Here is a 230,686-nt window from a genome sequence, read left to right on the forward strand (position 1 = left end):
TTTAAATATATTTCCTCCTACCCCAAGCACGAATCCTTCTGTTCTATGCTCAATCGCTGCTGAAATGACTGAATTACCAAATCCCGTAACCGGAACAGCACTTCCCGCTCCAGCAAATTGACCAATTCGATCGTAAACCCCAAAGCCTGTTAATAACATCGATAAAAATATCATCGTTGCCACAGTTGGGTTACTGGCTGTTTGCTCAGTAAAATTAAAATAAAATATATACATATACGTAATAGCTTGTCCTAGAAGACAAAATAGCCCGCCTACAAAAAATGCCTTAATACAATTCTTTACAACTGGACGTTTTGTTTCATATTTTTGTTCGAGTTCTTTATATTTTTGTTGTTCAGGGGTTTGTTTATTCTTTTTATTTGCCATATGTACACCTACCTATGCCATATCCTTCTGTAGTTTCATTATTTTATCAAACCATTTTCCAGCTTTTTTCTTGGAGTAACCTTTATCCTTCACATTCACAATTAACTCGACTGTTTCAAGAAATATTTTCATATCACTGGATACAGTGAAATTAAAGGATTTAAAGTTACTCTTTAACTCCTTATCTAATTTACTTTCGATACTTTTCATTCGAAAGCGTTGCATATGCTTAACCTTGTACGCCACCAAAATATCTTTATCCTTTTGGACAACTGCTACATCGTAGATCTCTTTATGGGAAGCTACTCTCTTTTTTATTTCCTCTAATGGTGCCTTTGAATGATCACCAAGATAAACGGGATCTTGATCCACGGATTGAATAAGTGACATCCTGGCTTCTTTACTGCTTGAGTCACCGGAACATCCGCTTACTATTGTGAAAAACATAGCTATAATTAAAAATACAGAGATCCTCTTATTCATAGCACCTTCACCCCCTCGTTACATATTGAAATTATTATCCTGTATTGTTTGTTAAACACACCATTTTATCCACTTTATTTGGATAAAACTAATTGCTGCAAATCAACCTAAAGTAAAAAACCTGCTGAGTAATCAGCAGGTTACGGTTGTAAACGACCTTTTTTATTATTTTTTGTACATCCGCAGTTTTTTTTCGTTTGCTTCGAAGGCGTTCTCTTGATTTGGCTTGCTTTTTGTTTTTGTATTTTCATAAAAGGGGTCCTCCTTCCCTGATTAGGACTCATATAGTATAAGTATGTAGGAGGGTTAGGTTTGTCTAATACAGATAACCAGATCCGATGCAGAAGTATTTTAAAAACGGACTATTTTTATCTCTTTTATTTGCCGCAATGTGTATTTAATCCACTTTTTTCCGAATGCAACTTTAATATAAACATAATCCCCCTTTACTTTTTCAATTGTTCCCCTCAGCCGCTTTCCATCTTCCACTATAAAATCGCACACCGGGCTCGACATGAGCGACGGCATTTTGGAGAGATAGGTGACTAATTCCTCCTTCGTCATATCCTCTATACGTTTACGCTTTGTTTTTCCATTCGCTTCACTTGCATCCAATAAATCTGGCTCCCGTTCTTTCAGTGATTCAGTAATTTGTTTCTTTTCTATCTCAAAGCTTAATAAAGGGGCCTGCTGCAAAGCATCATCACTATCTCCCTCTTCAAGTCCTTTACGTGAGTTTTCTTTATCAGCAATATGTTGTTCCCATTCCTGTTGCTGATTGATTTTATGCATCAATTCTTTAGTCGCGGCATTTGTAAAAAAGTCATCAATTTCCACTATTTCTTCTTCACGCAATCGTCTCATTATTTGTTCCTTATCAAGCCAGGCATTTGCCGGCAGTGCACTATCGATCTCATTATGGCTCAAAAAATTACCTCCTTAACCTTCTATTTGCTATATATATATGTGCAAACGACTGTAGATATATCTGAGCACCCCTCAGTTGAAAGCTTTACTAATGAAGGTCATCTAGACATTGCCTACACACAGTCAATTTCACAAAAAAACCGCTCCCTCTAACAATCACGGAGGGGCGGTTCATACCTTATTTTTACTCTAATTTAACGCTGTTTCATTTTTGGATCAAGGGCATCTCTCAGTCCATCACCCAATAAATTAAATCCAAGGACCGTTAACATGATAGCCAACCCTGGAAAAAAGAGCGTTCCGGGAGCCTGAACTAAGAAACCCTTCGAATCTGCTAGCATTTTTCCCCATTCAGGCGTTGGTGCCTGAGCTCCCAGTCCAAGGAATCCAAGCGCTGCCGCTTCTATAATTGCTGTTGCAATCGCCAATGTTGCCTGAACAATAATTGGTGTCATACTGTTCGGGAGGATATGACGAAAGAGAATTCTTGAATCCTTCATACCAATTGCGTTGGCGGCCATAATATATTCCTCTTGTTTCACACTTAGTACTCTTGATCTTATAAGCCTCCCGAAATTTGGAATATTTATAATAGCGATTGCAATCAGGGCATTTTGCAGAGATGGCCCTAAAATAGAAATAATCGCGATTGCCAATAAGATACTTGGAAAGGCAAGGAGGATGTCAAAGAACCTTGAAATAATCGTATCAATCCATCCGCCATAATATCCGGCTACAAGCCCCATAATCGAACCTACAATGACAGAACCCAATACAGAGAAAAACCCAACGGATAAGGATATACGCGCACCATATAATATCCGTGAAAGAATATCCCTCCCAAAGTCATCTGTTCCAAACCAATGCTCAGCAGATGGCGGCTTTAAACGGTCTGTTAAACTAACCTCCTTATATCCATAAGGAGCAATAATCGGAGCTAATAATGCTAATAAAATAAAGAATAAGACAATCCCCAGACCCACCATTGCCAAACGGTTCCGTTTAAAAGCAGCCCATGATTCCCCCCATGGAGAAACCACTTTTTCATCCATTACCAATGGTGTTTCTTCTGTATTTCGTACTAATTCCCCCAATGTCTACACCACCCTTTATTTGGAGTATTTAATTCGTGGATCGACCAATGCATAAAGGAGGTCGACAACTAAGTTAATGAACACAAAAGCAGCGGCAATCAGTAAAATACCAGATTGAATAACCGGATAATCGCGATAGCCGATTGCTTCATATAAATAACGTCCTATGCCCGGCCAAGCAAAAATGGTTTCTGTCAGAATGGCCCCTCCAAGAAGTAATCCTGTTTGCAGCCCTATAACGGTTAAAACCGGAATAAATGCATTTTTTAAAGAGTGCTTGTACACCACCCAAAACATACTGACACCTTTTGCACGTGCTGTACGAATAAAATCTGATTTCATAACTTCAAGCATAGTCGATCTTGTCATCCTGGCAATGATCGCCATAGGAATAGTTGCTAAAGCGATACTGGGCATAATCAAATGCTTAACGGCCACAAAAAATTGGTCGAAATCACCTTGTATCAGCGTATCCACCAAATACAAATTAGTTATCGCATTGATTGGATCTCTGATATCTTCACGTCCTGTTGTCGGTAACCAACCCAGCTGAAGGGAAAAAGCCCACTGCTCCATCAGCCCCAGCCAAAAAATAGGCATGGATACTCCAATTAACGCTAAGATCATCGCTAAATAATCAAACCAGGAATTTGAAAACCATGCACTGATGATGCCGGCATTTACACCAATAACGATGGCAATAATCATCGCAACTAGCGTTAATTCAAGCGTAGCAGCAATATACGGCCATATCTCACTAGTAATCTCTGCATTGGTTCTAATGGATGTACCCAAATCACCGGCAAACAAATTCTTAATATAATCTATGTATTGAACATACCAGGCTTTGTCCAATCCAAGCTCCTGAGTTAATACAGCAATGGACTCCTTGGTTGCCCTTTGCCCTAAAATAACCTGTGCCGGATCTCCAGGAATGGCTCTGACAATGGCAAATACAATCAACGTCATTCCAAACAGAACCGGTATAACAGACAGAATCCTTTTCATTGTATAAGAAAACATCTGTATGCACCTCCATAATAAACAGGCGCCCCTATATGAATCATCCATGTAAAGGCGCCCTTACTTAACACAGTTTTACTTGAATTCTACATTCTTTAAAATATCTGATCCGGTTGGATGCGGTACAAGTCCTGTTAAATCAGCTGATGCTGCCAACAAAGGCGTTGAGTGAACAAGTGGAATCCACGGTGCATCTTCATGGATAATTTCTTGAGCCTGTTTATATAGCTCATTCCGTTTATCTTGATCAACAATTGTTTGCGCTTCAATTAAAATGTCGTGGAGCTTATCATTCGCGTAATAGGAATAGTTGTTAGATCCGATTGAATCTTTATCAAGCAATGTATAGATAAAGTTATCAGGGTCTCCATTATCACCTGTCCAACCCAGCATATAGGCCGGGAACTCACCGTTTGTTGCTTTTTCAAGGTATGTTGCCCATTCTACAGTCTGAATTTCTGCCTTAACGCCAATTTTTTCAAAATTGGCTTGAATCGCTTCTGCAATTTTCTTACCTTCTGGTATATATGGACGTGGAACTGGCATAGCCCAAAGATCCATTGTAAATCCATCTGGATAACCAGCTTCTTTTAATAATTCTTTTGCTTTGTCTAAATCAAATTCATAATCCTGAATTTCATCGTTATAGCCTTCCACTGAATCCGGCAGAGGATTTTTCGCTGGTTTTGCCATTCCTAAATAGAAAGCATCAATGATAGCTTGCTTATCCACGGCATGGCTTAAAGCTTGACGGACCTTTGGATTATCAAATGGTTTTTTCGTTACATTAAAGCCAAGATACCCAACGTTCATAGAAGGACGTTCAATAGCCTGTAAATTTGCATCTCCTTTAATTGTTTCAAGGTCTGATGGGTTTACACCGTCCATCACATCAATCTCACCGATTTTTAATGAATTCAAACGTGCGGAGTTATCAGGAATCGTACGGAAAATAATTGTTTTTAATTTTGGTTCTCCGTCTACATAATAATCTTCATTCTTTTCAATAACGATTTTGTCATTTGCTTTTTCTTTAAATTTATACGGACCGGTACCAACTGGATTTTCCCGGAACTTATCACCATCTTTTTCAACTGCAGTAGGGCTGGCAATTCCAAAACAGCTCATGGCTATATTTTTAAGGAAGGTCGCCTGAGGTCGTTTCAAGGTAAATTGAACAGTCGATTCATCAACCGCTTTTACTTCCTTAATGACATGCCCTTCATCTTTTTTATAGCCGCCAAACATGCTATAGTAAGGAAACTTATCAGCATCGCCATTCATCCATCTATTAAAGTTGAATACAACTGCTTCTGCGTTAAAATCAGTACCATCATGAAACTTAACGCCTTTTTTCAATGTAAACGTATATGAAAGACCATCATCAGAAGCCTCCCATTTTTCAGCTAATCCAGGCTGCAGCGTCGTATCCTGTTTACCGTAAGTTAGCAGTGTATCAAAAATGTTAATCGTGACTTTAAATGACTCTCCTTCGGTTGTTGTGATTGGATCTAACGAAGTAGAATCACCGCCGCGTCCAAAAACAAGTGTATCCTTTGTATTTCCTTTCTCTTCACTGCCTCCCCCCTCAGTCTCCTTGTCGCCAGAACTACATGCTGCCAGTACAACGCTTAGCATTAGAATACTGACCATAGCCAATAAAAGCTTTTTCATATGAAACCCCCTCTTATATTTGTTTATTATCATTGCTGTCATGTTCACCATGGAGATGACATGCAGCATAATGATCCCCTTTTATTTCTTGGTATACTGGATTAATAGTCTTACAAACTTCCATTGCATGCTGACATCTAGTATGGAATGCACAACCACTCGGTGGATTGGATGCGCTTGGGATGTCTCCAGTTAAGATGATGGATTCACGTTTAATATCAGGGTCTGGTATTGGTACTGAAGATAATAAAGCTTGTGTGTACGGGTGGAGTGGGTGTTCGTATAACTCTTCGCTGCCCGACAATTCTACCATTCTCCCCAAATACATGACTCCAACGCGATCACTGATATGCCTGACAACCCCCAGGTCATGGGCTATAAAAATATAAGTAAGTCCAAATTCTTTTTGGATATCCTTTAATAGGTTTAATACCTGGGCCTGTATGGAAACATCAAGCGCAGACACAGGCTCATCTGCAATAATTAATTTAGGTTTTGTCATGAGGGCTCTGGCAATGCCAATCCGCTGACGCTGACCGCCACTGAATTGATGGGGATAACGCTTTAAATGATAGGAACTGAGTCCCACAACATCTATCATTTCTGCTACCCTTTTTGCCCGCTCCTTCTTATTGCCAATGCCATGAACAATTAAAGGTTCCTCTAATATTTGCTGGACAGAATGTCTCGGATTTAACGACGCATACGGGTCCTGAAAAACCATTTGAATATCACGTCTCACTTGTCTAAGCTGCTTTTTAGACATAGACATGATTTCCTTATCCTCGAATACAATGCTTCCTTCTGTTGGGTCAATCAACCTCATTAATAATCTGCCGGTTGTTGACTTTCCACAGCCACTCTCCCCAACAATCCCAAGAGTTTCTCCTTTTTTCACATGAAAGGAAATATCATTAACGGCTTTTACTTCACCAATCTTCCGGCTCAAAACTCCCCCATTGATTGGGAAAAACTTCTTCAGACCTTCAACTTTTAACAGCTCCGTCATGATGAATGCCTCCTTCCTGTCCCTGATATAATAGGCACCTTACCCATTGATACTGAGGAGACACCTTTTGTAAATCCGGAGTCACTGTGGCACAGGCAGGCATGGCATATTCACAACGCGGTGCAAATACACAGCCAGTTTGAATCATTCCTGGTTTTGGAACATTACCTGGAATAGAATATAATTTGCTGTCTTTCTGCCGGATGTCAGGTACGGATTTCAGTAATCCTTTTGTGTATGGATGTTTAGGATTTTTAAATATATCCCTGACCGTTCCTTTCTCAACAATTTTTCCTGCGTACATGACAAGAACGCGATCGCATATTTCAGCCACCACTCCAAGATCATGTGTAATGAGGATGATTGATGTTTCAGTTTGATTGTTTAAATCTTTCATCAACTTAAGAATTTGGGCTTGAATGGTGACATCAAGTGCCGTAGTCGGTTCATCTGCAATCAAAATGTTTGGTTTGCAAACCATGGCCATCGCAATCATAACCCTCTGTCTCATACCGCCTGATAACTCATGTGGATAATTTTTCATTAAATCAGCAGCCCGAGGCAGCCCTACCTGCTTTAACATTTCCATACATTCAGTACGCGCCTTAACTTTATTACTGTTTCTATGCAGCCTGTATGCTTCAATCATTTGTTGGCCGATTGTAAACAAAGGATTAAGAGAAGTCATCGGTTCCTGAAAGATCATAGATATCCGATCCCCGCGAATTTTTCTCATTTTTGATTCGGATTTTTTTAATAAATTGTCTCCCTCAAAATTAATGACTGCCTGGGGATCAACAATAGCCGGCGGTTGTGGAAGCAGTCCCATAATGGATAAAGAGGTCAAACTCTTCCCACTTCCTGATTCACCAACAATACCAAGAATTTCTCCTTTATGAAGTTGGAAATCGATATTCTCAACTGCAGGAACCAATTTTCCATCATCCATAAAAGAAACGGTTAAATGGTTTACATCTAAAACCACAGTGTCATCCAAGCCATTCCCTCCTGCGTAATATTATTATGTAATTTATTAAAATATTTAAAATATTATGATTTATTATGTCACAGCTTTTCCCAATTGACTATCATTTTTTTAGAAATTTATAACATTTTTGTAATATAGGAGAATAATATTGGAGCTTAACACAATAAGGAAGGGGGAACAGTTCCACAGGATTCAAGTGCTTAATTGGCTGATTTACGCAGTTACACTTTTCATTAAAAAACAAAAAACTCTCTATTTACAAAACGGTCATCATAGCCGCCTTGCAATAGAGAGTCCTTTTTTATTTATAAGCTTAAAATGTGATACCCTGAATCCACATGGATATTTTCTCCCGTAATTCCACGGGACAATGGACTGAACAGGAATAGGGCTGTGTCTCCCACTTCCTCCTGGGTTACTTGTCTGCGCAACGGTGCACGCTCTTCAAATACTTTTCGAATTTCATTAAAATCGCCTACACCTTTGGCCGATAAGGTTCTGATGGCTCCTGCGGAAATAGAGTTTACCCTTACACCGTTAGGTCCAAGATCATTAGCCAAATATTTCACGCTTGCTTCAAGTGAGGCCTTGGCAACACCCATGACATTATAGTTTTGGACTACTCGTTCACCGCCAAGATAAGTAAGTGTTACGATACTAGCCCCTTCATTCAGGATTTCTTTTGCTGCTTTAGCAACAGCAGTTAATGAATAAGAGCTAATATTTTGGGCTAATAGGAAGCCATCCCTCGTCGTGTTCATATACTCACCTTTGAGCTCTTCCTTATTAGCAAAAGCAATACAGTGTGCGATTCCGTCTATCTTCCCATATTTTTCTCTTATCGTAGCAAAACATCCATCGATTTCTTCATCTTTTGTAACATCACATGGCAGGACGAAGGTCTCTGCTCCACCCTCTAAGCTGTTTACAAGGTCATAAACACTCTTTTCCATCCGTTCCCCTGCATATGTAAAAATTAATCTAGCACCAGCCTGGTAAAGTGAATTAGCTATACCCCAAGCTATACTTCTTTTATTTGCCACACCCATTACAACAATGGTTTTCCCATCCATACTTAAGTTCATAGGAAGGATTCCTCCTTAAATAATTAACACAAGTTATTAGTACCTACTACTAATTTAAACTAAGTAAAGAAGAATCGCAACCATTTTCTGTTTTTTCAGCTAAATATATCACGTGAGATAACTCATAAAGAGAGTAGCCATTCCAAAGTAAATAAGAATACTGATTAAGTCATTAATGGTTGTGATAAATGGTCCCGAAGCGACGGCAGGGTCAATATTCATTTTATGCATCAATAAAGGCACAAGGCTTCCTGCTAATGTAGCGACAATTAATGTTACCAGTATTGAAATGCCAACAAGAGCGGCTAGAATTAGTTCACCTTTCCAAACATAAACGATAATGGTAACCACGATTCCACATGATATCCCGGTTATAAGTCCTGTTCCTGCTTCACGCCAAAGGAGTTTTAGCTTATTCTCATCCTCAATCTGTCCTGTAGCAATCCCTCTAACAATAACAGCCAAGCTTTGTGTACCTGTATTCCCGGCCATACCTGCAATTAAGGGGATGAACACCGCCAGAATTGCCTTTTTAGATAAAGTTTCTTCAAATTGACCGATTAAATTAGCGGTAATCATGCCTAAAAATAATAATATAATCAACCATGGGAGTCTTTTACGGGCAGATGAAAATGGACTTTTGTCTATGTATTCCATATCGGATACCCCTGCTAATTTGGAATAATCATCGGAAGCTATTTCATACATAACATCAATCATATCGTCAAATGTTATAATGCCAACCAGATGATGCTGAAAATCAACAACCGGCATAGCAATAAAATCATAGTCTCTCATTTTTCGAGCTACTTCTTCCTGATCATCGCTTACTTTCACCGAATAAACCTGACTGTTCATTAATTCAAAGACCATTGTATCATCATCTGCTACGATCAAATCTCGCAGGGATAGTACCCCTGTTAATTTATGCTTATCGTCCATAACATAAATATAATAAATTAATTCAGCATCCTGAGCTTCCTTCCTCACTAGTTTCATGGCAGATCCTACTGTTTGATTTTCTGCAATACTTATAAATTCAGTCGTCATGATACTTCCTGCAGTTGATTCCTCATAGTGAAGCAAATGCATAATATTTTGCGATTGTTCCTCATCCATTAAAGACAAATAACTGATTATTTGTTCCTTATCCAAATTACTGAGCAAATCGACAGCATCATCCGTATGCATTTCAGCTAAAATGGAAGCGGCATATCGAGGATCCATTTCTGCTAAAATTCTCTCTACGACCTCTTCTTCATATTCATAAGCTAGATTTCCGATTAGCTCTGCCATTTCATCTGGTGAGAGAAAATGATGAACAGTTGCTCGATCTTTTTCTTCTAAATTTGCATAAAATTTTGCCTGATCATAGGGGTGAATATCTAAAAATAAAATCCGAAACTGTCGGAGGTTCTCATCTTTTAATAAACGCAGTAAATCTCTTTGCTTGCTTTCCTGAATTTCCATTTTGGAGGTCACCATACCTTTTTTTATGTCGTCTAAGGCGTATCTATCATACCCTTTACAATTTCCTAAATAGATATAATTGAAACCCTTTAAAAAAGGGTAATATAGAGGTAATAGAAGGAAGTGATTCAAATGATCTATGATTGTATAGGCGATGTACATGGTTGTTATGGGGAATGTATCGAATTATTCCACAAACTGGGTTATCAATTTGATGAGGATAATATTCCTGTCCATCCAAACGGAAATACCCCTGTCTTTATAGGCGATATTACTGATCGAGGCCCTAATTCTATAGAGATGATCAACCTTGTATGGACATTAACCATACAACGGAAAACTGCCTTATATATACCGGGTAATCATTGCAATAAATTATATCGTTATTTCCTAGGCAATAAAGTAAAGGCTGTACATGGCTTAGAGACAACGATTGCTGAACTTGAGGCTTTATCTAAACCAGAAAGAAAGATGGTGCGCGATCATTTTATGCAATTATACGAGTCAGCTCCTCTTTATCTTGTCTTAGATCAAGGAAAGCTTGTCCTTGCGCATGCCGGTATTAAAAAAGAATTCATTGGAGCAACACATAAGGGTGTTAAAACATTTGTTTTGTATGGGGATATAACCGGAAAAACACTGCCGGATGGAAGACCAGAACGAAGAGATTGGGCACTTCGACATCCGGGTGATCCGATTATTGTCTATGGGCATACACCTGTCCGCGAACCAAGAATTAAAAATAATACGTACAATATCGATACGGGAGCTGTATTTGGAGGGAAATTAACTGCTTTGCGTTACCCTGATATGACCCTTTTCTCGATAACCTCATCTCAGCCGCTGGTTCCAGAAAAATTTCATACGTATGAAAGTTAATTCTAATGATTAAAGGTGTCTGATAGGTCCTATTGTGCGACATTCAGCACCTTTTTATTTTCCAAGAAAACTTTTGTTGAAAAAATCGGATTATCCTCGATCCTGAAGTACTCATTACATAGGTCAATAATCCACAGTCTATTTATACAATACTCCTTTTAATTTTCGACTTTAAAAGATCAACTATTCCTGCTCAAATTCCATATACACTATTTTAAGCCCTCTATTAATTGCATCATATCTTCTGGTAATTCACTCTCAAATGAGAGTTCTTTTTCCGTTATTGGATGCAGAAATTTCAACGAATAACAATGTAGGGCCTGCCGCTTAATCAGTTCTCTGCTTCCCCCATATAAATCATCACCTAATAATGGATGTCCCAAATGTGCCATATGTACTCGTATTTGATGTGTTCTTCCAGTTTTCAGCGTTAATTCCACAAGTGAAAACCGCTCAAGCGAGTGCAGCGTTTTATATTCCGTACATGCATATTGGCCATCTTCCCGTACCTCACGTTTAATAATGCTGGTATCCATACGACCAATAGGTTCTTCCACTTTTCCAGCCAGGGGTGTCATCACACCGGTTACGATTGCTTTATATTTTCTTTCCACTGTTTTTATAGATTTTGACAAACTTAATAAATGGTGTATATGCCGATGCTTGGCTATTAAGACCAAGCCAGACGTATCCCGATCCAATCTTGTGACAATATGAACAGTCGCTGAATGGCCAATTTGTTCATAATGGCCAATGATTGCATTGGCTAAGCTCCCGGCTGGATGCTCTCTTGACGGAATTGTAGACATACCGGCCGGTTTTTCGACGACCATTACATAGTCATCCTCAAAGACAATAGACAGTGGTATCTTCTCACCTATCAGCTGCTCACTTCCCACCTCTTTCGGGAAGATTACAGTAACCTGATCACCAGTCTTCAATATGTATCGTACTGTAACTTCTTGCTGATTAACTAAGATATGACCACCCTTAAATTTAATATCTGCCAACGCTGATTTTGATATTTTTTTATCAGACAAATATTCTCTCAAAATTTTATCGCTTTCCTGATTTTCTACTGTCCACTCTAATGTAAATGGCTTCACCATGGAGACCTTCCTTTTCATCATTCATATTTATAGCTAGCTTTTTAAGCTAAAGGATTATTTATTCAGTAAAAAAGGTGCCCAAAAGACAAACTGCATTCTTTTAGGACACCTACTATAACCTTCTTTTTATTCTGTAACAAAAGAATCACGAACTCTTTTCCAAAATGGGAAAGGTCTAAAACGAGCAAAACGGATTCGTTCATCTGCCACTCTGAATTGTATGGACCTTACCTCTTTATGCAAAAGACTTAAATGGTCAATGGTAATTTGAAAGTCATCATTTGTTACTGGTTTCATCATACAGGTATGATGAGCTGGCAGTATTAAAGGAGAACCAATAGTACGGAACACTCTATTATTGATGGAAGCCATTTCCGTCAATTGCACAGCAGGGATGGAAGGATGAATAATCGCACCGCCAAGGGCTTTATTATACGCAGTACTGCCTGAAGGAGTTGATACGCACAAACCGTCCCCTCTAAACCTCTCGAAGGATTGCCCTCTTATTTCTACGTCCATCACCAATGTGCTCCCCACACTTTTAACAGTTGATTCATTCAAGGCTAAATATTTTGACTCTCTGCCACCGTGACTGTAACGAACCGTAACCTCCAGTAATGGATACTCAACAGTTTGGTAAGGCGTCTTAGCTATAGCATTGGCAAGCTTTGTAATCTCCTCAGGCCTCCAGTCAGCGTAAAAACCCAAATGACCTGTATGTACACCTATAAATGCTGTTTTATCAAGACGTGAGCTATAACGATGAAAGGCATATAACAATGTTCCATCACCGCCGACAGATATAACTACATCAGGTTGATCCTCATCATAAATAACACCCAGACTATCCAATTGATCCTTCACTTGCTCCATAAAATGATTGGATTTGGTATCTCCTTTAGACGTAACTGCATATTTCATCATAATCCCCACCTGTAAAGTGTTATTTCCCCCTCTTCTTAAAGACATATTGCTGTGCTTCCTGGATTTCCATTTTAATCTGTGTCATTTCTTCATCCATATGGAAAGCTGCTTCAGCTAATCTCTCTAAGCGATTGCGTAATGTTTCCGGGAATTGTCCGTTATATTTATAATTAAGTGAATGCTCTATCGTAGCCCAGAAATTCATGGCAAGGGTACGAATTTGTATCTCCGCTAATATTTTTTTCTCTCCGTGAATCGTTTGAACCGGATATTCAATAACTACATGATACGAACGGTATCCACTTGCTTTTTTATTTGTAATATAGTCTCTTTCTTCAATAATTACGAAGTCAGTTCTTTGTCGTAACAGCATAACGACCTGTTTTATATCATCCACAAATTGGCACATAATTCGAAGACCTGCTATATCCTGTAATTCCAGTTCAAGTCTTTCCTCAGGAATTTGCTTTTGATAAGCCTTATCCAGGATACTTGCGATCGGTTTAACGCGTCCTGTAACAAACTCTATTGGTGAATGTTCTTTTTCTAAGTCACATTGGGTTCTTATACCCCTTAATTTGATCTTTAACTCATCAACCGCCTGTTTATAGGGGGCTAAAAATTCATCCCATTTTCTACTCATGGATTCCACCACCTGAAATACTTTTCAATATCTTGTTATTGAGAGCAAGGGAAAATTCAGAATCGAAGACATTACATTATCATGTATTAGTATGTATTTTATGAATTGATCATCATTATTCAACCATGCTAATGAATACATTTAGTACTAATTATTACCCTAAATTGCTCAAACCCATTTTAACACAAAGATTATACGGATATCTAAGATTGATGTTATCTAATGAAAAAGTCATAATAGTTATACATAAGTTTATCATGGAGGATGTACATATGAGCGAACAAATCGAAATTGAATTCAAAAATTTGCTGACATTTGAGGAATTTAACCACCTCATGCAACGTTTCAAAATAAAGCCCGAGCATTTTACAGTACAAAAAAATCATTACTTTGACACAGCTACGTTTGATTTAAAGAAATATACCTCAGCACTACGCATACGTGAAAAAAATTCATCCTATGAGATGACCCTTAAACAGCCTCTTGAAAATCAAAAAGGCTTACTGGAAACCAACTGGGATATAGATCCTGATACAGCTAATAAAATCATAAAAGATGGTGGTATCCCTGATAGCAAAATCTCGGAAAGAATAAAAAATCTAAAAATCAACCCACAAGAAATTCGTTATTTTGGTACCTTGACAACAAAACGGGTTGAGCTTCCTTTTAAGAGCGGCCTGCTCGTTTTAGATAATAGCTCCTATTTCCAAATAGAGGATTATGAGGTAGAATTTGAAGTAGACAACTTTGATCAAGGAAAGAAAGAGTTTGATCAGCTTTTATCAGAAGCTGGCATTCTGGTTCGTCCAACTGAAAATAAAGTTCAACGTTTTTATAATCAAATGATTTCAAACCATATTGAGGAGTGAACATAATGAACGTAGGAGACATAAATACGATTATTCAACTTCAAGCTCTCGGATCCCTGAGACCAACAGATACTAATACTGTAACTCAGGCACCTTCTTCTGCCAATTTATTTCAGGCTATGCTGAATGAAGTTCTTACATCCGTCAGCCATCCTACGAATAATGCACTTGCTGCCAATCCAGGATTAGGTACATTGGCAACTATAATCAACAGCAGCATTCCGTCTTCTCCGTCCATTGCGTACAATCCTGTCCCAATTACTAATCAATCAACTAATAGTAAAGTAAGTATGAATCAGAATACGGATTACGATGACATTATAAAAGAAGCTTCCACTAAATATCATGTTCCTGAAAAATTAATAAGATCCGTCATACAGCAGGAAAGCGGCTATAATTCAAATGCCATTAGCTCAGCCGGGGCATCAGGCTTGATGCAGCTAATGCCCAAAACGGCTTCATCTCTTGGTGTAAACAATATTATGGATCCCTATGATAATATTATGGGTGGAACTAAATATCTTAAATCCATGATGACTAAATATAATGGAAATATCGAATTGACCTTAGCTTCTTATAATGCAGGTCCAGGAAATGTTGATAAATATGGTGGAGTACCGCCTTTTAAAGAAACGCAGAACTATGTAAATAAAGTCATGGCTTCCTATTACGCATAAAATAATAACCAAACCTGCAAAACTGTTCATAAAATGAACAGTTTTTTATTTCCCCTTCTATAAACAATTTGAAGCTCAATCAATAACCTTCTAATAAGCTTATCTCCCAGCATCCACCTCTCAATATTTTATAAAATCAGGAAAAAAAGCAGTATATTGGATAATTCAAGTTTTGCTTGTTAAAATTATTCTTATCAACTCATGGAGGGAGAATAATGTATGGCAGAAAATCCAACTCCATATGATGCATTAGGGAAAGAGCGGTTATCTGAATTAATAGATGCATTTTATGATCATGTGGGTTCGCATCCGCTGCTAGCTCCTATTTTTCCAGATGATCTTACAGAGACAGCCCGTAAACAGAAACAGTTTCTTACTCAGTTTCTTGGCGGACCTTCTTTGTATACTGAGGAACATGGGCATCCCATGCTAAGAGCAAGACATCTTGCTTTTGAAATTACACCTATGCGTGCAAAATCCTGGCTGAGCTGTATGGAGAAGGCTATGGAAAGTATTCAGTTAGATTCTCCTTTAAGAGAGTATCTTCTGAACAGACTTACTTTAACAGCTGAGCATATGATAAATACAAACGATATCCAGCAAAAAGGTGATAGTTATGAATAAGCATGACTCTTCAATTCCAAAATGGCAGGATTGGCTGTCTGTCCATCAATATTTTAAACCCTTGGAAAAACCATTAGAAATCTATTTATTTATAGATCCTACTTGTTCAATTTGCTTTGAGCTGGAACGAATTATAAAACGACTGAAATTAGAATATGGGCATTACTTTGCTCTAAAGTATGTGTTTAGCAAAAAAGTGGAAAGAAAGCATCCAAATGCTAAACACCCACATCCCTCATTTCTTTCTGCTGCAAACAGGTCTGGTATTTCCTGTGATGATAATATTTGGATCAGCGATCCCGAAAACTCGTTATATATCACCCCAATCGCGATTAAAGCTGCAGAAATGCAAGGAAAAAAGGCTGGATATCGTTTTTTCAAGAAAATCCAGGAGGCTTTATTTCTTGATCAAAAAAGTGTATCAAATTGGCATACATTGTTAGCCTGCGCTCATAAAGCCAAGATAGATTGTGATGAGTTTTCACGTGATATGAATTCAGAAAGTGCCATAAAAGCTTTTCAATGTGATTTAAAAATCTCTTCAGAAATGGATGTCACTGATCTGCCTAGCCTGGTCTTTTTTAATCAAAAGATGGAAGATGAAGGTATAAAGGTATCAGGAGCTTACCCTTATGAAGTTTATGTTCAAATACTTGAGGAGATGTTGGGATTTCCGCCTAAAGCACAGTTACTCCCCTCTTTAGAGGACTGTATTAAGGATTTTCAAATTATTAATACTCATGAGATTACGTTTATTTACCGAATGGATATACAGGAAGTTGAAAGGGAAATGAAAAAATTACTCTTGAAGCGCACAGTTGAGAGGATACCATCATCCAACATAACGTATTGGAGATATGCAGAAAACGATTAAAAACCGCCATTATTATTATTCTATAATATTTTTCCGTATAAATAAGAATAAGACTCTGTAATCGGACAGAGTCTTATTCTTCATACGAACAAAGGGGATGGGAGAAATTTTTCACGGTCAAACAAAGGGGTAAATGTTTGCTAGTGATCAACTTCACAATAGTAATATAACAAATTCTTAACACATATGCAAGTACTTTGTTCATTTATTCACATTTCTGTCATTTTTTCTGCATACTTGCTTATCCTCTGCCATATTCTTTAGAAATCAGTACTATTTATACTATGTATTAAAGGGTGATTTCTATGAAAAAAATTTATATTAGCAGTTTAATCTTATTAGTTTTATTTTCCATATCCCTGCAGCTGTTTGGGATTATGCGGATCATTCCTCTCTATGTATCATCACCTATTTTATTTCTCTCTTTTTTCATCTTTATGTATAGTCTCGGTTATCAAAAAAAATTCAAGGGATTCTAAAAGCCTTAAGTTGGCATAGATCTACTGGATATTGTTGAATGACGAATTAAACGTGAGAGCTCGCAGAAAATTAGCGAGTTCTCATGATTGGCTTCACTTACTTTTTAGAGTTTAAGATTCTGTAACAGTATCCAATAACTCAATAATTAGATTATCTTTATTATTCCAACTATGATACCTTTCTAAATGCCATTTATCTAATTGTCTTTCATATCCGTTTTTTTCAACCCAGGCGTGTAATCTTGCGTATGTATCTCTAATACTATAATTAGAACCATTATGTTTACTTACAGCATATCTTTGAGGTGGAATTGTTAAGAAAACCATATTATCCGGAATATTTTCATACTCGTTAACTTGAACACAGATCCAATAACCATCTTCATCTTCTGAATAGTTATCAACTACAAATGCTCCATATTGTACAGATGAATTGGTAACCTGTTGGATTTCATCCATACGTTCATTAAGAAGTTTCGCTGCTTTTGGAATTTCATTTTAGATATTGTTCACCTTCGCACACAACTCGAAAACCTACTAATTTAATTTCACTAAGATCCTCAATTATTGGGCTTTGTAATACTTTTTCCTCCAAGGGTTATTTACCCCCTCTATTTTTTTTATTACTGGAACTTTAAGTTTAATTTCAGCATTTAATACCATCAAAAAAATAGCCCCTTAAAAGTTTGGAGTCTAACTTCTAAGGGGCATTTCAAAAAATCATCAACTTTTTCTTATTTATCTAAAAGAGCTTCCAGCTCATTCAATTTTTCCTCAAAAACTTTACAAGCTTCTTCAACCGGATTCGGCGAAGTCATGTCTACACCTGCTTTTTTAAGAACCTCAATCGGGAAATCACTTGAGCCTGCTTTTAAGAATTCAATATAGCGCGTAACAGCCGGCTGACCTTCCTCTAAGATCTGTTTACTTAACGCTGCTGCTGCACTGAATCCAGTTGCATATTGGTATACATAATAATTGTAGTAGAAATGAGGGATTCTTGACCATTCCAAACCAATCTCCTCATCAATAACAATATCATCACCAAAGTATTTTTTATTAAGCTCATAATATTTTTGTGTTAGGCTTTCTGCAGTCAGAGCTTCTCCGTCCTGTGCCATCTTATGAATAATGTGCTCATACTCCGCAAACATCGTTTGACGGAATACTGTTCCTCTAAAACCTTCAAGATAATGATTTAATAAATAAATTTTCTTGCTCTCATCATCAATTGTTTTAAGCAAATAATCATTCAGCAGGGCTTCGTTTGTGGTAGATGCTACTTCAGCTACGAAAATCGAATAATTACCATATGGATATGGCTGATTTTTACGTGTGTAATAACTGTGTACAGAATGGCCGAATTCATGAGCCAATGTGAAAAGATTATTCACATTATCCTGCCAGTTCATTAATATATATGGATTAGTTCCATATGAACCTGAGGAGTATGCGCCGCTTCGTTTACCGCGGTTTTCGTGAACATCTACCCAACGGTTTTCAAATCCTTCTTTTAATACATTGATGTATTCCTCGCCTAAAGGCTCAAGCCCTTTTAGGATATATTCCTTAGCCTCGTCATAGGAAACATCCATCTTCACATCTTTCACTAAAGGTGTATATAAGTCATACATATGCAATTCATCCACACCTAAAAGTTTCTTACGAAGCTTCACATAACGGTGCAATAAATGCAGATTGTTGTGAATGGAATTGATTAGATTTTCGTATACTGTTTCCGGAATATTATTATTGCTTAAAGCTGCATGTCTTGCAGAATCATAATGACGTACCTTTGCATAAAAATTATCTTTCTTCACCGTGCCGGATAAAGTACTTGCGAATGTGTTTCGGTACTGTCCATATGTCTTATACATCGCTTTAAAGGCTTCTTCACGAACTCTACGGTCACTGCTCTCCAAAAACCTGCTGTACCGCCCGTGAGTTAGTTCAACCTCTTCTCCGTTTTCATCTTTAATTGTAGGAAAACGAAGATCGGCATTATTTAACATACCAAATGTATTGGATGCAGTCCCCATCACCTCTGATGCCTGAGCCAATAAAGCCTCAGCCTCTGCAGATAGAACATGAGGTCTTTGTAAATTAATCTCTTTTAAAGATTGTTCATATAAGGAAAGCTCCTTTTTTTCTTGCATGAACTGATTAATTGTTTCTTCTTTAATTGCAAGGATTTCAGGTAAAATATACGAAAAAGCACTGGCAGCCTGAGAATATAAATTCCGGGCGCGGTCGTCCATTCCCTGATAAAATGTATTACCGGTATCCTGGTCGTATCTCATGTGAGAATATGTATATAATCGTCCAAGTCTCTCAGTAATCATGTCCTGAAATTGCAAAGCCTGCCATAAGGTATCAGCACTTTCTTCCAATTTCCCTCTATATTGATCTCCTTTTGGCAATTCAGCCAAAATGTCCTTGAATTCCTTTTCCCATGCTTCATCGCTTGGGAAGATATCCTCCAGTCTCCAAGTATCTTCTACAGGTATATCTTTTCTTTCAGGTAATTGTTTAATATCTGCAGCCATGCAGTTCCCTCCAATCATTTACTTCTTTCATAAAAGTTCTTCATAATACCTTTAATTCCCTTCAAAAAAATCGAATAACCTCAATTTGATTTTCTCTTCAAAATGATCACCTAAAATGAGGTCCTCTCTTATTATATAATGATTTACATCTATTTTTTCCAAATAATCAATTTTTTCAAGGAATCTCAGATATTCTTTCAATGCGCTAAAAATATCCTGGCTCATTAAAGGGCATTGATTTAAAATTATATCCTTCTTCTTTATTCTTTCCAAAAAACTTGACCGAATCCATGCTTCACTGATTCTTCCATGCATCTTAAAGCACTTCATTAAATCGATATAGATTAATCCTTGCCAGACAGTAGCCGGCATTCCATACATACAGCCGCTCAACAATGGAACTCCTACAAATTCAGGTACTTTATATGGAGATATCCCAGCCTGATATAATTCTTTAATCAACTTACTTTGTAAGCCCTTAAATCGGATTTCATTCATAAGTTGCAGAGTACGTTTTTTAAACCAATCGTTTAAATAAGCGATTTCTTGTCTGGGTGGAGATAAGATACTTTTCAGGTCCATCCCATTGGATAACACTACCATCTGACCAAAACATTGTTCTATTGAGACTGGTATGATATTCACAAGTGCCAGTATGGAATTTGCTTGCTTGGGGTTATGAAAGAGGAGAAAAGGTGATGAAGATTTTCTAAGAGCAGATTTAAGGAGTGAATTTAGCCTCCACAGATAAACTCCGTTTCTTTTAATGAAATGGCTGTGAAAAATCCAGATAGGAACAATATCGGCATCCAAGTACCCTTTTGTTCTTTTCAAAAATAACTCTTCATGAATAAGTGAACACTGATATTCTATTGCATAATATTGATTTTGCTTCCTTACATAAATGTCTGGCCTTTGCTTTATGATAGCTAAATATTTCTCCAGTTCAACATCCAGTTGACACCTTCTTAACCAATGGTATAAATTATTTTTCCCTGATAGATGATCTGCTGTTTCAGATTCAGTTGCTGCCTGGCAGTTCCCCTTTGTTTGATGGGCAAAATGTGGAATCGTCCGTGGGCCGGAACGGTATATCACACGTTTCCGGCAAGCAGGACAGCGATACTCTTCCTCGTGTCTCTTTATAATATGATTGGCATGAATTTGCTTATCTTCTTTATTAATAGCAACCAGCATGTACAGGCTCCTTTTCCTATGGTTTACCTATCAAATTCTCGTTATCTATTAATAAACCTTCATTCTAAATGAACTCTATATGTATATCTGTTGAACATTTCTACTCGATTGAGCTTTTTTCATCATAGCATCGGTGATAATAGTCTAAATAGTGATTCCAGCATTCTCATACCGAAATGTCTATCTTTAAATACCTCAACATGCAGCTCATTCGAAACTAATAAATCATGTAGATAATCATTTACTAATGTTTGTACACTTTCGGTCTTATAGAGGAACGCATTGACTTCAAAGTTCAAATGAAAGCTTCTCATATCCATATTTGATGTACCTATAGATGCAAGTTCACCATCTACAATGATGATTTTTGAATGCATGAAACCCTCACGGTATTCATAGACTTTAACTCCTGCCTCCAATAAATCAGGATAATAGGATCTCGAAGCATGGAAGACAATTCTCTTATCCGGATTACTAGGTACTAATAAACGAACATCAATGCCACTTAGAGCAGCAATTTTCAAGGCAGAAAATATATCTTCATCCGGGATAAAATAAGGAGAGGCAATCCATACCGATTTTTTTGCTGAAACAATCATAGAAAAGAATATATTTTTAATCGTACTGTATTCATTATCAGGCCCACCTGCAATTATATGTACTCCGCCATGCTTTTTTTCATGTTCTGTTGCTACAGGAGCAAGATACTCATCTGTTAAAAAACTGTGGTTGGTCATGTAATACCAATCCTGCATAAAGATTAATTGTAAACTGCGGACTCCTTCTCCATTTAATCTCAAATGGGTATCACGCCAAAATCCAAAGTTCTCATCTTTACCCAAATACTCATTACCGATATTTAAACCACCAACAAACCCAATATCTCCGTCCACTACAACAATTTTTCGATGGTTTCTAAAATTGAATTTATTATTTAAAAAGGGGAGCCTCACAGGGCCAAACGCCACTACCTCAATCCCCCATTTTCTCATTTCCTTGATATATTCCCCTGAAAGAGTCCATGAACCGACTGCATCATAAAGAAATCTTACTTTCACACCATTTTTCGCTTTATTAATAAGTATGTCTTTAATTTCATTCCCCAAGGTATCATGGCGAACAATATAATATTCCATATGTATATGATGTTTTGCTTGCAATAAAGCTTCTTTAATAGCATTAAATGTCTCTTTTCCATTTGTAAGAACTTTCGTCTCCGTGGATAAAGAGATAGGGGTGTTGGCAATCTGATCAGCTAGATTAAACAATTGGCTGTAATCATGATTCTCATCATCTAATCTTAATAATTTTTTCTCATTTTCACCTGTAATATCCATATACTTTTGCTTATCTAAAAAATATTTTTTCTTAAATATCTTTTCTTTTCTAAAATTCCTTCCAAATAACAAATAAAACAAGAATCCAACTACCGGAAAAGCACCCAAAACGATTAACCATGCTAGTGTCTGTGCAGGATGACGATTTTCCAGGAATATAATAAATCCAATAAAAACAACAGTTATTGTAAATAATATACTTCCATATTGAATATAATCCCCATCGAAATTTTTCTGATATATAAATCCCACAATCCCTAAAATTGCGATAAATAAAAGAACATTAATAAAATTCTTCATAATCCTCACCTTATCCATTTTTCATTGAAAACTTTCATTATCTATACCCCAATATGGTCTGAATGACGCAAACCCTCGATTAGTTTTTCAATCACACTTTCTAAATAGGGGGTCCTCAATGTGGTGATTCCAGACCAATTTAAGAACTAAAAAGCCGACTTCCAAGTGGAAATCAGCTTTCAATTAATGAGTATTAAGAAAAGTATTGGCTTACAGTCGAGAATACATCTTTAGGTATAATGACTTTTCCATATTCTTCAAGACGATGGATTGTAACAGGAGATTCATCAGCATATTCAAGTATAATTGATAGCTTATTATCAATCTCTTCTTCCACAAACTCTCCATCTGGAAATTCTACATACAAATAATATATATTTTCAAAGGAGTATAACTTGGTCACAACTCCTTGAATTCCGTTCGTTTTACTTAATGCAATGACATCTTCAAAGTCTTTAAATGAAAGGACAAATTCCAATGTATCATCCTCTGTTATTTGCTCATCTATTGCTTGGTTAGTTTGAAAATGCTCTTCAAGCATAGACTCTATCTTCACATCAACGGAATTGGCGGGATCATCAATTGGCAAATCGAATTTATGGCCATCCTTGGATAGATGCGCTCGAGTAACTAAAATCTCCAACCCTTTTTCAAGTGCTTGGATTTGAATCCAAAGTGGGCCTTCAACAGTAAAATCCTCTTCTTCATGCACTTCATCCATCATTTCCCAGAAAAGTTCCTCACTTCGATCACGATTATACCAGATCTCTTCTCGATCGAAGCCTCGCTTTTCAATATCCCCATATGAAATGTAGAATTTTACAGTATTCTCATTAATACGTTCGATTTCCATGATTCACTCTCTCCCTTCTGGTTTGAGGTAATTGAAGGGATATACCCCCAAACTAGGTTGTTATATCTTTTCCCTGTTTTTAAAAATGTTAATCATGGATGTTCTTTTTATAAAGCAGGTGGTAGTTATATTTTATGATAAATAGTAAATAGTGGGAAACAAAAAGCCTATATTTCATAAAATAATTATGTCTAATAATTTAAGATACACCAAAACCCCCTTCGCTGTCCAGGAAGGGGGTTTATGAACAATATAAAAATTAATTAACTAAGCGCTGTGCTTCTCGAAGTTGAAATGTTCTTACTTTACGAGGTAAAAATCGTCTGATTTCATCTTCGTTGTAACCAACTTGCAGACGTTTTTCATCAATGATAATTGGTCTTCTTAATAATCCGGGATTCTGTTGGATGATATTAAACAATTCCTGTAAAGGTAAATTATCAAGATTTACATTTAACTTTTGAAAAGTTTTCGAGCGTGTTGAAATGATTTCATCGGTACCATCTTCAGTCATACGTAAAATCTCTTTTATTTCATCAAGACTTAATGATTCAGAAAAAATATTACGTTCTTTATATGGAATATCATGTTCTTCTAACCAAGCTTTTGCTTTTCTACATGACGTACAGCTAGGTGATGTGTAAAGTGTAACCATTCCCTGTCACTCTCCCTATTCTTTAAGTTCCCTTATCCCGTTAGAGCTATATATTTAACATTTCACAATGCTTATGATACTATCTAAATTAAAATAATTATAATTAAGGAACATATAAAATTATTATACATGATTAATAATGGAATGTGTAGAGATTTTTTAGAAAATGTTTCCGGGTTTACTAAACATTAACCTTACTATCATATTATTGAAATAATTGTTATATTACTCCATTCCTTTGCCCTATTTCATTTGGCCTGTGTCTCTTTTTTTAAATAATTTCTATTATTTATATACCCTAGAGCGAAGCCGTTAAACATTTGAGGTAAAAAGAAAACAAGCTGAAGTTAAATCTTCAGCTTGTTATTTCATCTAAAATATCAGATTTATTTTCTTTTATTTTCAGTGCTTTCTCAGTTGGCCGATATTTTCCACCATATAATTCTTCATCCTTATAAGTATGCAATTCACGGTAGATTTCTTTCATTCCGTCTAATACCTCATGATCCATATGCTTATCTGGTTCAGGACTCCAATAAAGAATCTCCAATTCTACATCTTTATTTGTAGCGAGTGAATTTTTAACATAGGAGACGGTATTCGCATGCTTAAATCCTTCTCGTTTATAAAATCGTAATCTTTTCTCCGAATCCTCTTCCGTCTCGTTTATCGGTTCTACTTCTAAAAAGATTGGTTTTCCCTTTAATTTCAGCTTGTCCAAAACCTTTTTTCCTGTACCATTTCCTCTTGCACTACCCATCACATATAAGTAATCAACAAAAATAAAGTTCTCTTTCTCTGCATATAATAAAATATGATTTTTCCCATTATCAAGGAAGTAATCTTTCTGACCGTGATTTAACAGCATGTTTATATGTTCTTCTGATTTCATTTCTTCTTCCGGAAAATATTCACGCAATCTTTTATACCAACTCATCTGATGCACCTGCTCCTTTGTTTATCTAGTTCGTATCCTAATAATTTTGATTTTAAATACATACAATTCTTATTATCTTCTAAGGTGATATATTTTATTAAATGTATAAAATTTAGCAACCAAGTTACCTTTTCCCTTTTCTCCCACTTCTTAATCTATTACAATGTAAATGTAAAGAAATTTACACAGTCGAAATATAAAAGGAGGAACGAATGAGCGAATATATCCTTGATTTTATATTGGTATCTTGTTTAATCATCGGTCTAACTGCTTTTATGGGTCCTTTAACAAATGGTATTGGAAATCTTATCTTCGGCAGGCGTAAGCGTTCTGAGTTTGTGATACAAACGAACAGATCAACAAGCGGATTTAATAAGGTTGGCGGCAAGAAAAACAAATAACCATTTCGATTTTCTATATCTTCCTAATGCAATTGTATACGAGTAGCGAAATAATCTTCATAATCACCAATGGCTTTAAAAATTCTTACAAATAGCGGCCTCATCCAGTATTCTACTTCTTAAGAACCTATTGAAAGAATATCCCCTTTTGATACATTACAAATTAAATTCTTATAAAAATAATGTAATCTTCCTTTTTCACTTATTAAAGAGTTAAGTTGGAAGAAAAGTTCGTTCCATTACGCTGCAGCCACTCGCTTTCCGCGGGGAGGAAGCTGAGCCTCCTCGGCTGCGCCTGCGGGGTCTCAGCCTTTCCTCTACTTCCCGCAGGAGTCGGTGGCTACCGCTCCATTCCACTAAGTTTAATAATTGTATAAATAAGTAACCAATCTACTAAAACAAATAAAAATCGGAACTATTGGCGCAGTATTTATAAAATATCACCTAATAGTTCCGATTTATCATTGACTGAAATACTTATGTCCCAGCCTCTTTGTTTCATCTAATATGATTTTATTATTGTTTATAGTCAACTCCGGAGGTATAACGGTTTCCTGAGTTCCATAACAAATATTCATTGATTCCTTCTTCTTTTAACGCTCTAATTTGATCTTCTACTTCTTTTTTTCCATATTGCTTATAATTCCCTTTACCTAGCCATGGTGCCGTAAAATCCTGAATCCAAGGTCTGGAGATTGGCGGACTCTCTAAACTGCTCAATTTTTTATTCTCTAGTTTTGCATATTCTTTTACAAGTTTATATGGTTCTAAATCAGGCTTGGCAATTCCAAAATACGATGTCCAATGGCTCGGATAGATCATAGAAGAAATGACATCAACATGCTCAGATATCTTAGAGAAGTTTTGTCCTATTCCAGGCGCTTCTGGAAGAGTTGCAGAGTAGCCGAAAATATCAACTGATACCTTTACCCCATATGGCTCCAATTCACTCTTAGCATACTCTACAAAGTCCGTAACAGCATTTACTCGATGCTGAACATTATCAACAGCCTTATCCCCGTAATTACCCACTGAGTATTTCAGTTCTTTATCGCGATTCTCAAATCCTTCGGGAAAGCGAACATAATCAAATTGAATTTCCTGAAAACCCATTTCAGCTGCTTCTTTTGCAATCTCTACATTATACTCCCACACATCTTTTACAAATGGGTTAACAAATGATTCTCCTCTGCCATTTTTCCATACTTCTTTTCCATCTAAAAATGACCATTCAGGTTTTTTATTCGCCAAATAACTATCCTTAAAAACCGTTACTCTGGCAATCGGATAGATTTCCCTTTTTTCCATATCCTTTAATAATTTATCTGGATCTTTAATTAGATTTGTTCCAGCTTTAGCATATGACTTAGATGGATCTGGTTTATAGGTTAATTTACCGAAGTCATCTTTTATATCAATAACCATCGCATTCAAATCTGTTGTATCTACTAATTTTGCCAGTTCGTTATATTTACTGCCCCCTGCAGAATTTCCTGTCACATAGATGCCTCTTACTGCATCAGGATATGTAAATGAATATTTCGATTCTTTTATAAATCGTTGCATCCCGTCAGGAAGTTCCTTGTTTTTTAGAAGAATACTCTGTCCACTATGTAATAAAAACTCTTTTTCAGCCTCTGTAGCAGCATAAGCTACTTCTGTAAACAGTGTCCCTATAATTAGGATTGATAATACCACTGCCATTTTTTTAACCGATTTCATCCCCCACATCACTCCTTCATGTCACTATTATTATACCTCCTATATATATGAAAAAACCTCTCACTTCCCTCTTTTTCCAAAAATACATCAAAAAGGCTATCCACAGAAGGATAACCTTTTTGATACATATTCCAATATGACATTTGAACCACATCCGGTTCATGCTAATCTTTTTAGATATATGCTTTTTTATATTGCTCAAATTCCTTTAATGAACACAATACATGATGTCCTGGTGCAATCTCACGCATCTCTAATTGTTCATTTTCTTCATAATTATGAACTTCCGGATTATACGGTTTTCTTCTGCGCGTACGTTCACTTTCCGGATCCGGCAGTGGAATCGCAGAAAGAAGAGATTGAGTATATGGATGCATTGGGTTTTTATATAAATCTTCACTGTCTGCAACTTCAACCAATTTACCATAATACATAACACCTATACGGTCACTGATGTATTTGACCATTGACAAGTCATGCGCGATGAACAGATATGTTAACCCTTTTTCTTTTTGAAGCTTTTTCAGAAGGTTAACAACCTGTGCCTGAATCGAAACATCAAGCGCTGAGATTGGCTCATCGGCAATAATAAATTCAGGATCCACTGCGAGTGCACGAGCAATCCCAATCCTTTGACGCTGACCACCAGAGAATTCATGCGGATAACGACTCGCATGCTCACGATTAAGTCCAACTGTTTCAAGAAGATCATATACACGTTTCATACGCTCTTCCTTACTTTTTGCTAATCCGTGTATATCAATTCCTTCTGCAATAATATCAGCTACAGTCATACGAGGATTTAATGAAGCATAAGGATCTTGAAAGATCATTTGCATGCCTCGGTTAAATTGCTTTAGATCCTTACCTGATTTTCTGCCATGGACTTCTTTCCCTTTAAAAATGACTTCTCCGCCACTCAAATCATATAAACGGATAATGGATCGCCCTGTTGTAGATTTACCACATCCAGATTCCCCCACCAGACCAAATGTTTCACCTTTATAGATTTCAAAAGATATATCGTCCACCGCTTTAACCATATTCGGTTTACCAACATTAAAATATTGTTTAAGTCCTTTGACTTCGATAATTTTTTCTTTTGTAGCCATATTAGTTAACCCCTCCTACTTGTACAGGTTTTTCAAAATTGGAGGCCATATGGCGAATACGCTGTTGGACTAGCTCCGGTGGATTTACTTTTGGTGCATCCGGATGTAGGAGCCAAGTTTTTGCAAAATGAGTATCTGAAATCTGGAACATAGGTGGTTCCTTTTCATAATCAATTGCTAAAGCATATGGATTCCTTGGTGCAAATGCACACCCCTTCGGTGGATGAATCAAATCCGGAGGAGTACCAGGAATCGCTGTAAGCTCAACATCCCCACTATTATCTAGGCTAGGCATTGAGGATAACAGCCCCCATGTATATGGATGGCGCGGATCATAGAAAATTTCATCTACCGTTCCAGTCTCAACAATTTGTCCTCCGTACATAACCGCTACACGATCAGCTACGTTCGCAACGACTCCTAAATCATGTGTAATAAAGATAATGGATGTATCAATCTTATTTTGTAAATCCTTCATTAATTCAAGTATTTGCGCCTGAATGGTAACATCCAAGGCTGTTGTAGGTTCGTCTGCAATCAGCACCTTTGGATTGCACGAAAGAGCAATCGCTACAACTACACGTTGTCTCATTCCGCCTGAGAATTGGTGAGGATATTGATTCATTCGAATTTCAGGCTGGGCAATCCCTACTAATCTTAAAAGCTCAATTGCTCGCTCACGGGCAGCTGCTGTGCTTAAATTTTGATGCTTGATTAACCCTTCCATAATTTGCTTACCGACTTTCATGGTTGGGTTTAAAGAAGTCATCGGATCCTGGAATATCATTGACATTTCTTTCCCACGAATTCGTTGCATTTCTCTTTCAGTCATTTTAACAAGGTCACGATTTTCCCCAAAAAGTATTTGCCCCTCTTTTATACGTCCTGGAGGATTCGGAATTAATCTCATTAATGCCTTTGTTGTTACGGATTTTCCGGAACCGGATTCTCCAACAATTGCTAATGTTTCTCCTTTGAACAAGTCAAAACTAACTCCACGTACAGCTTTAACCTCACCACCATAGGTATCGAAGGAGACATGCAAATTTTTTACTTCAAGTAATTTCTCCATTATAATTCTCCTTCCCTATTATTTTCGCATTTTTGGATCAAGCGCATCACGAAGACCATCAGCCAATAAGTTAAAGCTTAAGATTAGTATACTGATAGCTAAGGATGGAATGATCAATAAATACGGATATGATTTTATATATCTAAAACCGTCATTTACTAAAGAACCTAAAGAAGCTTCAGGTGCAGCAATTCCCAGACCAATAAAGCTTAGGAATGCCTCGGTGAATATGGCTCCCGGAATTGTAAACATCGATGTAACAATAATGGGTCCTAATACATTTGGTAGTAGATGCTTGAATATTAAGCTTCTATTTGAAGCACCTAGCGTTTTCGAAGCCAAAACATACTCCTGATCTCTTAATTTCAGGAATTGCCCCCTAACCATCCGAGCCATTCCTATCCAACCGGTTATAACCATGGCGAGTGTAATCGAAATTACCCCAGGCTTTTCGAAAATTAGGATCATTAAAATAACAACAATTAGATATGGAATACCGACGAGCACTTCAATAATACGCTGCATGACAGCGTCAATTCTGCCTCCAAAGAAACCAGATATCCCTCCATAGGTTACACCAATGAAAAACTCAATTACGGCTGCCAATACAGCGATGTACAAGGAAATCCTTGCGCCGTACCAAACCCTTGTCCATTGGTCACGCCCTAAATCATCTGTACCAAACCAGTGATATCTGTCTTCAATTCCATTTTTTTCATAGACATTCACACCATTTTTATCTGTACCATCAAATGGAAGCCAGCTGATATTTTCCAACCCCTGAACACGAGGCGGCAATTTAGAATTCGCTATGTCCTGTTGCTTATATGTGTAACCAGACGTCATTGGTGCAAAGATCGCTAAAAGAACAAAGATCACAACCATGACAAGTCCAAAAATTGCACCTTTATTTTTAAGCAAATGTCTCCATGCATCCTGCCAAAATGTTAGGCTGGGGCGAACGATTTTCTCTGCTTCATGAGATTCTTGCCCTACAACCTTAAATAATTCTGGAGAAAGGTTTTCTGTCTTTAGATTATTTTCCATCATTTTTTCCCCCCAGCAAGGCGGATACGAGGATCAACAATTCCATACATGATGTCCACCAAGAAGATTACAAGAATAAATAGTGCACTATAAAAGATCGTAGTACCCATAATGGTTGGATAATCATTCATATTAATAGAGTTAACAAATTGTTCCCCTAATCCAGGAATAGCAAAGATTCGTTCAATTATTAGTGTTCCAGTCATAATATTGACGGCCATTGGTCCAAGAATCGTAATAATTGGAATCAATGCATTTCTTATACCATGTTTAAATACTACAGCTACACCGGATAAACCTTTTGCTTTTGCAAGAGTAATATAATCCGATCCCATAACTTCTAGCATTTCAGACCTCATAAAACGAGCGATGCTTGCTATAACCCCAGCGGAAAGCGCTAGTGTTGGCAAGATCGTATATTCGAATCCATCCCAGAAAGCAACCGGGAAGATTTGATTTTCAACGGCTAAGAAATACTGTAAAAATCCTGCAAAAACGAAGGATGGGATCGAAACACCCAGGACAGCAATAACAGTGGCACCATAATCTATCCATGTATTATGACGCAGTGCAGCAGCTATTCCTAACATTAGGCCAACAATCGTTCCAAACAGCAAAGCTTGAAAACCCAAATGGGCTGAATTTGGAATACGTGTAGCAATTAATTCTGTAACCGGTCTGTTGTCATATTGGAAAGAAGTACCTAAGTCCCCTTTAACTAAGTTTGTCATATAAGTGACATACTGCTTCGGCACTGGGTCATTCAGTCCATATTTTTCATAAATAATCTCTTTTTGTTCAGCAGTAAGCTTTTCCTGATTTTTCAGCGGAGATCCCGGCAGCATTTTCATCAAGAAAAAGGTAGCAGTTGTAATAACAAATAAAGTAATAATCATATAGAATATCCGTTGTAATGTATATCGCAGCATTATTAGCCCCCCTTTTTCAGTTTATCACAATTATTTTTCTATTCTGAATTTTCTCCCATAACTAGGGAAAAGGAGAGCACATGCCATTTCAGGCATGCACTCTCCCATTCAGGCACACGAGCTATTATTCCTCGATTGATACCCACTTGTAGCTGTAATCTCCACCAAAGGCGTGATTGTATAGATTTTTAACTTTATCCTTCGTTAGGAATGAAAGTCCGCGTTGATAAAGTGGGCTGATGGCCGCATCTTCTTCAATTAGGATTTTTTCTGCTTTTTGAAGAGCTTCCCAACGTGCTGGCAGATCACTTAATAATGTAGATCCAGCTTCTTTAACCAATTTGTCATACTCAGGATTTGAGTATCCCATTTGGTTATGAGCTCCATCAGTTACGAACATATCGATGAAAGTCATAGGATCTTGGTAATCTGGACCCCAACCAGCATAAGAGAAGTCATAATCACCTTTAGATTCTAATTCAAGTTTTTGCTTGAATGGTTGTTGCTTAAGGCTAACTGTAAGTCCTGGAAGAGTAGTTTCAAGCTGTTCTTTGATATACTCACCAGTTTTCTTAGCAGAGTCACCATCATAATTTAGCAATTCAAGTTCAACTTTGGATTCGCCGATTTCTTTCAAACCTTGTTCCCAAAGCTTTGAAGCTTCATCTTTATTTGTAACGTTCATATCTCCGTTAGTGTCACGGAAATCTTTTCCGTCCGGACCTTTAACAAAATCACTTGGTACCAAGTAGTATGCAGGTACAGATCCATTATTTAAGATTGTTTTTACAAAAGCATCTTTGTCATAAGCCATATCAATTGCTTTACGGATATTAACATTTGCTAATGCTTTGTTCTTTTGGTTATAACGAAGGAAGTATACAGCAGTATCTTTTTCCGTACCGAATTCTTCGCTATCTTTGTAGTTATCAACGTTTTCAGCAGTCAATCCTACACGATCAATTTTACCTGTTTCATATAAGTTTACTGCCGTATTAGTATCTTTTACGATTTTAAAATTGATTGTTTCAAGCTTTACAGTATCTTTATCCCAGTATTGATCATTTTTAGTAAGTGTGAAGCTTTCTTCATGTTTCCACTCAGACATCGTGAATGGTCCATTATAAAGTGTTGTATCTGCTTCAAGACCAAATTTTTCACCTTGTGCTTCAACAAACTTTTGATTTTGTGGCATGAATGTTCCGAAAGAAAGTAGAGATTGGAAATAAGGGATAGCATTTGTTAGTTTAATTTCAAGAGTGTAATCATCAAGCGCTTTAGCACCTAACTCTTCCACTTTCTTTTTACCAGTGTTGATTTCTTCAGCATTTTCAATTACATACATCATGTATGCATATTCAGCAGCAGTATCAGGATTTACAGCTTTTTGCCAAGCAAAAATGAAATCGTGAGCTGTTACAGGATCACCATTTGACCATTTAGCATCTTGGCGCAGTTTGATAGTGAAAGTTTTTCCATCTTCACTTACTGTTGGATCGCCCTCAGCAACACCTGGAACAACTTTATCTCCCTCTCCTAAACGGTAAAGACCTTCCATCGTATTGTTCATAACGTTGAAAGAAACAGAATCAGTAGCCATTACAGTGTCCATAGAAGGAATTTCAGATGTTTCTACTAAGTTAAGTACTTGTTCAACGTCTTTCTTGCCTTTGCCTTCACCTTTATCATTGCCGCCTGTCTCTTCGTCTCCGCCGGAACAAGCTGCAAGGAAAGTGCTCAAAGCAAGAATCATTACAAGAAATAATGAGATTTTTTTTGCTTTCATACTAGTAAATGACCTCCCTATTTTTTACTCTTCTAATTTTCAGAAGATTTCGTAACCAATCATAAAACGTTTCAGAATTTTTTGCAATCATTTTTTTACATTTTGTTTACGAACATATGTCATTTCGAATACAAGTATTAACAACAAACCTTGATGTACCAATGCCTGGGTAAAATATCCTATAAAAATAAAAAAATTATATTTTTCAGATAATTTAAACCAGAAGAGCGTATTTAATTAAAAATGAAACGTTATGAATATAATAAAATTTTATAAATAAACTTGCAACTTTTAATTTTTAAATTATTGATATAAAATTTAAATACATTTTATAAAACAACTTATATCGGAGGAAACCAATGAAGTCTTCACAAAAAAAATTTCTTTTATTAAACGGTATCAGCCTTCTGATTTCAATTATCTATTCAATTATTATAAAAAATCACTTTCTGCTTTCATTGATTGATAGCTATTTTATGATAGGCCTCTTTTATGTTTGTGCCGGCGCTATCCTATATGTAATAGGAGGAGGTTTCTTCTCTGTCTTTTCCTATTCATTTAAAAAGTTCTGGAAAGTCAATTCTAAGAAAGAGGAATATGTATCAGAGCATGAAGAAGAATCCCTACATAAAGGCCCGAATATGGAGGTGCTTACCTTCTCCTGGACTAGTCCTTTACTTTATTCCGGTATCTTTTCATGTGTCATTACTTTTATTTGTTCAATTATTTTCTTTGGATAGTTGCATTTCTAATCAGGTTTAAGTAGAATATCATTACTTAATATTTATTATAGGCTATGACAAAGAGTAGTAAGGTAGTACAAGGTTTTCAGAGAGTTTGTGGTTGCTGCGAACAAACAGCCCGTATACCTGAATGGACTTTTAAGCCTCCTGTAGGAAAAATGACAGTATGACAGGACGTTTGCCCGCGTTACTGGGCATGAATATCTTAATGGATATTCCTGAGTGGTTTATGTATAGAACGTAAACAATTAGGGTGGTACCGCGAATCCCATTCGTCCCTTTTAATAGTGGAGACGAATGGGATTTTTTATATTGAAGGGAGAATGAAAATGAGTATTATTTTTTCTGGCATTCAGCCAACCGGTCTCGTGACCCTAGGTAATTATATTGGAGCATTAAGACAATTCGTAGAGTTGCAAAATGACTCCCATTGTTACTTTTGCATAGTTGATCACCATGCGATTACGGTTCCGCAGGATCGCCTCGAACTAAGAAAGAACATTAGAAATCTGGCAGCTCTTTATCTGGCTGTTGGGATTGATCCTGAGAAAGCGACAATTTTTATCCAATCTGAGGTTCCGGCTCATACAGAAGCCGGATGGATTATGCAATGTAATACTTCCATTGGTGAACTTGAGCGAATGACTCAATATAAAGATAAATCTAAATCACAGGTATCTGTTTCAGCCGGTCTTCTGACTTATCCTCCATTGATGGCTGCTGATATCCTTTTATATCAAACCAATATTGTTCCAGTAGGCGATGATCAAAAACAGCATGTTGAATTGACTCGTGATATTGCTGAACGCTTCAATAAAAAATATGGAGATGTCTTTACAATTCCTGATATCCAACTACCTGTTTCAGGAGCAAGAATCATGGCTTTACAGGAGCCAACAAAAAAAATGAGCAAATCCGATCCAAATAAAAAATCAACTATTTCTTTATTAGATGATCTAAAGCAGGTTGAGAAGAAAATCAAGAGTGCGGTTACGGATTCAGAAGGAATCGTGAAATTCGACAAGGAAAATAAACCAGGCATTTCAAACCTTTTATCCATACACTCTGCACTGAGCGGTGAAAGCATAGAATCCATTGAAAAACGCTTCGTGGGTAAAGGATATGGAGATTTTAAAGCAGAGGTTGCCAATGTAGTGGTTGAAACACTACGACCTATTCAGGAACGTCATCAGGAATTACTGAATTCACCTGAATTGGATGAAATCCTCGACAAAGGTGCTCTAGAAGCAAATAAAGCTGCTAATAAAACATTACGAAAAATGAAAAACGCGATTGGTTTAGGACGCAAAAGAAGATAAAGATAGTTATAAATTAAAGTGCTGAAGCTAGATTGAATGCAATCTAGCTTCAGCACTTTTTTAGGCCAACAGGATGTTGGTCACAAAGACGTTGCCACACGACGTGGCGCTTTTAGTCTTTGTTCCTTAAGTCAGTTTCTGCTTTTATTCAATCTAGCTTCGGCTCCTAGCTCCTCGAGGTCATAAGTGTAGCCACTACGGGAGGAAAGAGTGCCTCCCTACGTGCCTCCTCTTATGCTTGTCGGAGCTGGGCAGTCGCCTCAGCTTTTTACTTAATCTAGCTTCGGCTCCTAGGAGCTTGAGTCATAAGCAAATACTCTGCGGGAGGGAAAAGCACCTCCCTCCGAGTATTCGTCTTATGCTCTTCGCTCCTGGGCAGTCGCCTCAGCTTTTTATATAAAAAACCATCCATTACAGCATGGATGGTCGGTCTCCTACTTCTATTTCCCAGAGCTTTTCGAAGAATGGTTGGCCTTTTATTAAGCGTTCACATAGCATGGCGTGTTTTTCTGACCAGCCTATCTTCATTTCCGAGTAGAGCTTGTGCCAAATTTCATCAAAATCCATTTTTAAAACGGTCGAATATTGTTCGGGGGCCCATTCCGTATACCAATAACGGATTTCAGCTGTATTGCTTGAACTTTTTAATTGATCAAGCACCATGAACAATAATTGCTTTAATTGACGTTCCTTGCGTGTTAACCCAAGCATAAAATCAGGAGATGGGGAAAGGATATGATACTCTTTTTTCTTATAATCTGTAATCATTGACTGATAGTCATACGGATGCGCATCCACATTACGTACCATGTCATAGGCCAATTGCTCCTGCCTTGGAATTAATCTACTTTTTCGGATAGGTATGGTGTATCCTATCGTATCAATAGCAATGATGCCTGTCCCATCTGTAGCAACAAAACAATAATCCATCGGAAGTCTTTCATGATTCTTCCGAATATACGCCTTCTTATAAACATCCTGTAGAAGACTTGAAGGCAATTCCAATAAATCATTTTCAATGTAATGAAAAAGAACCGGCTCCAACTTCAAAAGCGGAACCTGGTCAAGTAACTCAACCGTATCCTCTTTCCTCCACTCGTGAAAGCTGCAAATGTTATAACTGTTTTCTTCACCTTCAAACCAATTTACCCAAACATCATGGAGATACAACATTCCCGAATATCCCTCACTTCTATCCTATTTGTCAATCATTATAGGCAAGTTTCCTGTAAAATATTCCTTGTATGAGTGGCAAATTGATTTTCTTTGCATAGGGCATTATCCATTAATCATTTTATCAGTAGAAAGACCAATCAGATCCCTTGTCTTCATGGAATGAAGATCTGCATAATCCTTTACAAGCTTGTAACCTGCTGCATATCCGGCCATTTTAGGCATTGTACTATGACCAAATAACAACTTATCATGAAGGGGATCAGACCGCTTCAAATCAAAGTTCGGTTTGAATTTTTCTGTAATCAATTCTTCGATTTCCTTCGTTTGATAATTGGTTATCCAAGGCGCCAAATACGCTTCACCGCAATATTCTGATACCGCGAATTCTGCAAGACCTTCCATAATAATAGAGTCTGCCAATCTATATTTAACCTCACCCCCTAAGGATTCCAATCTCGTTGTATGATGATATTCATGGACAAATAGAGCTTCCAGCTCTTTATCCTTCACCTTCTCCGTTATAAATAAAAACAATTTATCAATGAAAGCAATCCCTGATTTATGTTTATTGGGAGAGCGAAATAAGCTGAACACTTCACTTGCCATTGGAAATAGAAAAATAGGAATATCCGGCCCATCCCATGCTTTCTTATATTTTTTATAATAATGTGCGATTCTATGCCATGCCTTACGTTCCTGCATATTCTGAAAAGTCTTCTTTGTTTTTAGGTTGGGCTGGTATAGGCCAATTCTATTTAAAACTTCAATTAGAACGTGTTCTCGCATATTCACTGAGTCTAAAATATTCTCTTCTATTTTTAACCGATCACCAAAGGACTCCTCCAACCATTTATCCGTTCTGATAACTCCCATCCCATTCACCTATCCTGTTTATATTTGAATAGAGCATTATATGAAAGGAAATATTTTATGGGAATCAAAATAGCCTCTCTTTTTGGTAGATGAACCAAAAAGAGAGGCCGTTTGAAGTTTCCTATCCGTTATATTTTTTAAAAACGATTGTGGCATTGTGGCCGCCAAATCCAAGTGAATTACTCATCGCACAGTCAACCTGCCGTTTTCTTGCTTCACCCGGGACATAATCAAGATCACATACTGGATCTGGTGTTTCAAGATTAATAGTCGGTGGAATGATACCATTCTTGATTGCCAAAACCGTATAGACTGCCTCAACTCCACCTGCTGCTCCCAATAAATGACCAGTCATCGATTTTGTTGAACTTACTGCCAATTTATAAGCGTGATCACCAAAAACTGTTTTAATGGCCATCGTTTCATAGGCATCATTGTATTCTGTGCTCGTTCCATGAGCATTTATATAATCAATCTGTTCCGGATCAAGACCTGCATCATCAATAGCCATTTTCATTGCTCTTGCGCCACCCTCTCCTTCAGGGGCTGGAGCGGTTATATGATGGGCATCTCCTGTTGATCCATATCCGACAATTTCAGCATATATCGGCGCATTCCTCGCAAGTGCATGTGATAATTCCTCTAGTACAAGAATGCCTGAACCTTCTCCAATAACAAATCCATCTCGATTTTTATCAAATGGACGGCTTGACGTTTTAGGATCTGGATTAGATGATAATGCAGTATTTGCACAGAAACCGGCTACAGACATTTTCGTGATAGGGGCTTCCGCACCACCTGTAATCATCACATCTGCATCACCGCGCTGGATAACTTTAAACGCATCACCGATTGAATTCGTCCCTGTGGCACATGCTGTCACCGTACAGGAATTTACCCCCTTTGCACCGAGAAGTATGGATACTTGCCCAGCAGCCATGTCCGGAATAAGCATCGGAACAAAAAATGGACTGACTCTACGATAGCCTCTTTTTTGAAATGTTTCATATTGCTGTTCAAATGTCTCCATACCGCCAATTCCGGAACCAATCCATACACCAACTCGATTTGCGTTCTCTGGAGTAATCTCCAATTTTGCATCCTCAACTGCCATTTTTGAAGCTGCAATCGCATAATGAGTGAACCGGTCCATTTTTCTAGCTTCTTTCCGATCAATAATATCTGTTATCTCAAAGTTTTTGACTTCTCCCGCTGTCTTAGCAGGGTACTCATCCGCATTAACTCTGGTTAGTGGCCCGATTCCTGAAACTCCGGCCACTAAGTTTTCCCAGTTCTCCTGGATAGTATTGCCTAAAGGTGATATGGTCCCCATACCTGTCACAACTACACGTTTACTCTCCATTACAATCTCTCCTTGAGTTAATCTCGGCTTTTCTTATTTGCCCCAACGCATCGCAACTGCTCCCCATGTTAAACCGGCTCCAAAACCAACTAATACGAGCAAATCACCGTCTTTTATTTTTCCTGCTTCCACTTCTTCAGCAAGCGCAATCGGAATAGTAGATGACGATGTGTTGCCATATTTATGAATCGTTTTGGACATCTTTTCAATCGGAAGCTCCAATCTTTGTCTTGCAGCTTCCATAATTCGTATATTTGCTTGATGAGGAATTAAAAAGTCTACATCCTCTTTTGTCAATCCTGCTTTATTTAAAACATTGATGGATGATTCACCCATTTGTCTAACTGCAAACTTATACACTTCCCGGCCATTCATCGTGAGATAATCTTGCTTTTTCTCTAAATGAATGCCACCAGAACCGTCCGCTCCAAGCTCGAAAGATAGAATGCCCTTTCCATCACTGACAGGACCCACAATTGCTGCTCCTGCTCCGTCTCCGAATAGTACAGCAGTATTACGGTCATTCCAATCCGTAATTTTAGAAAGCTTTTCCACACCGACTACCAGGATTGTGCGATAGCTGCCTGTCTTAATAAATTGACTTGCAGTTACGATTCCATAGGTAAAACCAGCACAGGCTGCACTAATATCCATAGCTGCTGCATTCACTGCGCCCAATCTTTCTTGAATCATACAGGAAACAGTAGGAAAGGATTGGTCCGGTGTGACAGTCGCCACTAAAATTAATTCAATTTCCTCAGCAGTTACTCCAGCATTTTCAATAGCCCTGACCGCTGCCTCGTAGGCCATATGCGAAGAATCAACGTTATCATCGGCAATTCTTCTTTCTTCTATTCCAGTGCGTGTTCGGATCCATTCATCTGACGTATCAATCTTTTTTTCCAAATCAAAGTTTGTTACCACGTTTTCAGGAAGATATTTGCCAATTCCGATTATGCCAGCATTCATCCTTACACCCCTCTTGCTATATTCATCTGATTATATTATTTGATATTATGACTTGGTACTAATTCTAAAAGAAATCTATCCTTATTGCAACAAATTTTCCGAAAAAGATAATGAATGTCCATACAAGTCAGCAATAGCAACATACATTAATTAGTAAGAATATATGAAAAACGAGGTGAATGTCTTGAACAATGAGCATAGAAACAGGTCAGACAATCAGGAGGCTTTTAATCGATTCATGTTCGGTGACCGCCATACGAAAAATCAGGCGAAAGAAGATCCTCCCCCTGAAGAACAGCAAGCGTCTAATATTGATTTCACTAAACTGATGGAACAATCTGATGTTCTAATGTCCACTATCAGCGAGTTGAGTCCTTATTTCAAAAAGATTCCATCCCTTTTAAGTAAATTTACAAATTTAATCAAATGAGGGACTGTCACTCACCTTTTTTTAAACGACCATCTTTATATCCTTTTTCATAAGCTTCATCCATAACCGTAAAAAAAATGTCCATAAACGGCTGTAATTGTTGGCGATCTATTTCTAAGCCCGCTTCACTTAATTTCTTTTTGATTTCTGAATAGTGTTTCATGCCCATTGCCATATATTCGAGCTTCCTCTTCATGTAATCACTGCCCTTCTAAATAATTGTAAAAACCCCTTAACCGTGCTAGAAAGGGGCGATTATACAAAAAGTATTCTAATAACCCATGAGTTTCCTAACCCTTATATGCTGCTTAACTAAATTGATCCCCACATGTGGGGATGTTTTTGTTACCGCTACATATTCCTTAATGTTCAGCTTTTGAAGGTCAGGATTCCGCTTTTCACCACTGTCTGCGATAATCCGATAACCAAGCTCTTTTAATAAAAGGTGCCAGTGCTCTTTTATATCTGATTGAACCTGGTAGATTCCATGCTCAAGTCTTGATAATTCTATAATAGCCGTAACTGCATCGCTTATATAGATAGCATCTCTTTTGTCTTCGAAATCATATTGCTCAAAGGGAAATTGAGACTGACTAAGACAATTGTAAAATAAGGTATTTTCCGGCTGCCAAGGGCCGTATACGGTTGGCAATATGATAGTGGTATCCACTCGATTGGGAATGTCACCTTTGACCAATCCCTCTTGATCCATAACCACATAAATAAACGTATCTTCCATTTTTTTGGGGATGTTTTCTACATATTTGAGCCATTTTTCACACTCGTTATCCATATCAGTAATATAGAAAAAATAGCCATCCTTTATTTCTTTAATAATCTGATCATATTTCTTTACTGTGAAATTTGAATTTCTGCCTAAAAATAATTCTTTTTCTTCCTTTTCCATTTGATCTGCCAAAACGGGTAAATCCACCCCAATAACTTCCATTCCATCTTCCATTAACTTATTGCATATCTCAAATCCAACAAAGGAATACGGAGACAGAACAATGTGTTCAGGCATATAAAAACCCCCTGTCGGTTTATATAAATGTATTAAACCAACCCGAGGGTTATTCAGATTTATAAATCTTTTTCATGGTTTTTAAAAAAGGAATTGATTTGATAAGGAATAATATATCTTTTTTCCGGTGTAATATACTTAATTTCTGATAAAGGATGGTTGTCTATGAATGAGTTATATTTAATCGGCAGGTTGCTTTCCAGCTTATCGAGAACATGTACGATTAAGACAGGCATATCTTTGCCTAATGTCATATCCGACTTCTTCTCAATCCATTCTTTAAATGTATGATCATCCAAATGGTAGGCTTGGTACAATTCTTTCTTCATTTTCTTAAAGAAAAATTTATTTATTTCTTCTTTTTCATAGCTCTGTTTTACGGATAATATGGGATTTAGTAATACAACAGATCGTACTTTTTCTTTTAATTTATGACAAATTGTATCTAACACTAACGCGCCAGTTCCCTCCGCAATGATATGAATTCTTTCGTTAACAATCTCCTTACGGATAAAAAATGCATACATTTCCGTAGCTAAATCTGCAGCTTCAGCATTGCCCCAATGCGCACCGGATAAATAAGAGCTAAAAACCGTATACCCTCTCTTCAATAGATACTCTATCATCTGTTTTTTGCCGGGATGATCCAGCCAAAAATTAGCCTTTTCATTTATATAATGCTTATCTCCACCGAGTAACATAATGGCAAAGCCACTCGGTTGTTCCGGGTAAAAAATGGTTGTCCATTCTTTATTCAGTTGAAATGTTTTGTGATTTATCATAGCTTACCCCTCAAATAACCTTAGTCCATGTTAATGTATGTCATTATAAATCAATTTGTCCGGGCTATTTATCTCTCTGATTGCTTAGAATCGCCATTCTTTTTTAACTTGTATTCATAATCCATTACATTTTGGGCTATGTTATGATAAAACCCAAAGTAATAAAGTACAAACCATTTTTACCTAAATAATTTAAATTGTTTCCAGTGTTACGTATGGTATGATAAAATAATAACGGATTGTAGATGAACGGGGTGAGAAAATTGAAATATATTTTGACATTTATATGGACATTTGCATTAACACATATGGTGGTTTATGTAACAAGCTCAATGGTTGAAGGCGGTAAATACGATTTCAATACAGCTTCCATTCTTAGTGTGGTCATTACCCTATTAATTTTAGTGGTTTCAGCTGTAATACCAAATGATCCGGTACAGGAATCCGGACATTAATTCATTTTTCAAAAAAGGGCCGCTAATTAGCGGCCCTTTTTTGATACATATGTCCAATGACGATCATCATTGGTTGTTTCAGGAAAATACTCTCCTGCTTTCAGCTTAATCTTCTTTGGGTTAACGACATTGCTGCCAGTCTCCCCTATTTCGATATATTCACCATTATTTGGTGCCTTTTGTCCATGTTTAAAATGACGATTCTGTCCCAAAAAAATCCCTCCTTTTGTTCTAGAATCCCCAATTATGCTTCAACTATTAGTTAGGTTTGACCATTAAATCAACCAAAAGGGCTTTTTGAGCATGTAAACGATTTCCCGCCTGTTTAATGACAATGGAATTAGATGAATCAATAACGGAAGATGTCACCTCTTCGCCGCGATGTGCTGGTAAACAGTGCATAAATAAATAATCGAGTTTGGCACCAGCAACCAATTGCTCATTTACCTGAAATTTCTTAAAATCTTCCAGCCTTTTTTCATTCTCTTTTTCTTGGCCCATACTGGTCCAAACATCACAATAAATAACATCAGCTTCCTTAACAGCAGCCTCTGGATTGTGGGTCAGTTCTATTTTCCCTCCATTGATTATCGCTTCAGTCCTAGCTTTCTCGACCAAAAGAGGATTTGGTTCATAACCAGGCGGCGTTGCAATCGCAATATGCATACCGGATTTAACAGCAGCCATCATCAAAGAATTGGCAACATTATTCCCATCCCCGATATAAGCGAGCTTGATTCCACGAAGAGATCCTTTCTCTTCCCTAATAGTTAATAAATCAGCCAACGCCTGGCACGGATGCTCAAGATCAGTCAATCCGTTAATAACCGGTACACTGGAGCTTGCTGCCAATGTTTCCGCTCTGTCATGGCCAGTAGTACGTATCATGATTGCATCCACATATTCTGACAACACTTGTGCTGTGTCTGAAATCGGTTCACCTCTGCCAAGCTGTGTGTCATTTTTACTTAAGAAAATGGCATGCCCCCCTAGCTGAAGCATACCTGCTTCGAAAGAAACCCGTGTCCTTGTTGAATTTTTTTCAAAAATCATCCCCAATATTTTTCCATTTAATGGGGTATCCAAATATCCTTTATTCAGCCTTTCTTTTAAATCCATTGCGAGATTCAATAATTCATTCAATTGCTGCGCCGTAATGGCTTCCATAGATAAAAAATCTTTCTGACTGATTATTGGTTTAGTTCCATACAGTAGTTTCATATCTGCCTTTCCTCTCACTTGAAATTTATAGACTATACGAACGGGGCATCAGATAACTTAGGCCTTCGTCATTGTTAGATTGGTTTTGCATACTTCCTTTAAAATGGCTAAAGCTAATAAAAGCTCATCTCGTGAAACAGTCAACGGAGGAAGCAAACGAATCACATGCGAGCCGGCTGGTAAGACAAATAATTGATGTTCAATTATTTGTTTAATATAGGGAGCTGCTTCTTCCTTCAATTCAATCCCGATCATCAGACCCTCTCCCCTGATCTCTTTTATAACTGGGATATCCTCGGCTGCTATCTTCAGTTCACTAATAAACCATTCAGCTTTATCCCTGATTTCTACTAAAAATTGAGGATTGCTTATTTGATTCAACACCACTTTGCTTGCCGCCAATGATACTGGATTTCCGCCAAAGGTAGAACCATGAACACCTTTTCCAAATGATTCTTTCAGCTCTTTTTTGGCTACCATCGCACCTATAGGCAGACCATTAGCAAGACCCTTAGCCGTGGTCATAATATCGGGTTTGATTCCCTTATACTTTAAATAAGCAAAAGGATAGCCTGTTCTCCCATTTCCCGTTTGAACTTCATCAATAATCAGCAATATATTGTTTTCATTGCAAAGTTGATGAAGGCCCTTAAGAAAGTCCTCATCAATCAGCATAATCCCACCTTCACCTTGAATGATCTCTACCATAATAGCCGCTACATCTTCATCAATAGCCTTATGGACTGCATCAATATCATTAAATGGTACATAAACAAAGCCTTCAAGTAATGGACCAAATCCATCATGGATGCTACTTTGTCCAGTAGCAGCCATTGCTCCAAATGTACGGCCATGAAAAGATTGTTGAAATGTAATGATTTTCGTTTTTCCAGTTGCTCTTCTGGCCAGCTTTAGTGCCGCTTCATTTGCTTCCGCACCGCTATTGCAAAAGAAAACACCATCCAATCCGGTAAGCTCGTTCAGCTTTAATGCCACTTCTTCCTGAATGGGAAGCTGAAACAAATTGGACGTATGCCAGAACAATTCCATTTGTGCCTCAACAGATTTTTTGACTTCATCATTTTTATGTCCGAGATTAACCACACCAATACCGGATGTAAAATCAAGGTATTTCTTTCCGCCCTCTGCTTCAATCCATGAACCATCCGCTTTTATTGGTGTGATATCCCATTTTTTGTAGACCGGTAATAGCGCAGACATCACATCACCCTCTCCTCAGCTCCAAGGAATGTACCCAGCCATTTATCATCAGCAAAGAATCCGGATACACCACTTGTAATTAATATTGTTGACGCACCTTGCTTTTTAGCAGATAAAGCTGCCTGCACTTTTGGAATCATCCCGCCATATATCGTTCCCTGATCAATCATTTGGGTGATTTCTGATTCTGTTATATGCTCAATAGTTTTTGTACCATTCCTTATTCCATCGACATCCGTTATAAAAATGCACATATCTGCACTTAGGGCTGCCGCAACAGCACCAGCAGCGGAATCTGCATTTACATTAAGCTTTCGTCCTTCTTTTGACATGGAAATTGGGGTGAGTACGGGATACACCCCATTCGATAACAGACTCTCTAGAAGATGGCTGTTTACCTTTTTAATCATTCCTACCTCACCAAGCTCTGCTTTATTAATATAATCTGCTTCCAATATGAATCCGTCCGACCCATTTATTCCGATGGTTTGAAACCCTTTTGATTGTAATTTATGAACAAGCTGCCTATTCGTCTTACCAGCAAGGACAAGCTCTGCTATCTCAAGGACCTTGACAGATGTTTTTCTTAACCCCTTTTCAAACTGAACAGGAATTTCAAATTTAGCGAGCATATCATTTATATCTGGTCCGCCCCCATGAACAAATACAAATGAATATCCTCTATCCTCCAGCTCTCTTAAACTATTGAAAAAATGATCGGTTAATTGATCAATAATGCTTCCCCCGCATTTGACAACAATTAGCTTCATCCAAACATCTCCCCTTAAGTTCGATAGCTTGCATTAATTTTTACATAATCATACGTAAGGTCGCATCCCCATGCAGTTCCTGTGCCCAGTCCATCTGTCAATTCGATTCTGATTTGGACTTCATTTCCTAGTAAATAATCACGGGCCTTTTCCTCATCAAAAATAATGGGTGCACCAAAATGAAGAACCTCCACGGGTCCGAAGAAAATACTTACCCGGTCCTGATTAAAAGGGATATTGCTTCTCCCCATCGCTCCGACAATCCTGCCCCAATTGGCATCGGCCCCATACACGGCAGTTTTCACTAAATTTGATCCAATAACGGTTTTTGCAAGTGCTTGAGCCTCTTGGTCTGTTTCTGCTCCTGATACCACCACTTCAACCAGCTTGGTCGCACCCTCACCATCACGTGCAATTTGTTTAGCCAACGATTCGGAAGCCTCTTTTAATAAATTTACAAAGCGATTCCATTCCGGATGCTTCTCAGACAGCATTTGATTATTTGCCATTCCATTTGCCAGTACAACAACCATATCATTGGTTGAAGTATCTCCATCGACTGTTATTTGATTAAATGAAACATTCGTTACAGTTCTTAATGCTCTTTGCAAAGATTCCTGATCCACATTTGCATCCGTTGTAATAAATCCAAGCATCGTTGCCATGTTAGGATGAATCATGCCTGATCCCTTTGCCGCTCCTCCCATTGAAACGACAACCCCATCTATTATAGTTTGAAAAGCACAGCTCTTAGTCTTTGTATCCGTTGTCAGAATAGCCTCTTCAAAATGTTCGGCTCCCGCCTCCTGGTCTGTCAGATGAATATTTGCAATTCCAGTGCATATCTTATCAATCTCTAAAAATTCTCCAATCACTCCAGTAGAAGCAACCGCTACGTAGGACGGAGGTATTTGTAATTTATCCGCTACATGTGATCGCATACGATAGGCATCCTTCAATCCACGTTCTCCGGTACAAGCGTTAGCACATGCACTATTTACTACGACTGCCTGCAGCTTTCCCTCTATTTTCAAGCTCTCCTTCGTAACAAGGATCGGAGCTGCCTGGTAAGTGTTTAATGTATAGACGGCTGCTGCATTCGCTGGAACAGTTGAATATAAAATAGCTAAATCATTACGCGCGTAGCGTAAGCCTGCATGGATTCCTTCTGCCTGATACCCTTTTGGTGTAAGAATCCCTCCTCTTACTGCCTTAATATCCCCATTCATTAGCACATTCATAGATTATCTCCACTCCCTTTGTTCCTTAAGGATAGACTGGATAGAAACGTAAACCTTCTGTTTCTTCAAGTCCCATCATAATATTTGCGTTGTGAATCGCCTGGCCTGCTGCTCCTTTGACGAGATTATCAATTACAGAAACCACGGTGACTCTTCCTGTCCTCTCATCCATTCTGAAACCGATATCGCAAAAATTGGAGCCATACACTTCCTTTGTCGATGAAAAGCTATTTTCACCTCTATAACGAATAAAGAATTCATTTTGATAAGCTGTAAGGAAAGCATTATGAATATGTTCAGCTGTTACTTCAGGCTTTACCTTTGCATGCATCGTCACCATAATTCCACGTGTCATGGGAATGAGATGAGTAGCAAACATAATAGGAGAAAGCTCAGAGTCCCATTCTGATAATTGTTGTTCTATTTCAGGTATATGTTGATGCTGATGTACTTTATAGATTGATAGGTTATCATTTACATGAGCATAATGTTTTGAATCATTACTCTTTTTACCCGCCCCTGAAACACCTGATTTGGCATCAATAATAATGTCAGATGATTCAATTAATTTATTTGATAAAAGTGGAGCTAACCCTAACAAAGCAGCTGTCGGGTAACAGCCTGGATTTGCGATCAAACGGCTCTCACGGATTGCCGCCCGATTCCATTCAGATAGTCCATAAACACTCTTTTGTAATAGATCGCTTGATGGCGGTGACCCTTCATACCACTTTTCATATAATTCTCCGTTTTTTAACCTATGATCTCCGGATAAATCTATAATTTTCAAGCCATTCTTATACAATTCCGGAACAAGTTCCTTTGATACGCCACTGGGCATTGCCAAAAACACAAGTTCACTTTGCTTAGCAATTAACCCTGGATCCACTTCATTTAAAACATGGGGGATCAGTCCAAAATGCTGTCTATTTTCATGATCAAGCCGATTACCTGCACTCGAAGATGAATATACAGCCGTTAAACGGAATGTTGGATGACTCGAAAGTAAACGTATTAATTCCATTCCACTATATCCTGTAGCCCCTACAACAGATACATTCATGTTTCCACCCCACCCATTGATTGTATATTCTGTAATATCTATCTATTATAGTATGTATATTTATAAAATCAAATGTATTTTTATTTATTTTCAGAAAAATGGTCATCTGCCTAATTTATATAGTTCAAAATATATATCTTCATCATCATTAAACTATGTCAAAGGTAGTATTATGACCTTGATTACTTTTCCAGAAATTTTTCAAACAACCATCCCTTAATAATCAGTCCTACATTTTATACTCAACAAATGCTGTTATTCACTGCCAGCCAGGTTGACCTAATTATTTATTTATTCGTCGCTTTAAAAGCTATTCATTTAACAAAAAATAATAGCTCCATTTTGAAAAAATGATTCAAGATGGAGTTTCTTTTATACACAGTGTTATATAAAGATGGTTTTTTACTTACTATATCTTTATTGCCCTTTACTCAAGACATTGAAGTATCTTTTGGCACCACACCATAAAGACAAACTAAAAACCACCCCGTTTGCAAAATAAAGGGTGGTTTATCATAGTACTTTAAAATTTTTATGAAACATTAAGGATTTGGCGTTTTCTCAATATTAACCTTATTGTTCTTTTTAACTTCATCATCATCTTCTATTATATCTTTTGTAGCATTTTTAAACTCTTTTAATGTTTTCCCAAATGCCCTTCCTATTTCAGGAAGCTTTGATGGTCCAAAAATCATTAATGCGAGAACTAATATAAGAATAAGCCCAGGTACTCCAATATTTGAAAACATATTATTCTCTCCCATCTCAATCTATCTCTACTAAACATTAGCATGTTCCCATAGCTATCCTACCATTCTCTTCACCGAAAAACAATTATTGGAATTTCCTTATCATTAGTTTGACAGGTTTAATTTTCCCCTAAGGGCATGACATAATTACTAATTTTTGTAATAAATTATGTCTATACGTAATAGACTGTCTTTATTTTTGCTAATATTAAAGAAATAAAGATGAGAGAGGGGATTAGCTTGATCAGTGGAACAATCGAATCAATACGTGTTGGAAAACCTACATCTCTACCCTATAAGAGTAAAATTGTACAATCTGCTATCTATAAAGATGAAGTCCACTACCCCATACAAGTTGCAAAGACCAACCTAGAAGGTGATGAACAAAGTGACCTTAATCATCACGGAGGTCCTGATAAAGCAATATGTGTATACCCCTCAGAGCATTACCCATACTGGTCAGAAAAAATCGGACAATTATTTAAAGCGGGAGATTTTGGAGAAAATTTAACTTTATTGGGATTAACGGAGGATAAGGTTAGGATTGGCGACATTCTTAAGGCAGATGGCTGCCTATTTCAAGTTACCCAACCACGGGAACCCTGTTATAAAATTGCCGCTCGGCATAATATAGACCAATTACCTTTCTGGATTAGAGCAAGTGGCTATTCGGGTTATTATTTACGAGTTTTGGAGGAGGGTATCCTTACTAAAGGTTCTGTCATTGAAATTATCGATCGAGCCCCACAGAACATTACGATTGCATATGCCAATCAAATTATGCATCATGACTCCAGCAATAGAGAGGCCATCCAAAGTATCCTTTCCGTCGATGCTTTATCAGAAAGCTGGAAAGAGAAATTTAATAGGATATTGGCTTTGGCTAAATAATACACATCTTTTTTGGAGACTGGCCGTCACATTCATATACCCAGTCTCTAATGCCTATCCAATAATATAAAACCTTTCAATCTTTTTGCGTAAATTGACCGTCTCTGCTGTTCGATTATCTGAATAACAGTCAAACTGCGATTCCAAATAAAAATGGTTCTTTCCTGTATTTCTTCATTTCGTAGATAAACTACATATATGAGTTCACTCCCCAAAATGATATGGCGCTACTAACTACTATTTATTTAATTGAAGTTTCCTTTCTAAACGAATCATGTCCCGGCACAGCATACCATTTTCATAGATTGGCTCAGGATAATTCCTACTAAAATAATCATGTTCGATACCCATAATTCTAAAGCCAACCTTTTGATAGAGTGCAAGTTGATAGATACTTGAATTTCCAGTACCTATCTCTGCGATGCGATACCCTTTGGCAGCTGAAAAGGAGCAAGCATATTCAATCAGTGCTTTCGCATATCCTCTGCCCCGCCATTTTTCATCTACGGATAGATTCATAATTTCTACTCGTTCCGTTGTTTTTGGAGTTACAATAATAATCCCTGCTATATCATTATCAATAGGAAGTTCAAAGGTATAGCCTGTATCGCTATATTTTTCGATTTGCCGTCTAGAAGGATCTGCCTCCATTAACAACTGCCAATGTTTTTCGGTAAGTTCCGTACATATGCGAATATTCCCTATCACTCTTCTCTATCCCTTCTTCTATCCTTCTCTTCTGTACATGGTTTTAGGATTCATAAATACCTATATTAACTGTAAACCATCTATCTATAATCTTCCTATATGATTGATCAATTCACCTAATCATTTTCTCTAATATGAAAAAAAGACGATTCAGCCCAGTATAGCTGATCGCCTTTTTATAGGAATTAAATGCTTTCCTCCTCATCATGATAAGCAATCAGAATAATATCTTGGCCTAATTGCTCGCTGAGTTTTTCTTGGAACTCATTTAATTGCCTTACCTGTTCTTCATTTAATTGGGCTAGGTCATATTCACGCATGTTTCTTATGCCTCCTATCAAGAATAATAGCGGAAGAGATTCTCACTCTTTCACTTTTATCCTTCCCATAAACCCTAATTCATGTCATGATTCTTTACATACAAGCTGCTGCTTAAACGATTCGACCGCTTGAAGTGGATGATCACTTAAAGCAATCGCAGAAACAACAGCCACTCCATCAGCACCAGCTTCTATTATTGATTTCATATGATCTGGAGTTATCCCACCTATCCTTACAATCGGCAGCTCTGGATAAAGCTCCGCCACTTCCTTTAAAAATAGCTTGGATATTAAAAAAGATATTCTTTTCCATAAAAAAGAGAGCCTTAAACTCAGCTCCCAAAATATATTCAATCTTTATTATTGTACTCCCAAGGCAATTTTCGCATAACGGGACATACGATCCTTTGTCCATGCCGGTGTCCAAACAATGTCTACCTCAACGTTTTTCACTTCAGGCAGTTCCTTTAATGCATAACGTACTTGATCGACAATGGTACCTGCCAAAGGACAGCCCATCGCGGTTAATGTCATCGTTACTGTCACATCGCCTTCGTCAGTCATATCGACATTATAGACTAGGCCTAGGTTTACTATATCAATTCCCAATTCAGGGTCCAAAACTTCTTCCAATGCACTCATAAGACTATCTTTCATATCTTGATCCATGGTAAATTCTCCTTCCTTAACATTCTTGTTTCAATCCTACCAAATTTCACTTAATCTGACCAATCTAAATCCTTATACAAGATTCTCTTCTATCCAGTTTACGGCCTGGAGCAACCCACTTCTGGTAACAGCGTGACCGGCCGTCTTATCAGATATGTAAGTAATCATGCCAGATTCTACTTTTTCCTGGTGGTTTTCTACAAATGCACGACCACCTGCAATCGGTACAATAGGATCCTTTTCCCCATGCCAGAAGAAAAGGGGACGATTGTTTAATTTTTCAGGCTGCAAGGATAAATCAAGTTCTTCAAGAGTACTGAATACTTTCAATTTTTCTTCCTCCGTAAAACCTAAATCAATCCCCTGTTTTTCAAATTCCTCCACTTGATACTGCGCAAACTCTTTATATGCCGGGTTTCCCATCAGACTGACTCCCACACGAATCCAATCATATTGAGTTAGGGCTCCTAGTGTCGTGATTGCACCCATAGATGTACCGCCCAGACCTATACAATCATAAATCGCTAATCCATGCTCTGTGATATATTTTTTTATCATATGCAATTCTTTTATAGAGGAAATAACAATTTTCCAAAATGAACTCGATAAATCCTTCTTCATTTCCCGTTCTTCTCGTTCACCGTGCAAGTATGCTTCAGGCAAAAATACTCTAAATCCCTTTTCCGCCAGAAGATACGCATAGTGCAGATTATGCTCTTTTGCACTGGTAAAACCGTGAAGAAAAATAAATCCGGGGAGAGGTACATTATTCATATCCTGCTTACCTACGATAAGCATCGGAATATGTTCAACATATACTTTCTCTACTTGTATCATTATTATTCCCCTTCTCTATATATTTTTTTACAAACCAAACGATACCATTAAACGGCTATACTTGTTATGATATATAAAATAGGAATCTAAATGGAATTAATTCAACTTATAATTCTAGAATAAATTTAATTTAGAAGGAGAGCCATATGTCAGATAAACACTTAATTGTACTTGATTTAGATGGAACGTTATTGAAAGATGATAAAACCATTTCTCCACGCACCAAAAAAGTATTGCAAACATTACAAAATAATGGTCATGAAGTGATGATTGCTACTGGAAGACCATACCGATCAAGTGAACCTTATTATCGTGAAATGCAATTTAAAACCCCGATTGTGAATTTTAATGGAGCTTTTATTCACCATCCCCTCCATACAGGCTGGGGCATGCATCATTCGCCGCTAGATATAAAAGTGGCAAAAGACATTGTGGAAGCTATGGACGATTACCGTTTCCACAATATTATTGCCGAGGTAAAGGATGATGTGTATTTCCATTACCATGATGAAAAATTAATTGATATTTTGCATCACGGCAGCACGAATATAACTACAGGTGATCTACGCCAATTTCTACAGGCTTCCCCTACTTCGATGCTTATTCATTCCGATGAAAATGATGTCGCCGGAATAAGGAAACATCTTTCAGATGTCCACGCTGAAGTCATTGATCACAGACGCTGGGCAGATCCATGGCATGTCATCGAAATTGTTAGAAATGGAATGAGCAAAGCGGTTGGTGTTGATTTGGTATCAAAAGATTTAGGAATTTCCAGAAAAAATATTATCGCATTTGGCGATGAAGATAATGATCTAGAAATGCTTGATTATGTGGGAACCGGCGTAGCCATGGGAAATGGTATTGAACAGCTGAAAAATGTTGCTAATCACATCACATTATCAAATGAGGAAGATGGAATTGCAGTCTTCCTTGAAGAGAAATTTAATATAAAATCTGCGTGACTAACATAATCTCCGGCTGGTTATGATAGATATGACTCTTTCTTTCGAGTCACACCTTGAATGCGGGAGGTACTTCCATGGGAAAAAGAAATAAATCAAAGCGCTTTGTTCAACAAGGTAAGACGGCTGTGTCTAAACATAGTGAGCGATTCCCATATCGCTTAACAATGGCTGAGGCTGAAGAGAATCGTGATTCTTCTACCTGTGGAGGACTGTAAATGCGCAATGAATTATTTAGCCGGGCTCAAAAAGCTGTGGAATTGGCACAGATAAAAAGCTCTAATCAACAGGAACTAATCACTAAAGCACGCAATGAGCTTTCTTCTGCATTTGCGAATTCAACACTGGCTGAGCAGGCTCAATTGCATACCATGCAGGATATACTGGATTCCCTTGAAAAGCATTCAAACTAATGAAGAAGAGCACAAGACTAAGATCTTGTGCTCTTCTTTTAATCTTTCCGGAAAGAACCGATAACCCCGGTAGATTGAACGATATTTGTAAATGCATGTGGGTCTACTTCCTGAATAACACTCTGCAGGTCATATAGCTCATAACGGCTTATCACGATCATTAGCATATTTTTATCTTCGCCCGTAAAGGCTCCAACAGCAGGAATCATCGTTATTCCGCGTACCAGCTTGGAATGTATCGCCTGCTTCAATTCATCTGCATGTCTTGTTACAATCATAGCCGTAACTTTTATATGCCTTGTGTGAATAGCATCAATTACTCTCGTAGAAACATATAATGAAATTAATGTATAAAGTGCCTGTTCTTCTGAATACATAAGCCCCGCAATGGCTACAATAGCTCCATTCAGCATTAAAAAGTAAATGCCGATTGGCTTATCATTGATTCTGGAAAGAATCATTGCCACAATATCCATACCACCAGTGGAAGCACCGAATCGAAGTGTGATTCCCACACCGGCCGCTCCAATTACACCGCCGAAAACAGCATTCAGGATAATATCATCTGAATAGGATTGTACAGGTAATATTTCTAAGAATAATGACATTAATACAACAGCTAAAAAGCTGTACACTGTGAAAGACCTTCCAACCTTAAACCAAGCAAGAATAGCAATCGGAATATTAAGAGCAAGTAATAAAATCCCTGTAGATAAATTAATATTCGTAAACATGTCCAATGCTGCTGATATAATTTGGGCTGTCCCCGTGAACCCACTCGCAAACACGTTTGCAGGTATCAAGAAATAATTCATTGCGATCGCATTTAATAAAGCTCCAACCACAACAGCCAGTATTTTTTTTGTTTCATTCCAAACCAAATTTAGCTCCTCCTTAAGTTGACAACTGAAAATAAATTCCCCATGATAGATAGATATGTGAACAATTTTTGTTTTCTATAAAAGATAATAGACTTATAATTAAACTAAGTAAATTTTAAAAAAGTAGGTGTCTATATGAGTGTACAAATATTGGCTGATAGTGCAAGCGATTTGCCATTAGAATACTTCCAGGATAATAACATCATTCTTTTTCCATTAAAAGTACATCTTGATGACAATGAATATGATGATCAAGTTACAATCAAACCAAAAGTAGTCTACGATGCCATGCGCGAAGGAAAAGCACCAAAAACATCACAGGTGTCTCCACAAAGTTTTTACGAAAAATTCGAAGAGCTGGCAAAAAATAAACAACCCGGACTTTATGTCGCATTTTCTTCCGAATTAAGCGGTACCTATCAAACAGCTGTCATGATGAGAGACGAAGTTAAAGCTGAGTACCCAGATCTTCAATTAGAAATTGTCGACAGTAAATGCGCGTCTTTAGGCTATGGCTTAGTCGTCATGGAAGCCGTACGCAAAGCCGCTAAAGGAGCCAGTCTCGAAGAACTGAAAGAAACAGCACAGTTTTCAGCCTCCCATATGGAACATTTATTTACGGTAGACAATTTGGAATACCTGGCTCGTGGTGGCCGAATTTCCAAAACATCTGCTTTTTTCGGCGGGTTATTGAATATCAAGCCGCTGCTAAATGTTGAAGATGGCAAACTGGTTCCACTGGATAAATTCCGCGGCCGCAAAAAACTGATGCAAGCCGTCATCGATGTCATGAAAGAACGAGGAGACCAATTAGATAAACAAATAATTGGAATCAGTCATGGCGATGATATCGAAAAAGCTATGGAATTCAAGCAATTAATTGAAGAAAATTTCCAACCAAAATCCGTATATATTTCATCTGTCGGTGCAACTGTTGGCGCTCATGCCGGTCCAGGTACCATTGCAATATTTTTCTTAAATAAACTATCCTGAAATACATTCTGATGTATACATATTTTCCCCCACTTGCAGCATACTAGACACATTCCTAGTAAATAATTAGCAAGGGGGCTAACACACATGGCTTATCATACTTCAGATAACGATAAAAAAGCCAGAGATAACCAAGCTAAACATGAAATTAAAAATATTCAGGAAGAGAAAAACCGAAAAGCCGGAAAAAAATCTTTTTCAAAAAAGACTGATCACTTATAAGTAAAATCTCCATTTCAACATATTAACTGTGTATAAAGAGGATTTCAATAAAAAATCCTCTTTTTCACTTGTAATTGAACTTATATAGTGCTTTTTTTATAATAAAAATAAAACGGAGGGATCCTATGGCTAAAGAAAGCTCATTTGACGTGGTTTCAAAAATTGATTTATCAGAGGTAACAAATGCTGTAACGATGGCAATGAAGGAAGTAAAAACACGTTATGATTTTAAAGGTAGCAAAAGTGATATTAAGCTGGAAAATGAGGAACTCGTGCTTGTTTCTGACGATGATTACAAAATGGGGCAATTAAAGGATGTTTTAATGAGCAAGCTCATTAAACGGGGCGTTCCCGTTAAGAACCTTGATTACGGAAAAATGGAAGGCGCTTCAGGCGGCACAGTTCGCCAACGTGCTAAATTGGTTCAAGGTATAGACAAAGACAACGCAAAGAAAATTAATTTAATTGTTAAAAATGTCGGTAACAAAGTAAAATCCCAAATACAGGACGATCAAATCCGTGTGACCGGAAAAAGCAAGGATGATCTTCAGCAAGTTATTGCAGCCATTCGGGAAGCAGATCTTTCTATTGAAGTTCAATTTATCAACTTCCGCTAGTAGTTACATAGATTTATTCATTATCGATAAGGGGCAGCCCATAAAAGTCCAACTTTAACGACTTTTGGGACAGCCCCTTATTTTAGTTTTTAAAACCTTAAATGCTTCCCTTACCTTTCTTGCAAACTGTAAAGGTGGTTCAACTGATTCAAAGTGCATATACATTGCCCTAGGTTCTTCGAATAACCAGTGATTATGAATTGCAGTAACAATAATATCCCGTTTTCGTCTTCCGTTAATAATGGATTAATTTCTTCTTGCAGCAAAACAGTCTCACCTAAGTTTAATGTATTCCCTCTTCTATCTAAATTCTCGAAGGAAAAAATTTGAGGATTAACCAATGGAGAAATTGTTTTACTATTTAAAATCTCAAAGTCAATATCTCGAAACCTCTGAACCAGGCAAACTCCATTTTCATCTAGACTACTATCACCATCAAGTATCCTTGAAAATTCGCGGCATAGTTCTTTTTTATTGTCCCAACCCATCCTTATTCTCCTTTAACAAAGCAATTTTATTAGAGATACTCCCCTTTTTTACACTATGATTTTCTTCTAAGCATTGTGTGGACAAGCATACATAGATATAGCTTTTTTAAAATTAACCAATGAGTGACACCTGTTCATTGATGGTATATTTCTCATCTTCCATGTTTCTTTTTCCATAAATGAGGAATAACAATAGGGAAACATTAATTGGAAAGGATGTTGTGAAATGAATGAAGATATAAAAATCGGTAAAGATGGATTTCCAGCCCAAGAACAGGATACTCAACCTGGTGTAACAAACGAAATGCATCCTGAACCAAAAGAAGTCGATGAAAATTATAAAGGCAGCGGTAAATTAAAAGGAAAAGTAGCGATTATCACAGGCGGAGACAGTGGGATTGGCCGATCTGTTGCTCACTATTATGCTAAAGAAGGCGCCAACGTCGCGATTGTGTATTTAAATGAACACGAGGATGCGAACAAAGCAAAAGATTTAGTGGAAAACGAAGGTGTACAATGCATGCTGTTAGCTGGAGATATCGGGGACAGTGCTTTTTGCCGCGAAGTCGCTGAAAAAGTTAAAAGTGAATTCGGCAAAATTGATATCTTAGTCAATAACGCAGCTGAACAGCATCCTCAGGAGAGCCTGTTGGATATCAGTGACGAGCAATTAGAAAAAACATTTAGAACCAATATCTTTTCACAATTCTATTTAACAAAAGCTGTTCTTCCTCACTTATCTAAAGGAAGTTCCATTATTAATACAACTTCTGTAACAGCCTATCAAGGTAACGCACAATTGATTGATTATTCTTCAACGAAAGGTGCCATTGTATCCTTTACACGTGCGCTTTCCAATAGTATCGCCAGCAAAGGAATCCGTGTGAACGCAGTAGCACCGGGTCCAATTTGGACACCATTAATTCCCGCTACATTCGAGGCTGATAAAGTAGCTGAATTTGGTAAAAACGTTCCGCTTGGACGTGCTGGACAACCATCCGAATTAGCCCCAACTTACGTTTATTTGGCAAGTGATGATTCCAGCTATGTCAGTGGACAGGTTCTTCATGTAAATGGCGGCTCTGTTGTGAATGGGTAATTAGCGATTCTAGGTCATATACAAAAAGACAGGGTAACACTCTCATTTGATAGTGTTACCCTTTTTCATATTCTTTCTATATAGCTTATAACCCTCACTTAACGCTAATTATATAATCTTATCCAGCGCCCATCATGACGAAAAATGTTTTGTTTCACCAAACAGTGGAAAAGTATACACATAGATGAAAAATATAGGAGGTATTCAGTTGTGAGTGAAAGATTTAATAATGCGCCAGGACAAGAGCAAGAAGTACAACCAGGATTGCAGTATAAAATGGATCCTGAACCTATTACCGTTACTTCTTCCTATAAAGGCAGTGGGAAATTAAAAGATAAAGTGGCTATTATTACAGGCGGTGACAGCGGAATTGGCCGATCTGTTGCAGTCTACTTTGCCAAAGAAGGTGCCGATGTAGCTATTCTTTATGTAGATAGAGAGCAAGAAGATGCCGAAAAAACAAAAGAGCTTGTAGAGGCGGAAGGCCGAAAATGCCTGTTAATCACAGGCGATGTTGGATACGAGGATGTTTGTATAAATGCTGTAGAAAAGACAGTGGAAACATTCGGTAAACTCGATATTCTTGTCAACAACGCTGCAGAACAGCATGTTCAAAAAGAATTTACTGACATAACTTCAGAACAATTGGAACGCACATTCCGAACCAATATATTCGGATATTTTTATATGGCAAAAGCGGCCATGAAACATCTTCCGAAGGGCGGAAAAATCATCAATTCTTCCAGTGTAACAGCCTATCAGGGTAATCCATTGTTAATTGATTACTCATCTACAAAGGGAGCGATCGTATCCTTTACCCGCGCGCTTTCCAATAGTGTTGCACCTAAAGGAATCTATGTAAATGCCGTTGCACCGGGCCCTATTTGGACACCGTTAATTCCCGCATCCTTCTCTGCTGAGCAAATTGAAGAAAGCTGGGGTCAAAACACACCGCTTGGCCGTATTGGGCAGCCTGATGAATTGGCTCCTACTTATGTGTACCTGGCAAGTGATGACTCGTCCTATGTATCCGGACAGACCTTACATGTAAATGGCGGCAGTGTCGTAAATGGATAAAGAATAGAAAACGGTGAAGACACTTTAGAGTATCTTCACCGTTTCTTTATAAATGTACCTCATTTTTTGCAACAGATGACCGAATAATGAATTGATGCGGAATAATCATACGCATCGTTGGTCCCTGGGGGTTCTTTATTTTGGAAATCAGTAATTTGACTGCCTGATACCCCAATGTCTCAATATTGATATCCACAGAGGAAAGAGCCGGCTTTGACAATTGCGAAATTAAGACATTATTAAAGCTTACTACTGAGATATCTTCTGGAACACTAATATCCATTTCATCAAGCATGTTCAGTACCCCAAGTGCCATAAAATCATCAGCAACTATTAATGCTGAAGGAGGTTTATCAAGATTCATTAATTGCTTGACTGCTTCTTTACCACCTTCAAGCATGAAATCTTCATGAATCGCATATTCTTTTAAAATAGGTATTCCAGCATCCTTCAGTGCTTCCTCGTACCCTCTCATCCGTTCAATCGTGACGACCAGATGAGCACTCCCTCCAATAAAGGCAATATCCTTATGCCCGTTCGCAAGTAAATAATCGGCTACATCCTTGCCAGCCTGAAAATTATCGTTATCCACATACGTAATACTGCTGTCATGCATAGGTGGTTTTCCAATGACAACAAAAGGGAAATTTATTTTATATAGATAGTTCAATACGGTATCGTCAACTTTGGAGTAGAGCAGAATTACTCCGTCCACTCTGCCGCCATGTACCATTTTTTCAACTTCATTAAATATTCCCTCATCTGATATCCCTGTAGTAATATGTAAGCCATACAAGTCTTCATGGGCAGCCTGGCTCAAACCCTTCATAACCGTAGAGAAAAATGGATTTAAAAAAGATCCATCTCCAGACTTGGGCATAACGATTCCTAAAACCTCACTTGACTTGTTTGCCAAGCTTCTCGCTATAAAATTTGGATGATAGCCGAGTTCTTCCATTGCTTCTCTAACTTTTCTTTTTGTCTTCTCGCTTATTCTTGGATTGTTGGCAATTACTCTGGAAACTGTCGAAGGTGCCACATTTGCCAATTTCGCTACGTCTTTTATCGTTATCGCCATACGATTGTTCCCCATTTCCTATTCAGCGATCTATTTGAAGAGATAGACTCTTGATTCATATGGTGATAAATAGATATTACCCTGTTCGTCTGTTTCTTCACTATGATTATTATAATTACTAAGGATTAGCTCCCCTGTCAACCCATTGAAAGCCGGTAGAGTAATAACTTCACTATCTTCACTGAAATTACAGATTACTAAAGCGGTTTGTTCATCTGTAAATCTGGAGTACATGTACACATTAGGATCATCCTCTAGGTAAAGCTTATATTCACCATAAACAAGACAATCATACTGCTTGCGCAAGCGAATCATTTTTTTATAAAAGGAAAGAATCGAATTGGAATCCTGACGCTGATGCTTGACATTAATATCCTGGTAATTTGGATTCACCTTCATCCAAGGGATTCCTAATGTAAAACCACCGTTTAACGAATCATCCCATTGCATTGGCGTTCTGGAATTATCACGTCCGTTTTTCCATATTACTTTCATAATATCAAGATGGTCTCTTCCTTTAGCGGTTTCTAACTGATAATAATTCTTCATACTAATATCATCGTAATCATTAATAGAAGGAAAAGCTACATTTGTCATGCCAATTTCCTGCCCTTGATAAATAAAAGGGGTACCCTGCATGAAGAAATACATAGTTCCTAGCATCTTAGCACTTTCTTGCCAATACTCCTGATGATTTCCTAGCACTGATACAATACGAGGTTTATCATGATTTTCTATGAATAACGCATTCCAGCCTTTACCATGTAATACAGTTTGCCATTTTGACAGGATTCTTTTTAATGATACAAGGTCGAGATCAACTTCAGTTTCTTTTTCCCATAAGCTCAAATGCTCGAATTGAAACACCATATCAAATGCACCTTTTTGTTCTTCTACCCACGGGTCTGCATCTTCGGCGCTTACCCCACTTGCTTCTCCCACCGTCATAACGTCATAGTTTGAGAATGTTTTCATCTTTAATTCTTGAAGGAAATCATGAATCCCATCCTGGTCCGTATACATCTTGAACCCTTTTATCCCGTTATCATCTAATCCTGCCGAATTTGGAAAACCAGCCTTCTTTTTTATATGGCTAATAGCGTCAATACGGAATCCGTCAATCCCTTTATCTAACCACCAATTGACCATATTATACACGGCCTCTCTCATATCCTTGTTCTCCCAATTCAAATCAGGCTGTTTTGTTGCAAATACATGCAAATAATATTGCCCACTTTCCACATCATATTCCCATGCACTGCCCGAGAAAATGCTCTCCCAATCATTCGGTGGGCCACTAGGGCTTCCATCACTCCATATGTACCAATCTCTTTTAGGTGAATCTACTGATGTTTTGGATTCTAAAAACCACGGGTGCTCATCACTTGTATGGTTAACGACCAGATCCATGATAAGCTTCATACCCCGTTTATGAACTTCCGCGAGTAATTCGTCAAAATCGTCCATCGTTCCAAATTCGTTCATGATTGCTTGGTAATCACTGATATCATAGCCATTATCCGCATTGGGGGATTGATAAATAGGGCAAATCCAGATAACATCTATCCCCAGTTCGGTTAAATAATCAAGTTTATTAATTACCCCTCGTAAATCTCCAATCCCATCTCCATTGGAATCTTTAAAACTCTTTGGATATATTTGATAACAAACTGCTTCCTTCCACCATTTCCTATTCAAGCACCTTCAACCTCACTTATGCTAGTCTATGATTATTATTTAAAAAATGGAGGAAAAAGCATCCCTCCATTTTCGTTCAATTATGATTGTTTTGCCGTCTTCCTTTTCTTCGTGCCAAATAAAGGAATCCAAAGAACAAGATATTAACTAAAGCAATTACAGCAATGAATACATAATTTACGCCGCTTTTTTCTGCTGCCAAATAGACTTCTGATGTTTCGCGGTCCAAAGTAATTGAATAGGTATCATTGCTTTTTCTCACCATATCTGCGTTAAGCCTGCCACGTAATTCTTCACTTGCTGGAAGATTAGCCGCATCAAGTTGAATGGTTTTTGTTTTCGAGCTATTATTAATTGCAATAATCATGATTTGGTCTTTATACTCTCTTTTATAGACGACCATTCCATCCTGCTCGCTCAAAAGTTCAAGAGTTCCTTTCCTTAAAGCAGGATACTCTTTACGCAGCGCAGCTATTTTACCTATATATTCAATTAAATCCTTATCTGTTCTGAAATCCATCATGCGGCGATTATCTGGTACCTCATTACCATTCATGGCTATCTCGGATCCGTAATAAACCATTGGGATACCAGGCATTGTATACATATGGGTTATCAGTAATTCCCATCTCGTTCCAGGGAATTGATTATGATCTTGCATTGATTTAGTGAATCTTGGTGTATCTTCTGTATCAACCATAATTCCTAACTGATGTGGTTGACTCATCGATTGCATTCGCTCATTCCAAATAGAGAATAATGAATCCATCTTCTGATCCGGTTTAGCAAATACCTCTCTCAACGCTTCCATTTGTTGTTTATCTAGTACACCATCAATACCTGATTCCTTAAGGTCAACCAAATCAGATTTATTTTCTATAGTACCATTACCAAGTAGAAAGAAATCATTTTTAACCGATTTCATTTCTTTACTGAAATTACTCCAAAAATCAACAGAAACATACTCCAAATCATTCAAACGATAGCCGTCAATATTGGTTTCTGTAATCCACCACTTCGCAGCATCCAACAAGTAAGCAGATACCTCAGGATTTTCCTGTGCCAAATCTGGCAATCCATCTATCCATCCAGCCTGTGTGTCTTCCTGGTTACTTGCAGAGGTCACATCTTTTCTTTCATGAAACCAATCTTCTTTTGCCGGATCCTTAAGCCATGGATGATTAGGTCCGACATGATTCGCATTAAAGTCAACGATTACTTTCATATTACGTTTATGAGCTTCTTGCACTAACTGTTTAAATTCCTTTAATGTTCCATAATTCTCATTGATCTTTCTATAATCCAGAGCCCAATCGCCATGATAGCCTGATTCTGTGTTTTCAACGATTGAATTTAATGCAATAGTGGTAAAGCCCATTTCCTGCAAATAATCTAGCTTTTGCATAATACCGGCAAAATCACCGCCCTGGTATGTATTATGATTATCCAGGTCCACACTATAATCATTTTTCGTATTCCCATTATAAAATCTGTCCACCATGATGAAGTAGATGGACTCATCCTGCCAATCTCTTTCCTCTCTTTCATCCGCAGATACCGGAATTGTCGAAAATAAGATAAACGGCGCCAGCAGAATGGCCATTACTTTTTTTAACATACTAATTTCCCCCTTATTTCTCCCATCAAAATAACCTTATCCCTTTGTACCGCCAGCCGTCAATCCGGAAACAAAGTATTTTTGGAAGAATAGGAAAAGAGTAGCAATTGGAATGGCAATTAAAACCGAACCTGCTGCAAACTTAGTGAATTCTGCTCCAAATTTCTTACCAACCAGTTCATATAAACCAACTGCAATCGTATACTGATCACTTGAGCTAATTAATATTTTCGCTAAAATAAAATCTCCGAAAGGAGCAACAAAAGCGAATAATGCTACAACCGCTATGATTGGTTTTGCCAAAGGCAGGACGATTTGGAAGAAGATACGTAAATGACCGGCTCCATCCATCTTCGCACTTTCATCGAGTTCACGTGGAATGGTATCAAGATACCCCTTCATCAACCACGTATTCATCGGAATTTGTCCACCCACATACAGTAAAATTAAGCCGATATGTGTATCCAGCAATCCTGTCCGAACGGCCAATACATAAATGGCAATCAAGGCTGCAAAGTTCGGGATCATTTGTAAAATCAAAAAGGTCATTAATCCATTTTTTCTTCCAACAAACCGATATCGTGAAAACGCATAGGCTGTAAAAGAAACCGTAATAACCGTTAAAGTCATGGTCATAATACTAATTTTAAGAGAGTTAAAGTACCAAATCAGATAATCACTGTTTTTCATATCAAATAGCTCTTTATAATGGTCTAGCGTTGGATTTTTGGGAAACATCGTTGAACCGGACAAACTGTTCCCCGGATTAAAGGATGAGCCTATAATCCAAAGAATTGGATAGATGACAATGGCAAACATGATGGCTATGACTATATAAGATAAGGTTAAGCGGATTATTTTATTCTTCTTTGAACTCTTCATTACATCATATCCTCCTCTTGGAAAGACTTAGTCCGTTTAAATTGCCACAATGCTACAGACATGACAATTAGTGAAAGAATCATCGTAACTGCGGCAGCTTTTCCATATTGAGCCGATGTCATCGTCAATCTATAAATCCACGAAATTAATATATCCGTACCCCACGCATTTTGACCCGGTATGGCAGGGCCTCCGTTATTAAATAAAAAGATTAAATTAAAGTTATTAAAATTAAACGTATACTGTGTGATTAGTATAGGCGCAGTGGCAAACAAAACGAGCGGTAAAGTAATTTTTCTGAATTTCTGCATCAAGCTAGCCCCATCTATCGTGGCCGCTTCATATAAATCCTCCGGTATAGATTGAAGGACTCCTGTTGTCATGGCAAAAATAAATGGAAAGCCCAGCCAGCCCTGTATAAGGATTAAAGCAAGTCTTGTCCAATTTGCTTCCGTCATCCAATCCACTGGAGGTAAACCAAGAGCCGGAAGAATGGTCGTATTGATAATACCAAATGATTCATTGAACATACCTGAAAATACAAGAATGGATACAAAGGCAGGAACGGCCCAAGGTAAAATCAGGACGGTTCTAATGATGGCCTTGCCCTTTAAATCTTTCTGATTAACCAATACTGCCAGAAAGACTCCGAGTGCAATTTGTAAAGTCGTTGCTGTAAATGTCCATACAATAGTCCAGCCAAACACTTTAAAGAATGTGGTTCTCCATATTTCTATTTTAAAAATATCTATAAAGTTTTGAAATCCAATCCAATCGACCAGATTTGCAGGTGGGGAATGATACAAATCATAGTTTGTGAATGCCAAAAGGAAAGAGAAGATAATCGGAAATATGACAACAAAAATTAATAACAAAAACCCCGGTGAAACAATTAGATACGGGAATCCATTATCAATTAAATTTTGATATTGCTCACGTATAGAATTTAATGCAATCTCTTGGTCTCTCTTTTTTCCATTGTTATAAGCATCGTAAATATTAAATGCGTAAATACCTAAACCAATGATCGTTACAATTAACGTTAGAATGCCGTCTATCAATAAAATAATAGAATGATCAAGCTTCGGAATTTCACCTAAAGTGACCAATCCCCAAAATCCAATATTCAACATATCTGCAAAGGCAATAAAAAAAGAGGCTGTTAAAATAAGAAAGATAATTCCTTTTATGTATTGTTTATTAAAAAACTGTCCAAACCCTGGAATAATCGAAAATAAAGCAGCCTTTTTAGCATAGTTGGTTTTTGTTTGAGCAGGAATTATATCCATCGTGGGTTTTCCCCTTTCTTCGAAAAAGAATTGGCTATATTCAGTGAAAGCCCAGAAACAAACTTCCTAAAGAGAAGATGAACAACGAGAAAGTCTCTTCCTGAGTTTTCACGAAATGCAATATAACCAATACCGTGTTATAAAAGGATAGGCCATATCCAAAGTAATTGGATACCGCCTAACCCTTACCTAGCATTATTTTTTATGGTTGGTATCGATATTTGTTTTAATTGTCTTCGCTGCTTCATCCATTGCAGATTTAGCATCTGCTTTACCAGTTGCGATTGTCTCTAAAGCCGCTGCCATCGGGGACCAAACTTCTCCCATTTCAGGTATATTAGGCATTGGAATCGCATATTGGGATTGCTCTGCTACTGCTTTAGAAAATTCATTGTCAGCAATAATTGGATCTTCAATCAATTTTTTAACCGGAGGAATCTCCTGTGTTTTTTCATAACGAACTTTCGCGCTATCATAATTAGTTAAGTGTTCAACCAATTTAGTAGCCCAATCTGTATTTTTAGAGTAAGCTGACACGTGCCATCCTTTAACACCCATGAAAGTTTTCATGTGTTCTCCATTTGGAAGTGTCGGCAATGCAGTTGCTCCAATATCTATACCTGCATCTTTATATCCTTGGAAAGCCCAAGGTCCATTTTGTACGGAAGCCAGTTTTCCTTCATTAAATAAACCATCCTGTGCTGAACCGCCGCTTTCTCCAATAATCCCTTTAGGGAACAGGCCTTCTTTATACCATTTAGCAATAAATTCAGCGCCTTCAATTGCACCTTCATTATTTAGTCCTAAATCATCACGGTTTAGAGATCCATCTTTTTCTCCAAACACATAACCACCCATACCGCCAATTACAGCATATGCATGATAAAAATCATCCCATTTAGCTGTAAATCCATATGTTTTGCCTTTTGTGTTCTCTTTTGCAAATGTATATAATTCATCCATTGTTGCAGGCGGTTTTTCCATAAGTTTCTTGTTATAAATAAAGACTGGTGTTTCAGTAGCTTTTGGCAAGCCATATAATTTACCATCATAGGTTTGTGCCTGAACAGAAGATTCTGTAAAAGTATCGATTACACTTTGGTCTACTTTTAGTTCTGCTAATACACCTTCAATAGCTAATTGACCAATTTGATCATGCGGCAATGTGATAACATCCGGACCTTTTCCAGCTGGTCCATCCAATCTGATTTGTTCACGAATCTTATCTGCCATACCCATTTCTTTATATTCAACTTTAATTCCATGCTCTTTTTCAAACGCTTTTATAGCCGGTTCTAAGCCAGGTCCTTTATCTGTATCTTCCCAAATGACTAGTTTTTCAGGTTTATCCGTATTCGTATCTTCCTTACTGCCTGTTTCTTTCTCTCTGTCTGGTCCACAAGCAGCCAGTACGCCAATTACGAGCATGAGCACCATTAACATGGAGTATGCTTTTTTCATGGGTCAACCCCTCCTCTTATAATATCGCTAAGTAAACAAACGTTTGCACATAAGAATGCACTTGATGTTCAAATATAATAATTTTTGTATTAATTTTCTAATGAAAACGATTGCAGACCCAACACCTTTATTATACTTATTTATCAAAATTTAACAATAATAAAATTGTGAATTATTTTTGAAGTTATTTTCCATCGTTTTATGGGTAAAAACACATTGTTATTATCTGAAATTTTCGAGATTGAAAATTTATCATTAACTGATATAGTTAATGAATAGAAGGCGCAAGCGTTTGCATTAATATTCACTTGTATATTGAGAGGAGAAAGGTTACATGGAAAAAGCATCTGTTATTCACTTTGCAAGAGATCAATTTATGTATAGTTCATCATTAAACTCCATTACGATTATGATCATGAGTAAAAAAGATGATATTGAAAAGATGGAGTTACTATATGGTGATCCCTATGATTTTCAGGGCAGTGAATGGATTTACAAAGCAAAAAATATGGACTATACCGGCAGTGATGAACTGTATGATTATTGGCGTTCTACCATTGATCTTCCCCACCGCCGAGCTCGCTATACTTTCCGTTTAACAGATAAGAATGCTAAAACAGCCTATTATTCTGAAAAAGGTTTTTACGAGGAACTTCCTAAAGTCGGCCTTCTCTTTGCTTTACCATATCTTCATCATACAGAAGTATTCAGCGCACCAGAGTGGGTTAAAGATACTGTTTGGTACCAAATCTTCCCCGAACGATTTGCAAACGGGGATGCAAAATTAAATCCTAAAGGTACTTTGCCATGGGGAAGTGCCGCACCGACACCAACCAATTTCTTTGGCGGTGACTTGGCAGGGGTCATCGATCATTTAGATTATCTCAAGGATTTAGGCATTACTGGAATTTATTTCACCCCTGTATTTCATGCTTATTCCAACCATAAATATGACACCATTGATTATATGGAGCTTGACCCGCAATTTGGAACGAAGGAAACATTAAAACGACTCGTTGAAGAAAGCCACAAGCGTGGTATAAGGGTCATGCTTGATGCGGTATTTAATCATAGCGGCTATCATTTCAAGCCATTCCAAGATGTATTAGAAAAAGGAGAGGATTCCAAGTATAAGGATTGGTTCCATACGCGCAGCCTTCCAATGGTTGAAAATCTCAACTATGATGCCTTTGGTTTTGTAGAAACAATGCCAAAATTAAATACAAAGAATCCAGAAGTAAAAGAATACTTGCTAAATGTGGCTAAGTATTGGATCCGTGAATGCAATATTGATGGCTGGAGACTAGATGTAGCCAATGAAGTAGATTTTGATTTCTGGCGTGATTTCCGTAAAGCAGTCAGATCTGAAAAAGAGGATGCATACATACTCGGCGAAATTTGGCATGATTCCATGCCGTGGCTGCGTGGAGACCAATTTGATGCTGTAATGAACTATCCATTCTTAACTGCAATCTTGGAAATTTTCGCCAAAAACACCATCACACCTACACAGTTTGCTGAAAAAATGACGAAGGTTTATCATATGTATCCACATATTGTGAATATGGCGGCCTTCAATTTAATCGGAAGCCATGACACACCTAGGATTTTAACAGAATGTGAAGGTAATCTTGATAAAATCAAACAAATTTTCACGATATTACTTACCTTTACGGGAACGCCATGCATTTATTATGGCGATGAAATTGGACTAGATGGTGAAGATGATCCGGGCTGCCGTAAATGTATGCCTTGGGAGGACAAAAATCAAGACCTCGAGCTTCGTAAGCATGTGCAATCCTTAATTAACTTACGTAAAGATCATAAGGTCCTCGCCAATGAAGGTGATCTTCTCTTTGTAGCTCATGATCCTGATGTAGTTATGTATAAAAGAGAAAGCTCTGACTCTCTTGCCTATGTGTGCATTAATCTTGGCAAACAATCAAAGTCTATTTCTTTGAAAGAATGGAAGAGTGCTAAGCCACTTTACATGGATTCTAAAAGTCAATGGAATGATAAAGGTCAGATTACACTTTCTGAAGACGGATATACGATTCTTTCTGTTTCTAAATAAAGTATCTATAAAGCCGCCTGTTTTTGGGCGGCTTTTTTCAACAAAATGCTTTCCATTCTTCAGCAATTATCTCTATGAACCTACCATAGTACAAATAATCCACTTAAAGACTATTTGTATTGTATTGTATCTTTTTCCTCATCATAATATCCGTTTCTATATATCCTAATTTTTCATATAAATTTCGTGCTGACTTATTGTGACCAAAGACGTGAAGGCCTATATAGGTAAGACCCTGATTTTGGGCGAAGATTTCAATTTCTTTCATTGCCTCTTTTCCATAACCAAGTCCTTGATTACCCTTCCAGATATTAATGTCATAAATATACCCTGCCTCAGCTGAAAGCTGAGCAAGCCAAATCATCCCCACTTCTCTCTCTTCATCTCGAATAGAGAATAGATGCTGATTAGCGGTTTCTTTTCCATCAGGTAATAGCCTTTTAAATTCAGCTTCTGCCTGATCAATTGCTTCTGCCTCCTTCCAATTGCCAGCCTTTACGTGTTCATTTGCATAGTTTTTAATTGCATACCTTAGATAATTTTGAAACTCATCTGATTTCATTTCTTCCAATCTAACCATTGCCTTCCTCCTATAAAATGTAACTTCTTTATTGTTTACCCACCAAACACACATGTAAATATTTACTGTATTACCAATAAAATTACAAGATACGTATAATAGTTGCTCATATCGCTTGTTAAAGAAGATTACAAATTTTTTTCTTTTGGGCAATTTCTGTCGTAAATGCTATTTTTATATGTATAATAAATAGAGGATTTTTATAGGAGGATATAAAACAAATGAATATAGCTTTAATTATCTTATTTAGCACAGCTGTCGTTTTACTTCTTATTGCATTTATGAAAATGAAGAAGCAAACGAAAGAGGAAAAAAAGCAGTTAGAAAGTTATTATGCAGTCATGCTCGATGAAACGAACAAACTGCAGGAGCAAATTAATAAACTAGAATTAAATGCAGAAGTTACTGCTCAGGAAGCTGGTATCATGACTCATCACTCTGATGAACGCCAAGCTATGGTGAAAATGCTAGACTTATATAAGCGCGGCTATTCCACTAAAAGTATTGCCTCTATGCACAAACTTACGGAGGAAGAAGTAGTAGAATTGCTTGCTCCATACGAAGGCCCTAGCCAAAGAAGGAGGAAAGTAGCCAATGACGCCTAAAGTTCTAAGTAGCTTTGCTGCCGGGATCATTGTGGCAGCAGGTGTGTGCGGCGCCGTATATTATTCCTCCTCTGAGGATGAAACGGTTACTCAAGCTGCAGAGTCTCCAAAAAATACTATTACTAAAGAAATGACAGAAAATGAAATGAAAGATGAGCTATCTTCTTTGGGATATGTTATAAAAACAGAGGAAGAATATTCTGCTGAACTGAAAGAAGCAGAGCAAACTGTAAAAGAAACCTCTGATCAGCAAGATCAAAAAGTTATCTACAAAACAGTAATAAATGTAGCTAGCGGAATGACCAGCATTGATGTTGCTCAAGCGTTGGTTAAAGGAAAAATCATTAAAGATGCTTCTAGCTTTACTAAAACGATTGAAAGCAGGAAGTTGGAAAACAAACTGAAACCTGGCGTATTTGAAGTTGATAGTACAATGTCCATGGATGAAGTCATTAACCATATATTCAAGTAATAAAGAACAGCCGGGAGCCTTTGAGACTGAATGAACTCTAAAGGTTTTCGGCTTTTTTATTTATTGTTTCATTCTGTTTTCTTCTAGCAGATGCATTTCCCAATAACTTTCTGTTTATTTCAGAGATTTAAAGAGCAGCTATTCAAAACGGCTTCTGCCAATACAATATCTTTCTTAACACTTGAATATTCTCCACCGTCTTCTATACACCAACACACGCTCATAAGAGTTTCGACATATAGGCATTGTCTTATAATAGAATCTGAGATAGTAAGCTCTTTTTCTAAAACTTCAATGATATAGTTTATCTTCTTATACGTTTCCTTATCTTTTTCATTATCAAATTCATTTAATATAAAACGCGCAACATCAAACACTGGGTCGCCGATGACACCCTTAGGATCAATAATTATATACTCTCCATCCATGCCAAGAAGAATATTATCATGGTGCAAATCACCATGAAGTAACACCTTTTCAGAATACATAGTTGAAAGCGATAAACCAATATCCCTCGCTTTTTTCATGTATAAATATAGCTCTCTGCAATCTTTTCGCTTGCTCATGTATTCTGTTATTCGATTGACCCATTGCATATAACTAGGATAAACCTCGGATTTAGAAGGGGAGATATGAAGTCCTTTGTAAAGGTGACAAAAAACAGATAATCTTTTTTCAAGAGAACTCTCTTCTCTCAAAGATGTTCCAGGCTGTATACAGGCCTCAAGAATGACACCATTTTCAATATCCGCTTCAATCACTCTACAAAATCCTCGCACATGATATTGGCGTAACGTACGATATTCTTTAACAATCTCCCCAAAAGAAGGATCAGCTAGTTTTAGGATCACATCACCATATTTTTTAGACTGACATTTGAACACTACCTTTGCGGAATAAGACGGAATGAATTGAAAGGCTGTTAAACTCCACTTGTCTGCATAATGTACAAGATCTAACAAGACCTTCTTATAAAAATCCAACCCAAAGCGATTAATTATTTTTTCACTTTCAGTTTGTCTGAAGCAAAGAGGGAAATCGTTCAATGTACTACCTCCGTCTCATGTTTTTTTATGTAGAATCACTTTTTTCTTAGACCTTATAAAGCTGCTAAACCATATCTCTATATACTTATTCATCTACAAAATTATTTCCTTATTTCATTCTTAACCGGTAAACATAATACAAAGGTGTAAGACCACAGATAAAAATAACACCTCCTACAAGCAGACCTTCCCCCCATCCATAGCCAGGTGTAATTGAAATGAGAGAGGCAGAAATGACTACAATAGCAGTCAATACTATTAAACTTATCATAAATGATTTTTTAGGATTAATGTTTTCTTTCTCATGTTCGATACTTACACTCATTGATAAATAAGCAGACACAACAGAAGTTAATATAAATAAAAACCAAAGAGGATTTGAACGCATTTGTTCAAGGCCGCCCTGAAAAAAATCGTATCCAAGTATACATAGAATACCAAGTGTTTGTATGATATAAGCTATTTTAATATTTTGTAAATTTTTGAAGATAAGCCTCTCATCCGTAATCTTTTTCATTCAATATCCTCCTTTTCAATCCAAAAGATTTCATCTAATTTTGTATTTACTGTATAGCAAATTTGCAAGCATAGCTTTAATGATGGGTTGTATTTCCCTTTCTCAATAAGACTAACCGTTTGCCTTGTAATACCAACAGCTTCAGCCAATTGCTGTTGCGTCAAACCTACTCTTACACGAGCAACTTTTACTAAATTTTCCATAATACACCTCGATGTTAAAGTAACATATATATTCCATAATGTAAAATATAAATTACATAACGAGATTCTTCAGTTATACCGTATTTTGCACGAGAAAAGGCTGCCATGGTATAGGCAGCCTTAGTTTTACTTATGAATCCTCCAAAGTAATATTGTAATGCTTAAACCATAAATGCACTTGAATCAAATAAGCAAGTAATTGCGGACCGGACATCAATTGCCCAAACCATGGCTTTTTAAATGATGATCCTCCAGTATCAACAAGGGCTTTCAGCTGATCTTTATCGAAGAATTCGAATAGGGGGGAATCCCCATCCTCCAACAATTCCTCAAGCCAATCCTTCACCAGCTTTGTATAAAGAGGATTATGTGTTTTCGGATATGGGCTTTTCTTTCTGTATAAAACATCTTCCGGCAGGATCCCCTTCAAGGCTTTCCTTAGAATTCCCTTTTCCCGGTTACCAGCCATTTTCATATCCCACGGTATATTCCAGGCATATTCCACTAGACGATGATCCGCAAATGGCACACGCACTTCTAAACTTGCTCCCATACTCATTCGGTCTTTACGATCCAAGAGATTGGTCATAAACCAAGTCATATTTAAATAAAATAACTGCCTTCTTTTTGTTTCCAAGTCAGATTCTCCCGAAAGCAAAGGTGTCTCCTGTAGACTTTCCTGATATTTATGCTTTACATACTCTTCAAGAGATAGCTTTTTTCTCCAGTCTTGTCTAAGTAATTGATTTCGTTCATGTATAGAGCGCATCCATGGAAAAGTATCGTTTGATAATTGTTCAGGATTATGAAACCATGGATAGCCTCCAAAAATCTCATCCGCACATTCTCCAGAAAGACCGACGACATAGTCTTCTTTGATTTTTCTGCAAAACCAAAGCAAGGAAGAATCGATATCTGCCATTCCTGGTAAATCTTTTACGATCATGGCCTCTCCCAAATTAGTAATCAGTTCTTCCTGACTGATGACACAATAGTGATGTTTTGTGCCAAATTCCTGATTCATTAGTTCAATCCAATGCCCATCCGCGTTGGGTTGGAATTCATTTGCTTGAAAATGGGCAGCATTATCCTCATAATCAATCGAGTACGTATTAAGAGCAGGTTTCCCCTCCTTCTGATATTGCTTGGCAGCGATTGCTGTAATGGCACTCGAATCGAGTCCCCCTGATAAGAATGTACATAATGGAACATCTGAAACCAATTGTCTTTTTACTGCATCCGTCACTAGAAAGCGGACCTTTTCCACGGTTTCATCCAGGCTCTCCTGATGTGTTTCACTCTTCACATTCCAATATCGGTTCATTTCAAGTCCTTCTCTATTAAAGGTTAAGGTATGCCCTGGACGGAGCTCGTGAATGTTTTTAAAAACTCCTGAACCAGGTGATCGCGAAGGACCAAGTCCAAATATTTCTGCAAGTCCTTCTCTGGTCAGAACCGGCTTGACTGTCGGGTGTGCCATAATTGCTTTTATTTCAGAACCAAACAAAAATTGGCCATTTTGCAGGGAATAAAAAAAAGGTTTTACCCCTAGTCGATCTCTTGCCACAAATAATTGTTGTTTGGCTTCATCCCAAATCGCAAAGGCGAATATCCCATTAAAAAAATCCACGCATTTTTCTTGCCATTCCATATAGGCAGTTAACAGAACTTCAGTGTCCGAATGGCCAGTGAATGAATATCCTTTTAATAATAGTTCTTTTCGTATATCTTCTGTATTGTAAAGTTCACCATTGTAGCATAGTACAAACTGATTCTCATTTTTTTCACGGATCATAGGTTGTTTTCCACACAGCGGATCGACCACAATGAGCCTTTTATGTCCCAAACCGACATGTTGGCTAACCCAGATATTCGTGTCATCCGGTCCACGTTTTGAGAGTGTATTTGTCATTTTTATGAGAATCTCTTTCTCTTGATCAATAGATCGATTAAATTCAACCCAGCCAGTTATACCGCACAAAATGCATCATCCTTTCAAACAAGCAATGGCCCATTCCTGCTAACATGATATGCATCTTACACAAAGTTGTTAATTGTCCAACTTTAAGGGGTGAGGTTATAAAAGAGCATGCTTATGTCAAGAAATAGAAAACAGTGCCATAAATATTATCATTACAAAACGGATATGCAGTAATTTGAGTTCTACATAGACTCTTTTATCTGCACTTGGAGGCGCACACATGAAAAATCAACTTAGAAATCAACTATTGAGTAAACAGCTGCGAGCATATACAGAAGGAATTTTTGAAAACATCAATGATCAATGGGTCTTTTTCGATGAAGAAACAGATGAGGCATACCCACTTGAGGAATATATGAATAACGAGATATCCATTTATCGTAATAACCGTTGGAGAAAAGGGACATTAGTAGAAGACGGGAAGCTCTTATCGGGCAAAGAGCTTATTTTTATAAAAGATGAAGACCAGGTTCGTATTAAAAAAAATTTGCAATACTCGTTAGAACGATTACTGGAGGAATTAAGGGATGATGCATTCTTTCAGTTCATCACGACGTTAAACAGCATGGATTTCTCTGCTTATGACTGTATTTATGGCTATAACCAATTATCCTTTTCATCTACTGCCCAATCATCAGGCACAAACTTTTTCATTTTTGATAATGGTGATTATATCTGTTCTGTCCATCATCATTTTAACGAGCATAACAAAGAACAAAACCGCTTTGAATTTACCCTGAATACCGGCAAGCGGATGATCATTGAAAAATTAGTAAAGAACAAGGATTAAGGACACTGGCAGCTCACTTCACCTTTACATCTACAATCCATTTTAAATGCTGATAACCTAAAGTACTTTCAGCTCGTAAGCACTTTAGGTTATAATCTGTTTACTTCATGTAACAGACTGGCCACTATAGTTTTTTTAGAGGGGTTTCATTAAGAGGATACCCTATTTCAGGATTGATGTTTTTCAGCATTTGCTGCAAATAAGCTTCTGATTGACCTTTTGGGATACTTAGACTATTCCAATCTTTACTCTTTATTTGTTTACCGATATAAACAATTTGTCCAATGTGATACGCATAATGAGCTAATTGCCTCTCGATTGCGTCTATTACCACATGACTTTCCGCACGTATATATACTTTCTTTAATAAATCTTCTTCACTTAAATTATGTAGTGCTTCAAAAAGAGTATTCCAACCTTCTTCTAAAATACCCATCATTTCATCCTTTGTTAAAAGATGATCTATAAATTCATGTTCCCGATTCCGATTAGGCTTCTCTCCATCAGAATTCAGGAAATCGGTCCATCTAGATACCATATTTCCGCTTAAATGCTGCACGATAACGGCCACACTATTGGCTTCCTCATTTAATACCCAACGAATATCTTCTTCTGATAATTGGGAAATTGCTTTATCTCCGAGACTTTTAACACTTTTAAATCGTTCCTTAATAATCCTTAAATACTCAGTCTCCATACCCATCATGCATCCCCTAACTTATAATTATAGTGGTTGGATAAAATGTTCTTATTTCTTGTTACACCTATAGTAATAGTTAATAAATGTAAAATAGACGATTGCAGACAAAAAATAAATGGTGAAAATTCTTTAACTTTTTTCGGCTCCATTTTTAGCTCTTCATTATAATAAAATTGTATAGTTACATCTAAAGAAATTGGAATCGTAATTATGGATAATAATAAAATCAGAGAAAAATAGATATCATACAGATTTAGTACGTGTCTTATACTAACTGTCTTCTGGTTAACCTTATGACTATAACGCCAACCCTGTATATTTTGACACACCTCCGTAAGTTAACAAAGACATTTTCACCCTTTAGAATTCCATTAAGCATTGATTCACACTACATTAATGCTATTTCAATTAACAACAACTATAATCATTTAATCTTTTCAAAGAACTTTTCAACTTCTCCGGTTGATTTCAAAATGATAATCTCTTTGTCTTCCGAAAACTGTTTGAGTCTGTTTAAAATTTTTGGTTTTTGCTTTTTTGGATATTCCCAGATCCATTTTAAAAACTCGAAAGAAAATCTCTCTTCACAGCCTTCTCCCATATCTGGTCTTGTTTTATTACGGTATTGGAGCATTCTTTTAAATGCTCTGTATATGCAGATCGTTCTAGGTATATCAAGAAAGATTATCATATCGGCGGCATTTAACCTTATATCCATTGTGCCACTATAATTACCATCAATAATCCAGTAATCTTTTGTTACTAGCTCATTTTGAACCTGTATTTGCTCCTCTTTAGAAACGCCTACCCAATTGGGTTTCCAAAACAATGCATCGAGATGATAGACATTTATATTCAACTTTTCACCCAGTTGTCTTGCTAAAGTTGATTTCCCTGAACCTCCAGAACCAATAAGCATGATTTTTTTCATATAAATCCCCTGTCTAAAATTAAAGGTTTTAATTCTAAAAATTAAAGACTATATCCTTCTTCATTTACCGAACCTCAATATTATATTTTCAACATAATTAGTGTTAATCCTTCTTAAATCAACGTATCTAATGAACTCAAGCGAGTATTCCAAAATAGTAAAAATGCCGGCCACCATCATGCGGCCGACTTCATTTATTATTTTCTGATGATAAGGTAAAAAACTGCGCTAATAATCCCACCAATCAATCCATCCATCATATCAAACATCGTATCCTTATGATCTCGTCCTTGAGCAGTAAAATGAAATAATTGATCGCCCGCAAACTCGAGCAGCTCCCATGCACCAGCTGAGCAAAGCGCAAAGATAACCATGATACTAGCTAGAAACGCTTTCGGCAATTTTTGTGTAAGCTCCTCACCAATTATCTGCCTAGTGAGTACCAATGCTGCATACCCAAGCCAAATCCCGGAGGTAACATGGAGGAAATCATCAAAGTGATTAATCGCATAACCTCCGCCAAATGTACCAATTCCGACTGAAATGAAAATAAATAAATACGTCATCACCATAAGTGGCCAGTCAAGCGGCTTTTTTGCTTTCCATTGCCAACCGCCTAAGACTACTAAGCTCATACAAGTTAGAATACCCATGAATCCTTTCGTACTGTCACCATCTATGAACATTATTATTGTTGCAGCCCCCATTAACAGTGTAACTATCCAAAATGTGATTGTTTCGATTTTAATTCTATGCACCACTGTTTCTCCTCTCGCTGTCATAAAAGTATATTTAGTAATAGAATATGCTGTATGTATGGATGCGTTTTATCTTCGTATTAAATAAAAAAAGCCGCACATTTGGCGGCAGCATCAGGTAAGATCCAACTGAACAATTAGCTCAATTAACATTGCTCATTGTTTTGGTAAGAAAATTAATAAGAGCACCGCTATGTTACATGATATTCTTACACTTCACTATCATAGCAAAAATGCTTCTATTCTATTAAATAAATATGAAACTACCAATAAGCGCTTTATAATTTGAAGTCGTTTTTTATCTTTTGGGCAACTTGTTCTGCACTTAAATCTGTATTGTTAATTCTCAGGTAATTTTTCTTGTTTATCTCACCTTCAAGCGAATTTAATCGTAAGTTTTCCATAGTGGATAAAAGATGTTCCTCAGATTCCAGCTTGTTTCTCTTAGTTGGTTTATGCTCTAATCTATTCGGTGATTTATTGCGTAATAGCCTTTCTTCTACATCAGCTTCTAATTCAATAAAATAGACTTCAATCCCCCTGGATTCAAAAATCTCACACATTTTCTCGATTTCCTCATACTCTTGTTCCGAACTGAGATCCCAAACCTTTGTAAATATAAGCCCATAGGTATCACTTTTCGAGAAGGCTTCAAAAATTTCACTTCTAAAAAGTTTGGCTAACCTCCACATTTCAGATGTGAATTCAAAAAGCGGGTGAAGCATATCGATTGTCATATGGTTGTGGAATAATTTCATATCTGTAATTTTAGTTAATTCTTGTCCTACAGTCATTTTACCAACCGCCTGTGGACCAAATATAAATACAAACTTCTCCACTCTTTTTCACCCCTATATATTTATCCTGACTGAATAATAAAAAGCGGCTTAACCATTGCTTGCCCTTGACTGTTTCCAGCTATCTTCATTCACCAGCTTATAAACCCATAACGGACATACTCTACGTAATGACCATGTAGTTTTAATAAATTCTTAGAATATACATGATAACGGATAAAAAAATCTATGAATCATAGAGTAGAAGTCTTCGACTGACCAATAACGATCTTTTCAACCATCACTTACTTTCAAATAACTCAAGCATGTACTCTATTTTTTCGGTGTCGAACCCATTGGCAAAAGAACGGTCTACTCGGACCCCGGACCCAAAATGGTATTCCTTTGCATTCAGGTATGAATGCAATTCCTCCATATGCTCCTTATCCAGGCCCCCGCCAATTAAGATCTCAGGACCCGACCATCCATCTGATAACGTAATCAGCTGCTGCAGTGTTTCCCTGCCTTCATAGGCTCTACTTTCACCGCCGGAAGTTAGAATCCGCTTTACATGCTGGGAGTACTGACAAAGCACTTCGAGTCCCTCTACATGAGACTTTAGTTCATCGAACGCCCTATGGAACGTAATATCAAAATGCGGTACTTCCTTTATCACTTTCTCCAGTAAAGCCTGGTCGATTTTCCTGTTCCTCAAGCAGCCAAAGACAATCCCTTGTACACCTAAATCTGAAAAGGCTTGAAGCTCTTCCTTCATCGACAACCAATCGAATTCATCATATTCAAAAGAATAGCCATGCGGTCGTAGCATGACCTGAACAGGTATATTCACATTTTCAATTACACGTTTTATTGTTCCATAACTTGGGGTTAATCCGCCTTCCGACATGGCAGACACTAATTCTAAACGGTTAAAGCCGAGCTGCTCTGCTTTAATGGCATCTTTTTCATTTTCCACAATACATTCCAAAATCATATTATCACCTGCTGCTAGTTCACATTATTTAATTCCCGGGAAGATATCCCTATAAAGAAAAGTATTATTTTATAAACTTCATTATAACAAAACGAACGATAGTTATTTTACAAAACAATCACAATATAACCATTGGTCTAAATAGTAAGATTGAATATTATAAGAGTTTTATTGTTATTTCTGCAAAAATAAATTTGAACAGCTTAAATAGAAAGTATCTATACTTTCAAAATCGCAGTCATTAATCCCTTGGAATCACGATAGCATTGCACGCTTTTTCATAAAATTCCAGTGGTCTAGCCTGCCCGATAATTGCATATTCATAGCCCTTTTCCTGCATCTCTCTTAAACAATGATGAAGGAGATTGTATCCTATTCCTTGTACTCGGTTTGATAGAGAGGTTCCCATCGGACCGAACAATCCCTTTCTTTTTCTAACTACATCAAAGCAAGCGAATCCATTAATTTGGTTATCTTCTAAAGCAATGAAAACAGGAATATCATCTTGTAAAAACCCATTTTCAATTGAATCCAGCCACCCATTTCCAAATTCACTTTCCACAAAGGCTTTTAACGATGCGGCATCATTTTGCTCCGCTTTCCGATAATTTATATTACTTGTTAAAATGCTTGGGAATTCATAATCCTTCAGAGGAACAACCATATCTCTCGGGGAAGACATTATTCCAAGTATGCTGGAAACATCTAAGCCTTCCAGTATGGATCTTGTTAAATGGTCATTGCTTTTAAATATGGCATCAGCCAGATGACCCTCATTCAAATAAATCTGGTTAAAGCGTTTCATTCGGTTATTTGCATGTATTAATACCTGATCAGTCGATAAAGAAATGTTCATTTTAAAGGGCTCATAAACAATTCCATGTTCGTATGTATTCGAGTACACTTCTTTAATCCGCTTAACTAATAGCTCCCGAAGCTCTGGATTCTTAATAGATAGCTCAGCACAGACACCTGTCCTTTCAAGCAACATCCCTAGTACTAAATGAACTGGATAAATGATATTAGTTGTCCTTTTAGCTTCTATTTCTGCATATTTAAAAATTCTCAAGGTACGTTCCGTAAATCTCAAGAACTTCATCTCCCTTCTGAATTTAAATTAATTCTAGAAGTAAAATGAAAAAACCTTTTATGATAATAAATTAATTAGATTAAATAAAAAAGCCCAGTCTCGATCGACTGAGCCATAACTTATCCGAATAATTGAATACCAATAGGTAATCTAAAGCCTAGCAATAACACTAAAACAAACGAAATCCAAAACTGGATGAAGAAAGATTTGTGACTCTTTCCTTTTGATCGCTTCACGTTTGTCATTTCCATTGCAGCGATTACCCAAACACCAATAATTATCTTGGCGATATATTCCCCACCAATATTGGAAACATTCATTAACATAATGATACCTGTTGCAATAATTAATATGTATAGTACCCTATTAATCATCATCATTATTTTTAAATTTTTTCCTGTCATTTTTAAAGACACTAAGAACACAATAATGGATAACACCCACATAAAAATATGTTCATAAGTAGACCCACTCATAAAATCCCCCCACTTTCAGCAATATTCAACATAATAGTAGCATACTAGGTTGTAATCTTCGAACATTATGTATTTACAATTTATTTAGAAATGATAGATTTCAAGGTCCCAACCGATTCTATCGTTATTTCAATCACATCACCATCTTTTAAATAACGCGGTGGTTTAAACCCTTTTCCTACTCCTGCCGGTGTACCTGTAGCAATAATGTCGCCAGGCTCAAGCGTAATTCCTTTAGAAATCGTAGCGATGATTTCGTCAATTGGGAACAAAAATAATGACGTTCTGGCATGCTGCCTTGTTTCCCCGTTTACTTTTGTTTTAATTTCCAGATCATATGGATGTGACACTTGATCTTTTGAAACAATCCACGGACCCATTGGACACGTACCATCCAGACTTTTTCCCAGGAAATATTGCTGATGCTTGGATTGCAGATCTCTTGCTGTTATATCATTTAGGATGGTATATCCAAAAATGTAATCATAAGCTTTATCACGGGAAATAGAGGTTCCCTTTTTGCCAATGACAATAGCCAATTCCCCTTCATAGTCCAGCTCATTCGTTACTTCTGCATGAAGAGGCACAGCCTGTTTGTGGGCATTGACTGCGGTCGGAGCTTTCGTAAATACAATCATATCCTCCGGTGGAACCCCGCCATCAAATTCAGTAGCATGTGCAGCGTAATTTTTACCTACACAAAAAATATTTTTGTGCGGACGCGGCAGAGGAGCCATCCATGACAAAGAGTCGATTGATTTACCTTCTGTTTTCTCTGCAGCTTGTACCCATTCCTGAAGCATTGGCAGCCATGTTTCGGATTCTTCAATCAAAGCCTGTAAAGAAGTTGGCAATCCATTCAGCGCCTCACTGGATTGCTTAATTACTTCTAAAGAATAAAATAAATCCTGATCAATCAATCCTGCTACTGCTTTTCCATTATCATTAACGGTTGAGAATTTCATTCTACATCCATTCCTTTCAGATTGGTTTAAAACCATTTATACAGCTGTTTACTGCTACTAAAATGATAAATTACGTTTCTCCACTTTTAAGCTATACTCTTATTAAACTGCGTTCCACCCTTATTGAAATGTATCATATTCCTTTTCCCGCTTGAATGATGGTTTGTCCCAGTAAGTAATGATTCTCCAGCCATATTCAATTGGTCCCATTCTAAAAGAACGTAACCAATATTTTGTAAATACCAATTGAAACAGGATAATTAATACAGCTAATAAAGTACCCATAAAAGCTCCCACTTCGCCATAAAGCCCTAGTCCATATGAATAAAAGATCAGCGTACACAGAATGGAGTGCATAAGGTAATTTGTAAGCGACATTCTTCCCAGTCTGACAAAGGGAACAGCCATTTTTCTAACATTTGGAGATTTATCATAAATAAGGGTAATCCCTGTTATAATGGCCAGTGTCAGGAAGGGCCCGCCAAAAATATCTTGCCAAAATTCAGTCGCATAATTTTGGGTCGATAGATACGGATACATTTTTAAAAGTAGTCCTACAGGCAATGATACAAGAAACATGACCTGTAGCTTTTTCTGATGAACCTTCAGATTCGTGAGCCATTCCAATTTGGCAAAAGCCATTCCTGCCAGAATACATGGAAAAACCGATAAAAATAAAAAAAACATATTTGCCGGTCCATTGACAGCAGCCCAGTCATTAAATCTCATTGAAAAAATCTCTGCAAACGTCCCATTTGAATAGATCTCGATGGCTTTATTTATTTTTGAAAAATCGGTATTTAACAAACCAGATGTTGGGGTCAATAATTCGAGCAGCAGAATAAGTAGCCCAAATATTCCATAAGGAATGGTATATAACCATACCGATAAACGAAGCAATGTTTTACCTTTTAATCGATAAACCAGCAGCAAGAGTAACCCACAAACGGCATACGTGATTAAAATATCACCGTGCCAAATTAAAAATGCATGAATCATTCCCAGCAAAAGCAAAAAGATCATCCGCCTTGTAAATAAAGCAGGAAACGATATCCCCTTTTGTTCTGCCCTAGTCATTAAAATAACCGTACCGAACCCAAACAAAAAGGCAAAAAGCAGGTAAAAATTCCCCTGTGCCAAAATATCAATGAGTGCATATGTATAGAGATCTAGCTTGTTATCCCAATAATCTAATTCAAGATACAAAAAAGGCGAATGAAAATCGAGCATGTTGACCAATAAAATTCCTACAATTGAAATCCCACGCAGAAAATCAACCACATGTATCCTTTGTTTATCCGTTATGGATTGCAATATTACACTCCTCTCTCCTAAAAATTTCTTATAAAACCAGTTTAGCAGTTTCTGCTAAAATCCCCTATCATAATTATCTATTTTTTCTAAAGCACAGGGAGGTTCCCTCACCTTTCAGCCCATTCCACATATACTGTTAAAGAATTGTTAAGAATCCAGATACAGGTATACCCAAGGAAGGTGTTAAATGTGCCAGGAATTGTAGGTATTGTCCAAATTCTCAGTGTAGGGAGCAGCGGTGTATTTAATGTGGGGGATATTTATAAAGTCACTCCCTACTCTAATGCTAAAACATTTTCCGGAGCGGGTTCTTTTAATACGGGTGACTATGTAGCTGTAAATAATCCTTACAGTGCTACGAATACGTTTGATGCAGATGTTGTCGATCAACCAATTGCATTTACGTTTTAGAGGTGAAGAAAATGAACATCTTTGTTAAGCAAACGATTATGATTAATACCATTAAAATTAACGCAATCGCCAATGCATCCGTCCTGCAAATCGGCAGTGCCGGTATCATCAAGTCCAAGTCACTCATGACCAATTCCGGTGGCTTTGAGGCACCTGCTCCGGAAGCGCACCATCCCCTTTTTGAGACTGAAGAAGATTCACCGCAGGTTCAAGTCCAGAATAGGAAAGGATGAGTCATTTGCAGCAGGATTTAACCCAATTCCTACACTACTTACAAAATACGCTGGAATATCAACAGCAGGCTATCCGCAAACTGGAAGAAGACGTAAAGAGATTAAAAGAAGAATTAACAGAGGCAAAACACCAGGCACCGATTCGAGTCGATCGGATAGAATATAAATTTGACCAACTGAAAGTGGAAAGATTGGAGGGTACCTTAAATATTGGGCTAACCCCATCAGATTTAGAAAAAATCGATGAGTTGGCTATCAATAATCACACTCCTCCCGGTCCATTTCTCTTTCCATCCAGGGATGAATTTGTCCATCAACTAACGAGCGAGGTTTTACTTGACCTAAATAATCAGAAGGATGAAATCTTTAAAAGAGCCGAAAATATCTGCGAACAAAAAGCGGATGAAACCATGCGCTCCTTTATCATGGAGGATCTAGCCCGGCAACTTCCTCAGCGTATTCATCATTATTTGGATCGAACGCCGCCTCATAACCGGACTGAGCAAAAAATCCCGGCAATTCGGGAGCAAATATCAGAAGTACTCAGAACAGATATTGAAAATGCCATCATCAGATTTATAGAGGTTTATCCTGATTCAATGAAGGAGCAGTGAGCAGTGTGATGAATTTCCATGTCGTAAACGAACAAATTAAGGTTGGCTGTATTAAGTTAATATCTGTATCGAGCGCCTCTGCCATTAAAGTCGGCGATACAGAAACCATGCAGCTATTTGCTGCCTCTGACACACCATTAAACGCATTAGAATTTGGGCCATTGCAGCCTATTGTCAATCGTTAAAGAGGACAATGCCATGTGGGAAAGAACATCGATAGTCAATCATATTCATGTATCCATTTTATCAAGGGGATCTACATTTGACATAGGAGAACTTCAATATAGTTATTCAGCTGACAATGTCCTTGCCTATCAGCGGGAACAGGAATTTTTTTACGGACAGGAAGGTAATTTCGGAGATTATAAAGTATTTTACACAGTACCTGACTTTGAACCAATTGATGAAATGGTCCATATCAATTTTGAAAATGTTAATCCATACCTTTTTGTAGATTGTATCCGAACACAGGCCATCTCTGCCTCCTCTTTATTACAGGTAGGAAACGGACGGTTTATCCGCTCCGAAACTAGAGTCATGAATGTAAGACAGCTTCTAAATCGGCCCAGTAATGAAAGAAGGGAGGAAACTTAATGCCTGCTCTTGTCGGTTCCGTCCAAGTTCTTAATGCAGGAAGCGGAATTATTCAGTTTGGAGATTCCCTAGTTATCTCTCCAAAACACGCAACTAAAAGTGTGAATGGTTCAGGCTCTGGAATTACCGGAGGTGTTATTTTTGATACAAATGGAATTAGCGGAAATTCCGTTATTGGTATAAATGGGGTTGATCAACCCATCTCAGCAAACAATTAATCACTCATCTTCTTCCGGCCTTATAGCCGGATTTTTTTATTCGTGGCAATTTGCCTGCTGGCTGCTTTATAATCCATTTTAAATATTTCTTTATTTCAGGATCATCCCTCAGTTTCTCAATCGTATTAAGTCTGACAGCCAGCTCCAAATTTGGATAAAGAGCATGAATCTGTTTATGGCAAGGAATACATAGCTTGGAGGTATCATTGGGGCCCCCTCCATATTCCCGTGGAATTAAATGGTGAATAGTCCGCTCGACATCATTTCGCAGACAGAGTTCACATACACCGCTCCTTGCTTTACTCATATAATCCCCCTCCTTCGTACCTTTTCCGTAAATTAGCATCAAGGATTGTATTCATTTATATTTCCATTCTTAAGGTATATCCATTCCTTTTTTACTCCTACCTATATCGTTTTATTTCCTTTGGACAGGTCTAAGGTCTTACTATTTTTATTTTTAACAATATAGTAGTATATTTCCCTTGAAGGGTATGGATATTTACTGGTAAGAACAGAATATCCAAATTACAGATTGGGGGAAATTAATCATGAATTATAAAAATGTTACAGTTGCAGGCAGCGGGGTTTTAGGGAGCCAAATCGCTTTTCAAACAGCCTTTAAGGGCTTCAATGTCACTATTTATGATATTAACGAGAGCGCCATTGAACAAGCAAAGAACCGTATCACTGATTTAGAAGATACCTACGTTGGCTATTTTAAAAACGAACAGGAAGCAGCCCAGTCTGCTCAATCACGTATTCAATATGCAACAGATTTAAAAATCGCAACAGCTAATGCCGATTTGGTTATTGAAGCTATTCCAGAGCTAAAAGAAATCAAAATTAACTTTTACACTGAGTTGAGTAAAGTTGCACCTGAACATACGGTGTTTGCGACAAACTCTTCTACTATGCTTCCTAGTGATTTCGCCGAATATACTGGACGTCCAGAGAAATTCCTGGCTCTGCACTTCGCAAACCGCGTTTGGATGAATAATACTGGAGAAGTCATGCCACATCCTCATACTGATAACCAAGTGGTTGAAGATGTACTGCAATTCGCAGCCGCAATTGGAATGGTTCCGCTCCATATTAAAAAAGAGCAACCTGGCTATATTCTAAACAGCTTACTCGTTCCATTACTGGATGCAGCCCAAAATCTATGGGGAAATGGAGTAGCGGATCCATACACAATCGATAAAACATGGATGATTGCTACAGGTGCACCTCTTGGACCATTTGCGATTATTGATGTAGTCGGTTTGGAAACAGTTTATAACATCGTCAGTACTAAAGCAGCAAAGCATCCAAATCCAGAGCAAAATCCATTCAAGGATATTGCGGATTTGGTCAAAACAGAATTCATTGATAAAGGCAAATTGGGTATGAAAACGGGTGAAGGATTCTATAAATATCCAAATCCAGCCTATAAGGAAAAAGACTTTCTACAGCCTTAAACTAGATCAATGATACTTCTTAGAGAAATCCTATTGGCATAAATGCTAATAGGATTTCTTTATGTCCACTGAAAAAGGATTTTAAAAATATATCAAGAATCTTTATATAAGATTATAAGGGAGGTTATGTATTAAATGCATGATATTGTCGATTTGCTTGATACAAAAAAACCTGGAGTTACAGATTTAGATATAAAATCTGCAGAAGAACAATTCGAAATACTTTTTCCTGGACAGTATAAAGACCTTTTTAAACTATCTAACCAAGCACAGATTGATGAATGGATCCTTTTCCCCATTAAAGATCCTAGAAATTTAAAAAGAACATGGGATGATATTGTAAGACAAAATAAAGATATGCGAGATGAGGAAATGGATGAAAATCTCATATCTATTGGCGAGGATGGTACAGGGGACAAATTATGCTATAAGATTGTGGATACAATCGTGGAGGATAAAATTTATATTTGGTATCACGAAACCGGCGAATTAGAAGAAGTAGCTTCTAACTTAAAAGAATTTATTGTATCGAATTCTGAATCAGATAATGAGATTGATGAGGATTAATAAATGATAAGCGGTGTATGTTCGCCTTTTGCTTTCCCAAATTAGACAATATCGAAAGTGAAAATATAAAAAAGACGACACAACTGCACGGTTTCCCGCCCAAATGTGCCGCCTTCAGCAGTTAAAGCTTCAGTACGTGTGTACCGTCAAAGAACATCAGATATCTTTCTGATACTTCTCTTTTCAGGATTTGTTCAATCGCTCTTGTATATAGCTGAATCTGCTTTTCATATCTTTCTTTTAATACAGGCTCAGCTTCTTCAAATCCATTTTTAAATCGATCTGTTATCGCGTCTGTTTTATAGTCAAGCAGTACAAGCCCATTCTCATCTTCAAATAGGCAATCCACTATCCCCTGAACAAGAATGTTCTCGTCGCCATCCTGCCAATCCTGATATGCTTCATGTGCAGGAAGTGCCATTGTAAATGGAATTTCCTTGCGTATTTTTTGGGCATGCTGCAAGCGTTGACCCAATTCACTTTCAAAAAAGCTCAAAATCTGGTCAGTTCTTATCTCACTGACTTGTTCCTTCGTAGCGTATTCCTTCATCACCAAATACTCCAGTAACGTCTGAACAGACACTTCCGTGACTGGCTTTGTAAAGTCCAAATGCTGCATCACTAAATGCATCATCGTTCCCTTTTCTGCAGGTGACATTGTTTTTTGCTGCATAAAAGCCGGTCTCTTTAAATTCATCCGTTTAAAGGTCGCCCGAACCAAATCAGTTGCACTATATTCATCCTTTGATTCATTTAATCGTTTCAATTCGGACACAGACTGTTTAGAACGCCCAGTTGTCGAGCTTTTAAATCGATAATCCCATTCCATTTGGTCCCTGACCCGTTCTTTAAACTCAGACTCTACCTCAATTGGTTCCATTTGTTCAATTGATTTAAATAATCGTTTACTTTCAAGGTTTTCTTCCTCTGTAATTGATTGCAACGTATTCGATTTTCGGACATGTACCTGCCATTCTGATGGATGACTGGCAATCTCAGCAAGTGAATCACTGGCGATTGCCCCTTCTTTAAAGATACGATGCCGCACTAGAGACGGACCAATCCAGTCCATATAAGAAGTGGCATTTGCCCTTGTATAATCAGGTAGAAGCCAGCCTTCTTTATTCTCATAGGCAGACCACTTCTTAAACGATTTTTCAGCATCTGAGAGTGTTCCGATTAAGTACAGCTTCTCTTTTGCACGGGTTAACGCAACATACAGAACGCGCATCTCTTCCGCAATATTTTCAAGGAGCTGCTTCTTTTTAAAGGCAATCTGCGGTAAGGATGGATACGTGATCCTTAACTCCGGATTCACATATCGAAATGCAAGACCCAGATCCTTATCCACTAAATAGGAACGTTTTAAATCCATTTGATTAAACTTTTTAGACAAGCCACCCAGAATCACGACAGGGAATTCCAGTCCCTTACTCTTATGAATGGTCATAATCCGGACAACATCTTCCTGTTCACCGAGGGCACGCGCCGCACCCAAATCACTGCCCCTTTCTCTCATACGATCGATAAAACGCAGAAAGCGGAAAATTCCCCTGAATGAACTTTCTTCATATTGTCTGGCCCGATTATATAGGGCCAATAAATTGGCCTGTCTCTGTTTACCACCAGGCATACCGCCAACAAAATCATAATAGCCAGTATCCCTGTACAGCTGCCAAATTAAACTGGACAGTGCTCCCTCACGCGCCTGGTTTCTCCATTCGTGAAGATAATCAAAGAATCGCTTCACTTTTAAATAGACAGTACCGTATTTTTCAAATGAACCGTTCTGGCAATAGGCCTTTAACGCATCATAGAATTGCCCCTTTGGCAGGGTAATCCGGATATCCGACAGGTTTTCTTCATCCAGCCCCACGATAGGAGAGCGCAGCACGGATGCAAGCGGAATATCCTGATATGGATTATCAATAATTTGCAGGAGAGAGATCATAATAGCTACTTCTGTCGCCTCAAAATATCCTGTAGAAAGATCCGCATAAACCGGGATACCCTGCGCTCTGAATTCATCCATAATTTGAGGAGCCCATGGCATGGAACGCAGCAAGATGACAATATCCCGATAGGTAATGTTCCGGTATGTTTTCGTTTTGGCATCATACACTTTGCGGCGTTCATTAATCATTTGTTTAATTAATTCAGCCATTTGCCTAGCTTCCAACAATACCGTTTCAAGATCTTCGTCTGCCTCGTCATCATCCTCAGATCCGTAACCAGCTCCTTCTGCCGATTTATCAATCAAATAAAGTTCCACCGGGTACTCTTCATCCTCAGGATAGGCTGCTCCTTTTTTTAATTCAGCGGGTTCATCATATTCAATTTTACCAACCGTTTTACCCATCAATTGTTTAAATAAAAAGTTCGTACCTGCCAATACTTCACTTCGGCTGCGGAAATTTTTATTCAGATCAATCTTCATTCCGGTATCTATCGGCTCTGTTAAAAATCTGCTGTATTTCCCCATGAATAGATTAGGCTCAGCCAGGCGGAATCGATAGATTGATTGCTTAACATCCCCAACCATGAACATATTGCCGGTTGACTCACCGTCCTGTGTGACAAGCTGAAGGATTGTTTCCTGCACCATATTAGTATCCTGATATTCATCGACCAGTACCTCTTTGAATTTATCACGGTACTCCAACGCAACATCTGTTGGCTTTAATGCTCCATCCTCATAAGTCCCCAGAATTTCTAACGCCATATGCTCCAAGTCGGAAAAATCAACAATCCCACGTTCAAGCTTTTCTGCCAGGAATCGTTTTTGGAACGCTGTGACCAACTCGGCAAGTGTCACCACATACGGCTTCATATCTGATATATCCCTTAAAAAGCTATCTGCTTTCCGGAAGAATAAATCGCTCGAAATTCCATTCAGCAACTTCTTAACATCATCTCTCATTTTCTTGGCTTGCTTTGCCAAGTCCTCATTACAGGTTCCCTTGCGAATCGTTTTTGCTTTGGCAAAGCTAACCGCTGAAAATGCATCTGCCATTGACTGCCAATCTGCTTCAATAGACTCTGATAACTTGTGAATAAGCTCTTCGTCTAATTTAAATGTTTCGCCCAGGGCTGCTGGACCATCAGGCAGCAAGGTTAATTGATAGCCTTCATGGATCATTTCTTTAGCTGCAGCTAGGCGCATCATGATATCAAATTTCAAGACTGGATAAAATGGCAGATCCTCAATTCTGGTATGTTCCCCTATCTCATACATATCCGCAAGGCTTTCCAGCCATTCTTTAGGATTGGGATTGGACCGTGAAAAATCATCTAGCACTCGGATAATTTCGAGAATCGTACGATCACTGCGGTCATCCGTAAATGCATCGATAAGCCTGAAAAACGGCTCATTATCTGATATTCCATACTGTGTTTCCAATACTTCTTCAAGAATTTCATCTTTAATTAATTCGATTTCCGTTGAGTCCCCAATTCGAAAACCGGGATCAATGTCCAACAAATAATAATGACTCCGAACTACATCCAAGCAGAAGGAATGAAGGGTTGAGATATTCGCCTTATTCAGCAAGCTGAGCTGCTTACGTAAATGTCTGGAGTCCGGATTCTTTTTAATTTCCTTCTCCAGTGCTTCCGCAATACGGTGGCGCATTTCAGCAGCTGAAGCATTGGTAAAGGTGGCTATCAATAAACGATCCACATCAAGAGGGTTATCCTCTGAAATAATCTTCCTGATAATCCTCTCAACCAGTACAGCTGTTTTACCACTTCCGGCCGCAGCCGCTACTAGAATATCATTTCCATCCGCAGTGATAGCTTTCCATTGGTCATCTGTCCATAAAGCATCTGCCGGTTTTACGGGAATTTGTTTACGGTTATTCATCATCTTCTTCCTCCTCCCGTATAGCCTCAAAGATTTCTTCTTTTTTAGCCGGTTTAAATACTCTGTACTCGTTGCTTTCAAGAGAAGGATCAAATTGGCAAACTGTTTTAAAATTACAGAAGGTGCATGGTAATTTATTTTGCAAACGATATGGTTTGATATCAGCCACACCGCTCGTAATGGCATTACCTGTATCGGCATACATTCTCTTCACATGCCGGCTTAAAAGAGAGAACTCTCCTTCACTTGCAATCCGTGAAGCCGCCGTAAAATGTCCATCCTTCTTGAATCCTGCGGGTACAATCAGGGATTCCCCATTCTCCAAATCGCTATCCATCATTTTAACAACCTGGTCATCCCCTAATAGCAATCCCTTCATCTTAAAGCTTTTAAAGACTTCACGTTCAATCTGGTCTAACGTATAAACTCCATTGTTTTTAATTAATGGATTGTGAACATGGAAATACAGGACACCTGCAGGCTTAGCCTGTTCCCCAACCAACAGTGGTGAGTGTGTGACCACGATATCGAGGTATGTCAGCATTTGCAAGGCGATTCCATAATAGATTTCCGTGAAGTTTAAATCCTTCGAGCTCGATTTATAATCAATGATTCTCAAATAGGTTCCATCATCTGTCTTCGCCTGATCAATCCGATCAATCCGTCCAGCCAGTTCCATCTTTGTTCCATTTTTAAGCTCAAAGGTCAGTGGAGGCAATGAACCTCTCCGGCCAAATCCAAGCTCTAGCCCAATCGGTGAAAATTGGCTGTTTTTCGCCTGGCCGCTTAAAGTAATTGAGGCTCTCGCCACAATTTGTTCGAGTTTCCTTTTTAAGTAATGGAATCGATTGGAAGATAATAGGATTTCATTCTGCAGTTTCGGCGCCATTACCTCTACAGCCGTTCTGGCTAATTGGATACATTGCTCCCGTGATAAAGCTCCCCAGCTTGTCCCGCGATCGATGATTTGTTCCGTCATCCATTGCAGAGCACCATGGAACATTTCTCCGATATCAGGAGCTTCTAAACGGTAGATATCCCGTTCCCTAAGCTTTAAGCCGTGTGAGGAAAAATGCGCAAATGGACAGCTATTGAATAGCTCCATTCTCGACACGCTGCCCTGGATTGTATCTCCATACAATTCAACCGCTTTTTGGTCAGGGATTTTCTTCGCTTTATTTTGATACGAAAGCGCTGAAAGAACAAAGGCTGCCTGATCCTTCATCGGGCCGTCTTTAACATATTCGTTATATACATCCCACCAAACAGGGGATACCGGATAATTCCTTTTTTTCTGTTGAAGCTGGCTCGCCAGGAATGACAGCGTTGCTCTAGTCTGAACCACATACTCCAGCTGCAGCTCATCACTCATTTCAGCCGGATCATGCACAAAGAAGGTTTCTTTTACTGAACCAAATAAATCCTTAACTCGTTTCATATAAGATGAAGCCAATAACTGCTTTCCTTCGTCATCAGCCAGTGGATAAGAAAAATATACATAGTCGGATGCCAGCAGGAATGCCTTGTATGCAGCAAACTCCTCATCCAACAACTTAGTGCTTGATGTCGGTGCCATCTTTATTCCCGAAGACTGCAGTGCTTCTCGATCCTTATCTGAAAGGATTCCCCCTTCACTTACTTTAGAAGGTATCACGCCTTCATTTAAGCCTGCTATGAAAGCAATCTTTACATTTTGAGGGCGCGATAAATCCATATTGGTCACGACTACTTGGTCAAGGGAAGGTGGAATTAAAGAGAAGTTCAGTGTTTCAATCCCGCTTTCTAGGATTGCACCAAAATTCTTTAACGTAACCGGCCTGTCCCCAACAATTTCTACAAATTGATCCAGCAACTCCATAACACCATTCCATGCCTGATCGTGCTCTGTTGCATGGATGAGTCGGCCTTCCTGCTCATCGCTTCTAGCCATTTTTTCAAGCTTTTCCGGTATATCAAGCTCATCTAAATACATGTATAAAGCCTGAGCATAATCCGTTCCGGATGTTGCTTTTTTAAAACGATTTGCAAGTCGACGGATGGGCTCTGCCACTTGTTCCTTCGTTTCATTCAGCAACGCTTCCATTTTCAGCTCTTCATCTGTCTGGACACTGGCCACCAGTTCAAGACCGCGATTTTTTTTATACTTCCATCCCTGCTTCTTACTCCATCGGTCACCATAATAGCCTCTGGATAATACGTAATTTTCTAGCAGAGCAGCACTCTCACGCTCTTTTGGTATATAGGCATTCTTATCAAACAAAAGGTCTGTTTTTATAGCACGGAACATCGGTTCATAACGCCAATTATTCGTTACGGCTTCAAGCGTAGAACGAATAAGCTCGATCAAAGGGTGATTAAGCATAGGTCTCTTTTGGTCGATAAAGACAGGAATGCCATAGTCCATAAAGACGGTTTCCACCACTTCAGCATATTCCTGGCTATTTCTCATTAATACAAAGATATCTCTGTATCGATATCCTTCCCTAACACTCTTTAAAATCTTACGCGCGATTCCTTCCACCTCTGCCCTTCTGTTACCAGCCGGGCAAAATTCAAAATTCGGCTCCTGATTGTAAACTGGTGCCGGTCTGTTGGCAAACCATTTATCCAAATGCTGCATGGATTTATTTTGAATAAATCGATGCGGCTCCTTAAATAAACGATCCTCCTCCACCTTTACTCCGTTTTGGAGCGCAATCTGGTATAGATCAAAATAAGTTTCCCCTGTCATCCTGAATAAATGAAGTGGATCAGGCGCCCATTCTTTAAAGGGCTGATCTAATGTCAACGAAACCGTCACATTCCTGCAGTGTTGCATTAGAGCTGCCATAATGCCGTATTCCTGGGCTGTAAAGCTGTAAAATCCATCTATATAAATTTCAGCATCGCGAAGGTAAGCTGATTCAGGCATCTTTTCTACTAATAAAGTAAAGTAATCCTCTGAATCTACGTACTGACCTTCTAATTCACGCTCAAATCCATTGTATAAAAGGGATAAATCATCAAGCTTTGACCGTAAAATCGGTGAAACCTTTCCATCTGATTGGTTCAGCATTTCCTCTGGAGTCAGGCAATATCGCTTACATTCCTTCAGCAAATCACTTAACTGTGTAATGAAGCCCTGCTTATCACTGGAACGTTGAAAGGTTTTTAATTCATCCTTCTTTTCCTCCATGATTTTGCGGATCACCATATTAACACCGACATTATTTAAATGCCGCCTGCCCATACCGCCTGTTTCTTGAAGAACCTTCCAAGCCAGACGGCTGAAGCTAAACACTTGGGCACGTATCATCCCGCCCAGATTAGGTGTATTAATCAATTCCAGTTCAGCTTGAAAAGTCATCTGATCTGGAACAATATATATAATCGAAGAACCTTCCGGATCACTCTCCAGCTTGGTCCTAATGTCATTTAAAATAGTCTCAGTCTTACCTGTACCTGTTTTTCCAATATAAAATTGCAAAGACATTAAATGTGCCTCCCCCCTTTATATCTATCTCTCTATTTTATCATAATTCATGGCGTTTTCTCTTCAATTGACTCTATATCCCAGCATTGTAAAAAATGGTTTATTTTAATGGTGAATAGAAGATTAGTTTTTGTTATATATCACAGGAAACGAGGGAAGAAGGAGAAGACAAAATAGGCACTAATATGAAAATTACAATCGACAAGAAAAATAAAACAATGACCATCTGGATTGATGATCATTGTTTTTGGTTAGTATCATTATTGAATTCTATGCTCTCACTTTATATTTGTTAGGCATTTTATTAGGCGCTATCCTTACTTTAAACTTTTCAAAAAAACGAAAATAGATGACTAAAATTATTCACCAAATGTTTTTCTAAATCCATAAAAAGGTCTGTAACCGATTTGGTTATAAAAGGATTGAGATTCACCGCTTGCCAGCATCTCTATTCTCGTAGAGGGATACAATCCATGTACAAACTTTAGCAGATACTGACCAATCCCTAGCCCTCTATATCTTTTATCGATTAAAAGTTCGCAAATATAGAGAGTGACATGTCTATCAGTAAAGCCCCTAATATATCCGATAATTTCCTCTTTTGAGAGTACTACAAATGCAATATTGGAATTGTTCCAGGCTTGCTTTGTTTTATCTTTCCCCGCAACCAAGTTTGTCCATTGTTCTTCCGCATTCAGCTTATTTATAGAAACAAAGTCTTGCTCACTATATTTGCGGATTTCTATGGGCTGCCCATTCTCTATGTGAATCATGATATCCCCCAATGCCTTTTTTATCGTTACTCCTAATGATTAGTATCCCTATCTAATGTGACCTTTTCTCTCAGAATAACCTTGAATCTTTCTGGTTCATCTACTCGAATCGCAACTTGTTCATATTCTTTCTTTATACCCATTATAAGAGTGGCTTGAACAGGGTGTTTTAATTTTAAAATAACATCTGGATAAACTTCTTCTAAATCTCGGTAAATGAATTCAACCGTCTTTTCAGTAACTTTTTGCTTAAGTTGTTCTTGTTCATCAATTATGGATTCAATATCTGTCCACTTTATTTCCATACGTTTCATTAATCCAAGCGAAATATACATACGGTCCTCCGTAATCTTTAAGGGATTCAAACGGACAGCCTGAATATCTGCCACAAAAAGAATGACCGAGTATATATTAAGAAGGAGTAAGATCATGGACAATAGAAAGTATTTTTCATGCAGCCACCAATGAATTGCTGCGGTTTCAAAAACAATCGCGTGAATCAACATCACTTGGAAAGCAATATAGCTTGATTTTTGATGCAAGGTGTATTGATTTTCGCCCAGCTTCACCGTTTTGTTCCAGCTTGCAAAAGCATAATAAAACATAAGCATTTCTGAACAGATCATTTGAATAATAACAGGCGTTTTTTTCATTTTTTGCTCAACAGCATTCGGGAATGAAAAAACAACTGGGAGTGGACTATTTTTAACAGAACGGGTAATGTACGGCATATATTTGAACAATGTAACGATGAGCAGCACTTCAAAACATACTAATAAGCCTTCAATCAGAAAGCCGGCCCAGGTGATTGATTCAAATGGCGCCAAATATTCCATTGGAATTAGGAAGCGTACTAAAATGAGACCGCTGGCAGCCAATAAAATCATATTTTTCCATCCCCAGCTTTTCTTCCATGCCATAAATAAAACCGGTAAAACAAATGCCAAATCAAATATGGAGCCTACCACTGCACCATTTGGATTGTATTGTAAAATTTCAACTCCAAATGCTGTACGATATAAACAAACATTAGAGATTAGAACAAGCAGGAACAACATAATCAATAAAAAATCTCGATATAAGGATTTTTTCACAATCACTGTTTTCACACCTTTCTCCGAAACAATTCGACTTTTTCCTAACTGTCTATATGTATTTAAAAATAGAAATATCATCATTTCGCCTACAACAATCTTATTCTACAAATCCCATTTTTATCCTGCACACTTCTATTTCAAAGCAAGAAAAGACGGCAATCATTGCTTGCCGTCTCTTCAACCTCATTTGATTTATTTTAGGTCATATGCTCTCACAATCTAACCGCTCCAATTCATCATAAAGTCCATCACGTACCTCTTCTGCTTCTTTCTTTTTTACATATAGTAGCTGAAGTGCTTCTAATGCTGTCTCTTTCTCCATATCACGAATGATATCTGATAAAAGATGTTCCACCTTATCAATTTTTTTCTCCAGTGATTCGTAAGTCTCGTTCAAAATTACATGGTGTACAAGCTTCACATTACTCTGACTCCGAGTCACCGATTGACTTGTTTGTTTCCCTTGCAACATATCTGCAAGCATATGCTCTCTCGCCCAAGAATAATTCCCTAAATAAAGCTGTAATGTCCGATTTTGTAGCCAATATGTTTTTTGAAACAGCTTATTCAGCAAGTATCGATCATGGCTAACCGTAATAATAGTTCCCGGAAATTCACTTAATGCCTCTTCCAGCACTTCTCTCGAATCAATATCCAAATGATTCGTTGGTTCATCCAGTATCAATAAATTAATATCCTTATACATTAGCTGAGCGAGTCGTAATCTCATACGCTCACCCCCGCTTAATTTCTCAACCTTTTGAAAGACTTGAAAACCATAGAAAAGGAACCGGGCCAGAATATGACGGGCTTCCCCTTCTGTAACATGGACCTCTTGGCGGAAGGCCTCCAGAACGGTCATGTCTTTTCCTTCTTGAAATAGCTGTTGAGACAAGTATCCAATCTTCACATTGCTGCCCAGTTTAACCTCTCCATCGTCAGGTGTAATCTCATTCAGAGCCAATTTAAGAATAGTTGATTTCCCGGTGCCGTTAGCACCAACAATCGCGATTCGTTCACCGTATTGTACAAACAGGTCCATATTCTCAAACAATGTTTGCGTACCAAATCGCTTCGTAATTCCATGAAGCTGCAGAACATCTTTACCGCTTCGCTCTGATTGGTCAAAATCGAGGTCCATTTTACGCCTTTCTAAAATGGGCCGTTTAATTTTCTCCATTCTCTCTAGGGCACGTTCCATATTGCGGGCACGCTTATGCAATCCTTCACTCGGCGGATTCGCCTGATTGGCCCATTCGCGTAACCGTTTTATCGCTTCCTTCATTTTTTTGATTTTCTTCTGCTGTTCCTTATATTGATTAAATTCTTCCAGAAGCCGTTTTTCTTTTGCTTGCACGAATTCAGAGTAGTTTCCTTCGTATACGAATACCTCTCCATCGTCCAAGTCTAAAATCCTCTTAACCGTTCGATCTAGGAAAAATCGATCATGCGAGACAATTAGGACTGTCCCATCATAGTCTTCGAGGAATCCTTCAAGCCATTCAACTGCACCAATATCCAGATGATTGGTTGGTTCATCTAACAATAGGAGATCTGGCTTCTGCAGGAGCAGCACCCCTAGACCGACTTTTGTTTTCTCACCTCCGCTTAAGGAAACAAAACGTTTATCGAGCATCGAATCGAGCATCAGCCCATTGGCTATCTTCATAATCGTGCTGTCCATCTCATAGCCGCCAAGCCGTTCAAACTGCTCCTGAACTTCTCCATACTGTTCTATACTGCGAGCCAATGAGCTTTCATTAGTTTCAACAGCCATACTATGCTCAAGTTTATCCAGTCTCTCCTTCAGCCCAATCATATGGCTAAAAGCAGATTGTAAGCATTCATATACCGTGGTGCCATCAGTAAAGTCAGGGATTTGTGACAGCAAGCCCAATGCTGCACCCTTTTTAATGTGAATAGCCCCTTCATCAATTGTTTCGACACCTGCTATCATTTTAAGAATTGTTGATTTCCCACAGCCATTCCGACCAACGAATCCAATTCGTTCTCCTTCCTTGATCTCAAACGTAATATTTTCAAATAGCTTTGTTCCGCCATAGTTTTTTTCAATTTGCTGTACACTGCATACAATCATGTGCATAAACCCCTCTCACGCCCATACCCTGTACATGAAAAAAAGCCATGGGAAAGTCGATATAAGACTTCCCCATGGCTTTTGAATTTCTATTCTATCAAGGGTATAGAGACTTATTATCGTTCTTTTTTCATATGAAATTTCCTAAAAAGGGCAGACTACCCCCTTGACGAAATTGCACATGAAAAATGGCACGAATCAATGACAAGTTTTCAAGCCATTGCAAACATACCTTCACAGAACGATTCATCTCTACACCTCCTTCAATGGAATAATTTAGTTATAATTATAAACTTTCAGTTAATTATTAACAACCGCTTTTTTACACTCTTCACAGATATTCTTCCATTCTACGAATGGTCCTTCTGTTCCACCCGATTCAAACGCAATTCTACTTGCTTGCCTACTAGCCACAAAAGGAAAATGACGATACCCACAATAATACTTTTAACTGGTTCGCGAATTAAAGACATAATGTCATGGCCAATATAACTAATAGTAAAGATCATAACCAATTTTCCCGCAAAGACAGCAAGCATATATTGTTTTGGACTAATGTCAGATAATCCGCAAACAATATTTACGATCGCAGATGGAGTGAATGGGAAACAAAGCAAGATAAACAACGGGCCAAATCCATGATGGTTGATCCAGAGCATCGCTTTTTGCACAGCCGAATGTCTATGTAAAAATGAAAGGGCTTTTTTCTTTCCATATTTTCTGGACAAATAAAACACAACCATTGCACCAGCGACAGCACCTGTCCAGGAGAGAAGAAAACCAATCCATAAGCCAAAAGCATTGGCATTAGCCGTCACAAAAACAAACAAAGGCAAAAAAGGAAGGAACGCTTCAACAAACGGGAGCAGCAATCCCGGAATGGGACCTAAGTTTCTATAATCACTTATTAATTCGGCTAAATGCTCCAATGTTAGCCATTCTGTTAACCAATTAAGATCCATAGTCTCTCCTCACAAACAAATAACAAATTCAGTCCATACTATATAAATATCCCCATATACATTAGATTGAAACAATCCTTACCCCTATTATATCAGATTGCTGTAAGGAGAGAATTAGTTAGAAAATAAACTTGTCAAAAATGTGAAAAGCGATTATTCTATTTAAGAACATATGTTCGTTTTTTACAGACATTGAAAGGACGCGATTTACATGACCCGCATCCCTACAGAAGAGCGCAATATAATGGAAAAAGCGATCTATCTACCCATGGTCCTCACCGTCCTTGCCCGAGACCTTCAAGTGGTAAAAGCATCGCCCCTAAAATTAAAACAACCATACATATTATTAATTGATGAAACCATGAAACAGGTCCAAGCGGAATTGAAGCAAGCAAGCCACTATATGAGGACACATCAACTCAAAGTGGAAGAAACAAAAAGAGACGAATCATTCACCTCCTTTTTATTTCTGTATAAGGGCTATGAGGAATACCATAATTATTTCAATCCCCGCATTCGAAATAAAGTACAGGAATTACTGGAGTATTATTTTTTGAAGCAATGGACTGACCAACTGAAAAATTAACAGCAATAAGTATGCATCAACCTTCCTTATAACTATTTGATGAATGCATCAAAACATGCTTTGTTTGGAAATCTGAATTCCTATCATTAACTTGCATAGCATTATATAAATAATGTGTCTTTCGCTCCGTCTCTGCTAAGGTTTGAAGCAGCTTCGACTTCAACATCGCAGTTCTGAGCATCTGATTTTCAATAATACTATAGGAAACCGGAACAACGATAGATTGTTTATTATGAAAATTGATTTGTGTTTTAGTCGCATCAATCTTAACTCTGGATACAATATGCTCATAAGAAAGCCAAATACACGATTCTTTTGCAGGAGATGTAGTAGGAAAAAAGAATAGGCGATTAGCCGGTTCTAACGATATCGGCACTTTATGCGAGATACCAAGGAGCTTTTTCGTCGACTGACATCTTCCAGGATAATCAGCTCCAAAATAATCACAGCTGGATTTTACTACTTCAGATGGTCTAAAAGGTACTAAAATTTCTTCATCAAATTCAATCACTTTAGAATACGTTTTCGATCCATATTCTACTGGAACAACAGCAAATGTAAATGGACTTATTTCGTAATCCTCTCTCCTGCTTATCACGTTCTTTTCCATGGCTTCCTCCTTATAGATCCTACAATATTACTACAATTTCAATATAACATAATATTTCGAAATAATTGGTTTATTCACCAAAATTTCAAATTTAACCCAAAATCCCCATGATTGTTAAAGTTATTTTGTTTTATATTTTGGGTATCTTATATATTAACTATTTCAAACTACTAAAATAAATTTTCTGAATAATTTAAATATTTAGTTGATTTTTCTTTTCATCTGACTTATAATAAAAAAAAGCAACGGGGGGATATCCATGAATCACGAAAAAGCAAATACAGATATCGTAAAAGCTGTTGATGTGACTGTTGACCAGGGGACCATGGAAGATCTACTGATGGATATGATGATTTACGAAGCTCAACTAACCCATGCACAAAGGAAACTGAAAGAAGAAATCGATCATGCCTTGGACAATAAGGACAAAGAAGCATTTATGAAACTTTCCGCCGAGCTAATTGAATTGGAGAAAAACTTTGGGAATTAAATCAAACAACTTGTAACGAGTAAATACGGTGTATAAACAAAATCACAGAGCGAGGATTATTTAATCCCGCCCTGTGATTTTCTTGTTTTCACTCTTTAATCAATTATTTCTCTAAATTAAATGAAACGTTGACTGCAATCAATCAAATACCTCGAAAATGATATAGTCGAATCCAAAAGTTCCTTGTTTGAATTATATAAAGTCCCCTTATCACCTGTGCGAGCACGGATAGCTTCATTAATAACCTGATGATACTCTTTTGGCATATGGCTTAATCCATATCCCCCTGCCCCTGTTTTGGAAATAACATCGTCCTCCGCTAACGTATAGTATTGACGAAGCAGCCCAAGAACTGTCCATTCTATTTCCTCCCGTAAATCACGAGCAGACCTACCCACCAATTCATCGACTGAGGATTCCATCCACTGAATTCGATTGGCCCAGTAAGTATTCATATTCGCAAATACATAGGATTTTAATTGCTTTGAGGGGAATTCCAGTTTAAAATCAGAGGATGCAGGTCCCAGAACAGTGATTCCTTTTTCAGCAAAAAGGGTCCATGTCACAGGATTGAAATTAAAATAGGGACCAAAGCTTAAATTGCCGCTATTATAATAAAAATGATTTTGATGATCATTTTTCACTTTTCCTAATTCTCCCCAAGTAATATAGACACCGTCCATCTCTGGAGACTTATATTTTTGAGCGATCATTCTATGAATCTTTGAGAGAATACCAGCTTCATCATCTGTTAAATGCCGACTTGTAACAGCAATAAAATCGATATCACTTCTACCTTTTTCAAAGGCATCCAATGCAATGGAGCCATGTAAATACAAACCCTCCAACGCATTTGGCAGATATTCATTAAATAATCCTTTGTATTCATTCAAAATAGTTTCTGCGATTTTTGGTATTTTCAACATACCTATCCCTCTTAAAATTCTTTTGTCATAAACACACTGTTCGGGTCCTCTTTATAATCTGCAAACGGCTTACAATATTGAAATCCAACACTCTCATAAAGCCTTTGGGCTGGTTTAAATGCAGTCATTGACCCGGTTTCCAGACTTAGTTTCTTATAGTTCCGTTCCTTCGCTATCTTGATAATGTGCTCTAGCAGCTTTCTAGCTACCCCTTTTCTTAAATGATCCAGCGACGTTTTCATTGATTTAATCTCTCCATGAGTCATATCAAGTTCTTTCAGGGCCCCACAGCCAACTAACTCCTCATTCTCCCAAACGCTCCAAACTGTGATATTTGTTTTCTTCAACTCTTCCAGATTTAAAGCATGTATACTCTCAGGCGGCGAATGCTCGGCCATACTGTAAATATGGCTATTAATTAAAGCAGCCACTTCAGTTCCTGTTAAATCATCCACTTTAATCTTCAACCAATCACCCCTCACCTTTAAAGACACCCCAAAAAAGAATATACAAAATATTAATCTTTAATTTATGTCTCCTAAATAGACGGGAACCGTATCACCTTTGTGATAATTGATTACGTGTTTTCTCATGGCTTGAGGATAGAGTCTGTATGCTAATAAATCACTTAACGGCAGCCATTCCACCCCAATTTGTCCTTCATCAGGATTTATTCCATTTTGAATCACTGTATTCCTGCCTTTAATCGTACATAAAAACATATATTCAATTTGATGGGTATCCTTATCAAAAGCAGCATGCTCATGATTTTGTCCGATATATTCACGAATCAGGATCAAATTACCAATTTCAACCTCCTGTCCTATTTCTTCTATACATTCTCTTTTTAATGTTTGATGAAAGGTTTCTCCCTGCTCCTGCCCGCCACCAGGCAATATATAATAGATACCTTCACGATCTTCCTTTTCTATCGCGAGTAATTGATCATCCTGAATAATAATGGCTTTAGCAGAATTTCGAATTGGCATTATCGTTCATCCTTTATCCTTTTATTTATATATTTTTAAAGACAAAAAGAGCTGAAAATTCAGCTCATATGGTTATGATTGATTTAGAATTGAGTCAGCGTTCATATAACGTTCAATGATGATATTACGATGGTGCACTTCATGCCCGGCAATGATAACAGCAAGAGCACGAACCGTAATATCGCAATCATTAGCTGTGCCACGGCGCAGCCACTCTTCACTGCAAAGACTTTTCAATAATACAATCGTTGACTGACGGACGATAGAAAAGTTTTGTAGAAGCTCTTCCACTGTTTGTTTTGTAAAGGATGCTTGCTGAACATATTTTTCTTCATTAAAGCCGGGCAAGTTTCTGCGGTCTCCTCGCGCAATTGCAAGAAGCCTGTATGCCATGATTCTCTCTGTATCAATCATATGTCCGATAACTTCCTTGATACTCCATTTCCCTTCTGCATAACGGAATTCCGCCTGAGTATCAGTTATTTTTTCCAAAGCAGCAATCGTCTGTTTTATTTGTTCGGATAAAAGTTGAATCAAATCACCTTCCGGAACCAAATCCACATACGGTTGATAATAAGGGGCATATTCATTTTGTTCTAATTGTTTTCGCATATTCCCTCTCCTTTTATGTACTTCCACTATTTATTCCACCTTCATTGCCTAAATTCCTTTATTGCACGAAAGCAAAAATAGAGCCACTCCGTATAACGAAGGGCTCTTCACTTTTTACTTTTTATACTTCTCTGCCATTTCAATCCGTTCAAGCATGGTTGGATGACTGTTCCGGAATATTTTAATCAGTAAAGGTGGATTCATTTGGCTTAGTCCCTTTTCTGAAAGCTTCTGAAAGGAGGAAATAGCTGCTTCAGGATTTTCGGTCATGTTTAAAGCATAGGTGTCTGCTCTTGTTTCCTGCACCCGGGATACATAATTTGTAACGGGATTTGATGCAAACAACAGAATGGACGTGATCAGTAAAAAGAGCGGCAATGAGCGAATATCACTCATGGATTCTAAATGGTACAATTCCCCTCTTTTCCGTATAGCTCTTTTCATCCATTTATCTGTCAGCCATAAACCAACCAACATGAGAACCAAATATCCAGCAATACCGAGGTATATATGCTTTTCCACATAATGAGCCATTTCATGAGCCATGATAAATAAAATCTCATCATCCTCCAGGCTATTCAATGTGGTGTCCCAGAGTACAATTCTGGAATTTGAGCCAACCCCTGTTACATAAGCATTTAAAGAATTGGTTTTCTCCGACATATTTACTTCATATACATGCTCAGCCGGAATATGGGCTTTCGCCGCCAAATCAAGGATTTGTTCTTCCAGCGCTTTATCTTTAAGCGGATAAAAATCATTGTATAGCGGATCGATGACAACCGGCTGAATAAACATGACGAATATCGTGAATGGAATACATAACAGCCAGCTATACAGCCACCAGCGAGCAGGACTTTTCTTAATGAGCCAGTACAAGACAAGAACGACTATTAAGGTCATCCCTAAGTCCACCCAAAACTCAATAAAATTATCCTTCATCCAGGAGGAGAAAACCTGTGAGGATATGCCGTAGGCAAGCGATATTTTATATCGAATGTATGAGAGCGGCAGGAAGACAATGAATAACAGGAGTGAAAGCCAAAAGACATAGGCGCTAATTTGAACGGAACGCCTTTTCCAGGTTTGCTTCCCCCATTTCTCTAGCCCTTTGGACAATCCAGATACAAGAACAATCGCGTAAAATAGCCACTCAAGCGGTGTACTGATAAAAAAGAAAAAGTTCCGTATGTTAGAATACGTTTCACTCTTTTCTAATAATTCCTTATTCATAAACGTAGAGGGATCTGCATTGGTTCCCCTCATCGATTCAGGAATAGCTGTATTGGCACCATGAAAAAGATAAACATATATCGCCAACGCATAAATCAGAAATAGGCTTAATATGATTAGAATCCATTTTTTTCGCAAATATACCCCTCCTCAAACATTCCATCTATATAGTTTACCGGTATTTGTACAAGTTAGAACCTTAATTCATTCTTTCTCCATACGACACAAAATAGACACTCATTTCTCACAAGTTTCCAACAACTTTACCATAACCACTATCTATATAATGGTAAAATAGGGGAGGAATAACAAACAGAGGGGAACTGTTAAACGATATGAAAAAGTTATATATAGGATTTACTATCTTATTAATTTTAAGTATCGGTGCTGGTATTTACTACTTCACTGGTTATAGGCAGTCACAAATGGAGTTTCCTAAGGAAGTTACAATGGAATCCACTACCAGTACGGATTATTCATTCAAGGAAATGCCACAAAAAATACGCCTATTGGAATTTATGTATACGAACTGTCCTGATGTCTGTCCAAATACAACCTATCAAATGGTCGATATACGTGATCAACTTGTGAAAGACGGTCTGTTTGGCGATAAAGTCGAATTCCTGACAGTCACAATTGATCCAGCTCGAGATACACTCCCGATTATGAAAGAGTATGGTGAGACCTTTAAAACTACTGCCGCAGACGGATGGTATGTATTGCGTGGAGATGCTCAGGATACAAGAAAGCTGGCAGATGCTTTCCGTTTCCAGTATAAAGACCCAGGTTCAGGCTTCCTAATCCACACAAATGCCACTTATCTTATTAATGAAAAAAACCGTGTCATTGAAGTATTTGGAATGGGAGAAAAGGATTTTGACCGAGAAGAAGTTTACAAGAAAATCGTCAAGAATGCTGAAAAGATGTAGCTAATTCCAGATAACTTGTACATAAAAGTGTAGACAAATAAAAGACGGCTCTTTCAATTATAAAACCAATCAACCTTCTCCATCCCACTCTAAGAGTATAAGAAAAGACTGTCCATTGACAGTCTTGTTCTTATGCGGAAATACTATCCTTCGCACAATTAAAGAAACCTATATTTCCAAGAGAGAAGCTTCAGCTTGGCATCCCTCATAATCAGCTCCAAGAAAGTCTAGTAATTCTTGATTTCGGTCATGAAATTGTTCTAACCCTTTTTTATGTGATTTCCACATAATCTCTGTGTTTTTTTCAAAACTCTTAAGTTCAAACGGTGGTCGATAAACGAATGCTTTCCCTTCTTGCTCCAGCTTTTCTATCAAATCCATTGTTTGATTATAATGTTGTGCACGTTTCACCATGGCTTGAACCAGTCGTGGATATTTCTTACGCAATAGCTTAACTGCCCATTTTGTCTGACTGTCGAGCTTCTTCCTGTAGCCCGGCGGTCTTGTTAAAATAATGACATGCTTTTCATAGCCATCTGCTATCGCCTTTTGGATTGGTACTGAATCAGCTAACCCTCCATCATAGTAAGGAACATTATTTATTTTGATTTCAGGAAACAGCAATGGAATAGCACATGAGGCCCGTAAAATAGTAGCCCCTTTGTCCATTGTTTTGCCGTCCATGTATTCTACCTGTCCGGTATAGGCATTTGTCACACCAAATAAAACTTGACCTTGATAGTTTTGATATGTCTCCCAATCAAAGAAATCCAACTGATTAGGAACCGTATCATAGGCAAACGTCAGCCCAAACAGACTTCGCTCCGTTAGAAAATTGCGCACTCCGACATAGCGCTTATCATTCCGGTAAGTAGATATGAAGCGAATCGTCCTGTTTTTTTGCTCAGAAATATAGGAACAGGCACTAATAGCCCCCGCAGAGATACCCAATATGTAAGGAAACATCATCTCTTTCTCTAAAAAACCGTCTAAGACACCTGCTGTATATACCATGCGGAATGTTCCGCCCTCTAAGATCAAGCTCGTATTTTTTATATTGATAGGAATCATCAAAAAGTCTCCTTTATTCTTGCTCACTATAGATGTTTATAGGTGTCGTTTAAGCCATAAGGCACTCTATGCTCTCTTTATAATTCTTCATACATAATCAATTGTAACGTATTAAAAGTTCTACAGCGCTGGTTAATCTTTACTATTTTTTCTCGTAAAAAGGAGCTGTCCCGAAAGCCAGTGAAGTATGGCTAATAAGAGGCAGCTCTTTCTTCCTATTTAAATCGGATGATAGAAAAAACTTATCTTTCCAAACAATTTGGCCACATAACACCCTATCATAAGTACGTTGTTGATGTAACTATTTATACTATTGAACAAGTTGAACAACTAAGCATCAACAAGAGGAACTTCTGCTACGATCCTTTACATTTTATAATAAGGCAAATAATATATATTTTTCTAACTATAATGACTGCCAAAGTGGTTACTGAAAAAAACATACTATTTTAATCTTAGTAAATATAAAATTATTAATCAGGTAGTACATCCCCATTTTTATTTTTAATTTAGTATTTCCAATTTATCCGAAACAATATATAATGTTATAAATCCATAATAAGGAAAAAGCAATGAAGAGAAGAGTAAGTGTGCTTAAGCATAACAGAGAACTCCAGTAGCTGAGAATGGAGGATGTAATAGCCCGCCGAACCAAGTCTCGGAGCTTCGTATAGGATATTTCTTCTGAGATTGATTATGCATCGGTGTCTCCCGTTAAAGAGATAGAGTATAACCAGGCCTTGTCCTGCCGTACTCGAAAAGATTTCTGTGGCAACATAGAAATAAACTGGGGTGGCACCGCGAACTTCTAAATTCGACAAGTCTCGTCCCCAAGGTTATTAACCTTGGAGGTGAGACTTTTTTATTGTCCTAAAAATCAATGTTTGGGAGTGGATTAAATGAAGTGGAAATACCCCCTTTTACTTTTACTTGGAATTGGTGTATCGAATGTTGGTGCATGGATTTATTTGATTGCATTAAATTTAATTATTTTGGATAAGACAGGATCACCATTAGCCGTTTCCATCCTATATATCCTATTGCCTATTGCATCCTTATGTACAAATTTCTGGTCTGGGACTTTAATTGATCGGTTCAATAAAAGAAGGCTCATGATTTATCTGGATATTATAAGAGCCATATTTATTTTTATCTTGCCGTTTTTGAATTCACTTTTATTTATTTACTTCATTGTATTTATCATCAATATTGCAAGGTCTATTTTCGAACCAACCTCAATGGTCTATATGACAAAATTAATTCCAAAAACAAATCGACAACGATTTAATGCCATGCGAAATTTTATTAATTCCTGTGGGTTTATACTAGGGCCTTCCATTGCGGGTTTCCTTTTTATTATTGGTTCTCCTAATTTAGCAATCCAAATAAATGCTTTCGCTTTGTTATTTTCAGTAATCATTATTCTATTCCTACCGAATGTGGAATTTGGGAGTGAAGATCGTATATATGAAAAAATCAACCCTTCATTAATCCTGAATGATTGGAGAATCATCCTTAAATTCAATAAAACAAATAAACATATAACGATAGTTTATATTCTATTTAGCGGAATGTCTGTATGTATGTCTGCCTTAGATTCATTAGAAGCTGCATTTGCAACCGAAGTTCTCTTTTTATCCGAAAGTACCTATGGATTTCTTGTTAGTATTGCCGGTGCAGGTATCATTGGAGGTTCACTAGTAAATACAATCTTTGCGAATCAATTGAAAATAAATATACTAATGGGACTTGGAGCGTTCTTCACTCCGATTGGTTATCTAATCTTTGCCTTTTCAAACGATTTTATATGAGCTTCGATAGGATTTTTCGTTCTAACATTTTCTTTATCATTTGCAAATACAGGCTTTTTAACCTTCTACCAAAACAATGTGCCTGTAGATATTATGGGCAGATTCTCCAGTGTCTTAGAAATGCTAGAGGCAGGTTTAATCATCATATGCACAGCCTTAATTGGTTTATCTGCCGAACTGTTTGATATTCGCCCTGTTTATATCATGGGTTCCTTTATTTTTTTCCTATTGGGGCTGCTCATTAATTTTGTTATATCTGATCATTCGAAAAGAAGTTATTATGTTCAAGTATAAAAAACAATAATAAAAGAGGTTGGGACATAACTTATAAACGATCCTGAAAAGACGAACGATATCTAATTTATCGACTTTGTTACTTATTAAAGAGGTAAGTTGGAAGAAAAGTACGTTTCATTGCGCTGCAGCCACTCGCTTTCCGCGGGGAGGAAGCTGAGCCTCCTCGGCTACGCCTGCGGGGTCTCAGCCTTTCCTCTACTTCCCGCAGGAGTCGGTGGCTTCCGCTCCATTCCACTAAGTTTAATAATGGTATACAGAAGTACCCAATCTATTGAAAACAAATAAAAATCCGAACTATTAGGTGAAATATTTATTAAAATATCACCTAATAGTTCGAATTTATCATTGACTGAAATACTTATGTCCCAGCCTCTTTTTTGTTTTATTTAACAATGTATCATAATCCTTCAATTCGATCCAACCATTCATTCATTAGAACGTTAAAAATTTCGGGCTGTTCAATTTGTAAATTATGGCCTGCTTTATCCAAAATAGCGAACGTTGCTCTCGGATACTTTTTGATCAATTCGAGTGCGTCCTGATAGCCAACAGACGAATCTTGTCTGCCTAGCAGGAAAACGCTTGGCTTAATAAAATTTGTTTGGTCAATCTCGAAGGAGAATCCATATTGGTCTATGTACGCCATCAAAAATTTTTCATCGCCTAGTTTACTGCCGCTTAAAATCTCTCGGTTATACCTCAACCACGTGTATTCATCAAGTATGACATTATTTTTGCTGAAATTCTCTACCTCTTCCCTTGTTAATGTGGCCAAAAATTCGTCATCTGTCTTAAATATTTGATGTTTCTCCACTCTTCTGTTTTCTAAATAGGGGAAGATAACCGGACAGATAAAAGCTGCACCTGATAATCTATCATATTGGTTTTGAATAACTCCTCTTGCTATATATCCCCCATAGGACTCACCAGCAATGATAAATTTTTGGTCAGGCAGGATGGCTTGAATAAAATCCTGGACAGCATTCAGCATTTCGTCAGCACTTTTAATGTCATTATAGTTTCTCGTCAAACCCATGCCAGGAAGGTCAAAATAAATACGACGATACCCCTTTCTATCAGCAAATAGGGGTTCCATACACCCTTTCATTAATCGATGATCGGGGGAATAACCGTGTAACATTAAAATGGGTTTACCTTCACCTATGTCTTCATAATAAATTTCTGCCTGGCGGACTTTGCAATATGGCATCCTATCAACCTCGTTTCTAAACAGTAAATCATATATCCAATATTCTCTATAATTCTTTCTATGGCCTTCTTGCCCAGTTTATAGAATTAGAAAAAAAGAGCTGATCACATCATATGAAGTGAATTGCTCGGAGTATCACTCTCACCTATTCATTTCAATCAGTGAGACTAAAGCCCATGATATGATCCGTATAAAGTGCATAGGATTCTAATTCAATGATATTATCAGGTGCTGAAAATGGAATTATTTTTACATTTCTAAGCAATATCATTCCAGATAAATTGGTAGTATTGCCTTCATTAATAATGCTGTGTATATCATCTTCTGCTTCAAGGATTGATTGTTCCAATAAAGACATCTCACCCATAATAGGTTCGTTTGTATTGATTTTGTCGGCAATGATTAAACAATGAGACGTCGTTATTTGGATTTTTTTATTTTCTTCTTTATGTAGCTCATCTAAGGTTGCTTGAGTTAATAGTAAAGTTACTTTTTTCATATCATGTACCGTATTTAACTCATGACCAGTAACAGTAAAACGCATCATATTTCCCCCTTTATCCCGAGCATACTCTTCCAAGAAGTCACTCTAAACAAGTAAATTCTCTATTAGGTTTAAGAAATCCTTCTTCAGCTAACTGTTTCTCCACCACATAAGAGGTTCAATAGAAAAAAAGCGTTAATCCTTTTGAATCAACGCAACATCTGGTTCTTTATATATTCAGAGTCCAAGCCTCCGTATTGTAAAATATCTCTTTTCCATTACCATTTTTACTCCGTATATCAGTAAAAGTCCTTAAACTATTTAGAACTCCATCCTCCATCAATGATTAATTCTTCACCAGTAACAAATTTGGATTCATCAGAAGCTAAATATAAGTAACCGTTAGCAATATCAATGGCTTCGCCTGCGAATGGTGGTAATGGAATTGTGCCTTCAAATGCTTTCCCCAATACTTCTCGAGATGTCACACCATGACGCTCGGCAGCACCTGTTAAAATGGCTCCTGGATAAATAGAATTTACACGGATATTTTCTTTAGCAAAGTTGATAGCCGCATGTTTTGATAAAGCACGGACACCACCTTTTGCTGCAGCATACGCAGCTGCACCATTGTCAGCGCTTCCAATAATGGCTGCTAAGGATACACAATTGACGATTGATCCACCGCTATTTTCCTGCATATAAGGAATAACGGATTGCATTCCTAGGAATACGGAGGTTAAATTTAAGTTAATAGTACGATTCCACCCATCTAATGTTTCTTCTAAAAGTGTTTTATGGAACGATACACCGGCATTATTAATTAAAATATCAATTTTACCAAATGCCTCTTTTGTTTGTTCCATTACAGTTTTCCAATCTACATCAGAAGTTACATCTAAACGGGCACATAGTATATCGCCTTCTATCACAGCAGTTACTTCTTCTAACTGATCAAACGCGATATCTGTTGCAACAACCTTTGCGCCTTCACTTATGAATAATTGAACTGCAGCTAACCCCATACCTGACGCAGCACCCGTGATAATTGCTACTTTATTATCTAAACGTCCCATCAAAATCCCTCCATCCGATTAAATGTGATTTTTTATCACACTTAAAACTTAACAACCCATCCATTTAAGGTCAACCATTTTATCTTTAATTTCAAACTATTCATTGCTAAAATAATAACAGATTGGACGTGAATGTATGGCAGACCTCTTACAATTAAGCTACTTAGGTAAAACGAACTTCATCGTTGCCATTAAGTCTTTAGCTATACTTGCAAACGAAAAAAAGCTTGTAACTAGCAGCACTTTAACTGAAAAATTACATGTTGAATCGAGCTTTATTAGGAAGGTATTAGCTAAATTAATACGGGAAAAAATGGTCGAAGGTGTCGAAGGACGCTACGGTGGTTATAAGCTGGTTATTAATCCCGAAAAGACAACTCTTTATGATGTGTATATTGCCATTGTAAAAGACGCACATCCGACTAAAATGGATAAAGAAATCGATGAAATGGACCAAATTATTTTAGATATTCTACTAGAAGCACAACATAAAATAAAAGATGTCTTGAGCCAATATTCGATTAATGATCTTGCAAAAGGTTCTATAAAAGGGAATCTTTTTGATTCCACCTTTATATTTTAGAATAAACCAGCCTCTGTACTATCAAAGTGAGGCTGTTTAGTATTGCCACATCTTTTTTAATCAAAAAAGCATGCTTCTTAGAAACATGCTTTTTACTATTATTTTATATCTAAAATCACGGACTCAATATCTACATCATTTTCGATCATATTATTCTCTTTCATGAATTTCACTGTTTTTTCCATACTCTCGATATCAGATGGTTTGATTTCCATATTGAAGTCATACATTTCATACATTTCTTTTACGCCATCTAGAGGTAGATCGGTTTCCTTTGCTGTAATTTCCATGACTTCCTCATAATTTTCATCGATATATTGCAGTGTCTCTTCTTGTACTTGTAAAAATTTCTTTACTAAGCCAGGATTCTTCGAGTAGAAATCTTCACTAGTTGCAACTACAATTGTTCCATCGACCAGCCCTTCACCATTTGTAACCACCTGGTACCCATCTTGAATCATATTATATGCGGTAGGACCAGCTAGTAACGCAAAGTCGACTTCCTCTGCTACTAACGCTGCTTGTGCAGAAGGTATATCCATTTGAACAAATTCAATATCCTTTTCTGTTAAGCCTTCAGTTGCTAAATAATTGATAAGCAGTTCATGTAAAATTGTTCCCTTTGGACCAGCAACTTTTTTCCCTGCTAGATCTTCAGGTGATTTAATATCTTTCAGGTTTGTAAATAACATGAAAGCCTCAGGAGAACGGCTATACATGCTCATAATTTTGATATCTGCTCCATTCGATGCAGATAAAATGACAGATGTGGCACCGACTGCATTAAGGAATTGGATATCTCCCGAAGCTAAGGCCTGAGTTTGTTCAGGGCCAGTGGTTAAATTGGAATAGCCGAATTCGATCCCTTCTTCCGCAAAAGAATCAGCCAACAATCCTTTTTCCTTTTCTACAATGGAAGGAATATTTAAAGGAGATTGTACATAAGTTGTCTGCACTTTATCAACTGTGTACGCGTTCTCCTCATTATTTTTTGTGCTTTTCTTCTCAGAATCGCTATCTTTTCCACATGCAACGATAACTGAAATACTCAATAAAGCAAGTAAAGATAATAACCATTTTTTCATTTTATGTCCCCGCCCTCACGCTAGTTTTTCTATGATGTCTTTCTTTATTTCTATTAGAGAAGGCGATAATACATCTCTTGGGTATTCATATTGCTCTAAGTTAAATTGAGCATGAATCCTTCCTTCATTAACTACAAAGATATTTTGTCCTATTGCTATAGCTTCTTCGATACTATGCGTAACAAAGATGATACTTTTCTTTTTTAGTTGGTAAATTCTTATTAATTCTTTCTGCATTGCTTCACGTGTGAAATAATCGAGTGCAGCAAATGGTTCATCCATTAAGATAATGGATGGGTCATAGGCTAATGCTCTTGCTAATGCGACTCTTTGTTGCATGCCTCCGGATAATTGGTGTGGATAGGCTTTTTCAAACTTTTTTAATCCTATCAAATTCATTAACTCTTCTATTTCCACATCATTAATCTTTTGTTTTTCTAAACCGAATGTAATGTTCTTAGATACGGGTAACCATGGCATCAAACGGGGTTCTTGAAATACAAAGCTAATTTTTTCATTGCTATTAATGGACACTTCTCCTGCATCGCATTGCTCCAGATTGGCTAATATGCGCAGGAGTGTCGTCTTCCCACATCCGCTTTTTCCGAGAATGACACTGATGCTATTCTGAGGGAATTCGACATTAACATTTTTTAAAACATCATGCTTTTTTCCATCTACCATAAAACTTTTATAAAGTTGATTTATTTTAATCCCAGCTATTGTCTATACCTCCAATACGAGTGAATTTCTTGCTAAAGAACGAGAAAATTTTATCGCAGATGACTCCCAGGAGGCCGATCACCAGAATTCCCACAATCACTTTATCAGAGCGAGACATCGTCTGCGCATCCAATATGAAGTACCCTAAACCGCTTGCAGCGGCAATCATTTCAGCACCAATAATAGCTCTCCAGCTATATCCCAGGCCAACCTTCATTCCTAAAAGAATATCTGGGACAGCAGACGGAAGAATTATTTTCAGAAAACGTTGCCTTGGATTTAATCCTAAAACTTTTCCGACCTCCAAAAGCTTATAATCACAAGAACCAAAGCCCTTTTTTATATTTAAAAACATTGGAAAAAAGGAAGCTAAAATGATTATGATTGTTTTGGATTCTTCTCCGATACCAACCCATAAAATTAGCAAGGGAATCAGGCTAAGTGGAGGTACATTTCTGAAGAACTCCACAATATGATTGTAATAAGGAGAAAGGGCAGGCTTTAAACCAGCAATGATGCCTAGAAAAAAGGCGAATACAAAGGCAATCGAAAAGCCGACTAGTACTCTATATAAACTTGCAAAGATATGAATAAATAATTCTCCGTTTTGTACCATTGATACAAAGGTATTCCATACTTGCATTGGACTAGGCAGAATATAGGCACTCCAAACTTCGAAATAGCTGCATAAATACCATGCGATTAAAATACAAGCAATCGGTATCAATCTTTTTATAAGATTATTCATTTGTTATCCTAACTCCATCTCCATTATGGCAGCCACCTTGGCAATATAACATTTCTATTAATTGTTTTTCTTGCTTAGGAGTACTCTGGAAAAAGCAATCAATATCATCCTTCGATGCAAGGCTGACTACATTAGGGATATTATCAAAAAAGCCTGGTGGAATCGGACTGTTTTCAGTTGGTTTACTATTAAGCTTGATTTGGTGATCTCTGCAAAATTCAGTCCATGTTTGAAATATCGTATTTTTCAATGCCAAGCTAGTTCCTAGGTCTTTTAAATCTGTACAAGGAGTGATGATATATAGTTCTGCATCATCATCTTTATATCTATTAGCCAGTTCTTCAGCACAATGAATTAAGATTGGTTGGATAGTAGCGTACTCCTGGCCAATTTGATCATAATGAGTTTTTACATAGGAAATTGCTTTAGGACATCTATTATCACAAAGGAGCTGATTACATCCTTCGTATCGCTCTTTGTATTTATTTTTCACAGTCATCAAGTGATTTTCCTCACAAGTAACAACCTGAAAATCTAAGCATTCTAAGGTAGAATATAATTCTTCCTGTTCATACATTTTTAAAACAACAGGATTTAGCCAAATATATTTTTTCACTTCCTTCTCCTTTCTAATTAGAAGTGATAAAGATTAACAAAATTATTTCTGAATAATATTATCATAAATGATAATGGTTATCAATGAAGTTCATATTCATTTATATCATTGCCAAAGAAAGTAAAATCTGTTAAACCTTAAAACATCTACTATCCTTACAGTTAGCGTTTATTTATCAAGACTAAATCTAAAATAGATATAAATTAAAAGGCTCGGACACAAATTATAAACGATCCTAAAAAAGCGAACGATATCTAATTTTCGACTTTGTTACTTATTAAAGAGTTAAGTTGGAAGAAAAGTTCGTTCCATTGCGCTACAGCCACTCGCTTTCCGCGGGGAGGAAGCTGAGCCTACGTTACTTCCCGCAGGAGTCGGTGGCTTCCGCTCCATTCCACTAAGTTTAATAATGGTATACAAGAAGTAACCAATCTATTGAAAACAAATAAGAATCCGACCTATTAGGTGAAATATTTATTAAAAAATCACCTAATAGATCGGATTTATCATTGACTGAAATACTTATGCCCCAGTCTCCATGTTATTTCTCTAAAGCCTTCATTTATTTATTCACAAGATTAATTATTTCGCTAAGTATAATTTCAATACCCATTAGCCTCCATAAATAACTACTCAGTAGCAGTCTTGGTCTTCAATTTTTAACTGCTTAAACCATTTACTAACTCGTTATATAATTGTGCTGATTTAGATGGGACAAATACGATCGGATATTTTCCGCCTAATTGTTTCTTCACTTCTTGGAATAGCCGCAATCCTTTTTCATTGTGCCATTCCTCTAGCTTTACTCCATTTTCCTTTAATAGGTCGGTTTCTAACTCAATCCAATTGCCATATTCCGATACCCATTCCAATAGTTTTACCTGCAATTTATCTGATATAGGGAAATCATCTATCTCCAAATTTTCTCCACAATCATTACACCAAATTGGGTCAGTCATAAAGTCAGCTTCAAATTTATATGAAGTATGGTTGCAATTTCTATTTTGTTTCCAAATCATTAGTTAATCCCCATTTCAACTTTATAAATGAAGCTTGCAAATATACAATACTATGATTATATCTGTTATATACATATTATTACAAAACATCCCCTTTGTGCTGCATAAAAAATAGAGCTGTTCACAGCTCTGGATAGTATTGTAATGTCCCGTTTTTTAAATTTGTATGAATTAAATGATCTTCTGTTTCCTACTTAGTAAAAAAAATCCTTTTTATATTGAACAGCTAGAAATATTCCTGAAGCAATGAATGCAAGAGAATATTTAAATAAGAAGAAAATTTGCCACATATATTCTTTCGGGAAAATTACGTCACATAAAATTACTACGCTTAACATAATGAAGGTACTTTTTAAGTGTATTTGATTTGTTCTTTCGTCAGCCTTACCTATTTTTCTATAAAATACGTACAACAGAATTACTCCGACTATAAGCAATAAAATACCGATGCCAATAAGCATATTCCAATTACCAGTTGATGCTTCCGCCCAAGTTTTTAATGGATAAAAAGTTGTATTTGATATTTCCTCACTTTTCATTTTAATCGCTCCCTTTCACATAAGTAAAAATATCGTTAACATCTACGTTAAAGAACTCAGCAATTCGAAAAGCTAAAACAAGGGAAGGAGAGTAATTATTCTTCTCCATCACATATATGGTTTGTTTGGATACTCCCACAGCGTCAGCCAGCTCTTTTTGGGACAATCTTTTTAAAACTCGATGCTCATATACTTTATTTTCAACGTAATCCTCCATTTTTTCTTTCAAGGTCAACACCTTCCTTTTTTTACCATAAATATATAATAAACTATACTTTTATAAAAGTAAAGTAAACTTATACAAAGGATAAATATTATTATGCAAATTAAAAAGGGTGAGAATCCTACCATGGATTCTCACCCTTTTTACATTTATAAAAAAACAGCCTAGAGATGTTCATTCAATTTATGTTCTATTCAACAATCAGGTTTATTAACCTTTAAACGAATAAGATGGACTTCCCTTTACATCCATTTTGATCCTGAAAAGTCCTCCTGATAATGGGTAGTTCATCAGTTGTTCTTCACTAAGTCCCGTTTTTGCAGTAGTTATATATAATTCATTTAAATCTTTCCCTCCGAAAGTACAAGATGTAACATTTAGTGCTGGGACCTCTATGGAGCCTATCTGTTCACCTGTTTTAGGATTCCATCTAGATACTTTTGAACCACCCCAATGAGCAATCCACAACATTCCTTCTTCATCTATAGTCATACCATCAGGCATTCCTTCTTCATCTGGGAAACGGATAATATCTACGGGATTTTCAATATCACCCGTAACAAGATTAAAATTAAAACAACTAACCTTTTTAGATAGAGTATCTATGTGATACATAAATTTATCATCAGGCGACCAGGCCATGCCATTTGATAAGCCAATCTTACTTAATTTCTTCTCTACTTTTCTATTTGTATCTAAGCAATAAAGGGAACCTTGTTCTTTAATATAAGATTTGTCCATTGTACCTGCCCAAAAACGTCCATAAGCATCACATTTTCCATCATTAAACCGATTATTAATCAAGTGACTCTCTGGTTCATTTATCAGGGTTACTTTTTCCGTGGAGTAATTCAAAAAATAGAAACCATTTTCCAATGCCACTATTGCTTCGTCTATATTTCGAGGAGCTATTGCTCCAATATATTGTTCTAACTGAATTCCGTGGTTTTCATTTGTATCTGGATTAAAAATGTATATCTTTTTTTCTAAAATATCAATCCAATACAACAATTGTCTTTGCCTATCCCAGCATGGACCTTCTCCCAGTGTCGCTTTTACATCTAGAACCAATTCTAAAACTCCTACCAAGCCAAACACCTCGTTTAGTATTATTTTCTCTATGTCCTTTATTCTATAACTATAAGAAGTAATCCTTCTTTCGCTAAACTGGCTCATTTTACTAACTAGAAAATGGTCCGGCAATAAAAATAGACACGGATTTCATTCATTTAAAGATGAAATCTGTGCCTATTTTGTTTATCTTCTTCAGAGCCTGAAATTGAATGAATGAAATACTTCTCCAATAATTCCTTTCAGCTGGTGGACACCTATATCTCTGGTCGTTCCTGCTTCAGATAAACCATATTGTTCTGCCACACTAATCTCAGCATTCATAATTGCTGTGAGACTTAAGCCGGTTACATTATAGTGCTGCATACGCTCCTTAATGTTCAGATCAGTAAGCACTCATACACCCCCAGTTTTATTACAACTGTTTATATAAAGTATCAAACTCAGTTGTTCTTCTCCTCTTTTCAATAATAATAGTTGCCCCAAGTAACGTAAGAGCAAAAACCATTAAAACGATTGGAAATAGATTCATTGTATAATTCTGAAACAGGATTCCTACTAACGGAGGTAAAATGGTTACCCCAACAGAGCCAAAAGCTACTTGAAACCCAATAATTGCACTTGAATTCCTTTTCCCAAATCTTCTTGGAGTTTCATGTATCATGGTTGGAAAAATTGCCGCACATCCAAGACCAATTAATATGAATCCACCGTACAAAACGCTGCCTGTTCCAAAAGCAACCGTAATAATTCCTATGAGTAGCGCAATTTCGCTAAACAATAACAATTTCTGATTAGATAGCCAAAACGTAATAAAACCAGAAATAAACCTTCCCATGGTTAAACTTGCAAAGAATACTGATATTATGAAACTAGCAGTAGCTACTGATAATGACTTCATTTCTATTAAATAACTACTTCCCCACAAAAATATTGTACCTTCTAAACCAACATAAAATACAAAGGATAATAGTGCAAAAACAACTCCCTTTTCTTTCAAAACCGAGCCATTGGACACGGGACTCTCTTCAGACTTTTCGGATCCCTTTTGTTGGTTTTTCTTCCAAAGAGGAAGAGATAGGAAGAGAATAATAGCAAATACAATTTGAATACCGCCAATAATAAAATAGCCGTTTCTCCAGGAAAATTGATTATTTAAAACGACACCCATAATAACTGGGCCGAGAGTTGCTCCCACTCCCCAAAAAGCATGTAACCAATTCATATGATGTGCCTTGAAGTTAGCAGCCACGTAGTCATTTACAGAGGTGTCAATAGCACCAGCTCCAAAACCCAAAGGTAATGCACAAACAATTAATAATAAGAAATTTTGTGTAAACGCAAACCCTATCAATCCAATCACAGTAAGCAACACACTACCTACAACTAGCTTTCCCGTTCCAATTTTATTGTTGATTCGCATAGTCGACAAGCTAGAAATAACCGTACAAATTGCAATAGTCATTGAGATTAAGCCTGCCGCACTATGTGCCACATTAAATTCTCCCACCATCTCAGGCCAAGCTATCCCTAAAAGGGGATCGGGTAACCCTAAACTAATATAAGTGGCATAGATGATAAATATAAAAATTATCTTCCGCAAAAAGCAGTCCTCCATTATTCGCTTATGTATAAAGTTTTGGCACAGTGAGCGCCTGATTTAGTCTGGTATCAATATAGCGCGTCTCTCCGTTATTTCTCTATCCTTGTCCTATGGTCGCACATCTATAGAACGGATTACTTTCATATATTAACGATAGCCTCCTATCCTTAATAAGTAATCAAATATATCCAGTTTATTCCCTGGATGAGTCATGTATTCCGCTGATGTCCATAAAGCATGTGTAATTATTTTAGTTAAAATTTTCTGTATTTTTATACATACATTAACGCAAATACTGCTTTAATTCCATATCGTTAATATCGTACTAAATTCTGTTGAAACAACTATTTGCGTTATTCATCTTTTTAATAATCACAGGAATTTCAGATAAATCATCCACAATAAAATCTGCATCTTCTTCAACCAAAAAGGAAATTAGCAATAGTACACAAAAACACCTTTTCCATTTAATGGTAGTTCTTTTTCTATTCGCATACCAATCTTTTGAGCAACTTTTTGAGAGGCAGTGTTGTCTTTTTGAATAAGGGCAATCATTTTTTCAAGCTTCAGCTTATTCTTCCCATATTCCATTACCCCTCTGGCTGCTTCAGTTGCAAATCCCCTACCCCAATATTCCTGTGAAATCCAGTAACCAATTTCAATCTCTTTTTTTCCATCTATCAATTGGGGTACCAATCCTGCATGACCTATTCTTTTGTTGCTTTCTTTTTCTAAAATGAGCTTCAATCCATAATTAGGATTATGAGCATATGTATCAATAATCCAATCCAAAAATTTTTGAATTCCTTCTTGATCTCTTGTTTGGCCGTTTCCTATATATCGCACAATATTAGGATTCGTTAAAAGTGATTCAAGAAAATCTAAATCATGATTATTATATGGCCTCAGCAATAAACGGTCTGATAGTGTTTCCATCATAAACTCCTCTTTAATCATAAATTATAGGAACATTGCAGTTTCTATTCGTTCATATCAAAAAATTTATAAATCTCTCTTGGATTCATACCAAGCAAGTTTAACAAATACTTTCATTTCTAAATTCACATTGAAATCGTTCCACACCCGGATATTTTTCTCCTAAGCTTTTTATCATGAAGCCATATTTACGATAAAAATCCACCCCATCCTTATCCGTTTCAGCAGAGATAAGACAGAATTGATTGGACAAGAAATTGATCATTTTGCTGCCAATCCCTTTTTCTCTTTGTTCCGGAAATACAGCAATATGTGAAATGATACATTCTTTTGGACTAATCATTTCAAATCCTATGCACCCGACATATTTCCCATTGCATTCTAAACCAAATAATTTTCGATTTTGAGATATTAAATATTTATTGTATTCCTCGTCAACCCTAAATTCTGATGTCGCATAGGAAAGAAGGTTCCGTATTAATGGATGTATTTTTTCTGTATTAATTTCTTTCATATCATCATCCTTCAAATGTGTAATGATTAAATAATTCTTCAATTACAAGCAATCTCCTTCTTATATTCCCCTGGACCATTAGAGATATAAATCACATAAAAATCCTTCCTGCAAAAAACAAAAAGACTCTAACTCAACACACTCCTAAATGTTGAATTAGTGTCTCTATCCACCTAGTCGAATCCATATTCGTTTCAAACAACAAACATTAAATTACTCAGCCTTAAAGCAAATGATTATTCTTGAATTCACTGAGTCTTATAATCAATTTATTATTTTGTTCAAATTAAAAATATTGACCCACCATCTAATCTTCCATATTACTAATTGCACCTTTACGGTGATTGCGCTTGCAAAAAATTATAGTTGATGCAGCATTTTCTCCAAATGCTTTATAGTAGGTGTTAAATTCACTAAGAAATAAGATTCTCTTAGCCTCCTTGATGGAGCACTATGTTTAAGATACCCTGCTCCTCCCTGGTGAAGCATACTGCCATGTGCCGATTTTGAAGCAAGATAAACCGTTTGGAGGCGCAGATTAAGGAGGTCAAGCCAATGATTTAATAAGTTCTTAGAATTAGTCAACTTATACACTTTCGTCCGGATACCTTCCAATTCATCCGCCAATTCCTCCGGCTGTATAGGAAGATATTGATTACAACCACCCTGTTTATTACATACCTGATGAATCGAGGCTATTGATGACTCTGCAACCCCAAGTCCCAATGGTATTTGATAAAGTACAAAAGCTGGTCTTATCTTCTTAATGAATTCATCTGCATCATCAGAAACGATCCACTTTTGAGGAATTGTCACTTCGTTGAAAGCACACGAGTAAGTAGCACTTCCGTTTACTCCTAAATACTCAAGCTTCGCTTTTAAAGCAAGACCCTCCGCACTGCAAGGGACTACTGCCATGATTCGCTGAGCTGTGCTTACCTCAGCTATAATACCAAACCAATGATTATGCCCTAAGTTAGATACAGACGGTAATTGTCCATTAACAATATATCCGCCTTTATTTTTCTCTGCTTTTAAATGCAAGCTTTCTAGACCCGCATAGTATTTCATTGGGTTAGACAGCCCCGTTCCTCCAAGAAGTATCCCCTTCTCTAAATCCGGTAAAATCTCATCCTTCAAATACGCATTATGGCTATATCGAATATAGGTCAAAGAGGCAAGATGGCACCATAAGTTAAATGCTGTCGTCATGCAGACCTTAGCTGTTTCCTCAACAATGCGTACCTCTTTTGAATAATCCACCCCATTACGGGAATCCAAGTATCCAGCTTTACCAATACTTTTAAGATACTCTTCAGCATAGTAGGCATCTGAATCAATTTTTCGTACAAATGGTTTGAGCTGTTTATGGATTAATTCATTCAAAATAGTCATATCGTTCAAACCCGACATCCCCCTTTTAACTTCCATTTAAACAGAAAACCTCCGGCGAGGGAGGTTTCACCATTTATGACAATTCTGTGATTGTATCAATTGGAGCCTTAACCGCTTCACGTGCTTTTTTAACTGTATTCTCATCAGGAGAATCATAGAAACAAAGGCATTTTGTCATGTCTTCACATACATATGTCCTTGAAAAAGTCACTTCAGGAACTTCGGCATAATGAACAGAGTTTTTTGATTTTCTTTCAAGATAAGCATCCATCGTTAAGTTTTCAGGAAGGTTCCATTCCACAAGATAATTGACTTTATCCGCCTGCTTCTTAACATCTTCTAAATCTGTCCCCACAAGGCGAACTGGCTTGATTAATGTAACAGGCACCCCTAATTCTCTTAAATAACCGTTTATGACATTACGTTCTTCAGCTTCAAAAATAAAGAAAGCCCTTTTAAAATCCTTTGCAACTTGCACCTCTATTAAACTTGCATTTTGATTATCCAGCTTTTCTCGGATACCTCTAACAATTTTTTCAAAGTCCTCTTTTCCATTAACCGCCTTATTAAAGATAGATTCCACTAAATATAAAGATGTCATTTTTACTCCTCCTAATACTTATTTGCCGATAAGATTACTCGGGTATTGCTTGTTAATCATTTTATAATACTAAGTTAAATAAAACAACTTGGTTGTTTATAAATTTAAGTTATGATTTAATTAATCATTATCAGGGGGTTTTAAGTATGAGAGAAACCAGATACGATTTACCTTGTAATATCGCTCAAACGCTAAATATTATCGGAGACCGATGGACCTTATTGGTATTGCATGAAATTTTGGCAGGCAGAACTACCTTTAATGAGATCAAAAAAGAACTAAAAGGTATTTCATCTAATATTCTGTCAGACAGGCTAAAGCATCTAGAAAAGGCTGGACTTGTTGTTTCTTCCCTTTATTCAGAGCATCCGCCAAGATATGAATACAGCCTTACTGAAAGCGGTAAAGAGCTCGAAGGTGTCTTCAATGCTATCATTCTATGGGGCAGGAGTAATCTCGATAAATGCTATAAAAAAATTATCCATTCTGAATGTAAGCATGAAGTTCAACTAGCCTACTACTGTCCTCATTGTGATAAAAATGTAGACGAAATAGACATCGTGGCTCTTGAAGAACCGGATATGACAGTGCAAAAATAATGATTAGCCATGACAGAGAGCTTTAATGCCCTCTGTCTTATTTTTATCCCTTTCTAATCCCCCACTGCCGATTAATCCATGCTTCAAAAAAGCCAATTGCTTTATCCAACAGCAATCCCGAAATTCCAATAAAGACAATACCTGCCATAACAAGATCCAGCCTCATTGAATTTCTTGAGTCGATGATCAGATAGCCCAACCCTGATTGAGCACCAACCATCTCACCTGCTACCAGAAAAATCCAAGCAGTGCCCACAGCGATATGAAGACCGTTTGCGATATAAGGAAAAGCTGCTGGGAAAATGATTTTTCTTAGTAATTTAAATCCTTTAATCTCAAGATTATGTGCAACCTTCAAATAACTTACATCCACTTTGCGAACAGCGGAGACCGTAGAAAGCAATACTGGAAAGAACGCAGCAATAAAAATAATCACAATAGCAGGGATATCACCAATACCGAACCAAAGGACGATAAAAGGTGACCAAGCAATCGGAGAAACAGGCCTAATTACTTGGGCTATAGGATCAAGGACATTCCATACTAAAGGTAAGCGCCCAAAAATCAGGCCGAGGACTATCGCAGCCGCTACCGCAGATAAGTAGCCCGCAAGAAATCTAAGCAAACTTACTTGAAAATGAGTGAAAAGTGTACCATCTTGGATTAGAGAAACAATACCTTCCCAAACTTGTATAGGTGCTGGAAAGAGGACTGTATCGTAATCACCTATAATAATAATTGCTTGCCATACCATTATTAATAGGGAAAATCCTATAATCACATTAAGCAAAGACTTTGTATTCATAGTTTAATTCACCTTATCAATTAAAGATTGATTTACGAATTCTTCATAAGAAGGAGGATTCTCCATTAACCCCATTTCCTTCAGGTTTATCCTAAGATTCTCATACTCTTCTTCTTTAATTTTTAAGTCATCATATGAAATCCACTGAAAAGAAAGATCAAGTACATCCTTTTCTACTTTCATATATTTCGATGACATTTCATGGGTATGCTCATCCTTCAATTCTGCCATTTCACCAGCTTTCACATATTGATTTACAAACTCCTGGGCAATTTCATTATTTTTTTCGATAAAGTCATTTCTTAGAACAAGCGTGCAATCAATCGAATCTTTCCATATATCTTGATCCTGATAAAGAACCTTTCCTTTATCAATTGATACGGAGATTGCCCCAAACGGCTCTGCCACCACATAGCCTGCAATCCTTCCTTCAGATAGGGCAGCTGGCATTTCTGCAGGAGGCATTTCGATAGATTTAACATCTTTATACTTCAGGCCGTTCTGTTTTAACATCTGATATAGCAAGATGTTATGAGTTGAAAATTTATGTGGAATGGCAAAGGGTTTACCTTTAAGGTCATCTACACTATTCACGTCATTAGCGGTCACAACTACATTCCCATCTCGATGTCCCAATGCTATTGCACTTAAATCAATTCCTTGTTCCTTTGCTTTCATGGCTAGAGTAACCAGTACAGATGCTCCATCAATTCTGCCGGTATTCAATGCATCCATCAGTTCAGGCCAAGATCCGAATTTTATAAGCTCCAGATTAAAGCCCTTATATTCTTGCATTTCTTTTTCAATGTATAAAGGTACTGCGTGTGTAATGGGAAGATAGCCAATTTTGATTGTTTTCTTTTCGCCATCCCCTGCTGCTTGATTGTTTGTTCCCAAGCCACATGCAGCAAGCATAACGGTCAGCACTAGGGCTAACATAAGCAAGAATAGAGTTTTAAGAGACTTTTTCATGGTATTCTCCTTATCTATAAAAGAATATTTTTATTAAATTTGAAACTCAATTAGCGAATCTTTTCGATTAAATTGGAATTCTTCAAAAATCATCTTCCGGTAGTGCTGAAAATCACCATGGCTCCGATCACGTGGCTTCGACAATTGAATGTTAATTTCTTTATGAATCCTGCCCGGATTAGCATGCATAATAAATATCCGATCTGATAAATAAATTGCTTCATCAATGTCGTGGGTAACAAGTGCAATAGTTGTCTTCTCTTTGGATTGAATGCGAAGAAGTTCATCTTGCAAATGATAACGGTTAAACGTATCCAATGCTGCAAAAGGCTCATCCATGAGAATCATTTCCGGTTGCAGAGCTAGTGCCCTGGCAATAGCAATCCGCTGCTTCATTCCACCAGATACCTCATGAGGAAACATATCTCCCTGATTCTCCAAACCAACCAAACCCAGATAGTGTAAGGCGCGCTCCTTTTTCTCAGCCGCCGTCAAATTCATACCATCTAAGCCAAGCTCAACGTTTTTCAAGGCAGATTTCCAAGGAAAAAGACCATAATTTTGAAATAACATGATGCATTTGCGGGTTGGTTTATTTACAGCCTTTCCTTCAAGAAGCACTCTTCCGGCATCTGCCTGTTCAAAGCCTGCAATGATGTTTAACAAAGTACTTTTACCGCATCCGCTTTCGCCCAAAATCGAGATTGCCTCACCATGATTAATTTGAAGGGAAATATCGCTCAGTACTTGTATACTTGTTTTTTTGTTAGGAAAGCTTTTGCTGACATTCTCTACATTAATAATTGCATGTTGACTCATCTTTGGATCCCGCCTTCCTATTTTAAAGTTAACAATTCTTATAAAAATAGTATGATTTATTATTAGGTTATTTTATTATACTTTGTTCATTTTTACAACTTAAATAGTAGGAATATTCGATTTTCTCGTTTAACGCTTTTACATATGCACTAACCAAATTGAAATACAACATAAAAATATAGTGAATAACAGAAAAAATCCTCCAGCATTAATGACTAGAAGATTCTTGAATATACGAGCCCTGCTATTTTCAATTCTTATTCTTATGCTTCACTAAAAATTCATATAATTTGCGAGCTAAGAACCTACTTTGACTATTCGATCATCTATACTATCACTTTCATATTATTACTATTTGTTTACATACTGTAGAAAGTAAGAAGTAACATAATTTTCCAAAATAATATATAATTAAATTATGGAGGTGAATATAATCAGAAAATATATTAGTTTTATAGGTACCTTTTTAATCATTGGGATTATTAACTTTGCATTAACCTCTTGGCTTGATGCTTCTTTCTTTGATTACAGCATGTTTGTTGGCTTCTTTGCTACAATAGTTATTTATTTCTTCACTTCAACTGGCGGCTACACAAGTCGCAGTCTTGATGCACAAATTCAAGGCAGTACTGGCCTACGACCAGAAGGAACTCAAAGTAAGTTTAATCCTTCCTATGTTTTTTTTGGCTCTCTTGCATACTTTTTAATCTCACTTATTGTAACGATTTTCATTTATTTATAATTCTTTTTTATTTTTTGACTTTCACTAGGAACCTCTTTACCTAATACAATCTATTCTTAGCGTTTATCTGATTCATGAGTACCATCATTATTCGTAATTCAGTATTTCTAAAAATCCCTATTACTTTACTCCTTTGTTTTCATCAAACTAGCATTTACCGTTTTATTTTAAAAATATACACCGTTGTCTTGAGGAGAATATAAATATGAGTTTTCTTGACACTATGGATCATTTTTTATTGCAGCTAGTTATTAGGTGTATTACTCTCATCCATAACCAATAAGATTTTTATTGGCCCGCTATTAACTTTAATAGGCAACCTGATCTTTGAAGTTTGGCATTCTAAGTACTATTATGAGTATCCTGATATATCATTTTCAGCATGGAACATCATATTTCCTGGTATTTCCTTGTTACTATCAGCAATTATTGTAGCTTATTATAGAACCAAAAATTAAAGAATTCCATTATTTATAAGAAGTATTCTTTTTTCCAAATTAAATTTCTCTTTATTAAAGCTGCGATTTGTTTATCATTTTGATCCGGATTGTTTTCCAAATGTTTAATAATTAACTCTTGTCTCTTCACAGGATGATTTTGACTCAGCTTTGCCTGTGCTTCTATTTTAGTAATCGTAATCTTAAAGGCAACAAGCTCTCTGATCATACCTTCGATCGTATTGGAATCTAAGTCTATATAATGGTATGAGCTATCTGCCTTTTCATATTTATTAACCAGGCTATTTAAGGTGTGAATGGTGACATTCTCGTCACTCACGATCTCCATTTTTCCATATACATGAATAGATACATAATTCCAAGTAGGTACTGCCTTAGTAGTTTCGTAATAAGTAGGAGAAATATAACAATGAGGGCCGTGGAAAACAGCAAGGACCTGCTGTTTTCCTACTTCTTCCCACTGTTTGTTTGCACGCGCCATATGGCCATATAAAGCAAATTGATCTCTATCTAATAATAAGGGTAAATGAGTAGCATATGGTTCGCCATTATGCTGTGAAAATAGAGTAGCGAAGCTGTATTTTTCAATAAAATCATAAATGGTTTCTTTGTCATCGATAGTAAAGCACTCAGGTATGAACATTGTGATATTCCTCCTTAAGTTCGTCTAAGAAAAGAACAAAGAAGAGTTAAAAAGATATGATTCAAAATATGTAAAAATATTAAAATTCAAAAACTGAATCTTTTGCCGTCAACATCACACTGGTACTAGTAGTGTTGAAATAGGAATCAATCAATTGCTTCAATTCATTCATGGCTTGATTAGCACGCTCAGCTTGTTCTTTGTTAATGGATTCAATGAATAGGACAGCATCCGTTGTGTCATCAGTTAGCATCGTTCTTTGAGCTTCTCGCCAGTTTAAGCATCTGCAAATAGCTCCGTCCTGATCATAATAGATGATTTCCTCCGGTAAAGCAGGGGAATCCTGATCAGCACCGAGTGGCAAGAATGGTTCTCCTCCTTTTGCTTTCCCAAGATATAAGTCCCCAGCGATACAATTTAAATCTTCTCCGCCACAAGGAACAGCATATTTTAGAGAAACACTATTATAGATGTCCACCAAAGGATTAATTGGTGTAAACTCTCTACCTTGATTGGCTCTCTTTAGCAATGCTTCAATCGATGAACGAGTACCCTTTTTCGTTTTAAATTTGCCAAATGCTTTACGCCATTCATCAATAACTTGATTTCGGCTAAATGTATCTTCTGTCAGAAACTGAGTAGCTTCCTTAGCCGCTCTATTAAGAATTTCAGAGAAATAATTATGTTTTTCTTCCGAACCTTGATTATTGATATTTCTGACAATTAACATATTAATTTGAGCATCCGGGAAAACATCCCAAAATTCAGTATCGACAATAAATTTACCCATAACTTTACACTCCATTTCATATATTTAGTCAAGAAAGGGCTGCTAAAGGTTAAATTGTTCTTCGTCCCCTATATAGAAAGGATGAACTCAATTTATACAAAGCCTTATTTTTATATTCATTCTTTTCCCAGCCTCCTGGTCTTATAAGCTTCCACTTTTTTCCAATAGCTATTTCTGATGCTTTATTCATTGGCTCTTTAAAGAATAGTGTTGATATTTGATGCCTTCCCAACATGTTTCTTTTACGCGGGCGAGCGGTGAGCTTCCTTCCTGTCAGGTCTTTCCATGCTCGCTGTTCTCAGGAAGAGTCACCCATTCTCCGCTTCAATTATATCCAACAAAGAACATTCCAGATTCTTCCTACTAAAAAATCATTTTCATATGGTAAAATACTAATGATTTTTTTGAAAGAGATGAGAGAATTTATATGAAAAAGTTTATTACTATTAGTTTATGTACACTTTTGAGTATTGGTATTCTTGGGTTTGCAGCCTTTTATATTTGGTCCCAGCAAACCTATGAAGCAACAGAAGTAATCAGCTCTTATGTGGATGTAAATGATATTCAGGATGAAAATAATTGGCTTGTATTTGAGCCGAATGATCAGCCAAAAAGCGGTATCATTTTATATCCCGGAGCAAAAGTAGAACCTGAAGCATACAGCTACTATGCTCAAGGTTTAGCAGACAATGGGTATTTCGTAATCATCCCTAAAGTTAATTTGAACTTTGCTTTATTCGATGTTAATCAAGCAGAGCAGATCATCGAAGAATTCGGCGATATAACAGACTGGTATATCGGCGGACACTCGCTTGGCGGCGTAGCTGCAGCTTCCTATGCTTATGATAATCTTGAAATTGTCAGCGGGTTAATCTTACTGGCTTCCTATCCAAGTGATTCCAGTGATTTCTCAGAAACTGACCTGCCTACACTTTCCCTTTACGCCGAGTATGATAAATTAACAACAACAGAAAAAATAAAGGATACGAAACATTTACTTTCCTCTAAAACAACCCTTTATGAAATTAAGGGAGGAAACCACGCTCAATTTGGTATGTATGGAGCTCAAAATGGAGATGGTGATGCAACTATTTCCGCAGTGGAACAGCAAGATCAAATGGTGCAGGAAACCCTCCGCTGGCTAAATAGTCTCAAGCGATAGGTTAGTTTCACTCATTTTTTCGATACGCATAGAATAAACCACCTGTTCAAACAGGTGGTTTATCTTTAAGACTGTCAGAAATATAATCATAGTACATAAGAGAGAATCATTGATATTTACCTGTGTATAGCCTTGAGTTCTTTATTGATATATGAAATACAATTCAGAGGAAGTAATGGATAATTCATTTTCCAACTGTTCAATGCTAAACGTCTTTAATAACCTCACTTAATTGTAAAGGTGAGATAGTGCCTTGATGAAAATATAATTGCCATCTGCCACCAATCAATTTCCATATTGAACTTCGATAGGTGTTACGATTACGAGTGCTATCAACAATGAAATAAGTAGATAAAACAACATCTTGTGCTAACGGATAAATATTATAGTTATAGAGTGACATCTCAGTCAAAACCACTCCATCTTCCAGGCAGTCTTTTTTATCAAACATAAACCCTGAACTGCCAATCTCAAAGAAATCGTCTGCCAGTATGTTATCCAGCTTTTCCTTACTTTTACGAACTTCAAATCCAATATGACTTTCCTCTAATTCCTTTAATTGATCCTTTAATTTCACATCCATTAAATCAGTCCCTTTACAAACGCATGATTATTTTAATCCGCTTATTTTATAGCCCTTTACATACCAATTGTGTTTTTACTAACTAATATTATTTATTTTCAAATTAGGTGTAGCATTCTCATTTTCTGGTGAGGTATCTTAACATTTTGAGCTTGAAATTGAATATTTTTCTGTATTTCTTCAAATGTTAGACAATGGAGGTGAGAGTAAATGAAGAATAATCAAGATCAATCTAAATTCCGGGTACGAAATCAGGAAACGACATCAAAAAACGGTGATACTCCATTAAAACATATACCCACTGTAAATAGCCGTCACGGTTCAAATATCAAGACGAATGATGAGTGATCTAATGATATCCGCCAAATGAAAGGAGCAATTGGATGACTAACTCTAGTAAGGATTCTATTCAAATAAAAATGGAGCAAATTTTATCTCATACCTGTGGCTCCTTTGAAAATTGTACAGAAACCAATATCCAGACTTTTTTGACCCAATGCTATGAAGAAAATATTGATCCGCAATATTGCTTAAGCTGGATTGCAAATCATAATGCAAAAATCCCTAATTGGGCTAATGTATCAAAAATCTCACAGGAATGGATTAATGGACATACCTCTACTGGCTCTACGTTTTTAAATAATGAGGGAGATGTACTTCGGTAAAAGCAAAGCTGTCCATAGGGCAGCTTTTTATTACTTACCTTCTCCCCTATTTCAGCGCAAAAGTTTCTTCAAAATCATTAAATTTTCTTCAAGAAATGCAGCGTTTTTTTCTATTCCACGTTTCTTACACCAGCCAATGCTGTTGAAGGCATCTGTAAATCGATAGAAGGGCAATACAATATCTAAATCAATTAAAGGTCGGATACTTTTATAGCCTTCTTTAAATGCCTGGTAGAGGCTATGATCGAAGCTTAATATATCGCGAAAAATTTTAGTGAAGTCGATTTCTGTTGAACCAAAACGTACGGACTCAAAATCGATGATCCCTGAGACTTGATTGTCATCCATTATAATATTGGCCGGACGAAAATCCATATGTACTAAGCTTGGTCCATCTGGTGCTGGGAGATGCGTCTTCATGATTTCAAATTTTTCTATGGCCTGTTCATATAAATGTTCATCCAAGACATCTCTTACATCCATAGCAAAACTATAGAATTTTGATTCAAGAAAGTTAGACCAATTCGGAAATTCATTTTGAATAGCAATCAACTCTTTTGTGGTAGGCAGCTGAATAGAATGCATGGAGGCATGGATTACTCCAACATGATATACTGCCTTGGGTAAAGCCTCAGCTGTTAGCGTTTGTCCTTTTAATTCAGAAAGCAAAAAAGCACCAGGGCACCTCTCATCTCCATACCAACAATTTAACATCTCAGGAATCGCAATTCTTCCGTTCAATATCTCATAGGCTTCCAATTCCCGCTGAAACTTTAACTTTGTATAAGGGATTTTAATAAAAACCGTCGCTCCCCCAAGCAACTCACATTTATAGACGTTTGAACTAAAGGAATCTTCAACTTCATTCATTGATATTACCTGCAATCCAAAATGTTCAATGATACGTTTTATAATAAAAAGTCCCTCCCATCGACCATACTTTATTTGAAAACTCTTTATGATACTTGTTTATCAATAACAAACAATAAAATTCAACATCTGTATTCCATCTTTAAAAACTCGAAAGTGCTGCCATTTGTATCTTGCATAAAAACATCAGCATCTTTAAATCCAACTTTTCGATATACATTAATTGCTCTTTGATTAAATTTTGCAACTGACAAGGTGATTTTTTCAGGGTTCGCTTCCGATTTAATAAACTCCATCCCTGCCTTTAAAAATTCTAATCCCATCCCTTTTCCAGTTAAATCCGGTCTCATCCCTAAACCGATATCAACCGTGTTATCGTCAATTCTGTGAATACTCAAGAAAGCTATTAATTCTTCATCTTTTGATACAGCGAACATAGAGTTACCTCGTTTATCCGCATCTAAAAATTCCTCTAAATCCTCTTTATCCGCTTCCAAATCATAAAAAGAATATTCACTATCATAATGCCAGGTGAAAGCAATTGTTTCTGCTTGTTCTTGTGTCATACTATATATTTCAAATGACATTTTATCTTTCGCCCCTCAATATTTTTATTCATCTTAGCTGTAAAAAAGAAAGCAAGATAACTTTTTCCCTCTTGAAAGAATTTACACCTGTTTTTCCTTTTGAAAAGTAACTATGACAACACCAGCAATGATTAAAATGGCACCAACAAAGAAATTAATGCCCAACTTTTCATTTAGTATGAGCCACCCTAATAAAGAACCTACCAGTGGCTGAAAAAAGAAAAATAATGAGCCAATCCCTGCATCCATCAGTTCTAATCCTTTGTTCCAGAGGAAAAACGCTCCCGCAGTTGAAACTAACCCCAGATAGATAACCCCCATGATAACTAAAGCACTATCATAGTAAGCAGCATTTGATTGAATTTCCCATATCATTACAGGCGTTGTAAACACAAGTGCAAACATGACCGCATAGGTCGTGATTGTTAATGACGAAAAACGCGCAGAGGCAATTTTTACATAGACGGATAATAAAGCCCAGGTAATAGCAGCTCCCACTAATATCATACTACCTAAAAAATAATCTCCAGCCTTTGTATCCCATCCAATAACAATGATGACTCCGATTGTTGCGAGTATGACCGAGATAACTTTTCTGCCCGTTAGCTTTTCCTTCAGAATAAGCGTTGCAAAGACAACCATAAAAGCTGGTGTAGCTGAAGTTATTAAAGATCCCGTATGGGCATCAGATAATTTAGTACCAATGAATTGAAAAGCAATTGATACAAAATAACCTATAAACCCAATCCACCCCAGTAGCAGCCAATCTTTCATCTGTATCGTTTCACGAGTTTTCCTGTTGACTTGAATGATCTTTAAAATAGCGTACAAAACAACAAATGCAACTACATACCTTAGCCATACTAGCGTCAATGGCGGAATAAAATCCAAAACATATTTGCTGACTACGTACATACCGCCCCACAAACTGGCGGCCAAGGATAAACAAACAGCTCCGAGTAAACTTTGTTTCATCTTGAAATACCTCCGTCTACAAAAATAGGATTATAAAATTAGCTTCAGCAAAGACGAGGTATGACTTTTTTGACTGTTCATTCCTCGACTTCTGAATGAACAGCTGGTTGGTCATTTTCAAATACATTTAATTACAATCTCATTACTGATTACACCGCAAATTACCATTTTTAATTCATCTAAAGTATAAACTATCTCTTCTGCCATTCATTTTCTAAAATACTCATTTCCCATAAACTCCAGTATTCATCGCCATTTTTATTTGACTCTCTATGTAAACCCTCTTTTATAAAACCTGCCTTTTCGTAACAAGCAATGGCAGAGCCATTAAAGTCAAATACTCCAAGACTAACCCTATGTAAGTGAAGTTCTTCAAATGCGATTTTAAGTATTTCTTTAATCATTTGCTGACCTATTCCTTTACCTCTTGTGTTTTTATCACTGATTAGTACTTTTCCAACTCTTGCAGATTCGTTTTTTCTATCAATTCTCCCCAAAGAGATATGTCCAATAACGTTGCCTGTTTCTTGATCAACCACTTTATAAATCAGAGCTTCTGAGTTAGCATGATTGGCATTCTCCATGTACTTTTCTAATTGAGAATCATTCAAAGGATAGTTAAACCCAGGGCCACCCCATTGAAGTAAAAATGCAGGCGAATCAATCCAATTGATAAGCTGTTTAAAATCAGAGCGTTCAAAATACTTTAGTTCTATCATGACTACCACCTCCCCTTAATACTGGCCTAGTTATATAGAACATCTCTATTTTAAAGATTTCTTAAATACATAACTTACTTTGTCATAATTCATCCGCTCTTCATAAAAACGATGGGCATCTTCACGCTGTAATCCTGAAGATAAAGCTACTGTTTCATAATTATTATCCTTAGCCCATCTATGTACATAGGTAAGCAGTTGTTCACCATATCCTTTTGAACGCTTATTTATATCTGTAATCAGGTCACACACCCAAACAAATCGACCATTATAAAGGGTTATCATCGGTTTAAAACCAATTACAGCAACAATTTCACCTGCATCAACCAAAGCAAACATTCTGTATCTATCGTTTTCTTGTGCATCCATTACTAGATTGAGATATGTAGGTTCATCAAGATGAGTGCGCAGCTGCTTCATCACTGGAAATGCTTCAAGGATTTCTTTTTTTGTTTGAAGTTCTTTAATCATGAATGAATCCACTCCTCCTACTAATCTGAATTTTCCATTATTTCTACTTGTTATACTACCTGTATCGATGGAGCTATCCAATAAGGTAATTAACAAGTTCCTCACAATTAGCCCTTTATTTTTTTCCTAAAGAAAAGCCATGGAATAACTCTCCTCCAAAAGGCTCTAATATATTTTCAGCTAAGTGCATTACTTGATCCTTTTCACCTGTCTTATAAAAACAATCAAATGCTTCTACAAATTGGCTTGCAAATGGTTCATCATACTGCTTAAGAGAACGAACTATCCATTTTGATGTGCCAACCCATTGACGGTTTGCCCTTAATACAAATTCACTTAGCAATTCAGCAAGTGTGTTGGCTATAAAAAGTTCTTCTGCCCGATTCGTACAGCCTTTAAAATCATCGAGTGCATCCGTAATATAATAACGCTTCGTATTGATTATTTCGGCTGTCCATTCTTTTGGACCCTTAGCCAGTATTTCTTTAGCCTCTTTTTTTATTGAATCGATTATTCCGCAATCTTTTAAGATGATCCCTTCAGAAATCATTCTTGGCAGTGAAGGTCTTGCCCTTGCACAGTCACTTTCAAAAAACAGTTTATAAGAAGTTAAATTATATACGAATACTTCAATAGGCCATCCAAATTCAACTAATGACTCTCGATAGGATGAACTGATATTTTTATCGAAAATAACGATATCCAAGTCAGATGTTTCAGTTGCTTCACCCCGAACAACGCTGCCTGCCAATAGAGCACACTGACAGTTCGGAAAATATTCTTTGATAAACCGTTGCCCGGCTTCAATTGGACTTATTTTATTAAATCCACCCATTGACTCACCTCTGATTCGACAAATTTCTTAATTATTTGATTCTACATGGAGATATAGAATACCTTCTGGAAACCCAAGCTTTTATCGAAAACAAAAAAGAACTGGTTGACAGTTCTTGATTTTATTTAATAGTTTCCCATTCCTCTCGCAATAGACCCATTCTAATTGAATCGTAATACTCGTTATTATAGAAACGGCATTTCCTTAATCTTGCTTCCATTTGCATACCTAATTTTTCTCCAACTTTAATCATTCGTTGATTACCAGACCAGGTTGTGTACCCTACACGAACTAAAGGCATCGCTTTAAATAAATGGTCAATCCATAATTTTAAAGCTTTTGTACCATACCCCCCATTCCAATATTGAGGATTATATATACCGATGCCCATTTCAAGCCACTTTGACGGCTCATGCTCCCAGTAATAACTGACAGTACCGATTATTTTTCCTTCTACTTCTATTCCCCGGTAATGGTCCTGATTGATCATCTTATCCCTTTTCTTTAAGAAATCTTCATAGGACATAGATTTATGTTCAAAATAGGGGGCATCCCACTTTTTCCATTCAGGGGATTCTTCTTTATAAGCTAATTCCCATAAAGAATATAAATCTTCTTCTCTGATTGGTTGTATCACTAATTCATAAGATTTATGCATATATAACTGAACCTCTTTCTTCATTTTAAAACTTAATAATAGTACATCATTCTTTCTCTTAACTTCAGGAACCATCAATTATGTAACCTTCCCATCACGACAGTACTATAAAATTTACCATCAGATAGATACCTATCCTTTTTCAAAATCCCTTCCACTTCAAAACCATATCTTTTATACAAATCTATTGCTTTCTGGTTTGTTTCTAATACATTTAAGGTCATTTTCTTAATGCCAATGAATCTGCCCAGGAGATAGATTCTATTAATAGATTTTTCCCAATACCGTATCCCCAAAAATCCTTTAATACACCTACGCCAAACTCCACTTTGTGATGAAACCTTTTTAGATTAATCCCTTCACATCTGGAATAGCCTACTAATCTTCCCTCGACTATTGCAACTAAGAATAGATTTCTTGAGCTAGCGTTGTCTGAATGAATCAGCTGCTCAAAATAGTAAGCATCCATGAATGCTTCCCCTTTTTCTCTATCCATATTTTCTGTCTCACCATCAATTTCTAAGCGTAAATAGGACAAAGCTTCTGCATCTGCATCATTCGCAGATTGAATCGTATATATTAAGCTATTTGAATGGTATTCCTTTTTATTTATTTTCATCTATATCTCCATCTGAATCAGCTATTTCTTTTCACCCCCGTATAAATCCTCCCTCTGAATGTATAATCTGACCGGTTATCCACTCTCCTTCTTGAGAAGCAAGGAAGCCAATCATACGGGCTACATCTTCAGGTACACCTATACGTCCCATTGGAAACTTAGGTAAAAGATGTTCCCGAATCTCATCTGTCATCCATGTTGAATCAGTTGGACCTGGGTTTACAGCGTTGACTGTAATTCCTAATGATGCCAGTTCAGCGGACAATGACCGAGTGAACGCTGATACCGCTCCTTTTGTGGCTGCATAAGCCAATTCATCAGGCATCGCACCCAAGTCCTGACCTGATGTCATATTAATAATTCTGCCTGATTTATATCCAGCATTCTTAAAACACCGAGCAAATTCTGTACATAACAGAAAAGTAGTCCTCATATTAACGGCATAATGGTCATCCAAAGTTTTAGCGTCCAGATTTAGATACCCATCTCTGGTTGAATGGGCTGCATTATTAATCAATATGGAAGGTACACCTAATTCCTCAGAAATACGCTTCATTATTTCGGAGGCTGCATTTGCATCTGACAGGTCAATTTCCATGCCTTTGCAACGGACTCCGTTAGTTTGTATTTCATTAATAAAGATTTCAGGCCATTCTTGTTCTGCTTTCCAGTATGTAAAAAATATATCAGCTCCCTGTGAAGCTAGTTTTCTGCAAATGGCCGTCCCCATCTCCCTTGCACCGCTCGCACCTGTTACTAAAGCTATTTTTCTATGCAAAAAAGTCATGTATTTTTCCTTTCCTAAAACAATTTGACATATATACTAGGTATTTGATAATCATAATTAAAAACCCATAATTTAACAATAAAAAAACCAACTATATCTACTGGAATAAATCTTAATCTGGCAAACTACTAATTGGAAACAAAAGGGGAGAGAGTCCCCCTTTTTAGGTATACGAATAAAATTATAAAAAGATAGACAAGACTGTTAAAATACTAATCGATCCCACCACTACAAGCATGACGTTGGCTCCAAGCAAAGAAAGAATGATAGCTGACATCCCTCCAATTAACCCTATCCAAATGTTTTCCTGGATAAAAAGCACACCAGGAAAAATCAAGGCACCCAGCGTTGCAAAGGGGATGTTTTGTAAAACACCTTCCCAAAATGGAGAGAGCTTCATTTCCTTAAACAAAACAAAAGGCAGCATTCTTGGTATGTATGTAACAAGGGCCATCCCTAATATAAGTATAAAAATAGACGCCGTCATTCACTTGTCCTCCTTTTGCTAATCAACGTATACATCCATTCAACCAGAAAGGCTGATAAAAGCGTTGCCACAATAATTGACCAGCCGGTGGATAATAGACCCATTACAGATAATAGTGTGTTAAAGATTGCTCCCATACCAGCAAGGAGGAGGATTTTACGGCTTTTCGCCAATGCTGGCATTAACAGAGCAATAAACATCGCATAGAGGGCAATACTCATACTTTCCTGTAAGGCATGGGGCAAACTGGCTCCGAACAAATAACCAACTCCCGTACAGAGAACCCAGCTTACATAAGCAATTCCTCCAAGGCCGAACATATAGCCCGCTGTTATTTTCCCCTTTTTAAAGGATGCGACCGAAAACGTTTCATCTGTAATACCAAATGAATAAATAATCTTTTTCCATAAAGGATCATTCACAGATTTTAACAGAATGGATGTCGCCATTAATAAATGCCGTATATTTAAAATAAATGTAGCGACAATAATACCAATTACACCTGTACCGAGTGACAGCAAATTTAATGCTGTGTACTGAGAAGCACCTGCATATACCAATATACTCATAGCTAAGGCTTCCCCAAATGTTAGTCCCGATGATTTGGCAAGCAGACCAAATGTTAGCGCGATTGGAAAATATCCTATCGCAATACTGATTCCTGCCTGAATCCCCTCCTTAAAATCCGATACACTGCGCTCGGCAACCTGCACCTCCATGACATACTCCTTTCTTAGTCTCTTACGTCAAGATAAAATAAGCTATTCCTAATAATTCAAGGGTTTTTTACTCTTATCTACCAAGCTTCTGTAAGAGATTTACGTATTTTACTTATTCTTTTAATGGTTATACCAAAAGTCTGTCTTATCGAACTTATCTTTTGTATTGGAATTTTTTGAATATTGTAGAATTACATTCATCCCTCATATAATGGATTTATGATGAAGATGAAAGTAGGGATACTTATGCAAGGTAATGAAAAAACATTAGGATATGTACGAGTAGTTATTGATGAAGTTGGCAAAGTAGCACATATTTGTCCAAACACTCTGCATCATCCTGATCCAGACGAACAAGAACGTTTACAAAAAATAATTTCAGTTAATCACTTAGATGAAGTTTTCTCTAAAATGGGCCATTCCTATAAAGATTGCCAGGTTTTAGTCGTATTCCACGAAAACAATAACCATGTATGTGTAGAGCATTCTATGACGATTCAACCAAATTTCAAAAGCTTCTGGAGAGAGAGAATCACCAAAAAAATCGAAAAGCATCATGAAAGCATGCGCGATGAAATCCATATCCAGAGCCGAATTGATTTGTGGGAAGATACATACAAAGAAACATTTGTTCCAACAAGAAAGGTTGGCTAAAATAGATGGAAACAGCAAGCATAATGCTTGCTGTTTCTGTTTGTTTACTCCTATACATCTATTATCCCAACAAGCTCCTATCAGAAATTTGCGTATTCCGTTTTAGTTTTTGGAATTCATTCAATAACTGATCAATGGTTAACGTTTGTTTAGAGTTTTGATCTGCTTCATAAATAATTTCACCGCTATCCATCATGATTAATCGATTGCCCAAATCAAGGGCCTGCTGCATATTGTGGGTTACCATTAAGGTTGTCAATTTATGTTCTTTTACGATTTTTTTCGTAAGCTCGGTTATAAGCTGAGCCCGTGATGGATCGAGTGCTGCAGTATGCTCATCAAGGAGGAGTATATCCGGCTCTGTAAAAGTAGCCATTAATAAGGATAGCGCCTGTCTTTCCCCTCCTGATAACAAGCCGACCTTCGCAGATAATCGGTTCTCCAAACCTAAATGAAGCTCCTCTAGTTTTTCTTTAAAAAACAGTCTGCGCTTATTTGTAACTCCGAAACTGAGCCCTGCTCTTTTTGTTCTTGCATAGGCAATGGCCAGGTTTTCTTCGATTGTCATCGTCGGAGCAGTACCTGCCAGAGGATCCTGAAAGACCCTTCCTATTTTTCGGGCACGGCGGTGTTCCCCCGCATACGTCAAATCGGTTCCGTTAAGGATGATTTTTCCTGAATCAGGCAGGATTTTCCCTGAAATTAAATTCATAAGTGTGGATTTACCCGCTCCATTACTTCCAATTACCGTCACAAAATCCCCTTGCTTCAATTCAAGATTAATCTGATTTAATGCCATTTTTTCATCAGGAGAGCCTTCATTAAACACTTTTAATATCTGACTTAGTTGCAGCAAGCTGCTCTCCCCCATTCTCATTTATACTAGGTTTAACTGCTACAGCATTCAAGACTTTCATTCGATTGCGTCTTTTCCGGGATTTTTTCGTACTGTCTATCCATTTTGGAATAAGCAAAGCAATAATAACAATTACAGCCGTAATTAGTTTCATATCTCCCGCTTCAAGAAACTCCACTTTAAGGGCAAAGGCTACAACCAATCGATATAAAATCGCACCGCCAATAACTGCTAGGGTAGCTCTCGCTATGGATTTGGACCCGAAGACTGCTTCCCCGATAATAACGGATGCAAGCCCAATGACAATCATTCCAATCCCCATTCCGACATCAGCAGATCCAATATACTGTGCAACAAAAGCTCCTGATAAAGCGACCAGCGCATTGGCAATTCCAAGTCCCAGCATTTTCGTCATATCTGTATGAACCGAAAAGCTGCGCACCATTTGCTCATTATCTCCAGTTCCTCGAATGGCAAGGCCTATCTCTGTTTTCAAAAATGCATCCAGCAACATCTTGCCTACGATAACAAATAACATCATCGGTAATACGATAGACCATGTATGCGGAACATAGCCTTCTAATCCAATGCTTGTGAAGAGTGATGCGATCCAGTCGTCAATCCCAAGACTTGCCCACCATGTACCAAGCTGAGTAAAAATTGTATCCTCTGATAATAAGGAAACATTTGGCTTACCAAGAATTCTTAGATTAATAGAATATAAGGCAATCATCATTAAAATTCCCGATAAGAGAGGATTAATCTTCCCTTTTGTATGCAATAACCCCGTGATTATTCCTACGAAGAAACCAACAAATATCGCCGAAAACGTTGCAAGGATAGGACTTGTTCCGCCTGTAATTAAAATGGAAGTGACGGCCGCCCCTGTTACAAAGCTACCGTCCACTGTCATATCAGGAAAGTTAAGAATTCGAAATGATAAGTAAACACCTAAGGCCATAATGCTATAAATAATGCCGGCTTCCACCGAACCAAAAACAGATGCAAACACGTATTAACCTTCCTTTCTGTTTGGATTAATTACGGCTGAAGAACCTTATTCCAGAAATTCAGCTTCCTCTTTAATTTTAGTAAGATCTATTTTCATTTTTTCAGCGGCTGATTTATTAATAACTAATTTCAAATCATTCGGTGCTTCAACAGGCAAGTCCTTCACCTCTTTTTCACCCTTCAGTAATTGCACAGCTTGTTCCCCCGCCTGATAGCCGATATCATAATAATTGAAGCCATATGCTGCAAAGCCACCTCTTTTGACTGAATCCAATTCTCCAACAAATAAAGGAATACTTTCTTTTTCTGCAACCTGGATCACAGACTCGAGTGCGGATACAACTGTATTATCTGTAATGATATAAATAGCATCTACTCTACCCACCAAAGAATCTGCAGCTTGCTTTACTTCAGAAGTGTTTGCAACAGAAACCTTTTCAACAGACACTCCATTTTTCTTTGCTTCATCTTCAACAGTTTTGACCTGAACCTCCGAATTTTGCTCACCGGCATTATAAATCGTTCCTATTTTCGTATAGCCCATTTCTTTTATCAACTTCACTGTATTAGGGATCGCATCAGGGTGAGTATCTGTTGTTCCCGTCACATTTTTATCCGGTGCTTCCATGCTGGATACCAATTTTGCCCCTACTGGATCTGTAACAGATGTAAATACAATCGGTATATCCTTTGTAGCATTGGCTGCAGTTTGAGCACTTGGAGTAGCATTAGCAAAGATTAAATCGACTTTTTCACTCACTAAATTAGTAGCAATCGTTTGATTATTATTTAACTCCCCCTGAGCATTCTGTTCATCATATTTAATGGACAACCCAGAATCCTCAAGAGCCTTTTTAAATCCCTTTGTGGCCTCATCAAGCGATGGATGTTCAACAAATTGAGAAATCCCTACTGTATACTGTTTTCCTTCTCCATTTTTCTCACCTTCGCCGGACGATTTTTCATCTGAACCACAGCCTGCAAGTGCAATGGTTGATATTACAGCTATACTTGCCAATAAACTTTTCCATTTCATGATATGCTCCCCCACCCTTTATCGCTTTTATGCTTTTATTCGTTAAATTATAGCCTGAAAATTTTAGAATTGCAATAAATAATATAGAATATTCAGACAATAATCGGTGGCATATCTGTAAAAATTGAAACTTAAACTATAATATGCTGTTTTTTAGCTAGGTGAGTAGGTTGATTAGTTTTAGCAGGATAAGACCCATAAAAATGATAGATAAATACGGATTAAGCAAAAAAAATTCCCGCATCACTGCGGGTCCAAAGTTCGTTCTTCTATTTTGTTTGCTGCAGCACAGTATTTCTTAAAGCTCTGCGTAAAATCTTACCTGTCGTATTTTTAGGAAGCTCCTCCATAAATTCAATCGATGTAGGTACTTTATATTTTGCTAAATGCTCATGGCAATAGTTGATTAATTGCTCTTCCGTTAAATCTAGGCTTTTGGATACTACAAAACATCGGATGACTTCTCCAAGATTCGGATCCGGAGCCCCTATTACAGCTACCTCCGATACTTCGGGGTGTGCAAATAAAACTTCTTCAACTTCCCTAGGATAAACATTAAAGCCACCGACAATAACCATGTCTTTTTTCCGATCAACAATATAAAAATATTCTTCATCATCTGCACGAGCTAAGTCACCAGTATATAACCAACCATCCTTAATGGTAGCTGCAGTTTCTTCTGGCATTTTATAATAGCCCTTCATGACATTTGGACCTTTAACAATCAATTCCCCAACTTCACCCGCTGGAACCTCTTCACCCAATTCATTTACGACTTTATTCTCAACATGAATGATGGATTTTCCAATAGAGCCAGGCTTTCTAGGGCGATCAATTGGGTTAAAACAGGTAACTGGAGATGCTTCTGAAAGACCATATCCCTCTGACACAATAACATTAAATTTCTTCTCGAAATTTGTTAATAACGCAACCGGCATAGCTGAACCTCCGGAAATACAGAACCTGAGAGTTTTAAAGCTATCTTGATTAGCCTCGGGATATTGCAATAGATAATTGAACATAGTAGGCACACCTGCGAAAAGGGTTACTTCATATTTCTCGGCCACTCTGAACACTTCTTGTGGACTGAATTTAGGCAGGATGATTAATGTACCTCCATTTATTAGTGGCGCATTTAAAGAAACCGTTAAACAAAATACATGGAACATTGGCAGCACCGTAATAACACGGTCATCTTCATTGATCTGTAAGTAATCTGCTACATCCCGGGCATTACTATAGAGATTTTTATGCGTAAGCATAGCACCCTTTGGTTTACCGGTCGTCCCTGAGGTGTACAAAATAAGGGCGGTGTCATCTTCCTCCACTTTCGGGGCAGAAAATTGTCCGGTAGCAATTTTGAGTATATCTGTAAACGGTTTCATTTTGTCGCTGATAGATAGGTTTTGAGGCAATTCATCTGGTCCTGTACCGGACGGACAAACAATCACATGATTAATATCTGGCAGTATCTTTCTCATCTTATCAAACATAGGAATCAGCAAATCCAATGTGATTACTGCTTTTACATCACCATTTTTCAATATGTAGGCTATTTCATCTGGTGTATACGTTGGATTAATCGGGATAGCCGTTGCACCCAATCTCATTAATCCATATAAACCAATTATGAAATGCGGTGAATTACTCAATAATAGAGCAACATTATCTCCTTTGTTTACCCCTAAACTCTGAAGACCATCAGCAAAACGGGTAACAGCTGCATTCAATTCAGCATAACTCGTTTCCTGATCCATAAAAATATAAGCTGGTTTTGTTTTAAACTTTTCTGCCGTTTCTAGAAGTTGGGTTGATAAATTCATATTATTCCCTCCCCTGTTAGAAAGGTGTAAGTTTTGTTAAAATATTCTAAATACACCCAATTTTTATTATAGAAAAAGAACTAGGTATAAGCAACTATTTATTCCAAATCTTGGATTCAGTAATTCTACAGTCAAAATGCTCCTGAACAGGAATATATACCTATAACCTATATGTTTTCACAAAAATATCGTATTTTTATTGATATAGTTATTTGTATAAATAAAAAGCTTCTAACGGTTTAAACCCATTAGAAGCTTTTTGATAGAAAGTATCTTCACTTTTTATTTAATATAAAAGATTAACAAAATCCTCGTTTGTGATATTGCCAAAATAATGACTGATATTCACATCTTTCAATGCATTTTCAAGTTCAGATTTTGAAAATCTAACACCAACTAATCGTTCTTGGATTTCTTCTACATCACCCACTCCAAAGAAGTCACCAAATATTTTACATTCCTCAATTTTACCTTTAGCTACCTCTAAGCGAACATCTATTTGTCCAACTGGGAAACGATGAGAATGCTGAATATTAAACTTAGGTGATTTTCCATAATTCCAATCCCATTGTTGATAACGTTCTTCAGAGATTTCCATAATTTTTTTCCAGTCTTCATCAGTCCATTGATATTCTTGTACATTCTCGAGTCCACCAAAAATATGTTCAAGTAGCTTTTGGCGGAATTCTTCCATAGTCAATGGGTCAGACAGGAACTCGGAAATATTGGCAACTCTTGAGCGAATGGATTTTATTCCTTTTGATTTAATTTTATCTTCTTTTACCTTTAAGGCCGAAACCACATTTTCAATTTCACTGGAAAGCATTAATGTACCATGGCTGAACATTCTTCCCTTAGTGGCAAATTGAGCATTTCCTGAAATTTTGCGTTCTCCCACTACTAAATCATTACGACCGCTTAACTCAGCATTTACGCCTAATTCCTTCAATGCTTCCACCACAGGTTCAGTGAACCTCTTATAATTATGGAAGCTTTCACCGTCATCTTTTGTGATGAAGCTATAGTTCAAATTTCCGAGATCATGATAAACCGCTCCACCGCCGGAAAGTCTGCGGACAACAATAATATCGTTCTCTTCTACATAATCACTGTTGATTTCCTCAATTGTATTTTGGTTCTTCCCAATAATAATGGATGGCTGATTAATATAAAATAATAAATATGATTCATCAATATCCAAATGTTTTAATGCATACTCCTCAATTGCCAAATTAATACGTGGATCTGTTATTCCTCTATTATCTAAAAATAGCATTACTCAATCCCCCTAAAATTAAATATAAATTTGTAAACCAGTCCTGGCTAAATCAATCTCACCCTTATATACTTTTGCGGCTTGCTTTACCAGATCATTCTGATTCCCGAAGTGCGGCAAATGGGTCAAGATTAAGGTTTGAACTGCTGCATCCCTGGCTATTTCTCCGGCTTGAATGCTGGTTAAATGGCCGGCCCTTTCAGCCATATCCATGCCCTCATAAAAATTGCACTCGCATAGTAAAACATTCGCATCCCTGAAAAAAGGTACGAGTTCAGGAAAATAGGCCGTATCTGCCGTATAAGCCAATCTTTTGCCCCCTGCTTCAATAACATAAGCATAGCATGGAACGGAATGCTTCGTCATAAGTGCCTTAACATGGAAAGGACCAATTTGAACAGATGTCCCTTCCACAATAGGTTCCCATACAGTCTGGCTTTTATATGTCAGAGTATCATCTGCAGCTTTATCTTCCGTGTGAGCATATATAGGCAATGGCTCTTTTTCAATCCCTACCATTTGATCGATTAACAAAGCATGCTGCAGGACCCCTATGTCTGCAATATGATCTGTATGAAAATGTGATAAAAGAACGGCGTCCAAATCACCTGGTCTTATGTATTCCTGTAACTGAGATAATACTCCGCTTCCACAATCAAGGAGCAATTTAAATCCCTCATGCTCAATCAAATAACCCGAACTGGCTTCTTTCTTCCCAGGATAGCCGCCCCAAAACCCGATAACCGTTAAACGCATTTTATCCCCCCATTAAAAATCAATCTAACTTTATATTGTTTGTTGGCAAATGGCTGTAACGAAATCTATAAGCTATAAAATTCCTATCGTTCTTTCTCATAATCTGTCCTTTTCCACTAATTGCATGCAATTATAACCAATTTCATGGTTATGACTTCGCAAAATCTAATATAGCTTCACACTCAATATATAACAATTAGCCTATTTTTTCATCTTTTTCAAAATTGTCTTAAAACAGTGTTGACTTTCCATATCTGTTATAATACAATGACATTATCAAGCAGTTATATAACAGATTCGAAAATGGATTATCTGTTATAAATCAATTAAAAACGGAGGTTTTAAACATGGTACGAAACGTTATGGAATTCTTCAGAAATTTGCCCCCTAAGAAATGTTCAGAATGCGGTGAAAACATTGAAGAACAGCACGAATGCTACGGAATCGTCTGTGATAAATGCCTGCGTCATGTATCTGAATAGTCTTTAAATAATGTTAGCAGCAATCCCCTTTAATCCTGGGGTGCTCATATCGACTGTATTCATACAGTCCCTGATTTTTTAAATTCCCTCTATTTTGCGATTTGCAAAAAACCAGCCAATTATATATGGCTGGTTATTTTTTAGGTTATTTTTAAAGAAAACATAAATAGATCATTCATTTATAAATTCACTTGATAAGAGTTCCTATAGTAAGAAATCCTTTATTGATGTTAACTTTTCAACATATAGCTAAACAATGGTCTGCTTCTGCTTTAAACCCTTTATCAATTCGAATTTCGGTTCTATAGAAGAAAGAATTGTTAATCTCCCCTTTGAAAAAAGACAATAATCTATCTTATAATTCCAATCAACACTATAAGAATTCCATTTGCTATTGTAATAAGTCCTAAAAACGCTCCAAGAATAATAAAGATAGCTCCGAAAAATTAGCATCCTATCTACTATGGATTAGCTCTAATAATGAAAATATAGAGATAGTTACCGATAGCGATAAATATATAAAATTATCAAAGCAAGATTCAACAGACCTATATAAAATTTTAACAGGGGAAACATTAATGAAATAATTCTATATCTTTTATTCCTATCATGGATGTAGCGTTTGTTGATAACAAGTATAGCCCTTCCTTTACATCTCAGATTAATAGTAACAATAACAGCAATCTCTATGAAAACAGTCTTTATAAAGAAACGCTCAAACGGTGGTTCACATCATTTGAGCGTTTCTTCGTTATTAGACTGTTTTCATTGTATTTAGATAAGAAATAACTAGGTTCTAAAATGCAATCCCTTCTAAATAATAGACAGCCTATGTTTTTACACAGCTATCTGTTCTCCCCCGTTGCCGCTAGGGATTGAATCATCGTCATATCTCCAATTTTATTATTCAAGGTGATTGCCTCCTTCTGAATGTGGGTATAAAGCTGTAATAGGACTCATATATAATACTTCAGAAGCTAAGGAGTGATTGAATATGATAACCTGGATGCTGGCCTTTATATTTTTTATCATACTATTAATAATCGGTGAAACGGCAGGTAATATCTATTTAACAAAATTAATACAATCTTCACATGATCTTGAGGACGCAGCATTGAAAGAGAATTAAATATTTTTCAGCTGATTCTTTTTTATAAAACAAAATGCTGTTCGTAGAGGTTATTACTAATAGCTTAATAAAAAGAGACTATTTTGGTGCCATATCCGAAAAGTTAGAGTAAAACTAACTCCTCGGGTGCGACACCTTATTTGCAATCGCCTGCGTTATCTCTATTTTAATTAACCACTATAGAATTATCTAATGTATTCACTGATATTAATAAAATCCCCTTTGAACTAAACTGTCCTTCGTATTATAAAAGGGCGTTAATCCGTCTTGGATCAATACCCCACATAGTTGAAGGAGAAAATTATTTATGGTACTCCATTAACCAACAGTCCTGAAATTTTCCTTCGTGCCGTTCATTCTTAGGCAGTATTTTAACTTTTTTAAATCCGCATTTTTCATAGCATCTGATAGCCCTTGTATTTCTTAATTGAGGGTCCATCACTACTCTTTCAGCATCCTTTTCTTCAGTTAAAAAATAAACCATAGATGATACAAGTAATGTTCCAATCCCTTTATTCCAATAATCTACTTCCCCAATAAATTGGTCAGTACCAAAAACTTTTTCTCCAAAAAATCCATAGTCATTTTTTGTGTCATCATCCAATTGATAAAATTGAATATACCCAATTTCGGTTTCATCAATTTCCACAATACATCTTACTTCACTATCTTCAGGTGGATAAAAAGATTTTTCAACTTTTTCTAAATCAAATGGGTTGTCTCTACCCTCATAAAATTCAAGAACCGTTGGGTTTGAGAGCCATTTTACCAATAGATATTTATCCTTTATGTCTAATCTATGAACCTTTAGATTACCATTTTGAAATAGCATAAATATTCCTCGCTTATAGGTCATAATAGATAGGTAATTCGTTTCCTTATGGACAAATTCCTGCAATTAGCTAGCTATCCAGCTAATCCTTCCTCCGATAGTGGTTTATTAGCAACAATATCTAGAAAACAGAGCCCAATAAAAAAGATACAAAAAATCCGATTAATACTTCTTCATAAAAGAGGAATTAATCGGATTTATTTTGTAAAGTTATAGATTTTTTTCTTCAATAAATGTAAGGACCTGATTCATGGCTGCGATTCCCTGATCAATACAGTCAGGCATTCCAATCCCATTATAGGATGCTCCGGCCAAATAAATTCCTGGAAGCTCCTTGTCCATTCTTTCCTTAATCGTTTTTAAACGTTCTAAATGACCGACTTCGTACTGAGGCATCCCTTCATTCCAGCGAGTGACGATGGTGAAATCCGGTTTTTCAGTAATTTGCATGATTCTGTTTAAATCATCCAATACGATTTGTTCAATTTCACCGTCTGATAAGTCTACGACTACCTCATCACCGGCTCTTCCTACATAACAGCGCAGTAAAACCTTGCCATCAGGTGTAGTATGCGGCCATTTTTTGTGGGTCCATGTACAAGCCGTAATGGTGTAATCACTGTTTCTTGATACAAGGAAACCTGTCCCATCAATATCCTCTTTAATCGCGCTTGCATCAAATGCCATTGACACCGTCGCCACTGATGTGGAAGGTATTTTCTTGAACGGCTCAAACATGTCGTATTCCGGTAGCATTTGCGGAACAGCCTGATGGGGAGTCGCCAATATAGCTGAAATGACAGGTAACCGATCCCCATTATTTAATGTCAGCATATATCCTTCACTTGTTTTAATAATTCCATCAACTCTCGTGCCTTTAAGGATTTGATTTGATGGAAGCTTTGCTTCAATGGCATCCGTCAGGGATTGCAGCCCTTTATTAAAGGTTCGGAATATACCAATTTTGTTATCTCCGACTGCTTTATTATCTTTAGATACTGTTGTTTTAGGACGGTTCTTTTTGGTACCCAACACGATACTTCTGTATTTCTTCTCCAATTTAAGCATATCGGGAAACGTAGACATCGTGCTTAACTTATCGAGGTCTCCTGCATAAATTCCTGAAAGAAGAGGTTCTACCAAATTCTCCACGACCTCATCCCCAAGGCGACGCCTTAAAAATTTCCCTAATGGCTGATCGCCTTGTTCTTTGGAACGCGGCAGGACAAAATCCATGGCTGCTCTCATTTTACCTGATAGAGAAAACAGCCCCGTGGTAATAAACGGACCTATCTCCGTAGGAATCCCCATGACCGATCCACCCGGAATTGGATGAAGATTATCCTTTACGAGAATATAAGATTTCCCTGTTGAGTTTGGAACAATCGTACTTTCGAGACCTACTTCTTTCGCCAATTCCGTCATGCTCTTCTTTCGAGCCAAGAATGAATCCGGGCCTCTTTCAATGACAAAACCGTCACGTTCTACTGTTTGCATTTTGCCGCCAAGCCTAGTTGTAGACTCTATTAGAATCACATTATATGGAAGATTGTCTTCCTTCACTTTTTTATCAAGGTAATAGGCTGCCGTAAGACCCGCGATTCCACCACCAATGATTGCAATATTTTGTTTCATTGAATCCAATTTTATCGCCTTCTTTTCATTGTTGGTTATCAGTTAAGCTCTAATTTTTTCATAACGGCATCTACCATGGCATTGATGAAATCAGGATGCGTATTCGGCATGGCAGGGCGATAATATGTTGCTCCTATCTCATCCGTAACCACCTTACATTCATAATCATTGTCATAAAGAACTTCCAAATGCTCAGCCACAAAGCCAACCGGTGTATATACAAATGCTTTATATCCATGTTGTTCATAAAGATCTCTTGTCAAATCCTGAACATCCGGTCCAAGCCATGGATCAGGTGTATTTCCGGCACTCTGCCAGCCAACCGCATAGTTTTCAACACCCGCTCCTTCAGCAATCATTTTTGCAGTTTCTGCTAACTGCTCTTCATATGGATCGCCAAGTTGTTTAATTTTTTCTGGCAGACTATGAGCAGATACGATTAATACCGCTGCTGATCTTTCCTCAGGAGTCATTTGATTAAATGTTTCTTTAACATGGTCAACCCAATATTTAATGAAGTTTGGTTCTTTGTACCAGCTTTCAACTGAAGTAATTTTCATGCCAAATTTATCAGCAACATCTTTTGCACGTCCATTATATGATTTAATGCTGAAAGTGGAATAATGAGGTGCAAGCACAATGCTGACTGCCTCCGTGATCCCGTCAGCATGCATTTTTTCAACAGCATCTTCAATAAATGGCTCAATATGCTTCAAACCTACATAAGCTACAAATTCATATTGATCCTGTACTTTATTTAGAGCTGCTTCCAAATGAGCTGCCTGATCTTCCGTTGTCTTTCCTAGCGGTGAAATTCCGCCGATCGCACGATATCTTGAAGTCAAATCTTCAAGCATTTCTTCAGACGGCTTTCTTCCGTGACGAATATGTGTATAATAACGCTCAATATCTTCTTCCTTATAAGGTGTACCGTATGCCATTACTAATAAACCAATTTTTTTCTTTGTATGTGCCATTATTCAGCCTCTCCTTTTGATGTAATGATAGTTGCAGAATATTCATGTATAAATGCAGTCAGGCGTTTTAAAACTTCAGGATTTACCTCTGGGAAGACCCCATGTCCAAGGTTAAATACATGACCTGGTTCCTGTAATCCCTGTTCGATAATCTCTTTTGCTTTCTTCTCAATGGCATCCCAGGATGAAGTAAGCAATGCCGGGTCCAGATTTCCCATTACTGTTTTGTTTATTCCGATATTTCTTGCTTCAGTAATGGACAGTCTCCAGTCAAGACCGACAACATCAAGTGGAAGGCTATTCCATTCCTTAGCCAAATGGCTTGCTCCCACACCGAACATAATTAACGGAACTCGCATTTCCCTAAGTTCTGTGAATATTCGATTCATAATTGGTTTAATATAGTATTGATAGTCTTGAACATTTAAGGCACCGACCCATGAATCAAATATTTGAATTGCTTTTGCTCCTGCTTTTACTTGAGCTTTCACATAAATAATAATGGTATCTGCCAGCTTATCCATTAATGCAAACCATGCCTTTGGTTCGGTATACATAAATGCTTTTGTTTTTGTATAATTCTTAGAAGGACCGCCTTCAATCATGTAACTTGCGATTGTGAAAGGAGCTCCTGAAAATCCGATTAACGGGACGGATAATTGTTCTTCAGTCAATAATTTAATCGTATCGAGAATATATGGAACATCTTCTTCTGGATTTAATTCACCAAGCTTTTCGACATCGGCTAATGATTGAATTGGATTGTCGATAACCGGACCAATTCCTGATTTAATGTCAACCTGTACACCAATTCCAGGCAGCGGAGACATAATATCTTTATATAGAATAGCTGCATCTACATCGTATTGTTCAACTGGTAGTCGAGTTACATAGGCTGCTAATTCAGGTTGATGAGTAATTTCAAATAAGGAATATTTTTCTTTAATTTTTCGGTATTCAGGCTGAGATCTTCCCGCCTGTCTCATATACCATACTGGAGTATGATCCACCTTCTCTTTATTAATTGCTTTTAGGAAGGTATCATTGAATTTTTGTCTCAAAGCCGCTCCGCCCCTCTTTTTTACTATATATTTTATATTTTTTTCCTGAATTACATCGTTTAGGCATCAATAACAACTATATCCTTTCAGCCTTTCGTTGTATATAATCGTGAAAAAATTGTCAAAAAATAGACTTAATTTTAACCATTATAGTTAAATACTCTTTACCTAACGGCAATTTAAGTTATGACTTAACTAGTTATGGGTAAAATAAAATGTTACAAATTAGAATAATTACTATTAACTAACGACTCCATTATACTAAAATATCTAATCAGGGGGCAAACAATGAACTTCTATATGACGACCGGAACCTTCAGCTTTTTAAAAAGGATACAAGATAAACGAGTAAATTTACCTCTTATTTTGTTGAACAATCCTAAAACAGCCGCTCTGATCCATGAAACGGATCAGAAAACAATCTTCTCCTCAGCAAGAAAGTTCGAAGTTTTGGATGGATTCGGTTTACTTAAACAAGAGGGATTTTATGCCCTATATAATATACCTGTTTCTATTGAAGATCGGCCTGCATTTGAATTTGACCTAAAAAATAAATTGGTGTCGATCAATAACGAAACCGGGATCCATGCGATGCGTATACTTAGCCCTATCAAATCTGATACCTATGTTGTTTTGACAAACTGGAAGAACGAACAGGCTTATGCAAAATGGGATACAAGTGCACTATTCCTAAATAAGTCCAGCCTTTTTAATACACAGGTATTGTTTACAGGCAATCCTTACACAGTCACCTTCCATGCCTACAAAGAAGAAAACAAGTAGGAGGAGGCCATTATCATATTTGAAAAATATCTATAATGATAACTAGACTGACTTATCATCTATATTGGCCCCTTAATCAATGTTTATCCTTTTTTTAAAATATCAATCTATTAATCTTATAGAAGTTTTACCAAATTTAGTTTAATGATGGTTAATTATGTAAATAAGGATACTAGGAAACCATGTCATTTTATTAGGGGGATTATATGGAAAAGGAGCTATTTCAAAGATTAGAAAATGATTTCAAAGAAATGGTGGCCATTCGCCGTTATTTGCATAAGCACCCTGAGCTTTCCTTTCATGAAAAGAAAACGGTACAATTCATAAAAAATTTTTATAAAGAATTAAATGTCCCTATCCGAAGTAATGTTGGGGGCGGCGGGATTGTGGCGACCATACATGGTAAATCCCCTGGCAGAACAGTTGCCCTGCGTGCAGATTTTGATGCCCTCCCCATCCAGGATGGAAAAAATGTCTCATACCGTTCAACAGTCCCTGGAGTTATGCATGCCTGTGGTCATGACGGACACACAGCTTTATTGCTTATATTGGCCAAAGCGATTAAAGAGATGCAGCATCAGTTGGAAGGAACATATGTCTTTATACATCAGCATGCAGAGGAGCTTGCTCCCGGTGGGGCTAATTTTATGATTGAAGATGGCTGTCTTGAAGGTGTAGATGCTATTTTTGGAACACATCTATGGTCCCCATTCCCTACTGGATCCATTTATATAAGCCCTGGTCCGATCACCGCCAATGCCGATCGGTTTAAAGTGACCATATACGGACAGGGTGGTCATGGGGCAGAGCCTCATACCTCTAGAGACTCATTAGTCATTGCGTCGGAAATCGTATCACTCCTGCAAACTATAACGAGCCGAAGAATTGATCCAATGGATGCAGCCGTTTTAACAATCGGAAAATTTAAAGCGGGGGAAGCTTTTAATATCATTCCTGATAAAGCCTTTCTAGAAGGTACTGTCCGAACATTTGAATCAGAAATACAAGAACAAATCATTGAGGAAATTGAACGAATTGTTCAAGGTGTCTGCCTGGCAAATAACTGTCAATATGAACTGAGGTACTTCAGAGGATATCCTCCAACCATTAATCATCAATCAGAGACTGACTATATTGAATATAAGGCAACCGAAATCGTCGGATGCGAGAATATAAAAAAACTTACACCGCTGATGGTAGGAGAGGATTTCTCATACTATCTTCAACATGTCAGAGGAGCTATGTTTTTTACAGGTGCTGCTCCAGAGAACACGGAGCACCCTTATCCACACCACCATCCTTTATTCGATTTTAATGAGAAAGCCATGTTAATTGCCGCCAAAACCCTGGGCAGTGCAGCTATCGGTTTTCAAGAATGGCGTTATTTCTAACCCCTTACTTCCACCAGTAAATTTTATCTGCTTCGGCATTTTAATAGGAGAAAAACAGAAAAAAACTGGCATATCTTTAATCGATGCCAGTTTTTAAGCTTACTAATTTTATTTTCAGCCCATTTCCTCTTCAGTGAACCATCTCATTTGATAGGCGTGTTTTGCCGTTTCACCCAATTGTTCAAGCAGCTGATGATTGGCCCAGGCTCCTACAATCGCGCCTATTCCTGGTACCAACTGCATCATTTTTATAAAGTCGATCGAATCCCGGTACTCCTGCTGAAAGCTTTGCCAATCAATTTCCTGGTACAATCCTTTTTTATTTTCCCAGTCTTCAATCACTGGGAGAAGCTCTTTCCTTTTTTCTAAAGAAGAAAAAGCAAGCTGGAATACTAACAGGATAAATACCCTTTCCTCCCATTTTCTTGGGTCAAACCCATAAAGCTGAGAGATACTAAATAGATACTTTATTTTTATAGATAAAAGCAGCGGAAAGTCCGATAGACCAAGCAATATTCCTCCTGCCCCTGTTCCCGCTCCTTCAATGACTGCTGTTCTTCTATATCTATTCAGCATAGATTGAGCCAGCTCTTCTTTTTCCTCGAGTGAATTCCCTATATGGTCTACTTTCTTAAAATAGGTTGAACCGTACAATACGCCCTCCACCATTGTTTTAATAGAAGAGCTAATCATATCATGTACTTTTTGAGGTATCTTTTGATTAATTGCCGTTTGAGCCTGTTTGGACATACGCATTGCCATACTTGGCTTAGCACTGATTTTCTTCTTCCATAACATCAAATCCTGCTTAGCTCTTTCCTCGTACCGTTCAGATGACATACAAAACCTCCAATGCCATTCACATTTTTTTCATTGCATACGGTCTGAAAATGAAAATAAACGCAAAACCACTTACTAATGTTACAATTGCCAATTTAACTCCTGCACCAATCAGAACCGTTATAAAGAAAATTAAATTTTGAATAACTAGAACGGTAATGAGCAGTCTAAGAACAGCCTTCCTTCTATAATCTGTATGCAACGGATAAAGATCCATCACCATTTTTTGATCATGATGATGCCAGATTGGCAGGAGCTGTAAACCGGTTATATATAAAAAGAGAATCGCGATAAATAATGTTCCCCATCCCAGATCCGTAAACAGGAATAAAACAGCCGCAATGACAGTTAACCTCACAAATAGACCTAGATAGTCATTCGCTCTTACAAATGTTCGGGCATATAAATAGCTGAAGGGATTGTTTGACTTACCCGAAAGAAGAGTGATAACACCACCAAGCCATCTTCTCTCTGAGATTTTTTCACGTAATTTTGGAACATCCGTAAACAAATTCGCTACTCGATAAAATGCAGCCATTCTTCCATTCTCTAACTCAATTAGCTTTTCCCAATTTAAACTTTCCTCTCTTGTGCTTTTCCAATAATAGAAGCAAAGCCCTCCTAAAAGAAGGAGGACAATTCCCATAAAAAGAAAAGACTCATTCTTAACGAGAAAATACACAAAAGCAGCATTTAGGACGAAACGGACTAATCCATCAACGAAAGACGCACTTTTTTCCCTATAGTACAAAACGAACCAGCGCGAACAAAGATTAATCCCCTTTACAATTAACAAAGATAGTAGCATCCACAAGAAGGATACCGTTTGTTCTTGCATTGTTTGCATATACATTGGCATTAATACAGCCAAAACCATAATAAGAATATAGCCCTGCATAACCAAGCTAAATATGATCGATTTTTTTATATAGGATGATAATTTTGACTCGATTGGCAGTAAGAACACTATGTCCGGATCGCGGAAAAATGTTGAAACCGGACTAATCGTTGTAACTAATCCTAAGAGGATCGCCATAATCCATACAGTTGGAAAATCAGGACTTAATGTTTTAAGCCATTCACTGTAATAAAAACCTGCTCCTCCCAGCAGAATAATCATTACAAAGACCAGATGTCCATTAAATATGAACCGCAAGTATTTAGTTGTTTCCTTCAGATAGTTATTAAAACGGTTCTTCCACAATGTTTCCCTATTCATGGCGATCTTCCTTTGTCAATTGCAGATAGATATCATCCAGGGAAGCTCCAGGCATGTTAAATTGATTGCGTAAATCTTCAATATTCCCTTTAGCCCGTACCTCACCTTCATGAAGAATGATAAAGGAGTCACAATATTTTTCAGCCGTAGCCAGGATGTGGGTAGACATTAAGATACCCGCCCCCTGATTTTTCATATCCTTCATCATATCCAATAAGGATTGAATGGCAATCGGGTCAAGCCCAACAAATGGTTCGTCAACAATATATAAAGAAGGCTCAGCAAGAAAGGCACACATGATCATTACTTTTTGCTTCATCCCTTTGGAAAAGTGGGCCGGAAACCATTTCAGCCTTTTTTCCATTCGATATTCCTTTAATAACTTTTCGACTCTTTCTTGATAAACAGATTCTTCTATACCATAGGCCATGGCAGTCAATTTTAAATGCTCTTCCAAAGTCAGTTCTTCATATAAGATAGGGGTTTCAGGCACAAATGAAAATTGTTTGCGATAGTTGTCTTTATTATCCTTAAACTGGCTTCCATTTATCTTGATTTCGCCTTTTTTCGGTGTCATTAAACCAATAATATGTTTGATGATCGTTGATTTCCCTGCCCCATTTAATCCAATCAATGCGACAAGTTCATTGGGTTTCACTTCAAAACTCACGTCTTTTAATACAGGTGTTTTCGTGTAACCTCCTGTTATATGATTAATTTCAAGCAATGACATAGAGACAGTCTCCTTTTCTTTTTCTCCCTATCATTGTAACAAACGGTTCCTAAAACGGAAAACGCTAAAAGTAAATGTGGAACTTTTTTAGACATTTCGTATGTATATTAGGAAAAAACATGGGCAATCTATTATCAGAGGGGAACAACATTCACTTTACTTCATTGATAAATGGGGTGTTGGTTCGCGATAACGTAAGGCTTTAACCTAGGGTTTGATCAGTGTACTTCTTTTGAAAATGGGGTGTTCGCTAAAGGCCTAGAACCTGAAATTGGGATCAATAATTCCAAGTGTTAAGGGGATGGTTGCATTGGACATAACATGGGAAAACGACAAAATTGCTCCATCTAAACGATTGGGGTAATTGTCAGAGAAGAATCTGTAAGAATATCCAGGAATTAAGCTTCCCCTCGAGGACTTAGGGGCGTAACATTATATGTTGCGTCCCTTTCCTTTTTTCCCGTTTTTTTCTGTGCTACACTAATACATAATGAATCAATAAATAGAAAGGGTGTAAACCATGGAAGATTGTATATTTTGTAAAATTATTAAAGGTGATATTCCCTCCGCAAAAGTATACGAAGATGAGCATGTGATGGCATTTTTGGATATAAGCCAGGTCACAAAGGGACATACTCTCGTCATCCCAAAAATACATAAAGAAAATGTTTATGAATTAACTCCTGAAATAGCAAGCCATGTGTTCCAGGCAGTTCCAAAAATAACTCGTGCCTTGAAGCAGGAATATCAACCGATTGGTATGAATGTTCTAAATAATAATGGGGAACATGCTGGACAATCCGTATTTCACTTCCACATCCACTTGATTCCACGCTATGGACAAAACGATGGGTTTGGCGCTGTTTGGAAAACACATACAAGTGAATATACGAGCGAAGACCTCGCTAATATTGCTGCATCAATCAATCAACATATACAATAATAAGAAAAATGGCTTCCTTTCAATAGGGGAGCCATTTTGTAATTTTACAGCTAAGAAGGCTGTCTGTCTTATTAGTATACATTCAACAACCAATGTTCCTTTTAAGATACAGGTGTTTTTTGAAAATAACTGTTAACTCAATTGTTAGAATTACAATAAAACGGTATAGTAAGTCGAAATAATGATTTGAGAAATATTTTAAAAATATACTATACTATTTTTATATTATTTATTTTTATTATTAGATGTAGATGTTACATAATCGTTCAGAAAAAAAGGTGTATTTCTTAAAAGCCTATATAAATGCAATTGGAAGGATGATTTACAGTGATTAATATACTGGTAACGCTAAATTCCACTTATTTAAAACCCCTTAATGTAATGCTTCAGTCCTTGTTCCTAAATAACTCACATAAAACCTTTAAAATTTTTATTATGCATACGGATATTAAAACAGAAGAGATTCATTCCTTAGAACAATTTGTCCATAGAAATGGAAGTGAGCTTATAAGTATTCAGGTGGATGATAGACATTTTCAAGATGCACCGGTTTTAATGCATTATACAAAAGAAATGTACTATCGATTATTGGCCTTCAAGTTCCTACCGAAAGATTTGGACCGAATCCTGTACCTGGATCCGGATATTCTTGTTCTAAACTCTGTTGATGACCTTTATGAGATGGACCTAGGCAATCATTTATTTGCTGCTGCCTGTCATAATAAAATATCAGTAAAAGGAATTAATCAAATCCGTTTATCCCCCTATGAAATAGATGCTTATTATAATTCAGGTGTATTGTTAATGAATTTAAAAGAACAGCGAAAAGTAATAAACGAGGATGAGATTTTTAAATTTGTAGAAGAGAATAAGAAAAAATTAATTTTGCCAGATCAGGATATATTAAACGCACTTTACTCCAAATATATTAAAAATTTAGAAGAAACGATTTATAACTATGATGCCAGATATTACAATTATTATAAATTAATGTCCAATCATAAGATGGATATGGATTATGTGATCCATCACACTGTGTTTCTCCACTTTTGTGGAAAGAAAAAGCCGTGGAAACAAAACTACAACGGTAGATTCCATGCTTTATATAAACACTATGATAAAATGGCATTTCGTGGAGCATACGCTATTGGTCAAGAAATCATGCAGCCTTCTCTAAGGAGTAAGCCAATATAAGGCTTTTATTTAAAAGGCTGTTTCGTAAGAATTGTAGCTATTGTTTAATATTTTTTCTGAGTGTGAAAACAGCCACCTCCATATAGGAAGTGGCTGTACTTGTTATTGAACTAAAATGCCCAGATAGTTTAAGGACAAGAAATCAAATGCTCCTCATTGCTTGTCAAAATTCAAACATTACTATCAATTTCCTACGCGAGGTATAAAAACAGCCATCCCTATATAGAACGACTGTATTCCTTATTCCGTTAAAGCCCCTTCAATGGCCTTCGCATGTTGTTATTGCTCAACAGAAAATGAACTTGTGAATTCATTAATTTCTTTGTTCATTTCCTTAGAACGTGTCCAATGAAGATAGTGATGACCCTGTAAGACTACAACTTTACTAGCAGGATGATTAGTTAATTGTGTCTGATAAAAAGACACGTTATTCTTGCCATCCTCTAATCCTTTTTCTTCTTTCGTTGTAAAGAATAAGACTGGAATAGTAGATGGTAACTTCATATCAACGGTTTTATCAATATTTTCTTTTATTTCATTGGCTTCAGCAACAACGTTTTTGTTGTAACCCTTCCATGCGGAAAGTGCCTTGGTCATTTTTAAATTTTTTTCGGAATAGGTGCCGTCATCTGCAATAGGTAAAAAAACTTGAGAATTAATATACAATGCTAATCTAGCGATTCCGGTTGGTGCCAGATATTTTAAAAACTTAGGCATTTTAGGTGCATCCTCACTAAAATATTTTAAAGCATGTGGTAATGTCGGGTCGATTCCTATGATACCTTTAACTTCCTCTGGGTATGTATTAGCAAAATACATACTGTAAATTCCTGAAACTGAATGAGGCATCAGAATATACGGGCCTTGTATGTTTGATTTTTTTAAGGCTACTCTTATTTCCTCTACAATATTTTCAACTGTCCGTTCTTTTTTGGTTATATCACTCCATCCGTATCCAAACGGCTCTACCACTACTACTTTATTATTTTTTGAGATTTCATTTATTAAAGGGTCAAAATCCAATGCTGGTGCTGCTGTTCCGAGCCCGCTTAATAAAACGATTGTGTCAGCGCCCTCACCCTTTGTATAAATGTGTATATTTTCACCATCCACTTCAACTACTTCCCCTATGGGTTGGTATTTTGTTTGTTCATATACTGTCATAATATTACTAAAGGTAATCCAAATAACAAACGCTGCTAGAATGGAGAATAAAATATTTCTTAAAACTATCCAAATTCGATATCTTTTTTTAGTTTTCTTCATTACTTTTTATGACCCACTTTCTTTTTATCAATCATAAGTTAGGAACAAGATAATAGAAATGAGCCTCAGAAGTATTTTAAGATAAGTCTTAAGCCTTATAAAACTCTACATCTAATTTCATAAAACCCTCAAGATAGAATCTCCCATATTAGAGTTTTAATTTATTCCATTAACCTGTGTTGATCCTAACAAGTTATCTCCACGCCCCCCTGCAATTAACCTAATAGTCTGATTATTTATTTATTTTTATCTCCTTTTGTTGTAGAATATGGTGGAATTCACTCACTTTAGTACTGAAAAGTATTATAGGGAATTAAGTAAAGAATCGCGATATCGGAAGGGGAATAATCATGACACGTGCTTACAATTTTAATGCCGGTCCTGCTGCATTACCGGAAGAAGTATTATTGAAGGCTAAACTAGAGTGGATGAACTTTGAAGGCAGCCATATGTCTGTTATGGAATTGAGCCATCGCAGTAAAGAATATGACAAAGTGCATTCAAAAGCTACCCACTTATTGAAAGAGCTATTTGATATTCCTGATAATTATGAAGTACTATTTTTACAAGGCGGAGCTAGTCTTCAATTTTCTATGGTACCTATGAATCTTCTTTCACCCGATAAATGCGCAAGCTATATTTTGACTGGATCCTGGTCTGAAAAAGCTTTAAAAGAGGCTCGTAAAATTGGACACACAGAAATTGCTGCCTCCACAAAGGATATAGATTATAAGCGAATTCCTGAACATAACAATATTTCTTTGAATCCTGATGCTGCCTATCTGCATATCACCAGTAATAATACCATTTACGGCACTCAGTGGCAGGAATTCCCCAAAACAAATACAGTTCCTCTGATTGCGGATATGTCCAGCGACATTTTAAGCAGGCGAATAAACATAACTGATTTTGGACTTATTTATGCAGGTGCTCAAAAAAACCTAGGTCCATCTGGCGTCACAGTTGTGATTATCCGCGATGACTTAATTAAAGAACATCAGCAATTACCAACCATGCTCTCTTATGAAACTTATGCGACTTCAAAGTCTTTATATAATACGCCACCGACTTTGGCTATCTATTTATTGTCCTTAGTTCTTGAGTGGACAAAAGATAAAGGCGGTGTTGACGAAATCGAAAAAATAAATTCACAAAAAGCCGGAATCATTTATCAGACAATAGACAAGAGTAATGGATTTTATAGTGGCCATGCCGAGAAAGATAGCCGTTCAAACATGAACATTACCTTTACTCTTCCCACTAAAGAATTATCCGATCTATTCATTCAGGAGTCCAAGAATGCCGGCTTTGTCGGTTTGGCAGGCCACCGTTCCATAGGGGGATGCAGGGCATCAATCTATAATGCAGTTCCGATTGAGCACTGTCAAAAGCTGGCCGATTTCATGAATAATTTTAAAAATAAGCATTAACATGTGTTAAATTTTGCTAATGGATGATATACTCTATATAACCTTTTCGCGGTTGGCAACGAGTGCACAATCGGAGAAGAAAATGAGATAAGCTTAGAATAGGAGAGATGAGAAGTGAATACGAAGAATTTGGTGACTTTATCACTGCTTGTTGGAATTGGTACTGTATTGCACACTGTCATGCCAGGTATTGTGTTTGGGATGAAACCAGACCTTATGCTGATTATGATGTTCCTTGGAATATTTTTATTTCCTGATTTAAAAAGCACGATACTGTTAGGGAGCGTAACCGGGGTCATATCCGGATTGACCACCACTTTCCCTGGAGGATTAATTCCAAATCTGATTGATAAATTTTTCACCGCTTTACTAATATATGCTATTTTTAGTATCGTTCAAAAGTTAGGCAAAACCTTTGCCTTTTCACTTGTACTGACTTTTATAGGTACACTGGTATCCGGCATGCTATTTCTTGGATCAGCCTATTTGATCGTTGGATTACCCGGACCATTTCTTGCTTTAGCAGCTGGCGTAGTCTTACCTGCAACAGTTGTGAATACTGTCGTAATGGCCTTGATACACCCCATTGCCAGCGGCATTTTAAAACGTTCGAATATAGCAGTTAACTAATAGAACAAGAGGATGCAAACCATAAAAGGTTAGCATCCTCTTTTTACGTTCCTCTACTATCTACAACTTCCATATTAAGATTAATATCAAAAGAAGAATTGAAGCCCATATTCCACTCATATGAATCCTCTTCTTTAGAACACGTTTAGCTGGATATACGCCTCCTTTTCCCAGAGAAATGATTGAGTAAAACAATATACTTATAAACCCACTGAAGAGAATTAATATGAGTAAAAATAATGACACTTCCTCCTCCTCCTTTTCATCTTCCTATCTAATTGTATGCACAATCAATATTTATATGAAATAACATAATATTGGATTAAAAATAAGGGATAACTTAAAAACAAATGAATTTTTTTCCAAAAATAGTTTCCGAAAATAGCTTTTTACGTTTAAAATAATATAAAAAAAGGAATTGTTAAATATAAGGAATAATTTTAAAGGGTATTTTAACTTTATGTAGAAATCTGTTATGGAAAGATAAAATTGAGGTGAATAGCAATGAAAGGAAAATCATTATTAATTGGTTTTATTTCCGGTTTTACAGTAGCTGGGGTCTCTGTATTGTTAAGCGCGCCTTCTTCCGGACAAGAGCTCCGATCGAAGCTTAAACAATCGAAAGATGAGACTATGGACCTTCTTCAGGATGTAAAAAGAAGTATCGTCCAGTTAAAGAAAGAATCCGTTTCTGCAACCGCGGTCAGCAAGACACAGATTCAAGCGTTCGTAAAAGGTGTAAAAGAAGCATTGGAAGAATGGAAACAAGACAGCCAGGCACACACAAGTGCTATTCAAGTCCAAATTAATGATGTTGAAACAGCCATCCAGGAGCTTGAAACAGCTATATCTCCGCTCACTACAAAATAAATCTGCGCCAAGAAAATCTCGGTAAAAAAACTAAAAATTTGGCAAATTACCATTTTTGTTATTTAATATTTTATAAGGATAATAAATCAGTAAGATAAATTGAGAAAAGTAGGTGAGCGTATTATGACTGAAAATTTAAATTCCATCAAAGAAGCCATGTTATTTACCCAGCGGGTTGCTCAGCTTAGCAAAGCTCTCTGGAAAGCAATTGAAAAAGACTGGCAGCAGTGGATTAAACCCTATAATTTAAATATCAATGAACATCATATTCTTTGGATTGCTTATCATCTTAAGGGAGCATCCATATCTGATGTGGCCAAGTTCGGTGTTATGCATGTGTCTACAGCCTTTAACTTTTCAAAAAAACTGGAAGAACGTGGTCTTCTTCAATTTTCAAAAAAGGAAAATGACAAACGTAACACCTATATTGAGCTTACAAATGAAGGTAACGAACTATTGCTTGAAATCGTAAGCGTATTCGATTCATCCAAGAACTCCGTCTATCTAGGTGCTCAACCCTTAAAAGACTTATACGGAAAATTCCCTGATATGATGGAAATGATGGCAATTGTTAAAAATATCTATGGTGACGACTTTATGAATATATTCGAAAAATCATTTGCTAATCTGGAGAATGAATTCACAGACGAAAATGGAATTCTTGAAAAAATTGAAAATCAAAAAGAGCCCATTCAATAATAGTAGATAAAAGCGGACACTAATCTTTCATACCTCCGCTTTTATCTTGAATGGGCTTGTGTATTTAATCACAATATTTCGTAAATCCCTCGTTTCTTTCCCTCTTATTTCCCGTGTTAATTAATATTATAAGATTCATATTCTTTACAAAATTGATACTTTTTTGATAATGTTAGAGAGATACTAGCGTCAAGGAGGATAACAGGATGATACCTCTCATTTGGTTTTCATTATTTGCACTTTTCATTTTGTATTATATCAATAAAATATCAGATAGCTTCTGTACAAAAAAGGAAATACCGGAAGCTAAACAGGCCAAATTTTTTCGGACGATCAATATCCTTATTACCATCCTGTTAATCTCTACTTATATTGAAATATTTTACACCATATAAAAGACGAGTGTTACTCACACTCGTCTTTCGTTCAACCTATAGAACATAAGTGACCTTTTAGAGGATTTTGCAGATGTCTGAATTCTTCTCCATATTCTCTGAGAATATACATGATATCAGCTTGCATACGCCCAATTGGCACTCATGGCCACATTCGTGTGGCAATCTTTCGCAAATCTTGAATTAGTTAATCCAAGATGCTCCAATGATAACCAACAAGATAAATAATACTACTAATAAAGCGAAACCTCCGCCGTATCCACCAGACATGTTGTATCCTCCCTTCAGTTACATACTTACTTAGTTAGTACACATATGACGCACCAACAATCACGAGTAAAATAAACAGAACTACGATGAAAGCAAATCCTCCACCAAATCCTTGACTCATGATCACACCTCCTTTTGAGCTGCTACCGTATCATATTCAATTTCCACAAAAATGAATGGGCCTTTTGCTTAATTAAATGATTTTTATCGAAGACTCTAAACAGACTTGAAAACACATGATATTCCACTGAAAACTCTGTTAGATTATGAGTAAGATTGTTCCAATTATTATAATTATCAAACAACATTTGTGCTTATCCTTTTTTTAACAGAATTTTTGTGTTATAGTTAGGCTTGTTATGAAATACTTTTTACTTGGCAACACGCTAAAAGGAGTGTAATGGATGAAGAAATGGTTAATTACGTTGGCATCAGCAGCTTTACTTGTCAGTCTTGCAGCCTGCAATAATGAATCTGATGAAGCAGTGGTAGAAACAAAAGCAGGAAATGTTACTAAAGAGGAGCTTTATCAACAACTAAAAGATCAATACGGGGATCAGGCAGTAAAAGAACTCGTATATAAAAAAGTTCTCTCTGATAAATATAAAGTAACAGATAAAGAAGTGAATAAACAGGTTGAAGAAGCTAAAGAAAATCTTGGCGAAAATTTTGAAGCAGCTTTAGCACAGTCTGGCTTTAAGGATGAAAAAGCTTTTAAAGAATCTGTGAAATTCAATCTTTTACAGGAAAAAGCCGCTCTTGATACAATTAAAGTAACGGATAAAGAACTTAAGGATTACTATAATAACAAATATAAAATCGACTTAAAAGCTCGCCATATTCTTGTAGCAGATGAGGAAACAGCGAAAGAAGTAAAGGCTAAGCTTGATAAAGGTGAAAAATTCGAGGATTTAGCAAAGGAATATTCACAGGATACAGCGAACAAGGATAAAGGCGGGGACCTTGGCTGGTTTGGGGTTGGACAAATGGTAACTGCATTTGAAGATGCAGCATACGGCCTTGAAGTCAATAAAATTTCTGATCCTGTACAAACTGAGCATGGATTCCATATCATTCAAGTTACTGAGAAGAAAGAAAATGACAATCCTTCTTTTGAGAAATCCAAAGATGAAGTAACTAGAAATGTTAAAATGACCAAACTAGATTCTGCAAAAGCTCAGGAAGCTATTCAAAAAGTGATTGATGATGCTGATGTTGAAGTAAAAGATAAAGATTTAAAAGATGCATTCTAATAGGTGAAACAGAAAACTCGACCGGTTTGGTCGAGTTTTTATTGTGCCATTGCTCTTTTTCTTTTTTCTTCTTCCATTCTTTCTATATAAACATTCCCCTCCTGTTCAATCCACGATTCATCCACTTTTTGCTCTTCCCTGATTGATTTTATGGTCATAAAAGCACTTAAGAAGATACCAGCTATGATTACTCCAATAAAAATTGACAAGCTTGTCTTCCCCCTCCTTAAGGATTAAGCATCCTTTTTAAAACTATATGCTTGTTAAAAAAAAATATGCTTTCCACTTAACGGAAAGCATATTTTAGAATCGATAATTATTTAATATTCGGTTTATACAGGCTGCGATTATCGAGAGGGAAGATTCGCTCTGTAAATTCTCCCGGTTTTACCCTATCAAGCGCACGATCCATCATATTCATTTTCGCATCCAAATTATCAATATAATGCAGAACCTCTGCCTCTTTAACCAATGGCGGTTTTGGGCTGCCCCATTCCGCTTTTCCATGATGGCTCAAAACGATATGCTGAAGAATAAGAACTTCTTCCCCCTGAATATTCAATTCATCAGCAGCTTTACCGATTTCATTCACCATAATTGAAATATGGCCAAGCAAATTGCCTTCCACTGTGTAAGTGGTCGCAATTGGTCCTGATAATTCCTTCACTTTACCTAGATCATGAAGGATGACTCCCGCATATAATAAATCTTTATTCAATGATGGGTATAGCTCAGCAATTGATTTTGCTAAGTTTAACATCGAAACAACATGGTATGCCAGACCAGAGAAAAATTCATGGTGATTTTTCGTGGCAGCAGGATATTCCAAAAACTCATTAAAATATTTTTTAACCAAATGTCTCGTAATCCGCTGTATATTAGGATTCGTCATCTCGAATATATATTTTGTAATCGTTTCAGACATCTCATTTTTTCCAAGAGGAGCAGTCGGCAATAAATCAGCAATATTGACCGTCTCATTATCGTACTTCAGGCGAATCGATCGAATTCGAAGCTGAAGCTTACCTTTATAATTTTGTATATCTCCTGTTACCCGTACGATTGCTTCCGGCATATACAGCTGTTCATCCTCAGGTTTTACATCCCAAAGCTTTGCTTCTATTTCTCCGCTTTTATCCTGGAAAATTAACGATAAAAAAGGTTTTCCATTACTTGCTGTTCCTTTTATAGCATTCTTTATGAATAGATGAAGATCTATCGTATCTCCAACTTCATGATGGGCAATTCCCTTCATGTATATCCCTCCCCGGTCCATTCCAATATTTATTATATCATGCGAAGGCAAATTAATATTTAAAAATCATCTTGTTAATCGGATGATATTCTGCCCATTAAACATTGCAGCAATATGATCATGGCAGGTAAAAAAGAGAACCTGATTCCCCTCTTTACTAATATGCTTTAATAGAGAAATCATTCTTTCCGTTCGCTTATCATCAAAATTGACAAACGTGTCATCCATGATCAGTGGCCATTCTTTTCTTCCATCAATCGTACCCGCTAAAGCAAGCCTGATAGATACATAAGTAAGTTCTGCTGTCCCTCTGCTCAAATTTTTCGAGTGAACCTCTAATCCCTTATGGTCCAGTAAAGAGAGTCCCTCACCATTTTCTGAAAATAGGATTTTTTCATATCTTCCATTTGTAAGTTTACGTAGATACTCATTAGCTTGTTCAATAATTGCAGGCAGTTTTTCTTCTTTATACGTCGTTATAGACTCAGCCAGAGTCCCCTTCATAAGGCTGAATGTTGTCCACTTCTTAGCCAACACTTGAAATTCCTGTTTTAGTAGCTGATGGTCATGAAGCAACGCCTCTACTGTTCCATCCTCCTCAAGCCTATTTATCTCGTATTTTACCTCTGCAAGTCTTTTTCGTAACCGATTTAATGTCGATTCATAGGAAGACTGCTCACCCTCATTCTCCTCAATTCTTTCCTTTAAAATCAAGTCTGTAACAGAATGGTACTGATTGAGGTCCGCATAACGTCCCAGCTGCCCAATCAATTGTCTCCTTGCCATGCTGAGCTGACTTCTTTCTTCGGCATCTCTACCGCGCTGATAGAACCTTTCCACTTCATGACACTCAGCTTCCTGAAGCAATTGCTGCTTTTCTTGATTTAGCTGTCTGCACAAGTCCTTTAAAGGTATAATTTCTTCCTCGAGCTCCTGTATTTTTTCGAGCATATTATTTTTTTGCCTATTGACCAATTCATTCTCTTTGTACTTCTGGACAATTGTATAGTTTATTTGCTCAATGCTTTGAGTGCCGGTAACACCAAATTCCTCTGAAAGCTCCCCTATATAGCGGATATACTCATTCTTTTTTTCCTCTGTATAAGCAAGCAATGAAATGAGCTTGCTTTTCTCCAACATAAGGTTTTTAATTTGTTCAATTCGCTCAAAAGCATCTGAAAGCATCGTACATGATACCTCATTAGGCAATGACCATTCATTTCCAAGCATAATCAATTTATGTTTACAAAGCGCCAGCTCTTTTTCCCATTCTTCAAAGGAATCAATTAAACTGTCAAATATTGCTTCCTGTTGCTCTTTGCGCAGTGATTCCAGCTTATATTTTTCTCGATTTGCTGTATCCTCTTCAAGCATACTTTTTTGCATTCTATAGCTTTGTTCATCAATTGAAATCGAAGATGAATTTTTTACGATTTCCTCATAATAGTTAATTTCTTTCGCTAATTCATCAGATTGCAGTTGATTACCATTCATTGAATTTAAATATATAACGAGTACAATACCGACAACCGCTACAATCAATGCAACACCAAGCTGTCCTCCTAAAATTAATAATAGAACCGCCAAAATGGAAGCCAAAGAGACAGAGCCCAGAATAACTGTCTGTTTTTTCTTACCCTTTTTCTCTGATTCCAATGCTTGATTCCTTCGTTGCTTTAATCGCTGGATGACTTCCTTGGCTGACTTTTCTTCATGTGCTGCCTTGTCAGCATGTTCATACTGCTCTACTACTCTTTTAAGCCTATCTCTTTCATTGTCAGGCAACAATTTTCTCTCATAAATTTCAATGATTTGCTCGATTTGTTCCAATTTGACTCGTTCTTTTTCAAGCTGAGCATCAAGCTCCATCTTCTTCTTGGTAAGTGTATGCTTCTCTAATTCTATCTGTTTAATTTCCTCTTTCCGAAAGATACTTGTATCAAAATCTTCAACCATACCAGGGTCAAATTGTGTATGTAAATCTCCCTGAAGCTTAATGATTTTATCCTCTATATGCTCTAATTCAATCGATTGAGTCCTGATTTCTTCGAGTAGGATGATCAATTTATCACTATAAAGCTCAGCTTGACGTACCCTTTCCCCACTTGCCAGCCACTGTTCATTGACATGGAGGGAATCCTTTTCATTCTGGAGTACTTTCAATTTATTTAACTGAGTTTGCAGGAATGTTTCCTTTGCCGACCTTTCAGCCTCTATCTTTTCCATGCGCCCCATCCCATTTACCGGAAAAGGAGATTCTTTTAATTCTGATAGGCGCGTTTCAATGGCAGCAAGCTCCTGAATGGAAGGCAGCAGTCTCTTCCAATCCTTTAAATGAATCAAGTTCGTTTTTATCCGCTCTATTTGTTCTTGAGTTAGCGAAATTTCTTTAATTAATTCCCTTTCTTCGCTCAAAAAGGTATTATAGCTTTTCTCTTTCTCCCTTGCTTTTTGAATTGCCTGGGAGCTTTGCTTTAATTCAGCCAGCTTTTGATTCAGGATGGGCTTCTTTCCACCTGGCTTAAAGAGACTGTCCATTTGCTTTTGCAAGCCTGCTTCCATCTCCCAAAGCCTCTCACTGCCACTCATGCCAGCAAAAAAGAGATATTTGCCCAATTGATCTTCTTCCAGACGATAAATATCCTGTAAGCCGTCTAGATTAAAGGAGTATATAGATTCATAGAAGCTTCGGTCGACTCCCTTCAACCATTCTTTTATTTTCTCCTCTCCCCCTAATCTCCCAAACCTGTTATAAACTCCACATTCTGTACCCTGGTGCCCTTTAACTCTTTCAATCGTTATTTCACCTATTTCAGGGAGCTCAATAACCAGTTTTCCACCATACCGGCTGCTCCCCGACGGTTCGTAGGAGGCTGTTGTTTGGTTCTTAGCAGGGAATCCAAATAACATGGCATGGATAAAGGAAAAAATCGTTGATTTACCAGCCTCATTTTCTCCGTAGAATACATTTATATCTGATGTTAATTCTTGTTTGTAGTCTACAAATTTACCAAATCCATATATATGTATTTTCTTTATAATCAAAGCATTTTCTCCTCATTTTTAACGATTCAAGCGCTTTACTAATTCAAGCGTTGCCTCGTCCAAGATTTGCTGCCACTCGTTTTCCTCCCATGGCTCTATATATTTCCTTGCCGTAGAATGAGTAAAGAGAGCTTCCCCGTATTTCAGATACTGTTCAGAATTCATATTGGCAGTTGTCCTCAAAAGTTCATCTATAAATGTATCAGACAGCTCTCCGCCTCCGCTTGCATAGCGGGGTGGAATCAGTGTACAGGAATGGATCCATACAGAAATATCATCCATCTCCTCATCCTGAAGACCTTCAAGTAAATAATCCATATCTACAAATAGCCATTCAGGATTCATTTTGCAATCAGATGCATCGATCATGATATTCAGCAGAATAGACTTATCTGGCTCATACGCACCCTCTTTTATTTTATCTAGTTCAGCTATAAGTTCGTTTACAGATGAAATATGATCTGCCTGAATGGTTTCCGTTTTCCATTCAACGGTCGATACAGGTACAAATTCTAAAGAAGTATCTGACCCTGACATGGAGACTATATAGAACCCTTTTTCACCTGTCTCTTTTTTATTTCTCCCCTGCAAGCATCCTGGATAAATGGCTGGTGGATCCTGCAGAATTTCCATTCGTTTATGGATATGCCCCAGAGCCCAGTAGTCAAATTGCTTACTAAGCAGTTCACTTCTGGTAAAAGGAGCATAGTTTCCATGAGCACTCTCTCCATCTAAATTACCGTGTAATATACCAATATGATAATCACCATCGTCCGCCTTTTTATACTCCTGAATAACCCGATCATGTATATGGCGCTTATCATAACTGAATCCATATAGATTTACGACAGTTGCATCATTTTCTTTAATAAATTGTTTAACTTCTACTTCGCGTCCAAACTGATGTACATTGGCTGGTAAGCTTATATCAAAGTAATTCCCATTCATGTAATCATGATTTCCATGAATTATATAGACAGGAATCGAATAGTTTTCCAATCTTTCCATTTCAGCCTTAAATTTCAATTGTGCCTTCAAGTTTCGTTCTTCATTATCATAAATATCTCCAGCAAAAATAACAAAATCAATTCTTTCCTGAATTGCTGTGTCCACTAGCCTTGTTAATGCTGAATATCCACTGTTTTTTATTTTGTCATAAATGGCACTATGCATATGCTGAAATCCTGAAAAAACGCTGCCCAAATGCAGATCAGCTGCATGTATAAATTTTACGCCTCGCACTGTACCACACTCCTTCCATGCCATTTTACTACAAACGATTGTTCTTTTAATCAAAAAAAACGTAAATTTAATTATCTCATATACAAATACAATTAGATAAATATGACCTCCCCGTAATCAGCCAGGGGATTGCAAAGGATTTTTATTTAGGAAAATTAAACATACTGCTAAGAACCACAAAAAACTCACTTCCCATTTTCGGAAGTGAGTCTTTGTTTACTTATTGCTGTTTGTTAAATCCAGTGCTTTTTTAATATCTTTAAATGAACTTGAATTTCCATACATTAAAACTCCGCCTTTATAGACTTTAGCTCCAAAATAGGCTAATAATCCAATCGTCACAAGCAGAATACCAATGCTTATCGCAATTTCGATATTGGATATCTCAAGCATCCCTATACGCATAAACATAAGCATAGGTGTGAAGAACGGAATATAGGATGACACCTTTATAAAGGTTGCTTCCGGATTGCCAAGCCCGGTCATGGCAAGCATGAAAGCCAGGATAACCAGCATGGTCATTGGCATGATCATTTGTTGCAAGTCTTCAATCTTACTTACTAAGGAACCAAGAAACGCTGCCATTGTGGCATATAATAAATAACCTAAGAAGGTAAATATAACCGCATAAACAATCGTCTTCGCTTTCATATTGTCAAAGCCAAAAGCCTCGAAAATTTCTCCCATCCCACTGCTGCTTTTAAATGATAAATATCCAACCAGCACAAATATGGCAAGCTGTGTCAATGTCAGCAGAGCAATTCCAGTGATTTTCGCGAACATTTGCTGAATTGGTGACACACTTGAAATTAAGATCTCCATCACACGTGATGATTTTTCAATGGCCACTTCGTTGGCAATCATACCGGCATACACAATAACAGAGAAATAAATGACAAAGATCATCACATAGACTAGGCCGCGGGCCTGATTAAGCTCTTCCTCTGATTTAGCCTGATTATTTAATGGGACGACTTCAAAGGAAACGGGCTTGTAGATAGCTGCCAGCTGCTCATCTGTTATGTTAACCTGCTTTGTTAGAATACTTGTTTGTATTTGCTGCAAAGCATTTTGAATTTCTGTACTTTCATTTGAATTGGCGATGGATTGGGCCTTATAGACACCTATTGGAATACCGTCTTGCTCTTCAAGCAATAAATATCCTTCCAATTCTCCCTCTTCTTCAGCTTTCTTTACTTCAGTTTCAGATTTATATGTTTTCAGGCTTAATTCGCTACCACTACTATCAAGCTGCTTTTCCAGTGCGGCATAGAAATCACCTGAATTTTCCACGATTCCAATTGTTGTATCACCTTCATCAAACAAACCGATAATTCGATCCAAATTCGTAAAAGCGAGAACCATTAATAAAATAACTGCAGTCGAAATGACAAATGACTTACTTTTAACCTTTGATATATACGTCTGAAATGTCATAATCCAAAACTTATTCATATTGAGCACCAACCTTTTCAATAAAGATATCCTTCAAGGATGGTTCTTCCAATTCGAATTTACGTATGAAACCACGCTTAACTGTATCCTGTAAGATTAATTCAGCATTTTTCTCATCCGCAATTTGCAAATGAATTCCTTGCGTTACTTCCACTGCTTTTGTCACACCAGGATAATCCGTCAGGAATTTAAGATCAAAATCAGCATGTATCACTATATTCTTTTTGCCATAGGAACGTTTGATATCCTTTAGTGAACCATTAACGACTGCCTCTCCTTGCTTAAGTATGCAAAGCTGTTCACATAATTCCTCTACGTGTTCCATACGGTGGCTGGAAAAGACGATAGTTGTTCCGTTTTTTCTTAAATCATGAACCGCTTTTTTTAATAATTCAACATTTACAGGGTCCAAACCGCTAAATGGTTCATCCAAAATTAACAATTCTGGCTTATGTATAACAGACGCAATAAATTGTATTTTTTGTTGATTTCCTTTAGAAAGGTCACCAACTCTTTTATCGAAATATTCCGGGACATTAAAGCGATCCAACCAGACTTTTGCTTCTTGCATTGCATCAGATTTGTTCATCCCTCGCAAACGAGCCAGATAAATTAATTGTTCACCCGTTTTAATCTTTGGATACAACCCTCGCTCTTCAGGAAGATAACCGATCATCGAGCTTGTGGAATAGTCAATTTTCCTTCCCTTCCAACTAATGCTCCCTTCTGTAGGGTCCAATAAACCAAGAATCATTCTGAAAGTAGTAGTCTTACCAGCCCCGTTTGCCCCGAGCATACCAAACATCGTTCCCTCTTCCACATCAAGTGAAAGATGATTTACTGCTGTAAATTCTCCAAATTGTTTTACTACGTTATTTACCAGTAGTGTCAAAAGCATTTCCCCCTTTTTCCAATTTTTATGTCTATATATATTCTAATATATCCACCTGATAAATTGAAAGGTAATTCTAAACTTTACAAATTTTGTCTTCTTATGCGAAAATAATATCAACTGCTGATCAGCTGAATTTAGGAGGAATAAAGATGAAAATCTATAAATTAACCGTGTTTGAAGCAGATGGTGAAAAGATTTTAGAAGAATCGATTCAGGCAGAGAATGATGAAAGCGCCAAAGAATTGGGACAAAAGCTGTTAGCTGAAAAAGATTACGAAGAAAAGACACATCGGTTCACCTCACCGCTTGGCAAGCTACTATTATTCCATAGATAAGAAAAGGTTTGTATGATCCGTTTATAACGGAATCATACAAACCTTTTTATTTCCCTTTAAAATTAGGCTTCCTTTTCTCAACAAACGCCTTGATACCCTCTTCATGATCCTCTGTTTGTCTCATCACATACTGCGAGTATTTCTCCAATTCAAGCATCTTCAATAGCTTAGGACGATTTGTTTCAGCAAGAATTTTCTTTGTCCGGATCATAGACAAAATTGGTTTTGCCTGCCATTCTTTTACCTTTTTCTGAACCTCATTCTCAAGGCTATTCGTTGTTACCAGATCAACCAATCCAATTTCTGATGCCTGCTCAGCGCTCATCACTTTACCTTCCCAGATTACTTCCTGAGCTTTTAATTCTCCCAGTCTTCTCTCTAGAAAGAAGTGTCCTCCGCCATCAGGAATCAAGCCAATCCCAATGAAATTCATGGCTAATTTACTCTCCTGCTCTGCAATAATGCAGTCAGTGGCCAAGGCAAGGCTGAATCCAAGTCCCGCTGCTGCCCCGTGAACTGCTGCAATTGTTAATTTCGGCATCGTATACATGGCCATGGCTAGTTCGTTGATACAATCCATTATTCCATAAAAATCTTTTTCACTGCCCAAATTAAACATTGATTTAATATCGCCGCCTGAGCAAAAACCATTGCCATTTCCTTTAAGAATAATAATTGTAATTTCCTCATCAAGACTCAATGCTTTTAATTCCTTGTTTAATTCAACAAGCATCTCTTTATTAAGAGCATTTAATACTTCAGGACGGTTTAATGACACGGTAGCGACAGTGCCTTCCTTTTGCACAAGCACGCTCTTGATAATAGAGGCAGGTTTCACTGGCAAAATCCCCTTTCAAATTTGATATATATTTATTATAAAGGTTTGTGTAAGCGTTTTAACACAAAAAAGGTGTAACTTATTAGAATTATTTGTATATTTAGCGAAAAAATTAACCGAGTCCTCCATCTACATGAGAACTCGGTTTGTTAATCAGCGTAAAAATAATTCTTTTAAGTAATCAATTTTTTTAGTTGTATAATGCTCATAACTATCATTATAGGATTTTGGATCTTTTGGATTGGCAAAGTGCGTGATTTTTCCTGTATCAGGATCAATGAATTTACTTGCTGCCCCACATCCAAGTCCTATGATCGTTTGCTGCTCCTCCATAATCAGGATATTATACAAACTCTCCATTCCAGGCAATGAATATCCGACATTCTCAAGGTTACCTAAAATGTTCTTTTGCCTGTATAAATAGTATGGATGGTATCCATGAGCTGCAGTCCAATTTTCAGCTTCATTCATCATTTTTTCTACTTCCGTACGGTCCGCAACCTTATAGCGCATTTTATTTCTCGTCATTTCAGAAGCACGTTTAAAGGATAACGTATGAACAGTCAATGATTCCGGCATCAATTTTTCTGTTTCGTGTAAACTATTCTTTAATTCAGTGACACCTTCACCCGGAAGCCCAATAATTAAATCCATATTCACATTATTCATACCGGCCTCTTTAGCCAGTTTATATTTTTCAATTGTTTCCTCTACCGTGTGATGTCGCCCAATCGCCTTCAATGTTTCCTGTGTATAGGACTGTGGATTAATACTGATTCGATCAATATTCCATTTTTTTAAGACCTTCAATTTTTCCGGTGTAATCGTATCCGGCCGACCGGCTTCCACCGTAATTTCCCGCACATGTTTGATATCAGGGAATGATTCATATAGTTCCTCGTAAAGGATGTCCATTTCTTCAGCTGATATACTTGTCGGTGTACCGCCGCCAAAGTAGATGGTCGTAATTTTCATATGATTTTCCTTCAGCCATTTACCGATTTCTCGCATTTCATAATGCAGTCCACCTAAAAAGGATGTTACATTTCCCTGACGTCCATTAATTGCATAAGCGGGGAATGTACAATAGGCGCATTTAGTAGGGCAGAAAGGAATTCCAATATAAATGCTCACTTCCCTACTCAAATCATATAAATCTGGAATGACTTCTAATTGACGGCCAGCAATTTCCTCCAGCAAATTTAATTTCTCGTCTGTAATGGAATAGGAAGCCCGCAGCTCTCTCTTGGCAACAGATGCATCTATCTTCTTTTTCACATATTGATGCCACAATTTCGTGGGACGAACACCTGTCAACAATCCCCATTTCTGAATCATTCCTGTATGTTGTTCTAAAACCTTTAAAAAAACATAGGAATAGGAATGCTTTTTTTGTTTAAAAAGAGCCTTTTCATCTGTCTGGTTCATGACATCTCTTTCAAATGTGGATTCATGTACTTTATTAGATAAAGAATCCTCTAATATCGCTTTTGTATATAATGTATGATTAATCATTTCTTGTTTTAATGTAATTGATAAATCTGATGGTGATTCATCGTTGTTAAGCAATGTTGCCTCTTCAAAAAATAAGTCCGCAATTAAAGATAAGGGCCTATGCAGCCTTTCATCCTCAATGCCATTTACTAAAATACGCATGCCTATCCCCTTTTCAAAAATTCAATCCATATCAGTTTACTGAACATCATGACAGTGGTCAATCACAAATAAAACATGTCTTCCTTATCATGACTATTTGGGAATGAGGCTATTCAGCCAATAAAAAAAAGCTTAGGCGACTGTCAAGGAGCGACAAGCATAAGAGGAGTACTGATAGGAAGGGTCCTATTGAGCAAAGACTATGAAGCACCACATCGCGTAGAAAGATCATTGTGAACTAAATCCTGCAGGCCTCCGCTGAGTATTAACTGATGACTTGAGTTCCTAGAAGCCGAATCTGAATTCCATCAAAAGAGTAAAGGAATGGACCCCCAATTTAGGTGTTTGGCTGGATTATTGTTTGAACCGACTGGATTATTACGGAGTTTGGCTGGATTATCAGCTGAATCGGCTGGATTATGGCGAAGTTTGGCTAGATTATTGCGAAGTTACGAAGTTAAGCTGAAAAGCCCTAAATAGCTCCTTTATCATCATAACGAAACCCTAAACCGACAATATTTATTACCGATCCCCCAAAAAAGGATAACTCAAGAGGAGCCATCCTTTTGTAGGTGGTATAAAGAACACCTTCAACACCTATTTAATCAGTTTTGATATTCATCTTTTTTAAGAATCCAATTGGATGCTGTCTTCTGAATACCTCTTTAATGAGATAGGCCACACCCAGTTCATCATTACTGCGAGTAATCCATTTGGCTGATCGCTTTACGGCTGCATCAGCATTTGCCACAGCTACACCAAGTCCCACATTTCTTACCAGCTCTGATTCATCTTGATCGCTGCCAATTAAGACCACTTCATTTGCTGATATACCCCTGTTTTTTAATAAGTAGTTAAAAGCCTTCTCTTTAGTCACCTGTTCTGGTAAAATCACAAGCTTATTCGGATGACTTTCCTGGATCATTACGTTTTCAAACATCGCTTCAAGACCTGACTTTGCATCGATTCTGTCCTGTTTTTTATCCATATATATATCAATTTGCAATGGCGACATCGGATGCGTGCGTAAATACTCATCAAGAGAATCTACAAATTGCTGGGCATATATATTGCTCTCTCCCGGTGTCCATTTGATTCTTGCAAAGAGCGGTGTTGGCAGATCCATTCTATTTCCGATTGTCATATCCTCATGAATTAAGCGGATATGACCACTTAATTTTTCTAAAAAACGAACGATATCGAGGGTAGTGTTCTCAGATATTCGCTTAACAAAAATAGGATTATGAAGATTCTCCAAAATAAAGCCACCCTGATGCGCAATAATATGCGGATTACATCTAAGAGCTTTTCCTGTTCTCTGTGTATAGTCATAATTTTCAGAGGTTATCAGAGCTACTTCTACTCCCTTTTTAGCAACGTATTCAATTGATTCTCTTGTAAGAGTATGGAGTTTTCCTTTTGAAGATAATAGTGCACCATCCATATTAATCATTAACAGTTTATATACCATGATGTCCAACCCACCTTTCATGATGCCCATATACATTCTGTATGAGGATTTTGGCAGAAATAGAACAGTTATAAAGAAAAAAAGAACCGATTTAGCGCCCTGAGCTCCCTTTCACCAATTAAATAAATCTAACTGGCAGAGAAGCTTCGACACTAATCGATTCCTTATATGCTTAGGATTGTGTTCCGTACAAGTCTTCCAATGGTTTTGTAATAATACGATTCAGATCTGTAAGGATGACGCTCATTTTTTGTTCAGCATCCATTAATTTAGAAATCGCTTCATGTTGTTGCACAAGCGCAACAGTTTTTTGAGCCTGCATTACTTCTTCTTCAGTAATTTCCTGACCCATCATTTGTTTTTGCTGAAGATTTAGCTGAATATCTCTGAAATTGTTAAACATCGTTCTTGCTTGCTCATCAGCCATTATTGCATTGTATTGATTCTTTAGTTCTTGATATTCCGCACTTTCACGTATTCCTTTTTCTACTGTATACGCTAAATCATATAAATTAACTGACATCATATACCTCCTGTTTTCTATTACACTGAAGTCTCTCTTACTATACCATTATCAAAAGCATTATACATCCATTGTATGTTTATCAGAATGGTTTTAATTCATCAAAATCATAAAGATTCCCTGGAAGACTCCAATCAAGCCTCCTAATAAGGCTCCTAAATACGTAATCATTTTCAATTCACTTTTTGTGATGGACAGTACCATTTCTTCCAGACGAGTTACTGGAAAAGATGCAACCTGATCACGGACAATTTCCTTTAGCTTCAATTTTTCCATTATGCTTGGTACTTTTTCAATTAAAATCGCTGCAATCTCTTCAATAATATTTGGCAGCAATCTTCCCTTGATGGTCTCACTCCATTCACCAGTTATCTGATTAAGTGTCAGATTAGATAAATCCACTTTTTTATAGCCGGTTATGATTCCTTTATGCAGTAAATTTCTCATTTCATCCAATGAATAGAATTCCTCCACATCAGAAATCTGCTTGTGTTTTATTTTATGCCACTCACTATGCAGGAGTTGTGTCAGCGTATCCCTAGTACCAGGATTTGAGAGAAATTTAATAATCTCCGGCTGAAGTTTCTCGCCAAGATTTACATTTCCTAATAGCATCTGCATAATTCCACCGAGTTTTCCCCGTTCCCTCATGAAATCATCTGCCATTTTTTGAAGTCTTTCCTTACCTTGATTGCTGGCAAAAAAAGCAATTCCTTTATCCAAGATATAATGAGAAACATCCGGTATTTTATTCTCTATTTTCTCCTCAACACTTGCTGGTATAAAGGTTGCTAATGGTTTATTTTTATGCTGCAAGTACCAATCCTCTAACCAATTGGTTGAATGAGATTCAATTTTTCTTACGAGTAAATCCGGAATGTCGGCCAATCCAGCTTTTTCAAGCGCCTTTTCTATAGAGATCTCAGAAAAAATTGTTTTATCTAATATATTTTCTCCAATTCTCTTAGCTTCAACTTTGACAGTACCAGTAAGTAATTTATTTTTAATACTCTCTGGTGTGATTAAGTGTTCTACAACCATCCTACCCATCTGCTCGGCCAATTCGTCTCGTCTTTTCGGTATTAATCCAGGCGTAAATGGCAAGCGTTTACCAAAGATATAAATAGCCTCATAGGGGTGGAATAGCATTTTTATGGCTAAGGCGTTTGTAATACCGCCTATTAAGGCCCCTACTACAACTACTGTGATAATCGTTATAAATGTACCCATAAGTAGCTCCTTTTTAAAACTTCCTGTTTGTAAGAAATAGTTTAGTCTTTTCTACTATTAAATTGCAACCATCGGTGTCCATTTTTCGAAGATTTTGATGCTAGCTTTCCTTATACGAGGTTGTAATTGGATATAAATGCTTATTTAAAGTGTATAATTATGATTATTGCTATTAAATTTAGATTTGAGGTGCAATCTATTGATTAATCATTTTGAATGGAAATCATTATATGAAACAGAAAAAATACCTGGTTGGAAGTTTTCCTTCTACTTTGAAAAAAAACGGTATAAAGGAGTTTACCATAAAGATGGTTCTATTACCTGGATAGAAACACAACCATCTGACCATGCTCAAGCAGAATTAGAATCCAGAGTACACGAATTGATGCTTTATCATGTATATGATAATCAATAGACTATGATACAAATTATTTGGAGGATTACTCATGAACACTGACTTACTGATACTCTTTCCCAACGCAATCCGTGTTTCATATCCGTTGGAGGATCAATCCTATTATTGGTACATAGAAAATGCGAATCAATATATCGGTATTCCAAAAAGGTCTGTATCATCTGATCAATTGGCTCTATTAAATATTTTTTTAGAACCCTTTTTGCTTCATACTGAAAAACTAAATAGATCTGCCCAGCAAATCTTTTGGCACAAACTTTTATACCAACAGGATACTGCACCATTGCCGAAAATTGAAGATGGGTCATACCGCTTTATTCATTATAATCTTCCAAACAATGATATTAATATTACAGACTTCTCCGATGCTATAAATGGCTTTTTTCATGACCCAGTTATTTGCTGGAAGGACCCATCCAGTGGAGTCATTATAGAAAACACCAAATCTGCCTTGCTCACAAATCAAGATTTTAACGCTGTCATTCATACCCTTGAAAGCGATTTATACACTCATTTTCGTTTATTTATAGGAAATAATTATCCGCTTTCTAATGAGATCACTACGTATTTCGCTTCAGAAGATACTTGCTTTAAAACCATACGTTTGTATAACTCAAAAGATAAAGTTATTACTTTTTCTTCAGCTTTTTTGGACCTTTTATTACTAGGTAAAAATCAAACTTTATGTATAACTCTAGCCAAAAATCTACTTGGCACATTAAAAAATGAAAAAGACCTACTCAAAACTATTATGATTTACATTGAAGCTAACGCCAATGCAACCGTTGCTGCTAAACAGCTTTTTCTTCACCGTAACAGCCTAAAATATCGCCTTGATAAATTTTATGAAATCACCAATCTGGATGTTCGAAAATTTGAAGACAGCTTATGTGCCTATTTAGCTATCCGTTTACTGGAGAATACAAATGATCAATAAGTGCAACCCGCCCATTTCCTAATCATTATCTTTGTGCAAATTGAACATATATTTTTAACTATTAGACTAGTAAAATTATTTGTGAAAAGGGTTTCATTAATACATAGTTATCAAGGAGGACATTTAAAGATGGCTGAGTTAAAATTAGAAAATATTTATAAAGTTTATGATAATAAGGTAACTGCCGTAACCGATTTTAATTTACACATAAAAGATAAAGAGTTTATCGTTTTCGTAGGTCCATCTGGATGTGGCAAATCCACAACTCTACGTATGATTGCCGGATTAGAGGAAATCTCTAAAGGTGACTTCTATATTGATGATAAACGCGTGAATGATGTACCTCCAAAAGACCGTGATATTGCAATGGTTTTCCAAAACTATGCATTATATCCTCATATGAGTGTATATGATAATATGGCCTTTGGATTAAAGCTTCGTAAATTTGATAAAGCTGAAATCGATCGCCGCGTTAAAGATGCAGCACGTATTCTTGGTCTCGAGGAATATTTAAATCGTAAACCAAAAGCTCTTTCCGGCGGTCAACGTCAGCGTGTTGCATTGGGCCGTGCCATCGTTCGTGACGCAAAAGTTTTCCTTATGGATGAGCCTTTGTCTAACCTGGATGCTAAATTGCGCGTACAAATGCGTGCTGAAATCGCTAAGCTTCATCAAAGATTAAATACAACTACAATTTATGTAACACATGACCAAACAGAAGCAATGACAATGGCTACTCGTCTGGTAGTTATGAAAGACGGCTTCATCCAACAAGTTGGTGCACCGAAAGACGTTTATGAAAATCCAGAAAACATCTTTGTAGGTGGGTTTATCGGATCTCCTGCCATGAACTTTATTAATGGGAAATTAGAAGATGGATACTTTGTAACCGGCAGCACTCGCATCGCCGTACCTGAAGGTAAATTAAGCTATTTGCGTAAACAAGGCTATGTAGGTAAAGATGTTGTCCTTGGTATTCGTCCTGAGGATATCCATGATGAACCTATATTCATGGATGCATCCCCAGAAACTACAGTCAGCTGCATAATTGAAGTATCAGAATTAATGGGTGCTGAAACGATGCTCTATACTCAAATTGAAGGTCAATCCATCGTAGCGCGTATCGATTCCCGTTCTGATATCAGTCCAATGGATACCATTAAATTAGGATTAGATATCAACAAATCACACTTCTTTGATAAAGACACTGAATTAAGAATTAGACCATAATTCAATTAATGATTAAAACTAAAAGCCAAATCTTTCGGGATCTTGGCTTCTTGTTTCCTGCTATAGCTTTAAGTCAGTATTCAGGAATTATGATTATTCTCAAATATACATTTCATTAATGGATACTACCTCGTCGTTGCCACATTGACTGCAGGATAAAAGATGCTTGCATGTATTCTGTCTTACTGATTGAGGATCTCCGTCCGTTTGTTTTTGTATATTGGTCTCCAGATATGCACTATAGTCGTCATAGTAATCCATCACCTTCCCAAAATCCTCCATATTTATATCGCAATTTTTACATAAGTATTCTATAGAAGTTAGACCATTGCATAAAGGGCATTCCATATTATCCTCTCCAAACCTTTTCTTTTCCTTATCGTTTCACTCATGAGATTTTTTATGTTCATGGAAACCAGATAATATTTTCCTGCTTCCATATAACCCTGTGAAGAATATCTGCTCCAGCTTTTACCTTTTTATATCTATGTATAAATTAAAGTGTGACCTTCCATACTAGCTAGTAGAAAGACGCAATCACATCAATGGGTCAAGCCGTTTAGGGCTAAGGAGATTCCATACGATAATCTCCTGTATGTCGGTTCAAATCCGACTGACCCAGCCAAATAAATCATTTTTTTAAAAGGAGATTAACATCATGGCTCAAAATAGCTCAAATAATAACTCATCTAATCAATTGGTTGCTCCAGGTGCAGCAGAAGCAATCAATCAAATGAAATACGAAATTTCTACTGAGTTTGGAGTACAACTTGGTGCTGAAACAACAGCTCGTGCAAACGGATCTGTTGGAGGAGAAATAACAAAAAGACTTGTTCGTATGGGTGAACAACAAATCAGCGGCAGATCTCAATCTTAATTAAAAACTTCATATAAATGACTAAAACCCCCTTCCGAACAATTCGGAAGGGGGTTACGAATGCTTTTAAGATTTTTGTTTGACCATATCTTTTGGATTTACCCATTGATCAAATTCTTCTTCAGTTAAGTAACCCAATTTCAAGGCTGTTTCTTTTAACGTGCTGTTTTCTTTAAAGGCAAGCTTAGCAATTTCAGCTGCTTTCTCATAGCCTATATGTGGATTAAGTGCCGTAACTAACATAAGGGAGGACTCTACATTTTTTTGAATGCTTTCAATATTAGCCTCAAGCCCTACCAGACAATTAACCCTGAAGGATTTAAGCGCATCTGACAATAGTCTGGCAGATTGCAGGAAATTATAAGCAATCACAGGTTTAAACACATTTAACTCGAAATTCCCCTGGCTTGCAGCAAATCCAATGGATGTATCATTCCCTAATACTTGAACAGCTACCATTGTCAAAGCTTCACTTTGCGTCGGATTTACTTTACCAGGCATAATCGAACTTCCAGGTTCATTTGCAGGAATGGTAATCTCCCCAATACCACTGCGAGGGCCGCTTGCCAACCAGCGTATATCATTAGCCACCTTCATCGCATCCATAGCCAAAGCTTTTAATGCACCATGTGCATAAACAATCTCATCATGACTGGTCAATGCATGAAATTTGTTTGGTGAAGAAATAAAGTTATAGCCGGTTTGTTCAGATATATACCCCGCTGTTTTATCGCCAAATTCGAGATGGGCATTAATGCCGGTACCAACAGCAGTACCTCCAATCGCAAGGCTAAGCAGCTTCTCAGCACTTTCTCTAATCATTTGTTCTGAACGTTCAAAGCTGTATCTCCATCCGCTTATTTCCTGGCCAAGTGTTAAAGGTGTAGCATCCTGCAGGTGAGTACGTCCAATCTTCACAATTCCCATAAACTCCTGCTCTTTTTCTTGAAGTACTTTTCTAAAAGCAATAATTTCAGGTAAAATATTTTTATGTATCGTTTCATAAGCTGCAATATGTAAAGCCGTTGGGTAAGTATCATTGGAGCTTTGAGACATGTTTACATCGTCATTGGGATGCAGCGTTGCTTCAAAGCCATTATTCTCCAGCCACTCATTTCCTTTACGTGCTACTACTTCATTCACATTCATATTACTTTGGGTTCCACTTCCAGTTTGCCAAACTTTTAGAGGAAATTGATTATTTAAATTTCCTGCGATAATCTCATCACAAACGTATGATATCGCATTCTTTTTTTCTTCCGATAAATTACCTAAATCAAAATTGGAATAAGCAGCTGCTTTTTTTAGGTGTGCAAAGGCATATACAATCTCAATTGGCATTAATTCTTGCCCAATTTTAAAATTGTTGCGGCTACGCTCTGTTTGAGCCCCCCAATAGCTATCAGCTGGAACACGCACTTCTCCCATCGTATCTTTTTCAATCCGATATTCCACCTTCATCATCCCCCATAAAGTATTATCTTACTATTAAGAACATACTCTCTATTATAGCAGATGGTCAAATGATAGCGCTTAAATTTAGCCCCTTGACTGTTAGCTTTTAGGAGATATTAGGTTTACGCATCCCAAAGCATGTGTCCGATAAAAAAGCCTAAAGTCATGATACTCGCTATAGCAAGCGTTACACTGTAATCGATCATCTTCCATGCCTCCTCATATCCTTCTAAAGATAAAAATAGCACATTTACCTCTGGGCTGACCGGGTAAAAAATGAAAATATTTTACAATTCCATGACTATCTCTAAAGTTGATTCCAATTCATCATTAATTTCCCACGGTATCTATATTTTGTTTAATTAATTTGCCACAGGGTAAATAGTATATAAATTAGCACAATTACAGAGGAAAAGGTGAGACAAAATGCAAAAATATGAAATCGGTTCTTCTGAACTTTCCATTCAAAAACAAATAACACTTCCACAATTAATGTGTATAGCAGATTATGCGAAAAACTATAATGGAACAATAAAACTAGCAGCAAAAAACCAAGAAATAAATGTTAATGATATTCCCTCATTAACAGCGTTTTTCCTGACTTTGGGTACTGACGCTCAGGCTAAAGTCCTTGTTAAAGGTGAAAATGCCCAAGAGGCAATCGAACAAATTGAAACTATTTGTTTGGAAGAGAGCACCGAATTAACGCCATCTATGTCTTAATTACAGTATAGTAGAAAAGCCCATTTGAGACCGTAAAATTTACGATTTCAAATGGGCTTTTTTCATTCCTATTGAATATGAAAGGCAACTTTCTCTTTTAATTAATTTTTCCAGCGATTGATCCATTCATCAAAGTTCTTCTGAATCTTTTCCTTTTGCTCAATCCAATAGTTTTTAAAACGGTTCTTTTCTACTTCCTTTTCCATATCATCTATTGTTGGAACAACAAATGTTTGATTTTCGACATTTTGCAAGGCTTTCGTCATGATTTCCTTAAAAACAATATTTGAACCGCTTATTTTATCTTTGTAAAGATACTGATTGACTGTTGTTTTATCATAACCCATCCACACGGCACCAACAAGGTTGGGAGAATAACCGACAAACCATTGGTCCTTTACAGCGTCCTGTCTAGAGACATTATCTACCTGAGTTGAGCCCGTTTTACCAGCGATATCTCTATTTTCAACCTTTGCATTTGTTCCGGTTCCACCTTCATGATCAATCACACCCTTAAGCATGGCAGTCATATTTTTTGCTACTTCCTTGGTCGTTACTTTAGTTTTTTTCCCTTTAAATACAACAACTTCTTTGCCGCTTGCATCTACAATCTTTCGGATTAGATGTGCTTCCTGACGTACACCTTCATTTGCAAATACAGAATAGGCTGAAGCCATCTGCAGAGGAGATACTCCCTCATTTAGCCCACCTAAAGCAAGACCCAGTGTTCGGTCATTCTTTCCAAGTTTAATGCCAAATTTCTCTGCATAATCCATTCCAGCCTGTATGCCTATTTCATTCAAAAGCCAGACGGCAGGTATATTTTTCGATTTATAAACTGCCTCAAACATCGGTACTTCCCCTTCATACTGATCATTATAATTCTTCGGTGAATAACCTCCTGCAAATTCCATCTCCGTATCTTTAATCAAATCTGTAGGTTTATATCCGTTTTCAAGGGCAGGTGTATAAACTGCAAGCGGCTTCATGACCGAACCTGGCTGGGCTTTTAATTGTGTTGCTCTGTTATATCCAAGAAAAACATGCTCTCCCCTTCCCCCAATAAGGGCTCTGACGCCCCCAGTCTTGGGATCTAGCAAAACGGCACTGCTTTGTACTAATTCATCTGCATTAGACCCTTTCGCGAACAAATTATCTTGTTTATATACTTCTTCCATATCTTCCTGCATACCCTGATCTAGTTCTGTGTATATTTTATATCCACCTGTTAACAAATCGTCCTGCTTTATTCCGTATGTTTTGTCAGCTTCCATAATCACCTGGTCAACATAATAGGGAAACTTTCCTTTTAAGGGATCGCTTAACTCTGTGAATTTTATTTCTTCATCAGCTGCTGATTCCTTTTCTTCATTTGTAATAAAGCCTCCATTTTTCATCTGTACTAGCACTACTTCTTGCCTTTTTTTTGCCGCTTCGTAGTTTTTATAAGGATCCAAAGCGGAGGGAGCATGTATTAACCCAGCTAGCAAAGCTGCCTCAGAAAGATTGACCTTTTCGATTTCTTTTCCGAAATATACCTTGCTGGCATTTTGAATTCCCCAAGCGCCATGCCCAAAATAAATTTGATTTAAATACATCTCCAGGATTTCATCCTTTGTGTAATCACGTTCAATCTGGCTGGCTATCGAGACCTCCTTCAGCTTTCTCTTCAACGTTTGTTCAGGCGTTAAAAGTGTTATTTTTGCTAATTGCTGCGTGATCGTACTTCCACCCTGAACAACAGAGCCTGCTGTGAAATTCTCGTATGCCGCTCGAATAATCCCTATATAATCAATCCCACTATGTTCATAAAAACGCCGGTCTTCTATTGAGATAACAGCATCAATCACATGCTCTGGAATCTGATCAATTGAAACCCCTTCTGTCTTGTTTGCTGAAATTTTACTAGCCTCATCTCCATCCATATCATAAATGATAGTCGGCTGCATAAGCTCAGTTTTCAAATGAGACAAATCAACTTCCTGATTTAAGAGCAGATAAAGGAATGAACTTACAATAAGGGCTATGAAAGATAGACCAAGCAGAAGAATATGTACTAAACGAGAATGGTCAAATATTTTTAATAACTTATAACCCATCCAATTCTCCTCCTCTCTAAAAATCAACTAAATTTCTATCCATTGTTACATATTATACACAAAAAATAAAAAACAACTGATAGACAGTTGTTTTAGGTTTACCTATATTTTTCACTTGTTAATCTCATTATTCGAGTTTCCAATTTCTTTATGCAATGTTTCCATATACATATAAACAATTTGCTTTAATTTTACATCTGCTCCCAAAACATCCAAGTGAGTTAAGCATTTTTTTATAATTGGGTGAATATCTTGGGGTTGTTTTTCATCTAACATCCTCATCACCTCTTTTTTCTATAATACAAGAATACAAGATATTTGCTGGTATGACCATTGGTCTTTTGGCATATTTATCTATTTTTCGAACATTTAAATAGGAAATCGTAATTTCACCTTATTTCGCAAAAAATAAAGACCATTTTTTCAAATTATCACAAAAAAGATATATCTACTCTTTTAAGGAATAAGAACACCATATAGGTTAATGGATTGGCAAGATCCTTTGTCTGATGTTTCCAAAAGCCAAATAAAGGATAAATAATAACGAGTGCAAATAAAATGAAGGGACTGAGTTACATGTTTAACCATATATTGGTGGCGTTCGACGGCTCAGATTCGGCTAAATTGGGATTGTCAATGGGATTAAATTTTTGTAAGAGTAAAGAAAACTCTTTATTATCTGTAGTTTATGTTTATGAAGAAAATAATGAGGGATTAATTCCTGAGAATACATTTGTAGCCTCAACCAATAGCACATTTTACGCAGATTCCAGCCAGGGGCAGGCAATCGTACCAGAAACAAATTCTTTAATAAACAGCAACTCCGCGAATAATAATCGCCTTGAGGAAATTGAACGCTACGTAAACAGCTTAGAGGGTAATAATCTTATCCATTCACATTTTGTAGTACTTGAAGGGACAATTGATGATATGATTCTTCAATATGCTGAAAAAGAAGGAGTCGATTTAATTATTGTCGGCAACAGCAGTACTACTGGTCTTCGTAAATTGTTCCTCGGCAATATCTCTGAAAAAATCATTAAGAATGCCTCATGTCCTGTATTAGTGGCAAAATAATCAATTGTTCCTTTACTATATAAGGCCTTCTGCCTCATAGAGAGCATCAGGAGGCCTTTTATGTTTGCTAGAATATTCAAAAACTAAAAAAAAGAGACATTCCAGGCAATTTCATACATACACACATACGTACGGCAGGAATCTCTCTATATCACAGTATTATTGCAACACTTTATTAACCAATTCTTTATATTTATTATGTGCATCATTCTCATTTAATGAACTATAAATCCGATACTGATCCTCATCTAAAATACGATAGTGCTCACTAATCATATTTTGCTGCAGAACATATCCGCCATCATTAAGTATATCTTTCCACCATACCTTACCGCCGAGCATTTTTTCTTTTCTGTAATCAATTCTTTCTCTCGAAACAGTTTCAATAACCTCGAGAGGGTCCCCGCCAAATAAGGTCTGCACAGTTAAGGTTTCACGAAATAATGAAACGACGGCCACGACAGTAGTCCAACTAGCTTCATTACGCTCTTTTTCAATTTGTACCAAAGTTTTTTTAGAAATACCGATGATTTCGGCCATCTTGTCTTGTGTATAATCAACTTCCACACGGATTAATCGCATACGTTCAGATATTAGACGAATAATTTCATCCTTACTCATAATCATCCCACTTCCCATCAATATAAAATATAATATTTATACTCCAAATTTAATGTTCACTACTATCATTATAATAGAAATAAATGGAAGATAGGTATTATTATGTATAAATTTACTAATTTTTTTATATTCTCTTGTTCTTTTTACAAAAAAACTGCTTTCTATTAAATAAAAAGGACGATAGAACTATAACCCTTTCGAGAAGTGAAGCCAAAAAGCGGATTCAGTCAGATGGAATGAGAGAAAATCAAAAAGACTTTCGACTATGTCGAGAGCCCTCAATAAAAATGAATAATCTTCTTAGGAATGATGTACAGATTTCCGCAAGATCACCCGTGGTGCTGCCGCAAATAATAGCATCATAACCATTCCGCTTACAATAACACTTGGAAGCATGTAGGATAGATTATAAAGCAATGAGAAGACTGCGACTGATTGACCATCTGCCGCACCAGTTCCAAAGAATACCATTCCAGCAATAAAATGTGCCAAAAAGCGCATAGTACTACCTAGTAGTATTCCTAAAACAATAATACCTGATGTTTTAATATCCTTTTGCCCAATTCGTTCTCTATCTGCATAGCTAAATACAATCCCAGCTAAGCCAACAACCGTATAAGCGACAATATAATCAAGAAAACCTTGTACAGGATGCATGATATAAGCAGTACCTGACAATATTTGCAGCAAACCTAACAGTAATCCTGTAGTTACGCCGCCTTTAACTCCCCATCGATAAGCCATTAAAAAAACAGGTACCATAGCGATTGACACGCTGCCACCCTGCGGCCATAAACTAAACGACACAACAGTGGCCAACAAATCAAAAATAAATGCCAAAGCAGAAAAAACAGCAATCTCCACCATAAATAATAATCGTTTATTTCTCATCTTACTTCCCCTTTCTAATCAAGAGCTCCTAAAATCGTAACCTCCATCTTGATCGGGCATCCAAAAATGCAAAAAAGCAATGCTCGCACAAAAATGGCTCGCATTGCTTACATTACATTCATTCAGCCACATTCCTACGCTAGCGCTAACTAACAGGTTCAAAGGGTCAGAACTCGATCGTTCACTCTCAGCCATTGGCTCCCCTTGTGGAATACTATTCTTTCTTACATCGTACTAATTTTTCCATACATTAGCAAGTATTATTAATTCAAAATCTAACTAAGCAGTCATTTCTTCTATTTCTAGAGTATCTGCTTTATCTTCTTTTTCTTCACGTTTCTTTTCAGATTGGGCAATAATAACGGCACAAGATGCATCTCCAGTAATATTAACTGCTGTTCTGGTCATATCAAGTAAACGATCAATACCGAGAATCAAACCTACACCTTCAACTGGAAGGCCAACCTGTCCAAGAACCATGGTCAACATGACTAATCCTACACCTGGCACTCCTGCTGTTCCAATACTTGCAAGAACAGCTGTCAAGATGACAGTAATTAATTGCGTCATTGTAAGTTCCACACTATATGCCTGGGCAATAAATACAGTGGCAACCCCTTGCATAATAGCAGTTCCATCCATATTTATAGTGGCGCCAAGCGGCTGCACAAAGCTGCTGATACTTTTTGGTACATTCAGCTCTTTTTGTGTAAGCTCCATAGCTACCGGCAAAGTTGCACTGCTCGACGAAGTACTAAACCCGACTGTCATAGCTGGGAAAAACTTTTTGAAAAACTCTATTGGATTGCGTTTCGCGAATATTGCAATCGCTCCTCCGTATGTGACAATTGTATGAGCCAATAATGCCAAAAGAACTACGATCATATAAAGACCCATATTTTTAATAGCCGGTAGACCTTGGCTTCCGACAGCAGTTGCTATTAAGGCAAATGTTGCATAAGGTGCTGCCTTCATAATTAAGTTAACTAAATACATCAGTACTTCATTACCTTGCTCCAGAAGGTTGATAATACCTTTTGTTTTTTCTCCAAGAGCCGTAATTGCAATTCCAAAGAAAATAGACATTACAATTACCTGAAGCATATTACCATCCGCCATTGCCTGAATTGGATTCTTTGGAATGATATTAATGAGAGTTTCAGTTATAGAAGGGGCTGTAGTGGCTGTATATTCAGCTGAGGCAATATCAAAATTACCTCCATTCCCTGGTTTAATGACTAAGGCCAGGAATATACCTATTGTGATAGCAAATGCAGTCGTTGAAAGAAAATAAAGAATGGTTTTACCACCAATCCTGCCGAGTTTTTTGGGATCCCCCAAACCCGCTGTACCTAACGTAATTGAGATAAGTACAATAGGAACAACCAGCATGGTAATGGCGTTAATGAACAGACTGCCGATTGGTGAAAATACTACAGCATTTAAAATTTCAAATGATTGAGGTGAAAAAATGTTTAGCACTAATCCAACAATTGCACCAAAAAACAATCCTAATATAATTTTAACTGTAAGGTTCATAGATGCCCTCCTTCAATTATCTACTAGAAAAAATCTACTATACTCCCCATAAAAGGAGAATTTAACGAAAAACATCCCACAAATTAGAACGGTTTTTCTTATTTCTATATAATAATAGTAGATTATTCCTAAGATGACAATGGAAAGAATTACAGGGAGGTGTGTACAATCTTACTCTTAGCTTGATTGAGGGCCTATTTTTCCTCGTTTTGTCGCTTGATTACATAAGTATTAATTTATAACTTTGCCCTTTCAGCAAGTCCTCATACAACAGCAAAAAAAGACGCATACATGCGTCTTCTGTGAAATAATCGTATTTTTAACTATTATGTATGTATTAGATGATCAATGACTTTTTAGTTCTACTTCCTTCTTGGACTCAGATGCTTCTTCAGCCATTAATTCATTACCCAAATGAGCGAATCCTGAAATAAATACATTTGAAAATATTTCATTACGTGATTTTGTCTTTTCGATGATAACTCCCTGTACCTTAAATTTAGATACAATATCCATACACACTATCTCCACCTCTAATTTATACTAATCCATACAAATATACCCTTATATTTATCCTTCAAACCAAAATATGAGCATTTTATTTGACATTTATACCAGCTATATTTACTAACTGATTTTATGTATATAACACTATAATTATGTTACTTATGTAAATAATACCACAACTTAAATTTTACTAAATTGCTGAAAAAAAGATAGTCCCAAATTTTATATTTATTGAAAATATAGTCAAATTATTAAATTAGGAATAAAAACAAATGCTATTCATTTAGAAATTTAATATAATGGATAGTAATAACTCTTTTTCAAATACTTCTCTTTTATAATCAAGGGGTGATTCACATGGGAAGTTGATGACCAAAAACATTCATATAGTCGATATTATATATTTAAACCATTTAGCTGAAAGCAGCTTATTACTACAGGAGGTGACTCCTTGACCGTCATATACGGTTAAAGGAAATTTATTGGACATATGGAATTTGGTTTTTATAGCCATTTTGATTGCATTAACCGCATTTTTTGTTGCATCGGAGTTCGCAATTGTTAAGATTCGATCTTCACGGATAGATCAATTACTGGAAGAAGGAAATAAAAAGGCAATAAGCGCAAAGAAAATCATCACAAATCTGGATGAATACTTGTCTGCCTGTCAGCTTGGCATAACGATGACAGCACTGGCACTTGGCTGGATCGGGGAAGAAACCTTTGCCACTATCATATCTCCGGTAATATCATTCTTAGCATTACCGGATGCTGTTACCCAAACACTGACGATCATTCTCTCTTTTATGTTAATTACATTTATTCACGTAGTCATTGGTGAATTGGCACCAAAGACTGTTGCTATTCAAAAAGCGGAAGCAATTGCTCTTCTTACCTCAAAGCCACTTATGGCTTTCTATAAAATCATGTATCCTTTTATATGGGCTCTTAACGGGTCAGCAAGGCTTATTGCCAAATCAGTCGGCGTTGAACCCGCTTCAAAATATGAGATTGCACATACAGAAGAAGAACTGCAAATTATTTTGTCTGAGAGTTTGAAGAGCGGCGAAATTAATCAATCTGAGTTTAAATATGTGAACAATATATTTGAATTTGATAACCGAATTGCAAAAGAAATTATGGTACCAAGAACAGAAATGATTTCCTTATCAAAAGATGACCTCGTAAAAGAATTTATTGATGTATTTCATGCTGAGAAATTCACTCGTTATCCTATTATTGATGGAGATAAGGATCACATCATTGGATTAGTAAATGTAAAAGAAATACTGACAGATATCGTCCAGCATAAACAGGTGACAACTGTCACTCTTGATCCCTACATTAGGCCGATAATCCGTGTCTTAGATACCATGCCGATTCATGATTTATTAGTCAAGATGCAAACTGAACGCATTCACATGGCCGTTCTGATGGATGAGTATGGCGGAACTTCAGGTTTAGTCACCATTGAAGATATAGTTGAAGAAATTGTTGGAGAAATCCGTGATGAATTCGATGCTGACGAGATACCTGAGATTCGTAAAAATCCAGACGGCTCCTATATCGTTGATTCTAAAGTACTTATCAGCGAAATTAATGACTTACTTGGAACTGATTTGGATGACACAGATATTGATACAATCGGCGGATGGGTTCTAACCGAAAATTATGATGCCAAGTTGGGCGATACGATTGACCTTGAAGGCTTTGAAGTAACCATCATCGATATGGAAGACCATCATATCCATTATGTTGAAATTAAGCAAAAGGTTAAAGAATATCAGATCATCGGTATACCACAAAAAAACGTCGCTGAAGAAGATAATGTCCTCTTCTCTTAATAATTGAATTATCTATAGAAAACCAACCAACAAACCGCTTCTCTAAATTGGAATTTATTTTCCTTAGAGAAGCGGTTTTTTATAATGTATGCCTCTTTTCCTGATTAGCTACAAGATCCTTTATAGTTAGCTTATTTACTTCGGGAAAACAAAATAAGCAGAACCTTAACAGGTCCTGCTTAATCATTACTCGGTTATAACTGTCGTTTTCGTCTTATACAGTCTATAGAGCCTTACAATATTTTTGGTGATTGTTTTTACAACTGCATAGGTCGGTACGGCTAATATCATCCCCAATATACCGGCTAAACTTCCTGCAACCAATAATATCAAGATAATCGTCAATGGATGAATATTAAGTGATTTCCCAATAATCAGCGGAGAAATCAGATTACCATCAATTTGTTGAACTATTACAATCACTAAGACAACCAAAATAGCTGTTAACGGCGATTGGAATAGACCGACCACCACTGCGGGTGCAGCCCCAATAAACGGGCCTACATATGGAATAATATTAGTAATTGCAATTACTAATCCCAGCGTCAGTGCATATGGCAAATCGAGTATTAAGAAACCGATAAAACAACACGTACCGACAAAAATACAGACAATAATTTGTCCCTGTATATAGCTTGCCAATGTCTCAGAGGTTTCCTGAATAATAACCATTCCTTCTTTCCTAAAAGAAGATGGCAAAAATCTCATAATTGCATTGGGAAGTTTATTCCCATCCTTCAACATATAAAACAGGATGAACGGAACTGTTATGACTATTAAAGTAAGATCTGTGATGAAGGAGACAACGGCCGAGACTCCAGTCGTGATATTCTTTGTCACAGTGGTTGTGAATTCAAGTAATCTGTCTTTCAGTTCGTCAATTTTAACTATATCCTGTTGAATCACATATTTAACCAAAGGGGAATCAGATGCATCCTCAATAATTCTTCCAATATCATCAATAATTTTAGGCGTATTCTCGACTATATCTGTTATTTGATTTGAAACGATTGGCCCAACTGTTGCTCCACCAAATATAAATAAACCAATCAGGGCTATGTATACGATCAAGATTCCAATAATTTTTGGTACTTTCCGCTTTATCATAAATTTTAAAAGTGGATTTAATAAATAAAACAGAAATCCTGAAATCAAAATTGGGAAAAATAGCGTAGATATGAAAATCCCAATCGGATTAAATAAGAAGGAAATTTTTGTACTTACAAATATAATCAATAACAGTAACAAGATTTCCAATGTCCAAAAATGTAATTTTGATTTCAATTGTATCCTCCTCTCCTCATATTCGGTTATTCCCCATTATATCGTATTTATTCGTTAGAAAAAACATTCCCATTAATATAATGTTTTCATACATTATATGTCATACTTTTTATAAAAATCTGTTTTATTACTAAATATTGTATAATATTGGTAAGGCGGTGTTTAAATTGAAAAACTATACAGTATTGTTTCTGTTACTATTTGTTGCAAGTATCACAGGTGGTATGGCATTAAAGAACATTTTCGAATATTCAATGTTAGTTGGAGTTGGGTTAGCATTCATATTTATGCTTTGTTCAGCTTTTTCACTACGCATAAACAACCGTAGGAATCATAACACAGAAATGTGACTTAATAACTCCAAAGGCATTTTCAGCTACTTCTGTGCTAACAAGGTGATTGTGGACATAAGAGCTTTTTCAAACGGGGCAGGTCGGATAAAGATGGATATAGCATTGGGGGATTTATAGTGAAAACAACTATTTTAAATCGTATAAGCGAAATCCAAAAAAAGGTCGGATTTTCCGGAAGTATTCTCGTTGTGGAAAATGATGATATTTTAACAGAGTTAAGCTACGGTTATGCGAATCGTTCTGAACAAATTGAAAACAGGCTAACCACAAGATTCGGGATCGCATCAGGCTGTAAACTTTTTACAGCCATAGCAATCTGCCAGCTTGTAGAAAATAGAATACTTTCTTTTGATACGAAATTAGAAGATTGTCTTACTATTCAATTTCCTAACTTTGATAAGGGTATAACAATTCACCAGCTATTAACCCATACGGCAGGAATACCTGATTATTTTGATGAGGAAGTGATGGATAACTTTGAGGAATTATGGGTTAATAATCCGATGTATCAAATGAGAAAATCAGAAGACTTTTTACACCTATTTCAGAACCAACCAATGAAATTTAAAGCAGGAGAAAGATTCCACTACAACAATGCAGGCTATATTTTACTTGGTTTAATCGTTGAACAAGCAAGCCAACTTGAGTTTTCGGAATATATAGAGGAAAAAATTTTTAAAAGAGCAAATATGAGGACCTCAGGATATTTTGAATTTGATAATCTTCCTAAACATACAGCACTTGGTTACATTGATTATCCGAATGGTGAATGGAAGACTAATATATATTCATTACCTGCGAAAGGTGGTTCGGATGGTGGAGCCTTTGTGTCAGTCGATGATATGCGGAAGTTATGGTATTCGCTCTTTCATAACCTATTACTGAATGAAGAACACACTAATAAATTGCTTACACCATATATTCAAACAAACGATCAAAACAGCTTTTACGGTTACGAATTGTGGATAGAGAAACATAACGATGAGATTTTCAAATATCATATTATGGGCTATGACCCCGGAGTTAGTTTCCATTCTGCATTTTATCCTAAGATGTCAACCACAGCCGTAATATGTTCTAACAAATCTAAAGGTGCATATGATATTACGCAGGAAATTGAAAAAGAAATTTTAACCCTTTGGGATGAACTCAGGCTGTAGTGAGATTAATCCATAACAATGCAGAACTATTAATAGACATTCAATAGACTTATAGAAATTCTATGTAAGGGAGTGACTCTACAGTGGAAAAAGTGAAGCCAGAGGTCGAAACATCGGATTTTGTTGTAATCTTTACGGATGTTTTACCTTTTCTTCTTTTGGCTATAGTTGGTGTAATCATTGTTGCTATTATATATTTCGTTAAGAGTTATAAGCGTTATCTAACTAACAGTAAAATAGTCGACCAAAAACTAAAGCTGGTAGAAACAGATATACAGGAGACTAAACAACGCCTTGACCGAATTGAAAAAAACCTTAAATGAAGTTGAGTGATACCATTCTTATTGCGCTAACTGGGGCTTTAATGAATTGGAGACAGCAAAAAAGCTGTCTTTTTTTATTGAGATATCAGCAATATACTATTAGAAAAGAACGATACAAATAAGAGGATGGGACATAACTTATAAAAGATGCTGAAAAGACGAACGATATCTAATTTATCGACTTTGTTACTGAAAAGTTCGTTCCATTTCGCTGCAGCCACTCGCTTTCCGCGGGGAGGAAGCTGAGCCTCCTCGGCTACGCCTGTGGGGTCTCAGCCTTTCCTCTACTTCCCGCAGGAGTCGGTGGCTTCCGCTCCATTCCACTAAGTTTAATAATGGTATACAGAAGTAACCAATCTATTGAAAACAAATAAAAATCCGACCTTTTAGGCGAAATATTTATTAAAATATCACCTAATAGTTCGGATTTATCATCGACTGAAATACTTATGTCCCAGCCTCTCCATTTCCAGCTTTAATTAGAATGCCCAATTCCCTTTTCGGAAAATAGGTTCCTTTGTTCCATCTGCCAATTCTCCATCAATGTCCATTTCAGCAGAACCAATCATAAAATCAACATGATTAATACTAATATTGACGCCATCATTCACTAATTGTTCTTCATTCATCTCTTTGCCTCCTTCAAGACAAAAAGCATAGCCTGAGCCAATAGCTAAGTGATTGGATGCATTTTCATCAAAGAGAGTATTATAGAATAAAATATTTGTATCAGAGATTGGTGACTGATGAGGTACCAGAGCAACTTCACCAAGATAGCGAGATCCTTCATCAGAATCAAGAAGATTCTTAAGAACGTCCTCACCTGTTTCAGCCTTTACATCTACAACTTTCCCTTTTTCAAATGTTAACGTGAAGTTGTTAATGACATTACCGCCATAGCTTAAAGGCTTCGTGCTTGTAACAGTTCCATTCACGCCTTCTTTATAAGGAACCGTAAAGACTTCCTCTGTTGGCATATTGGCCATAAACGAAATGCCCTTTGAATTTACGCTTCCGGCCCCACACCATATATGCTTATCAGACAGCTCAATGGATAAATCTGTTCCTGTAGCTCTATAATGCAGAACTTTATATTTTTTTGAATTTAAATAGTCTGCTTTTGTACGCAGAGTTTCATCATGTTCCTTCCAGGCAGCAACCGGATCCTCACTATTTACTCGGACTGCTTTGAAAATAGCATCCCAAAGTAATTCCACACTGTTTTCGGAATCAGGGAAAATCTTATCAGCCCAGGCTTTTCCTGCAGCCGCTGTTACACACCAGCTCACTTTATCAGATTGCGTAGCTTGTCTAAATTTATTTAATGCAGTGCCTGCTGCTTTTTGGAAGCTAGCAATTCGATTTGGATCAATCCCCTTTAATAGATCTGGACTCTGAGAAACAATCGATAGGAAAGCTCCCCCTTTTTCCACCAACTCCTCTCGTTGAGCCACTATCCATTCCGGATATTCATTAAAGGCTTCATCTGGAGCCAATTCATATTTGATTCTGCTAACCTCTTCATCAGCCCAATCGACATATACATGCTTTGCACCAGCTTCATAAGCTTTTTTAACAACTTGGCGTGTAAACGGTGCTGATTCAATTGAGGATGAAATCACCAAAATTTGTCCTTCTTGAATATTAACGCCAACTTTAACAACCAATTCTGCATATTTGTTTAATTTTTGTTCAAAATTCATTCTTTCAGCTCCTTTAAAACATCATTCCCATTCGTTACTATTTTACCACTCCTTGTTGGAATGCACAGTTGAACGAATTGGCTTTTTTGAAAACTATAAAAAATGGAATACACTTATCAATACTGGTTATTATCACTTGATTCGTCAGTAATTGGACTGTCCGTTGTCCCTTGTTTAATCATACTCAGGAAATTTTCCACTGTCTTTGCCAGATATCTTTCCTTGGACCAAATAACACCCACCGTAGATGTTAAATCTTTTTCTTTAAGCTGATAACTGTATAATTGGTGTGTATCATATGTCTTTACAACCGATTCCGGTACAACGGTGACCCCAAATCCCTGCTTTACCAATTGAAGTAATAGCTTGATGTCTGAGCATTCGCTTTTTACTAACGGTTTTATATGCAGCCTTGAGAATTCACTGACAATCATTTTGTAGATTCCCAGTCCTTCATTGCTTGGTAGAATTAAAGGTTTTTTACTAATACTTTTTAAAGAAACGATTGTTTCAGAACTCTCTATTTTTTCATTTGTTAAATAAACAAATGGCTCTGTTTTAATGGGCAGTATATTCACCTCATGAGATTCAATCGGAAAGATGACATATCCAATGTCAAGCAGCCCCTCTTTAATCATTTTCGTCAGTTCCACTGAATTCCCTTGATAAACGGTGTAATAAACATTAGGGTACTTTTGATGAAAGTCATTTAGATAACCTGCTAATTGATAATCAGAAAATGTATTTACCCCAATGCGGAGATTACCGCTTAATCCTTCCACCATTTCTTTCGTTTCCGTTATCATTTCTTCAAATACTCTTATGATATCTACTGCTTTTTGATAGAGAGAAGCTCCAGCCTGAGTTAATTCAAGAGTGTTTCCTTTCCTATTAAAAAGAATGACTTCTAATTCATCTTCCATTCTCTTTAATTGTTGACTGAGCGGCGGCTGAGCCATATGCAATCGTTTTGCCGCTCTAGTAATTTGTTTTTCTTCTGCAATGGCTACAAAATAGCGCAACTGTTTTATATCCATATCCTTGTCCTCACTTCTAGTTATATCAAAAAGATATACTTATCATACAAAATAAATATTTTTCATATATTACACACAATGATAGCATGGGAAGGTAGCTTTTTAAAAAGGAGAACAACACATCATGGAAAAATTATTTAAATTGGATGCTCACGGCACTACCATAAAACGTGAAATCCTCGCTGGCTTTATATCTTTTATCACCATTGTTTATATCGTAATTGTCAATTCTAAAATCCTATCAGAAGCAGGAATGCCATATGACGCAGCTATGATTGGGACTATCCTTACCTGCGTATTCGGCTGCATGATTATGGGGCTTTGGAGTAATACTCCCATCATCGTTGTCCCGGGCATGGGAATTAACGCAATGTTCACGTATACAATTGTTATTAATGGGAACTATAGCTGGCAGGAAGCACTTGGAATTGTTTTCCTTTCAGGTTTGCTTTTCATGCTTATTGCTTTTACACCGTTAGCTAAAAAAATTACTAAAGCTATCCCACATTCCTTAAAAGTAGGAATTACGGTTGGGATTGGAATTTTATTAATGTTTATAGGGTTTGAGCAAAGTGGAATTATTGTTTCCTCCCCTGAAACTATTGTTGCTCTTGGGGACTTAACAAATGCGGAAACCTTGTTAACCATTCTTGGTCTTATCATTACCTTTATTCTATTCACTCGCAATATTCCGGGAAATCTCCTAATTAGTGTCGCCATCATCACGGTACTAGCCATCTTCTTTGGAGTCGTAAACCTTGATGGATTCGAATGGACTCAACCATCATTTAGCTCGTATGGAGAAGTTTTTGGAGCCATGTCATTTACCAATATCTTCTCAATCGGTTTTCTGTTAACTTCTTTTTCAATGGCCATGGTTGTAACCTTTGAAAATATTGGGTTAATTCATGCACATACGGCATCTATAAAACAACCCGAAAAAAATAATAAAGCCCTTAAGGCTAACGCTCTATCTGTGCTGACATGCGGGATATTCGGTTCAAGCCCGACTGTTGCCACTGTGGAAACAGCAGCTGGGATTACAGCAGGCGGACGAACAGGATTAACAGCTGTCACTACTGGCTTGTTCTTTTTTGCTTCACTGTTTTTAATACCGGTAATAAAAATTATTCCGAATGCAGCTATATCCCCTATTTTAATTTTAATTGGGGCATTAATGATTCAAAATATAACGGAAATTGATTTGAATGACCTAACTGAGAGTTTTCCTGCTTTATTGGTGATTGTGTTAATTCCATTGACATTCAGCATTGCCAATGGAATGGCTATTGGTTTCATAGCTTATCCATTGATTAAGCTATTTTTAGGAAAAAAACGCGATGTTTCAGTACCACTTTATATTATTGCTCTATTATTTACGCTCAATTTTGTCTTTCAATATACATCAATTTAAGAAACAAACCGGACAGGTGTTAGATGGCTGTCCGGTTTTTAATTTTAATGGAATGCTGAAGGTTGGACATTTAAAATTCGCTATTGGGGTAATACAAAAAAGGCCAATTTACAATTAACAAGTAAATTGGCCTTCGTTTATTCCGGAAAGTATGGATTTAAATGAATGAGCACTTCTTCTATATGGTCAAATTTTTCCTTTAGAGAGTTCTTAATCTCTCTTGATAGGTCATGACCTTCTTTAATTGTTTTATCCTGGTCAATGGAGATACGAATATCCATTATTATGTAGTGACCATGTTCCCTTGCCCTTATTCGATCAATGCGTCTGACTTCCTCAAAACTAAGGATAACAGCCTCAAATTGCTTCATCATTTCCGGCTGTACATTGCGTTCGATTAGAATATGAAAAGCTTCCGTCAGCATTTCCCTTGCAATTTTGAAGATCAAATAGGCTACGAATATACTTGCTACTTTATCCCCGTATAAGAGAATGGTAATTCCTAATTTATCCCCAAGATAAGATAAAAGTATTCCTATTGCTGCAGCCAGCGATGCCACTATATCTGCCTGGTGATCATATGCTACCGCTTCAATTGCTTTACTGTTTACCCGTTTGCCTACATTCATGGAATAACGGAATAAGCATTCTTTCGCTACATACGAAAATAAAGCAATCCAGAAAGCAATCATACTTGGGGTTTCAATAGGATGGAAAAATCCAGCTACACCTTCATATACAATATAAAGGGACACTAATAATAACAAGATTCCAATTACCCCGGAAACAATTACTTCAGCTTTGCCGTGTCCGTATGGATGCTCAAGATCCGCAGGTTTATTTGAAACTTTAAGTACCAATAATACGATGACTGCTGCAAAAACATCCGCTGCCGAGTGTATCCCATCTGCGAATAGCGCATCACTGCTTGCAATTATTCCGATTACGATTTTTCCAACTGTAAGAATTATATTGCTCCAAATACTAATCCAGGCTACCCTTTTTGCCATTGACTCTCTAAGTTCCAAGATAATTCACCCCATACTATTACACCTATATGAAATGGATTCCATACGTTGGTGCAGAAAAATGTTATGCCACTTTTTAATTAAACTGTATAAAACTGATTTCCAAACATATCAATTATGAACACAAAACAATATTTTATCTTTTTCATGAAAGAGACTCAACATATTTAGCTTACCCAAAAAAAAGAGATAGCTTTTGCTATCTTCAAAAGTATCTCTTTTTCCAAAATATGATAGTTGTAATGGATGATAACAATAAAGCAACGCATATAACACCGATAAACGCATATGGGTTATTTTGAAAAGGTAAATTAACATTCATCCCATATATGCTTGCTACAATAGTCGGGAATGATAAAATAATCGTTATGGAAGTTAAGAATTTCATCACGATATTCAGGTTATTCGAAATAACTGAAGCAAATGTGTTCATCATACTCGTCAAAATGGAATGATACGTCTCAGCCATCTCAATCGCCTGGGTGTTTTCAATAATAACATCTTCTAAAAGATCCTTATCCTCTTCATACATCTTCAAGTGATTCAACCGCAAAAGTTTTTGCAATACGATTTTATTGGATTTTAGCGACGTCGTAAAATACACCAAACTCTTTTCTAATGAAAGAAATGCATAAAGCTCTTCATTTTTCATAGACTGGTGTAATTCTTTTTCGATGTCATCTGTTTTACGATTGATCTGTTTTAAATATCTTAAATAATAGCTAGAGATATTAAACAGAATTTGAAGAGCAAATCTTGTCTTTTTATACGTGAAAAATCCCTTCATTTTCTTACTCATAAAATCAGTAATAATTGGATTTTCAATGAGTGAGATTGTAATAAAGCATTCGTCCGTTACAATCAGACCAATTGGGAGAGTTTCATAAAGCGGGAATCCCCCATCATCATACGTAATGTATGGAAAGTCTACAATGATTAATATATGATTATCTTCTCTTTCAAGCCGAGACCGTTCTTCATCATCCAATGGGTCTTTAATGAAATCTTCCGGTATATCCAGACGATCCGAAATTAACTTGATTTCAGCTTCGCTTGGCGCAACCATATTGACCCAGCACCCTTTTTTTAGTTCATCAATTTTCTGTAATTTACTATCTGTATCTGAAATATAATATTCTAACATTGATTTAACCTCCTCTCATTATGAGGAAGCAACAACTCTTTTTAATGGAATGACGATTATCTTTCCCCACCTTTTATAAAAAGCACTGTTGGTTTCCTCAGGCAAGCTCGTGTCTGGGTCACTCGAATCGTAGCTACTCAATAATCTCAACTCCTCCTGAAGATAGTTTTGCCTCTTACATCTTATACCTAACATTCAAAGCTGTGCAATGGGAAATTAACTATTCATAAAAAGAATACTTAGTCTGGCTGTCATACTTCCTTTTTTAGAACATCCTTCTTCCTTTCGTTCTCTAAAAAAACACTCTTCCTTATCCCAACCAATTATTAAAAATCATTATCTCAAAGCCCAACTAGTTTAATAAAAGTAACCTTTCCACTTAATAAAATCTACATAAAAACAAAGCATCCCCTTTTCAATTCCAAAGGGATGCTCTGTTTTCGTATTTCAAATTACTTATTTTTTCTATATTCTTTTTCTGTTCCGTCATTAAATGAAATATCAATATCAACCGCCTGATAATTATCATCTAATTCAAATGCTGAAATAACTTTGGATATCACATCATCCTGTGAAGTATTAGAATCAATATCTAACTTTTTAAATATAGGATCTAAGCGATCAACTGCATCATTACCATTTACTCGCTCATTATTGCGATCATCTTCAATCGAAGCTTCTACTCCGTCGTTATCATTTTCGTAGCTAACCTCATAATCCTTATTATTTTCGTATTTTACTTCAAGGTCAAAATCTCTAAAAGAATAAGCTGTATCCTTTGTTGTATTTGTATTAGTACCCTTGTTATTGTCTGTTGCTGTATCATTCGCATTATTATTTTCTGTTGCTTGATTGTCATTCGTTTGATTATTTTTTTGTGCATCATCATTATTATTGCACCCTGCTGCAAATATCATTAAGACACACATACACATGATTAAAGATAATCTCTTCATAATGTCTCCTCCTAAGTTTGTTATGTAACTGTTGTTTTAGTATTTCCCCATTTAGCCTGTAAATACACTTTCTTTCCATATTTTATTAGGATCATTATACTTTTTAGAAAAACCTATAATCAGCTATCGTTAAAGTTGAAAATGTTATATAGCAGGAGGATATATCTTGTATACATGGGTATAGAGAATTATGGTACATAGAGCTAAAAGAGGAGGTTTATTGAATGATGTATACATATCGTAAAATAATCTTAGTGATTTGGATTATTTTCACATTGGTAATGGGATTCTTCGCTCTAAAAATGCCTGGAATTCTGCAAGGCAGCGGCTTTGAGATGGAAGAGTCCTCCTATGACAAAACAAATGAGCTATTAGAGGATCGGTTCGGCCAATCTGCCTCACCTTATATCATTTTATTTGAAAATAAGAATAATTTAGAGGAACAGGATTTTAAACAAAGGATAAACTCAGTATTAAGTGATGTGAAGAAAATCGACGGGTTAGGCTCAGTTGAATCCCCCTTAGAAAATGATTCACAATATAAAAAGGAGATTGCCTATGCCTCTATCTCTTTTAATGAAGACAAACAAGAACCTGCAGATTATATTAAAGCTTTAAACCAGGAGATTACTGGCCAGGATATATCAGCTTCTCTGACGGGTTCCCATGTTATTGAAGAGGATATGAGCAAGGCATCTCAAACTGATTTAAAAAATGCAGAAATGATTGGGATTCCAATCGCCATGATTGTACTGTTATTAGCTTTTGGAGGATTGGTTGCTGCTTCCATTCCGCTAATGACCGGGATTGTAGCTGTTGTATCCTCAATGGGGATTATTTATTTTATTGGTCAGAGTATTAATCTTTCCGTGTTTGTTTTAAATGTTGTTCCCATGATCGGGTTAGCAGTCAGTATAGATTTTGCCCTTCTCTATATCCATCGATTCAGAGAAGAACTGCAGCATCATGAAGTCAGTAAAGCAGTGAGCATTACAAACAAAACGGCCGGAAAAGCAATTGCTTTTTCTGGAACCTGTGTTGTTCTTGGGCTTGCAGGAATGTTTTTCATTAATATTGATATATTCCGAAGTATAGCTGTCGGCGGTATAGTTGCTGTTTTCATTTCTGTCATTTCTGCCCTTACCTTCCTGCCGGCCTTATTAGGTATTATAGGTAAAAACATTAACAAAGCTATGATACTAAAAACTAAAGAAAACTCGGACAGTAAATGGAGAAGTTTCGCCAACTTCGTAATGAAACGCCCTATCATTATGGCCTTAGCTGCTTTACTCATTTTAATAATTGCAGCCACACCTATTCGCAATATTGATTTAGAAATACCTAATGCTGATTCTTTGCCGGCAGACAGCCAAACAAGAATTGCCTATGAAAAATTTGAAGACTCTTTCCTTCCAAGCAATCAGTCAAACGTACCGATTGTTTTAGAAACAAAGAATCAAGAGGACATATTATCAAAGGAATCCCTTGAGAGCATAGAAGCATTTATAAATAAGATTAAGGAAGATGAGCTTGTCGATCAGGTTGACTCAATTTTTACGTATACAAACACAAACTCCGCTGAAGAGTTATATCAAACCTTACAATCTGATGTGGCTAGAGAAAAAATGGCTCCAGTCCTCGAAAAGCTAGTGAACGAAGATACAACCCATATAACGGTTAAACTCGATGCAGCATACAAAACCGCGAAGGCAAAAGATTGGGTTCGAGAGGCCGAGAATCAAGACATTCATCCAGAACTGACTCACACGATTGGCGGTCAGGCAAAATTTACACAGGAGATTTTTGATGAAATCCTGGAGCAAGTCCCAAAAGGTTTATTACTGATTATCGGGGCTACCTACTTGATTTTATTAGTTGCATTTCGGTCTGTACTAATTCCATTAAAAGCCATTCTGATGAATATCCTATCCCTTGGAGCTGCCTTTGGTATCATTGTATGGATATTCCAGCATGGGAATTTAGGAGTCGATCCTAACCCAATTGCGCTAATGATTCCTATTTTAACCTTTGCAATTGTTTTTGGTTTAAGTATGGATTATGAGGTCTTCTTAATCTCCCGTATTCAAGAGATTTATCTCGAAACTGGAGATAACGATAAAGCTACCCTTGAAGGCTTAACTACAACAAGCAAAATTATCACCTCGGCAGCCGCCATTATGATTGCTGTTACTGGTGCCTTTGCTTTTACAGATATTGTACCGGTAAAGCAAATCGGGGTTGGCGTGGCCTTAGCAATCTTTATAGATGCCACTCTTGTCCGTATGGTCCTTGTTCCTTCTCTGATGAAATTGCTGGGCAAATGGAATTGGTGGTTCCCTGGACAAAAAGGGGCGAAGAAAAACAATAATTGATTGCATACCAAACTCGCATCCTCAATCGTTTTGGATTACACTTTAACTGAAGAGTTTTATCAATTTGGAGGTGTTTGGCAATGAACAACCATGAAATTGATTACAAGATATACGGAGACGATATGCAATTTGTAGAAGTGGAATTAGATCCGAAAGAAACAGTCGTGGCCGAGGCCGGAAGCTTAATGATGATGGATGAGCAGATTCAAATGGAAACCATTTTCGGTGACGGTTCTTCTTCCCAATCTGGAATGATGGGCAAATTATTCAGTGCCGGAAAAAGGGTCCTGACTGGAGAAAGTTTATTTATGACCACCTTTACAAATGAAGGAACTCAGAAAAAGCATGTATCCTTTGCTTCTCCATATCCTGGAAAGATCGTCCCTTTGGACTTAAGTGAATTGGATGGAAAAGTAATCTGCCAGAAGGACTCCTTTTTAGCAGCTGCGAAGGGTGTATCAGTAGGTATAGAATTCCAGAAAAAAATTGGGGCTGGCTTTTTTGGCGGTGAGGGATTTATCATGCAAAAACTCGAAGGTGATGGGATGGCTTTCGTGCATGCCGGAGGGACATTACATCAAAAAGTATTAGCTCCGGGAGAAAAAATACGAGTAGATACCGGCTGTATCGTTGCGATGACCAGAAATGTCGATTACGATATTGAATTTGCCAAAGGTATTAAAACCGCGTTATTTGGCGGAGAGGGTCTGTTTTTCGCTACATTGCAAGGTCCCGGAACAGTCTGGGTTCAATCACTCCCCTTCAGCCGTCTTGCAAGCAGAGTGTTTTCCGCTATGCCCTCTAGAGGTGGGTCAAGCGATGAAGGCAGCGTAGCCAAAGGGCTTTTTGATATGTTTGGCGGAAAATAGAAGAATAGCAGAATAGCAGCCCGATAGAAAAGTCTATTGGGCTTTTTTTGTTTTATCCCCCTATCCATTCGAATAATATGGTAATTTAAAGTAAAGGGAGTATTTTTATAAAATCTAATTCATAAACTGACTGCTTCCACTTTTATAGATTTTTAATTTTTGGACAACTTCTCTCTCACATAGGAAGTGTTAACTTCCGTAACTTTCACCTTTCATTGTTCTTGAGCTATCCAGGTCTACTATGGCAATGGGTGGAGTAATCTCCGTTTATTCCTTACTCTTTGTTAGTATCCTTTCTTTTTTCAGGCATCCTTGTTGATAGATTAAATCGTGTCAAACTTATGTTGATTATAGTTTGGCAGTGAAACGATTCATGCCGCACTTAATATAGCTATTCTTATAATAGTTTTCTTACATTCCTGCATAAAGAAGTTCGTAATTTTAATTAAATTTGCAGAGATGAAAACAGGAATAAATGTTATAATTATATTAATATAATAAATTTTCTGAAAGGTGATGCTATATGAGTATCTTGAATAAGTTTCACCATACCAACCCAACGGAAGAACTTTTATATAAAGCACTTCATGCTGATGAGAACACAGAAACGGGTACAGTCATTCAGCTTTTAGAAACCGCCCTGCAATCCATCACGGATAAAATGCCAAAGAGAATCAGTAAAATGGTGTTTCCTGCTACAATCCTTTTGGCTGATCAATATGTAAAAGTGAATAACCTGCAAAAAGCTAGAGATACATATGAAGCAGCCTTATCGCTGGCTAAAACAGATATGGATAAAATGCGTGTTCATGAATCAATCGGGAAGATGAATTACTTACTTAATGATTTTGAAAAATCAGCTAACCATTATCTTAAATCCCTGCATTATGCCGCTAAATACACACCTAATGATGCGATAAAAAATGTCCATTCCCATTTATTGCATCAACTAGGTCACGTATTACTCGATAACCATCGTTCTGTTACGGAGGAGCAAAAAAAGCAGGCTGACGAGTTCCAAAAATATTTACTGAATCAACCTAACTCCTATAACTTAACAAAATTAAATTTTTATCGGGATATTGGAATGGATTGGTGGAAAGAGTTCCATCTATTTAACCAGTAACTAACGTAAGACCGCGAATGACCTTTTCCGGTCTTACTTCTTTTTATAACCATCAGCCATTTACTTCGCAACCATCGCTACCTTTTCTCGCCTTTTTACTTGGAATATTTAACCTGTACGTTAAATCGAGTATAATAAGAGAACCTAGAAGAAAAAGCGAAGAAAGCTGGTTACTTGATGATTTTATTTGAAAAGGAATTTTGGAAATTCAATATGGTTGGCATTGTAAATACAATCAATTATTATATTTTGTATTTACTTTTTAAAGAAGTGTTTCAGATGAACTACATGACTGCACATTTGCTAGGTTTCTTTATCAGTATGATTGGCTCCTTTTATCTGAATTCCTATTTTACCTATCGAACAAAACCAACTTTAAAAAAGTTCCTGCAATTTCCTTTAACCTATGTCGTTAATATTATAGTATCAACGCTTGCCATTTATATTTTAGTCCAGTTGCTTTCTATCCATGATAATATAGCACCTATAATCGCGACTGTTATTGCGATTCCTTTTACCTTTTTAATTTCAAAAATGATTCTTGCAAAGGATTAATTTAATTCGGGATTAAGATGTAAAAGGATTGAACAACCTTGAAATAAAAAAATCCTATAAAAGTATAGAAATACTTCTATAGGATTTCATTTTAGAAAGCATTAATGGTGGTGTGTATGGATAAATTTCGTATTTCTTGTATTAGCGCCTACTAATAACAAGGAGTGGGTACTCATTTTCCCGCTCGATAACTTCTTCACTCCATTCAAGAACAAACCATCGGTGATTGCCGTTGCAGAAAACAAACAATCGTCTGTGCGAACAATTTCATCCAACTCGAAAATTTTAGTTGGATTTTCAATACCCATTTGTACACATCGATCATATTCTTCCTGATTCATAGGAACAAGCTGCCCCTGGAAATCTCCTCCCAGACATTTTAGTGCTGTTGCAGTGATGACACCCTCTGGAGCTCCACCTGTACCAACAAGCATATCAATATCCATTCCATCGATTCCGGTTGCTATAGCGCCCGTTATATCAACATCAGAGAATAACTTCAACTTTGCTCCGAGCTCGAGAACCTGTGCCATTAAAGTACTATGCCTATCGCGGTCCTGAATCATAATGGTCAATTCTCTTACATCTTTTCCAAGGGCCTTCGCTACTGATTGCATATTCTCTTTTAAGGATGCATTTATATTAATACAACCTTTTGCATTTGGCCCAACTGCCATCTTTTTCATATACATATCAGGAGCATGAAGCATACTTCCACTTTTCGCAGCAGCCAACACAGCCATTGAATGGTTTTTCCCTTTAGACATTAACGTAGTACCTTCCACCGGATCTACAGCTATATCAATTGCCGGGCCATTCCCACTTCCCAGCATTTCATTAATATAAAGCATTGGCGCTTCATCCATTTCTCCTTCACCAATTACGACTCTTCCACACATATCGATTGTGTTTAAATGATGCCTCATAGCCCTTGTCCCAGCACCATCTGCTTCAATCTTATTGCCCTTTCCTATCCAGGGATATGAAGCAATAGCTGCCTGTTGAGTAACATGCAGCAGCTCTTCTGCAATTATCTGTACGGTGTGCTTCTTACTCGCATACTTGGTGAATTCCATAATCGACTTCCCTCGTTTAATAGTAAATTTCCCTATCCATTTTAGGGTTCATATATACAAATAAACAAGTTTATAATTTTGGTAATAAACTAGGAGTCTGGATAAGTTAATTTAATTATGAAATATCATTATTACATGTGAAAATATGATTATTTCGGATGGATCGTTGCTAATGCCTAATAAAAAAGCAGACAGCTGTTTGCTGTCTACTTTAATCAACATGGAATTAGAACCCTTCACATGAGTCATCCTATAACGTGTTGTTCTAGTCTGGCAGAAAATAGACACCTTCAAATTTCAGAAGCAGTTGTGCTTTTAGATGGTAAACTACCTTAGCCACATTCCTCACACTCACAAACAAATTGCTCCAGCTTCTGAATTGCTTTCACAACCCTCTCAGCTGTAACTAATCCAATTGGCATGACATGAATCGACTCACCTGTTACTGTCGCTTTTTCAGCAACCTCAGCAATCAGCGCTTCTGTTATCTCTTCCACACCTAAATCTGTCAAGGATAAAGGAAGACCCAACTCTTCATAAAACAGTCGAAGCTCTTCAATTTCCGTCCACTTATCTTCCAGCACTAGCTGAACTAAAATGCCATATGCCACCTTATCTCCATGTAAGGCGTGATGTGTTTCTTCAAGTACCGTTAAACCATTGTGAATCGCATGAGCGCCAGCAATTCGACCGTAATAATCACCATAGCCGCCAACCATGCCACCAAACATAATAATCGTTTCTACTACTTTGACAAAGTCATCATTCACTTCCCCAGCCTTTGCAGCAGCAACAGCTCCACGAGAAAATTTTAGCAATAGATCCTTACACTCTCTTGCAGCAAAATGAGCAATTTGCAGAGGAACAGTCTTATTATCAATAACAGCTATCTGTACATCCGCTTCATACCATTTCGCAAGAGTATCTCCAATACCGGCAATTAACATCTCTATTGGAGCATCAACTAGAATTTGCGGATCGACTAGCACCAGACTGGTACAAATCGGATATATATCGTAACGAATGAAAGTTCCGGAATCATCATATATAACGCTTAAAGGCGTCCATGGCGAACAATTAGATGCCAATGTCGGGATGAGAATGGACTGCCTTTCAGTCGTATCACAAACTGCCTTAACAAGATCGAGTACCTTTCCGCCTCCGACACCTATTACCGCATCCAATGAATGATGTTTGACCAGCTTTGCAACCGCTTCGATTTCGGCAAATGAGCATTCGCCTCCGTACGTATATTCCTCCAATTCTATCTCTGCCATTTGAGGCCAATACGGCTTTACTGCTTCCCATGATTTTTTCCCATGAACCACAAGAACCCTGCGAAGATTGCGTTCCAATAGTTTAGCTTCCAATAAATCTAATACATTATCTTTCAAAATATATTCACTCGGAGCACCATGAACTGAAAAAACAGTCATTTTCATCACTCATTTCTATTTGTTGTATGACTATGAAAGCAATTAAAGAAGTGGGGAGTGTTATCTTTATATATTCTGAATGTCTAACCTTACACCCGCCATGCTCCTTCTATGGTTTTGAATTAATTGTTTGATCTAAGGGATATACAGCCTTTGTATTTATACATAAAACAAAGAGAGAATAAGGACATTGTTTCTTATTTCATCCATTCAGGCTTACCGAAGCCGACAAATTCTTCATCGATTATTTTTTCGAATTCATCAGACTCTACCACTGATAAAATATCCTTAGCTAGCTGGGAATCATCATTATCAGCCTTTACAGCCACTACATTTCGGTACGGATCAAGCATGTTCTCAAGCGCTAAAGCACTCAATAGATCCATATCTGCAGCTAATGCGAAGTTTCCTGGTACTGCTGCTAAATCTGCACTGTCAATAGATCGAGGTAGCTGTCCTGACTCTAGCGGCTGGAATTTTAAGTTTTTCTTGTTTTCGATTATGTCCTTTTCAGAAACTTTAAGCGGTTCTGCATTTTCATCCACTACAATTAATCCTTCATCTTGAAGCGTATTGAATGCACGAGCTGCATTTACCGGATCATTCGGAATTGTAATCGTCGCTCCGTCCTTCACTTCATCCAAAGATTTATACGTATTTGAATAAATGCCCATCGGCGCAGTCGGTACCTTAATCAAACCTGTTAAGTCCATGCTGTTCTCTTTTTCAAAGTTTTCTAAGTAAATAGTATGCTGAAATAGGTTCGCATCAATATCTCCACCATCTAACGCTTTATTCGGTTGAATGTAATCACTGAATTCCACTACTTCTACTTTGTATCCCAATTCTTCCAAGCCTGGCTTGATTGCCTTTGTTGCCATATCACTATAAGGACCAGAAGTAGCCCCAATTTTAATATTCTTTGGCTCTGAGCTTGCATCCTCAATTGTTTCATTGCCGCTGCAAGCTGCCAATGTGCCTACCACTAAGAATAAAATAAATGCTGTTAACCCCTTTTTCATGAAATCAATCTCCTTTTCTATTATCTTTTATCTATAACTTTAGCGATGAAATCACCAGCAAGTTGGATAACCTGAACCAAAACGATTAAAATAATAACAGTTGCAATCATAATGGTATTATCATAGCGATAATAGCCATAGCGAATTGCTAAATCACCAATACCGCCACCACCGACTGTTCCTGCCATAGCAGAAAAACCAATCAAGCTAATTAATGTCAGTGTAATACCCGAAATGATACCTGATCTCGCTTCAAGCAATAATACTTCCTTAATAATCATCCACGGTGACGCGCCAGCTGCTATTGCGGCTTCAATGACACCTTTATCAATTTCTCGTAACGACGTTTCAACGATTCTCGCAAAAAACGGAATAGCTGCCACTGAGAGTGATACGCTAGCAGCTGTTGGTCCAATCGTTGTCTTTACAACAAGTTCGGTCAACGGCATAAGAGCAACCAACAAAATTATAAATGGAATAGATCGGACCAAATTGACGACGAATCCTAAGATCCTCTGAACCGTTTTGTTTTCCCAAAATAAACCCTTCTCCGTCACATATAATAGAATTCCGACTGGCAAACCAATCACAATTGCGACAGCTAACGAAATAGCAATCATGTAAATCGTCTGCAAAAATGCTGTGTTAATTTCAGGGATAAGCTCTATAAAGTGGTTGAAATCAAAGCCCATGATGGAACACCTCCACTTCTGCCTCTCGACTTTCTATATAAGAGATCGCATTATTAATCTCTTCCTTCTGTCCGCGAAGCTCCATGATAAAAATACCTAAAGGCAATTCCTGAATATATTCAATTGAACCATGAAGAAAATTGCCTTTTACATTAAATTGCTGAAGCATATCCGATATGACTCCCTCACCAGCAACCGTACCCCTGAACGTCACCTTTACAATCGGACCCTTGCAGCTTTGGTAAATAGAATCCGGTATTTCAAAAGAAACAACACTGTTGATGAATTCCTTCGTAATATCTGCATGAGGTTTAGCAAAAATATCATACACCGAGCCTTCCTCAATGACCTTGCCTTCCTGCATAATCGCCATGCGATTACATATTTCCTTGACCACATTCATCTCATGCGTAATCAAAACAATCGTAATATTTAGCTCCTTATTGATTTTTTTCAACAAATTCAGTATGGACTTCGTTGTTGTCGGATCTAAAGCTGAGGTGGCCTCATCACAAAGGAGTACTGTCGGATTATTCGCTAATGCCCTCGCAATTGCTACACGCTGCTTCTGTCCTCCACTTAGCTGTGAAGGGTACACATCACGTTTTTCGGCTAATCCAACCATTTTCAACAGCTCTTCTACCCGTTCTTGTATTTGAGTCCGTGGAACTTTTGCTGCCTTTAAAGAAAAAGCTATATTTTCAAAAACCGTTTTCTGGCTAATAAGATAAAAGTGCTGAAAAATCATCCCGATTTTCAAGCGTGCATGACGCAATTGCTTGCTTCTCAGCTTAGTCAAGTCAACTCCATCAACTGTGATATTGCCCGATGTTGGACGCTCCAACAAATTAATACAGCGAAGCAGCGAGCTTTTACCTGCTCCTGAGTACCCAACAATCCCAAATATCTCCCCTTTTTGAATGGTTAAGGAAACATTATCAACTCCATTTACTACGCCGCTTTTATTTTTGTAAATCTTATTAAGATTCTGAATTTTTATCATATGCCGCCCTCTGTCTCTACACATTTTTTGAAACAAAAATGCCCCTCTCATCTGAAAGGGGCATCGAAATACATCTATCTCGACTTATCTTTCAGAATGTATACATTCTGCAGGAATTGGCACCTTCCCTATAAGGGGGTTGCCGGACGTCATAGGGCCTAGTCCCTCGGTCACTCTCGATAAGTTTTAGCTTTATTTGATTTGTTTATGATATTACAGACTTCAGAATAGTCTGTCAACAAAAAACTTTTTAATATATAATCTTCAGTCGCTTTCTTTATTGCAATATCTAAAAAATATTCCAAAAAAATTTCTCGAACCTTGTCCACTACATCGTATGAAAAATACTTCCCATTCTTCTTCGTGGCAACCGAATTAACGACAATATTCACACTCTATATTTTCGCAAGACGATTGAATAATACTTTCGTTCGCTCAACATTTTCATCTGCCAATCGAACAAGCTCATTTAAGGCATAGTCGGCCCCATATTCTCTATTTCAAAAATACAATCACTTCCCAAAGGACCATCAAACGTTTCCCCATAATCTATGACTCAGCAAATCTAATAACCATTTACTACCGCTATTCTCAAAATCTTTCACCTCACTATAGACATTTCTAAAAAAAGGTTATAGAATTTTACATATTATTTAAATATTCAAAACTATTCTCTCGTCGCAAAGGTGAATTATATGACATATTCAGAGCGCTTAAAAAAACTGCCAGTCCAATTTTTTGCAACACTTGTCCAAAAAGTTAACAGCGCTATAGCTGAAGGAAGAGATATTATTAACCTAGGACAAGGGAATCCTGATCAACCTACTCCCAGGCATATTGTCAAAGCCCTGCAAGTAGCGGCTGAAGATGCACAAACTCACAAATATTCTCCATTTCGAGGTTTGGATGAATTGAAAGAAGCTGCGGCACAATTTTATCAAAAGCATTACGGCGTCGAGGTTGACCCTGAAACTGAAGTTGCCATCCTTTTTGGAACGAAGGCCGGGCTAGTTGAACTACCAATGTGCTTGCTCAACGATGGTGAGCTAATGCTCTTGCCAGACCCAGGCTATCCCGACTATTTATCAGGAGCCGTGTTAGCAAACGTAAACTATGAAACTTTTCCACTAACAAAAGATAATCAATTTTTGCCGGATTATAAAAGCATTCCTTTAGAACAAAGGACCCATGCAAAGCTAATGTATTTAAACTACCCAAATAATCCGACTGGAGCTACCGCCGATCATGCCTTTTTTGAAAAAACAGTATCATTTGCAAAAGAAAACAACATTACCGTACTTCATGATTTTGCCTATGGAGCTATTGGCTTTGATGGACAAAAACCTATCAGTTTTCTTGAAACGGAAGGTGCAAAAGAAGTCGGCATTGAAATGTACACACTCTCGAAAACTTACAATATGGCAGGCTGGCGCGTGGGCTTTGCTATCGGAAATCCAGATATCATCGAAGCACTCAATCTCATTCAAGATCATCTTTACGTCAGCCTCTTCCCGGCTGTACAAAGAGCAGCAATCGCAGCCTTGACAGGTGAGCAATCCTGCGTAGAAGAGCTTATAGATCGCTATGAACGACGACGAAACTCCCTCATTGACGCTTGCAATAAAATCGGCTGGAAAGTCGAAGCACCAACTGGATCATTCTTTGCTTGGCTTCCTGTACCGGACGGCTTTAAGAGCGAAAGCTTCGCTGATTATTTGCTTGAAAAAGCAGATGTAGCCGTTGCAGCAGGAAAAGGCTTTGGTGAATACGGAGAAGGCTATATTCGTGTCGGCTTATTAGTAGACGAAGACCGGCTAATAGAAGCAATAGAACGTATTGGAAAGCTAGGCATATTTACTTAAACAAATGCCGTAGTTAAATAATACTCTCTATTTCTGTGCCTCAAAATGCTTAATCGTACCATGATCAATACAGCGGCCACTTTTTTAAGATAGAAAAACTCCCCAATTGAAAAACAGATTTTATTTGAATCTGTTTTTCAATTGGGGAGCATATCTATTTTATGAAATAAAAAGCTATTAGTTTCATTCCCTACAGGGATTTTGTCCCTTTATCAGCATAAGAAAAGACCGTCAACATGACAATCTTGATTTTTTGCTTCCCCTAGCTGTTAAAGTAATCCCCCCTGTTAATGGAATAAGACTATTTTTCTATAATTATTTATTAGCAAACTCAACTAATTCTTTGAATACGTCGTTGGGAGTGAAATTTATAATTCGAATGGTAAAACCTTTTTTTACTTGTATAAAAGCACCTTTGTTATACCAATTGACTCGTTTAAATTTTATCTGTTTTGTTTGCTCAGGGAATATACTTGTTTTATATAAAGGCCATTAAAAAACAAAATTTGATACGTCAAACAATCATCATTTATCACAAATTTATATTTAATACATAATAAAACAAGAATAACTAAAGAAAATATTATTTGGAAGTATAATAACCAATCGGAAAAGTCATTTATTGAAATTGTTAATATCATTAATGGTATACACCCTAATACTTCTCTTTGAGTCTTTGCGATATAAACCAACTATCTCCCCTCCCTACGAGTTCACTTTAACATAAATATCCAGTTTTTGTTGAACTCGGGCTGCCCTTTAGCCGCCTAACAAAAAAGAGCTGATCTGTATTACACCCAAAAAGTCAGATTTCAACTCTAACTTTTTGGGTCACTACATCACAGCCCCGATATTGGAGCGGGTACTCCCGATAGTTCCAGTGTATTCTTTCACAAAGAGAGTTAGCATTAGCTAAGACCTTCTTTTTCCTCAAAGTTCTATCTTTTATTTCAGCTGAAGATTTAGTTCTCCCTTTTTCTTAAAAGTTGCAAAGTCCCTTTTTTCTGTTCTTTAAAGTCCTCAAATCGTCTAGGAACATTAGTTACTCCATGATATATTGAATAAAACTCTTCCCACGGTTTTCCATCCAAGCGATAATATTTTTCTAATATATCTATATAAGTAAACAAAGCCTGTTCTACCACAATTTCAGATAGCTCATACTCGCTTGGCAATTCCATATCCAATCTTTCACACAATAATTTTTGTATTCTCTTTGCGTACTTTATCTGTCCTATGGAAACATCTACCGTCTCATATTCCTCTTTAATGCTCACTTTCATTTGGTTCCCTTCCGATAAAAAGTCGTTACAAATTATACTACTCTAATTATTAATTAAAAACAGATAATTTACAATACCTTCTATTATATTAAAATAATAACTGATTTAGTTTCTAATCGATTTGCAAGTCATCCTACTAATTACTAAATATTATTAAAATCAACTATGTCCACATAATTAATCATCAATTTTAGTCCACGTATAGATTAATGTAGACTTTAATGGAATTTCATCATACAAATTGATTAGAAAGTCAATGAGTGAGAGTTTTTTTAACTATATAATGGAGTTCCACAAACTGATTATAATTTTTCATCCTTTTCAATATGAGGTCTAATTGATAATCTCCCTCTCTAAATAAAGGGATACCATTGCCTAGTATAGTTGGGGCAATCGTTACGATTAATTCATCCACCTCTTTTATAAAGGAATGTAACAATTCTCCACCACCGACAATCCATATATTTTTCCCATCTTCACTTTTTAGTTTATTAACAAATTTAGTTACATCTTCATTAATAAATTTTACGTCCTCGGTATCCTCAATAGAAGACCTTGTAAACACATAGCACTCTTTGTTTTTATATGGGAATTCCTCAGAATCTTGTTCCATAATCCAATCATAAGTCCTTTTACCAAGTAAAATGGTATCTACTGTTTTATAAAACTCTGAAAATCCGTTATCACCTTCACCTTCGACATTGAATAGCCACTCTAGAGAGTCATCTTTGGTAGCTATATATCCGTCTAAGCTTGAAGCAATAAATAACACCAAATTTCGTTTACTCATAAAACCCTCCATTAAATAGAATTATATGTCTGTTAAAATTGTACCCATTATAATCGGCGTGCTCCAAAAAAACCCTTTTTTTCAAACCAACCCTTTAGAAAAAAAAGCGACTGCTATTATTTCACAATCGCTCTAGAAATGTAATGTCTCGACTCGAGTAAACATCCGCAAACCAACGTAATACACGGTTATGATGGTTTATAATTTGTTGGGCAGTAATGTCTTCTGAATTCCAAGTGCTGTGTGTATCTGAAGCTAAAGTGACTTTATATCCCATACTAAAGGCTCTTCTGCAAGTTGTATCAACACACACTTCTGTTTGAATTCCGGCAAGTATTAAATGTTCAATCCCCTGCTTTTTCAGTTCATCATCTAAAGTAGAATTAAAAAATGAATCAGGGGTAGTTTTTTGAATAATAATATCTTGATTATTCGGAATAATTTCAGAATGAATCTCCCAGTCCTTTGTTCCATATTTTAAAGAGTGTCCAGCAGATGCATTATGCTGTATATAGAAAATCGGTGTCTTAGAAGATCGTGCCCGACCAATCAATCCTTTTAAGTTTTTTAACAGGACATCTCCTTTATACACAACGTTACCTTCTTGAAACATTCCATTTTGAACGTCTATAACCAATAGTGCTTTTTTCATTATTCTCCCCCTTATGTTTCTTTGAATAGATTCTACTTGTGTTTTCCATTTCCTTCATCCGTTAATCTTCACCGGTTCTATAAAGAATAAAGAATGCAAATTTACAAACTCGACCTTAAGCCCTATTTCATATCAATATTTTCCAGCTGTTTCTTGAGCTCCCATTGCTTTGGTTTCTCTTTCTCCCAAAACCATTTAGCCCCCTTTTCTATCCACTCTTCTCGATAACTTTCAAATGTATATCCTAAATCTTCATCGTCGTACCCTGGTTGAAATCCACAACAAGCACAAATAAGGCTTACATCAGGAATACCTTTTTCAAATAATGGTCCCGGTAAATGATCATAACCACATACCGAGCAAACAAAAAAATTCTTCTTTCCCAGAAACATTAAGTCACCTTCTAAAAATATATTTTACTATTATTATCGAGATTCGTTCATCCGCTAATCTCCCTTAATAGATAAAGCTATCCCATTTGGTGAAGTGGCATTCTTTATTTAATGTTATCACGAAATGGATATTTACTCCTTTTTATATAGGAACAACAATCTATGCGAAAACACCCAAAATAAAGACAGCTATCATTATCCGATAACTGTCCTCCCTCTTAGTATTCATCTAAAAATTGATCAATTAATTTAACATAGTTTTCTTTTGGGTAACTCATATAGAGCCCTGAAGCCAATCTGACTGCGTCGCCAAAAAAGAATCGTTCATACAGGGATTGTCGCGTTCCGAAAGCACTCATGGATATATCCCATGCCAACCGAAAAATCTTCACTTTTTCTTCTGCTCCAACGATGGCTCCCTGCATATACAAATCAAGATCCGCACCGATTTCTGATGAAAAATCAGCTTCTGTTGGAATGGCCATAAGCCCACTCGCTCCGATTAATTGAAGAATTTCCGTACATCTTGGATACAAACGAGCAAACAAAAAAATGGATGCCTGTAACGGATTTGCATCCGGTACCATTGTTCCCCACTTATCCGCCTTGGCATTTACTTCAGATGCAAGCAACAACGCCTTTAATGATTCCAATCCGACATATATTTCACTTATTTTTTCATGTATATGCTGATACTCCCCCACCTGTATGGAATCAATTAGCTTTTGGGCAATTCCCAATACCATCTCCAGCTTGATGATTCTTCTGCATGTAACTTGATGGGCAGCCAGTAAATGGAAGCTGCTTTCCTGATAAATTTTTTGAGCTATAAGAGGATTCTCATAAAAGAGCACTCTATCCCAGGGAACCAATACCTGATCAAACACGACAATAGAATCCACTTCATCAAAACGGGAACCAAGCGGATGATCAAATGCCGAATCGCGGTAGCTAAACGATTCTCTGCATATAAATTTCAATCCAGGCGTGTTGCTTGGAATGGAAAAGCCATAAGCCAAATCTTTATTATGCCCAGCGGCATTGGCAGGGAACACTAGTATTTCATCCGTAATTCCTCCCTGTGTGGCTAAAAGCCTGGCTCCATTTATAACAATCCCATCATCCTTTATTTCTGTCGTCTGTGCTGATATTGTCTGGGTGAAATTTTCAACATAATAGGATGAGCGATTAACCTGTGGATTAATAAATGTATGGGTGAAAGATAAATCTTGCTCGCGGGCATTCTCAAATATCGTCAGCATGTTTTTAGTGAAGCGTTCATCCTGCTCAGAAAAAATGGCCGCGGCAGACGCAAAGGACATCATCACAGTATTCATGTAGTCTGGTGATCTGCCCAAAAACCCTCCGCTCGATTTAGCCCATACTTGTGTCATCAGTCTTCTTTTTTCTAAATCCTCTTTTGTTTTTGGTTCCAAAAAAGAGGTCCCAACCAGATTGCCAGTAACAGGTGAACGAAATGTCATGATATCTCGGTTGGATTCCTTTAATTGCAAATCATATAAGGCAGCCTGACTTTTCATGACTCCTTTAAAAGCTTGATGTTCAGAAATTTTACCATTTACTTTTTGTCCATCGATCCATATCGTTGAATGAAGATTATCTATTCTCTCGATGTATTCCAAACCAGATCTTATCGGCATAAAACTCCACCCTTATATTTCAGATACAATAGACTATGTACATACCATCCTAATAATGTATGTACGATTGTCTGTTAATTATCCAAAGGGCATGATCTTTTTTACCGAATGTTTATCCTCTGCCTGCCTGGAAACCTGGATATTGTGTCATTCCACCATCTACAAATAAGCTTAATCCTGTCACATAGCTTGATTCCTTCGAAGCAAGCCAAACTGCACACGCCGCAACCTCTTCAGGCTTACCGATATATCCCATCGGAATAAGATCAAGAACTTGCTTCTTCGCTTCAGGATCATTGAATTTTTCTTCATTGATAGGTGTATTGATTGCGCCCGGACATATATTATTTACGCGAATTCCTTTCGGAGCATACTCCAAGGCAAGCGTTTCACTCATTAGTTTAACCCCACCTTTACTTGCCGCATAGTGGACAAAATGGGGCCATGGAATTTGCTCATGTACAGATGACATATTAATGACGGAACCTTTTATCTTATGTTCAACCATATACTTAATGGCTTCTCTGCTTCCTAAAAAACATCCTGTTAAATTCGTGGAAATAACCTTATTCCAATCTTCAAGGCTTAATTCGTGTGAAGGCACTTCATTTTCAACTCCAGCATTATTAACCATGACATCAAGTGTACCAAATGTCTCAACTGCCTCATTTATTAACCTTTTAACGTCCTCTTCTTTCGAAATATCCGCCTGAACAGTGATGGCGTCCCCACCACAGGCTTTAATGATTCGAACAATCTCATCTAGATCTTTTTCAGTTGAACGATAATTAATAACTACTTTTGCTTTCTCTTCCCCAAACCTGAGGGCCATGGCCTTTCCAAGCCCTTTACTTGCTCCTGTTATTATTACAACTTTACCTGCTAAATCTTTATACATCATATGTTTCTCCTCTCGACTATTTATTTTTTGGTATATCCCAATATAACGCCTCCGGCAATAACAAGGAGACAGCCTGCGATGACCATTATTAATCTTTTCTTATCCTTTTTCTCACCCAATAAGAAAATCCCGCCAAGCGTGGAAATCACAATACCTGTTTGAGAAAGAGAATAACTTGTGGCTACTCCGATTTTTGGAACTGACAGAAGAAGTGCAATATTACCCGTTGCCCAGACAAGCCCGGAAAGCATATTTCTCACTGTATATTTATTAAACGCATGCTTCCAAAAGCCTATTACAAGACCAACAATTAGCATCCCGGAAGCTTGTGGAAGAATAGCTGACCAGCCATCAATTTCATACCATCTGATGATGACCACATAGCCTATATACCCCAATGATGATAATGTCAGAGTGATCAAACCTTTTTTTAACTGACTTCCTTCTTCATCACTGTCATTACCGACTGAATTAAGAATCACGCCTGCAATTAAACAGCAAAGGGCCAGTATCCCCATCATAATTTGCGCTTTCGTGCTCCATTCATTAAAGACAATCAATCCAAATAAAGAAGTTCCGATTAATTGCATGCCCGTTGAAATGGGAACGGTTTTCGATACACCTATATATTTAACGCTGATAAATTGCCCTGTTTGGCCAATTGCCCAGAATCCACCTGAAATCATTCCTACAATCCAAACTGTAGGGTTAAATACAGGTTCAGAAAAAAACAGCATAATAACAGCAAAGAGAAATGCACCCAATGTGATTCCTAATGTTTGGCTATAAGCATTTCCTCCAAGTTTCACACTAATTAATACCAAGCTGCCCCAGCATACCGCAGCTAATAATGCTAGTAATATTCCCGACATATAAATCCCACTTTCTACCCTTATAGTATCTTTTTACTTTTATATGGCTGTAAAATACCCTTATTTAGCTGTCTGGAAACGTTAGGCTGAATTTCCTATTTATATTTAAATCACAATTTATTACTTGCTTAATATGTAAGCGCTACCATATAGTAATAAATGACAGAATTATCAAAATACTCCTTTGTAAGAACTCGAAACCCGTCACTTTGTCATGGGCTATTTTTTATTTTAAGGAGGAATTGGTTTGAAATCGAAAGTAACAAATCTTATTTTGGTCACAGGATTAATCATTAGCCTTTTTGCTTTTTTACCACAGAGTAAGGCGAGTGCCGTAGAAAATCAAGGCAATGATTATCCTATCGTGTTGGTCCATGGTTTAGGTGGATGGGGAGAAGGCGAATTTTTAGGGTACAATTATTGGGGCGGATTAAAGAATGTTCCCGAGTACTTAAAAAGCATGGGTCATCAAACCTTTGTAGCAAGTGTCAGTCCAGTAGCCAGCAATTATGATCGTTCTGTGGAACTCTATTATTATATTAAAGGCGGCACAGTAGATTACGGAACGTCCCATGCCAAACAACATGGACATTCACGTTATGGACGTACCTACGAAGGGGTCTACCCTGAGTGGGATGCCAATCATCCGGTCCACCTTGTCGGCCACAGTATGGGAGGATTAACGACACGAGGTTTGGTCGATCTTCTAGAAGACGGAAGTGCAGAGGAACGTGACTATCATCAGGCCCACCCGAATGAAAGTATGTCCTCTCTTTTTGAAGGCAATAAATCATGGGTGCACAGTGTGAGCAGTATTGCCACTCCTCATAACGGTACAACATACGCGGATGATGAAAATAGAATCATCTCTTTTATTAAGGATCTAATCATCAATGTCGCCAGTGTTACAGGAATCAGCCAAGAAAACTTAGTATATGATTTTAAATTGGACCATTGGGGAATACGCAGAGAACCCGGGGAATCTTTCAAATCGTATCTCTCCAAAGTCATTAACAGTAAGATTTGGGAGAGTACTGATATAAGTGCATATGATTTAAGTACACCAGGCGCTGCTGTACTTAATCAAAAGGTAGAGACAAAATCAGATGTTTATTATTTCTCCTACACCGGTCAAACCTCCAAAAAGAGTATTTTGACAGGTCAGCATATACCATCTGCTTACACACATCTATTTCTCCATCAACCTACCAGTTTCTTAGGGAAATTTAGTAGGACCAACCCACAAGAAGGACCTATTATCGATAAAAGCTGGTGGCCAAACGATGGGTTAGTCAGCACTGTTTCATCTTTCTCTCCATTTGGACAACCAGTAAAAGCTTATAATGGGGTAGCAGAAAAAGGGAAATGGAACTATTTCCCTATCAAGAGTAATTGGGATCATATTGATTTTATCGGCATTCTCAGCCTAAGCAGTAAAACGACAGCCTTTGATGTTTATCCTGTTTATAAAGAAATAGCTGAAAATGTACACTCATTGGATGAATAACCTCACATTTCTAGAAACAAAGAAGTAAGAAGTGTATTATGCCAAGTTCACTATTCGTGAATTTGGCTTTTTTATGCTCCATCGAAAGTCGTAGATACTATCCGTAAAATTACGGATGTAATCTTCCCTTTTTAAAATTAAAATAATAAATAGAAACAATATTCCATATTTTCTTAATTTATATTGAAATATTATCAGAATGTTATAAAATTACATAATGGGAAAAGGGAGGGTCAACCATGGGATTTAAACAGTTTCACCGTACAATTAAAATACGGATTATAGAGTCATTTTTAAGTTCCGCTATTGGAGGTATGATATTTCCATTCATGGCGATTTATTTATCTTCACATTTCGGGGTAAAAATGGCAGGACTTTTATTACTGATTAATGTGTTTATCGGCATAGCCATCAATTTCTTTGGAGGATATTTTTCAGACAGCTTTGGTAGAAAAAAATTAATCGTATTTGCTGAATCGCTTCGTTTTTTAGCATTTGTTACCATGATGATTTGCAATTCACCATGGTTTACAGAACCGCTGATAACATTCTTTATGATGACAGTTAACAGTATATGCTGGGGCTTAGCAGGGCCTGCAAATCAGGCAATGCTGATTGATGTCAGCCGTCCTGAAGAACGAAAATCGATGTATACCATTATGTATTGGGCAAATAATCTATCCATCGCTTTTGGCGGTGCCATTGGCGGATTTATGTTTAGAGAATACTTCTTTGAATTACTCCTCGCTCTTTCCATTACTTCATTGATTGCATGGACCTTAATTACATTTTTTATTGAAGAAAGCTACATACCTAATAAAACTGAGAAAAAAACACCACCCCAACATGTCAAACAATTATTTTCAAATTATCATTCTGTTTTTAAAGATAAACTCTTTGTCTTATACGTATTAGCAGGAATCTTTGTACTATCAATGGAATTCCAATTAACAAGCTATATGAGTATTAGGCTGTCGGAAGATCTATCCATTCAGAATCTATTAGGTATCGAATTTGGCGGGATTGAGATGGTCGGGTTCTTACGTACAGAAAATACGATTCTGGTTGTCATTTTAGCCTTGTTTGCGACAAAGCTTGTTTCTAATATGAACGACCGAAATGTATTAATCACCAGCTGTATTGTCTTTGTAGCCGGCTATGCTGTGATTTCTTATTCCAATAATATCTGGTTCTTATTTGGAGCAATGTTTATCGCAACTGTTGCTGAAGTATTACGTGTGCCTGTCCAGCAAAATTATATGGCTAATTTGCCCCCAGAACATGCAAGGAGCTCTTATTTAGCAGTAAACGGATTAACCTATAATGTAGCCAATCTAATTTGTTCTCTAACCATTACATTGAGTGCCTATCTATCCAATTTAGCTACATCTATTTTTATTACTGGCATCGGTGTAGTCGGGGTTGTTATTTTTATCAAAATCACTCCTGCTCTCGATAGAAGAATTCATCCAGAAACTGAGGCCAAGGTCAAGGCTCCAATAAGCATAACAGATTGAAGGATTGATTGAAGCATCCTGTTTTTAGTAAAGATAAATGCTCCTGTTTAGGGGAGCCTCTTTGCCAGAGTATATGTGTAGCTGTACACTGAAAAAAGCTCAAAGCATGTTGCTTTGAGCTTTTTTGTTTTAAGTAATTGGTAGTATTTATTCAAATAAGTCTTCCATTAGAGCTTGTACACGCTTTCTCCTTTTTTCAGTCTGCGTTAAATCAAGCTCATAGTTGCCATCCTTTTCAATCAGGACATCTCCTTCCCTTACATCAACAGGCAATTTGGTCAACTCAATATCCACCATACTTTTATCAGATTTCTCACAGACTGCCAAATTACCTTCTATTCGATCAACAATTAATCTCATCGTTTGTTCCTCCATTATTAATATAAAAAAGCGAAGACTAGCAAGTATTTGAGGGAAAGATTGGCTATTATGTCCGTATGCAGTTGGATTCGTGTCGACTTTGGATGGATTCTTCCTGTTTCCCGCCTTTTCCTCCCCTCTTTGGCTCTATTCCACTTTTCTTCGCTCCGCTTCCTAATTTGTCTTTTTAAAATACAAAAAAGAGAGACCGTATATCGTTGCCGCACCCCAAAGGTTAGAGTAAAAACCAACATGTAGGGGTCAATACTATCATCTTCCCTCCGTTTAACATTTATTACGCATAAATTTAGTATAATCATGTTTCCTTTTATTTCTTATCCTTGTGAATATGTAGGATGCACACGTGAGTAAAATGATTATTGCCACTATCATGTATTCATTGATTCCACTAGAATATAAACCGGCTGGAATAAGGGCCAAGATAAAAAAATAAATAAAGTTCCCAACGGCCGTACCTACTATAAATTTTTGCAATGTAATTGTACTTAATCCTGCAATAATATTAATGAGGCTGGTTGGTATAAAAGGAGTAACTCTAGCAACGAATATATATGAAATACCTTTATCTTCAATTCTTTGTAATTGTTCAGGAGAAATTTTCGACGAAAAACGATCAGTAAACAGATACCTAATGAAGATAAATATGATCATTGCCGCCAGAACACTGGTAATCCAGCTCCAGATAAAGCCTTTGAAAAATCCAAATACTGTAATGTTGATTGTAATTACGAGAATCAAGGGAATAATTGTAAAGGTATTCTGAATAATCATGATACACAGCATGAAAAAGTAGACATATAAAATAGAATCCAATAACGCTGTTTTTATATATTCGTGATCACCATTTATAATGGCCTCATAAAGTGTACTTTCCTGTATTTGAACAAAAAAGAATATAGCAAATAAGAGTAACAGAGCAATAAAGATTTTTCTACCATTCAAATGATTATAAATGTTTTTCTTCATCTCTCACCATCTTCTCTTTTGCCTTTTTCTTTCCAGTTTTCATTGGAAAGACAGCATATTACCCTATACCCTAAAATATAAACTTATAGACTAATTTAATCATACAATCCTTCCATATTCTTCAAAATTATCACAAAAACATTTCCCGGGTAATAAAAAAGAAGGCTCAAATGAGTACCTTCCTAATAGCTTATGATTGATGAGTCCACACTGATTTTGTATAGGCTATTTTCAACCCTGCTCTTTCCATATTATTTTGACTGATACTACCGAAACTCGCCTGACCAACTATTAACTTACAATTATTTCGTTTTGCCTCTATGATCCGTCGTTGTATTAAAGCTCCCTGTACCCCTTTATTTCTATACTGTGGAATAGTTCCTGCTGCAGCTAAGTATGCCCCTCTCTCTCCCATGAATAGTACACCAATGCCTGCTGGTTCATCCTTATAATTGGCTAAATAAAATTTCCATCCAGGCATACCATACAGTACTTCATTATTTTGGGCGATATTTTCTTTTAAAAACATCGGCATATCGAAGGCCTTTATATACAGCTCTGCAAATAAATCAAATTCGTTTGATTTAAACTCACGTATTGTAACAGATGAATTTTCATCTTCATCCATTAATATTTTTTGTGGGTCAGCATACAGATTAGCTAAAAAGTCAGTGTGAAAATAACCCAGGTTTGCAAGGGCCACATAGAGAGTCGAGGTTGCATGTGCAGGAGTCAATTCAAATCTCGCTGGGATACCTTTATCATTGTATAATTGGATCATTTCATTCAGTAAAGGAATATCTTGATCCATCATTCCTTTTATTTTGTTAAATGCTGGACCTGGGATATTTTGAGCAACAAAAGCTATTGCGTGACCGAACTTCCTTATTTCTATACCCATAGGATTATTTGTGATCTTTTCTATTCTTAATAATCTCGAATAGATTGCATTAGTGTCAACTTCTTCAATCCATTTTGCTAGTTCTTTAGTTACTACTTGCATCATAACTCCCCCCTCCTTTACATAAATTGTAAAATATATAAAAAATAAAACAAGGGACTTCCGTTTGGGATGTCCCTTAATCCTTTAATATATAGGCGACCTTTTTGATTGCTTCCTGCATTTTTTTACTATTTTTTAGATAAATCTGTTTTGCTTCATTGTCATCGGATGAAAGTGCTAATAATTCTAAATCTGCCTGGCATTTTTTCATCGTGGCATATAATAGGGGTCTTTCCTGAGGAGATGGAACCTGAATCTTATCGTCGAACAAATCGACTGTTAGTTCACCATATGTATTTACTTGTCCGATGAATACATTATCCAATGTCACATTCATTTTAGCTAATTCATTGTTCAGCCATACTTGACTTTTGCCAATTCGTATAAGTGGTTCAGGTAGGATTACTCCATCCATTATAACCGTTTGTGGCTCTCTTTCTTTTGGAACCTTCATGTTCAAGTCTTTTGCTGTTAATGGTCTGTTTTCTTTTTTCAAAAGTACATTCAATACTCCATTTGCCTCTAAAACAGCATAATCTACTTCTGAAATATCAAAAACACCTTTCTTACGTAACATTTCTAGTAATTCATCAGTAGTTACCTTCTCTTTCTTTAAATTACCTTCCAAAACTTTACCATCCTGCATTAAAACCGTACCATTGCCATCTACAAAATCACGTAACTTCTTGCTTTTTAGAGTGATTCGGCTTGATGCATAAGGAATAGCTGCTGTTGCAACAATCGCGATGATTCCTAGATGGATTTTTTGGTCCAGGCCTGTCACAACTTCAGCTCCAATATTCCCTATCGTTATTCCTGTGACATACTCAAACATGGATAACTGGGCTATTTGCTTTTTCCCGAGTATTTTGGTAATGAAGAATAAAATTAGTAAAAAAAGAACGGATCTTACTATGACATCTAACCATTCTGGCATTTCCAATACACATCCTCCGAATGATAAAGAGTTTAGCTTGTTAATATTTCGACTCTTTTTTTAATATCTGTAACAATCTCTCCAACAAGCAACATTGCCTGATGCAAATCCGCAGCAGTCTCTTTTTGTTCTGTATTTAACGCTAAAATTGATAGACTAGCTTCAATTCCTTCAAGATTTGCCAAGCATATCCTTACTGTTGCTTTAACAGTCATCTTTTCTACCTCCACTACATAAGGTAACTCCTCATTTATTTTAGTATGTGCTCTAATATTTCTTCTATACTGTCCTTAATGCAGATGGGCTGGCTTTATTAACCACTCCAATATCTATTAGTTCTTTGGGACTGCTTCCCGTATTATATCCATCTGTATTTAGCCCAAAAGCTTCGAGTATTGTCCGCGTATTTTAAGGCTGGCAAACACCTCTTTTTTGCTGGTTAGTTTATTAGCGAAATATAATAATGTATACTTTTCAAAAATAAAAAAAGAGTATATTTCGTTAGAATAT

The 230,686-nt window shown here is 37.0% G+C and carries 248 protein-coding genes, 3 pseudogenes, 2 riboswitches and 1 other annotated feature (1 of these 254 cut by a window edge); of the genes and pseudogenes, 75 read left to right on the forward strand and 176 right to left on the reverse strand.

Annotated features, from left to right (window positions below):
- The 10 genes from spoVAC to mgtE form a co-directional block, all read right to left on the reverse strand.
- Positions 1-387, reverse strand: partial view of a stage V sporulation protein AC gene (gene spoVAC / locus AC4D4A_RS08000; protein WP_490995413.1) — the 5' portion only. Its footprint begins 90 nt before the window's first position; only the first 387 of its 477 coding nucleotides appear in the window; it begins with the start codon at positions 385-387; its stop codon lies off the left edge, out of view.
- 12 nt (positions 388-399) lie between these two features.
- Positions 400-870: a sporulation protein gene (locus tag AC4D4A_RS08005; protein ID WP_490995414.1), complete on the reverse strand. Its 471-nt coding sequence runs from the start codon at positions 868-870 to the stop codon at positions 400-402.
- Between the two features lie 351 nt (positions 871-1,221).
- Positions 1,222-1,797 (reverse strand): hypothetical protein, encoded by a 576-nt coding sequence (locus AC4D4A_RS08010; protein ID WP_490995415.1) that lies wholly within the window; start codon positions 1,795-1,797, stop codon positions 1,222-1,224.
- Positions 1,798-1,991: 194 nt separating this feature from the next.
- The gene (gene nikC, locus AC4D4A_RS08015; RefSeq protein WP_066102359.1) at positions 1,992-2,849 is read right to left on the reverse strand and encodes a nickel transporter permease; all 858 of its coding nucleotides are present in this window, start codon (positions 2,847-2,849) and stop codon (positions 1,992-1,994) included.
- A gap of 57 nt (positions 2,850-2,906) precedes the next feature.
- Complete coding sequence (locus tag AC4D4A_RS08020) at positions 2,907-3,914, reverse strand: ABC transporter permease (protein ID WP_490995416.1); 1,008 nt, start codon at positions 3,912-3,914, stop codon at positions 2,907-2,909.
- A 75-nt stretch (positions 3,915-3,989) separates the two neighbouring features.
- Positions 3,990-5,588 (reverse strand): ABC transporter substrate-binding protein, encoded by a 1,599-nt coding sequence (locus tag AC4D4A_RS08025; RefSeq protein WP_490995417.1) that lies wholly within the window; start codon positions 5,586-5,588, stop codon positions 3,990-3,992.
- Between the two features lie 13 nt (positions 5,589-5,601).
- Positions 5,602-6,597: an ABC transporter ATP-binding protein gene (locus AC4D4A_RS08030; RefSeq protein WP_490995418.1), complete on the reverse strand. Its 996-nt coding sequence runs from the start codon at positions 6,595-6,597 to the stop codon at positions 5,602-5,604.
- Positions 6,575-7,546 carry an ABC transporter ATP-binding protein gene (locus AC4D4A_RS08035; protein ID WP_490995678.1) on the reverse strand — a complete coding sequence of 324 codons (972 nt, stop codon included), beginning with the start codon at positions 7,544-7,546 and terminating at the stop codon, positions 6,575-6,577. The genes AC4D4A_RS08030 and AC4D4A_RS08035 overlap by 23 nt, the downstream gene beginning before the upstream one ends.
- Positions 7,547-7,890: 344 nt before the next feature.
- Positions 7,891-8,670: an enoyl-ACP reductase FabI gene (gene fabI, locus AC4D4A_RS08040; protein WP_490995419.1), complete on the reverse strand. Its 780-nt coding sequence runs from the start codon at positions 8,668-8,670 to the stop codon at positions 7,891-7,893.
- 108 nt (positions 8,671-8,778) lie between these two features.
- On the reverse strand, positions 8,779-10,140 hold the full coding sequence (mgtE, locus tag AC4D4A_RS08045; RefSeq protein WP_490995420.1) for a magnesium transporter: 1,362 nt from the start codon (positions 10,138-10,140) through the stop codon (positions 8,779-8,781).
- A 132-nt stretch (positions 10,141-10,272) separates the two neighbouring features.
- Between mgtE and prpE the strand changes: the two genes are divergently transcribed.
- Positions 10,273-11,019, forward strand: coding sequence for a bis(5'-nucleosyl)-tetraphosphatase PrpE (gene prpE, locus AC4D4A_RS08050; protein WP_490995421.1), 747 nt, complete (start codon positions 10,273-10,275; stop codon positions 11,017-11,019).
- Between the two features lie 209 nt (positions 11,020-11,228).
- On the opposite strand, the gene AC4D4A_RS08055 is transcribed toward prpE, so the two are convergent.
- The 3 genes from AC4D4A_RS08055 to yjbM form a co-directional block, all read right to left on the reverse strand.
- Positions 11,229-12,128, reverse strand: a complete 900-nt coding sequence (locus AC4D4A_RS08055) for an RluA family pseudouridine synthase (RefSeq protein WP_490995422.1) — start codon at positions 12,126-12,128, stop codon at positions 11,229-11,231.
- Positions 12,129-12,254: 126 nt separating this feature from the next.
- Positions 12,255-13,049 carry an NAD kinase gene (locus AC4D4A_RS08060; RefSeq protein ID WP_490995679.1) on the reverse strand — a complete coding sequence of 265 codons (795 nt, stop codon included), beginning with the start codon at positions 13,047-13,049 and terminating at the stop codon, positions 12,255-12,257.
- A gap of 22 nt (positions 13,050-13,071) precedes the next feature.
- On the reverse strand, positions 13,072-13,695 hold the full coding sequence (gene yjbM, locus AC4D4A_RS08065) for a GTP diphosphokinase (RefSeq protein ID WP_066101419.1): 624 nt from the start codon (positions 13,693-13,695) through the stop codon (positions 13,072-13,074).
- A 272-nt stretch (positions 13,696-13,967) separates the two neighbouring features.
- Here yjbM and AC4D4A_RS08070 point away from each other — a divergent pair, with 272 nt between their 5' ends.
- The 5 genes from AC4D4A_RS08070 (at position 13,968) to AC4D4A_RS08090 (ending at position 17,218) form a co-directional block, all read left to right on the forward strand.
- The gene (locus tag AC4D4A_RS08070) at positions 13,968-14,564 is read left to right on the forward strand and encodes a CYTH domain-containing protein (protein ID WP_490995423.1); all 597 of its coding nucleotides are present in this window, start codon (positions 13,968-13,970) and stop codon (positions 14,562-14,564) included.
- Positions 14,565-14,569: 5 nt separating this feature from the next.
- Positions 14,570-15,241 (forward strand): lytic transglycosylase domain-containing protein, encoded by a 672-nt coding sequence (locus AC4D4A_RS08075; RefSeq protein WP_490995424.1) that lies wholly within the window; start codon positions 14,570-14,572, stop codon positions 15,239-15,241.
- A 219-nt stretch (positions 15,242-15,460) separates the two neighbouring features.
- Positions 15,461-15,865 (forward strand): globin domain-containing protein, encoded by a 405-nt coding sequence (locus AC4D4A_RS08080; RefSeq protein ID WP_490995425.1) that lies wholly within the window; start codon positions 15,461-15,463, stop codon positions 15,863-15,865.
- The gene (locus AC4D4A_RS08085; RefSeq protein WP_490995426.1) at positions 15,858-16,739 is read left to right on the forward strand and encodes a ClpXP adapter SpxH family protein; all 882 of its coding nucleotides are present in this window, start codon (positions 15,858-15,860) and stop codon (positions 16,737-16,739) included. The genes AC4D4A_RS08080 and AC4D4A_RS08085 overlap by 8 nt, the downstream gene beginning before the upstream one ends.
- Before the next feature lie 305 nt (positions 16,740-17,044).
- Positions 17,045-17,218: a hypothetical protein gene (locus AC4D4A_RS08090; protein WP_490995427.1), complete on the forward strand. Its 174-nt coding sequence runs from the start codon at positions 17,045-17,047 to the stop codon at positions 17,216-17,218.
- A gap of 111 nt (positions 17,219-17,329) precedes the next feature.
- Here AC4D4A_RS08090 and AC4D4A_RS08095 read toward each other — a convergent pair whose 3' ends face one another.
- The 7 genes from AC4D4A_RS08095 to AC4D4A_RS08125 form a co-directional block, all read right to left on the reverse strand.
- A complete protein-coding gene (locus AC4D4A_RS08095; protein WP_490995428.1) occupies positions 17,330-17,677 on the reverse strand; it encodes a GyrI-like domain-containing protein in 348 nt (115 codons plus the stop codon).
- A 275-nt stretch (positions 17,678-17,952) separates the two neighbouring features.
- On the reverse strand, positions 17,953-19,764 hold the full coding sequence (gene pepF, locus AC4D4A_RS08100; RefSeq protein WP_490995429.1) for an oligoendopeptidase F: 1,812 nt from the start codon (positions 19,762-19,764) through the stop codon (positions 17,953-17,955).
- Between the two features lie 51 nt (positions 19,765-19,815).
- Entirely contained in the window at positions 19,816-20,961 is a 1,146-nt protein-coding gene (locus AC4D4A_RS08105) for a competence protein CoiA (protein WP_490995430.1), read from the reverse strand.
- 122 nt (positions 20,962-21,083) lie between these two features.
- The gene (gene cls / locus AC4D4A_RS08110; RefSeq protein ID WP_490995431.1) at positions 21,084-22,598 is read right to left on the reverse strand and encodes a cardiolipin synthase; all 1,515 of its coding nucleotides are present in this window, start codon (positions 22,596-22,598) and stop codon (positions 21,084-21,086) included.
- A 193-nt stretch (positions 22,599-22,791) separates the two neighbouring features.
- Positions 22,792-23,451, reverse strand: coding sequence for an adaptor protein MecA (gene mecA / locus AC4D4A_RS08115; protein WP_066101444.1), 660 nt, complete (start codon positions 23,449-23,451; stop codon positions 22,792-22,794).
- A 259-nt stretch (positions 23,452-23,710) separates the two neighbouring features.
- Entirely contained in the window at positions 23,711-24,106 is a 396-nt protein-coding gene (gene spxA, locus AC4D4A_RS08120) for a transcriptional regulator SpxA (RefSeq protein ID WP_066101447.1), read from the reverse strand.
- Between the two features lie 355 nt (positions 24,107-24,461).
- The gene (locus tag AC4D4A_RS08125; protein WP_490995432.1) at positions 24,462-25,043 is read right to left on the reverse strand and encodes a GNAT family N-acetyltransferase; all 582 of its coding nucleotides are present in this window, start codon (positions 25,041-25,043) and stop codon (positions 24,462-24,464) included.
- A 212-nt stretch (positions 25,044-25,255) separates the two neighbouring features.
- On the opposite strand from AC4D4A_RS08125, the gene AC4D4A_RS08130 reads away from it, so the two are divergent.
- Positions 25,256-25,444: a hypothetical protein gene (locus AC4D4A_RS08130; RefSeq protein ID WP_490995433.1), complete on the forward strand. Its 189-nt coding sequence runs from the start codon at positions 25,256-25,258 to the stop codon at positions 25,442-25,444.
- Positions 25,445-25,960: 516 nt separating this feature from the next.
- On the opposite strand, the gene AC4D4A_RS08135 is transcribed toward AC4D4A_RS08130, so the two are convergent.
- The 6 genes from AC4D4A_RS08135 to AC4D4A_RS08160 form a co-directional block, all read right to left on the reverse strand.
- Positions 25,961-27,148, reverse strand: coding sequence for a putative glycoside hydrolase (locus AC4D4A_RS08135; RefSeq protein ID WP_490995680.1), 1,188 nt, complete (start codon positions 27,146-27,148; stop codon positions 25,961-25,963).
- A 191-nt stretch (positions 27,149-27,339) separates the two neighbouring features.
- A complete protein-coding gene (locus AC4D4A_RS08140) occupies positions 27,340-28,278 on the reverse strand; it encodes an ABC transporter ATP-binding protein (RefSeq protein ID WP_490995434.1) in 939 nt (312 codons plus the stop codon).
- A 1-nt stretch (position 28,279) separates the two neighbouring features.
- Positions 28,280-29,350 (reverse strand): ABC transporter ATP-binding protein, encoded by a 1,071-nt coding sequence (locus AC4D4A_RS08145; protein ID WP_490995435.1) that lies wholly within the window; start codon positions 29,348-29,350, stop codon positions 28,280-28,282.
- 18 nt (positions 29,351-29,368) lie between these two features.
- A complete protein-coding gene (opp3C, locus tag AC4D4A_RS08150; protein WP_490995436.1) occupies positions 29,369-30,397 on the reverse strand; it encodes an oligopeptide ABC transporter permease in 1,029 nt (342 codons plus the stop codon).
- Complete coding sequence (gene opp3b, locus AC4D4A_RS08155; RefSeq protein ID WP_066101463.1) at positions 30,397-31,326, reverse strand: oligopeptide ABC transporter permease; 930 nt, start codon at positions 31,324-31,326, stop codon at positions 30,397-30,399. The genes opp3C and opp3b overlap by 1 nt, the downstream gene beginning before the upstream one ends.
- 124 nt (positions 31,327-31,450) lie before the next feature.
- A complete protein-coding gene (locus tag AC4D4A_RS08160; protein WP_490995437.1) occupies positions 31,451-33,112 on the reverse strand; it encodes a peptide ABC transporter substrate-binding protein in 1,662 nt (553 codons plus the stop codon).
- Positions 33,113-33,471: 359 nt separating this feature from the next.
- On the opposite strand from AC4D4A_RS08160, the gene AC4D4A_RS08165 reads away from it, so the two are divergent.
- Both AC4D4A_RS08165 and trpS read left to right on the forward strand, forming a co-directional pair.
- Complete coding sequence (locus AC4D4A_RS08165; protein ID WP_490995438.1) at positions 33,472-33,852, forward strand: DUF3899 domain-containing protein; 381 nt, start codon at positions 33,472-33,474, stop codon at positions 33,850-33,852.
- 47 nt (positions 33,853-33,899) lie between these two features.
- Positions 33,900-34,138, forward strand: a binding site (T-box leader).
- A gap of 46 nt (positions 34,139-34,184) precedes the next feature.
- The gene (gene trpS, locus AC4D4A_RS08170) at positions 34,185-35,174 is read left to right on the forward strand and encodes a tryptophan--tRNA ligase (protein ID WP_490995439.1); all 990 of its coding nucleotides are present in this window, start codon (positions 34,185-34,187) and stop codon (positions 35,172-35,174) included.
- Between the two features lie 411 nt (positions 35,175-35,585).
- Here trpS and AC4D4A_RS08175 read toward each other — a convergent pair whose 3' ends face one another.
- The 4 genes from AC4D4A_RS08175 to AC4D4A_RS08190 all read right to left on the reverse strand — a co-directional run bounded on the left by AC4D4A_RS08175 (position 35,586) and on the right by AC4D4A_RS08190 (position 39,555).
- Positions 35,586-36,347: a YjbA family protein gene (locus AC4D4A_RS08175; protein ID WP_490995440.1), complete on the reverse strand. Its 762-nt coding sequence runs from the start codon at positions 36,345-36,347 to the stop codon at positions 35,586-35,588.
- A gap of 105 nt (positions 36,348-36,452) precedes the next feature.
- Positions 36,453-37,223 (reverse strand): DUF2268 domain-containing putative Zn-dependent protease, encoded by a 771-nt coding sequence (locus AC4D4A_RS08180; protein ID WP_490995441.1) that lies wholly within the window; start codon positions 37,221-37,223, stop codon positions 36,453-36,455.
- A 121-nt stretch (positions 37,224-37,344) separates the two neighbouring features.
- Positions 37,345-38,586: a beta-ketoacyl-ACP synthase II gene (fabF, locus tag AC4D4A_RS08185; protein WP_490995442.1), complete on the reverse strand. Its 1,242-nt coding sequence runs from the start codon at positions 38,584-38,586 to the stop codon at positions 37,345-37,347.
- A gap of 33 nt (positions 38,587-38,619) precedes the next feature.
- Entirely contained in the window at positions 38,620-39,555 is a 936-nt protein-coding gene (locus AC4D4A_RS08190; protein ID WP_490995443.1) for a beta-ketoacyl-ACP synthase III, read from the reverse strand.
- 184 nt (positions 39,556-39,739) lie between these two features.
- Here AC4D4A_RS08190 and AC4D4A_RS08195 point away from each other — a divergent pair, with 184 nt between their 5' ends.
- The gene (locus AC4D4A_RS08195) at positions 39,740-39,985 is read left to right on the forward strand and encodes a hypothetical protein (RefSeq protein WP_490995444.1); all 246 of its coding nucleotides are present in this window, start codon (positions 39,740-39,742) and stop codon (positions 39,983-39,985) included.
- A 7-nt stretch (positions 39,986-39,992) separates the two neighbouring features.
- Here the strand turns inward: AC4D4A_RS08195 and AC4D4A_RS08200 are convergent, their stop codons facing one another.
- The 3 genes from AC4D4A_RS08200 to AC4D4A_RS08210 form a co-directional block, all read right to left on the reverse strand.
- Entirely contained in the window at positions 39,993-40,181 is a 189-nt protein-coding gene (locus AC4D4A_RS08200; protein ID WP_490995445.1) for a ComZ family protein, read from the reverse strand.
- Positions 40,182-40,256: 75 nt separating this feature from the next.
- A complete protein-coding gene (locus AC4D4A_RS08205; RefSeq protein ID WP_490995446.1) occupies positions 40,257-41,009 on the reverse strand; it encodes a Rossmann-fold NAD(P)-binding domain-containing protein in 753 nt (250 codons plus the stop codon).
- 59 nt (positions 41,010-41,068) lie between these two features.
- The gene (locus AC4D4A_RS08210; RefSeq protein WP_490995447.1) at positions 41,069-41,791 is read right to left on the reverse strand and encodes an alpha/beta fold hydrolase; all 723 of its coding nucleotides are present in this window, start codon (positions 41,789-41,791) and stop codon (positions 41,069-41,071) included.
- A gap of 263 nt (positions 41,792-42,054) precedes the next feature.
- On the opposite strand from AC4D4A_RS08210, the gene AC4D4A_RS08215 reads away from it, so the two are divergent.
- Complete coding sequence (locus AC4D4A_RS08215) at positions 42,055-42,246, forward strand: YjzD family protein (RefSeq protein ID WP_490995448.1); 192 nt, start codon at positions 42,055-42,057, stop codon at positions 42,244-42,246.
- Positions 42,247-42,272: 26 nt separating this feature from the next.
- Here the strand turns inward: AC4D4A_RS08215 and AC4D4A_RS08220 are convergent, their stop codons facing one another.
- The 7 genes from AC4D4A_RS08220 to AC4D4A_RS08250 form a co-directional block, all read right to left on the reverse strand.
- On the reverse strand, positions 42,273-42,458 hold the full coding sequence (locus tag AC4D4A_RS08220) for a YjzC family protein (protein WP_066101493.1): 186 nt from the start codon (positions 42,456-42,458) through the stop codon (positions 42,273-42,275).
- Positions 42,459-42,504: 46 nt separating this feature from the next.
- A complete protein-coding gene (gene argF / locus AC4D4A_RS08225) occupies positions 42,505-43,467 on the reverse strand; it encodes an ornithine carbamoyltransferase (RefSeq protein ID WP_490995449.1) in 963 nt (320 codons plus the stop codon).
- Positions 43,468-43,524: 57 nt separating this feature from the next.
- Entirely contained in the window at positions 43,525-44,688 is a 1,164-nt protein-coding gene (gene argD, locus AC4D4A_RS08230) for an acetylornithine transaminase (RefSeq protein ID WP_490995450.1), read from the reverse strand.
- Positions 44,688-45,458, reverse strand: a complete 771-nt coding sequence (gene argB / locus AC4D4A_RS08235) for an acetylglutamate kinase (RefSeq protein WP_490995451.1) — start codon at positions 45,456-45,458, stop codon at positions 44,688-44,690. Before argB ends, argD begins: the two co-directional genes overlap by 1 nt.
- A gap of 14 nt (positions 45,459-45,472) precedes the next feature.
- Entirely contained in the window at positions 45,473-46,699 is a 1,227-nt protein-coding gene (gene argJ, locus AC4D4A_RS08240; protein WP_490995452.1) for a bifunctional ornithine acetyltransferase/N-acetylglutamate synthase, read from the reverse strand.
- A 25-nt stretch (positions 46,700-46,724) separates the two neighbouring features.
- Entirely contained in the window at positions 46,725-47,762 is a 1,038-nt protein-coding gene (gene argC / locus AC4D4A_RS08245; protein ID WP_490995453.1) for an N-acetyl-gamma-glutamyl-phosphate reductase, read from the reverse strand.
- Between the two features lie 542 nt (positions 47,763-48,304).
- On the reverse strand, positions 48,305-48,511 hold the full coding sequence (locus AC4D4A_RS08250) for a twin-arginine translocase TatA/TatE family subunit (RefSeq protein ID WP_066101510.1): 207 nt from the start codon (positions 48,509-48,511) through the stop codon (positions 48,305-48,307).
- Positions 48,512-48,751: 240 nt separating this feature from the next.
- Here AC4D4A_RS08250 and AC4D4A_RS08255 point away from each other — a divergent pair, with 240 nt between their 5' ends.
- Positions 48,752-49,402: an MOSC domain-containing protein gene (locus tag AC4D4A_RS08255; RefSeq protein WP_490995454.1), complete on the forward strand. Its 651-nt coding sequence runs from the start codon at positions 48,752-48,754 to the stop codon at positions 49,400-49,402.
- Between the two features lie 237 nt (positions 49,403-49,639).
- On the opposite strand, the gene AC4D4A_RS08260 is transcribed toward AC4D4A_RS08255, so the two are convergent.
- From AC4D4A_RS08260 to AC4D4A_RS08280, 5 genes are all read right to left on the reverse strand, one after another.
- Positions 49,640-50,110: a GNAT family N-acetyltransferase gene (locus AC4D4A_RS08260; RefSeq protein ID WP_490995455.1), complete on the reverse strand. Its 471-nt coding sequence runs from the start codon at positions 50,108-50,110 to the stop codon at positions 49,640-49,642.
- 185 nt (positions 50,111-50,295) lie between these two features.
- The gene (locus AC4D4A_RS08265; protein ID WP_490995456.1) at positions 50,296-50,430 is read right to left on the reverse strand and encodes a hypothetical protein; all 135 of its coding nucleotides are present in this window, start codon (positions 50,428-50,430) and stop codon (positions 50,296-50,298) included.
- Between the two features lie 84 nt (positions 50,431-50,514).
- The gene (locus AC4D4A_RS08270; protein ID WP_490995457.1) at positions 50,515-50,784 is read right to left on the reverse strand and encodes a thiamine phosphate synthase; all 270 of its coding nucleotides are present in this window, start codon (positions 50,782-50,784) and stop codon (positions 50,515-50,517) included.
- Positions 50,785-50,790: 6 nt separating this feature from the next.
- A complete protein-coding gene (locus tag AC4D4A_RS08275; protein ID WP_490995458.1) occupies positions 50,791-51,099 on the reverse strand; it encodes a metal-sulfur cluster assembly factor in 309 nt (102 codons plus the stop codon).
- Between the two features lie 72 nt (positions 51,100-51,171).
- Complete coding sequence (locus tag AC4D4A_RS08280) at positions 51,172-51,936, reverse strand: prolyl oligopeptidase family serine peptidase (RefSeq protein ID WP_490995459.1); 765 nt, start codon at positions 51,934-51,936, stop codon at positions 51,172-51,174.
- 146 nt (positions 51,937-52,082) lie between these two features.
- Between AC4D4A_RS08280 and AC4D4A_RS08285 the strand changes: the two genes are divergently transcribed.
- From AC4D4A_RS08285 to AC4D4A_RS08295, 3 genes are all read left to right on the forward strand, one after another.
- A complete protein-coding gene (locus AC4D4A_RS08285; protein WP_490995460.1) occupies positions 52,083-52,901 on the forward strand; it encodes a Cof-type HAD-IIB family hydrolase in 819 nt (272 codons plus the stop codon).
- Between the two features lie 77 nt (positions 52,902-52,978).
- The gene (locus AC4D4A_RS08290) at positions 52,979-53,119 is read left to right on the forward strand and encodes a competence protein (protein WP_490995461.1); all 141 of its coding nucleotides are present in this window, start codon (positions 52,979-52,981) and stop codon (positions 53,117-53,119) included.
- On the forward strand, positions 53,120-53,314 hold the full coding sequence (locus tag AC4D4A_RS08295; protein WP_490995462.1) for a DUF3813 domain-containing protein: 195 nt from the start codon (positions 53,120-53,122) through the stop codon (positions 53,312-53,314).
- A gap of 38 nt (positions 53,315-53,352) precedes the next feature.
- On the opposite strand, the gene AC4D4A_RS08300 is transcribed toward AC4D4A_RS08295, so the two are convergent.
- Positions 53,353-54,195: a YitT family protein gene (locus AC4D4A_RS08300; protein ID WP_066101567.1), complete on the reverse strand. Its 843-nt coding sequence runs from the start codon at positions 54,193-54,195 to the stop codon at positions 53,353-53,355.
- A gap of 135 nt (positions 54,196-54,330) precedes the next feature.
- On the opposite strand from AC4D4A_RS08300, the gene AC4D4A_RS08305 reads away from it, so the two are divergent.
- The 3 genes from AC4D4A_RS08305 (at position 54,331) to AC4D4A_RS08315 (ending at position 56,027) form a co-directional block, all read left to right on the forward strand.
- Positions 54,331-55,188, forward strand: coding sequence for a DegV family protein (locus tag AC4D4A_RS08305; protein WP_139891446.1), 858 nt, complete (start codon positions 54,331-54,333; stop codon positions 55,186-55,188).
- Between the two features lie 87 nt (positions 55,189-55,275).
- Entirely contained in the window at positions 55,276-55,410 is a 135-nt protein-coding gene (locus AC4D4A_RS08310) for a DUF3941 domain-containing protein (protein ID WP_490995463.1), read from the forward strand.
- Between the two features lie 125 nt (positions 55,411-55,535).
- A complete protein-coding gene (locus tag AC4D4A_RS08315; RefSeq protein WP_490995464.1) occupies positions 55,536-56,027 on the forward strand; it encodes a YajQ family cyclic di-GMP-binding protein in 492 nt (163 codons plus the stop codon).
- 54 nt (positions 56,028-56,081) lie between these two features.
- Here the strand turns inward: AC4D4A_RS08315 and AC4D4A_RS08320 are convergent.
- A pseudogene (locus AC4D4A_RS08320) lies at positions 56,082-56,515 on the reverse strand (DUF1259 domain-containing protein).
- Between the two features lie 226 nt (positions 56,516-56,741).
- On the opposite strand from AC4D4A_RS08320, the gene AC4D4A_RS08325 reads away from it, so the two are divergent.
- Both AC4D4A_RS08325 and AC4D4A_RS08330 read left to right on the forward strand, forming a co-directional pair.
- Positions 56,742-57,614 (forward strand): SDR family oxidoreductase, encoded by an 873-nt coding sequence (locus AC4D4A_RS08325; RefSeq protein ID WP_490995465.1) that lies wholly within the window; start codon positions 56,742-56,744, stop codon positions 57,612-57,614.
- A gap of 210 nt (positions 57,615-57,824) precedes the next feature.
- The gene (locus tag AC4D4A_RS08330) at positions 57,825-58,691 is read left to right on the forward strand and encodes an SDR family oxidoreductase (protein WP_490995466.1); all 867 of its coding nucleotides are present in this window, start codon (positions 57,825-57,827) and stop codon (positions 58,689-58,691) included.
- Between the two features lie 46 nt (positions 58,692-58,737).
- On the opposite strand, the gene AC4D4A_RS08335 is transcribed toward AC4D4A_RS08330, so the two are convergent.
- The 6 genes from AC4D4A_RS08335 to AC4D4A_RS08360 form a co-directional block, all read right to left on the reverse strand.
- A complete protein-coding gene (locus tag AC4D4A_RS08335) occupies positions 58,738-59,769 on the reverse strand; it encodes a LacI family DNA-binding transcriptional regulator (protein ID WP_490995467.1) in 1,032 nt (343 codons plus the stop codon).
- A gap of 30 nt (positions 59,770-59,799) precedes the next feature.
- On the reverse strand, positions 59,800-61,467 hold the full coding sequence (locus AC4D4A_RS08340) for a glycoside hydrolase family 13 protein (protein WP_490995468.1): 1,668 nt from the start codon (positions 61,465-61,467) through the stop codon (positions 59,800-59,802).
- Positions 61,468-61,543: 76 nt separating this feature from the next.
- Positions 61,544-63,085 carry an alpha-amylase family glycosyl hydrolase gene (locus AC4D4A_RS08345; protein WP_490995469.1) on the reverse strand — a complete coding sequence of 514 codons (1,542 nt, stop codon included), beginning with the start codon at positions 63,083-63,085 and terminating at the stop codon, positions 61,544-61,546.
- Positions 63,086-63,121: 36 nt separating this feature from the next.
- Positions 63,122-63,967 (reverse strand): sugar ABC transporter permease, encoded by an 846-nt coding sequence (locus tag AC4D4A_RS08350; protein ID WP_490995470.1) that lies wholly within the window; start codon positions 63,965-63,967, stop codon positions 63,122-63,124.
- A complete protein-coding gene (locus AC4D4A_RS08355) occupies positions 63,967-65,256 on the reverse strand; it encodes a carbohydrate ABC transporter permease (protein ID WP_490995471.1) in 1,290 nt (429 codons plus the stop codon). The genes AC4D4A_RS08350 and AC4D4A_RS08355 overlap by 1 nt, the downstream gene beginning before the upstream one ends.
- A gap of 195 nt (positions 65,257-65,451) precedes the next feature.
- Positions 65,452-66,717 carry an extracellular solute-binding protein gene (locus AC4D4A_RS08360; RefSeq protein WP_490995472.1) on the reverse strand — a complete coding sequence of 422 codons (1,266 nt, stop codon included), beginning with the start codon at positions 66,715-66,717 and terminating at the stop codon, positions 65,452-65,454.
- A 334-nt stretch (positions 66,718-67,051) separates the two neighbouring features.
- Between AC4D4A_RS08360 and AC4D4A_RS08365 the strand changes: the two genes are divergently transcribed.
- Positions 67,052-68,791: a glycoside hydrolase family 13 protein gene (locus AC4D4A_RS08365; RefSeq protein WP_490995473.1), complete on the forward strand. Its 1,740-nt coding sequence runs from the start codon at positions 67,052-67,054 to the stop codon at positions 68,789-68,791.
- Positions 68,792-68,894: 103 nt separating this feature from the next.
- On the opposite strand, the gene AC4D4A_RS08370 is transcribed toward AC4D4A_RS08365, so the two are convergent.
- Positions 68,895-69,371, reverse strand: coding sequence for a GNAT family N-acetyltransferase (locus AC4D4A_RS08370; protein WP_490995474.1), 477 nt, complete (start codon positions 69,369-69,371; stop codon positions 68,895-68,897).
- A 221-nt stretch (positions 69,372-69,592) separates the two neighbouring features.
- Here AC4D4A_RS08370 and AC4D4A_RS08375 point away from each other — a divergent pair, with 221 nt between their 5' ends.
- Both AC4D4A_RS08375 and AC4D4A_RS08380 read left to right on the forward strand, forming a co-directional pair.
- Entirely contained in the window at positions 69,593-69,976 is a 384-nt protein-coding gene (locus AC4D4A_RS08375; protein WP_490995475.1) for a hypothetical protein, read from the forward strand.
- Positions 69,966-70,448 (forward strand): aminodeoxychorismate lyase, encoded by a 483-nt coding sequence (locus tag AC4D4A_RS08380; protein WP_490995476.1) that lies wholly within the window; start codon positions 69,966-69,968, stop codon positions 70,446-70,448. The genes AC4D4A_RS08375 and AC4D4A_RS08380 overlap by 11 nt, the downstream gene beginning before the upstream one ends.
- A gap of 119 nt (positions 70,449-70,567) precedes the next feature.
- On the opposite strand, the gene AC4D4A_RS08385 is transcribed toward AC4D4A_RS08380, so the two are convergent.
- From AC4D4A_RS08385 to asnB, 4 genes are all read right to left on the reverse strand, one after another.
- Positions 70,568-71,494, reverse strand: coding sequence for an aminoglycoside phosphotransferase family protein (locus AC4D4A_RS08385; RefSeq protein WP_490995477.1), 927 nt, complete (start codon positions 71,492-71,494; stop codon positions 70,568-70,570).
- A gap of 109 nt (positions 71,495-71,603) precedes the next feature.
- The gene (locus AC4D4A_RS08390) at positions 71,604-72,011 is read right to left on the reverse strand and encodes a hypothetical protein (RefSeq protein ID WP_490995478.1); all 408 of its coding nucleotides are present in this window, start codon (positions 72,009-72,011) and stop codon (positions 71,604-71,606) included.
- On the reverse strand, positions 72,008-72,214 hold the full coding sequence (locus AC4D4A_RS08395; RefSeq protein WP_066101605.1) for a helix-turn-helix transcriptional regulator: 207 nt from the start codon (positions 72,212-72,214) through the stop codon (positions 72,008-72,010). Before AC4D4A_RS08395 ends, AC4D4A_RS08390 begins: the two co-directional genes overlap by 4 nt.
- Positions 72,215-72,344: 130 nt before the next feature.
- A complete protein-coding gene (gene asnB, locus AC4D4A_RS08400; protein WP_490995479.1) occupies positions 72,345-74,195 on the reverse strand; it encodes an asparagine synthase (glutamine-hydrolyzing) in 1,851 nt (616 codons plus the stop codon).
- Between the two features lie 220 nt (positions 74,196-74,415).
- Here asnB and AC4D4A_RS08405 point away from each other — a divergent pair, with 220 nt between their 5' ends.
- Positions 74,416-74,985, forward strand: coding sequence for a DUF2777 family protein (locus AC4D4A_RS08405; protein WP_066101611.1), 570 nt, complete (start codon positions 74,416-74,418; stop codon positions 74,983-74,985).
- A gap of 124 nt (positions 74,986-75,109) precedes the next feature.
- On the opposite strand, the gene AC4D4A_RS08410 is transcribed toward AC4D4A_RS08405, so the two are convergent.
- The 9 genes from AC4D4A_RS08410 to AC4D4A_RS08450 form a co-directional block, all read right to left on the reverse strand.
- Positions 75,110-75,688, reverse strand: coding sequence for a DUF1572 family protein (locus tag AC4D4A_RS08410; RefSeq protein ID WP_490995480.1), 579 nt, complete (start codon positions 75,686-75,688; stop codon positions 75,110-75,112).
- A 421-nt stretch (positions 75,689-76,109) separates the two neighbouring features.
- Positions 76,110-76,616, reverse strand: a complete 507-nt coding sequence (locus tag AC4D4A_RS08415) for a DNA topology modulation protein (protein WP_490995481.1) — start codon at positions 76,614-76,616, stop codon at positions 76,110-76,112.
- Positions 76,617-76,813: 197 nt separating this feature from the next.
- The gene (locus AC4D4A_RS08420) at positions 76,814-77,374 is read right to left on the reverse strand and encodes a DUF2238 domain-containing protein (protein ID WP_490995482.1); all 561 of its coding nucleotides are present in this window, start codon (positions 77,372-77,374) and stop codon (positions 76,814-76,816) included.
- Positions 77,375-77,652: 278 nt separating this feature from the next.
- Positions 77,653-78,213: a DEAD/DEAH box helicase family protein gene (locus AC4D4A_RS08425; RefSeq protein ID WP_490995483.1), complete on the reverse strand. Its 561-nt coding sequence runs from the start codon at positions 78,211-78,213 to the stop codon at positions 77,653-77,655.
- Between the two features lie 238 nt (positions 78,214-78,451).
- On the reverse strand, positions 78,452-79,144 hold the full coding sequence (locus tag AC4D4A_RS08430; RefSeq protein WP_490995484.1) for a copper homeostasis protein CutC: 693 nt from the start codon (positions 79,142-79,144) through the stop codon (positions 78,452-78,454).
- Between the two features lie 241 nt (positions 79,145-79,385).
- Positions 79,386-80,234, reverse strand: coding sequence for a GNAT family N-acetyltransferase (locus AC4D4A_RS08435; RefSeq protein ID WP_490995485.1), 849 nt, complete (start codon positions 80,232-80,234; stop codon positions 79,386-79,388).
- A gap of 119 nt (positions 80,235-80,353) precedes the next feature.
- Positions 80,354-80,710 (reverse strand): DUF1516 family protein, encoded by a 357-nt coding sequence (locus AC4D4A_RS08440; protein WP_490995486.1) that lies wholly within the window; start codon positions 80,708-80,710, stop codon positions 80,354-80,356.
- Between the two features lie 80 nt (positions 80,711-80,790).
- Entirely contained in the window at positions 80,791-81,675 is an 885-nt protein-coding gene (locus AC4D4A_RS08445) for a fumarylacetoacetate hydrolase family protein (protein ID WP_490995487.1), read from the reverse strand.
- 120 nt (positions 81,676-81,795) lie between these two features.
- The gene (locus AC4D4A_RS08450) at positions 81,796-82,989 is read right to left on the reverse strand and encodes a DUF418 domain-containing protein (protein ID WP_490995488.1); all 1,194 of its coding nucleotides are present in this window, start codon (positions 82,987-82,989) and stop codon (positions 81,796-81,798) included.
- A 189-nt stretch (positions 82,990-83,178) separates the two neighbouring features.
- On the opposite strand from AC4D4A_RS08450, the gene AC4D4A_RS08455 reads away from it, so the two are divergent.
- The 6 genes from AC4D4A_RS08455 to AC4D4A_RS08480 are packed head-to-tail and all read left to right on the forward strand — an operon-like array spanning position 83,179 to position 85,059.
- Positions 83,179-83,400, forward strand: a complete 222-nt coding sequence (locus tag AC4D4A_RS08455) for a spore germination protein (protein WP_490995489.1) — start codon at positions 83,179-83,181, stop codon at positions 83,398-83,400.
- 11 nt (positions 83,401-83,411) lie between these two features.
- Complete coding sequence (locus AC4D4A_RS08460) at positions 83,412-83,633, forward strand: spore germination protein GerPB (protein ID WP_066101641.1); 222 nt, start codon at positions 83,412-83,414, stop codon at positions 83,631-83,633.
- A gap of 5 nt (positions 83,634-83,638) precedes the next feature.
- Complete coding sequence (gerPC, locus tag AC4D4A_RS08465; protein ID WP_490995490.1) at positions 83,639-84,247, forward strand: spore germination protein GerPC; 609 nt, start codon at positions 83,639-83,641, stop codon at positions 84,245-84,247.
- Positions 84,248-84,255: 8 nt separating this feature from the next.
- Positions 84,256-84,432 carry a spore gernimation protein GerPD gene (locus AC4D4A_RS08470; protein WP_139063800.1) on the forward strand — a complete coding sequence of 59 codons (177 nt, stop codon included), beginning with the start codon at positions 84,256-84,258 and terminating at the stop codon, positions 84,430-84,432.
- A gap of 13 nt (positions 84,433-84,445) precedes the next feature.
- A complete protein-coding gene (locus AC4D4A_RS08475) occupies positions 84,446-84,841 on the forward strand; it encodes a spore germination protein GerPE (protein ID WP_490995491.1) in 396 nt (131 codons plus the stop codon).
- On the forward strand, positions 84,841-85,059 hold the full coding sequence (locus AC4D4A_RS08480; protein ID WP_490995492.1) for a spore germination protein: 219 nt from the start codon (positions 84,841-84,843) through the stop codon (positions 85,057-85,059). Before AC4D4A_RS08475 ends, AC4D4A_RS08480 begins: the two co-directional genes overlap by 1 nt.
- 4 nt (positions 85,060-85,063) lie before the next feature.
- Here the strand turns inward: AC4D4A_RS08480 and hlpB are convergent, their stop codons facing one another.
- Positions 85,064-85,366 (reverse strand): HNH nuclease-like protein HlpB, encoded by a 303-nt coding sequence (gene hlpB / locus AC4D4A_RS08485; RefSeq protein ID WP_490995493.1) that lies wholly within the window; start codon positions 85,364-85,366, stop codon positions 85,064-85,066.
- Positions 85,367-85,610: 244 nt separating this feature from the next.
- Between hlpB and AC4D4A_RS08490 the strand changes: the two genes are divergently transcribed.
- Positions 85,611-86,519: a 3-hydroxyacyl-CoA dehydrogenase gene (locus AC4D4A_RS08490; protein WP_490995494.1), complete on the forward strand. Its 909-nt coding sequence runs from the start codon at positions 85,611-85,613 to the stop codon at positions 86,517-86,519.
- A 135-nt stretch (positions 86,520-86,654) separates the two neighbouring features.
- On the forward strand, positions 86,655-87,086 hold the full coding sequence (locus AC4D4A_RS08495; RefSeq protein ID WP_490995495.1) for an SMI1/KNR4 family protein: 432 nt from the start codon (positions 86,655-86,657) through the stop codon (positions 87,084-87,086).
- Between the two features lie 121 nt (positions 87,087-87,207).
- Here the strand turns inward: AC4D4A_RS08495 and addA are convergent, their stop codons facing one another.
- The 7 genes from addA to AC4D4A_RS08530 form a co-directional block, all read right to left on the reverse strand.
- Positions 87,208-90,948 carry a helicase-exonuclease AddAB subunit AddA gene (addA, locus tag AC4D4A_RS08500; RefSeq protein WP_490995496.1) on the reverse strand — a complete coding sequence of 1,247 codons (3,741 nt, stop codon included), beginning with the start codon at positions 90,946-90,948 and terminating at the stop codon, positions 87,208-87,210.
- Positions 90,941-94,420: a helicase-exonuclease AddAB subunit AddB gene (gene addB / locus AC4D4A_RS08505; protein WP_490995497.1), complete on the reverse strand. Its 3,480-nt coding sequence runs from the start codon at positions 94,418-94,420 to the stop codon at positions 90,941-90,943. Before addB ends, addA begins: the two co-directional genes overlap by 8 nt.
- A 359-nt stretch (positions 94,421-94,779) precedes the next feature.
- On the reverse strand, positions 94,780-95,193 hold the full coding sequence (locus AC4D4A_RS08510) for a GNAT family N-acetyltransferase (RefSeq protein ID WP_490995498.1): 414 nt from the start codon (positions 95,191-95,193) through the stop codon (positions 94,780-94,782).
- A gap of 32 nt (positions 95,194-95,225) precedes the next feature.
- Entirely contained in the window at positions 95,226-96,293 is a 1,068-nt protein-coding gene (locus tag AC4D4A_RS08515) for a beta-carotene 15,15'-monooxygenase (RefSeq protein ID WP_490995499.1), read from the reverse strand.
- A 199-nt stretch (positions 96,294-96,492) separates the two neighbouring features.
- The gene (gene abc-f / locus AC4D4A_RS08520) at positions 96,493-98,388 is read right to left on the reverse strand and encodes a ribosomal protection-like ABC-F family protein (RefSeq protein ID WP_490995500.1); all 1,896 of its coding nucleotides are present in this window, start codon (positions 98,386-98,388) and stop codon (positions 96,493-96,495) included.
- 130 nt (positions 98,389-98,518) lie between these two features.
- A complete protein-coding gene (locus AC4D4A_RS08525) occupies positions 98,519-98,638 on the reverse strand; it encodes an RAxF-45 family protein (RefSeq protein ID WP_490995501.1) in 120 nt (39 codons plus the stop codon).
- Between the two features lie 100 nt (positions 98,639-98,738).
- The gene (locus AC4D4A_RS08530) at positions 98,739-99,350 is read right to left on the reverse strand and encodes a TVP38/TMEM64 family protein (RefSeq protein ID WP_490995502.1); all 612 of its coding nucleotides are present in this window, start codon (positions 99,348-99,350) and stop codon (positions 98,739-98,741) included.
- A gap of 211 nt (positions 99,351-99,561) precedes the next feature.
- On the opposite strand from AC4D4A_RS08530, the gene AC4D4A_RS08535 reads away from it, so the two are divergent.
- A complete protein-coding gene (locus tag AC4D4A_RS08535) occupies positions 99,562-99,936 on the forward strand; it encodes a YhjD family protein (protein WP_066101681.1) in 375 nt (124 codons plus the stop codon).
- 16 nt (positions 99,937-99,952) lie between these two features.
- Here the strand turns inward: AC4D4A_RS08535 and AC4D4A_RS08540 are convergent, their stop codons facing one another.
- A complete protein-coding gene (locus tag AC4D4A_RS08540; RefSeq protein WP_490995503.1) occupies positions 99,953-100,546 on the reverse strand; it encodes a competence protein ComK in 594 nt (197 codons plus the stop codon).
- 259 nt (positions 100,547-100,805) lie between these two features.
- Between AC4D4A_RS08540 and AC4D4A_RS08545 the strand changes: the two genes are divergently transcribed.
- A complete protein-coding gene (locus AC4D4A_RS08545) occupies positions 100,806-101,036 on the forward strand; it encodes an IDEAL domain-containing protein (RefSeq protein WP_490995504.1) in 231 nt (76 codons plus the stop codon).
- Positions 101,037-101,152: 116 nt separating this feature from the next.
- Here AC4D4A_RS08545 and AC4D4A_RS08550 read toward each other — a convergent pair whose 3' ends face one another.
- The 5 genes from AC4D4A_RS08550 to AC4D4A_RS08570 form a co-directional block, all read right to left on the reverse strand.
- Positions 101,153-101,962, reverse strand: coding sequence for an aminoglycoside adenylyltransferase domain-containing protein (locus AC4D4A_RS08550; RefSeq protein ID WP_490995505.1), 810 nt, complete (start codon positions 101,960-101,962; stop codon positions 101,153-101,155).
- An 11-nt stretch (positions 101,963-101,973) separates the two neighbouring features.
- Positions 101,974-102,429 (reverse strand): GNAT family N-acetyltransferase, encoded by a 456-nt coding sequence (locus tag AC4D4A_RS08555; protein ID WP_490995506.1) that lies wholly within the window; start codon positions 102,427-102,429, stop codon positions 101,974-101,976.
- Between the two features lie 57 nt (positions 102,430-102,486).
- Positions 102,487-102,951 carry an NUDIX domain-containing protein gene (locus AC4D4A_RS08560; RefSeq protein WP_490995507.1) on the reverse strand — a complete coding sequence of 155 codons (465 nt, stop codon included), beginning with the start codon at positions 102,949-102,951 and terminating at the stop codon, positions 102,487-102,489.
- A gap of 72 nt (positions 102,952-103,023) precedes the next feature.
- Positions 103,024-103,563: a DinB family protein gene (locus AC4D4A_RS08565; protein ID WP_490995508.1), complete on the reverse strand. Its 540-nt coding sequence runs from the start codon at positions 103,561-103,563 to the stop codon at positions 103,024-103,026.
- A 114-nt stretch (positions 103,564-103,677) separates the two neighbouring features.
- Complete coding sequence (locus AC4D4A_RS08570) at positions 103,678-104,934, reverse strand: M48 family metallopeptidase (RefSeq protein ID WP_490995509.1); 1,257 nt, start codon at positions 104,932-104,934, stop codon at positions 103,678-103,680.
- Positions 104,935-105,131: 197 nt separating this feature from the next.
- On the opposite strand from AC4D4A_RS08570, the gene AC4D4A_RS08575 reads away from it, so the two are divergent.
- On the forward strand, positions 105,132-105,725 hold the full coding sequence (locus tag AC4D4A_RS08575; protein ID WP_490995510.1) for an SCO family protein: 594 nt from the start codon (positions 105,132-105,134) through the stop codon (positions 105,723-105,725).
- Between the two features lie 168 nt (positions 105,726-105,893).
- Here AC4D4A_RS08575 and AC4D4A_RS08580 read toward each other — a convergent pair whose 3' ends face one another.
- Positions 105,894-106,796, reverse strand: a complete 903-nt coding sequence (locus tag AC4D4A_RS08580; protein WP_490995511.1) for a patatin-like phospholipase family protein — start codon at positions 106,794-106,796, stop codon at positions 105,894-105,896.
- 899 nt (positions 106,797-107,695) lie between these two features.
- Here AC4D4A_RS08580 and AC4D4A_RS08585 point away from each other — a divergent pair.
- On the forward strand, positions 107,696-108,607 hold the full coding sequence (locus AC4D4A_RS08585) for an MFS transporter (RefSeq protein ID WP_490995512.1): 912 nt from the start codon (positions 107,696-107,698) through the stop codon (positions 108,605-108,607).
- Positions 108,608-109,301: 694 nt separating this feature from the next.
- Here the strand turns inward: AC4D4A_RS08585 and AC4D4A_RS08590 are convergent.
- The 3 genes from AC4D4A_RS08590 to AC4D4A_RS08600 form a co-directional block, all read right to left on the reverse strand.
- Positions 109,302-110,114 carry an alpha/beta fold hydrolase gene (locus AC4D4A_RS08590; protein WP_490995513.1) on the reverse strand — a complete coding sequence of 271 codons (813 nt, stop codon included), beginning with the start codon at positions 110,112-110,114 and terminating at the stop codon, positions 109,302-109,304.
- A gap of 154 nt (positions 110,115-110,268) precedes the next feature.
- The gene (locus AC4D4A_RS08595; RefSeq protein ID WP_490995514.1) at positions 110,269-110,658 is read right to left on the reverse strand and encodes a hypothetical protein; all 390 of its coding nucleotides are present in this window, start codon (positions 110,656-110,658) and stop codon (positions 110,269-110,271) included.
- A gap of 257 nt (positions 110,659-110,915) precedes the next feature.
- Entirely contained in the window at positions 110,916-111,674 is a 759-nt protein-coding gene (locus AC4D4A_RS08600) for an SDR family NAD(P)-dependent oxidoreductase (RefSeq protein WP_490995515.1), read from the reverse strand.
- 136 nt (positions 111,675-111,810) lie between these two features.
- Here AC4D4A_RS08600 and AC4D4A_RS08605 point away from each other — a divergent pair, with 136 nt between their 5' ends.
- Positions 111,811-112,257 carry an RrF2 family transcriptional regulator gene (locus tag AC4D4A_RS08605; protein ID WP_490995516.1) on the forward strand — a complete coding sequence of 149 codons (447 nt, stop codon included), beginning with the start codon at positions 111,811-111,813 and terminating at the stop codon, positions 112,255-112,257.
- A 98-nt stretch (positions 112,258-112,355) separates the two neighbouring features.
- On the opposite strand, the gene AC4D4A_RS08610 is transcribed toward AC4D4A_RS08605, so the two are convergent.
- The 14 genes from AC4D4A_RS08610 to AC4D4A_RS08675 all read right to left on the reverse strand — a co-directional run bounded on the left by AC4D4A_RS08610 (position 112,356) and on the right by AC4D4A_RS08675 (position 123,330).
- Positions 112,356-113,342, reverse strand: coding sequence for an ABC transporter substrate-binding protein (locus AC4D4A_RS08610; protein WP_490995517.1), 987 nt, complete (start codon positions 113,340-113,342; stop codon positions 112,356-112,358).
- Positions 113,343-113,357: 15 nt separating this feature from the next.
- On the reverse strand, positions 113,358-114,026 hold the full coding sequence (locus AC4D4A_RS08615; RefSeq protein ID WP_490995518.1) for an ABC transporter ATP-binding protein: 669 nt from the start codon (positions 114,024-114,026) through the stop codon (positions 113,358-113,360).
- Between the two features lie 25 nt (positions 114,027-114,051).
- Entirely contained in the window at positions 114,052-114,813 is a 762-nt protein-coding gene (locus AC4D4A_RS08620; RefSeq protein WP_066101732.1) for an ABC transporter permease, read from the reverse strand.
- A complete protein-coding gene (locus AC4D4A_RS08625; protein ID WP_066101735.1) occupies positions 114,806-115,429 on the reverse strand; it encodes a hypothetical protein in 624 nt (207 codons plus the stop codon). The genes AC4D4A_RS08620 and AC4D4A_RS08625 overlap by 8 nt, the downstream gene beginning before the upstream one ends.
- A 659-nt stretch (positions 115,430-116,088) precedes the next feature.
- Complete coding sequence (locus AC4D4A_RS08630) at positions 116,089-116,448, reverse strand: immunity protein CdiI family protein (RefSeq protein ID WP_490995519.1); 360 nt, start codon at positions 116,446-116,448, stop codon at positions 116,089-116,091.
- Between the two features lie 194 nt (positions 116,449-116,642).
- Complete coding sequence (locus tag AC4D4A_RS08635) at positions 116,643-116,987, reverse strand: DUF2178 domain-containing protein (protein ID WP_490995520.1); 345 nt, start codon at positions 116,985-116,987, stop codon at positions 116,643-116,645.
- 1 nt (position 116,988) lies between these two features.
- Positions 116,989-117,204 (reverse strand): helix-turn-helix transcriptional regulator, encoded by a 216-nt coding sequence (locus AC4D4A_RS08640; protein WP_490995681.1) that lies wholly within the window; start codon positions 117,202-117,204, stop codon positions 116,989-116,991.
- A gap of 216 nt (positions 117,205-117,420) precedes the next feature.
- On the reverse strand, positions 117,421-118,299 hold the full coding sequence (locus AC4D4A_RS08645; RefSeq protein ID WP_490995521.1) for an SMP-30/gluconolactonase/LRE family protein: 879 nt from the start codon (positions 118,297-118,299) through the stop codon (positions 117,421-117,423).
- 177 nt (positions 118,300-118,476) lie between these two features.
- Positions 118,477-118,677 (reverse strand): hypothetical protein, encoded by a 201-nt coding sequence (locus AC4D4A_RS08650; RefSeq protein ID WP_490995522.1) that lies wholly within the window; start codon positions 118,675-118,677, stop codon positions 118,477-118,479.
- Positions 118,678-118,696: 19 nt separating this feature from the next.
- On the reverse strand, positions 118,697-119,884 hold the full coding sequence (locus tag AC4D4A_RS08655; RefSeq protein WP_490995523.1) for an MFS transporter: 1,188 nt from the start codon (positions 119,882-119,884) through the stop codon (positions 118,697-118,699).
- Positions 119,885-120,319: 435 nt separating this feature from the next.
- Positions 120,320-120,820 carry a GNAT family N-acetyltransferase gene (locus AC4D4A_RS08660; RefSeq protein WP_490995524.1) on the reverse strand — a complete coding sequence of 167 codons (501 nt, stop codon included), beginning with the start codon at positions 120,818-120,820 and terminating at the stop codon, positions 120,320-120,322.
- Between the two features lie 100 nt (positions 120,821-120,920).
- On the reverse strand, positions 120,921-121,376 hold the full coding sequence (locus tag AC4D4A_RS08665) for a GNAT family N-acetyltransferase (protein ID WP_490995525.1): 456 nt from the start codon (positions 121,374-121,376) through the stop codon (positions 120,921-120,923).
- Between the two features lie 318 nt (positions 121,377-121,694).
- The gene (locus AC4D4A_RS08670) at positions 121,695-122,747 is read right to left on the reverse strand and encodes an acyl-CoA dehydrogenase family protein (RefSeq protein WP_490995682.1); all 1,053 of its coding nucleotides are present in this window, start codon (positions 122,745-122,747) and stop codon (positions 121,695-121,697) included.
- Positions 122,748-122,802: 55 nt separating this feature from the next.
- Positions 122,803-123,330 carry a DUF4242 domain-containing protein gene (locus AC4D4A_RS08675; protein WP_490995526.1) on the reverse strand — a complete coding sequence of 176 codons (528 nt, stop codon included), beginning with the start codon at positions 123,328-123,330 and terminating at the stop codon, positions 122,803-122,805.
- Between the two features lie 146 nt (positions 123,331-123,476).
- Here AC4D4A_RS08675 and AC4D4A_RS08680 point away from each other — a divergent pair, with 146 nt between their 5' ends.
- Complete coding sequence (locus tag AC4D4A_RS08680; RefSeq protein ID WP_490995527.1) at positions 123,477-123,929, forward strand: winged helix-turn-helix transcriptional regulator; 453 nt, start codon at positions 123,477-123,479, stop codon at positions 123,927-123,929.
- A 43-nt stretch (positions 123,930-123,972) separates the two neighbouring features.
- Here AC4D4A_RS08680 and AC4D4A_RS08685 read toward each other — a convergent pair whose 3' ends face one another.
- From AC4D4A_RS08685 to AC4D4A_RS08695, 3 genes are read right to left on the reverse strand one after another with little or no spacing between them, the layout of a single operon-like run.
- A complete protein-coding gene (locus tag AC4D4A_RS08685; RefSeq protein ID WP_490995528.1) occupies positions 123,973-124,734 on the reverse strand; it encodes an ABC transporter permease in 762 nt (253 codons plus the stop codon).
- Between the two features lie 3 nt (positions 124,735-124,737).
- On the reverse strand, positions 124,738-125,706 hold the full coding sequence (locus AC4D4A_RS08690) for an ABC transporter substrate-binding protein (protein WP_490995529.1): 969 nt from the start codon (positions 125,704-125,706) through the stop codon (positions 124,738-124,740).
- A 33-nt stretch (positions 125,707-125,739) separates the two neighbouring features.
- A complete protein-coding gene (locus AC4D4A_RS08695) occupies positions 125,740-126,525 on the reverse strand; it encodes an ABC transporter ATP-binding protein (protein ID WP_490995530.1) in 786 nt (261 codons plus the stop codon).
- Between the two features lie 424 nt (positions 126,526-126,949).
- Between AC4D4A_RS08695 and AC4D4A_RS08700 the strand changes: the two genes are divergently transcribed.
- Together AC4D4A_RS08700 and AC4D4A_RS08705 are read left to right on the forward strand one after the other, a co-directional pair.
- Positions 126,950-127,267 carry a hypothetical protein gene (locus tag AC4D4A_RS08700; RefSeq protein ID WP_490995531.1) on the forward strand — a complete coding sequence of 106 codons (318 nt, stop codon included), beginning with the start codon at positions 126,950-126,952 and terminating at the stop codon, positions 127,265-127,267.
- Between the two features lie 263 nt (positions 127,268-127,530).
- Positions 127,531-127,725 (forward strand): annotated as a pseudogene (locus tag AC4D4A_RS08705) (DUF2651 family protein); the annotation flags it as partial.
- Positions 127,726-127,738: 13 nt separating this feature from the next.
- Here the strand turns inward: AC4D4A_RS08705 and AC4D4A_RS08710 are convergent.
- Entirely contained in the window at positions 127,739-128,368 is a 630-nt protein-coding gene (locus AC4D4A_RS08710; protein WP_490995532.1) for an FMN-binding negative transcriptional regulator, read from the reverse strand.
- A gap of 79 nt (positions 128,369-128,447) precedes the next feature.
- The gene (locus AC4D4A_RS08715) at positions 128,448-129,158 is read right to left on the reverse strand and encodes a B3/B4 domain-containing protein (RefSeq protein WP_490995533.1); all 711 of its coding nucleotides are present in this window, start codon (positions 129,156-129,158) and stop codon (positions 128,448-128,450) included.
- A gap of 427 nt (positions 129,159-129,585) precedes the next feature.
- Between AC4D4A_RS08715 and AC4D4A_RS08720 the strand changes: the two genes are divergently transcribed.
- Positions 129,586-130,320, forward strand: coding sequence for an alpha/beta hydrolase (locus AC4D4A_RS08720; protein ID WP_490995534.1), 735 nt, complete (start codon positions 129,586-129,588; stop codon positions 130,318-130,320).
- A gap of 205 nt (positions 130,321-130,525) precedes the next feature.
- Here the strand turns inward: AC4D4A_RS08720 and AC4D4A_RS08725 are convergent, their stop codons facing one another.
- Positions 130,526-130,903, reverse strand: coding sequence for a nuclear transport factor 2 family protein (locus tag AC4D4A_RS08725; protein WP_490995535.1), 378 nt, complete (start codon positions 130,901-130,903; stop codon positions 130,526-130,528).
- A 210-nt stretch (positions 130,904-131,113) separates the two neighbouring features.
- On the opposite strand from AC4D4A_RS08725, the gene AC4D4A_RS08730 reads away from it, so the two are divergent.
- Both AC4D4A_RS08730 and AC4D4A_RS08735 read left to right on the forward strand, forming a co-directional pair.
- Entirely contained in the window at positions 131,114-131,251 is a 138-nt protein-coding gene (locus tag AC4D4A_RS08730) for a hypothetical protein (protein ID WP_180349926.1), read from the forward strand.
- A gap of 35 nt (positions 131,252-131,286) precedes the next feature.
- Positions 131,287-131,568, forward strand: coding sequence for a hypothetical protein (locus tag AC4D4A_RS08735; protein WP_490995536.1), 282 nt, complete (start codon positions 131,287-131,289; stop codon positions 131,566-131,568).
- Between the two features lie 51 nt (positions 131,569-131,619).
- Here the strand turns inward: AC4D4A_RS08735 and AC4D4A_RS08740 are convergent, their stop codons facing one another.
- The 11 genes and pseudogenes from AC4D4A_RS08740 to AC4D4A_RS08790 form a co-directional block, all read right to left on the reverse strand.
- Positions 131,620-132,438, reverse strand: coding sequence for an aminoglycoside phosphotransferase family protein (locus AC4D4A_RS08740; protein WP_490995537.1), 819 nt, complete (start codon positions 132,436-132,438; stop codon positions 131,620-131,622).
- A gap of 122 nt (positions 132,439-132,560) precedes the next feature.
- Positions 132,561-133,025 carry a GNAT family N-acetyltransferase gene (locus AC4D4A_RS08745; RefSeq protein ID WP_490995538.1) on the reverse strand — a complete coding sequence of 155 codons (465 nt, stop codon included), beginning with the start codon at positions 133,023-133,025 and terminating at the stop codon, positions 132,561-132,563.
- Positions 133,026-133,106: 81 nt separating this feature from the next.
- Positions 133,107-134,000, reverse strand: coding sequence for a DMT family transporter (locus AC4D4A_RS08750; RefSeq protein WP_490995539.1), 894 nt, complete (start codon positions 133,998-134,000; stop codon positions 133,107-133,109).
- 191 nt (positions 134,001-134,191) lie between these two features.
- On the reverse strand, positions 134,192-134,719 hold the full coding sequence (locus AC4D4A_RS08755; RefSeq protein ID WP_490995540.1) for a GNAT family N-acetyltransferase: 528 nt from the start codon (positions 134,717-134,719) through the stop codon (positions 134,192-134,194).
- Positions 134,720-134,764: 45 nt separating this feature from the next.
- Positions 134,765-135,190: a GNAT family N-acetyltransferase gene (locus AC4D4A_RS08760; protein WP_490995541.1), complete on the reverse strand. Its 426-nt coding sequence runs from the start codon at positions 135,188-135,190 to the stop codon at positions 134,765-134,767.
- A gap of 115 nt (positions 135,191-135,305) precedes the next feature.
- The gene (locus tag AC4D4A_RS08765) at positions 135,306-136,025 is read right to left on the reverse strand and encodes a nucleotidyltransferase domain-containing protein (RefSeq protein WP_490995542.1); all 720 of its coding nucleotides are present in this window, start codon (positions 136,023-136,025) and stop codon (positions 135,306-135,308) included.
- A 121-nt stretch (positions 136,026-136,146) separates the two neighbouring features.
- The gene (locus AC4D4A_RS08770) at positions 136,147-136,683 is read right to left on the reverse strand and encodes a GNAT family N-acetyltransferase (protein ID WP_490995683.1); all 537 of its coding nucleotides are present in this window, start codon (positions 136,681-136,683) and stop codon (positions 136,147-136,149) included.
- A 74-nt stretch (positions 136,684-136,757) separates the two neighbouring features.
- A pseudogene (locus AC4D4A_RS08775) lies at positions 136,758-137,302 on the reverse strand (GNAT family N-acetyltransferase).
- A 31-nt stretch (positions 137,303-137,333) separates the two neighbouring features.
- Positions 137,334-138,089, reverse strand: a complete 756-nt coding sequence (locus AC4D4A_RS08780; RefSeq protein ID WP_490995543.1) for an SDR family oxidoreductase — start codon at positions 138,087-138,089, stop codon at positions 137,334-137,336.
- A gap of 181 nt (positions 138,090-138,270) precedes the next feature.
- Positions 138,271-138,576 (reverse strand): AzlD domain-containing protein, encoded by a 306-nt coding sequence (locus AC4D4A_RS08785; RefSeq protein ID WP_490995544.1) that lies wholly within the window; start codon positions 138,574-138,576, stop codon positions 138,271-138,273.
- On the reverse strand, positions 138,573-139,295 hold the full coding sequence (locus tag AC4D4A_RS08790; protein ID WP_490995545.1) for an AzlC family ABC transporter permease: 723 nt from the start codon (positions 139,293-139,295) through the stop codon (positions 138,573-138,575). The genes AC4D4A_RS08785 and AC4D4A_RS08790 overlap by 4 nt, the downstream gene beginning before the upstream one ends.
- Positions 139,296-139,541: 246 nt before the next feature.
- Between AC4D4A_RS08790 and AC4D4A_RS08795 the strand changes: the two genes are divergently transcribed.
- Positions 139,542-139,949, forward strand: a complete 408-nt coding sequence (locus AC4D4A_RS08795; protein WP_066101814.1) for a hypothetical protein — start codon at positions 139,542-139,544, stop codon at positions 139,947-139,949.
- A 61-nt stretch (positions 139,950-140,010) separates the two neighbouring features.
- Here AC4D4A_RS08795 and AC4D4A_RS08800 read toward each other — a convergent pair whose 3' ends face one another.
- From AC4D4A_RS08800 to AC4D4A_RS08825, 6 genes are all read right to left on the reverse strand, one after another.
- Positions 140,011-140,805, reverse strand: coding sequence for an ABC transporter ATP-binding protein (locus tag AC4D4A_RS08800; protein WP_066101815.1), 795 nt, complete (start codon positions 140,803-140,805; stop codon positions 140,011-140,013).
- Positions 140,771-141,817 carry an ABC transporter permease gene (locus AC4D4A_RS08805; protein ID WP_490995546.1) on the reverse strand — a complete coding sequence of 349 codons (1,047 nt, stop codon included), beginning with the start codon at positions 141,815-141,817 and terminating at the stop codon, positions 140,771-140,773. The genes AC4D4A_RS08800 and AC4D4A_RS08805 overlap by 35 nt, the downstream gene beginning before the upstream one ends.
- Before the next feature lie 45 nt (positions 141,818-141,862).
- Positions 141,863-142,852 (reverse strand): ABC transporter substrate-binding protein, encoded by a 990-nt coding sequence (locus AC4D4A_RS08810; protein ID WP_490995547.1) that lies wholly within the window; start codon positions 142,850-142,852, stop codon positions 141,863-141,865.
- A gap of 269 nt (positions 142,853-143,121) precedes the next feature.
- The gene (locus AC4D4A_RS08815) at positions 143,122-144,675 is read right to left on the reverse strand and encodes a fatty acid--CoA ligase family protein (protein ID WP_490995548.1); all 1,554 of its coding nucleotides are present in this window, start codon (positions 144,673-144,675) and stop codon (positions 143,122-143,124) included.
- A gap of 286 nt (positions 144,676-144,961) precedes the next feature.
- Positions 144,962-145,951, reverse strand: a complete 990-nt coding sequence (gene lplA / locus AC4D4A_RS08820; protein WP_490995549.1) for a lipoate--protein ligase — start codon at positions 145,949-145,951, stop codon at positions 144,962-144,964.
- An 18-nt stretch (positions 145,952-145,969) separates the two neighbouring features.
- Positions 145,970-146,707: an MBL fold metallo-hydrolase gene (locus AC4D4A_RS08825; RefSeq protein ID WP_490995550.1), complete on the reverse strand. Its 738-nt coding sequence runs from the start codon at positions 146,705-146,707 to the stop codon at positions 145,970-145,972.
- Between the two features lie 347 nt (positions 146,708-147,054).
- Between AC4D4A_RS08825 and yhfH the strand changes: the two genes are divergently transcribed.
- Positions 147,055-147,189: a protein YhfH gene (yhfH, locus tag AC4D4A_RS08830; protein WP_077247967.1), complete on the forward strand. Its 135-nt coding sequence runs from the start codon at positions 147,055-147,057 to the stop codon at positions 147,187-147,189.
- A gap of 994 nt (positions 147,190-148,183) precedes the next feature.
- Positions 148,184-148,318, forward strand: a complete 135-nt coding sequence (locus AC4D4A_RS08835) for a hypothetical protein (protein ID WP_257468976.1) — start codon at positions 148,184-148,186, stop codon at positions 148,316-148,318.
- Positions 148,319-148,619: 301 nt separating this feature from the next.
- Here AC4D4A_RS08835 and AC4D4A_RS08840 read toward each other — a convergent pair whose 3' ends face one another.
- From AC4D4A_RS08840 to hemE, 4 genes are all read right to left on the reverse strand, one after another.
- Complete coding sequence (locus AC4D4A_RS08840; protein WP_490995551.1) at positions 148,620-149,150, reverse strand: GNAT family N-acetyltransferase; 531 nt, start codon at positions 149,148-149,150, stop codon at positions 148,620-148,622.
- Between the two features lie 210 nt (positions 149,151-149,360).
- On the reverse strand, positions 149,361-150,794 hold the full coding sequence (hemY, locus tag AC4D4A_RS08845; protein WP_490995552.1) for a protoporphyrinogen oxidase: 1,434 nt from the start codon (positions 150,792-150,794) through the stop codon (positions 149,361-149,363).
- Positions 150,795-150,823: 29 nt separating this feature from the next.
- Positions 150,824-151,762 carry a ferrochelatase gene (gene hemH / locus AC4D4A_RS08850; RefSeq protein WP_490995553.1) on the reverse strand — a complete coding sequence of 313 codons (939 nt, stop codon included), beginning with the start codon at positions 151,760-151,762 and terminating at the stop codon, positions 150,824-150,826.
- Positions 151,762-152,823 (reverse strand): uroporphyrinogen decarboxylase, encoded by a 1,062-nt coding sequence (gene hemE / locus AC4D4A_RS08855; protein ID WP_490995554.1) that lies wholly within the window; start codon positions 152,821-152,823, stop codon positions 151,762-151,764. Before hemE ends, hemH begins: the two co-directional genes overlap by 1 nt.
- Positions 152,824-153,111: 288 nt before the next feature.
- On the opposite strand from hemE, the gene AC4D4A_RS08860 reads away from it, so the two are divergent.
- Together AC4D4A_RS08860 and AC4D4A_RS08865 are read left to right on the forward strand one after the other, a co-directional pair.
- On the forward strand, positions 153,112-153,606 hold the full coding sequence (locus AC4D4A_RS08860) for an antibiotic biosynthesis monooxygenase (RefSeq protein ID WP_490995555.1): 495 nt from the start codon (positions 153,112-153,114) through the stop codon (positions 153,604-153,606).
- 206 nt (positions 153,607-153,812) lie between these two features.
- Positions 153,813-154,997 (forward strand): M20 metallopeptidase family protein, encoded by a 1,185-nt coding sequence (locus tag AC4D4A_RS08865; protein ID WP_490995556.1) that lies wholly within the window; start codon positions 153,813-153,815, stop codon positions 154,995-154,997.
- Positions 154,998-155,111: 114 nt separating this feature from the next.
- Here the strand turns inward: AC4D4A_RS08865 and AC4D4A_RS08870 are convergent, their stop codons facing one another.
- The 3 genes from AC4D4A_RS08870 to AC4D4A_RS08880 are packed head-to-tail and all read right to left on the reverse strand — an operon-like array spanning position 155,112 to position 157,789.
- Entirely contained in the window at positions 155,112-155,837 is a 726-nt protein-coding gene (locus tag AC4D4A_RS08870; protein ID WP_490995557.1) for an EcsC family protein, read from the reverse strand.
- A 19-nt stretch (positions 155,838-155,856) separates the two neighbouring features.
- Entirely contained in the window at positions 155,857-157,056 is a 1,200-nt protein-coding gene (locus tag AC4D4A_RS08875; RefSeq protein WP_490995558.1) for an ABC transporter permease, read from the reverse strand.
- Entirely contained in the window at positions 157,049-157,789 is a 741-nt protein-coding gene (locus AC4D4A_RS08880; RefSeq protein ID WP_490995559.1) for an ABC transporter ATP-binding protein, read from the reverse strand. Before AC4D4A_RS08880 ends, AC4D4A_RS08875 begins: the two co-directional genes overlap by 8 nt.
- A gap of 520 nt (positions 157,790-158,309) precedes the next feature.
- On the opposite strand from AC4D4A_RS08880, the gene AC4D4A_RS08885 reads away from it, so the two are divergent.
- Entirely contained in the window at positions 158,310-158,732 is a 423-nt protein-coding gene (locus tag AC4D4A_RS08885) for an HIT family protein (RefSeq protein WP_490995560.1), read from the forward strand.
- Between the two features lie 327 nt (positions 158,733-159,059).
- Positions 159,060-159,926 carry a glycosyltransferase family 8 protein gene (locus AC4D4A_RS08890; protein ID WP_490995561.1) on the forward strand — a complete coding sequence of 289 codons (867 nt, stop codon included), beginning with the start codon at positions 159,060-159,062 and terminating at the stop codon, positions 159,924-159,926.
- Positions 159,927-160,205: 279 nt separating this feature from the next.
- Here AC4D4A_RS08890 and AC4D4A_RS08895 read toward each other — a convergent pair whose 3' ends face one another.
- Positions 160,206-161,192: an alpha/beta fold hydrolase gene (locus tag AC4D4A_RS08895; protein WP_490995562.1), complete on the reverse strand. Its 987-nt coding sequence runs from the start codon at positions 161,190-161,192 to the stop codon at positions 160,206-160,208.
- A 350-nt stretch (positions 161,193-161,542) separates the two neighbouring features.
- Between AC4D4A_RS08895 and serC the strand changes: the two genes are divergently transcribed.
- Together serC and AC4D4A_RS08905 are read left to right on the forward strand one after the other, a co-directional pair.
- Positions 161,543-162,622, forward strand: a complete 1,080-nt coding sequence (serC, locus tag AC4D4A_RS08900; RefSeq protein WP_490995563.1) for a 3-phosphoserine/phosphohydroxythreonine transaminase — start codon at positions 161,543-161,545, stop codon at positions 162,620-162,622.
- Between the two features lie 114 nt (positions 162,623-162,736).
- Positions 162,737-163,252 (forward strand): tryptophan transporter, encoded by a 516-nt coding sequence (locus AC4D4A_RS08905; RefSeq protein ID WP_490995564.1) that lies wholly within the window; start codon positions 162,737-162,739, stop codon positions 163,250-163,252.
- 60 nt (positions 163,253-163,312) lie between these two features.
- Here the strand turns inward: AC4D4A_RS08905 and yhzF are convergent, their stop codons facing one another.
- On the reverse strand, positions 163,313-163,498 hold the full coding sequence (yhzF, locus tag AC4D4A_RS08910; RefSeq protein ID WP_490995565.1) for a membrane protein YhzF: 186 nt from the start codon (positions 163,496-163,498) through the stop codon (positions 163,313-163,315).
- Between the two features lie 258 nt (positions 163,499-163,756).
- Here yhzF and AC4D4A_RS08915 point away from each other — a divergent pair, with 258 nt between their 5' ends.
- The 3 genes from AC4D4A_RS08915 to AC4D4A_RS08925 all read left to right on the forward strand — a co-directional run bounded on the left by AC4D4A_RS08915 (position 163,757) and on the right by AC4D4A_RS08925 (position 165,216).
- Positions 163,757-164,122, forward strand: a complete 366-nt coding sequence (locus AC4D4A_RS08915; RefSeq protein WP_490995566.1) for a YtxH domain-containing protein — start codon at positions 163,757-163,759, stop codon at positions 164,120-164,122.
- Positions 164,123-164,245: 123 nt separating this feature from the next.
- Positions 164,246-164,821 carry an HTH-type transcriptional regulator Hpr gene (locus AC4D4A_RS08920; RefSeq protein ID WP_490995567.1) on the forward strand — a complete coding sequence of 192 codons (576 nt, stop codon included), beginning with the start codon at positions 164,246-164,248 and terminating at the stop codon, positions 164,819-164,821.
- 206 nt (positions 164,822-165,027) lie between these two features.
- On the forward strand, positions 165,028-165,216 hold the full coding sequence (locus AC4D4A_RS08925) for a hypothetical protein (protein ID WP_490995568.1): 189 nt from the start codon (positions 165,028-165,030) through the stop codon (positions 165,214-165,216).
- A 183-nt stretch (positions 165,217-165,399) separates the two neighbouring features.
- Here the strand turns inward: AC4D4A_RS08925 and AC4D4A_RS08930 are convergent, their stop codons facing one another.
- A complete protein-coding gene (locus AC4D4A_RS08930) occupies positions 165,400-165,486 on the reverse strand; it encodes a YjcZ family sporulation protein (protein ID WP_066101882.1) in 87 nt (28 codons plus the stop codon).
- Positions 165,487-165,520: 34 nt separating this feature from the next.
- Complete coding sequence (locus tag AC4D4A_RS08935) at positions 165,521-165,607, reverse strand: YjcZ family sporulation protein (RefSeq protein ID WP_066101885.1); 87 nt, start codon at positions 165,605-165,607, stop codon at positions 165,521-165,523.
- Positions 165,608-165,890: 283 nt separating this feature from the next.
- On the opposite strand from AC4D4A_RS08935, the gene AC4D4A_RS08940 reads away from it, so the two are divergent.
- Positions 165,891-166,739 (forward strand): peptidylprolyl isomerase, encoded by an 849-nt coding sequence (locus tag AC4D4A_RS08940; protein ID WP_490995569.1) that lies wholly within the window; start codon positions 165,891-165,893, stop codon positions 166,737-166,739.
- A gap of 38 nt (positions 166,740-166,777) precedes the next feature.
- On the opposite strand, the gene AC4D4A_RS08945 is transcribed toward AC4D4A_RS08940, so the two are convergent.
- From AC4D4A_RS08945 to AC4D4A_RS08970, 6 genes are all read right to left on the reverse strand, one after another.
- Positions 166,778-166,948, reverse strand: a complete 171-nt coding sequence (locus AC4D4A_RS08945; RefSeq protein ID WP_490995570.1) for a sporulation YhaL family protein — start codon at positions 166,946-166,948, stop codon at positions 166,778-166,780.
- A gap of 107 nt (positions 166,949-167,055) precedes the next feature.
- Entirely contained in the window at positions 167,056-167,994 is a 939-nt protein-coding gene (gene yhaM, locus AC4D4A_RS08950) for a 3'-5' exoribonuclease YhaM (protein ID WP_066101894.1), read from the reverse strand.
- 66 nt (positions 167,995-168,060) lie between these two features.
- Complete coding sequence (locus AC4D4A_RS08955; RefSeq protein ID WP_490995571.1) at positions 168,061-171,039, reverse strand: ATP-binding protein; 2,979 nt, start codon at positions 171,037-171,039, stop codon at positions 168,061-168,063.
- Positions 171,040-171,057: 18 nt separating this feature from the next.
- On the reverse strand, positions 171,058-172,281 hold the full coding sequence (locus AC4D4A_RS08960) for a metallophosphoesterase family protein (RefSeq protein WP_490995572.1): 1,224 nt from the start codon (positions 172,279-172,281) through the stop codon (positions 171,058-171,060).
- A 216-nt stretch (positions 172,282-172,497) separates the two neighbouring features.
- Positions 172,498-173,736 carry an ABC transporter permease gene (locus AC4D4A_RS08965; protein ID WP_490995573.1) on the reverse strand — a complete coding sequence of 413 codons (1,239 nt, stop codon included), beginning with the start codon at positions 173,734-173,736 and terminating at the stop codon, positions 172,498-172,500.
- Positions 173,729-174,628 (reverse strand): ABC transporter ATP-binding protein, encoded by a 900-nt coding sequence (locus AC4D4A_RS08970; protein WP_490995574.1) that lies wholly within the window; start codon positions 174,626-174,628, stop codon positions 173,729-173,731. The genes AC4D4A_RS08965 and AC4D4A_RS08970 overlap by 8 nt, the downstream gene beginning before the upstream one ends.
- Before the next feature lie 152 nt (positions 174,629-174,780).
- On the opposite strand from AC4D4A_RS08970, the gene AC4D4A_RS08975 reads away from it, so the two are divergent.
- Positions 174,781-174,966 carry a YhzD family protein gene (locus tag AC4D4A_RS08975; protein WP_490995575.1) on the forward strand — a complete coding sequence of 62 codons (186 nt, stop codon included), beginning with the start codon at positions 174,781-174,783 and terminating at the stop codon, positions 174,964-174,966.
- A gap of 46 nt (positions 174,967-175,012) precedes the next feature.
- Here AC4D4A_RS08975 and AC4D4A_RS08980 read toward each other — a convergent pair whose 3' ends face one another.
- Both AC4D4A_RS08980 and AC4D4A_RS08985 read right to left on the reverse strand, forming a co-directional pair.
- Entirely contained in the window at positions 175,013-175,804 is a 792-nt protein-coding gene (locus tag AC4D4A_RS08980; RefSeq protein ID WP_490995576.1) for an enoyl-CoA hydratase, read from the reverse strand.
- A 153-nt stretch (positions 175,805-175,957) separates the two neighbouring features.
- Positions 175,958-177,460, reverse strand: coding sequence for a coproporphyrinogen III oxidase (locus tag AC4D4A_RS08985; RefSeq protein WP_490995577.1), 1,503 nt, complete (start codon positions 177,458-177,460; stop codon positions 175,958-175,960).
- Positions 177,461-177,784: 324 nt separating this feature from the next.
- On the opposite strand from AC4D4A_RS08985, the gene AC4D4A_RS08990 reads away from it, so the two are divergent.
- The gene (locus AC4D4A_RS08990) at positions 177,785-177,940 is read left to right on the forward strand and encodes a hypothetical protein (RefSeq protein ID WP_490995578.1); all 156 of its coding nucleotides are present in this window, start codon (positions 177,785-177,787) and stop codon (positions 177,938-177,940) included.
- A gap of 121 nt (positions 177,941-178,061) precedes the next feature.
- Here the strand turns inward: AC4D4A_RS08990 and AC4D4A_RS08995 are convergent, their stop codons facing one another.
- From AC4D4A_RS08995 to AC4D4A_RS09005, 3 genes are all read right to left on the reverse strand, one after another.
- On the reverse strand, positions 178,062-178,931 hold the full coding sequence (locus AC4D4A_RS08995; RefSeq protein ID WP_490995579.1) for an HAD hydrolase family protein: 870 nt from the start codon (positions 178,929-178,931) through the stop codon (positions 178,062-178,064).
- Positions 178,932-179,103: 172 nt separating this feature from the next.
- Positions 179,104-179,454 (reverse strand): YlbF/YmcA family competence regulator, encoded by a 351-nt coding sequence (locus tag AC4D4A_RS09000; RefSeq protein WP_066101929.1) that lies wholly within the window; start codon positions 179,452-179,454, stop codon positions 179,104-179,106.
- Between the two features lie 93 nt (positions 179,455-179,547).
- Positions 179,548-180,684: a DUF445 domain-containing protein gene (locus AC4D4A_RS09005; protein WP_490995580.1), complete on the reverse strand. Its 1,137-nt coding sequence runs from the start codon at positions 180,682-180,684 to the stop codon at positions 179,548-179,550.
- 199 nt (positions 180,685-180,883) lie between these two features.
- Here AC4D4A_RS09005 and AC4D4A_RS09010 point away from each other — a divergent pair, with 199 nt between their 5' ends.
- The 3 genes from AC4D4A_RS09010 (at position 180,884) to AC4D4A_RS09020 (ending at position 183,266) form a co-directional block, all read left to right on the forward strand.
- Positions 180,884-181,099: a YheE family protein gene (locus AC4D4A_RS09010; RefSeq protein WP_490995581.1), complete on the forward strand. Its 216-nt coding sequence runs from the start codon at positions 180,884-180,886 to the stop codon at positions 181,097-181,099.
- Positions 181,100-181,130: 31 nt separating this feature from the next.
- The gene (locus tag AC4D4A_RS09015; RefSeq protein WP_490995582.1) at positions 181,131-182,036 is read left to right on the forward strand and encodes a PucR family transcriptional regulator; all 906 of its coding nucleotides are present in this window, start codon (positions 181,131-181,133) and stop codon (positions 182,034-182,036) included.
- 129 nt (positions 182,037-182,165) lie between these two features.
- Positions 182,166-183,266 (forward strand): ABC transporter ATP-binding protein, encoded by a 1,101-nt coding sequence (locus tag AC4D4A_RS09020; protein WP_490995583.1) that lies wholly within the window; start codon positions 182,166-182,168, stop codon positions 183,264-183,266.
- 99 nt (positions 183,267-183,365) lie between these two features.
- On the opposite strand, the gene AC4D4A_RS09025 is transcribed toward AC4D4A_RS09020, so the two are convergent.
- On the reverse strand, positions 183,366-183,530 hold the full coding sequence (locus AC4D4A_RS09025) for a hypothetical protein (protein ID WP_490995584.1): 165 nt from the start codon (positions 183,528-183,530) through the stop codon (positions 183,366-183,368).
- 394 nt (positions 183,531-183,924) lie between these two features.
- Between AC4D4A_RS09025 and AC4D4A_RS09030 the strand changes: the two genes are divergently transcribed.
- A complete protein-coding gene (locus tag AC4D4A_RS09030) occupies positions 183,925-184,143 on the forward strand; it encodes an alpha/beta-type small acid-soluble spore protein (RefSeq protein ID WP_490995585.1) in 219 nt (72 codons plus the stop codon).
- Between the two features lie 66 nt (positions 184,144-184,209).
- Here the strand turns inward: AC4D4A_RS09030 and fumC are convergent, their stop codons facing one another.
- Positions 184,210-185,598 (reverse strand): class II fumarate hydratase, encoded by a 1,389-nt coding sequence (gene fumC, locus AC4D4A_RS09035; protein WP_490995586.1) that lies wholly within the window; start codon positions 185,596-185,598, stop codon positions 184,210-184,212.
- 426 nt (positions 185,599-186,024) lie between these two features.
- On the opposite strand from fumC, the gene AC4D4A_RS09040 reads away from it, so the two are divergent.
- Positions 186,025-186,321 (forward strand): hypothetical protein, encoded by a 297-nt coding sequence (locus AC4D4A_RS09040; protein ID WP_490995587.1) that lies wholly within the window; start codon positions 186,025-186,027, stop codon positions 186,319-186,321.
- Positions 186,322-186,422: 101 nt separating this feature from the next.
- Here the strand turns inward: AC4D4A_RS09040 and AC4D4A_RS09045 are convergent, their stop codons facing one another.
- Together AC4D4A_RS09045 and AC4D4A_RS09050 are read right to left on the reverse strand one after the other, a co-directional pair.
- Positions 186,423-188,420 carry a transglycosylase domain-containing protein gene (locus AC4D4A_RS09045; protein WP_490995588.1) on the reverse strand — a complete coding sequence of 666 codons (1,998 nt, stop codon included), beginning with the start codon at positions 188,418-188,420 and terminating at the stop codon, positions 186,423-186,425.
- Between the two features lie 111 nt (positions 188,421-188,531).
- On the reverse strand, positions 188,532-188,696 hold the full coding sequence (locus AC4D4A_RS09050) for a hypothetical protein (protein ID WP_175354229.1): 165 nt from the start codon (positions 188,694-188,696) through the stop codon (positions 188,532-188,534).
- Positions 188,697-188,996: 300 nt separating this feature from the next.
- Here AC4D4A_RS09050 and AC4D4A_RS09055 point away from each other — a divergent pair, with 300 nt between their 5' ends.
- A complete protein-coding gene (locus AC4D4A_RS09055) occupies positions 188,997-189,497 on the forward strand; it encodes a universal stress protein (RefSeq protein WP_490995589.1) in 501 nt (166 codons plus the stop codon).
- Between the two features lie 159 nt (positions 189,498-189,656).
- Here AC4D4A_RS09055 and AC4D4A_RS09060 read toward each other — a convergent pair whose 3' ends face one another.
- The 4 genes from AC4D4A_RS09060 to AC4D4A_RS09075 form a co-directional block, all read right to left on the reverse strand.
- Positions 189,657-190,118, reverse strand: a complete 462-nt coding sequence (locus AC4D4A_RS09060; RefSeq protein ID WP_490995590.1) for a helix-turn-helix domain-containing protein — start codon at positions 190,116-190,118, stop codon at positions 189,657-189,659.
- Positions 190,119-190,418: 300 nt separating this feature from the next.
- Entirely contained in the window at positions 190,419-191,009 is a 591-nt protein-coding gene (gene thiT / locus AC4D4A_RS09065; protein ID WP_490995591.1) for an energy-coupled thiamine transporter ThiT, read from the reverse strand.
- 114 nt (positions 191,010-191,123) lie between these two features.
- A riboswitch (TPP riboswitch) is annotated at positions 191,124-191,224 on the reverse strand.
- Between the two features lie 64 nt (positions 191,225-191,288).
- The gene (locus AC4D4A_RS09070; RefSeq protein ID WP_490995592.1) at positions 191,289-192,548 is read right to left on the reverse strand and encodes a dicarboxylate/amino acid:cation symporter; all 1,260 of its coding nucleotides are present in this window, start codon (positions 192,546-192,548) and stop codon (positions 191,289-191,291) included.
- A 345-nt stretch (positions 192,549-192,893) separates the two neighbouring features.
- Positions 192,894-193,064 (reverse strand): hypothetical protein, encoded by a 171-nt coding sequence (locus tag AC4D4A_RS09075; RefSeq protein WP_490995593.1) that lies wholly within the window; start codon positions 193,062-193,064, stop codon positions 192,894-192,896.
- A 473-nt stretch (positions 193,065-193,537) separates the two neighbouring features.
- Here AC4D4A_RS09075 and AC4D4A_RS09080 point away from each other — a divergent pair, with 473 nt between their 5' ends.
- Positions 193,538-194,899 carry a hemolysin family protein gene (locus tag AC4D4A_RS09080; protein ID WP_490995594.1) on the forward strand — a complete coding sequence of 454 codons (1,362 nt, stop codon included), beginning with the start codon at positions 193,538-193,540 and terminating at the stop codon, positions 194,897-194,899.
- Positions 194,900-195,085: 186 nt separating this feature from the next.
- Here AC4D4A_RS09080 and AC4D4A_RS09085 read toward each other — a convergent pair whose 3' ends face one another.
- The gene (locus tag AC4D4A_RS09085; RefSeq protein ID WP_490995595.1) at positions 195,086-196,183 is read right to left on the reverse strand and encodes an AI-2E family transporter; all 1,098 of its coding nucleotides are present in this window, start codon (positions 196,181-196,183) and stop codon (positions 195,086-195,088) included.
- Positions 196,184-196,652: 469 nt separating this feature from the next.
- On the opposite strand from AC4D4A_RS09085, the gene AC4D4A_RS09090 reads away from it, so the two are divergent.
- Both AC4D4A_RS09090 and AC4D4A_RS09095 read left to right on the forward strand, forming a co-directional pair.
- Positions 196,653-197,696: a serine hydrolase domain-containing protein gene (locus AC4D4A_RS09090; protein ID WP_490995596.1), complete on the forward strand. Its 1,044-nt coding sequence runs from the start codon at positions 196,653-196,655 to the stop codon at positions 197,694-197,696.
- A gap of 83 nt (positions 197,697-197,779) precedes the next feature.
- Positions 197,780-198,019: a hypothetical protein gene (locus AC4D4A_RS09095; protein WP_490995597.1), complete on the forward strand. Its 240-nt coding sequence runs from the start codon at positions 197,780-197,782 to the stop codon at positions 198,017-198,019.
- Between the two features lie 479 nt (positions 198,020-198,498).
- On the opposite strand, the gene AC4D4A_RS09100 is transcribed toward AC4D4A_RS09095, so the two are convergent.
- Together AC4D4A_RS09100 and AC4D4A_RS09105 are read right to left on the reverse strand one after the other, a co-directional pair.
- Entirely contained in the window at positions 198,499-199,722 is a 1,224-nt protein-coding gene (locus AC4D4A_RS09100) for an aminopeptidase (RefSeq protein ID WP_490995598.1), read from the reverse strand.
- Positions 199,723-199,838: 116 nt separating this feature from the next.
- The gene (locus AC4D4A_RS09105) at positions 199,839-200,759 is read right to left on the reverse strand and encodes a LysR family transcriptional regulator (protein WP_490995599.1); all 921 of its coding nucleotides are present in this window, start codon (positions 200,757-200,759) and stop codon (positions 199,839-199,841) included.
- A gap of 124 nt (positions 200,760-200,883) precedes the next feature.
- On the opposite strand from AC4D4A_RS09105, the gene AC4D4A_RS09110 reads away from it, so the two are divergent.
- Complete coding sequence (locus AC4D4A_RS09110) at positions 200,884-202,173, forward strand: NCS2 family permease (RefSeq protein WP_490995600.1); 1,290 nt, start codon at positions 200,884-200,886, stop codon at positions 202,171-202,173.
- A gap of 137 nt (positions 202,174-202,310) precedes the next feature.
- On the opposite strand, the gene AC4D4A_RS09115 is transcribed toward AC4D4A_RS09110, so the two are convergent.
- The 4 genes from AC4D4A_RS09115 to AC4D4A_RS09130 all read right to left on the reverse strand — a co-directional run bounded on the left by AC4D4A_RS09115 (position 202,311) and on the right by AC4D4A_RS09130 (position 205,301).
- A complete protein-coding gene (locus tag AC4D4A_RS09115) occupies positions 202,311-203,204 on the reverse strand; it encodes a cation diffusion facilitator family transporter (RefSeq protein ID WP_490995684.1) in 894 nt (297 codons plus the stop codon).
- Positions 203,205-203,406: 202 nt separating this feature from the next.
- Positions 203,407-204,345, reverse strand: coding sequence for a magnesium transporter CorA family protein (locus AC4D4A_RS09120; protein WP_490995601.1), 939 nt, complete (start codon positions 204,343-204,345; stop codon positions 203,407-203,409).
- Positions 204,346-204,363: 18 nt separating this feature from the next.
- Positions 204,364-204,486: a hypothetical protein gene (locus AC4D4A_RS09125; protein WP_257468979.1), complete on the reverse strand. Its 123-nt coding sequence runs from the start codon at positions 204,484-204,486 to the stop codon at positions 204,364-204,366.
- Between the two features lie 311 nt (positions 204,487-204,797).
- Complete coding sequence (locus AC4D4A_RS09130) at positions 204,798-205,301, reverse strand: YusW family protein (protein WP_490995602.1); 504 nt, start codon at positions 205,299-205,301, stop codon at positions 204,798-204,800.
- 224 nt (positions 205,302-205,525) lie between these two features.
- Here AC4D4A_RS09130 and AC4D4A_RS09135 point away from each other — a divergent pair, with 224 nt between their 5' ends.
- From AC4D4A_RS09135 to AC4D4A_RS09150, 4 genes are all read left to right on the forward strand, one after another.
- Entirely contained in the window at positions 205,526-207,673 is a 2,148-nt protein-coding gene (locus AC4D4A_RS09135) for an MMPL family transporter (protein ID WP_490995603.1), read from the forward strand.
- A gap of 80 nt (positions 207,674-207,753) precedes the next feature.
- Positions 207,754-208,542 carry a TIGR00266 family protein gene (locus AC4D4A_RS09140; RefSeq protein ID WP_066101999.1) on the forward strand — a complete coding sequence of 263 codons (789 nt, stop codon included), beginning with the start codon at positions 207,754-207,756 and terminating at the stop codon, positions 208,540-208,542.
- 523 nt (positions 208,543-209,065) lie between these two features.
- Positions 209,066-209,668 carry a tetratricopeptide repeat protein gene (locus AC4D4A_RS09145; protein WP_490995604.1) on the forward strand — a complete coding sequence of 201 codons (603 nt, stop codon included), beginning with the start codon at positions 209,066-209,068 and terminating at the stop codon, positions 209,666-209,668.
- 177 nt (positions 209,669-209,845) lie between these two features.
- Entirely contained in the window at positions 209,846-210,223 is a 378-nt protein-coding gene (locus AC4D4A_RS09150) for a GtrA family protein (protein WP_490995605.1), read from the forward strand.
- A 101-nt stretch (positions 210,224-210,324) separates the two neighbouring features.
- Here the strand turns inward: AC4D4A_RS09150 and glpX are convergent, their stop codons facing one another.
- The 5 genes from glpX to AC4D4A_RS09175 all read right to left on the reverse strand — a co-directional run bounded on the left by glpX (position 210,325) and on the right by AC4D4A_RS09175 (position 215,452).
- Positions 210,325-211,299: a class II fructose-bisphosphatase gene (glpX, locus tag AC4D4A_RS09155; RefSeq protein ID WP_490995606.1), complete on the reverse strand. Its 975-nt coding sequence runs from the start codon at positions 211,297-211,299 to the stop codon at positions 210,325-210,327.
- A 332-nt stretch (positions 211,300-211,631) separates the two neighbouring features.
- The gene (locus AC4D4A_RS09160) at positions 211,632-212,735 is read right to left on the reverse strand and encodes an iron-containing alcohol dehydrogenase family protein (RefSeq protein WP_490995607.1); all 1,104 of its coding nucleotides are present in this window, start codon (positions 212,733-212,735) and stop codon (positions 211,632-211,634) included.
- Positions 212,736-212,932: 197 nt separating this feature from the next.
- Entirely contained in the window at positions 212,933-213,757 is an 825-nt protein-coding gene (locus AC4D4A_RS09165) for a MetQ/NlpA family ABC transporter substrate-binding protein (RefSeq protein WP_490995608.1), read from the reverse strand.
- A 20-nt stretch (positions 213,758-213,777) separates the two neighbouring features.
- On the reverse strand, positions 213,778-214,449 hold the full coding sequence (locus AC4D4A_RS09170; RefSeq protein WP_490995609.1) for a methionine ABC transporter permease: 672 nt from the start codon (positions 214,447-214,449) through the stop codon (positions 213,778-213,780).
- Positions 214,439-215,452, reverse strand: coding sequence for a methionine ABC transporter ATP-binding protein (locus AC4D4A_RS09175; protein ID WP_490995610.1), 1,014 nt, complete (start codon positions 215,450-215,452; stop codon positions 214,439-214,441). Before AC4D4A_RS09175 ends, AC4D4A_RS09170 begins: the two co-directional genes overlap by 11 nt.
- A gap of 81 nt (positions 215,453-215,533) precedes the next feature.
- A riboswitch (SAM riboswitch) is annotated at positions 215,534-215,638 on the reverse strand.
- A gap of 509 nt (positions 215,639-216,147) precedes the next feature.
- On the opposite strand from AC4D4A_RS09175, the gene AC4D4A_RS09180 reads away from it, so the two are divergent.
- The gene (locus AC4D4A_RS09180) at positions 216,148-217,314 is read left to right on the forward strand and encodes a pyridoxal phosphate-dependent aminotransferase (RefSeq protein WP_490995611.1); all 1,167 of its coding nucleotides are present in this window, start codon (positions 216,148-216,150) and stop codon (positions 217,312-217,314) included.
- Positions 217,315-218,276: 962 nt separating this feature from the next.
- Here the strand turns inward: AC4D4A_RS09180 and AC4D4A_RS09185 are convergent.
- The 7 genes from AC4D4A_RS09185 to AC4D4A_RS09215 form a co-directional block, all read right to left on the reverse strand.
- Positions 218,277-218,597, reverse strand: coding sequence for a hypothetical protein (locus AC4D4A_RS09185; protein ID WP_490995612.1), 321 nt, complete (start codon positions 218,595-218,597; stop codon positions 218,277-218,279).
- 253 nt (positions 218,598-218,850) lie between these two features.
- Positions 218,851-219,387: a dihydrofolate reductase family protein gene (locus tag AC4D4A_RS09190; RefSeq protein WP_490995613.1), complete on the reverse strand. Its 537-nt coding sequence runs from the start codon at positions 219,385-219,387 to the stop codon at positions 218,851-218,853.
- Positions 219,388-219,508: 121 nt separating this feature from the next.
- Positions 219,509-220,039: a cysteine hydrolase family protein gene (locus tag AC4D4A_RS09195; RefSeq protein WP_490995614.1), complete on the reverse strand. Its 531-nt coding sequence runs from the start codon at positions 220,037-220,039 to the stop codon at positions 219,509-219,511.
- A 122-nt stretch (positions 220,040-220,161) separates the two neighbouring features.
- Positions 220,162-220,431 carry a hypothetical protein gene (locus AC4D4A_RS09200; RefSeq protein WP_490995615.1) on the reverse strand — a complete coding sequence of 90 codons (270 nt, stop codon included), beginning with the start codon at positions 220,429-220,431 and terminating at the stop codon, positions 220,162-220,164.
- Between the two features lie 218 nt (positions 220,432-220,649).
- Positions 220,650-222,092, reverse strand: coding sequence for a 4-hydroxyphenylacetate 3-monooxygenase, oxygenase component (gene hpaB / locus AC4D4A_RS09205; protein ID WP_490995616.1), 1,443 nt, complete (start codon positions 222,090-222,092; stop codon positions 220,650-220,652).
- 112 nt (positions 222,093-222,204) lie between these two features.
- Positions 222,205-222,990, reverse strand: coding sequence for a glucose 1-dehydrogenase (locus AC4D4A_RS09210; protein ID WP_490995617.1), 786 nt, complete (start codon positions 222,988-222,990; stop codon positions 222,205-222,207).
- Positions 222,991-223,013: 23 nt separating this feature from the next.
- On the reverse strand, positions 223,014-223,865 hold the full coding sequence (locus AC4D4A_RS09215; protein ID WP_490995618.1) for a GRP family sugar transporter: 852 nt from the start codon (positions 223,863-223,865) through the stop codon (positions 223,014-223,016).
- 247 nt (positions 223,866-224,112) lie between these two features.
- On the opposite strand from AC4D4A_RS09215, the gene AC4D4A_RS09220 reads away from it, so the two are divergent.
- Both AC4D4A_RS09220 and AC4D4A_RS09225 read left to right on the forward strand, forming a co-directional pair.
- Entirely contained in the window at positions 224,113-225,372 is a 1,260-nt protein-coding gene (locus tag AC4D4A_RS09220; RefSeq protein WP_490995619.1) for an esterase/lipase family protein, read from the forward strand.
- A 239-nt stretch (positions 225,373-225,611) separates the two neighbouring features.
- A complete protein-coding gene (locus tag AC4D4A_RS09225) occupies positions 225,612-226,889 on the forward strand; it encodes an MDR family MFS transporter (RefSeq protein WP_490995620.1) in 1,278 nt (425 codons plus the stop codon).
- Between the two features lie 147 nt (positions 226,890-227,036).
- Here AC4D4A_RS09225 and AC4D4A_RS09230 read toward each other — a convergent pair whose 3' ends face one another.
- The 5 genes from AC4D4A_RS09230 to AC4D4A_RS09250 form a co-directional block, all read right to left on the reverse strand.
- On the reverse strand, positions 227,037-227,249 hold the full coding sequence (locus AC4D4A_RS09230) for a DUF3006 domain-containing protein (protein WP_490995621.1): 213 nt from the start codon (positions 227,247-227,249) through the stop codon (positions 227,037-227,039).
- A 285-nt stretch (positions 227,250-227,534) separates the two neighbouring features.
- Positions 227,535-228,236: a TVP38/TMEM64 family protein gene (locus AC4D4A_RS09235; RefSeq protein WP_490995622.1), complete on the reverse strand. Its 702-nt coding sequence runs from the start codon at positions 228,234-228,236 to the stop codon at positions 227,535-227,537.
- A 190-nt stretch (positions 228,237-228,426) separates the two neighbouring features.
- Positions 228,427-229,242 (reverse strand): GNAT family N-acetyltransferase, encoded by an 816-nt coding sequence (locus AC4D4A_RS09240; protein WP_490995623.1) that lies wholly within the window; start codon positions 229,240-229,242, stop codon positions 228,427-228,429.
- A gap of 73 nt (positions 229,243-229,315) precedes the next feature.
- Positions 229,316-230,176 carry a DUF421 domain-containing protein gene (locus AC4D4A_RS09245; protein ID WP_490995685.1) on the reverse strand — a complete coding sequence of 287 codons (861 nt, stop codon included), beginning with the start codon at positions 230,174-230,176 and terminating at the stop codon, positions 229,316-229,318.
- Between the two features lie 32 nt (positions 230,177-230,208).
- Positions 230,209-230,406: a DUF1657 domain-containing protein gene (locus tag AC4D4A_RS09250; protein ID WP_490995624.1), complete on the reverse strand. Its 198-nt coding sequence runs from the start codon at positions 230,404-230,406 to the stop codon at positions 230,209-230,211.
- Positions 230,407-230,686: the final 280 nt, after the last annotated feature.

Source organism: Pradoshia sp. Z5_111, from assembly GCF_058267535.1.

Coding starts and splice junctions, on each gene's coding strand:
- AC4D4A_RS08860 (WP_490995555.1), top strand. CDS start 153,112: ATGAACTTCTATATGACGACCGGAACCTTCAGCTTTTTAAAAAGGATA.
- AC4D4A_RS08640 (WP_490995681.1), bottom strand. CDS start 117,204: ATGGAGGATTACGTTGAAAATAAAGTATATGAGCATCGAGTTTTAAAA.
- AC4D4A_RS08765 (WP_490995542.1), bottom strand. CDS start 136,025: ATGGGTGGATTTAATAAAATAAGTCCAATTGAAGCCGGGCAACGGTTT.
- AC4D4A_RS08135 (WP_490995680.1), bottom strand. CDS start 27,148: ATGGCAGTGGTATTATCAATCCTAATTATAGGGACACTGTTTACAGAA.
- AC4D4A_RS08325 (WP_490995465.1), top strand. CDS start 56,742: ATGAATGAAGATATAAAAATCGGTAAAGATGGATTTCCAGCCCAAGAA.
- glpX (WP_490995606.1), bottom strand. CDS start 211,299: ATGGAATTCACCAAGTATGCGAGTAAGAAGCACACCGTACAGATAATT.
- AC4D4A_RS08795 (WP_066101814.1), top strand. CDS start 139,542: ATGCAAGGTAATGAAAAAACATTAGGATATGTACGAGTAGTTATTGAT.
- mgtE (WP_490995420.1), bottom strand. CDS start 10,140: ATGGAAATTCAGGAAAGCAAGCAAAGAGATTTACTGCGTTTATTAAAA.
- argC (WP_490995453.1), bottom strand. CDS start 47,762: ATGAATGTATCTGTTGTAGGGGCTACAGGATATAGTGGAATGGAATTA.
- AC4D4A_RS08345 (WP_490995469.1), bottom strand. CDS start 63,085: ATGTTAAAAAAAGTAATGGCCATTCTGCTGGCGCCGTTTATCTTATTT.
- AC4D4A_RS08865 (WP_490995556.1), top strand. CDS start 153,813: ATGGAAAAGGAGCTATTTCAAAGATTAGAAAATGATTTCAAAGAAATG.
- yjbM (WP_066101419.1), bottom strand. CDS start 13,695: ATGAGTAGAAAATGGGATGAATTTTTAGCCCCCTATAAACAGGCGGTT.
- AC4D4A_RS08695 (WP_490995530.1), bottom strand. CDS start 126,525: ATGAGTCAACATGCAATTATTAATGTAGAGAATGTCAGCAAAAGCTTT.
- AC4D4A_RS08495 (WP_490995495.1), top strand. CDS start 86,655: ATGCATGATATTGTCGATTTGCTTGATACAAAAAAACCTGGAGTTACA.
- AC4D4A_RS08005 (WP_490995414.1), bottom strand. CDS start 870: ATGAATAAGAGGATCTCTGTATTTTTAATTATAGCTATGTTTTTCACA.
- AC4D4A_RS08125 (WP_490995432.1), bottom strand. CDS start 25,043: ATGAGTTGGTATAAAAGATTGCGTGAATATTTTCCGGAAGAAGAAATG.
- AC4D4A_RS09235 (WP_490995622.1), bottom strand. CDS start 228,236: ATGAAGAAAAACATTTATAATCATTTGAATGGTAGAAAAATCTTTATT.
- AC4D4A_RS08755 (WP_490995540.1), bottom strand. CDS start 134,719: ATGATAGAACTAAAGTATTTTGAACGCTCTGATTTTAAACAGCTTATC.
- AC4D4A_RS08175 (WP_490995440.1), bottom strand. CDS start 36,347: ATGTTGTATCTCCATGATGTTTGGGTAAATTGGTTTGAAGGTGAAGAA.
- AC4D4A_RS08470 (WP_139063800.1), top strand. CDS start 84,256: ATGAATTTCCATGTCGTAAACGAACAAATTAAGGTTGGCTGTATTAAG.
- AC4D4A_RS09130 (WP_490995602.1), bottom strand. CDS start 205,301: ATGAAGAGATTATCTTTAATCATGTGTATGTGTGTCTTAATGATATTT.
- AC4D4A_RS09240 (WP_490995623.1), bottom strand. CDS start 229,242: ATGATGCAAGTAGTAACTAAAGAACTAGCAAAATGGATTGAAGAAGTT.
- AC4D4A_RS09005 (WP_490995580.1), bottom strand. CDS start 180,684: ATGGGTACATTTATAACGATTATCACAGTAGTTGTAGTAGGGGCCTTA.
- AC4D4A_RS09185 (WP_490995612.1), bottom strand. CDS start 218,597: ATGAAAGTGAGCATTAAAGAGGAATATGAGACGGTAGATGTTTCCATA.
- AC4D4A_RS08205 (WP_490995446.1), bottom strand. CDS start 41,009: ATGCCTGAACACATTGTTCTGTCTCCGTATTCCTTTGTTGGATTTGAG.
- AC4D4A_RS08990 (WP_490995578.1), top strand. CDS start 177,785: ATGGACCCCCAATTTAGGTGTTTGGCTGGATTATTGTTTGAACCGACT.
- AC4D4A_RS08055 (WP_490995422.1), bottom strand. CDS start 12,128: ATGGTGAAGCCATTTACATTAGAGTGGACAGTAGAAAATCAGGAAAGC.
- AC4D4A_RS08545 (WP_490995504.1), top strand. CDS start 100,806: ATGAATCACGAAAAAGCAAATACAGATATCGTAAAAGCTGTTGATGTG.
- AC4D4A_RS08780 (WP_490995543.1), bottom strand. CDS start 138,089: ATGACTTTTTTGCATAGAAAAATAGCTTTAGTAACAGGTGCGAGCGGT.
- cls (WP_490995431.1), bottom strand. CDS start 22,598: ATGAAGAATTTTATTAATGTTCTTTTATTTATCGCAATTTTAGGGATT.
- AC4D4A_RS08580 (WP_490995511.1), bottom strand. CDS start 106,796: ATGATTCCTATCAATATAAAAAATACGAGCTTGATCTTAGAGGGCGGA.
- AC4D4A_RS08685 (WP_490995528.1), bottom strand. CDS start 124,734: ATGAATACAAAGTCTTTGCTTAATGTGATTATAGGATTTTCCCTATTA.
- AC4D4A_RS08080 (WP_490995425.1), top strand. CDS start 15,461: ATGGCAGAAAATCCAACTCCATATGATGCATTAGGGAAAGAGCGGTTA.
- serC (WP_490995563.1), top strand. CDS start 161,543: ATGACACGTGCTTACAATTTTAATGCCGGTCCTGCTGCATTACCGGAA.
- argB (WP_490995451.1), bottom strand. CDS start 45,458: ATGAAGCTAATTGTTGTCAAATGCGGGGGAAGCATTATTGATCAATTA.
- AC4D4A_RS08750 (WP_490995539.1), bottom strand. CDS start 134,000: ATGAAACAAAGTTTACTCGGAGCTGTTTGTTTATCCTTGGCCGCCAGT.
- AC4D4A_RS08740 (WP_490995537.1), bottom strand. CDS start 132,438: ATGAATGAAGTTGAAGATTCCTTTAGTTCAAACGTCTATAAATGTGAG.
- AC4D4A_RS08610 (WP_490995517.1), bottom strand. CDS start 113,342: ATGAAAAAATGGTTATTATCTTTACTTGCTTTATTGAGTATTTCAGTT.
- AC4D4A_RS08725 (WP_490995535.1), bottom strand. CDS start 130,903: ATGGATGTGAAATTAAAGGATCAATTAAAGGAATTAGAGGAAAGTCAT.
- AC4D4A_RS08995 (WP_490995579.1), bottom strand. CDS start 178,931: ATGGTATATAAACTGTTAATGATTAATATGGATGGTGCACTATTATCT.
- AC4D4A_RS08490 (WP_490995494.1), top strand. CDS start 85,611: ATGAATTATAAAAATGTTACAGTTGCAGGCAGCGGGGTTTTAGGGAGC.
- AC4D4A_RS08825 (WP_490995550.1), bottom strand. CDS start 146,707: ATGCGTTTAACGGTTATCGGGTTTTGGGGCGGCTATCCTGGGAAGAAA.
- AC4D4A_RS09030 (WP_490995585.1), top strand. CDS start 183,925: ATGGCTCAAAATAGCTCAAATAATAACTCATCTAATCAATTGGTTGCT.
- AC4D4A_RS08730 (WP_180349926.1), top strand. CDS start 131,114: ATGAAGAATAATCAAGATCAATCTAAATTCCGGGTACGAAATCAGGAA.
- AC4D4A_RS08280 (WP_490995459.1), bottom strand. CDS start 51,936: ATGATACAAGTAGAGAAAGTATATGTTGAACATATTCCGATGCTTATC.
- AC4D4A_RS09055 (WP_490995589.1), top strand. CDS start 188,997: ATGTTTAACCATATATTGGTGGCGTTCGACGGCTCAGATTCGGCTAAA.
- AC4D4A_RS09200 (WP_490995615.1), bottom strand. CDS start 220,431: ATGTTTCTGGGAAAGAAGAATTTTTTTGTTTGCTCGGTATGTGGTTAT.
- AC4D4A_RS09075 (WP_490995593.1), bottom strand. CDS start 193,064: ATGGATATTGTATCTAAATTTAAGGTACAGGGAGTTATCATCGAAAAG.
- AC4D4A_RS08875 (WP_490995558.1), bottom strand. CDS start 157,056: ATGAATAGGGAAACATTGTGGAAGAACCGTTTTAATAACTATCTGAAG.
- AC4D4A_RS08530 (WP_490995502.1), bottom strand. CDS start 99,350: ATGGATCTTAATTGGTTAACAGAATGGCTAACATTGGAGCATTTAGCC.
- AC4D4A_RS08510 (WP_490995498.1), bottom strand. CDS start 95,193: ATGATTCACATAGAGAATGGGCAGCCCATAGAAATCCGCAAATATAGT.
- AC4D4A_RS08680 (WP_490995527.1), top strand. CDS start 123,477: ATGAGAGAAACCAGATACGATTTACCTTGTAATATCGCTCAAACGCTA.
- AC4D4A_RS09225 (WP_490995620.1), top strand. CDS start 225,612: ATGGGATTTAAACAGTTTCACCGTACAATTAAAATACGGATTATAGAG.
- fabF (WP_490995442.1), bottom strand. CDS start 38,586: ATGGAGAGTAAACGTGTAGTTGTGACAGGTATGGGGACCATATCACCT.
- AC4D4A_RS09070 (WP_490995592.1), bottom strand. CDS start 192,548: ATGAACCTTACAGTTAAAATTATATTAGGATTGTTTTTTGGTGCAATT.
- AC4D4A_RS08165 (WP_490995438.1), top strand. CDS start 33,472: ATGAAGTCTTCACAAAAAAAATTTCTTTTATTAAACGGTATCAGCCTT.
- AC4D4A_RS08620 (WP_066101732.1), bottom strand. CDS start 114,813: ATGAATAATCTTATAAAAAGATTGATACCGATTGCTTGTATTTTAATC.
- AC4D4A_RS08265 (WP_490995456.1), bottom strand. CDS start 50,430: ATGCGTGAATATGACCTAGCCCAATTAAATGAAGAACAGGTAAGGCAA.
- AC4D4A_RS09160 (WP_490995607.1), bottom strand. CDS start 212,735: ATGACTGTTTTTTCAGTTCATGGTGCTCCGAGTGAATATATTTTGAAA.
- AC4D4A_RS08145 (WP_490995435.1), bottom strand. CDS start 29,350: ATGGAGAAATTACTTGAAGTAAAAAATTTGCATGTCTCCTTCGATACC.
- opp3b (WP_066101463.1), bottom strand. CDS start 31,326: ATGCTGCGATATACATTACAACGGATATTCTATATGATTATTACTTTA.
- abc-f (WP_490995500.1), bottom strand. CDS start 98,388: ATGATTGTATGCAGTGTACAGCAAATTGAAAAAAACTATGGCGGAACA.
- AC4D4A_RS08430 (WP_490995484.1), bottom strand. CDS start 79,144: ATGATTTTGGAATGTATTGTGGAAAATGAAAAAGATGCCATTAAAGCA.
- AC4D4A_RS08460 (WP_066101641.1), top strand. CDS start 83,412: ATGAACATCTTTGTTAAGCAAACGATTATGATTAATACCATTAAAATT.
- AC4D4A_RS08550 (WP_490995505.1), bottom strand. CDS start 101,962: ATGTTGAAAATACCAAAAATCGCAGAAACTATTTTGAATGAATACAAA.
- AC4D4A_RS08315 (WP_490995464.1), top strand. CDS start 55,536: ATGGCTAAAGAAAGCTCATTTGACGTGGTTTCAAAAATTGATTTATCA.
- AC4D4A_RS09100 (WP_490995598.1), bottom strand. CDS start 199,722: ATGAATTTTGAACAAAAATTAAACAAATATGCAGAATTGGTTGTTAAA.
- trpS (WP_490995439.1), top strand. CDS start 34,185: ATGAGTATTATTTTTTCTGGCATTCAGCCAACCGGTCTCGTGACCCTA.
- AC4D4A_RS08595 (WP_490995514.1), bottom strand. CDS start 110,658: ATGCGTTTTACTGTTACTGGTCATGAGTTAAATACGGTACATGATATG.
- mecA (WP_066101444.1), bottom strand. CDS start 23,451: ATGGAAATCGAACGTATTAATGAGAATACTGTAAAATTCTACATTTCA.
- addB (WP_490995497.1), bottom strand. CDS start 94,420: ATGTCTTTGCAATTTTATATTGGAAAAACAGGTACAGGTAAGACTGAG.
- AC4D4A_RS08870 (WP_490995557.1), bottom strand. CDS start 155,837: ATGTCATCTGAACGGTACGAGGAAAGAGCTAAGCAGGATTTGATGTTA.
- AC4D4A_RS09245 (WP_490995685.1), bottom strand. CDS start 230,176: ATGCCAGAATGGTTAGATGTCATAGTAAGATCCGTTCTTTTTTTACTA.
- AC4D4A_RS08275 (WP_490995458.1), bottom strand. CDS start 51,099: ATGGATCAAGATATGAAAGATAGTCTTATGAGTGCATTGGAAGAAGTT.
- AC4D4A_RS08635 (WP_490995520.1), bottom strand. CDS start 116,987: ATGAAAAGTGAGGAAATATCAAATACAACTTTTTATCCATTAAAAACT.
- AC4D4A_RS09120 (WP_490995601.1), bottom strand. CDS start 204,345: ATGTTAGAATATTATATTTCAGATACAGATAGTAAATTACAGAAAATT.
- AC4D4A_RS08810 (WP_490995547.1), bottom strand. CDS start 142,852: ATGAAATGGAAAAGTTTATTGGCAAGTATAGCTGTAATATCAACCATT.
- AC4D4A_RS08380 (WP_490995476.1), top strand. CDS start 69,966: ATGACGCCTAAAGTTCTAAGTAGCTTTGCTGCCGGGATCATTGTGGCA.
- AC4D4A_RS08305 (WP_139891446.1), top strand. CDS start 54,331: ATGAGTGTACAAATATTGGCTGATAGTGCAAGCGATTTGCCATTAGAA.
- AC4D4A_RS09105 (WP_490995599.1), bottom strand. CDS start 200,759: ATGGATATAAAACAGTTGCGCTATTTTGTAGCCATTGCAGAAGAAAAA.
- AC4D4A_RS08020 (WP_490995416.1), bottom strand. CDS start 3,914: ATGTTTTCTTATACAATGAAAAGGATTCTGTCTGTTATACCGGTTCTG.
- AC4D4A_RS08285 (WP_490995460.1), top strand. CDS start 52,083: ATGTCAGATAAACACTTAATTGTACTTGATTTAGATGGAACGTTATTG.
- AC4D4A_RS08815 (WP_490995548.1), bottom strand. CDS start 144,675: ATGAATTTATCAACCCAACTTCTAGAAACGGCAGAAAAGTTTAAAACA.
- AC4D4A_RS09000 (WP_066101929.1), bottom strand. CDS start 179,454: ATGTCAGTTAATTTATATGATTTAGCGTATACAGTAGAAAAAGGAATA.
- AC4D4A_RS08200 (WP_490995445.1), bottom strand. CDS start 40,181: ATGAAGAGGAAGCTCGAATATATGGCAATGGGCATGAAACACTATTCA.
- AC4D4A_RS09170 (WP_490995609.1), bottom strand. CDS start 214,449: ATGGGCTTTGATTTCAACCACTTTATAGAGCTTATCCCTGAAATTAAC.
- AC4D4A_RS08880 (WP_490995559.1), bottom strand. CDS start 157,789: ATGTCATTGCTTGAAATTAATCATATAACAGGAGGTTACACGAAAACA.
- AC4D4A_RS08930 (WP_066101882.1), bottom strand. CDS start 165,486: ATGTCTGGTGGATACGGCGGAGGTTTCGCTTTATTAGTAGTATTATTT.
- AC4D4A_RS08070 (WP_490995423.1), top strand. CDS start 13,968: ATGAGCGAACAAATCGAAATTGAATTCAAAAATTTGCTGACATTTGAG.
- AC4D4A_RS08295 (WP_490995462.1), top strand. CDS start 53,120: ATGCGCAATGAATTATTTAGCCGGGCTCAAAAAGCTGTGGAATTGGCA.
- AC4D4A_RS08985 (WP_490995577.1), bottom strand. CDS start 177,460: ATGCGTATTTTAGTAAATGGCATTGAGGATGAAAGGCTGCATAGGCCC.
- argF (WP_490995449.1), bottom strand. CDS start 43,467: ATGAAACTACTGTATGGAACTAAACCAATAATCAGTCAGAAAGATTTT.
- AC4D4A_RS08360 (WP_490995472.1), bottom strand. CDS start 66,717: ATGAAAAAAGCATACTCCATGTTAATGGTGCTCATGCTCGTAATTGGC.
- AC4D4A_RS08575 (WP_490995510.1), top strand. CDS start 105,132: ATGAAAAAGTTATATATAGGATTTACTATCTTATTAATTTTAAGTATC.
- AC4D4A_RS08395 (WP_066101605.1), bottom strand. CDS start 72,214: ATGGAAAATTTAGTAAAAGTTGCTCGTGTAAGAGTAGGTTTGACGCAA.
- AC4D4A_RS08760 (WP_490995541.1), bottom strand. CDS start 135,190: ATGATTAAAGAACTTCAAACAAAAAAAGAAATCCTTGAAGCATTTCCA.
- AC4D4A_RS08475 (WP_490995491.1), top strand. CDS start 84,446: ATGTGGGAAAGAACATCGATAGTCAATCATATTCATGTATCCATTTTA.
- AC4D4A_RS08660 (WP_490995524.1), bottom strand. CDS start 120,820: ATGGAAACACTATCAGACCGTTTATTGCTGAGGCCATATAATAATCAT.
- AC4D4A_RS08365 (WP_490995473.1), top strand. CDS start 67,052: ATGGAAAAAGCATCTGTTATTCACTTTGCAAGAGATCAATTTATGTAT.
- AC4D4A_RS09050 (WP_175354229.1), bottom strand. CDS start 188,696: ATGTTAGATGAAAAACAACCCCAAGATATTCACCCAATTATAAAAAAA.
- AC4D4A_RS08605 (WP_490995516.1), top strand. CDS start 111,811: ATGGCAGACCTCTTACAATTAAGCTACTTAGGTAAAACGAACTTCATC.
- AC4D4A_RS08375 (WP_490995475.1), top strand. CDS start 69,593: ATGAATATAGCTTTAATTATCTTATTTAGCACAGCTGTCGTTTTACTT.
- AC4D4A_RS08715 (WP_490995533.1), bottom strand. CDS start 129,158: ATGGGTAAATTTATTGTCGATACTGAATTTTGGGATGTTTTCCCGGAT.
- AC4D4A_RS08885 (WP_490995560.1), top strand. CDS start 158,310: ATGGAAGATTGTATATTTTGTAAAATTATTAAAGGTGATATTCCCTCC.
- AC4D4A_RS09165 (WP_490995608.1), bottom strand. CDS start 213,757: ATGAAAAAGGGGTTAACAGCATTTATTTTATTCTTAGTGGTAGGCACA.
- AC4D4A_RS08895 (WP_490995562.1), bottom strand. CDS start 161,192: ATGAAGAAAACTAAAAAAAGATATCGAATTTGGATAGTTTTAAGAAAT.
- AC4D4A_RS08965 (WP_490995573.1), bottom strand. CDS start 173,736: ATGAATAAGTTTTGGATTATGACATTTCAGACGTATATATCAAAGGTT.
- AC4D4A_RS09215 (WP_490995618.1), bottom strand. CDS start 223,865: ATGTCGGGAATATTACTAGCATTATTAGCTGCGGTATGCTGGGGCAGC.
- AC4D4A_RS08085 (WP_490995426.1), top strand. CDS start 15,858: ATGAATAAGCATGACTCTTCAATTCCAAAATGGCAGGATTGGCTGTCT.
- nikC (WP_066102359.1), bottom strand. CDS start 2,849: ATGGATGAAAAAGTGGTTTCTCCATGGGGGGAATCATGGGCTGCTTTT.
- AC4D4A_RS08480 (WP_490995492.1), top strand. CDS start 84,841: ATGCCTGCTCTTGTCGGTTCCGTCCAAGTTCTTAATGCAGGAAGCGGA.
- AC4D4A_RS08590 (WP_490995513.1), bottom strand. CDS start 110,114: ATGCCATATTGCAAAGTCCGCCAGGCAGAAATTTATTATGAAGACATA.
- AC4D4A_RS09040 (WP_490995587.1), top strand. CDS start 186,025: ATGCAAAAATATGAAATCGGTTCTTCTGAACTTTCCATTCAAAAACAA.
- AC4D4A_RS09230 (WP_490995621.1), bottom strand. CDS start 227,249: ATGAGATTAATTGTTGATCGAATAGAAGGTAATTTGGCAGTCTGTGAG.
- AC4D4A_RS08180 (WP_490995441.1), bottom strand. CDS start 37,223: ATGGGAGTTATCAGAACGGATAAATGGTTGGAGGAGTCCTTTGGTGAT.
- AC4D4A_RS08790 (WP_490995545.1), bottom strand. CDS start 139,295: ATGGAGGTGCAGGTTGCCGAGCGCAGTGTATCGGATTTTAAGGAGGGG.
- AC4D4A_RS08355 (WP_490995471.1), bottom strand. CDS start 65,256: ATGGATATAATTCCTGCTCAAACAAAAACCAACTATGCTAAAAAGGCT.
- AC4D4A_RS08350 (WP_490995470.1), bottom strand. CDS start 63,967: ATGAAGAGTTCAAAGAAGAATAAAATAATCCGCTTAACCTTATCTTAT.
- AC4D4A_RS09210 (WP_490995617.1), bottom strand. CDS start 222,990: ATGTATAAAGATTTAGCAGGTAAAGTTGTAATAATAACAGGAGCAAGT.
- yhfH (WP_077247967.1), top strand. CDS start 147,055: ATGGTACGAAACGTTATGGAATTCTTCAGAAATTTGCCCCCTAAGAAA.
- AC4D4A_RS08770 (WP_490995683.1), bottom strand. CDS start 136,683: ATGCATAAATCTTATGAATTAGTGATACAACCAATCAGAGAAGAAGAT.
- hpaB (WP_490995616.1), bottom strand. CDS start 222,092: ATGCCGATAAGATCTGGTTTGGAATACATCGAGAGAATAGATAATCTT.
- AC4D4A_RS08335 (WP_490995467.1), bottom strand. CDS start 59,769: ATGGCGATAACGATAAAAGACGTAGCGAAATTGGCAAATGTGGCACCT.
- AC4D4A_RS08600 (WP_490995515.1), bottom strand. CDS start 111,674: ATGGGACGTTTAGATAATAAAGTAGCAATTATCACGGGTGCTGCGTCA.
- AC4D4A_RS08925 (WP_490995568.1), top strand. CDS start 165,028: ATGATACCTCTCATTTGGTTTTCATTATTTGCACTTTTCATTTTGTAT.
- fabI (WP_490995419.1), bottom strand. CDS start 8,670: ATGAACTTAAGTATGGATGGGAAAACCATTGTTGTAATGGGTGTGGCA.
- thiT (WP_490995591.1), bottom strand. CDS start 191,009: ATGAGAAATAAACGATTATTATTTATGGTGGAGATTGCTGTTTTTTCT.
- AC4D4A_RS08615 (WP_490995518.1), bottom strand. CDS start 114,026: ATGGTAGATGGAAAAAAGCATGATGTTTTAAAAAATGTTAATGTCGAA.
- AC4D4A_RS08835 (WP_257468976.1), top strand. CDS start 148,184: ATGATAACCTGGATGCTGGCCTTTATATTTTTTATCATACTATTAATA.
- AC4D4A_RS08710 (WP_490995532.1), bottom strand. CDS start 128,368: ATGTTCATACCTGAGTGCTTTACTATCGATGACAAAGAAACCATTTAT.
- AC4D4A_RS08690 (WP_490995529.1), bottom strand. CDS start 125,706: ATGAAAAAGTCTCTTAAAACTCTATTCTTGCTTATGTTAGCCCTAGTG.
- AC4D4A_RS09145 (WP_490995604.1), top strand. CDS start 209,066: ATGAGTATCTTGAATAAGTTTCACCATACCAACCCAACGGAAGAACTT.
- AC4D4A_RS08060 (WP_490995679.1), bottom strand. CDS start 13,049: ATGAAATATGCAGTTACGTCTAAAGGAGATACCAAATCCAATCATTTT.
- AC4D4A_RS08140 (WP_490995434.1), bottom strand. CDS start 28,278: ATGGCTACAAAAGAAAAAATTATCGAAGTCAAAGGACTTAAACAATAT.
- AC4D4A_RS08840 (WP_490995551.1), bottom strand. CDS start 149,150: ATGCTATTTCAAAATGGTAATCTAAAGGTTCATAGATTAGACATAAAG.
- AC4D4A_RS08095 (WP_490995428.1), bottom strand. CDS start 17,677: ATGGATGAAATCCAACAGGTTACCAATTCATCTGTACAATATGGAGCA.
- argD (WP_490995450.1), bottom strand. CDS start 44,688: ATGTCTGCGCTATTACCGGTCTACAAAAAATGGGATATCACACCAATA.
- AC4D4A_RS09020 (WP_490995583.1), top strand. CDS start 182,166: ATGGCTGAGTTAAAATTAGAAAATATTTATAAAGTTTATGATAATAAG.
- prpE (WP_490995421.1), top strand. CDS start 10,273: ATGATCTATGATTGTATAGGCGATGTACATGGTTGTTATGGGGAATGT.
- AC4D4A_RS09175 (WP_490995610.1), bottom strand. CDS start 215,452: ATGATAAAAATTCAGAATCTTAATAAGATTTACAAAAATAAAAGCGGC.
- AC4D4A_RS08785 (WP_490995544.1), bottom strand. CDS start 138,576: ATGACGGCGTCTATTTTTATACTTATATTAGGGATGGCCCTTGTTACA.
- AC4D4A_RS08370 (WP_490995474.1), bottom strand. CDS start 69,371: ATGGTTAGATTGGAAGAAATGAAATCAGATGAGTTTCAAAATTATCTA.
- argJ (WP_490995452.1), bottom strand. CDS start 46,699: ATGAATGTGCTAATGAATGGGGATATTAAGGCAGTAAGAGGAGGGATT.
- AC4D4A_RS08405 (WP_066101611.1), top strand. CDS start 74,416: ATGAAAAATCAACTTAGAAATCAACTATTGAGTAAACAGCTGCGAGCA.
- AC4D4A_RS08290 (WP_490995461.1), top strand. CDS start 52,979: ATGGGAAAAAGAAATAAATCAAAGCGCTTTGTTCAACAAGGTAAGACG.
- AC4D4A_RS09150 (WP_490995605.1), top strand. CDS start 209,846: ATGATTTTATTTGAAAAGGAATTTTGGAAATTCAATATGGTTGGCATT.
- AC4D4A_RS08940 (WP_490995569.1), top strand. CDS start 165,891: ATGAAGAAATGGTTAATTACGTTGGCATCAGCAGCTTTACTTGTCAGT.
- AC4D4A_RS08105 (WP_490995430.1), bottom strand. CDS start 20,961: ATGCTGGTTGCTATTAATAAAGAAGATAAGCAAATTCATGCCAATCAT.
- opp3C (WP_490995436.1), bottom strand. CDS start 30,397: ATGGAAAATAATCTAAAGACAGAAAACCTTTCTCCAGAATTATTTAAG.
- AC4D4A_RS08440 (WP_490995486.1), bottom strand. CDS start 80,710: ATGAGTGGGTCTACTTATGAACATATTTTTATGTGGGTGTTATCCATT.
- AC4D4A_RS08670 (WP_490995682.1), bottom strand. CDS start 122,747: ATGTCGGGTTTGAACGATATGACTATTTTGAATGAATTAATCCATAAA.
- AC4D4A_RS08410 (WP_490995480.1), bottom strand. CDS start 75,688: ATGGGTATGGAGACTGAGTATTTAAGGATTATTAAGGAACGATTTAAA.
- AC4D4A_RS08975 (WP_490995575.1), top strand. CDS start 174,781: ATGAAAATCTATAAATTAACCGTGTTTGAAGCAGATGGTGAAAAGATT.
- AC4D4A_RS08565 (WP_490995508.1), bottom strand. CDS start 103,563: ATGCGAAAACAATTAGAACAAAATGAATATGCCCCTTATTATCAACCG.
- AC4D4A_RS08445 (WP_490995487.1), bottom strand. CDS start 81,675: ATGAAATTCTCAACCGTTAATGATAATGGAAAAGCAGTAGCAGGATTG.
- AC4D4A_RS08560 (WP_490995507.1), bottom strand. CDS start 102,951: ATGCCAATTCGAAATTCTGCTAAAGCCATTATTATTCAGGATGATCAA.
- AC4D4A_RS09140 (WP_066101999.1), top strand. CDS start 207,754: ATGAACAACCATGAAATTGATTACAAGATATACGGAGACGATATGCAA.
- pepF (WP_490995429.1), bottom strand. CDS start 19,764: ATGGCTGCAGATATTAAACAATTACCTGAAAGAAAAGATATACCTGTA.
- AC4D4A_RS08030 (WP_490995418.1), bottom strand. CDS start 6,597: ATGACGGAGCTGTTAAAAGTTGAAGGTCTGAAGAAGTTTTTCCCAATC.
- AC4D4A_RS08745 (WP_490995538.1), bottom strand. CDS start 133,025: ATGTCATTTGAAATATATAGTATGACACAAGAACAAGCAGAAACAATT.
- AC4D4A_RS08075 (WP_490995424.1), top strand. CDS start 14,570: ATGAACGTAGGAGACATAAATACGATTATTCAACTTCAAGCTCTCGGA.
- yhaM (WP_066101894.1), bottom strand. CDS start 167,994: ATGAAGGGAATTGCCCATCATGAAGTTGGAGATACGATAGATCTTCAT.
- AC4D4A_RS08190 (WP_490995443.1), bottom strand. CDS start 39,555: ATGAATGCTGGCATAATCGGAATTGGCAAATATCTTCCTGAAAACGTG.
- AC4D4A_RS08540 (WP_490995503.1), bottom strand. CDS start 100,546: ATGGAAAAGAACGTGATAAGCAGGAGAGAGGATTACGAAATAAGTCCA.
- addA (WP_490995496.1), bottom strand. CDS start 90,948: ATGAATAACCGTAAACAAATTCCCGTAAAACCGGCAGATGCTTTATGG.
- AC4D4A_RS08415 (WP_490995481.1), bottom strand. CDS start 76,616: ATGAAAAAAATCATGCTTATTGGTTCTGGAGGTTCAGGGAAATCAACT.
- AC4D4A_RS08035 (WP_490995678.1), bottom strand. CDS start 7,546: ATGGATGATGGAAAATTGGTTCCTGCAGTTGAGAATATCGATTTCCAA.
- AC4D4A_RS08390 (WP_490995478.1), bottom strand. CDS start 72,011: ATGAAAAAGATTACGGATGAGAGGCTTATCTTCAAAAATTTACAAAAT.
- AC4D4A_RS08935 (WP_066101885.1), bottom strand. CDS start 165,607: ATGAGTCAAGGATTTGGTGGAGGATTTGCTTTCATCGTAGTTCTGTTT.
- AC4D4A_RS08160 (WP_490995437.1), bottom strand. CDS start 33,112: ATGAAAGCAAAAAAAATCTCATTATTTCTTGTAATGATTCTTGCTTTG.
- AC4D4A_RS08630 (WP_490995519.1), bottom strand. CDS start 116,448: ATGATTTGGAAACAAAATAGAAATTGCAACCATACTTCATATAAATTT.
- AC4D4A_RS08090 (WP_490995427.1), top strand. CDS start 17,045: ATGAAAAAAATTTATATTAGCAGTTTAATCTTATTAGTTTTATTTTCC.
- AC4D4A_RS09190 (WP_490995613.1), bottom strand. CDS start 219,387: ATGAGTAAACGAAATTTGGTGTTATTTATTGCTTCAAGCTTAGACGGA.
- hemH (WP_490995553.1), bottom strand. CDS start 151,762: ATGGCACATACAAAGAAAAAAATTGGTTTATTAGTAATGGCATACGGT.
- AC4D4A_RS08915 (WP_490995566.1), top strand. CDS start 163,757: ATGAAAGGAAAATCATTATTAATTGGTTTTATTTCCGGTTTTACAGTA.
- AC4D4A_RS08025 (WP_490995417.1), bottom strand. CDS start 5,588: ATGAAAAAGCTTTTATTGGCTATGGTCAGTATTCTAATGCTAAGCGTT.
- hlpB (WP_490995493.1), bottom strand. CDS start 85,366: ATGAGTAAAGCAAGGAGCGGTGTATGTGAACTCTGTCTGCGAAATGAT.
- AC4D4A_RS09135 (WP_490995603.1), top strand. CDS start 205,526: ATGATGTATACATATCGTAAAATAATCTTAGTGATTTGGATTATTTTC.
- AC4D4A_RS08210 (WP_490995447.1), bottom strand. CDS start 41,791: ATGATAAATCACAAAACATTTCAACTGAATAAAGAATGGACAACCATT.
- AC4D4A_RS08535 (WP_066101681.1), top strand. CDS start 99,562: ATGACCCGCATCCCTACAGAAGAGCGCAATATAATGGAAAAAGCGATC.
- AC4D4A_RS08585 (WP_490995512.1), top strand. CDS start 107,696: ATGAAGTGGAAATACCCCCTTTTACTTTTACTTGGAATTGGTGTATCG.
- AC4D4A_RS08310 (WP_490995463.1), top strand. CDS start 55,276: ATGGCTTATCATACTTCAGATAACGATAAAAAAGCCAGAGATAACCAA.
- AC4D4A_RS09110 (WP_490995600.1), top strand. CDS start 200,884: ATGGAAAAATTATTTAAATTGGATGCTCACGGCACTACCATAAAACGT.
- AC4D4A_RS08250 (WP_066101510.1), bottom strand. CDS start 48,511: ATGTTTTCAAATATTGGAGTACCTGGGCTTATTCTTATATTAGTTCTC.
- AC4D4A_RS09195 (WP_490995614.1), bottom strand. CDS start 220,039: ATGAAAAAAGCACTATTGGTTATAGACGTTCAAAATGGAATGTTTCAA.
- AC4D4A_RS08920 (WP_490995567.1), top strand. CDS start 164,246: ATGACTGAAAATTTAAATTCCATCAAAGAAGCCATGTTATTTACCCAG.
- AC4D4A_RS08735 (WP_490995536.1), top strand. CDS start 131,287: ATGACTAACTCTAGTAAGGATTCTATTCAAATAAAAATGGAGCAAATT.
- spxA (WP_066101447.1), bottom strand. CDS start 24,106: ATGGTTACACTTTACACATCACCTAGCTGTACGTCATGTAGAAAAGCA.
- AC4D4A_RS08130 (WP_490995433.1), top strand. CDS start 25,256: ATGAGCGAATATATCCTTGATTTTATATTGGTATCTTGTTTAATCATC.
- AC4D4A_RS09060 (WP_490995590.1), bottom strand. CDS start 190,118: ATGAGTAAGGATGAAATTATTCGTCTAATATCTGAACGTATGCGATTA.
- AC4D4A_RS09045 (WP_490995588.1), bottom strand. CDS start 188,420: ATGGGTTATAAGTTATTAAAAATATTTGACCATTCTCGTTTAGTACAT.
- AC4D4A_RS08525 (WP_490995501.1), bottom strand. CDS start 98,638: ATGAATCGTTCTGTGAAGGTATGTTTGCAATGGCTTGAAAACTTGTCA.
- lplA (WP_490995549.1), bottom strand. CDS start 145,951: ATGCTATTTTTAGATAATAGAGGAATAACAGATCCACGTATTAATTTG.
- AC4D4A_RS09180 (WP_490995611.1), top strand. CDS start 216,148: ATGACATATTCAGAGCGCTTAAAAAAACTGCCAGTCCAATTTTTTGCA.
- AC4D4A_RS09015 (WP_490995582.1), top strand. CDS start 181,131: ATGAACACTGACTTACTGATACTCTTTCCCAACGCAATCCGTGTTTCA.
- AC4D4A_RS08720 (WP_490995534.1), top strand. CDS start 129,586: ATGAAAAAGTTTATTACTATTAGTTTATGTACACTTTTGAGTATTGGT.
- AC4D4A_RS08675 (WP_490995526.1), bottom strand. CDS start 123,330: ATGACATCTTTATATTTAGTGGAATCTATCTTTAATAAGGCGGTTAAT.